At 62.8% G+C, this 230686-nt stretch carries 206 protein-coding genes, 2 tRNA genes and 2 pseudogenes (1 of these 210 cut by a window edge); 102 read left to right on the top strand and 108 right to left on the bottom strand.

Annotated features, from left to right (window positions below; all coding sequences use genetic code 11):
- Together RLO07_RS13985 and RLO07_RS13980 are read left to right on the top strand one after the other, a co-directional pair.
- Positions 1–94, top strand: the 3' end of a protein-coding gene (locus tag RLO07_RS13985; protein WP_462292746.1) for a DUF6279 family lipoprotein. 803 nt of this gene lie to the left of the window's left edge; 94 of the gene's 897 nt are visible here — the last part of the coding sequence; its start codon lies beyond the left edge, outside the window; its stop codon occupies positions 92–94.
- Between the two features lie 115 nt (positions 95–209).
- Positions 210–959 (top strand): cytochrome b/b6 domain-containing protein, encoded by a 750-nt coding sequence (locus tag RLO07_RS13980; RefSeq protein ID WP_462292745.1) that lies wholly within the window; start codon positions 210–212, stop codon positions 957–959.
- Here the strand turns inward: RLO07_RS13980 and RLO07_RS13975 are convergent.
- The 7 genes from RLO07_RS13975 to RLO07_RS13945 all read right to left on the bottom strand — a co-directional run bounded on the left by RLO07_RS13975 (position 956) and on the right by RLO07_RS13945 (position 9719).
- Positions 956–2077: a bacteriohemerythrin gene (locus tag RLO07_RS13975; protein WP_462292744.1), complete on the bottom strand. Its 1122-nt coding sequence runs from the start codon at positions 2075–2077 to the stop codon at positions 956–958. The two genes, RLO07_RS13980 and RLO07_RS13975, sit on opposite strands and share 4 nt — an antisense overlap.
- Before the next feature lie 60 nt (positions 2078–2137).
- On the bottom strand, positions 2138–3328 hold the full coding sequence (locus RLO07_RS13970; RefSeq protein ID WP_462292743.1) for an MFS transporter: 1191 nt from the start codon (positions 3326–3328) through the stop codon (positions 2138–2140).
- An 18-nt stretch (positions 3329–3346) separates the two neighbouring features.
- Positions 3347–5191 (bottom strand): dihydroxy-acid dehydratase, encoded by a 1845-nt coding sequence (gene ilvD / locus RLO07_RS13965; protein ID WP_462292742.1) that lies wholly within the window; start codon positions 5189–5191, stop codon positions 3347–3349.
- Between the two features lie 16 nt (positions 5192–5207).
- On the bottom strand, positions 5208–6512 hold the full coding sequence (gene argA, locus RLO07_RS13960; protein ID WP_462292741.1) for an amino-acid N-acetyltransferase: 1305 nt from the start codon (positions 6510–6512) through the stop codon (positions 5208–5210).
- 73 nt (positions 6513–6585) lie between these two features.
- A complete protein-coding gene (gene argE / locus RLO07_RS13955) occupies positions 6586–7737 on the bottom strand; it encodes an acetylornithine deacetylase (protein ID WP_462292740.1) in 1152 nt (383 codons plus the stop codon).
- Positions 7738–7751: 14 nt separating this feature from the next.
- Positions 7752–9029, bottom strand: a complete 1278-nt coding sequence (locus RLO07_RS13950; protein ID WP_462292739.1) for an inorganic phosphate transporter — start codon at positions 9027–9029, stop codon at positions 7752–7754.
- 9 nt (positions 9030–9038) lie between these two features.
- Complete coding sequence (locus tag RLO07_RS13945; RefSeq protein WP_462292738.1) at positions 9039–9719, bottom strand: TIGR00153 family protein; 681 nt, start codon at positions 9717–9719, stop codon at positions 9039–9041.
- Positions 9720–9860: 141 nt separating this feature from the next.
- On the opposite strand from RLO07_RS13945, the gene tfpB reads away from it, so the two are divergent.
- From tfpB to RLO07_RS13925, 4 genes are read left to right on the top strand one after another with little or no spacing between them, the layout of a single operon-like run.
- Positions 9861–11642, top strand: coding sequence for a type IV pilus assembly ATPase TfpB (tfpB, locus tag RLO07_RS13940; protein WP_462292737.1), 1782 nt, complete (start codon positions 9861–9863; stop codon positions 11640–11642).
- Positions 11643–11668: 26 nt separating this feature from the next.
- Complete coding sequence (gene glnE / locus RLO07_RS13935) at positions 11669–14551, top strand: bifunctional [glutamate--ammonia ligase]-adenylyl-L-tyrosine phosphorylase/[glutamate--ammonia-ligase] adenylyltransferase (RefSeq protein ID WP_462292736.1); 2883 nt, start codon at positions 11669–11671, stop codon at positions 14549–14551.
- 14 nt (positions 14552–14565) lie between these two features.
- Positions 14566–15504: a branched-chain amino acid transaminase gene (locus RLO07_RS13930; RefSeq protein ID WP_462292735.1), complete on the top strand. Its 939-nt coding sequence runs from the start codon at positions 14566–14568 to the stop codon at positions 15502–15504.
- 35 nt (positions 15505–15539) lie between these two features.
- The gene (locus tag RLO07_RS13925) at positions 15540–16367 is read left to right on the top strand and encodes an alpha/beta hydrolase (protein ID WP_462292734.1); all 828 of its coding nucleotides are present in this window, start codon (positions 15540–15542) and stop codon (positions 16365–16367) included.
- A 28-nt stretch (positions 16368–16395) separates the two neighbouring features.
- Here the strand turns inward: RLO07_RS13925 and RLO07_RS13920 are convergent, their stop codons facing one another.
- Positions 16396–17559: a mechanosensitive ion channel family protein gene (locus tag RLO07_RS13920; RefSeq protein WP_462292733.1), complete on the bottom strand. Its 1164-nt coding sequence runs from the start codon at positions 17557–17559 to the stop codon at positions 16396–16398.
- Positions 17560–17635: 76 nt separating this feature from the next.
- Between RLO07_RS13920 and RLO07_RS13915 the strand changes: the two genes are divergently transcribed.
- Entirely contained in the window at positions 17636–18865 is a 1230-nt protein-coding gene (locus tag RLO07_RS13915; RefSeq protein WP_462292732.1) for a hypothetical protein, read from the top strand.
- A 34-nt stretch (positions 18866–18899) separates the two neighbouring features.
- Here RLO07_RS13915 and RLO07_RS13910 read toward each other — a convergent pair whose 3' ends face one another.
- Positions 18900–19526 (bottom strand): midcut-by-XrtH protein, encoded by a 627-nt coding sequence (locus RLO07_RS13910; RefSeq protein WP_462292731.1) that lies wholly within the window; start codon positions 19524–19526, stop codon positions 18900–18902.
- Positions 19527–19755: 229 nt separating this feature from the next.
- Here RLO07_RS13910 and rfbD point away from each other — a divergent pair, with 229 nt between their 5' ends.
- Positions 19756–20637, top strand: coding sequence for a dTDP-4-dehydrorhamnose reductase (rfbD, locus tag RLO07_RS13905; protein WP_462292730.1), 882 nt, complete (start codon positions 19756–19758; stop codon positions 20635–20637).
- Positions 20630–21697, top strand: a complete 1068-nt coding sequence (rfbB, locus tag RLO07_RS13900) for a dTDP-glucose 4,6-dehydratase (protein WP_462292729.1) — start codon at positions 20630–20632, stop codon at positions 21695–21697. The genes rfbD and rfbB overlap by 8 nt, the downstream gene beginning before the upstream one ends.
- Positions 21698–21752: 55 nt before the next feature.
- Here the strand turns inward: rfbB and RLO07_RS13895 are convergent, their stop codons facing one another.
- The 3 genes from RLO07_RS13895 to rfbA are packed head-to-tail and all read right to left on the bottom strand — an operon-like array spanning position 21753 to position 24018.
- Complete coding sequence (locus RLO07_RS13895) at positions 21753–22529, bottom strand: SDR family NAD(P)-dependent oxidoreductase (protein WP_462292728.1); 777 nt, start codon at positions 22527–22529, stop codon at positions 21753–21755.
- Between the two features lie 45 nt (positions 22530–22574).
- The gene (rfbC, locus tag RLO07_RS13890) at positions 22575–23123 is read right to left on the bottom strand and encodes a dTDP-4-dehydrorhamnose 3,5-epimerase (protein ID WP_462292727.1); all 549 of its coding nucleotides are present in this window, start codon (positions 23121–23123) and stop codon (positions 22575–22577) included.
- On the bottom strand, positions 23113–24018 hold the full coding sequence (rfbA, locus tag RLO07_RS13885; RefSeq protein WP_462292726.1) for a glucose-1-phosphate thymidylyltransferase RfbA: 906 nt from the start codon (positions 24016–24018) through the stop codon (positions 23113–23115). The genes rfbC and rfbA overlap by 11 nt, the downstream gene beginning before the upstream one ends.
- Positions 24019–24251: 233 nt before the next feature.
- Here rfbA and RLO07_RS13880 point away from each other — a divergent pair, with 233 nt between their 5' ends.
- From RLO07_RS13880 to RLO07_RS13870, 3 genes are read left to right on the top strand one after another with little or no spacing between them, the layout of a single operon-like run.
- Positions 24252–25556 carry a glycosyltransferase family 4 protein gene (locus RLO07_RS13880; protein WP_462292725.1) on the top strand — a complete coding sequence of 435 codons (1305 nt, stop codon included), beginning with the start codon at positions 24252–24254 and terminating at the stop codon, positions 25554–25556.
- Positions 25543–26259: a class I SAM-dependent methyltransferase gene (locus RLO07_RS13875; RefSeq protein WP_462292724.1), complete on the top strand. Its 717-nt coding sequence runs from the start codon at positions 25543–25545 to the stop codon at positions 26257–26259. The genes RLO07_RS13880 and RLO07_RS13875 overlap by 14 nt, the downstream gene beginning before the upstream one ends.
- Positions 26256–27335 carry a prenyltransferase/squalene oxidase repeat-containing protein gene (locus RLO07_RS13870; protein ID WP_462292723.1) on the top strand — a complete coding sequence of 360 codons (1080 nt, stop codon included), beginning with the start codon at positions 26256–26258 and terminating at the stop codon, positions 27333–27335. Before RLO07_RS13875 ends, RLO07_RS13870 begins: the two co-directional genes overlap by 4 nt.
- Before the next feature lie 7 nt (positions 27336–27342).
- Here the strand turns inward: RLO07_RS13870 and RLO07_RS13865 are convergent, their stop codons facing one another.
- Entirely contained in the window at positions 27343–27960 is a 618-nt protein-coding gene (locus RLO07_RS13865; RefSeq protein WP_462292722.1) for a class I SAM-dependent methyltransferase, read from the bottom strand.
- A 41-nt stretch (positions 27961–28001) separates the two neighbouring features.
- A complete protein-coding gene (locus RLO07_RS13860; RefSeq protein ID WP_462292721.1) occupies positions 28002–29423 on the bottom strand; it encodes a TolC family outer membrane protein in 1422 nt (473 codons plus the stop codon).
- Between the two features lie 209 nt (positions 29424–29632).
- On the opposite strand from RLO07_RS13860, the gene RLO07_RS13855 reads away from it, so the two are divergent.
- The 7 genes from RLO07_RS13855 (at position 29633) to RLO07_RS13825 (ending at position 35959) form a co-directional block, all read left to right on the top strand.
- Positions 29633–30091: a DUF1249 domain-containing protein gene (locus RLO07_RS13855; protein ID WP_462292720.1), complete on the top strand. Its 459-nt coding sequence runs from the start codon at positions 29633–29635 to the stop codon at positions 30089–30091.
- Positions 30092–30102: 11 nt separating this feature from the next.
- Positions 30103–30948 carry a 3',5'-cyclic-AMP phosphodiesterase gene (gene cpdA / locus RLO07_RS13850; RefSeq protein ID WP_462292719.1) on the top strand — a complete coding sequence of 282 codons (846 nt, stop codon included), beginning with the start codon at positions 30103–30105 and terminating at the stop codon, positions 30946–30948.
- Between the two features lie 92 nt (positions 30949–31040).
- Positions 31041–32933, top strand: a complete 1893-nt coding sequence (parE, locus tag RLO07_RS13845; protein ID WP_462292718.1) for a DNA topoisomerase IV subunit B — start codon at positions 31041–31043, stop codon at positions 32931–32933.
- Positions 32934–32951: 18 nt separating this feature from the next.
- A complete protein-coding gene (locus RLO07_RS13840) occupies positions 32952–33632 on the top strand; it encodes a hypothetical protein (protein ID WP_462292717.1) in 681 nt (226 codons plus the stop codon).
- Positions 33633–33705: 73 nt separating this feature from the next.
- Positions 33706–34437 (top strand): NYN domain-containing protein, encoded by a 732-nt coding sequence (locus tag RLO07_RS13835; protein ID WP_462292716.1) that lies wholly within the window; start codon positions 33706–33708, stop codon positions 34435–34437.
- A 35-nt stretch (positions 34438–34472) separates the two neighbouring features.
- A complete protein-coding gene (locus RLO07_RS13830; protein WP_462292715.1) occupies positions 34473–34967 on the top strand; it encodes a P-loop NTPase family protein in 495 nt (164 codons plus the stop codon).
- A 77-nt stretch (positions 34968–35044) separates the two neighbouring features.
- On the top strand, positions 35045–35959 hold the full coding sequence (locus RLO07_RS13825) for a haloalkane dehalogenase (RefSeq protein WP_462292714.1): 915 nt from the start codon (positions 35045–35047) through the stop codon (positions 35957–35959).
- Positions 35960–35984: 25 nt separating this feature from the next.
- On the opposite strand, the gene RLO07_RS13820 is transcribed toward RLO07_RS13825, so the two are convergent.
- Together RLO07_RS13820 and RLO07_RS13815 are read right to left on the bottom strand one after the other, a co-directional pair.
- Positions 35985–36704 carry an RES family NAD+ phosphorylase gene (locus RLO07_RS13820; protein ID WP_462292713.1) on the bottom strand — a complete coding sequence of 240 codons (720 nt, stop codon included), beginning with the start codon at positions 36702–36704 and terminating at the stop codon, positions 35985–35987.
- Positions 36705–36736: 32 nt separating this feature from the next.
- Complete coding sequence (locus RLO07_RS13815) at positions 36737–37108, bottom strand: MbcA/ParS/Xre antitoxin family protein (protein WP_462292712.1); 372 nt, start codon at positions 37106–37108, stop codon at positions 36737–36739.
- A gap of 230 nt (positions 37109–37338) precedes the next feature.
- Between RLO07_RS13815 and gnd the strand changes: the two genes are divergently transcribed.
- Entirely contained in the window at positions 37339–38805 is a 1467-nt protein-coding gene (gnd, locus tag RLO07_RS13810; RefSeq protein WP_462292711.1) for a decarboxylating NADP(+)-dependent phosphogluconate dehydrogenase, read from the top strand.
- 75 nt (positions 38806–38880) lie between these two features.
- On the top strand, positions 38881–39477 hold the full coding sequence (locus tag RLO07_RS13805; RefSeq protein WP_462292710.1) for a YceI family protein: 597 nt from the start codon (positions 38881–38883) through the stop codon (positions 39475–39477).
- A gap of 16 nt (positions 39478–39493) precedes the next feature.
- Here RLO07_RS13805 and RLO07_RS13800 read toward each other — a convergent pair whose 3' ends face one another.
- From RLO07_RS13800 to RLO07_RS13785, 4 genes are read right to left on the bottom strand one after another with little or no spacing between them, the layout of a single operon-like run.
- The gene (locus RLO07_RS13800; protein ID WP_462292709.1) at positions 39494–41734 is read right to left on the bottom strand and encodes a tetratricopeptide repeat protein; all 2241 of its coding nucleotides are present in this window, start codon (positions 41732–41734) and stop codon (positions 39494–39496) included.
- 33 nt (positions 41735–41767) lie between these two features.
- Positions 41768–42298 (bottom strand): glycosyltransferase family protein, encoded by a 531-nt coding sequence (locus RLO07_RS13795; protein ID WP_462292878.1) that lies wholly within the window; start codon positions 42296–42298, stop codon positions 41768–41770.
- Positions 42299–42310: 12 nt separating this feature from the next.
- Positions 42311–42904, bottom strand: coding sequence for a glycosyltransferase family protein (locus RLO07_RS13790; RefSeq protein ID WP_462292708.1), 594 nt, complete (start codon positions 42902–42904; stop codon positions 42311–42313).
- Positions 42905–43432 carry a phosphatase PAP2 family protein gene (locus tag RLO07_RS13785; RefSeq protein WP_462292707.1) on the bottom strand — a complete coding sequence of 176 codons (528 nt, stop codon included), beginning with the start codon at positions 43430–43432 and terminating at the stop codon, positions 42905–42907.
- Positions 43433–43619: 187 nt separating this feature from the next.
- On the opposite strand from RLO07_RS13785, the gene RLO07_RS13780 reads away from it, so the two are divergent.
- The gene (locus tag RLO07_RS13780; RefSeq protein WP_462292706.1) at positions 43620–44321 is read left to right on the top strand and encodes a glutamine amidotransferase-related protein; all 702 of its coding nucleotides are present in this window, start codon (positions 43620–43622) and stop codon (positions 44319–44321) included.
- Positions 44322–44343: 22 nt separating this feature from the next.
- Here the strand turns inward: RLO07_RS13780 and RLO07_RS13775 are convergent, their stop codons facing one another.
- Positions 44344–44784: a VOC family protein gene (locus RLO07_RS13775; protein ID WP_462292705.1), complete on the bottom strand. Its 441-nt coding sequence runs from the start codon at positions 44782–44784 to the stop codon at positions 44344–44346.
- Positions 44785–44897: 113 nt separating this feature from the next.
- On the bottom strand, positions 44898–46385 hold the full coding sequence (locus RLO07_RS13770; RefSeq protein WP_462292704.1) for an FAD-dependent oxidoreductase: 1488 nt from the start codon (positions 46383–46385) through the stop codon (positions 44898–44900).
- 196 nt (positions 46386–46581) lie between these two features.
- On the opposite strand from RLO07_RS13770, the gene rdgC reads away from it, so the two are divergent.
- The 3 genes from rdgC to selD are packed head-to-tail and all read left to right on the top strand — an operon-like array spanning position 46582 to position 50792.
- Positions 46582–47487, top strand: a complete 906-nt coding sequence (gene rdgC / locus RLO07_RS13765; RefSeq protein WP_462292703.1) for a recombination-associated protein RdgC — start codon at positions 46582–46584, stop codon at positions 47485–47487.
- A gap of 12 nt (positions 47488–47499) precedes the next feature.
- On the top strand, positions 47500–48603 hold the full coding sequence (mnmH, locus tag RLO07_RS13760; RefSeq protein WP_462292702.1) for a tRNA 2-selenouridine(34) synthase MnmH: 1104 nt from the start codon (positions 47500–47502) through the stop codon (positions 48601–48603).
- A complete protein-coding gene (gene selD, locus RLO07_RS13755; protein WP_462292701.1) occupies positions 48597–50792 on the top strand; it encodes a selenide, water dikinase SelD in 2196 nt (731 codons plus the stop codon). Before mnmH ends, selD begins: the two co-directional genes overlap by 7 nt.
- On the opposite strand, the gene RLO07_RS13750 is transcribed toward selD, so the two are convergent.
- From RLO07_RS13750 to RLO07_RS13725, 6 genes are all read right to left on the bottom strand, one after another.
- The gene (locus tag RLO07_RS13750; RefSeq protein ID WP_462292700.1) at positions 50793–52502 is read right to left on the bottom strand and encodes an NAD-binding protein; all 1710 of its coding nucleotides are present in this window, start codon (positions 52500–52502) and stop codon (positions 50793–50795) included.
- A gap of 34 nt (positions 52503–52536) precedes the next feature.
- Positions 52537–52923: a DUF6394 family protein gene (locus RLO07_RS13745; protein ID WP_462292699.1), complete on the bottom strand. Its 387-nt coding sequence runs from the start codon at positions 52921–52923 to the stop codon at positions 52537–52539.
- A gap of 79 nt (positions 52924–53002) precedes the next feature.
- The gene (locus RLO07_RS13740; RefSeq protein ID WP_462292698.1) at positions 53003–53488 is read right to left on the bottom strand and encodes an N-acetyltransferase family protein; all 486 of its coding nucleotides are present in this window, start codon (positions 53486–53488) and stop codon (positions 53003–53005) included.
- A gap of 6 nt (positions 53489–53494) precedes the next feature.
- The gene (locus RLO07_RS13735) at positions 53495–53917 is read right to left on the bottom strand and encodes an ion channel (RefSeq protein ID WP_462292697.1); all 423 of its coding nucleotides are present in this window, start codon (positions 53915–53917) and stop codon (positions 53495–53497) included.
- Between the two features lie 98 nt (positions 53918–54015).
- Positions 54016–55104: a Rieske 2Fe-2S domain-containing protein gene (locus RLO07_RS13730; RefSeq protein WP_462292696.1), complete on the bottom strand. Its 1089-nt coding sequence runs from the start codon at positions 55102–55104 to the stop codon at positions 54016–54018.
- 13 nt (positions 55105–55117) lie between these two features.
- Positions 55118–56305, bottom strand: a complete 1188-nt coding sequence (locus tag RLO07_RS13725) for an acyl-CoA dehydrogenase family protein (RefSeq protein WP_462292695.1) — start codon at positions 56303–56305, stop codon at positions 55118–55120.
- A gap of 317 nt (positions 56306–56622) precedes the next feature.
- Here RLO07_RS13725 and RLO07_RS13720 point away from each other — a divergent pair, with 317 nt between their 5' ends.
- Both RLO07_RS13720 and RLO07_RS13715 read left to right on the top strand, forming a co-directional pair.
- Complete coding sequence (locus RLO07_RS13720; protein ID WP_462292694.1) at positions 56623–57006, top strand: hypothetical protein; 384 nt, start codon at positions 56623–56625, stop codon at positions 57004–57006.
- 54 nt (positions 57007–57060) lie between these two features.
- Positions 57061–57549, top strand: coding sequence for a DUF4124 domain-containing protein (locus RLO07_RS13715; RefSeq protein WP_462292693.1), 489 nt, complete (start codon positions 57061–57063; stop codon positions 57547–57549).
- Here RLO07_RS13715 and RLO07_RS13710 read toward each other — a convergent pair.
- From RLO07_RS13710 to RLO07_RS13685, 6 genes are all read right to left on the bottom strand, one after another.
- The gene (locus RLO07_RS13710) at positions 57532–58317 is read right to left on the bottom strand and encodes a hypothetical protein (RefSeq protein ID WP_462292692.1); all 786 of its coding nucleotides are present in this window, start codon (positions 58315–58317) and stop codon (positions 57532–57534) included. The genes RLO07_RS13715 and RLO07_RS13710 overlap by 18 nt on opposite strands.
- Positions 58318–58383: 66 nt before the next feature.
- Positions 58384–60189 (bottom strand): ATP-dependent zinc metalloprotease FtsH, encoded by a 1806-nt coding sequence (gene ftsH / locus RLO07_RS13705; protein WP_462292691.1) that lies wholly within the window; start codon positions 60187–60189, stop codon positions 58384–58386.
- An 83-nt stretch (positions 60190–60272) separates the two neighbouring features.
- Positions 60273–61292 (bottom strand): sodium:calcium antiporter, encoded by a 1020-nt coding sequence (locus tag RLO07_RS13700; protein ID WP_462292690.1) that lies wholly within the window; start codon positions 61290–61292, stop codon positions 60273–60275.
- Complete coding sequence (locus RLO07_RS13695; protein WP_462292689.1) at positions 61292–62758, bottom strand: esterase/lipase family protein; 1467 nt, start codon at positions 62756–62758, stop codon at positions 61292–61294. The genes RLO07_RS13700 and RLO07_RS13695 overlap by 1 nt, the downstream gene beginning before the upstream one ends.
- Positions 62759–63005: 247 nt before the next feature.
- Positions 63006–64283, bottom strand: a complete 1278-nt coding sequence (locus tag RLO07_RS13690; protein ID WP_462292877.1) for a DUF2254 domain-containing protein — start codon at positions 64281–64283, stop codon at positions 63006–63008.
- A gap of 117 nt (positions 64284–64400) precedes the next feature.
- Positions 64401–65075 carry an SOS response-associated peptidase gene (locus tag RLO07_RS13685; protein ID WP_462292688.1) on the bottom strand — a complete coding sequence of 225 codons (675 nt, stop codon included), beginning with the start codon at positions 65073–65075 and terminating at the stop codon, positions 64401–64403.
- 112 nt (positions 65076–65187) lie between these two features.
- Here RLO07_RS13685 and RLO07_RS13680 point away from each other — a divergent pair, with 112 nt between their 5' ends.
- Positions 65188–65364, top strand: coding sequence for a DUF6435 family protein (locus tag RLO07_RS13680; protein ID WP_462292687.1), 177 nt, complete (start codon positions 65188–65190; stop codon positions 65362–65364).
- 94 nt (positions 65365–65458) lie between these two features.
- Here the strand turns inward: RLO07_RS13680 and RLO07_RS13675 are convergent, their stop codons facing one another.
- The 8 genes from RLO07_RS13675 to RLO07_RS13640 all read right to left on the bottom strand — a co-directional run bounded on the left by RLO07_RS13675 (position 65459) and on the right by RLO07_RS13640 (position 72870).
- The gene (locus RLO07_RS13675) at positions 65459–66553 is read right to left on the bottom strand and encodes an NADH:flavin oxidoreductase/NADH oxidase family protein (RefSeq protein ID WP_462292686.1); all 1095 of its coding nucleotides are present in this window, start codon (positions 66551–66553) and stop codon (positions 65459–65461) included.
- 90 nt (positions 66554–66643) lie between these two features.
- A complete protein-coding gene (locus tag RLO07_RS13670; RefSeq protein WP_462292685.1) occupies positions 66644–67810 on the bottom strand; it encodes a cation:proton antiporter in 1167 nt (388 codons plus the stop codon).
- A gap of 19 nt (positions 67811–67829) precedes the next feature.
- Positions 67830–68429: a pentapeptide repeat-containing protein gene (locus tag RLO07_RS13665; RefSeq protein WP_462292684.1), complete on the bottom strand. Its 600-nt coding sequence runs from the start codon at positions 68427–68429 to the stop codon at positions 67830–67832.
- A 1-nt stretch (position 68430) separates the two neighbouring features.
- Positions 68431–69054 carry a TPM domain-containing protein gene (locus tag RLO07_RS13660; protein ID WP_462292683.1) on the bottom strand — a complete coding sequence of 208 codons (624 nt, stop codon included), beginning with the start codon at positions 69052–69054 and terminating at the stop codon, positions 68431–68433.
- Between the two features lie 60 nt (positions 69055–69114).
- Complete coding sequence (locus RLO07_RS13655) at positions 69115–69885, bottom strand: TPM domain-containing protein (RefSeq protein WP_462292682.1); 771 nt, start codon at positions 69883–69885, stop codon at positions 69115–69117.
- Complete coding sequence (locus RLO07_RS13650) at positions 69885–70502, bottom strand: LemA family protein (RefSeq protein ID WP_462292681.1); 618 nt, start codon at positions 70500–70502, stop codon at positions 69885–69887. Before RLO07_RS13650 ends, RLO07_RS13655 begins: the two co-directional genes overlap by 1 nt.
- Positions 70503–71127: 625 nt before the next feature.
- On the bottom strand, positions 71128–71826 hold the full coding sequence (locus RLO07_RS13645; RefSeq protein WP_462292680.1) for an NAD(P)-dependent oxidoreductase: 699 nt from the start codon (positions 71824–71826) through the stop codon (positions 71128–71130).
- A 63-nt stretch (positions 71827–71889) separates the two neighbouring features.
- A complete protein-coding gene (locus RLO07_RS13640) occupies positions 71890–72870 on the bottom strand; it encodes a cyclase family protein (protein WP_462292679.1) in 981 nt (326 codons plus the stop codon).
- Positions 72871–72979: 109 nt separating this feature from the next.
- On the opposite strand from RLO07_RS13640, the gene RLO07_RS13635 reads away from it, so the two are divergent.
- The 5 genes and pseudogenes from RLO07_RS13635 to RLO07_RS13615 all read left to right on the top strand — a co-directional run bounded on the left by RLO07_RS13635 (position 72980) and on the right by RLO07_RS13615 (position 75978).
- A complete protein-coding gene (locus RLO07_RS13635; protein WP_462292678.1) occupies positions 72980–73897 on the top strand; it encodes a LysR family transcriptional regulator in 918 nt (305 codons plus the stop codon).
- A 99-nt stretch (positions 73898–73996) separates the two neighbouring features.
- Positions 73997–74488 (top strand): annotated as a pseudogene (locus RLO07_RS13630) (EamA family transporter); the annotation flags it as partial.
- Positions 74489–74528: 40 nt separating this feature from the next.
- A complete protein-coding gene (locus tag RLO07_RS13625) occupies positions 74529–74999 on the top strand; it encodes an EamA family transporter (RefSeq protein WP_462292876.1) in 471 nt (156 codons plus the stop codon).
- A complete protein-coding gene (locus RLO07_RS13620; protein WP_462292875.1) occupies positions 74996–75598 on the top strand; it encodes a flavodoxin family protein in 603 nt (200 codons plus the stop codon). The genes RLO07_RS13625 and RLO07_RS13620 overlap by 4 nt, the downstream gene beginning before the upstream one ends.
- 35 nt (positions 75599–75633) lie before the next feature.
- Entirely contained in the window at positions 75634–75978 is a 345-nt protein-coding gene (locus RLO07_RS13615; protein WP_462292677.1) for a 5-carboxymethyl-2-hydroxymuconate Delta-isomerase, read from the top strand.
- 56 nt (positions 75979–76034) lie between these two features.
- On the opposite strand, the gene RLO07_RS13610 is transcribed toward RLO07_RS13615, so the two are convergent.
- The 5 genes from RLO07_RS13610 to mutY form a co-directional block, all read right to left on the bottom strand.
- The gene (locus RLO07_RS13610; RefSeq protein WP_462292676.1) at positions 76035–77984 is read right to left on the bottom strand and encodes a S9 family peptidase; all 1950 of its coding nucleotides are present in this window, start codon (positions 77982–77984) and stop codon (positions 76035–76037) included.
- Between the two features lie 319 nt (positions 77985–78303).
- Positions 78304–79482, bottom strand: coding sequence for an ATP-binding protein (locus RLO07_RS13605; RefSeq protein ID WP_462292675.1), 1179 nt, complete (start codon positions 79480–79482; stop codon positions 78304–78306).
- 183 nt (positions 79483–79665) lie between these two features.
- Positions 79666–79741: transfer RNA gene (locus RLO07_RS13600), tRNA-Phe, on the bottom strand.
- Positions 79742–79822: 81 nt separating this feature from the next.
- Positions 79823–80095: an oxidative damage protection protein gene (locus RLO07_RS13595; protein WP_462292674.1), complete on the bottom strand. Its 273-nt coding sequence runs from the start codon at positions 80093–80095 to the stop codon at positions 79823–79825.
- A gap of 14 nt (positions 80096–80109) precedes the next feature.
- Positions 80110–81156, bottom strand: coding sequence for an A/G-specific adenine glycosylase (mutY, locus tag RLO07_RS13590; RefSeq protein ID WP_462292673.1), 1047 nt, complete (start codon positions 81154–81156; stop codon positions 80110–80112).
- A gap of 187 nt (positions 81157–81343) precedes the next feature.
- Here mutY and RLO07_RS13585 point away from each other — a divergent pair, with 187 nt between their 5' ends.
- Positions 81344–82210, top strand: coding sequence for an alpha/beta hydrolase fold domain-containing protein (locus RLO07_RS13585; RefSeq protein ID WP_462292672.1), 867 nt, complete (start codon positions 81344–81346; stop codon positions 82208–82210).
- On the opposite strand, the gene RLO07_RS13580 is transcribed toward RLO07_RS13585, so the two are convergent.
- The 4 genes from RLO07_RS13580 to RLO07_RS13565 form a co-directional block, all read right to left on the bottom strand.
- Positions 82207–83001, bottom strand: coding sequence for a DUF547 domain-containing protein (locus tag RLO07_RS13580; RefSeq protein WP_462292671.1), 795 nt, complete (start codon positions 82999–83001; stop codon positions 82207–82209). The genes RLO07_RS13585 and RLO07_RS13580 overlap by 4 nt on opposite strands.
- On the bottom strand, positions 82998–85160 hold the full coding sequence (locus RLO07_RS13575; RefSeq protein ID WP_462292670.1) for an FAD-dependent oxidoreductase: 2163 nt from the start codon (positions 85158–85160) through the stop codon (positions 82998–83000). Before RLO07_RS13575 ends, RLO07_RS13580 begins: the two co-directional genes overlap by 4 nt.
- Positions 85157–86119, bottom strand: a complete 963-nt coding sequence (gene arsS / locus RLO07_RS13570; RefSeq protein WP_462292669.1) for an arsenosugar biosynthesis radical SAM (seleno)protein ArsS — start codon at positions 86117–86119, stop codon at positions 85157–85159. Before arsS ends, RLO07_RS13575 begins: the two co-directional genes overlap by 4 nt.
- Before the next feature lie 216 nt (positions 86120–86335).
- On the bottom strand, positions 86336–86875 hold the full coding sequence (locus tag RLO07_RS13565; RefSeq protein ID WP_462292668.1) for a midcut-by-XrtH protein: 540 nt from the start codon (positions 86873–86875) through the stop codon (positions 86336–86338).
- Between the two features lie 158 nt (positions 86876–87033).
- Between RLO07_RS13565 and RLO07_RS13560 the strand changes: the two genes are divergently transcribed.
- From RLO07_RS13560 to RLO07_RS13530, 7 genes are all read left to right on the top strand, one after another.
- Positions 87034–87867, top strand: coding sequence for a sterol desaturase family protein (locus RLO07_RS13560; protein WP_462292667.1), 834 nt, complete (start codon positions 87034–87036; stop codon positions 87865–87867).
- Positions 87868–87982: 115 nt separating this feature from the next.
- On the top strand, positions 87983–88576 hold the full coding sequence (gene hisB / locus RLO07_RS13555) for an imidazoleglycerol-phosphate dehydratase HisB (protein WP_462292666.1): 594 nt from the start codon (positions 87983–87985) through the stop codon (positions 88574–88576).
- Positions 88577–88580: 4 nt separating this feature from the next.
- The gene (gene hisH / locus RLO07_RS13550) at positions 88581–89231 is read left to right on the top strand and encodes an imidazole glycerol phosphate synthase subunit HisH (RefSeq protein WP_462292665.1); all 651 of its coding nucleotides are present in this window, start codon (positions 88581–88583) and stop codon (positions 89229–89231) included.
- Entirely contained in the window at positions 89225–89959 is a 735-nt protein-coding gene (hisA, locus tag RLO07_RS13545; RefSeq protein ID WP_462292664.1) for a 1-(5-phosphoribosyl)-5-[(5-phosphoribosylamino)methylideneamino]imidazole-4-carboxamide isomerase, read from the top strand. The genes hisH and hisA overlap by 7 nt, the downstream gene beginning before the upstream one ends.
- A gap of 3 nt (positions 89960–89962) precedes the next feature.
- On the top strand, positions 89963–90736 hold the full coding sequence (hisF, locus tag RLO07_RS13540; RefSeq protein ID WP_462292663.1) for an imidazole glycerol phosphate synthase subunit HisF: 774 nt from the start codon (positions 89963–89965) through the stop codon (positions 90734–90736).
- Between the two features lie 30 nt (positions 90737–90766).
- A complete protein-coding gene (locus RLO07_RS13535; protein ID WP_462292662.1) occupies positions 90767–92119 on the top strand; it encodes a sensor domain-containing protein in 1353 nt (450 codons plus the stop codon).
- Complete coding sequence (locus RLO07_RS13530; protein ID WP_462292661.1) at positions 92116–93159, top strand: MBL fold metallo-hydrolase; 1044 nt, start codon at positions 92116–92118, stop codon at positions 93157–93159. The genes RLO07_RS13535 and RLO07_RS13530 overlap by 4 nt, the downstream gene beginning before the upstream one ends.
- Positions 93160–93162: 3 nt before the next feature.
- Here the strand turns inward: RLO07_RS13530 and frdD are convergent, their stop codons facing one another.
- The 10 genes from frdD to RLO07_RS13480 all read right to left on the bottom strand — a co-directional run bounded on the left by frdD (position 93163) and on the right by RLO07_RS13480 (position 103625).
- Positions 93163–93519, bottom strand: a complete 357-nt coding sequence (gene frdD, locus RLO07_RS13525) for a fumarate reductase subunit FrdD (RefSeq protein ID WP_462292660.1) — start codon at positions 93517–93519, stop codon at positions 93163–93165.
- Between the two features lie 2 nt (positions 93520–93521).
- Positions 93522–93929 carry a hypothetical protein gene (locus tag RLO07_RS13520; protein ID WP_462292659.1) on the bottom strand — a complete coding sequence of 136 codons (408 nt, stop codon included), beginning with the start codon at positions 93927–93929 and terminating at the stop codon, positions 93522–93524.
- Positions 93922–94677 (bottom strand): succinate dehydrogenase/fumarate reductase iron-sulfur subunit, encoded by a 756-nt coding sequence (locus RLO07_RS13515; RefSeq protein ID WP_462292658.1) that lies wholly within the window; start codon positions 94675–94677, stop codon positions 93922–93924. Before RLO07_RS13515 ends, RLO07_RS13520 begins: the two co-directional genes overlap by 8 nt.
- Positions 94674–96443 (bottom strand): fumarate reductase (quinol) flavoprotein subunit, encoded by a 1770-nt coding sequence (gene frdA / locus RLO07_RS13510; RefSeq protein ID WP_462292657.1) that lies wholly within the window; start codon positions 96441–96443, stop codon positions 94674–94676. Before frdA ends, RLO07_RS13515 begins: the two co-directional genes overlap by 4 nt.
- 137 nt (positions 96444–96580) lie before the next feature.
- Positions 96581–97399, bottom strand: coding sequence for a LytR/AlgR family response regulator transcription factor (locus RLO07_RS13505; protein ID WP_462292656.1), 819 nt, complete (start codon positions 97397–97399; stop codon positions 96581–96583).
- Entirely contained in the window at positions 97399–98490 is a 1092-nt protein-coding gene (locus RLO07_RS13500; RefSeq protein WP_462292655.1) for a sensor histidine kinase, read from the bottom strand. The genes RLO07_RS13505 and RLO07_RS13500 overlap by 1 nt, the downstream gene beginning before the upstream one ends.
- A gap of 87 nt (positions 98491–98577) precedes the next feature.
- The gene (locus RLO07_RS13495; protein ID WP_462292654.1) at positions 98578–98934 is read right to left on the bottom strand and encodes a UrcA family protein; all 357 of its coding nucleotides are present in this window, start codon (positions 98932–98934) and stop codon (positions 98578–98580) included.
- 170 nt (positions 98935–99104) lie between these two features.
- Positions 99105–101495, bottom strand: a complete 2391-nt coding sequence (locus RLO07_RS13490; protein WP_462292653.1) for a phosphoketolase family protein — start codon at positions 101493–101495, stop codon at positions 99105–99107.
- Positions 101496–101702: 207 nt separating this feature from the next.
- Positions 101703–102809: an acetate/propionate family kinase gene (locus RLO07_RS13485; protein WP_462292652.1), complete on the bottom strand. Its 1107-nt coding sequence runs from the start codon at positions 102807–102809 to the stop codon at positions 101703–101705.
- Between the two features lie 42 nt (positions 102810–102851).
- Complete coding sequence (locus RLO07_RS13480) at positions 102852–103625, bottom strand: alpha/beta hydrolase family protein (RefSeq protein WP_462292651.1); 774 nt, start codon at positions 103623–103625, stop codon at positions 102852–102854.
- A 283-nt stretch (positions 103626–103908) separates the two neighbouring features.
- Here RLO07_RS13480 and RLO07_RS13475 point away from each other — a divergent pair, with 283 nt between their 5' ends.
- Positions 103909–105450, top strand: a complete 1542-nt coding sequence (locus tag RLO07_RS13475) for an aldehyde dehydrogenase family protein (RefSeq protein ID WP_462292650.1) — start codon at positions 103909–103911, stop codon at positions 105448–105450.
- A gap of 38 nt (positions 105451–105488) precedes the next feature.
- On the opposite strand, the gene RLO07_RS13470 is transcribed toward RLO07_RS13475, so the two are convergent.
- The 10 genes from RLO07_RS13470 to RLO07_RS13425 form a co-directional block, all read right to left on the bottom strand.
- On the bottom strand, positions 105489–106040 hold the full coding sequence (locus tag RLO07_RS13470) for a PilZ domain-containing protein (protein WP_462292649.1): 552 nt from the start codon (positions 106038–106040) through the stop codon (positions 105489–105491).
- Positions 106041–106051: 11 nt separating this feature from the next.
- A complete protein-coding gene (locus tag RLO07_RS13465) occupies positions 106052–106918 on the bottom strand; it encodes a MotB family protein (RefSeq protein ID WP_462292648.1) in 867 nt (288 codons plus the stop codon).
- Positions 106915–107679 (bottom strand): flagellar motor protein PomA, encoded by a 765-nt coding sequence (gene pomA, locus RLO07_RS13460; protein ID WP_462292647.1) that lies wholly within the window; start codon positions 107677–107679, stop codon positions 106915–106917. Before pomA ends, RLO07_RS13465 begins: the two co-directional genes overlap by 4 nt.
- 122 nt (positions 107680–107801) lie before the next feature.
- Positions 107802–109583, bottom strand: a complete 1782-nt coding sequence (locus tag RLO07_RS13455; protein WP_462292646.1) for an SLC13 family permease — start codon at positions 109581–109583, stop codon at positions 107802–107804.
- Between the two features lie 95 nt (positions 109584–109678).
- Positions 109679–110593, bottom strand: a complete 915-nt coding sequence (locus RLO07_RS13450) for a divergent polysaccharide deacetylase family protein (RefSeq protein ID WP_462292645.1) — start codon at positions 110591–110593, stop codon at positions 109679–109681.
- A gap of 4 nt (positions 110594–110597) precedes the next feature.
- Complete coding sequence (locus RLO07_RS13445) at positions 110598–111917, bottom strand: S41 family peptidase (RefSeq protein ID WP_462292644.1); 1320 nt, start codon at positions 111915–111917, stop codon at positions 110598–110600.
- Between the two features lie 78 nt (positions 111918–111995).
- Complete coding sequence (locus RLO07_RS13440) at positions 111996–113156, bottom strand: murein hydrolase activator EnvC family protein (protein ID WP_462292643.1); 1161 nt, start codon at positions 113154–113156, stop codon at positions 111996–111998.
- 5 nt (positions 113157–113161) lie between these two features.
- Positions 113162–114718, bottom strand: a complete 1557-nt coding sequence (gene gpmI, locus RLO07_RS13435; protein ID WP_462292642.1) for a 2,3-bisphosphoglycerate-independent phosphoglycerate mutase — start codon at positions 114716–114718, stop codon at positions 113162–113164.
- Between the two features lie 109 nt (positions 114719–114827).
- Complete coding sequence (locus RLO07_RS13430) at positions 114828–115826, bottom strand: ArsJ-associated glyceraldehyde-3-phosphate dehydrogenase (RefSeq protein ID WP_462292641.1); 999 nt, start codon at positions 115824–115826, stop codon at positions 114828–114830.
- A gap of 138 nt (positions 115827–115964) precedes the next feature.
- Positions 115965–117659 (bottom strand): AMP-binding protein, encoded by a 1695-nt coding sequence (locus tag RLO07_RS13425; RefSeq protein WP_462292640.1) that lies wholly within the window; start codon positions 117657–117659, stop codon positions 115965–115967.
- Positions 117660–117865: 206 nt separating this feature from the next.
- Between RLO07_RS13425 and RLO07_RS13420 the strand changes: the two genes are divergently transcribed.
- The 3 genes from RLO07_RS13420 to secB are packed head-to-tail and all read left to right on the top strand — an operon-like array spanning position 117866 to position 119107.
- Complete coding sequence (locus RLO07_RS13420; protein WP_462292639.1) at positions 117866–118279, top strand: rhodanese-like domain-containing protein; 414 nt, start codon at positions 117866–117868, stop codon at positions 118277–118279.
- Positions 118280–118292: 13 nt separating this feature from the next.
- On the top strand, positions 118293–118571 hold the full coding sequence (grxC, locus tag RLO07_RS13415; RefSeq protein WP_462292638.1) for a glutaredoxin 3: 279 nt from the start codon (positions 118293–118295) through the stop codon (positions 118569–118571).
- Positions 118572–118594: 23 nt separating this feature from the next.
- Positions 118595–119107 carry a protein-export chaperone SecB gene (secB, locus tag RLO07_RS13410; protein ID WP_462292637.1) on the top strand — a complete coding sequence of 171 codons (513 nt, stop codon included), beginning with the start codon at positions 118595–118597 and terminating at the stop codon, positions 119105–119107.
- Positions 119108–119352: 245 nt separating this feature from the next.
- On the opposite strand, the gene trmL is transcribed toward secB, so the two are convergent.
- From trmL to glnA, 5 genes are all read right to left on the bottom strand, one after another.
- On the bottom strand, positions 119353–119817 hold the full coding sequence (gene trmL, locus RLO07_RS13405) for a tRNA (uridine(34)/cytosine(34)/5-carboxymethylaminomethyluridine(34)-2'-O)-methyltransferase TrmL (protein ID WP_462292636.1): 465 nt from the start codon (positions 119815–119817) through the stop codon (positions 119353–119355).
- A gap of 49 nt (positions 119818–119866) precedes the next feature.
- Positions 119867–121276, bottom strand: a complete 1410-nt coding sequence (glnG, locus tag RLO07_RS13400) for a nitrogen regulation protein NR(I) (RefSeq protein ID WP_462292635.1) — start codon at positions 121274–121276, stop codon at positions 119867–119869.
- Positions 121260–122327: a nitrogen regulation protein NR(II) gene (gene glnL / locus RLO07_RS13395; protein WP_462292634.1), complete on the bottom strand. Its 1068-nt coding sequence runs from the start codon at positions 122325–122327 to the stop codon at positions 121260–121262. Before glnL ends, glnG begins: the two co-directional genes overlap by 17 nt.
- Positions 122328–122606: 279 nt before the next feature.
- Positions 122607–123137 carry a DUF4124 domain-containing protein gene (locus RLO07_RS13390; RefSeq protein ID WP_462292633.1) on the bottom strand — a complete coding sequence of 177 codons (531 nt, stop codon included), beginning with the start codon at positions 123135–123137 and terminating at the stop codon, positions 122607–122609.
- Between the two features lie 155 nt (positions 123138–123292).
- Positions 123293–124699 carry a glutamate--ammonia ligase gene (gene glnA / locus RLO07_RS13385; protein ID WP_462292632.1) on the bottom strand — a complete coding sequence of 469 codons (1407 nt, stop codon included), beginning with the start codon at positions 124697–124699 and terminating at the stop codon, positions 123293–123295.
- Between the two features lie 441 nt (positions 124700–125140).
- Between glnA and typA the strand changes: the two genes are divergently transcribed.
- Together typA and dtd are read left to right on the top strand one after the other, a co-directional pair.
- Positions 125141–126952, top strand: a complete 1812-nt coding sequence (gene typA, locus RLO07_RS13380; RefSeq protein ID WP_462292631.1) for a translational GTPase TypA — start codon at positions 125141–125143, stop codon at positions 126950–126952.
- A 39-nt stretch (positions 126953–126991) separates the two neighbouring features.
- Positions 126992–127432: a D-aminoacyl-tRNA deacylase gene (dtd, locus tag RLO07_RS13375; protein ID WP_462292630.1), complete on the top strand. Its 441-nt coding sequence runs from the start codon at positions 126992–126994 to the stop codon at positions 127430–127432.
- On the opposite strand, the gene RLO07_RS13370 is transcribed toward dtd, so the two are convergent.
- Both RLO07_RS13370 and RLO07_RS13365 read right to left on the bottom strand, forming a co-directional pair.
- The gene (locus tag RLO07_RS13370) at positions 127425–127877 is read right to left on the bottom strand and encodes a GNAT family N-acetyltransferase (RefSeq protein WP_462292629.1); all 453 of its coding nucleotides are present in this window, start codon (positions 127875–127877) and stop codon (positions 127425–127427) included. The genes dtd and RLO07_RS13370 overlap by 8 nt on opposite strands.
- A 2-nt stretch (positions 127878–127879) precedes the next feature.
- Positions 127880–128362: an FKBP-type peptidyl-prolyl cis-trans isomerase gene (locus RLO07_RS13365; RefSeq protein ID WP_462292628.1), complete on the bottom strand. Its 483-nt coding sequence runs from the start codon at positions 128360–128362 to the stop codon at positions 127880–127882.
- A 195-nt stretch (positions 128363–128557) separates the two neighbouring features.
- Between RLO07_RS13365 and RLO07_RS13360 the strand changes: the two genes are divergently transcribed.
- The 4 genes from RLO07_RS13360 (at position 128558) to RLO07_RS13345 (ending at position 134249) form a co-directional block, all read left to right on the top strand.
- The gene (locus tag RLO07_RS13360) at positions 128558–129394 is read left to right on the top strand and encodes a cyclic nucleotide-binding domain-containing protein (protein WP_462292627.1); all 837 of its coding nucleotides are present in this window, start codon (positions 128558–128560) and stop codon (positions 129392–129394) included.
- Positions 129395–129456: 62 nt separating this feature from the next.
- Positions 129457–131712: a DNA topoisomerase IV subunit A gene (parC, locus tag RLO07_RS13355; protein ID WP_462292626.1), complete on the top strand. Its 2256-nt coding sequence runs from the start codon at positions 129457–129459 to the stop codon at positions 131710–131712.
- A 16-nt stretch (positions 131713–131728) separates the two neighbouring features.
- Complete coding sequence (locus RLO07_RS13350; RefSeq protein ID WP_462292625.1) at positions 131729–132403, top strand: TetR/AcrR family transcriptional regulator; 675 nt, start codon at positions 131729–131731, stop codon at positions 132401–132403.
- A gap of 115 nt (positions 132404–132518) precedes the next feature.
- Positions 132519–134249, top strand: a complete 1731-nt coding sequence (locus tag RLO07_RS13345; RefSeq protein ID WP_462292624.1) for an N-acyl-D-amino-acid deacylase family protein — start codon at positions 132519–132521, stop codon at positions 134247–134249.
- 22 nt (positions 134250–134271) lie between these two features.
- On the opposite strand, the gene RLO07_RS13340 is transcribed toward RLO07_RS13345, so the two are convergent.
- A complete protein-coding gene (locus tag RLO07_RS13340; protein ID WP_462292623.1) occupies positions 134272–135519 on the bottom strand; it encodes a hypothetical protein in 1248 nt (415 codons plus the stop codon).
- Positions 135520–135743: 224 nt separating this feature from the next.
- Here RLO07_RS13340 and serB point away from each other — a divergent pair, with 224 nt between their 5' ends.
- Complete coding sequence (gene serB, locus RLO07_RS13335) at positions 135744–136973, top strand: phosphoserine phosphatase SerB (RefSeq protein ID WP_462292622.1); 1230 nt, start codon at positions 135744–135746, stop codon at positions 136971–136973.
- 7 nt (positions 136974–136980) lie between these two features.
- Here serB and RLO07_RS13330 read toward each other — a convergent pair whose 3' ends face one another.
- The gene (locus RLO07_RS13330; RefSeq protein ID WP_462292621.1) at positions 136981–138825 is read right to left on the bottom strand and encodes a GTPase; all 1845 of its coding nucleotides are present in this window, start codon (positions 138823–138825) and stop codon (positions 136981–136983) included.
- Between the two features lie 150 nt (positions 138826–138975).
- On the opposite strand from RLO07_RS13330, the gene efp reads away from it, so the two are divergent.
- Positions 138976–139545 (top strand): elongation factor P, encoded by a 570-nt coding sequence (efp, locus tag RLO07_RS13325; RefSeq protein ID WP_462292620.1) that lies wholly within the window; start codon positions 138976–138978, stop codon positions 139543–139545.
- Between the two features lie 21 nt (positions 139546–139566).
- Entirely contained in the window at positions 139567–140526 is a 960-nt protein-coding gene (gene epmA, locus RLO07_RS13320) for an EF-P lysine aminoacylase EpmA (RefSeq protein ID WP_462292619.1), read from the top strand.
- A 3-nt stretch (positions 140527–140529) separates the two neighbouring features.
- Here epmA and RLO07_RS13315 read toward each other — a convergent pair whose 3' ends face one another.
- Entirely contained in the window at positions 140530–140976 is a 447-nt protein-coding gene (locus tag RLO07_RS13315) for an acyl-CoA thioesterase (protein ID WP_462292618.1), read from the bottom strand.
- On the bottom strand, positions 140973–142442 hold the full coding sequence (nhaC, locus tag RLO07_RS13310) for a Na+/H+ antiporter NhaC (protein ID WP_462292617.1): 1470 nt from the start codon (positions 142440–142442) through the stop codon (positions 140973–140975). The genes RLO07_RS13315 and nhaC overlap by 4 nt, the downstream gene beginning before the upstream one ends.
- Positions 142443–142557: 115 nt before the next feature.
- On the opposite strand from nhaC, the gene RLO07_RS13305 reads away from it, so the two are divergent.
- Genes RLO07_RS13305 through RLO07_RS13295 form a run of 3 tightly spaced genes read left to right on the top strand, consistent with a single transcriptional unit; the run spans position 142558 to position 147460 of the window.
- Positions 142558–143466, top strand: coding sequence for a DMT family transporter (locus RLO07_RS13305; RefSeq protein ID WP_462292616.1), 909 nt, complete (start codon positions 142558–142560; stop codon positions 143464–143466).
- Complete coding sequence (locus RLO07_RS13300; protein WP_462292615.1) at positions 143467–145149, top strand: VRR-NUC domain-containing protein; 1683 nt, start codon at positions 143467–143469, stop codon at positions 145147–145149.
- Positions 145142–147460 carry an ATP-dependent DNA helicase gene (locus RLO07_RS13295; RefSeq protein ID WP_462292614.1) on the top strand — a complete coding sequence of 773 codons (2319 nt, stop codon included), beginning with the start codon at positions 145142–145144 and terminating at the stop codon, positions 147458–147460. Before RLO07_RS13300 ends, RLO07_RS13295 begins: the two co-directional genes overlap by 8 nt.
- Here RLO07_RS13295 and RLO07_RS13290 read toward each other — a convergent pair.
- Genes RLO07_RS13290 through RLO07_RS13280 form a run of 3 tightly spaced genes read right to left on the bottom strand, consistent with a single transcriptional unit; the run spans position 147436 to position 150717 of the window.
- Positions 147436–148704, bottom strand: coding sequence for a class I SAM-dependent methyltransferase (locus RLO07_RS13290; protein ID WP_462292613.1), 1269 nt, complete (start codon positions 148702–148704; stop codon positions 147436–147438). The genes RLO07_RS13295 and RLO07_RS13290 overlap by 25 nt on opposite strands.
- Positions 148705–148720: 16 nt before the next feature.
- On the bottom strand, positions 148721–149461 hold the full coding sequence (locus RLO07_RS13285) for a DUF1365 domain-containing protein (protein WP_462292612.1): 741 nt from the start codon (positions 149459–149461) through the stop codon (positions 148721–148723).
- Positions 149458–150717, bottom strand: coding sequence for an NAD(P)/FAD-dependent oxidoreductase (locus RLO07_RS13280; protein ID WP_462292611.1), 1260 nt, complete (start codon positions 150715–150717; stop codon positions 149458–149460). The genes RLO07_RS13285 and RLO07_RS13280 overlap by 4 nt, the downstream gene beginning before the upstream one ends.
- A gap of 202 nt (positions 150718–150919) precedes the next feature.
- On the opposite strand from RLO07_RS13280, the gene RLO07_RS13275 reads away from it, so the two are divergent.
- The 5 genes from RLO07_RS13275 to RLO07_RS13255 all read left to right on the top strand — a co-directional run bounded on the left by RLO07_RS13275 (position 150920) and on the right by RLO07_RS13255 (position 155264).
- The gene (locus RLO07_RS13275; RefSeq protein ID WP_462292610.1) at positions 150920–151519 is read left to right on the top strand and encodes a sigma-70 family RNA polymerase sigma factor; all 600 of its coding nucleotides are present in this window, start codon (positions 150920–150922) and stop codon (positions 151517–151519) included.
- A gap of 13 nt (positions 151520–151532) precedes the next feature.
- Positions 151533–152189, top strand: a complete 657-nt coding sequence (locus tag RLO07_RS13270; protein ID WP_462292609.1) for a ChrR family anti-sigma-E factor — start codon at positions 151533–151535, stop codon at positions 152187–152189.
- Positions 152190–152474: 285 nt separating this feature from the next.
- Positions 152475–153617, top strand: a complete 1143-nt coding sequence (locus RLO07_RS13265) for a Re/Si-specific NAD(P)(+) transhydrogenase subunit alpha (protein ID WP_462292608.1) — start codon at positions 152475–152477, stop codon at positions 153615–153617.
- Between the two features lies 1 nt (position 153618).
- A complete protein-coding gene (locus tag RLO07_RS13260; RefSeq protein ID WP_462292607.1) occupies positions 153619–153900 on the top strand; it encodes an NAD(P) transhydrogenase subunit alpha part 2 in 282 nt (93 codons plus the stop codon).
- Positions 153901–153902: 2 nt separating this feature from the next.
- Positions 153903–155264 carry an NAD(P)(+) transhydrogenase (Re/Si-specific) subunit beta gene (locus RLO07_RS13255; RefSeq protein WP_462292606.1) on the top strand — a complete coding sequence of 454 codons (1362 nt, stop codon included), beginning with the start codon at positions 153903–153905 and terminating at the stop codon, positions 155262–155264.
- A 91-nt stretch (positions 155265–155355) separates the two neighbouring features.
- Here the strand turns inward: RLO07_RS13255 and RLO07_RS13250 are convergent, their stop codons facing one another.
- From RLO07_RS13250 to argS, 14 genes are all read right to left on the bottom strand, one after another.
- Positions 155356–157119: an ABC transporter transmembrane domain-containing protein gene (locus tag RLO07_RS13250; RefSeq protein WP_462292605.1), complete on the bottom strand. Its 1764-nt coding sequence runs from the start codon at positions 157117–157119 to the stop codon at positions 155356–155358.
- Entirely contained in the window at positions 157119–157871 is a 753-nt protein-coding gene (gene tatC, locus RLO07_RS13245) for a twin-arginine translocase subunit TatC (RefSeq protein WP_462292604.1), read from the bottom strand. The genes RLO07_RS13250 and tatC overlap by 1 nt, the downstream gene beginning before the upstream one ends.
- Positions 157868–158212 carry a Sec-independent protein translocase protein TatB gene (gene tatB, locus RLO07_RS13240; RefSeq protein WP_462292603.1) on the bottom strand — a complete coding sequence of 115 codons (345 nt, stop codon included), beginning with the start codon at positions 158210–158212 and terminating at the stop codon, positions 157868–157870. Before tatB ends, tatC begins: the two co-directional genes overlap by 4 nt.
- A gap of 9 nt (positions 158213–158221) precedes the next feature.
- The gene (gene tatA, locus RLO07_RS13235; RefSeq protein WP_462292602.1) at positions 158222–158443 is read right to left on the bottom strand and encodes a twin-arginine translocase TatA/TatE family subunit; all 222 of its coding nucleotides are present in this window, start codon (positions 158441–158443) and stop codon (positions 158222–158224) included.
- Between the two features lie 46 nt (positions 158444–158489).
- A complete protein-coding gene (locus RLO07_RS13230; protein ID WP_462292601.1) occupies positions 158490–158810 on the bottom strand; it encodes a phosphoribosyl-ATP diphosphatase in 321 nt (106 codons plus the stop codon).
- Entirely contained in the window at positions 158807–159205 is a 399-nt protein-coding gene (hisI, locus tag RLO07_RS13225) for a phosphoribosyl-AMP cyclohydrolase (protein WP_462292600.1), read from the bottom strand. Before hisI ends, RLO07_RS13230 begins: the two co-directional genes overlap by 4 nt.
- A 54-nt stretch (positions 159206–159259) precedes the next feature.
- On the bottom strand, positions 159260–160921 hold the full coding sequence (ubiB, locus tag RLO07_RS13220) for a ubiquinone biosynthesis regulatory protein kinase UbiB (RefSeq protein ID WP_462292599.1): 1662 nt from the start codon (positions 160919–160921) through the stop codon (positions 159260–159262).
- On the bottom strand, positions 160918–161559 hold the full coding sequence (locus RLO07_RS13215; protein ID WP_462292598.1) for a ubiquinone biosynthesis accessory factor UbiJ: 642 nt from the start codon (positions 161557–161559) through the stop codon (positions 160918–160920). Before RLO07_RS13215 ends, ubiB begins: the two co-directional genes overlap by 4 nt.
- A gap of 1 nt (position 161560) precedes the next feature.
- Positions 161561–162310, bottom strand: a complete 750-nt coding sequence (gene ubiE / locus RLO07_RS13210) for a bifunctional demethylmenaquinone methyltransferase/2-methoxy-6-polyprenyl-1,4-benzoquinol methylase UbiE (RefSeq protein ID WP_462292597.1) — start codon at positions 162308–162310, stop codon at positions 161561–161563.
- A gap of 56 nt (positions 162311–162366) precedes the next feature.
- A complete protein-coding gene (locus RLO07_RS13205; protein ID WP_462292596.1) occupies positions 162367–162759 on the bottom strand; it encodes a gamma-butyrobetaine hydroxylase family protein in 393 nt (130 codons plus the stop codon).
- 15 nt (positions 162760–162774) lie between these two features.
- Positions 162775–164100 carry an ATP-dependent protease ATPase subunit HslU gene (gene hslU, locus RLO07_RS13200; RefSeq protein WP_462292595.1) on the bottom strand — a complete coding sequence of 442 codons (1326 nt, stop codon included), beginning with the start codon at positions 164098–164100 and terminating at the stop codon, positions 162775–162777.
- Positions 164101–164112: 12 nt separating this feature from the next.
- Positions 164113–164652 carry an ATP-dependent protease subunit HslV gene (gene hslV / locus RLO07_RS13195; protein ID WP_462292594.1) on the bottom strand — a complete coding sequence of 180 codons (540 nt, stop codon included), beginning with the start codon at positions 164650–164652 and terminating at the stop codon, positions 164113–164115.
- A 98-nt stretch (positions 164653–164750) separates the two neighbouring features.
- Complete coding sequence (locus tag RLO07_RS13190; RefSeq protein ID WP_462292593.1) at positions 164751–165350, bottom strand: SPOR domain-containing protein; 600 nt, start codon at positions 165348–165350, stop codon at positions 164751–164753.
- Between the two features lie 2 nt (positions 165351–165352).
- A complete protein-coding gene (gene argS, locus RLO07_RS13185; RefSeq protein WP_462292592.1) occupies positions 165353–167038 on the bottom strand; it encodes an arginine--tRNA ligase in 1686 nt (561 codons plus the stop codon).
- Between the two features lie 256 nt (positions 167039–167294).
- On the opposite strand from argS, the gene RLO07_RS13180 reads away from it, so the two are divergent.
- Positions 167295–169667, top strand: a complete 2373-nt coding sequence (locus tag RLO07_RS13180; protein WP_462292591.1) for a TonB-dependent receptor domain-containing protein — start codon at positions 167295–167297, stop codon at positions 169665–169667.
- A 58-nt stretch (positions 169668–169725) separates the two neighbouring features.
- Complete coding sequence (locus tag RLO07_RS13175; RefSeq protein ID WP_462292590.1) at positions 169726–171417, top strand: alkaline phosphatase D family protein; 1692 nt, start codon at positions 169726–169728, stop codon at positions 171415–171417.
- Between the two features lie 28 nt (positions 171418–171445).
- On the opposite strand, the gene RLO07_RS13170 is transcribed toward RLO07_RS13175, so the two are convergent.
- Entirely contained in the window at positions 171446–173644 is a 2199-nt protein-coding gene (locus RLO07_RS13170) for a primosomal protein N' (protein ID WP_462292589.1), read from the bottom strand.
- A 177-nt stretch (positions 173645–173821) separates the two neighbouring features.
- Between RLO07_RS13170 and rpmE the strand changes: the two genes are divergently transcribed.
- Positions 173822–174043 carry a 50S ribosomal protein L31 gene (gene rpmE / locus RLO07_RS13165; RefSeq protein WP_462292588.1) on the top strand — a complete coding sequence of 74 codons (222 nt, stop codon included), beginning with the start codon at positions 173822–173824 and terminating at the stop codon, positions 174041–174043.
- Between the two features lie 219 nt (positions 174044–174262).
- Positions 174263–175525 carry a malic enzyme-like NAD(P)-binding protein gene (locus RLO07_RS13160; protein WP_462292587.1) on the top strand — a complete coding sequence of 421 codons (1263 nt, stop codon included), beginning with the start codon at positions 174263–174265 and terminating at the stop codon, positions 175523–175525.
- 34 nt (positions 175526–175559) lie between these two features.
- Here RLO07_RS13160 and RLO07_RS13155 read toward each other — a convergent pair whose 3' ends face one another.
- A complete protein-coding gene (locus RLO07_RS13155) occupies positions 175560–178001 on the bottom strand; it encodes a penicillin-binding protein 1A (RefSeq protein ID WP_462292586.1) in 2442 nt (813 codons plus the stop codon).
- A 178-nt stretch (positions 178002–178179) separates the two neighbouring features.
- Here RLO07_RS13155 and RLO07_RS13150 point away from each other — a divergent pair, with 178 nt between their 5' ends.
- The 10 genes and pseudogenes from RLO07_RS13150 to hemE all read left to right on the top strand — a co-directional run bounded on the left by RLO07_RS13150 (position 178180) and on the right by hemE (position 191964).
- The gene (locus RLO07_RS13150) at positions 178180–179241 is read left to right on the top strand and encodes a pilus assembly protein PilM (protein ID WP_462292874.1); all 1062 of its coding nucleotides are present in this window, start codon (positions 178180–178182) and stop codon (positions 179239–179241) included.
- Complete coding sequence (locus RLO07_RS13145; RefSeq protein WP_462292585.1) at positions 179241–179807, top strand: PilN domain-containing protein; 567 nt, start codon at positions 179241–179243, stop codon at positions 179805–179807. The genes RLO07_RS13150 and RLO07_RS13145 overlap by 1 nt, the downstream gene beginning before the upstream one ends.
- Before the next feature lie 2 nt (positions 179808–179809).
- On the top strand, positions 179810–180424 hold the full coding sequence (locus RLO07_RS13140) for a type IV pilus inner membrane component PilO (protein WP_462292584.1): 615 nt from the start codon (positions 179810–179812) through the stop codon (positions 180422–180424).
- 1 nt (position 180425) lies between these two features.
- Positions 180426–180956 (top strand): pilus assembly protein PilP, encoded by a 531-nt coding sequence (locus RLO07_RS13135; RefSeq protein ID WP_462292583.1) that lies wholly within the window; start codon positions 180426–180428, stop codon positions 180954–180956.
- Between the two features lie 23 nt (positions 180957–180979).
- Positions 180980–183138 (top strand): annotated as a pseudogene (gene pilQ / locus RLO07_RS13130) (type IV pilus secretin PilQ).
- Between the two features lie 19 nt (positions 183139–183157).
- A complete protein-coding gene (gene aroK / locus RLO07_RS13125) occupies positions 183158–183679 on the top strand; it encodes a shikimate kinase AroK (RefSeq protein WP_462292582.1) in 522 nt (173 codons plus the stop codon).
- Positions 183680–183748: 69 nt separating this feature from the next.
- The gene (gene aroB / locus RLO07_RS13120) at positions 183749–184849 is read left to right on the top strand and encodes a 3-dehydroquinate synthase (RefSeq protein ID WP_462292873.1); all 1101 of its coding nucleotides are present in this window, start codon (positions 183749–183751) and stop codon (positions 184847–184849) included.
- A 120-nt stretch (positions 184850–184969) separates the two neighbouring features.
- Positions 184970–189412 carry a glutamate synthase large subunit gene (gene gltB, locus RLO07_RS13115; protein WP_462292581.1) on the top strand — a complete coding sequence of 1481 codons (4443 nt, stop codon included), beginning with the start codon at positions 184970–184972 and terminating at the stop codon, positions 189410–189412.
- A gap of 21 nt (positions 189413–189433) precedes the next feature.
- Positions 189434–190855 (top strand): FAD-dependent oxidoreductase, encoded by a 1422-nt coding sequence (locus tag RLO07_RS13110; RefSeq protein WP_462292580.1) that lies wholly within the window; start codon positions 189434–189436, stop codon positions 190853–190855.
- Positions 190856–190896: 41 nt separating this feature from the next.
- Entirely contained in the window at positions 190897–191964 is a 1068-nt protein-coding gene (gene hemE / locus RLO07_RS13105) for a uroporphyrinogen decarboxylase (RefSeq protein ID WP_462292579.1), read from the top strand.
- A 56-nt stretch (positions 191965–192020) separates the two neighbouring features.
- Here hemE and cysE read toward each other — a convergent pair whose 3' ends face one another.
- Together cysE and trmB are read right to left on the bottom strand one after the other, a co-directional pair.
- Positions 192021–192854, bottom strand: coding sequence for a serine O-acetyltransferase (gene cysE / locus RLO07_RS13100; RefSeq protein WP_462292578.1), 834 nt, complete (start codon positions 192852–192854; stop codon positions 192021–192023).
- Position 192855: 1 nt separating this feature from the next.
- Entirely contained in the window at positions 192856–193536 is a 681-nt protein-coding gene (gene trmB, locus RLO07_RS13095; protein ID WP_462292577.1) for a tRNA (guanine(46)-N(7))-methyltransferase TrmB, read from the bottom strand.
- 58 nt (positions 193537–193594) lie between these two features.
- On the opposite strand from trmB, the gene RLO07_RS13090 reads away from it, so the two are divergent.
- Positions 193595–194383 carry an acyltransferase gene (locus RLO07_RS13090; RefSeq protein WP_462292576.1) on the top strand — a complete coding sequence of 263 codons (789 nt, stop codon included), beginning with the start codon at positions 193595–193597 and terminating at the stop codon, positions 194381–194383.
- Here the strand turns inward: RLO07_RS13090 and RLO07_RS13085 are convergent.
- Together RLO07_RS13085 and RLO07_RS13080 are read right to left on the bottom strand one after the other, a co-directional pair.
- Entirely contained in the window at positions 194369–195355 is a 987-nt protein-coding gene (locus RLO07_RS13085) for a serine/threonine protein kinase (protein ID WP_462292575.1), read from the bottom strand. The two genes, RLO07_RS13090 and RLO07_RS13085, sit on opposite strands and share 15 nt — an antisense overlap.
- Positions 195356–195415: 60 nt before the next feature.
- Positions 195416–196138, bottom strand: coding sequence for a ComF family protein (locus tag RLO07_RS13080; protein WP_462292574.1), 723 nt, complete (start codon positions 196136–196138; stop codon positions 195416–195418).
- 71 nt (positions 196139–196209) lie between these two features.
- Between RLO07_RS13080 and bioB the strand changes: the two genes are divergently transcribed.
- The 20 genes from bioB (at position 196210) to RLO07_RS12980 (ending at position 221149) form a co-directional block, all read left to right on the top strand.
- Entirely contained in the window at positions 196210–197277 is a 1068-nt protein-coding gene (gene bioB, locus RLO07_RS13075) for a biotin synthase BioB (protein ID WP_462292573.1), read from the top strand.
- Between the two features lie 16 nt (positions 197278–197293).
- Positions 197294–198460 carry an 8-amino-7-oxononanoate synthase gene (bioF, locus tag RLO07_RS13070; protein ID WP_462292572.1) on the top strand — a complete coding sequence of 389 codons (1167 nt, stop codon included), beginning with the start codon at positions 197294–197296 and terminating at the stop codon, positions 198458–198460.
- Positions 198453–200087, top strand: coding sequence for a malonyl-ACP O-methyltransferase BioC (bioC, locus tag RLO07_RS13065; RefSeq protein ID WP_462292571.1), 1635 nt, complete (start codon positions 198453–198455; stop codon positions 200085–200087). Before bioF ends, bioC begins: the two co-directional genes overlap by 8 nt.
- Complete coding sequence (gene bioD, locus RLO07_RS13060; protein ID WP_462292570.1) at positions 200084–200761, top strand: dethiobiotin synthase; 678 nt, start codon at positions 200084–200086, stop codon at positions 200759–200761. The genes bioC and bioD overlap by 4 nt, the downstream gene beginning before the upstream one ends.
- 153 nt (positions 200762–200914) lie before the next feature.
- On the top strand, positions 200915–202714 hold the full coding sequence (locus tag RLO07_RS13055) for an acyl-CoA dehydrogenase C-terminal domain-containing protein (protein ID WP_462292569.1): 1800 nt from the start codon (positions 200915–200917) through the stop codon (positions 202712–202714).
- Between the two features lie 70 nt (positions 202715–202784).
- Positions 202785–203000 (top strand): DUF3094 family protein, encoded by a 216-nt coding sequence (locus RLO07_RS13050; RefSeq protein ID WP_462292568.1) that lies wholly within the window; start codon positions 202785–202787, stop codon positions 202998–203000.
- A 109-nt stretch (positions 203001–203109) separates the two neighbouring features.
- Positions 203110–203186: transfer RNA gene (locus tag RLO07_RS13045), tRNA-Pro, on the top strand.
- A gap of 183 nt (positions 203187–203369) precedes the next feature.
- The gene (locus RLO07_RS13040) at positions 203370–204590 is read left to right on the top strand and encodes a tyrosine-type recombinase/integrase (protein WP_462292567.1); all 1221 of its coding nucleotides are present in this window, start codon (positions 203370–203372) and stop codon (positions 204588–204590) included.
- 340 nt (positions 204591–204930) lie between these two features.
- Positions 204931–205209, top strand: coding sequence for a helix-turn-helix transcriptional regulator (locus RLO07_RS13035; protein WP_462292566.1), 279 nt, complete (start codon positions 204931–204933; stop codon positions 205207–205209).
- A 373-nt stretch (positions 205210–205582) separates the two neighbouring features.
- Complete coding sequence (locus tag RLO07_RS13030) at positions 205583–206704, top strand: DUF3631 domain-containing protein (RefSeq protein ID WP_462292565.1); 1122 nt, start codon at positions 205583–205585, stop codon at positions 206702–206704.
- 818 nt (positions 206705–207522) lie between these two features.
- A complete protein-coding gene (locus tag RLO07_RS13025; protein ID WP_462292564.1) occupies positions 207523–207726 on the top strand; it encodes a hypothetical protein in 204 nt (67 codons plus the stop codon).
- A 254-nt stretch (positions 207727–207980) separates the two neighbouring features.
- The gene (radC, locus tag RLO07_RS13020) at positions 207981–208478 is read left to right on the top strand and encodes a RadC family protein (RefSeq protein ID WP_462292563.1); all 498 of its coding nucleotides are present in this window, start codon (positions 207981–207983) and stop codon (positions 208476–208478) included.
- Between the two features lie 28 nt (positions 208479–208506).
- The gene (locus tag RLO07_RS13015; protein WP_462292562.1) at positions 208507–208695 is read left to right on the top strand and encodes a hypothetical protein; all 189 of its coding nucleotides are present in this window, start codon (positions 208507–208509) and stop codon (positions 208693–208695) included.
- Between the two features lie 635 nt (positions 208696–209330).
- Entirely contained in the window at positions 209331–211046 is a 1716-nt protein-coding gene (locus tag RLO07_RS13010) for a class I SAM-dependent DNA methyltransferase (protein ID WP_462292561.1), read from the top strand.
- Positions 211036–212514 carry a restriction endonuclease subunit S gene (locus RLO07_RS13005; RefSeq protein ID WP_462292560.1) on the top strand — a complete coding sequence of 493 codons (1479 nt, stop codon included), beginning with the start codon at positions 211036–211038 and terminating at the stop codon, positions 212512–212514. Before RLO07_RS13010 ends, RLO07_RS13005 begins: the two co-directional genes overlap by 11 nt.
- On the top strand, positions 212483–213688 hold the full coding sequence (locus tag RLO07_RS13000; RefSeq protein ID WP_462292559.1) for a DUF4268 domain-containing protein: 1206 nt from the start codon (positions 212483–212485) through the stop codon (positions 213686–213688). Before RLO07_RS13005 ends, RLO07_RS13000 begins: the two co-directional genes overlap by 32 nt.
- Positions 213681–214694: a RhuM family protein gene (rhuM, locus tag RLO07_RS12995; RefSeq protein ID WP_462292558.1), complete on the top strand. Its 1014-nt coding sequence runs from the start codon at positions 213681–213683 to the stop codon at positions 214692–214694. Before RLO07_RS13000 ends, rhuM begins: the two co-directional genes overlap by 8 nt.
- A gap of 3 nt (positions 214695–214697) precedes the next feature.
- The gene (locus RLO07_RS12990) at positions 214698–217844 is read left to right on the top strand and encodes a type I restriction endonuclease subunit R (protein ID WP_462292557.1); all 3147 of its coding nucleotides are present in this window, start codon (positions 214698–214700) and stop codon (positions 217842–217844) included.
- A gap of 80 nt (positions 217845–217924) precedes the next feature.
- Positions 217925–218344 carry a hypothetical protein gene (locus RLO07_RS12985; RefSeq protein ID WP_462292556.1) on the top strand — a complete coding sequence of 140 codons (420 nt, stop codon included), beginning with the start codon at positions 217925–217927 and terminating at the stop codon, positions 218342–218344.
- Between the two features lie 315 nt (positions 218345–218659).
- On the top strand, positions 218660–221149 hold the full coding sequence (locus RLO07_RS12980) for an RNA-binding domain-containing protein (protein ID WP_462292555.1): 2490 nt from the start codon (positions 218660–218662) through the stop codon (positions 221147–221149).
- A 1087-nt stretch (positions 221150–222236) separates the two neighbouring features.
- Here RLO07_RS12980 and RLO07_RS12975 read toward each other — a convergent pair.
- Genes RLO07_RS12975 through RLO07_RS12965 form a run of 3 tightly spaced genes read right to left on the bottom strand, consistent with a single transcriptional unit; the run spans position 222237 to position 225074 of the window.
- Positions 222237–222785 carry an ATP-binding protein gene (locus RLO07_RS12975; RefSeq protein ID WP_462292554.1) on the bottom strand — a complete coding sequence of 183 codons (549 nt, stop codon included), beginning with the start codon at positions 222783–222785 and terminating at the stop codon, positions 222237–222239.
- Positions 222782–224320: a GNAT family N-acetyltransferase gene (locus RLO07_RS12970; RefSeq protein ID WP_462292553.1), complete on the bottom strand. Its 1539-nt coding sequence runs from the start codon at positions 224318–224320 to the stop codon at positions 222782–222784. Before RLO07_RS12970 ends, RLO07_RS12975 begins: the two co-directional genes overlap by 4 nt.
- Entirely contained in the window at positions 224295–225074 is a 780-nt protein-coding gene (locus RLO07_RS12965; protein WP_462292552.1) for a helix-turn-helix domain-containing protein, read from the bottom strand. Before RLO07_RS12965 ends, RLO07_RS12970 begins: the two co-directional genes overlap by 26 nt.
- Positions 225075–225621: 547 nt before the next feature.
- Between RLO07_RS12965 and RLO07_RS12960 the strand changes: the two genes are divergently transcribed.
- The 5 genes from RLO07_RS12960 (at position 225622) to RLO07_RS12940 (ending at position 229802) form a co-directional block, all read left to right on the top strand.
- Positions 225622–226260, top strand: coding sequence for a hypothetical protein (locus tag RLO07_RS12960; RefSeq protein ID WP_462292551.1), 639 nt, complete (start codon positions 225622–225624; stop codon positions 226258–226260).
- Between the two features lie 470 nt (positions 226261–226730).
- On the top strand, positions 226731–227216 hold the full coding sequence (locus RLO07_RS12955; protein ID WP_462292550.1) for a hypothetical protein: 486 nt from the start codon (positions 226731–226733) through the stop codon (positions 227214–227216).
- Between the two features lie 250 nt (positions 227217–227466).
- Complete coding sequence (locus RLO07_RS12950; RefSeq protein WP_462292549.1) at positions 227467–228387, top strand: CsgG/HfaB family protein; 921 nt, start codon at positions 227467–227469, stop codon at positions 228385–228387.
- 367 nt (positions 228388–228754) lie between these two features.
- Entirely contained in the window at positions 228755–229129 is a 375-nt protein-coding gene (locus RLO07_RS12945) for a DUF4810 domain-containing protein (protein ID WP_462292548.1), read from the top strand.
- Entirely contained in the window at positions 229116–229802 is a 687-nt protein-coding gene (locus RLO07_RS12940; protein WP_462292547.1) for a GNA1162 family protein, read from the top strand. Before RLO07_RS12945 ends, RLO07_RS12940 begins: the two co-directional genes overlap by 14 nt.
- Positions 229803–230686: the final 884 nt, after the last annotated feature.

The raw sequence follows: 230686 nt of genomic DNA, 5'->3' as shown, positions 1-230686 counted from the left end.
GCGGCGGGAACTGGGCAAGCTGCGCCGGGATCTCGTGGCGCTGGTGGAACAGGGCGGACAGGAATTCGAGAGTGTCGCGCTGAGCACCGATTGAGCGGGGGAGTTGATTCAATACAGGACTTTGCCGGCTTGTTAATGCCAGCTTCATCTTGTTGGACTATCCTCGTAGCCGAGATACCGGCAATAACGCAGGTAGACGGGGTGGTGAGATGACGAGCGAAGATTCCGCACAGACATTACAGGCCTATCCGGTATGGGATGCGACCACGCGCTGGTTCCACTGGATCAACGTGCTCAGTGTGCTGTTGTTGTCGGGAATAGGCGTGGTGATTCTGAACGCCGGTACCCTTGGGGTCAGCGGCGATGGCAAGGTCCTGTTGAAGACCATTCATGCCTGGACCGGCTATGTGTTCGCGCTGAACCTGTGCTGGCGGATCGTCTGGGGCTTCTTTGGCGGTCACTATGCGCGCTGGAGTGCAGTGTTACCGGTCGGGGGTACCTGGTTTCGCGAACTCAAGCTTTATCTCCGCGGTCTCTGGTCCGGGAATGAGCCGCACTACCGCGGCCACAACCCGCTCGGGCGACTGATGATAGCTGCGCTGTTCCTGTTGCTGGGCACGCAAATGGTTACCGGCCTGGTGCTTGCGGGAACTGACCTCTACATGCCGCCCTTCGGCCACGAGTTTGCCGAATGGGCCACCGGTGCCGGTGAGGATCACAGCAAGCTCGTGGGCCTGAAGCCCGGACAGAAGGAGTTGCTGGATCCGGAGGGCTATGCCGCCATGCGCGAGTTCCGCGCGCCCTTTATCAACTTTCACAAATGGTCTTTTTTTGCCCTGATGGGTTTCATACCACTCCACATTGCGGCAGTGGTGTTTACCGATATCCGCGAGCGCAGCGGCCTGATTTCAGCGATGTTTACCGGCAGCAAGTTCTTCGCCCGCAAGCCCCGGGACTAGGCTGTCTGGGCGCTGCGCACCGTATTGCGGCCCGCACCCTTGGCGGCATACAGACCTTCATCAGCCATACGTAACAGATCTGAAGTGTCTGCCATGGTGTCCGTAGCGCAGGCGACGCCGATGCTCAAACTGCCCTGCCAAACGCCACCTTGTCTGGGGAGCTTCAGAGCGTTGATGTGCACCAGCAGTTTTTCCGCGAGTTCCAGCGCCTTGGCGATTGGCGTTCGTGGGCAGATAACCAGGAACTCATCACCGCCGATGCGACAGACCAAGTCATCGGTGCGAAAACGCTGACGTATCTCCAGCGCCAACTCCTTCAGCACCCTGTCGCCTTGCTCATGGCCGAAAGTGTCGTTGATCCTCTTGAAGTGGTCGGCGTCGATCATCAGGCAGCTGACTGGCTGGGTTGTCCTTTGCGGCCACTGGGCGTCCAGAAAGTCCGTGGCCTGCCGGCGATTGGGTAGCCCGGTCAGCGCGTCGTGCATGGCGAGCTCGTGCATGGCGTCGTTGAGCTGGCGCAGTTCCCGGGTGCGCTCGGCGACGCGAGTTTCCAGGGCGGCGTTGCTGGCCACAAGCTCACGGTTTTTTTCCTCTACGATCCGGAGCAGGCCCGAGATGGCGTCGAGAAGCGGCTGCACCGCCCCCGCATCAAAGGCCAGCTCCTCGTCATAGGCAGCTGCCGGTGAGATCCCGGCCTGAATGGCGTGCAATTGCCGGACCATGGACTGGTCGACGCCAAGAATGTGATACCCCAGCCAATGTACCAGATAGTCGAGGATCTGCCTTGACTCCTTCTCCCCCAGGGTTGGCAGTTTGCTGTCAATGCGCTCAATCTCCTCACAGAATCGCTGGTGTGCTTGCTGGTGCATGGCCAATGCTCGCGCATCTATCCCTGCCGTAGTCATCAACTGCTCTTCCTCGCGGAAGTGATAGCGAGCGTACTGACGCAGCTGGGAAAGGATATCGGCGGTGTCCGCGGCCGAGGTGTCTCCCGCGGCGACGCGGTCGCCAAAGGCATTGATGAGGTCGACGAGCCCGTGGTGCTGCTCGTCGACTTCATCAATGCCGGTGACGAAGTGCTTGTCCCAGGTGAACGCTGTTATGCCGTGGGTACTCATAGTGGGTTCTTGGCTCTGAATCCAGAGTTTCAGTGTTCATTGTCAAACAAGTACCCGGCATCAGGTGCCGGGCATTCTCGATCGGTAGAGCCAGACGCTGGCGGCTGCCACCAGCAGCGCGGCGGCAAGCAATATCGGCGGAAAGCCGAGCCGGTCCGCCGCCGGGCCCAGCGCCAGCGCGCCCAGGGCGGGGGCGCCCATGGTCACCATCACCCACAGGCTCATGACCCTGCCGCGGAAGGTATCCGGTGTCGACAGTTGCGCCAGTGCCTGGCTGCCGATGCCGGCGATGGTCATCGCCATGCTGAGGACAAAAATGATCACGCCGAGTCGCAGCGTGTTCGCGGCCCAGGCAATCGGCAACAGGGACAGGGATCCCGCGATCTGGCTCCACACTACCAGCCGCAGCAGACCATCGCCGGCATTGCGGCGCCGCGCCACAAGCAGCCCGCCGAGGATGGCGCCGGCCCCGGCCGTAGCGGTCAGGGTCGCCAGGGTGCTGGCATTGCCGGCCAGCAACTTCCCGGAAATGGCGGGAAGCAATTCGATCACCGTGCGTCCGAGCAGGCCATTGAGCAGGGTAAAGCCGAGGATGACGCGGATTCCCCGATGCGAGTGTACAAAGCGCAGGCCCGCCACCATTTCTTCCAGCAGCGTAGAGCCCGCCGGCGCCGCGGCCCGGGGCGCCAGCCTGATGCGCGCCAGCAACAGCAACCCCGCCGCGAACAGGCCCGCGGCCACCAGATAGGCGCTGCCGGCCGACGCCCGGCTCAGCAGCCAGCCGCCCAGGGCCGGACCCAGGATGCGGGAACTGTTGAAGACGACAGCGGATACGCCGATCGCGCCCGGTAGCACACCCCGGGACACCAGGCGCGGCAATAGCGCAAGGCGCAGGGGCTGGTGGGCCGCGGTGATGGCGCCGCCAACCGTGGCCAGAAACAGCAGCGGCCCCAGCCCGAACACGCCCAACAACTCGGCGCTACCTGCTGCAGCGGCCACCAGACCCTGCCCGAGCAGGGTGGCCAGCATGCCATTGCGGGGATTGATCCGGTCCGAGACCACCCCGAACACGGGGGACAGCAGGAAAGTGGGCAGCAGCATTGCGGCGCTGACAATACCCACCCAGGTCGCGGTGCCGGTCAGCGCCCAGGCGCTCCAACCGAGCAGGAAACGCAGCACCCAGGTGGCCAGCGTCGACAGGCAGCTGGACCAGAAATAGCGCCTGAAGGCGGGCTCGGCGAGGGCCGACACGCGCGCTGCGGTGGCCACCTAGTCGAGCAGCGAGAGGTCCCGCACAGCGCCCTTGTCCGCACTGGTGACCATGCTGGCGTAGACCTTGAGCGCGGCGCTGACCTTGCGCGGCCGCTGGAGCGCGGGTTTCCACGCCTCTCTGCCCCGTGCCTCCATGGCCTGCCGGCGCGCCACCAGCTCCTCGTCGCTCAACTTGACGTTGATACTGCGGTTGGGAATGTCGATCTCGATGATGTCACCCTGCTCCACCAGGGCAATGGCACCACCCGATGCCGCTTCCGGGGAGACGTGGCCGATGGACAGCCCCGAGGTACCACCGGAAAAGCGGCCGTCGGTGAGCAGGGCGCAGGCCTTGCCCAGACCCTTCGATTTCAGGTAGCTGGTGGGATAGAGCATCTCCTGCATCCCCGGGCCGCCTCGTGGGCCCTCATAGCGGATGATCACCACGTCGCCGGGTTGTACCCGGTCCTCGAGAATGTCCGCCACGGCGCCTTCCTGGCTCTCGCAGATAAAGGCGGGCCCGGAGAACTTGAGGATACTTTCATCGACGCCCGACGTCTTGACCACGCAACCGTCCAGGGCAATGTTGCCGAACAGCACCGCGAGGCCGCCCTCAAGGGAGAAGGCATGCTCGAGGTTGCGGATACAGCCGCCCTCCCGGTCCAGGTCCAGGCTGGGCCAGCGGGTGCTCTGGCTGAAGGCGGTCTGGGTGGGAATGCCCGCGGGGCCCGCCCGGTAGAAGGTATGCACTGCCTCATCCCCGGTTTGCACGATATCCCACTGTGCCAGTGCCGCTGCCATGCTGGGGCTGTGTACTGTGGGACAGTCGCGGTGCAGCAGCCCGGCGCGGTCCAGTTCGCCGAGAATGGCCATGATGCCGCCGGCCCGGTGCACATCTTCCATGTGGTAGAGCGGTGTATTGGGAGCCACCTTGCATAATTGCGGCACCTTCCGGGACAGGCGGTCGATGTCCTGCAGGGTGAAGTCCAGTTCCGCCTCCTGGGCCGCCGCCAGCAAGTGCAGGATGGTGTTGGTGGAGCCGCCCATGGCGATGTCCAGGCACATGGCATTCTCGAAAGCCTGGAAACTGGCGATATTGCGCGGCAGGACGCTGGCATCATCCTGTTCGTAGTAGCGTTTGCACAGCTCCACCACGGTCCTGCCCGCGCGCAGGAACAGCTGCTCCCGGTCGGCGTGGGTGGCGAGGGTGGAGCCGTTGCCGGGGAGGGAAAGGCCCAGGGCCTCGGTCAGGCAGTTCATGGAGTTGGCGGTGAACATGCCGGAGCAGGAGCCGCAGGTGGGGCAGGCCGAACGTTCGTACTCGGCAACTTTCTCGTCGCTGGCGTCGGTGTCGGCGGCGATGACCATGGCATCGACCAGGTCCAGCTTGTGCTCGGACAGGGCCGTCTTGCCGGCTTCCATCGGCCCGCCGGACACGAACACCACCGGGATGTTCAGGCGCATCGCTGCATTGAGCATGCCGGGGGTGATCTTGTCGCAGTTGGAAATGCAGACCATGGCATCGGCGCAGTGGGCATTGACCATGTACTCGACCGAGTCCGAGATGATGTCGCGGCTGGGCAGGCTGTAGAGCATGCCGTCATGGCCCATGGCGATGCCGTCGTCCACGGCGATGGTATTGAATTCCTTGGCCACGCCGCCGGCGGATTCGATTTCCCGCGCCACCAGCTGGCCCAGGTCCTTCAGGTGCACGTGCCCCGGCACGAACTGGGTGAAGGAGTTGACCACGGCGATGATCGGCTTGCCGAAATCGCCGTCCTGCATGCCGGTGGCGCGCCAGAGGGCGCGGGCGCCGGCCATGTTGCGGCCGTGGGTGGACGTCTTGGAACGATATGCGGGCATTGCTGGGTACCTTTTCCTAGAGTGTCTTGAAGAAGACCTTGGAGTTGCGCTGCAGATTGTACAGGGCCTGCTTCTGCGCTGGCAGCGCATCCCGCGGCCGCTCCTCGAAGCCCTGCTCCAGGAACCAGTGCGCCGTCTGGGTGGTCAGCACAAACACGCGGTCCAGACCCTGGTTCCGGGCCTCCCGCTCCAACTCCTGCAACAGACGCTGGCCGCGGCGACCGCCGCGATAGTCCGGATGCGAAACGATGCAGGCCACTTCCCCACAGCCCTCTTCGGCAAAGGGATAGAGGGCGGCACAGGCGATGATGCGGCCATCGCGTTCGATGATGCGGAACTGGCGGATTTCGTTCTCCAGCAGTTCCCGCGAACGCTTCAGCAGTACTCCCTCCCGCTCCAGCGGCTCAATCAGCTCTAGGATACCGCCGACATCGTCGATGGTCGCGCTGCGGGTTTGCTCGAAATCATCCTTGGCTACCAGGGTGCCGTTGCCATCATGGGTAAACAGCTCCTCCAGCAGGGCGCAGTCGTCGCGATAACTGATGATGTGGCAGCGCGACACGCCGGCGACGCAGGCGCGCCGCGCGGTCGCCAGCAGCCGCGCCTGTTCCGGGTCCGGGACTTCCAGACCAGCCAGGTCGGCCACCGTGAGCTGCCGCAGCAGCCTGCCGTCGCCGCCCTGGATGCCGGCTGCCGCACCGAACAGGAGCAGCTTGTCGGCGCCGATGCTGGCGGCACAGTGCACTGCGATATCCTCCAGCATCAGGTTGAAGATTTCCCCGGTGGGTGAGTAACCCAGCGGCGACAGCAACACAATGGAGCCCATCGCCAGTTGCTGCTGGATACCCTCGCGGTCGACGCGACGCACCCGGCCGGTGTGCTGGTAATCGACGCCATTCACGACCCCCAGCGGCCTGGCGGTAACGAAGTTGCCGGAGCAAACCCGGATTCGCGCCCCCTGCATGGGGGAGTTGGGCAGGCCCATGGACAGCAGGGCTTCGATCTGCGCGCGCAGGGAGGCGGCGGCATCGGTGACGTGGTGCATGCTGGCGCTGTCGGTGATGCGCATGTTGTCGTGGAAGCGACTGGGAATGCCGGCCTGCTCCAGGCGGGCGTCAATCTGTGGCCGGTTGCCGTGAACCAGTACCAGGCGTACCCCCAGGCTGTGCAGCAGGGCCATGTCGTGGAGAATGGTGGCAAAGTTGGGATCCTGGGCGCCATCGCCCCCCAGCATCAGGACGAACGTCCGCGACCGATGGGAATTGATGTAAGGCGCCGTATTCCTGAACCAGCGGATATGGTTGCGGCTGGGGGTGGTCACGTCGATGCTTCCGGTTTTGCTGGCAATGGTCGTCAAGGGTACCGAAAGCCGGCTCCCGGGACTAATGGAATATTTACAGGCAGTAGCGGGCGATGCACTGTTGCAGGAGGTCGATACAGGGCTGGATCTGGTCCAGCTCCAGATACTCATCGGGCTGGTGGGCACGATCGATGGAACCGGGCCCCATCACGATCGTCTCCATGCCCAGCGCCTGCAGGAACGGTGCTTCGGTGGCGAAACCGACGGCCCTGGCGCTGTGGCCGGTAAGCTTTTCCGCCAGCCGTACCAGCTCGCTGTCCGCGGCCTGCTCGAAGGGCGGTACCGGTTCCACCAGCGGCCGCAGGGCAATGCCGGCACCGGACCTGGCGGCGATGCGCTGTAGCCGCTGCTCCAGGTCCTGGCGCACGCCAGCGGCCGCCGCTGCCGGGGTCAGGCGCAGGTCGAAATGCAATTCGCAGCCGCCACAGATGCGGTTGGGGCTGTCACCGCCGTGGATACAGCCGAGGTTGAGGGTGGGGAATGCCACCTCGAAGGCACTGTTGCTGTAGCGCTGCGCCAGCTCCTGCCGGAACAGCATCAGCTCGGACAGGACGCCGTGCATGACATCGATCGCATTCACCCCCAGCGCCGGATTGGAGGAATGGCCGGCACTGCCGGTGACCTGGATGGACTCCATCATGATGCCCTTGTGCAGGCGCACGGGCACCAGCGAGGTGGGTTCGCCGATGATGGCCGCCCGCCCCCGCGGCTGCCCGGCGGCCGCGAGGGCGCGCGCACCGTTCATGGAGCTCTCTTCGTCGGCAGTGGCAAGGATGATCAGCGGCTGTTTGAGCGGCGTGTCGACAAAAGCCCTGGCGGCGGCGATGGCAAGCGGGAAAAAGCCCTTCATGTCGGTGCTGCCGAGCCCGTAGAGTCGCTGGTCGCGCTCGGTGAGCGCGAGCGGATCGGAGTGCCAGCGACCTTCGTCAAAGGGCACGGTATCGGTATGCCCGGCCAGCACCAGGCCGCCGGGACCGGCCCCCAGAGTGGCGATCAGGTTGGCCTTGCGACCGTCCTCGGAGACGTCGGTGATTTCGGTCGCAAAGCCCAGGTCGCCCAGCCAGCCCGCCAGCAGCTCGACCACGCCGCGATTGCCCTGGTCCCAGGACGGGTCGGTGGAACTCACCGATGCGGTGCCGACCAGAGCCTGCAGCTGGCGGATGATCTGTTGCTCGTGCTGGCTCATTGCTGCTCCCGGGTCTAGCCGAACATGCCTTTGAACATGAAGAAGAACAGGATTGCCAGGCCTGCACCCGCTGGCAAGGTAATGACCCAGGACATGAATATGGTGCCGATGGTGCGCAGGTTGAGGGCAGCGATGCCGCGGGCAAAACCGACGCCGAGCACGGCCCCGACCAGGGTGTGGGTGGTGGAGATCGGCAGGCCGGTACCCGACGCCAGTACCACGGTGGATGCCGCCCCCAGTTCCGCGGCAAAGCCGCGGCTGGGGGTCAGTTCGGTAATCTTGCGGCCCACCGTCAGGATCACTTTCCAGCCATAGGTAACCAGGCCCACCACGATACCCAGGGCGCCGACCATCAGGATCCACCAGGGCAGCGGTGCCTGGGAGGAAATAACGCCGCCGGACAGGACGGTGTTGGCGACCGCTGCCAGCGGACCGACGGCATTGGCGACATCGTTGGAGCCGTGGGCAAAGGCCATGGCGCAGGCGGTGAAGATCATCAGGATACCGAAGACCCGTTCCACGTTGGCGTAGCGGTGCTCCTGGTTGGGCAGCTCCGTGATTCTGCGCAGCAGCAGGCTGCCGATACCGGCCACCAACAGGCCGGTGACCGCGGCCAGCGGTAGCGCATTGGCAAAGTCGCTGCCCAGCCCCAGGTCCAGATGCAGGCCGACATGCTTCAAACCTTTCACCAGGGTGACCATGGCGATCATGAAGCCCACCATCCACATATACATGGGGATGAACTTCTTGGCGCGACGGAAGGGGTCGTCGGTGTCCAGGATCAGTATCTTTACACTCATGAACAGGGCATAGGAGAGGGTCCCCGCAAGCAGGGGTGAAACGAGCCAGCTGGCGGCGATGGTCCCGACCTTGCCCCAGTGCACCGCCTCGACGCCGATTCCGACTGCCGCGAAGCCGACGATGGCGCCGACGATGGAGTGGGTGGTTGATACTGGCCAGCCCTTGATACTGGCGATCATGAGCCAGGTACCCGCTGCCAGCAGCGCCGACAGCATCCCGTAGACCATCAGTTCCGGCTGGTCTGCCATGGACTCGGCATCGATGATGCCCTTGCGGATAGTGGAGGTGACCTCGCCCCCGGCCAGGTAGGCGCCTAGGAACTCGAATACCATCGCGACCAGTATGGCTTGTTTCAGCGTCAGGGCACGGGAACCGACTGATGTGCCCATGGCATTGGCGACATCGTTGGCGCCGACGCCCCAGGCCATGAAGAATCCGAACAGGCAGGCCAGGACCAGCAGAATGGTGCCGTATTCCGCAATAATCTCCATCGTTGGTTCCTATTTTGCTATCAGGATCTGCAGGCGGTGCCCCACCCGCTCAGCGGAGTCGGCGAGGCCGGCGAGCAGTTCAATGACCTTGTAGTAAAACATCACATCCACCGGATACAGTTTCTTCTCCAGCTTGAACAATCTCGCCCGCAGGGCCTGTGACTGCTTGTCGGTACGGCCTTCCAGCTTGTCCAGTTCCTTGATCAGGCCCTCGACATGGACCACTTCGCGGCCGCTGAAACCGACCTCCAGCAGTTCATCCAGCTCGCGAATCGCCACCAGGGCCTGCTCGCAGGTGGCGGTGCAGGCCTTGACGAACTCCAGCAACGGTTTTTCCAGCTTTTCCGGGAACTGCATTTGTCGCCCCAGCATCAGGCCGGCCACATCCTTGGCGGTATTGGCGACATGGTCCTGGATCGTGACCAGCTCCAGCAGGTCCGAGCGCGGGACTGGCAGGAACAGGCTGTTGGGGAGATGACGCCGCACCGAGCGCTTGAGCTTGTCCGCTTCTCCCTCGGCATCACTGATGCGGTTGAAGATTTCACTGGCGCTATCCCAGTCATCGCTCTGGGCGGCCTCGATAAACGCCGGCAACAGTTGCGCGGCGTCATTGGCAACCTGCATGTGCTCCTGGATGGGTCTGATGGGTGATCTGCCAAAGAGGCTGCTTAACGGATTCGAGCTGGGCATGCGGTACTCCCCTGGATGCAGGCGCGAAGTATAGGGGAGGGGTGGGCGTCTGTCACACCGGCTGCAGCTGCCCGCGTCGGGCCGCCGTGCTGTGATAGCATGGTCCAACAATCGCAGACGGACCCCGCGAGGCCCCAACTGATGAACGCGAAATTCGGCCCGGAGTACGCCGAACGACCCCTTGACCTGTATTCCCTGGTGACGGAACTTCACGCCTCCGGACGTCTCGGGGACGCGGATCGCGAGCGTTTGGCGAGGCTTGGCATCGGCAGTGTGCACCCGCTGGTTTTTCTGTCGGAACAGAAGATTCCTGATCTCTCCCGCCCCGGCCAGACCCTGGATATGGAGGCCCTGCTGCATTGGTTGGGTGAGCGCACCGGCCAGGCGGTGCACGAGATAGACCCGCTGAAAATCAATGTCGGCGCGATCAGCGACGTCATGTCCAGGGCCTTCGCCCAGCGTCACCGGATTCTGGCCGTGGAGGTCACCGGGGACGAGGTAGTGGTGGCCAGTGCCGAGCCCTGGATTCGCAGCTGGGAGCGCAACCTCGAACATGTCCTGCGCAAGCGTATCCGCCGCGTGCTGGCCGATCCGCGCGACATCACTCGCCATACGGCGGAGTTCTACAGCATGGCGCGCTCGGTGCGCGGCGCCCGCACTAGCGGTGTGGCGCCTGGCGCGGCGCCCGGTGTCGTCAACCTGGAGCAGATGCTGGAGCTGGGTTCGACACAGGAGCCCGATGCCAATGACCAGCACATCGTCAATATCGTCGACTGGCTGCTGCAGTACGCCTTCGAGCAGCGCGCCTCGGATATCCACATAGAACCCCGGCGTGACCAGGGTCATGTCCGGTTCCGCATCGACGGTGTCCTGCACAGCGTCTACGAATTGCCGCAGCAGGTCTGCGCCGCGGTCACCAGCCGGATCAAGATCCTCGGGCGCATGGATGTGGCGGAAAAGCGCCGGCCCCAGGACGGGCGCCTGAAAACCCGCTCGCCCCACGGTGGCGGCGAGGTGGAGCTGCGCCTGTCGACCCTGCCGACGGCATTTGGCGAGAAGCTGGTGATGCGGATTTTTGACCCGGACCTGCTGCAGAAGAGCTTTGCCGAGCTCGGGCTGGAGGACGACGACCTGCGCCGCTGGCAGGCGATGACCGCCACCGGTAACGGCATTGTGCTGGTCACCGGCCCCACCGGCTCGGGCAAGACCACGACGCTTTATTCGACCCTGCGCCGGCTGGCGACGCCGGAAGTGAACGTCTGCACCATCGAGGATCCGATCGAGATGGTAGAGGACAGCTTCAATCAGATGCAGGTCAATCACGGCATCAAGCTGGACTTTTCTTCCGGCGTGCGCGCGCTGATGCGGCAGGATCCGGACATCATCATGGTCGGCGAGATTCGCGACCTGGAGACCGCGCACATGGCGGTACAGGCAGCGCTCACCGGCCACCTGGTGCTGTCGACGCTGCACACCAACGACTCCCCCGGCTCGGTGGCCCGCCTGCTGGAGCTGGGCATGCCCGCCTACCTGATCAAGGCTACCCTGCGCGGCATCATGTCCCAGCGCCTGGTGCGTATCCTGTGTACCGCATGCAAGGTTTTTGGCCCCACGGATCTGGATGCCTGGGAGCAGCTGGTGCAGCCCTTCACGATGCCGGCGCCGGAACGCATCGCGCGCCCGGTGGGCTGCAAGACCTGTCGCGACACCGGCTACATGGGCCGCCAGGGCATATTTGAACTGCTGGTCAACAGCCCCGCTGTGGCCGCCTGCATTACGCCCCAGATGGAAGCGCGCGAGGTGCGCAATGTCGCCATGGCGGAAGGCATGCGCACCCTGCGCCTGGCCGGTGCCGCCCGGGTTGCTTCCGGCCAGACCACCGTCGAGGAGATCATGCGGGTGGCGCCCATGTTCGACGCCTGACAACTGCCACGGACCCTGCTGCGACAATGATTGCTACCGATAGTTTGCCTCCCGAACTGGCCGCTGCGGCCACGACTGCCTGGCGCCATGTGCTGGACCACCACGATGCCGCCGCACTCTCCGACCTGACCAGGGCGCTGGCGGCAGATGCCGAAGCCGGAGTCGAGCTGGCCCGGGTACTGGCCTGCAGCCCCTTTGTTGCCGGCCTGGTGCGGCGGCAGCCGCGGTTGCTGGCGGCGCTCCTCGAAGAGGGGCTGCTGCGGCGCAGCCTGCAACCGGACGAGTTGCAGGCCGAACTGCGGCAGTGGCTGGCGCCGCCGCAAGCCGAGCTCAATCCGCTGCTGCGGCGTTTCCGCGCGCGGCACATGCTGCGCATTGTCTGGCGCGATTTCTGTCGCAGCGCCGACACCCTGGAAACCGTCGCAGATACTTCGGCGCTGGCGGAAGCCTGCATTACCCTGTCCCAGGCCCATTTACAGCAACAGCTAGAGGCCCGCTTCGGCGTCCCCCGCGGCGGCCGCAGCGGGGAAGCCCAGCAGTTGATCGTCATCGCCATGGGCAAACTGGGCGCCAGGGAGCTGAACGTTTCTTCGGATATAGACCTGATTTTTGCCTTCCCCGAATCCGGCGAGACCGATGGCGAGCGCCGCAGCATCAGCAATACGGAGTTCTTCACCAAGCTGGGCCAGGGTCTGATTACCGCCCTCGACCAGGTGACCGCCGACGGCTTTGTGTTCCGGGTCGACATGCGCCTGCGACCCTATGGCGAGAGCGGTTCACTGGCACTCAATTTTGCCGCGCTGGAGGAGTACTATCAGGATCAGGGCCGGGACTGGGAGCGCTATGCGCTGATCAAGGCCAGGCCCGTGAGCGGGGATCCCGCCCGCGGTGCCGAGATGATGCAGATGTTGCGGCCATTCGTGTTTCGGCGCTACGTGGACTTCGGGGTCATCGAAAGTCTGCGCGGCATGAAGCAGATGATCAACAGCGAAGTGCGGCGGCGAGGCCTGCAGGAGGACGTCAAGCTGGGCCACGGCGGCATTCGCGAGGTGGAGTTTATTGCCCAGTGCTTTCAGCTGATCCGCGGCGGCCGCGACCTGGGCCTGCAGCAGCGCGAGCTGCTGCAGGTGCTGGACGAGTGTGTCGAGCTCGGCTGCCTGCCCGCTGCCGCAGTCGCCGAGCTGCGCGCCGCTTACCTGTTCCTGCGCGACAGCGAGCACGCGATCCAGGGCTATCGGGATCAGCAGACCCAGGCGCTGCCCGCTGACCCCCTGCAGCGGCTGGCGCTGGCGACGGTGATGGGCTTTGCGGATTGGGACAGCTACCTGAGGGCGCTGGCAGAGCACCGCGAGCGGGTTGCGGCACACTTTCGCGACCTGATCGCAGCACCTGACGACGAACAGAACACGGCCGCTGAAGAGCTGCCGCCCTGGGGCGATGACCTGGACGAGGCAACCCTCGCCGGTCTCGGTTACCGCGAGGCCAGCGCCAGCCTGGAGCGGCTGCGGACCCTGCAGCACAGTACCCGGGTGGCGACCCTGCAAGCGGAGGGCAAGGAGCGGCTGCAGCAATTCATGCCGCGGCTGCTGCTCGCCTGCGCCGAGGCGGATGACCCCGACCGCGCCCTGATGCGTACCCTGCCCTTTGTTACTGCCGTGCTGCGGCGCAGCGCCTATCTGGCCCTGCTGCTGGAAAATCCACCGGCGCTGGCGGAGCTGGTCCTGCTGTGCAATGCCAGCCCCTGGATTGCGGATCAGTTGCAGCGGCACCCCGTGCTGCTGGATGAACTGCTGGACCGGGGCAGTCTTTACACGGCACCGGACAAGTCCCTGCTAACGGCGGAGCTGCGGCAGCAGGTGGCGCGCCTGCAGCCGGGCGATCTGGAGGAGCAGATGGATGCCCTGCGCTACTTCAAGGCCTCCCATGTGCTGCGGGTGGCCGCCAGCGAGCTGGTCGGGCGCCTGCCCCTGATGCAGGTCAGCGACAAGCTGACCTGGATTGCCGAGGTGATTCTGGAGCAGGTACTGGCCGTGGCCTGGACCGACATCAGCGCCCGTTTCGGCCAGCCCCGGCGGGACTCGGACGGTTATGGCTTTGCCATTTTTGGCTACGGCAAGCTGGGCGGGATAGAGCTCAGCTACGCCTCCGACCTGGACCTGGTGTTCGTTTATGACGCGGACGCGCAGGGAGTCACCGACGGCGAACGCAGCATCGACAACGTCAAGTTCTATACCCGCCTGGGGCAGCGCGTCATTCATATACTGGAGACCCGCATGGCCATGGGGCAGCTGTACGAGGTCGATATGCGACTGCGGCCCTCCGGCGCCTCCGGCCTGCTGGTCAGCAGCTTGAAGGGTTTTCGCGCCTACCAGGAGGATACCGCCTGGACCTGGGAGCACCAGGCTCTGGTGCGGGCGCGGTTGGTAGCCGGCGATCCGGCGGTTGGCGCGGGGGTGGATGTGGTGCGCCGGGATATCCTCTGCCGGGTCCGGGACGAGTCGGCGCTGGCGGCGGAGGTGGTCGCCATGCGCGAGCGCATGCGCAAGGAACTGTTGCCGTCGCAACCGCCAGCGGGCCAGGAATTTGATCTCAAACAGAGCGCGGGTGGTATCGTTGATATTGAATTTATGGTGCAATATGCGGTCCTGGCGTGGTCCCATCGCGTGCCTGAGCTGGCGCGCTGGTCGGACAACATCCGCATTCTGGAAACCCTGGCCGAGGCCGACCTGTTCGAGCAGGGCGAGAGCAGAGCCCTGATCGAGGCCTATCTGGCGTTCCGGTCTGTCGCTCACCAGCTGGCGCTGCAACAACTGCCGGGCAGGGTGCCCGGAGACGAGTACCGTGAGCAGAGAGCCAGTGTGGAAGCCGCCTGGCGGCGCCTCTTCGGGGCACAGTACAAACCAACATGACAGCGGGACTGAACATGAGTGCAACACCGAATTTTGCGGATCGGGATGGTGTAATCTGGCTGGATGGCGAATTGGTGCCGTGGCGCGAAGCCAAGGTCCACGTCCTGACCCACACCCTGCATTACAGCATGGGCGTGTTCGAGGGTGTGCGTGCCTACCGGACCCCTGATCGCGGCACCTGCGTATTCCGGCTCAAGGAGCACACCGACCGGCTGTTTCGTTCGGCTCATATCCTGCGCATGGATATGCCCTGGGACAAGGACACCCTGAACGAGGCCCAGCGCACGGTGGTGCGGGAAAACGGTCTCAACGAGGCCTACCTGCGGCCGATGTGTTTTCTCGGTTCCGAGGGCATGGGCCTGCGGGCCGACGGCCTCAAGACGCATGTCATGGTGGCGGCCTGGGAATGGCCTTCCTATATGGATCCGGAAGCGCGCGACCGCGGCATCAAGGTGCGCACGTCGTCCTATACCCGCCATCATGTCAATATCACCATGTGCAAGGCCAAGGCCAACGGCAACTACATAAACTCCATGCTGGCCCTGCGCGAGGCGCTGGACAGCGGTGCGGAAGAAGCGCTGATGCTGGACAACGAGGGCTATGTGGCCGAAGGCAGCGGCGAGAATGTGTTCGTGGTACGCGACGGCCATATTTTCACGCCGGACCTGACTTCCTGCCTTGACGGCATTACCCGCAACACGATCTTCGCGCTGGCTGCGGAGCTCGGTTACGAGATCCGTGAGCGGCGCATCACCCGTGACGAGGTCTATATCGCTGACGAGGCCTTCTTCACCGGCACCGCTGCCGAGGTAGTGCCGATTCGGGAGCTCGACGGTCGCCAGATCGGAACCGGTTCCCGCGGCCCGCTCACCGAGAAGCTGCAGGCCATGTACTTTGATTCAGTGCGCGGCAACCGGCCGCAACACCCGGAGTGGCTCACGCCTGTTGCCTGACGGCGTGGTGTCCTCTGCAGGGACGAGGGTTGCCCATGAATGATCAGCACGCAAGGCTTGCCGACGGCGTGTTTTATCGCCACTGGCCCGCCAGCGGCAGTGTTCGCGGCGTTATCCTGCTGGCCCATGGCCTCGGCGAGCACAGCGGTCGCTACCAGGGGCTCGCCGACTTCTTCCGCGCCCGGGGCATTGCGGTTGTTGCCCCCGACCATATTGGCCATGGCCACTCCCCGGGCCACCGGGCCCACATTGGCAGTTTTGCTGAATTTCTGCAGCCCCTGTTGCAACTGCGGGCACTGATTGCCCAGTGGTATCCCTCGGCCCCCTGCTTTCTGCTGGGCCACAGTCTCGGTGGTCTGATTGCCGCCCGCCTGTTGCTGGATGCCCAGGACCAGTTTGCTGGCGCGGCCCTGTCCGCACCTGCCCTGGCGGTAGCCGAGCCGCCATCGCCACTGCTGCTGTGGCTCAATCGTGTGCTCGCCCGTCTCTGGCCCACACTGGGCATGCTCAAGCTCGACGCCAGCCAGGTCAGCAGGGATCCCGATGTGGTTGCTGCCTACGAGGCCGATCCGCTGGTGCACCACGGCAAGGTCAGCGCGCGGCTGGTGGCGGAATTGTTTGCCACCATGGAGCAGGTCAATGTGCACCGCGCGGAAATTACCCTGCCGCTGCTGCTGCTGCACGGCGAAGCGGATGTGATGACGGCGCCCGCTGGCTCACAGGGTTTCAGTGCGGGGGTCGGTTCCGACGATGTCACCCTGCGTCTGTATCCCGGCCTGTACCACGAAATCTTCAACGAGCCGGAACGTCTGCAGGTGCTGGAAGATCTCGGGCAATGGTTGCAGCAGCGCCTGACCGCCTGAGCAATAGCGCGGCGGCAGGGCGCCACCGCTACTTCACGGGCTCTGCCTTCGCCGCCTCGGGTGGCGGTGAAAGCGGGTACAGCTCGGGCGCATCCGGCTGGTTTTCCAGATACAGGGAACGGCTCGGGAAAGCAAAGCCGGCGCCGGCACCCTCGACAATCTCCTTGATCTTGCAGGCCAGGCGCTCCTTGATCTCCAGCCAATCCCCCCAGACCGTGGTGCGGGTGAAACAGTACAGGAGAATGTCAATCGAGCTGTCGTTGAAGGAGTCGATGCGCACGAAAGTGGCGACCTCTTCGGGCTTGGCAAACTCCTCGCTGTTGAGGATGTAGTGTTCAATGGCATCGCGAATCTGCCGGAGCTGCTCGAGGCTGGTCCTGTATTCCAGTCCCAGCATCCAGCGAATACGGCGGTGGGTCATGCGGGAAAAGTTGGTGACGGCGTTGTCAGCCAGTCTCGCATTGGGGACATAGACCGGCGCCCGGTCGAAACGGCGTACGGTGGTGGTGCGGAAGCCGATCTGCAGAACAGTACCCTCGACAATCCCCTCGACATTGATCCAGTCTCCGGGCTGGAAGCGGCGTTCGCCAATGACGAAGAAGCCGGCGATCAGGTTTTTGAACAGATCCTGTGCCCCCAGGGCGACAGCGACGCCGAACAGCCCCAGGCCTGCAATGATGGGGCCGACGGCAATGCCCCAGAGCTCAAGGATGGTGGCTGCGCCGACAATGATGAACAATACCCTGGCTATCTTGACGATCCAGTCGATCATGGCCTGGGTCAGGAAGCTATTGGTCCTGTGCAATACCTCGCCCAGCGGGCCGGTCAGCTGATGAAAAGTCCAAAACAGGGTAAAGACAACCAGGGACCGGTTGATGTTGTAGAAAAAGGTGGCGAGCGCCTCATCCACCTTGAGTACGCTGGTGGCGAAGAATACACCCAGCACAACCGGCACGAAGCGCAGCGGCCTGCGAATGGCGTCCAGCAGCAGGTCGTCGAACTGGGTATGGCTTCTCTCCGCCGCTCGCTGCAGGGCTCCCAGTACATGGCGCGTGAACAGGTTGCGAAATGCCAGGGCAAGCAGGAATATCAATATCGCTACCAGAATGTGGACGAAATCCACGCCGTACACACCCTGTTGCCAGACTTCTACCAGCAGCTGCCAAAAGTCCTTGATTGATGCTATTTCCATAACCCGTCCCCTGCTTTTTCGGGCAGGATAATGAACGCTACCATTCGCATATGCAAACCCTGCCCTGGAGTCCGGCATGAACCGAACCATCATTGCTGTCCTGATCTTCGTCGCTTCGGCGGGCCTGCTCTGGTACGTATTCCTCGAGCGGCCGCCTGCGGTGACCGCGCCGCCCGCTCCCGCTGCTGTTGCCGACACGCGTCGCGATACCGACTGGTATCCCCGCCGCGACTGGGAGCAGGATAGCCCCGGCACCATGAACCTATCTGTTTTTGCCTACCGGGATCGCAACCGGGACGGTGTACTCGACCCCGGTGATGTGCCGATGGCCGCAGTCGCGATCCTGCTTGAGCGGCCCGATGGCAGCCTGCGCATGACCCGCACCAACATCAACGGTTACGCCAACTTTGGTGTTCACCTGAACAATGCCAGTGCCGATATCGGCGAGCCCGGCCGCGACTACCGCTTTGAGTTGCAGGTGCCTCCGGGCTGGGAGGTCTCCAGCGGCAGCGGCTCCCACAGCGCACGGTTCGAGAAGCGCCCCGGCACGCCCGCCGGGATGGTCACTGCCTCGCCGCCACCGGTCATCGGGCTGGCGCCGCTGCTTGCGGTGAGCGGCCGCCAGGCGGCGGGTGCCGGGGCGCTGGTGGCTGTGGCGCCGGACGGCAGCCGCAGCGCGGTAACCGCGGATGCGGAGGGTCGTTTCAGCTTCCCTGCCCATACCGGCGACTGGCAGCTGCAAGCGGCAACGGGTCACGCCGGCGATACCTTGCACCGGTTCGCGGTGCGGGATGCGCCCGTGGTCCTGGGATCGCTCAATCGGCACCGCGATGCCGCGACACCGCTGCCGGCGCCAATGGTGCTGGATTTCGACGAGCTGGAGCGCTCGGTGATCGAGAAGCTGCCGGTGGGCTATCGTGGCCTGGCTTTCGACTACCTGCTCGCCATCCACAACCAGTACTATCGGGGGCCGGGTTATGTGAACGTGCTCGCCAGCGGCGAAGGGGTCGGTTACAACAGCTCCGGGTATCCGGCCACCGTCACCAGCCTGCGCCCGGGCGAGCTATTCGATTTTGTCGGCGCCTATTTCGGCGTCGCCTGGGAGCAGGCCGAGGGCGAGACTCTGGTGGTGGAGGGCTGGCGCAAAGGTGATCCGGTCTATCGCGACGAACTGACCCTGTCGCATCTGGGCCCGGTATGGTTGCAGGCCGACTATCGCGGGATTGATGAGCTGCGCTTGGAAACGGTTCACTACTGGCAGTTCACCACGGATGACATGACGTTCCGCTTGCCACAGGGACAGTGATCGCGCTCCCGGTGGTGCCGGGAGCGCTATACCCTCAGCCGGGGATGATGCCATTGAATACGGCGCAGGTTTCCGCGGGCTGCAGTACCGTGGAGGGGCTGTCGGAGCACTCCGGCACCGGCACCAGGCCGGCATTGACCATGCCAGCCTCTGGACATTCAAAACTGGGCGCACCGACATTGGCCTCGCCGCCGTTGTTGGCAATCAGTCCACTGAGCTGAATGTCGAGAATCTGCTGGGCTATCCCGGTGTTGTTGCTGACACAGTTTTCACCAGGATCAAGGGGCAGGGTGCCGCCTGCAGGATCATTGAGGGAGACCGAATTGAACGCCGGCAGTGCATAGGCCTCCGACACCAGTTTGATGCCGCTGGCACCGCTGGCGATGGCGCCGGTTACCAGCGCTGCCAGCATGAACTGGGCGCCGCTCAGTTGCCTGGACTTGATCACCCGCGCCACGACGACCAGCATCAGCGCCGCCAGCAGGATCAGCGCAAAGCCGCTCATTGCCGGTACCGCGGTCGCCGCCAGCGGGCCGTGGGTGATGCTGCCCGAGGGTGTGCCTGCCCAGGCGGTATTGCCCGCTGCCAGCGCGGCAAGTCCAATAATGATCTGTGCGCGGTACACGCTGCGCCCGGAAGCAGTGCAGAGCAGATTTGGCATGGCCTTTCTCCAGCTTTGACTTTTCATCATCGAGAATAGCGACAAAGCAGGGAAATCACAAATTGTTGCTTGCAGATCCGAGGCAGGCAGCAACGCCCCCTGTGGTAGTGCGGTACCCGGCGCTACTGCTGGCGGGCTCGCTGAAGCAGAAGCTGGGAATCCCTGGCGTCAGCCTTTACCATAGGGCGCTTTTCGTCGCGGCCAGCGCCGCGCCCACAAAGGAGCTCGCGTGAACCCCACTGTCCTTATCACCGGCGCCGGCGGTCAGCTCGGTCGCGAGCTGCAGCTTGCGGCCCCCGCAGCCGTCACGCTGATCTGCCTGGACCGTGCTGCGCTGGACATCAGCCAACCGGAACAGGTGCGCCATGTCTTCGGCGAATTGCGCCCGGACTGGGTCATCAATGCTGCAGCCTACACCGCAGTGGACGGGGCGGAGGGCGAGGAAGCACTGGCCTTGCAGGTCAATGCCGAAGGTGCGGGACACCTGGCCGCCGCCTGTGCCGGCACCGGCACCGGGCTGGTGCATGTCTCTACCGATTTTGTCTTTGATGGCGAGTCCGGCCGTCCCTACGCGCCCGCTGCGACGCCGGCTCCCCTGGGGGCCTACGGACGCAGCAAGCTAGAAGGGGAACGCGCGGTGCTGGCGGCGCATCCCCGGGCGCTGATCGTGCGCACCGGTTGGGTGTACTCGCGTTTTGGCAGCAATTTTGTCAAGACCATGCTGCGTCTGATGGCGGAGCGGGACAGCCTGGGCGTGGTCTGCGACCAGATTGGCACCCCGACCTGGGCCCGGGGCCTGGCGCAGGCTTGTTGGGCCGCGGTGGACAGGCCCCTGCTACAGGGCGTTTACCACTGGAGCGACGCCGGTGTCTGCAGCTGGTATGACTTCGCGGTCGCGATTGCCGAGGAGGGCCTGGCCGCGGGACTGCTGTCCCGCAGCCCTGCCGTGCAGCCAATCCCTGGCAGCGAGTACCCGACGCCGGCCCGGCGACCCGCCTGCAGCGTGCTGGACAAGCAGCAGAGCTGGCAGGAACTGGGTATTGCGCCGATTCACTGGCGGGTACAATTGCGTGCCATGTTGCAGGATCTCAAGGAACACGGCGATGGCTAGATCCCTGCTGGTTACCGGCGCCGCCGGCTTTATTGGTGCCAATTTTGTCCATTACTGGCGCCAGCGCTATCCCGGAGATTGCATCGTCGCCCTGGATGCGCTGACCTATGCCGGCAATCGCGCCAACCTCGCCGGCCTGGAGGGCTCGCCGGACTTCTACTTTGTGCACGCCAATATCTGTGATTACCCGCAAGTGCTTGCCACCCTGCGGGAGCACCGGGTCGACACGCTGGTACATTTTGCCGCGGAGAGCCATGTCGACCGCTCCATTACCGGCCCCGACGCCTTTATTGCAACCAATATCGTCGGTACCCACAGCCTGTTGCAGGCGGCGCGGGAATACTGGCTGGGCGGCGCGCAGCCGCTGCCGCACCGTTTCCACCATGTGTCCACGGATGAAGTCTACGGCTCGCTGGCACCGGACGCCCCGGGTTTCCACGAGGCCCAGCAGTATCAGCCCAACTCGCCCTACTCCGCCAGCAAGGCCGCCTCGGACCATCTGGTGCGTGCTAGTCACCACACCTACGGCCTGCAGGTGACCACCAGCAACTGCTCCAACAACTACGGCCCCTGGCACTTCCCGGAAAAGCTTATCCCCCTGTGCCTGACCAATATCCTCCGCGGTCTGCCGCTGCCGGTCTACGGCGACGGCAGCAATATCCGCGACTGGCTCTATGTGGAGGACCACTGTCGCGGCATCGATCTGGTGTTGCAGCGCGGGACCGTCGGCGAAACCTACAACATCGGTGGCAACAACGAGTGGTGCAACCTGGCCATTGTGGAGCTGCTGTGCGATGAGCTGGACCGCCGGTTTCATGCTGAAGGTACGCTGGCGGCGCGTTTTCCCCGGGCGCCGGCAGCCATCGGTGGCCGCGCCCGGGACCTGATCCGCTTTGTCGAGGACCGGGCCGGCCACGACTGGCGCTATGCCATCGATGCGGGCAAAATCAGTCGGGAACTGGGCTACGCCCCCGCCGAGACCTTTGAGACCGGCATTCGCCGCACCATCGACTGGTATCTGGCCAACGAAGCTTGGTGGCGGCCCCTGTTGCCTGGCTAGTTAAGGACGGGCTGGAGAGTCATGGCGCTAACCATGCTCTGGCCATTGCGGTCGCTCAGATCGGCGCTTCGGCGATGCCGCCATCAACCGTCAGCACGGTGCCGGTCATGTAGCCACCGGCCGCATTGCTCGCCAGCAGCAGTAATGGCGCGGTCAGGTCCTCCATCGCGCCCATCCGCCGCGCCGGGATGGTCTTGATATAGCGCTCCCCGCGCTCACTTTCAAAGTATTCCCGGTTGATGTCGGTCAGGAACCAGCCCGGGCACAGGGCGTTGACCCGGATCTGCTGCCGGCACAGCTCGATGGCCATGGCTTTGGTGAGCTGCACGACACCGGCCTTGGACACGTTGTAGGCAACCTTCATCGCCCCGGTGCGCAAGCCATAGATCGAGCCGATATTGACGATACTGCCTGCGGTGCCTGTTGTGGCCATGTGCCTGGCCGCGGCCCGCGCCACGCGCCACGCGCCGTTGAGGTTGGTGTCGATTACCCGCTGCCACTCCTCCTCACCGGTATCCAGGAACCGGATCGGATCGTCGGCGACGCCCGCGTTGTTGACCAGGATGTCGATGTTGCCGATAGAGCCAGTGATCTCGGCGAACGCGCGGTCGACACTGGCGGGAGCGGTGACGTCCATGGCCACGGCGCTGGCCCGGGCGCCGGTAGCCTGGATGGCAGCGACTTCGGTTGCCAGCTTGTCCGCACGTCGCGCCGCCAGGATGACAGTTGCCCCCGCCTCGGCCAGTACCCTGGCAAAGTGCACGCCGAGTCCACTGGAGGCGCCGGTAATCAGCGCGGTCTTGCCCTGCAGCTGGAAATAATCCCTGGCCATGATGGCTCCTTTTCGGTTGGGGTACGACAAGTCGTTGCCGGGGTGTCAGTCGAACAGCGGCAGCTCCGCCCAGGCCAGTCCCGCTGCATCCTTGGCCGACAGGCGCGGCTGTTCCCCTGCGGGGATCGGCCAGGTGACACCCACGGCGGCGTCATCCCAGGCCAGGGACACTTCGCTGGCCGGGTGATAGTAGTCCGTGCACTTGTATTGAAAGTCGGCGTACTCGGACAGCACATAGAAACCGTGGGCGAAGCCGGGGGGCACCCACAGCATCCGGTGGTTGGCCGCGCTCAGTTCCACCCCGTACCACTGGCCCAAAGTGGCTGAGGAGCGGCGCAGATCCACAGCGACATCGAATACGGCGCCGGAGGTCACTCGCACCAGCTTGCCCTGGGGCTGCTCGGTCTGGAAGTGCAGGCCGCGCAGGATACCCCGGGCGGAGCGGCTGTGGTTGTCCTGGACGAAGTCGAGATCGAAGCCGGCCTGGTGGAAGGTCTCCGCGTTCCAGCTCTCCAGGAAAAAGCCGCGCTCGTCACCAAATACTTTCGGTTGCAGCAGGTACAGGCCCGCCAGGGGCGTTGGCTCAAAGGTCATTGCTCAACACTCCATCCTGCTCCAGCAGTTGCCGCAGGTACAGGCCGTAGCCGCTTTTCTCCAGCGGCGCCGCCAGCGCCAGCAGCTGTTCGGCGTCAATGTAGCCCATGCGAAATGCGACTTCCTCCGGGCAGGCAATCTTGAGACCCTGGCGCTCCTCCACTACGCGGATGAAGTTGGCGGCATCCAGCAGCGAGTTGTGGGTGCCCGTGTCCAGCCAGGCGGTGCCGCGGCTCATCACTTCCACCCGCAGGTCGCCGCGGGCCAGGTAGGCCTTGTTGACATCGGTGATTTCCAGTTCGCCGCGGGCGGAGGGGCGGATACCGCGGGCGATGTCGATGACATCGTTGTCATAGAAATACAGACCGGTCACGGCATAGTGGGACCTGGGTCGGGCCGGTTTTTCCTCGATGTCGACCGCTACGCCGGCGGCATCGAAACTGACCACGCCATAGCGTTCCGGGTCCTGCACATAATAGGCGAACACCGAGGCGCCGTGCTCCCGGCGGGCGGCGCTGCGCAGGCTCTGGGTGAAGCCGCCACCGTAGAAAATATTGTCGCCCAGGACCAGGGCGGCCGGATTGTGGCCGATAAAGTCCGCCCCCAGCAGGAATGCCTGGGCGAGCCCGTCGGGGCTGGGCTGCACGGTGTAGCTGATACTGATGCCCCAGCGGCTGCCGTCGCCCAGCAGATCGGCGAAGGCGGCCTGGTCCCGCGGCGTGGTAATGATCAGGACGTCGCGGATACCCGCCAGCATCAGGGTCGCCAGCGGGTAATAGATCATCGGCTTGTCGTACACCGGCATCAATTGCTTGCTGACGGTGCTGGTCAGCGGATGCAGCCGGGTGCCCGACCCACCCGCGAGGATAATGCCTTTGTACCTGGTCGTTTCCATACCAACCCCGGTCGATGGAAAAGCGGCGATTATACGGGAAACGGTAGCCAAATTACGATAAGCCGCAGCCATTGGGCTCTGGTAAGGGGTTGCGGGGCTGGTGCTGCGGCGCATTTCGCTGCTAGAATTCCGGTCTTGGGCGCTGCGCATTTGTCTACCTTGCGTGGTGTCGCGCCCACACCCTCTCCGTCTGACAAAAAAGGGACGCCGCTATCAGGCATCTGGACACAGCAGTGAGTGATTCGGCTGCCAGCGCGGTGGCGGAGGCGATTCCGCCCATCCCGGCGGCGCTGGCCCGGCAGCGCCCTCCGCTGCGCATCGCGCTGCTGGGCTATCGCAGCAAGCCGCACGCCGGCGGCCAGGGCGTGTACATCAAGTACCTGAGCAAGGCGCTGGTGGATGCCGGGCACAGCGTGGACGTGATTTCCGGTCCACCCTACCCCGAGGTCGATCCCCGGGTGCGGCTGATCAAGCTGCCGAGCCTGGACCTGTATGAAAACGGCCTCTGGTCCTTGCGGCCACGGCATCTGCGATCACTCAGCAATATCATCGAGTGGACCAGCAAGCTGACCGGAGGGTTTGCCGAGCCCTATACCTTCGGGCGTCGCGCGGTACGCTACCTGCGTCGTCACCGCGAGGATTACGACCTGATCCACGACAACCAGAGCCTCAGCCACGGCATGGTGGAGTTGCAGGCCATGGGACTGCCGCTGGTGACCACGGTACACCACCCCATTACCAGCGATCTGCGGATCGCCCTGAGTGCTGCGCGGCGCTGGCACCAGCGCCTGCTGATCCGGCGCTGGCATTCGTTCCTGCTGATGCAGAGGAAGGTGATCAAGCAGTTGCACCACGTGGTAACGGTCTCCGATTACTCGCGCCAGGATATCGCCCGGGACTTCGGCCTGCAGCCGGCCGGGATCGCCCTGGTGCACAACGGTATTGATACGGAGGAGTTCCGCCCCCTCCCCGAGGTGCCCCGCAAGCCCCTGCGGATCATGGCTACGGCATCCGCCGATGCACCACTGAAGGGGCTGCGCTACCTGTTGCAGGCTTTTGCCCGCCTGTTGCCGCGCCACCCCGGGCTGGAATTGCTGCTGGTCAGCAAGCCCGAGCCTGGCGGGCGCACGGAACGCCTGGTCGAGCGCCTGGGGATCGCCGGCAATATTCGTTTTGTCAGCGGCATATCCACTGCGGAAATGGTCCGCTACTACGCCGAGGCCTGCATGGCCGTGGTTCCTTCCATCTATGAAGGCTTCGGTCTGCCGGCGGGCGAGGCCATGGCCTGCGGGGTGCCGGTGATCTCCACCGACGGTGGTGCGCTACCGGAAGTGGTAGGCGACGCGGGCATCATCGTTCCGGTCCGTGACGCCAGCGCCCTTGAGCAGGCGATCGAGTCCCTGCTGCAGAACCCGCAGCGCCGTGAGCAGCTGGCAGTCGCGGGGCGCCAGCGCATCCTGGAGCGCTTTAGCTGGCAGGTTTGTGCAGCGGCCATGGACGACTACTATCGCAAGGTTATCGCCGATGCAAACCGTTGATTTCAGGTACTTTCCTTTGCATTCGGGGGAGCGTGTCCTGGATCTGGGTTGCGGCGAGGGCCGGCACGCAATTGCCGCCTACGTGCTGGGTGAGGTGCATGCGGTCGGGGTCGATCTGTCCCCCGGGGACCTGGCAACAGCGCAGGCGCGATTCGCCGGGGTCGAGGAGGCGGGCAATGGGCTCAAGCAACTGGATCTCACCGTGGCATCGGCGCTGGCACTACCCTTTCCCGATGCCAGCTTCGACAAGGTAATCTGCTCTGAGGTACTGGAGCACATTCCCGACTATCGCGCCGCCCTCCGGGAAATCCGCCGGGTGCTCAAGCCAGCCGGCCAGCTCTGTGTGAGTGTGCCGCGGCGCTGGCCAGAGCGCCTGTGCTGGGCCCTCAGCAAGCGCTATCACCAGACTCCGGGCGGGCATCTGCGGATCTTCCGCGCCGAGCGCCTCTGGGCGGAGATCGAGCAGCTGGGTTTCGTCGGTTTCCACCGCCACGGTGCCCACGCCCTCCATGGCCCCTACTGGTGGTTGCGCTGCCTGTTCTGGCGCGAGGGTGAGCAGCAGTGGCTGGTGCGGCAATATCACCGGCTGCTGGTCTGGGATCTGCTGCGCGCGCCGTGGCTGACCCGGACCCTGGAGAAGTTGCTGAACCCGTTCATGGGCAAGAGCGTCGTATTCTATTTTCGCCAGCAGGCCAGCCTGTGAGTGGGCTCTATCTCAGCCGCGGCCTGTTCCCGCAGGAGTTTCTGCGGCCCACTGTGGATTTCCTGCTGGCAACCCAGAAACCCAGCGGCGAGATCCCGTGGTTCAGCGGCGGCTACACGGACCCCTGGGACCATGTCGAGGCGGCCATGGGCCTGTCCATCGGCGGCGAGCACGCGGCCGCGGTGCGTGCCTATCGGTGGCTGGCAAGCATGCAGTTGCCCGATGGCAGCTGGTGGGCATCCTACCGGGGCGCGATCGTCGACAACGACCACCGTCGGGAAACCAATTTTGTCGCCTATGTTGCCACCGGGGTCTGGCATCACTATCTGATAACCGGTGACGCTGGCTTTCTGCGCGAAATGTGGCCGGTGGTTGATGGCGCGATAGAGTTCGTGCTCGCGCTGCAGAGTGCTCACGGCGAGATCGACTGGGCCGTGGATACTGCGGGCAATCGGCTGCCGGATGCGCTGGTCACGGGTTGCAGCTCGATCTACAAGAGCCTCGAGTGTGCCTGCAATATTGCGGTTACCCTCGGTAATGAGCGCCCGCACTGGTACCCGGCCCGCACCAGACTCGGTGCGGCCCTGCGCTCGCGGCCAGAGCGCTTTGACCGCACCTGGGAGAGCAAGGCGCGTTACTCCATGGACTGGTTCTACCCGGTGCTCAGCGGTGCGTTGCAGGGTGCCCCGGCCAGGGTCCGGCTGGCGGCGCGCTGGGACGAATTCGTGCACAGCGGCCTCGGTTGCCGCTGCGTGGCGGACGAACCCTGGGTTACCGTGGCGGAGTCCTGCGAGCTGGTCATGGCGCTGCTGGCCGCGGGCGACCATGCGCGGGCGGTAGAACTGTACAGCTGGCTGCACCAGTGGCGCACGGATGACGGCGCCTACTGGACCGGCTATCAGTTCGCGGAGGATCTGCTGTGGCCGGAAGAGCAGCCGACCTGGACCGCCGCGGCGATTTTGCTGGCTGCCGATGCCCTCACCGGCTTCACCGGAGCCGCCAACCTGTTTACCCGGGTAGAGCTGTTGCAGGCGTCCTCGGGGGCGGCAGAAAAACGTCTGCGCCGGGATCAGTAGCGCTCGTTCACAGCCTGCGCAGGATAGCCAGGCTGTCGACCTGTTCGCAATGGGTGAACAACCCGGACTGCAATGCCAGGCGATGAATGGCCCGCGGTGCCTGCCCGCCCGTGGCTGCATCGAGATAGATATCGTGAATGGCGAGGATCCCGTCCCGCTGCAGGTGGCTGGCCCAGCAGCGGTAATCCGTCAGCGCGGCGTCCAGGCTGTGGCCGCCATCGATAAACAACATCGACAGCGGCGTCTGCCAGTGCCGGGCCGCAGCGGCGGAACCGGCGACGATGGGTACCACGACTTCATCGAGACCGGCGCGACTGATATTGCGGCGAAACTCGCGGAAGGTATCCACAATCGCCAGCTCCCCATCATACAGGTCGGGATCGTGGAACATCTCCCCGCGCTGATGCTCCTCTGAACCGCGGTGGTGGTCCAGGGCGAAGACCGTGCTGTTGTGCTGGCGAGCGGCCAGGCCCAGGTAAATCGTGGACTTGCCGCAGTAGCTGCCGATTTCCAGCAGCGGCCCCCTTTTACTCCCTGCCAGCGCCCAGCGATAGAGGGCGTCGGCTTCCGCGGGCAGCAGAAAGCCCTTGATGGCGTCAATGTCGGTGGGAAGATCTGCAATCATGGGTTGTTGTGCGCCGGGCTCGGGCCCGGCCCTGTGCCCGGTCAGGGAGAGGTGGTTGCGGTGGGCGCCGGCGGCGGTACCAGCACTGCGTCCAGTGCCTGGATATCCTCGGGACTCAGCAGGCCAGCCTGTTCTTTCAGGCGCATGGTATTGAGAATGTAGTCATAGCGGCTGTTGGCGTAGTCGCGCTGGGCAGCGAACAGCGTGTTCTGGGCATTCAGCACATCCACGACATTGCGGGTGCCGACTTCATAGCCGGCCTGGGTGGCATCGAGCGCGCTCTGCGAGGACACAATCGCCTGCGCCCGGGCCGCCACCCGCGACACATCGCTGACCACGGTCATGTGCAGCGAGCGCGCATTGGTGACCGTGTTGCGCGAGAGATTGATGCGGTTTTCGCGGGCAACGTTGAACTCCTGTGCTGCCCGGCGGCGGTTGGCACTGACAGCCCCGCCGCTGAAAAGCGGCACATCCAGGCGGATCTGCCAGGTATTTTCATCGAGCTCACTGTTCGGTGAGGTGTCAAAGCCGGTTGATGGAGTCCGGAGCAGGGTGCCATCGGTATCGTAGTCGGAATAACTGTAACTGCCGCTGAGCCTGGGCGCATGCTCCATCTGGTTGGCCCTGGCCAGCTGCCGCGCAGCTTCTTCCGCGTAGCGTGCAGCCTGCAGGTTGAAATTGTTTTCCAGGGCAAAATCTACCCAGGCCGTGCGGTCGGCGGGTTCCGGCAGTGTGGCGGTAAAGTCTTCCTCCAGCACATTCAGGTTGCTGTGCTCCCGGCCAGTCAATACCGAGAGCCGTTCCAGCGCAACCGCCACGTTGTTCTCGTCAACGATACGGTTGACCTGTGCCAGGTCGCGGGCAGCCTGCGCCTCGTAGACGTCGGTGATGGCAATCAGGCCCACCTCGAAACGCTGCTGGGTTTGCTCCAGCTGCCGGTCGAAGGCGCGCTCCTGTGCCCGCGATGCCTCCAGGTTGTCCTGCGCCCGCAAGACCAACAGGTACGCTTCCGCCACCCGTACGATCAGGTTCTGCTGGTTGGCGGCAAAAGTTGCCTCTGCCTGGCGGCTAAATTCCTTGCCGGACTGGAAAGTGAACCAGGCGGGCAGGTCGAACAGGGGCTGGTTCAGGCTGATCTGGTAGCCTTCGCGGCTGGTGTCGATGTCGGTTTGGGTCTGTACCGCGGTGACCCCGCCGTCCAGGCCGCCATCCACCGAGAAACTTTCCCCGATATTGCTCTGGTCGCGATCGGTATAGTCGTAGTTGGCGCTTACCTGCGGCAGCAGCCCGGCGAGACCGAGTTTCTCGGTCTCGAGGTTGGCCCGGTACTGTGCTTCCTCGGCCTTGAGCTGGGCGTCATTGGCCAGCGCCAGTTCGTAGATGTCGCGCAGGGACTCAGCCCCTGCCGGCGCAATACCCAGGGAGAGTGCCAGCACCAGCAGTGCGGCTCCTGTCTTGTTCATCCTGAATCCTCAAATATTCGGGGGTAAATATCGATTGCGAGTGTAGCAGCCCGCGTGCGGCTGCGCATGCGTTAACCACGTCGCAAAACGGGTAATATACTCGCTGTTTTTGCCAGTACAAATGCTACACTCGGTTCTCGTTGTGGGTCAGGTCGGTAGTCGATACTTGTCCGGCAGCGGTATTGCCTCCCCACAACCCGGGAACAAAAATGACCGTACAGAGGGCCAGAAAACGGCCTTACAAAATGGATCTGGCGCGCCTGCATTCCCTGTGCGAGGCCAACTATGCGCGCCTGTTGCGCCTGTTCCCCGACTATGAGCAGGGCAACGCCCGCGAGTTTGCAGTCGCCGAGGCCCGCATTCGTCTTGAGGTTCTTGAGCGCAGCCGCTACACGACATTCTTCCGCCTGCACCAGAGTCACGGCGAGGCGCGCTGGCTCAGGCGCCTCATCATTGATGTTCGCGCCTATCACGATGCCGGCATGCTGGAAGTAGGGTCGTTTCAGGCTCATCGCCGGATCCAGCCGCGCTACGCCTATCCCAATGCCCACATGTTCCAGCAGGACGAGAAGCTGCAGCAAAACCAGTTTCTCGGCGACTGGCTGGAGCATTGTCTCGCCAATGGCCGTGCGCAACATCCGGTGATACCCCGGCGCGCCGGTTCCTGACGGCTTCAGGAATGACCGCGTCCGCCGCTCGTCGTCGTTGTCACCGTGTCGCTGTCAGTGGCGATACAGTGCGCGTATTGCAGCTCACCGACACCCATTTGTGCCGCGAACGCGGCGGCAGCCTGCTGGGGATGGATACCGACCACTCTTTGCAGGCAGTGATAGCCCTGGCCCGCCGCGAACAGCCGCAAATTGATGTCCTGCTGGGCACTGGCGACATGTCCAACCACGGTTATCTGGAGGCCTACCAGCGCCTGCGCGCCTATTTTGCCGGGCTGTGCCCGGACCAGTTCTGGTTGCCGGGCAATCACGACGACCGCGTCAAAATGGACCAGGTCGATGTCGACGGCACCCTGCTCAGCAACGATATCCGCCTCGGTCCCTGGCAGCTGGTGATGCTGGACTCCCAGGTGCCCGGGCAGGTCGGTGGCCGGCTGGGCCAGGGCCAGCTGCAGCTGCTGCGGGAGGCGCTGGATGAAGCCGCCCGCGAGCAGCTGTTCAGCCTGGTCTGCCTGCATCATCAGCCGGTGGCCATCGGCTGCCGCTGGCTGGATGAGCAGATGGTCGCGGATGCCGATGAGCTGTTTGCGGTATTGGCGCAATACCCCGGTGTGCGCGGCATTCTCTGGGGCCACATCCACCAGCAGGTTGATCGCGTCTGGCAGGGGCGCAAGCTGATGGCCTCGCCTTCCACCTGCGTCCAGTTTGCTCCCGGCAGCGATGTGTTCAAGGCCGATGCGGCAGCGCCCGGCTACCGCTGGCTTGAATTGCGCGCGGATGGCGAGATCGAATCCGGCATATCGCGGGTCGAGGGAGTCTCCTTTCGGGTGGACCTGGATTCCCAGGGCTACTTGTAGCCATCCCTGCACAACAGTCTGCAAGCGCCCGCTGCTGGTGAGGTACAATGACCCGCCCCGAACAACCCAGCTGCAGGAAACCACAGGCAGGAATGAGCAACTATACCGCGGAAGACATCGAAGTCCTGACCGGACTGGAGCCGGTGCGCAAGCGCCCCGGCATGTATACCGACACCACCCGTCCCAACCACCTGGCCCAGGAGGTCATCGACAACAGCGTCGATGAGGCCCTGGCCGGACACGCCACGCGGATCGACGTCATCCTGCATCGCGACGGCGCCATCAGCGTCAGCGACGACGGCCGCGGCATGCCGGTGGATATCCACCCCGGCCAGGGCAAGCCCGGGGTCGAGGTGATCCTCTGCACCCTCCACGCCGGCGGCAAGTTTTCCAACAAGAACTACCAGTTCTCCGGTGGCCTGCACGGGGTTGGCGTGTCCGTGGTCAATGCCCTGTCCCAGGCGCTGGAAATCACCATCCGCCGCGACGGCAATGTCTATCGGATGAACTTTGCCGGGGGCGAGAAAACCAGTGACCTGGCGGTAATCGACAGCTGTGGCAAGCGCAATACCGGCACCTCCATCCGCTTTACCCCCGATGGGCAGTACTTCGATTCGGTGAACTTCTCGGTGCCCAGGCTGCAGCATGTGCTGCGGGCCAAGGCGGTGCTGTGCCCGGGCCTGCGGGTGACCTTCCTCGATGAGAAGAAAGGCGAGACCGAGGAATGGTACTACGAGGACGGGCTCACCGATTACCTCTGCGACGCCACCATCGACTACCCCTGTGTGCCCGAGCAGCCCTTTGTCGGCAGCTTCAGCGGCAGCAGCGCGGCGGCGGACTGGGCAGTGCAGTGGCTGCCGGAGGGCGGCGAGGTGATCGCCGAATCCTACGTCAACCTGATCCCCACCGCTCAGGGGGGCACCCATGTCAACGGCCTGCGCACCGGACTGCTGGACGCGGTGCGCGAATTCTGCGAGCTGCGCAATCTGCTGCCCCGGGGTGTGCGGCTGGCGCCGGACGATATCTGGGACCGCTGCTGCTATATCCTCTCGGTGAAGCTGGAGGACCCGCAGTTCTCCGGCCAGACCAAGGAGCGGCTGTCCTCACGCGAAGCCGCGGCCTTTGTTTCCGGTGTCGCCAAGGACGCCTTCAGCCTGTGGCTGAACCAGCACACCGGGGAGGCCGAGCGCATTGCCGAGCTGTGCATCAACAGCGCCCAGAACCGGCTCCGCACCGCGCGCAAGGTGACCCGCAAGAAAGTCACCTCCGGCCCCGCCCTGCCGGGCAAGCTGGCGGACTGCTCCGGCGAGGACCCGACCCGCGGCGAGCTGTTCCTGGTCGAGGGCGATTCCGCCGGTGGCTCGGCCAAACAGGCCCGCAACCGCGAGTTCCAGGCCATCCTGCCCCTGCGCGGCAAGATCCTGAACACCTGGGAGGTGGACTCCCAGGAAATCCTCGCCTCGCAGGAGGTGCACAATATCTCGATCGCCATTGGCATGGACCCGGCCAGTGACGACCTTACCGGCCTGCGCTACCACAAGGTCTGCATTCTCGCGGACGCCGATTCCGACGGCCTGCACATCGCCACCCTGATCTGCGCCCTGTTCGTGCGCCACTTCCGGCCGCTGGTGGCCGCGGGCCATGTGTATGTGGCCATGCCGCCGCTGTACCGCATCGACGTCGGCAAGGAGGTCTACTACGCTCTGGACGAGAGTGAAAAGCAAGGGGTGCTGGACCGGATCGAGGCGGAGAAGAAAAAGGGCAAGGTCAACGTCCAGCGCTTCAAGGGGCTGGGGGAAATGAACCCGTTGCAGCTACGCGAGACCACCATGGACCCGGATACCCGGCGCCTGGTGCGGCTGGTGCTGGATGCGGGCGACGGCACCAACAGCATGCTGGACATGCTGCTGGCGAAGAAGCGCGCCGGCGACCGCAAGGCCTGGCTGGAGAGCAAGGGCGATCTGGCGGATATTGCCGTGATCTGAACCGGGGAGGGCACCGGCATGAAACACCGCTTTGCATTGAGTCGTCTCGCCGCGTGTGCCGTAGTGTCTTCCGCGCTCCTGTCCCTGCCGGTGCGGGCAGAGGGTCCGGCAGGGGAGCCCGCCGAAGCGTTTGCGCGGCTGGAAGCGCGCCTGCTGGCCGCGGATTCGGTGAGCCTGGAGTTCCACATCACCGCCGAAGGTGCCCTGGCGGCGGACCTGCAGGGCAAGTTGAGGGTTGGCACCGCCACGCCTCGCCCGCACAACATGCTCCTGTCCTTGTGGGGCGAGTTTGCTGGCCAGCAGGTATCCGCAATCCTCTCCGCCACCGATACATCCATGGCGCTGGGTTCTGGAGATGAGCTTGTTGGCGAGCCGCGGTCCGAGCATCTGGCCGAGGCCGTGCTGATCGGCCTGACCCGCATGGGCCTGCTGCACAACCTGGCGCGCCTGCTCGCGGACGCCACCCCGGACCACGCCGACGGTGGCGTCCGGGACTGGGTTGCCGTGGGCGACTTTGCCACCGATTCCGAGGAGCCCGCGGCACTTTCCTTCGCGATCACCGTTGCCGGCACCCCGGCCGCCACCGCGCGGCTGGAACTGGACGCCGCGGGCCTGCCGCATCTGCGGCAGCAGACAGTGCAATTCCCCGGGGGTGAAATGCGGGTGACAGAGCGCTACTCTGCGGTTGCGATTGACTGATGGCTGCCGCACGCGGGCTACCATGCCCCTTGCAGGCGGGGAGTTTACCTGTGCGGACAACCGGGAGTGAGCAGTGGCGGAACAAAAACGGATAGCGCTTCTCATCGACTGCGACAACGTCAGTCACAATGCCATCGAAGGCGTGTTGGAGGAATTGGCCACGCACGGCATGGTCAATGTGCGCCACGCCCATGGCGACTGGAAGAGCCCCTCCCTGTCCGGCTGGGTGGAGCGGCTGCATCCCCACGCCATCCGGCCGGTCCAGCAGTTCGCCTACACCAAGGGCAAGAATGCCACTGATGCGTCGATGATCATTGATGCCATGGACCTGCTCTACAGCAACCGGATCGACGCCTTTGCCCTGATGACCAGCGACAGCGACTTTACCCCGCTGGTGTTGAGAATCCTGGAAAGCGGCCTGCCGGTGTTCGGCTTCGGGGAAAAGAAGACCCCGCAGCCCTTCGTCGATGCCTGTTCCACATTCATCTATACGGAGAACCTGGTGCCCGGCCGCGAGGACAAGCCGGACAGTCCCAAGCAGGCGGCGAAGCGCAGCCGCAACGAACTGCGGCAGGATGCGGCGCTGGTGAAACTGCTGCGTACCGCGGTGGAGCAGACCTCGGACGACGATGGCTGGGCGCACATGAGCGCCGTGGCGCATTACATTTCCAACAACAGTTCGTTCTCCCCGATCAACCACGGCTACAAGAAGCTGGGCGACCTGATCCGGGCCACAGAGTTGTTCGAGGTCGACTTGCGCGGTACCGCCATGTTCATCAGGGATGCGCGGAAGCAATCGTCATGAACCGGGTTCGGTGCGTGGTCCTGGAGGATTGAGCAATGCAACGCATCCTTGTCTTCGGCAACTCCGGCTCCGGCAAGACGACCCTCGCGGCGCGGCTGTGTGACGAGCAGGGCCTGGCCCATCTCGACCTGGATGAGCTGGCGTGGCTGCCGACCGTACCACCCGAGCGCCGTCCCCTGGCCGAGTCGGGACAGGCGATCCGCGAGTTCATCACTGCACACGATGGCTGGGTGATCGAGGGCTGCTACGCCGATCTGCTGGGGTTGGCTGTGCCATTGGCCACCGAGGCGATATTCCTCAACCTGCCCGTGGCGCAGTGCCAGGCCAATGCCCGCAGGCGACCCTGGGAACCGCACAAGTACTCTTCGCCCGCAGCCCAGGACGCGAACCTGGCCATGCTGCTGGACTGGATTGCCGATTATCCGGAGCGCGATGACGTGTTGTCCCTGCGCGCGCACCGCCGGTTATTCGAGGCGTTCCCCGGGCGCAAGCGGGAGCTGACGGAAAGTGTGGACCGCTTGGTCTGCTGAGTCTGTCGTTGGGCCGGCTCACAACAGCGCCTTGGCGCGACAGCTGTTTCCAAACCACAAGATTGAGGAGATAACCCATGGAATCCCTGCGCACCCCCGACAGTCGCTTCGAGGATCTGTCCGGCTTCGATTACCAACCCCATTATCTGCAAGTGAGCGACTTTGAGGGTGGAGAGCTGCGCATGCATTACCTGGATGAGGGTGCAGAGGACGGAGCGATAGTCCTGCTGCTGCACGGTGAGCCGTCCTGGTGCTATCTCTACCGCAAGATGATTCCCATCATCACGGCGGCAGGCTTGCGGGTTCTTGCGCCGGATCTGATTGGCTTCGGCCGCTCCGACAAGCCAGCGGCTCGCAATGACTATACCTACGCTCGCCATGTGGGCTGGATGCAGTCCTTCCTGGATCAGCTCGAGCTGCAGGCCATTAACCTCGTCTGTCAGGACTGGGGCGGGTTGCTGGGCTTGCGCCTGGTGGCGGAAAACCCGGGGCGCTTTGACTCCGTTGTCGCCGCCAACACTTTCCTTCCCACCGGCGATACGGAGTTGGGTCCGGCCTTCGAGAAGTGGCGCCAGTTCTCGCAGGAAACGCCTGAATTCCACGCCGCTGGCATCATCAAGGGCGGCACCGTCACGCCCCTGGCGCAGGAGGTGCTCGACGCCTATAACGCGCCGTTCCCGGATGAAAGCTACAAGGAGGGCGCGCGCCAGTTCCCCATGCTGGTACCGGCCAGTCCGGAGGATCCAGCCGCCGAGCCCAACCGCAGGGCATGGGAGGTCCTGCGCCAGTGGCAGAAACCGTTCCTGACCGCGTTCAGTGACTCGGACCCGGTGACTGCGGGTGTCGACAGCTACTTCCAGAGATTCATCCCGGGTGCCCGGGGGCTGGACCACGTCACAATCAACAATGGCGGCCACTTTCTGCAGGAAGACCAGGGCGAGGCCCTGGCGGAAGTTGTGGTCCGGTTCCTGCAGGAAAAGGTATTGGTTTAGTTCGCAGAGCAGGATCCGGGGGGATTCACGCAGCGGGCCGCGGCAGCCGACCATCGACCAGAAACAGCTGCAGGGGAAATCGCAGCACCTCGGCGCCGGCCTGGGGCTTGAAGGCAACCTCCCCGGCGCTGAGTTCACAGAACCAGGCCTGCATGGTCGTCGGCGCCCGTCGGGTGAAGGCCGCCGGTGTCAACAACCCCACGCAGTTGCCGCCCCTCGGGTCCCGCGCCGAGGCGTATTCGAAGGCTTCCACGCCCGCCGCGCGCATGGCGTGACCCAGGGCCTGGCTCTGCCGGTAGTCAGTGGGGTCGCGCAGGATCTCCCGGTGGGTATCGAAGGGCGGTTGCTGCAGCCGCACCCCGCGTTCGGAGCGGTAGGGTGCTGTGAACAGAGTGTGCTCTGAATGCAGTACCGCCGTAGGCGGGCCAGCCTGGATGGAATGCCAGAACACGAACCGGTAGAAGGCTGCCTCCGCGAGGGTCGCCGAGCGGGAGCCACCGCCGTAGAAAATGCCTGGCTCGTGCCTGCCGCCAAAGCGTGAACCCCAGGTCAGCGGTGGGTAGCGGAAGGGTGTGGCGAGAAGATAGTGAAGCCCGGTCCTGCCGTAGGCGGGGTAGTCGGGCTTGCTGCTCTCCAGCAGCTCCTCGAGCAGGGCCTGCTCTTCCAGGCTGTCCACATAGCCGAGGGTGGCGACACGCTCCTGGCTTTCCACCAACCGCAACAGGCGCCCCTGTACCGGGCCCATGTGGTTTGGGCCGTTGCAACGTTCCCAGAGTGTCACAGCTTGCCGCGAATGCCGTCGACGAAGCGCAGCACGTCAATCAGGCCCTGGACACTCTGCACCTGATCGGCGGGCACCCCGCCGGTGACCTGGTTGGGGCTGTGCATGAAGTGGCGGATCCACTCTTCGTCCCCGCCCGCCAGCGCAAACAGGGCCCGCGCCAGGCGTATCAGCAGCAGGGCCAGCTCGCCCTGCTTGCTGTCCGGGGCCAGGCTGCCGTTGTGCTTGAGGCGACTGATGCCGGTGCGGTGCAAACCCACTACTGCGCCCAGCTCGGCCTGGCTCAGGCCCAGCTGCCGCGCTGCCCGCAGGACGGCCTTGGCCAGGACCTGGCCGGCTTGTGGCGAGGGTTGGGTTGCGGTGCTCATTGCGATTTCCTTCTTCATGTCACTTTTGCACAATGTAGTACATATCTGTTCTTTATGCACATTGCGGGGTGCGCTGTGAGGTCACGCCGCGAGCCGGTGACCCGGTACCGGACTATCGTGATATTGTTCTATCCGGTCCGATCTGCCATGTTAACGCAAGCGGTCGGGATCAATCCCTTGCCATAGCCATCGCGGACCCTCGAAGGACCCCCGGATCCAGGAGCCAGCACATGCACAACGATATCGGCCTGATCGGCCTAGCGGTCATGGGCCAGAACCTGGTCCTGAACATGGCCAACCACGGCTTTTCGGTTGCGGTCTACAACCGCACTGCCGCTACCACCCGCAGCTTTATTGACGGTCTTGAAGCCGAGCCGGAGGACAAGGTCTGGCAGGGCAGCGCGGGCCGCATACAGGGCCACAGTTCACTGCAGGAGTTCGTCGCTTCGCTGCAGCGGCCGCGGCGGGTGATGCTGATGGTCAAGGCAGGTGCGGCGGTGGACGCGGTGATTGCCGACCTGCAGGCGCTGCTGGAGCCCGGCGACATCATTATCGACGGCGGCAACAGCGACTACCGCGATAGCAACCGGCGTTCCGCTGCCCTGCGCAAGGCCGGTCTCGGCTTCATCGGAGCCGGGGTGTCCGGCGGTGAGGAGGGTGCGCTCAAGGGGCCCTCGATCATGCCCGGTGGTCACACGGATGCCTGGCCGGCGGTGCGCAACATTTTCCAGGCCATCGCCGCCAAGGTGGGTGCCGGGAGCGACATTCCCTGCTGCAAGTGGGTCGGGCAGGACGGCGCCGGCCACTACGTGAAGATGGTGCACAACGGTATCGAGTACGGCGACATGCAGTTGATCTGCGAAGCGTATTTCCTGCTGCGCGAGGGCGCCGGTCTTGGCAACGAGGAGCTCTACACCGTGTTCCGGGACTGGAACGAGGGCGAGCTGGCCAGCTACCTGATTGAAATCACCCGCGATATCTTTACCGTCAGGGACCCCGAAACCGGCGACTTCCTGCTGGACCGGATCCTCGACACCGCGGCCCAGAAGGGCACCGGCAAGCTGATGAGCCAGCATGCCCTGGACCTGGGCGTGCCCACAACCCTGATTACCGAGGCGGTGTTCGCCCGTTGCCTGTCGGCGCAAAAGGATGCGCGGGTGCGCGCCAGCAAAGTGCTGCCGGGCCCGGGAACCACGTTTGCTGGCGATCGCGCGCAGTTCATCAGCGACGTGCGTCATGCCTTGTACGCCTCCAAGCTGGTGAGCTATGCCCAGGGCTTCGTCCAGCTGGATACGGCGGCGACGGAGTTTGGCTGGGATCTGGACAATGCCGGTATTGCCATGTTGTGGCGGGGCGGCTGTATCATCCGTTCAGTATTCCTGGAGGATATCGCCGATGCGTTCCGGCGCGAACCGGGGCTGGACAACCTGCTGCTGGACGACTTCTTCCGCAGTGCCGTCGTCGACGCGCAGCCGGCCTGGCGGCGCGCGGTGATGACTGCGGTGGAACTGGGTCTGCCGGCGCCGGCCTTCGCCTCGGCCCTTGCCTGGTACGACGGCTACCGCAGCGCGTGCCTGCCGGCGAACCTGCTGCAGGCGCAACGGGATTATTTCGGTGCCCATACCTACGAGCGCAGTGACAGGCCGCGCGGCGAGATGTTCCACACCGACTGGATAGCTGCCCGCAAACTGTCCTGAACCATTTTCAGCATTTGCACACAAACCTTACTATAGTGCGGTCCAACTGTTCACTTTGCCGATGGAGAAATTGCGATGATGTTGAAACTGACCAAACTGATGGGCTTGTGTGTCCTGCTCGCGGCCGCGGCCTCGGCTCAGGCCCAGCAGTGGGAGCTGGATAACAGCCGGTCCAGCCTGGACTTCCTGTCGATCAAGAACGACGCGGTGGCCGAGAGTCATCACTTCACCGAGATGGTCGGCTTTATCGGCAGCGAAGGTAAAGTGCAGATCGGCATAGACCTCGACAGCGTCGAGACCCTGATCCCGATTCGCAATGAACGCATGCGCGAACTGCTGTTCCGGACCATGGATTTCCCTGCCGCCAACGTCCACAGCCAGGTGGATCCGGCGATCCTGGCGGTAGTCGCGGACGGCGGTGTGGTGACCACGGATATCGAAGTCGTGTTGTCCCTGCACGGCCAGCAGGCCACTTTGTCGGTGCCGGTGCTGGTCAGCGGCGGCGAGGGCAGCCTGCTGCGGGTGATCAGCGCCCGACCGGTCGTGGTCAATGCCGGTAGTTTTGGCCTCGGGGCGGGCGTAGAGGCCCTGCGGGAAGTGGCTGGCCTCAACGCGATCAGTACCGCGGTACCGGTCACCTTCCACCTGATATTCGTGCCCGCGGAATCCTGATTCCGCCCTTTAGGGGCTAGGGGCGGGTGCCCCCCGCCAGCCGCCGGAGCAGTGCCCGGTAAGCGGGGTTGCCCGGTGCCGTTCGCAGCAGTTCACGGGCCCAGTCCAGGGCCTGCTCCCGTTCCCCCAGTTCTTCGCTGTAGTTCACCAAAGCCACCAGCACCTGTTCGTCCCCGGGTACCTGGCGCTGGATGGCCTGCAGCTGGCTGAGTGCGGCCCGTGGCTCGCCCTTGTCGTGCAGGGCGATGGCATAGACGTATCGATGGCGCACGCCCTGCTGTTCCAGCGCCGCTGCCTGCCCCAGATAGGCAAGGCCCTGCTGACGGTTGCCCGCGCGGGTTTCCAGCAGCCCGAGAGCATGCAGTGCCGCGCCGCTGTCCGGCGCCGTGGCCAGTGCGGCCTGCAGCTCCTCCCTGGCCTCATCCTCCCGCTGCAGACTACGCAACAGGTCGGCCAGGTTCAGCCGCGCCGGCAGCAGCTGGGGATTCAGGTAGAGCGCCTCCCGATAGGCACGCTCCGCCGCCGGCAGGTCGCCCCGGTTGAGCAGGAACAGACCCAGTTGCAGTTGTACACCGGGCATGTCCGCGTGTTGTCGCTGGATGGTGACGTATTCCGCAAACAGTGCCCGCAGGGCCTCAGCGCCCTCGTCGAGCTGATCCAGCGGCACCTGCGCCAGCGCCTCGGCGACGGCCATGCGCACACTGGTCACGCTGTCGGAGATCAGCGGTTGCAGGATCTGGTAGCGGCGCCCCAGCGGGAGCCCCGCCAGGCTGCGCACGGCGCCCATGCGCAGTAATGGATCGGACCCGTGCAACAGGTCGAGGAGGATATCGGTGGGTGGAAGTTCGCCCGCGCGCCCGATCGCCGCCAGCGCCGTGGCCCGCAGCACCGGCGCGGTCCCGGAGTTCCGCACCAGGTCCTGTAGCTGTGGCACGGCGGCCCGGTTGCCCGCCGTCAGTTGCTGCAGGGCGCGCGCCGGATGCTCTGCGGTGGAGCTGAAGCGCACGCCCCAGCTGCGGGTTGCATCCAGCGCCCACTGTGCATCCCGGTCCTGGTGGCACTGGTTGCAGGCATTGGGTACACCCATGACCACGCTGAGATCCGGCCGCGGGATACGCATGCTGTGATCCCGGCGCGGATCGACCACCATGTAGGTCGTCGCCGGCATGTGGCAGTTGGCGCATTCTGCGCCCGGGGAGTCCGCAGGGTGGTGATGGTGTTCCGGCTGATCGTACACCTCCGCCTTGTGACACTGGGCGCAGGCGCCGTTGCCCGGTGCTCGCAGCTGCAGGCTGTGGGGCTCGTGACAGTTGCTGCAGACCACCCCGGCCTGATGCATGCGGCTCTGGATAAAGGAGCCATAGACAAAGACCTCGTCCCGGATCTGGCCATCGTGGTAGTACAGCGGCTCCTCGGGCAGGGCCAGGCGGTGGGTATCCAGCAGGGGCTTGCCGTAGTGGTAGGCGCCGAGATTGCCGCGCCGGGAGTGGCAACGGCCACAGCTGTCGATCTGGGCATTGGACGCCAGCGGTGTCGTGCGCCGGGCAATGGCCCCCTGCTCGGCGAAGACCCAGTCGCCGCGCTGGGCCAGCGCAGTCGGGAAGCCGCTGTTGTCCCCGGCGTCGGCGCGATTTGGCTGCACCCGTTGCAGGTGTCGCTCGCCGGGACCATGACAGGCCTCGCAGCCGACGTCGACCGCGCTGAAGCGGGTATCAAAGCTGTGACTGCCGGCGTCATAACGCTTGTCCAGGTTGGTGCTGTGGCACTCGGCGCAACGGGTATTCCAGTTCATGTAAGGGCCGGTCCAGTGCAGGGGGTCGCTGTGGTCGGTCACCTCCTCTGGATTGAGATGGAACCAGCGCTGGCCGCCGTCCTCCGCTGGCCGTGTGTCCCAGGCGATATCGAAGGCCTGCAGGCGGCCGCGCGACAGCGGCAGCAGGTACTGTTGCAGGGGCTCGACACCAAAGACGTAGCGCACCGGGAAGTCCTGCAGGGTACCGTCCTCGCCGGCGGTGTGGACGATGAAATCGTCGCCGTCCCGGGAGAAGGTGGTGGTTACCCCGCGGCGGGTGAAGGTGGCGCCGTCGAAATCACCGAGTACCGTGTCAGCTGCGGGCTCCTGCATGGCCAGGTCATGGTGCGAGTTCTGCCACAGCTGGTGTTCTGCCCGATGACAGTCGGCACAGCGCTCGCTGCCGACAAACTGGTCGGCACGGGCTTCGCTGGCGAGCAGCAACAGTAAAACGAGGGACAACAAGATGGTGGTGCCTCCGTGGTTGGAGGCAACAGGCTACCCCATGCCGGCCATATTGCCCAACTCCACCCGCTGCCGTTGCGGAGGCCACGACGGGCTGGTCACCATGCGGGCTGGCCGGATCGGAGCGCCTGTGTGCGCTTCGGTGTTGCGCGCAGTATCCCGCCACAGTTGTTGCTGCAGTGTCCCGATCTCTGTGTGCGCTCCTGCCGCCAGCCATCCCGCCAGGGCATCGGCCACATCCGCAAACCGCAGCGCTGGCGGCGCCGGTCTCTGCAGCAGCCAGGGTCCGAGAGACTCGGTATCCAGCCGCGGCACAACCGTGGCGTGGCCCAGCTGAGCCAGGGCCAGGGCATTGGAAAGCTGCTCCATCTGTCCCGTGAGAGGCTTGGTGAGTACCGGCTTGCGCCATTGCAGGCACTCACTGATCAGTTCGAAGCCGCTGTTGCAGATCACGCCGGAACAGCGGGCAAGATCGCGCTTGAAGGCCTCGACGCTGGTGGGGTGCAGGCTGACATTGCCGTGCTCGGTGGCACCCAGGCCCGGGCCGTAAAGCCGGAACTGGATTGCGGGGAACTGTTACAGCAGGGCGCTGACCGCCGCCGCATCTTCGAAGGGCAGGTACACCAGCACATGGTCGCCGGCGTCACCACGCTGCGCCGGCAGATCCAGAATGGGCGGCAGGACATTGTCGTTGTAGGGGTGCCAGTGCAGCCCCACGGGCCGGTCCACGGGTGCGAACCGGCTCATGATCTGCCGCGCCAACCAGGGTCCTCCCGCGATCGGGGTATTGGGGCCGAAGGCATACTGATGGCCGATACCGATCGTCGACACCCCGGCCCGGCGCCCGGCCCAGGCCGTCACCGGTTCGAAGTCGGTGACGACCAGATCGAACCCGGCCAGCGGCAGCGCCCTGACATCGCGCAGGAACTGTGGCAGGTGGTTCTGGCGCAAGGTGCGCCAGTAGCGAACCGAGCCAGCCCGGGTGGCGAACGTCAGGCCCCGGCAGTGGCGGAAATCACCAAACGGCGTCATGTCGAACAGCTGGCTGCGCTCACGGCCGGAAAACAGCCAGGTGACATCGACATCGTGGTTGCGGAAGGCCTCCGCCAGCGCCCGGGCGCGGCTGATATGGCCGTTGCCGGTCGCTTGTACCCCGTACAGTATCTTCATCTACAGGCCCAGCAGGCCGGCACAGAACAGGGCGCTGCTGCTGCCCATGATCGCCCCGGCGACGGTGTCACCCGGGAAGTGGACCCCCAGCAGTATCCGTGACAGGGCAACGCTGCTGGCCCACAGGAACATGGCCACCACCGGGCCGCCGTAGACCACGGCGAGCGCGGTTGCCAGCAGGAACGCGGCGGAGCTGTGGCCAGAGGGGAAACTGAATTGGTCGGCAGCCGTCACCAGGCTGCGGAAACCGGGCACGGCCTCCTGCGGTCGGCGCCGTTTCAGGCTGTTCTTCAGGCTCCAGTACAGCCCGCGTTCAAGTAGCAGCGCCAGTGCCAGCAGGCCGGCAAAGCGGGCGGCGTCTTCGACCGCCAGCAGTACCATGAGCAGCGGAACCAGCAGGTGCAGGTAGCCGTCGCCGGAGCGGGAAAGTGCGCGTGCCAGAGGGCGAACCATCCGCCGCTCGCCCTGGGAGAATATGCGGGCCAGTAGCTGCAGGTCGAGCCTGTGGATGGCGTGGAGCATCTTCATGGTTGCCATTCTCGAGAGCTTGCATGGCAGTATCATGACAGCGGCATGTCAGTTTGATGACAAAACCCGGGGCGGCCCTGGCCGGGTGGCCCTGTCCGGGCGGCATCTCCCAAAGGTGGTATGGACAGCCCCGGGTGGCTTGCCTACCATGCTCGATTTAGAGCTGGTGTGAAACCGGGGGCTATTGGTGAAACTGGGTATTCTCAAGACGGATGCGGTACGAACGGAGTGGGTGCCGGAGTTCGGCGAGTATCCAGACATGTTCATCGCCCTGCTGGGTCGGCTGGACCCGTCCCTGGAGTTCGTTGTCTACGATGTAGAGCAGGGCGAGTACCCGCGTGACATTGATGAGGTCGACGCCTACCTGATCACCGGCAGCAAGAGCAGCGTCTACGATGACAAGCCCTGGATCGCGACCCTGATGGAGTTTGTGCGGGAACTGGACCGGCGCCGGAAGAAGCTGGTCGGGATCTGCTTCGGCCACCAGCTGGTGGCTCATGCCCTGGGTGGCGAGACCGGCAAATCCCCGAAAGGCTGGGGTGTGGGACTGCACCGGCATCGCTTCACGCGCCGACCTCACTGGCACGATCAGGGCGAAGCGGAGTTTGCCATCCTGGTGAGTCATCAGGATCAGGTGGTCAGCAATGCGCCGGGCGCTGAGGTTCTGGCCAGCAGTGATTTTTGCGAGAATGCAGTTGTGCAGATTGGTGAGCACATACTTACATTCCAGGGGCACCCGGAATTCGTGCCCGGTTATTCCCGCGAAATCATGGAGTTCCGCCGCGAGATCATCGGCGAGCCCACCTACGTGGCCGGGATGGATTCCCTGGCGGAGGCTCCGGAGAGTGAGCGTATCGGGCGCTGGATTCTGGCGTTTCTCAAGGCCTGAGGCGGCCCACCGACAAGACCGGCTACCAGCTGCCGGTATTCGCCATTGATGCCCAGGGCTCCCGGGGCGGCAGCGAGCCACCCGCCTGCAGCAGCTCAATGGAGATGCCGTCTGGTGAGCGGATGAAAGCCATGTGACCGTCCCGGGGAGGACGGTTGATGGTGACGCCGGCATCCAGCAGGCGCTGGCAGGTGGCGTAGATGTCCTCGACCCGGTAGGCCAGGTGGCCGAAATTGCGCCCGCCGCTGTATTCCTCCGGATCCCAGTTCCAGGTGATCTCCAACAGCGGGCTGCTCTCAGCGCTGGCACGCTCCACGTCCCCGGGCGCGGCCAGGTAGACCAGGGTAAAGCGGCCGCCCTCACTCTCATGGCGGTTTACTTCCTCCAGTCCCAGCTTGTTGCAGTAGAAGTCCAGGGAGGCGTCCAGATCGCTGGCGCGCACCATGGTGTGCAGGTATTTCATGGCAGGCTCCTGAAAACGGGGTTGCAAAAAATGATGCAAAAAATGGGGTCAGGTCTCGCATTGTAGCACCCCATTGGATACCACATTGCGAGCCCCCCTTCCACGGCCCCCTCCTATATCCTCGCCGCGGCCTGCCGGCCCGCCAGGCGTCCGGAGAAGGTGGCGTCGCCCACGGACATGCCGCTGCTGTAGCCCTCCGCCCGGCGCACAATGCCGCAGGCGGTGCGCCCCGCCGCGTACAGGCCGGGGATGGTTTCACGCTGCTCGTTCACTACCTCCCCGGTGGGCAGCGTGTCGAGGCCGCCAAGGGTGAAGTAGGGCACGAAGACCCCACGGCCCGGGGTGAGATCCAGCGCTACCAATGGCGGCTGCAGGGGCTTGAGCCACTCGGCAGCCTTGTGGAACAGAGTGTCCTCGCCCGCCGCACAGTCCTCGTTGTAGAGAGTGATGGTATGGGACAGGGAGCCCTTGCGCAGGCCCAGTTCTTGTTCCAGCTCCGCCACCGTGTCCCCGGTCGCCGCCACCGGTGCCCCGAGATAACTGGCAGTTTCGTAGTCCGCGTAATCCTCCACGTTCAGTACCATGTAGAGGCGCTCGGAGGGCTGCTGCAGGGCGAAGGCGCCGAGCCGGCCGTGGTAGGAGTCCTCGTTGATGAAGCGCTGGCCCTTGTCGGTGATGGCGATACCGTGGGTCATGCTGGCCGGCGGGTAGAAGGGCAGGCTGACAAAGCCCTCGTGCATGTTGATGGTGGCACCGCCCACGGCGTTCCCCATGAGGATACCGCTGCCGGTGTCGCCCGGGTTGCCGATGGGCTGGGTGCCCCGGGTCAGCATCGGCGCGTGCTTGCGCACCATCTCCTCGTTCATGCAGAAGCCGCCGGCGCAGAGAATGACCCCGCGGCGCGCGCGGACGTTCAGCTCGCGCTGGTTTTCGCGCACCACCAGGCCGACCACCGTGCCGTCCCCGTCGATGATCAGGGTCAGTGCGCGGCTTTCATAGTGCACGCTGATACGCTCGCGGCGGTTGATGTTGTCGGTGACGATCTGCATGAACAGCGGACCACCGTTGTCGCCCTCGACGTAGAGATTGTGGCCCCGGGGGCAGGGTTTGGCGAGCTGGCTGAAGGGCCAGGCCTTCTCGCTGCCGGTGAAGAGCAGGCAGTCGTCGGTCAGTGCCATGATCGCGCGCTCGGCATGGAAACTGTCCTTGAACGGCACCCCCAGGTCTACCAGCCACTGGAAGTGCGCGGTGCTTTGCTCGCAGTAGTTGCGGATCTTGGCCGCGTCCGCCTGGGGCCCGGCACTGGCCATCATGTACTGGAACATGTCTTCCGTGCTGTCCTCGAAACCACAGGCCTTTTGCACCCGGGTGCCACCGTTGCCACCCATGTAGATCTCGGCGCTGGACAGTGCGGTGGAGCCGCCGCTGGCGCTGGCCAGCTCAAAGACCATGACCTCGGCGCCGGCATCGGCGGCTTCAATCGCCGCGCAGCCACCGGCGCCACCAAAGCCGACGATGGCGACATCGGTTTCCAGGTCCCATGCGCCCACGTCAGCGAGCTTGCGGGGATGGCTGGGACTGGTCCTGGCGCTGCTGGTCATGGCTCTTACCTTGCTTGTGAGTCTGTCTGCCGCGATTAAACCGGCTTGCCCCCTGTCCCTCAACGGCTGCGGCCCAACATGTTGTACGCGATTGTGATTTTCTTGTGCACATGCCCGGCGGCCCGGCTTGAGGTACAATCCCCGTCTTTTTGGGCCGGGCCGAGTAGTCGGGTCCCGGCTGCCTACGGAGTCTTCTATGTGGTTCAAAAACGTGCGGGCCTATCGCCTCACCACCCCCTTTGAGGTAACGGCAGAACAGTTGGAGCAGCAGCTGGCAGAGCGCGAATTCCAGCACTGCAGCGCCACCCAGCCGGTGTCCGCAGGCTGGGTGCCGGTCCTTGGCGGTACCACCAGCGCCCTGGTACACCCGGCTAATGGCCGTTTCCTGCTGCGGCTGCGGCGTGAGGAAAGATTGCTGCCCTCCACGGTAGTGCGCGAGCAACTGGCGGAAAAGGTGGCGGAAATCGAGGAGGCGCAGGGCCGCAAGGTCTATCGCAAGGAGCGCCTCAACCTGCAGGATGAAATCGTGCTGGATTGCCTGCCGCGGGCCTTTACCCGCTCTGCGTACCTGTACGCCTACATCGACACCCGCGCCAACTGGTTGTTCGTGGAAGCCACCAGCGCCGCTCGCGCCGAGGAGTTGCTGAACGTGCTGCGGGAGTGCATCGGCAGCTTCCCGGTGGTGCTGCCACAGGTCAACAATGCGCCCACCGCCACCATGACCGCCTGGCTGGCCCACCAGTCCCTGCCCAACGACTTTGCCCTCGGCGACGAGTGCGAGTTGCGCGAGCCCGGCGAAGAAGGTGGCGTGGTGCGCTGCCGCGGTGTTGATTTGCTGGGGGAGGAGCTGGAGACCCACCTCAATGCCGGCAAGCAGGTCGCGCGCCTGGCCCTGAGCTGGGAGGAGCGGGTGTCTTTGGTGCTGGCGGAGGATCTCTGCCTGCGGCGGCTCAAATTCTCGGATGAACTGATGAAGGAGAACGCAGACCTGCCGGAAGCAGACCAGGCAGCCCGCCTGGACGCCGATTTCGCTCTCATGTCCGATGTCGTCACCCGCCTGCAGGAGCGGGTCATGGATCTGTTTGGCGGCGAGGCCGAGTAGCCGCTCCCGCTCATGGCCACGCTCCCGGAAACCTCCGACTACCGCCAGCTGTTCCTGGCCGGCACCCCGTTTCTGGATTTGCGTTCACCGGGAGAATTCGCCCACGGTGCCTTTCCCACCGCTACCAACTTGCCGCTGATGAGCAACGAGGAGCGGGCCCGGGTGGGTACCTGCTACAAACAGCAGGGCCAGGCCGCGGCGATCGCGCTGGGCCACCGGCTGGTGTCCGGCGCGGAGCGTGAGCGGCGACTCGAGGCTTGGAGCGGGTTTGCCCGCGAACATCCGGACGGCTGTCTCTACTGCTGGCGCGGCGGCCTGCGTTCGCAGACTGTGCAACAGTGGCTGGCGGATGCCGGCATCGTCTACCCCCGGGTCGTTGGCGGCTACAAGGCCCTGCGCCGGTTCCTGCTGGAGGAGCTGGAGCGCTCTCTGCAGCGGGCGCAGCTGGTGCTCATTGGCGGCCGCACCGGCACCGGCAAGACCCGGGTGGTTGCCGCCCTCGACAACGCCATCGACCTGGAGGGCCTGGCGCGACATCGCGGTTCCAGTTTCGGCCATCTGCCCGAGGGCCAGCCCAGTCAGATCGACTTCGAAAACGCGCTCAGCATCGGCTTCCTGCTGCAGCTGCAAGGCAGCGCCGGTCCGGTAGTCCTGGAAGACGAGGGCCGCCTGATCGGTCGCCTGGCATTGCCGGAAAGCCTGCGCCAGCGCATGCAGGATGCGCCGATGCTGGTGGTGGAGGAGAGTCTCGCGGAGCGGGTCGAGGTCATCCTGGAAGACTACATTGTCGATCTCGGTCAGCGTTACATGGACAGTGAGGGTGTACTGGAAGGCCCCGCGCTGCACCGCACCCGGCTGCTGGAGGGGCTGGACCGTATCCGCAAGCGCCTCGGCGGCGAGCGCCACCAGGCTATCCGCACCCAAATGGAGAAGGCCTTCGCCCAGCAGCGCGCCAGCGGCGACCTCGACCAACACCGGGCCTGGATCAGCGCCCTGCTGGAAAGCTATTACGACCCCATGTACCGCTACCAGTTGTCCCAGCGTGCGGGCAGGATCCTGTTCCAGGGCCGCCGCGATGAGGTGATCAGCTTTGCCCGGACAGGGCTGTCGTGCTGAAGCAGGCACAGCTCGCCCGGGACCTGGTACTGGTCGGCGGCGGCCACGCCCACGCCCTGGCGCTGCGAATGCTGGCCATGCAGCCGGTTGCCGGAGTCCAGGTCTCCCTGGTGTCACCCGCGAGCCACAGCCCCTATTCCGGCATGCTGCCGGGGCTGATTGCCGGCCACTACCGTTTCGAGGAAACTCACATCGACCTGGCGCGCCTGTGCCAGTGGGCCGGGGCGCGTTTCATTACCGCCGAGGTCAGCGGCCTGGATCCGAGCAACCGCAGCCTGACGCTGCCGGGTCGTCCACCGCTGGCCTACGATGTGTTGAGCCTGGATATCGGCTCCCGCCCGGAGCTGGACAGTGTGCCCGGGGCCCGGGAGCACGCCGTCCCGGTGAAGCCGGTAGCGGATTTGTGGCAGCGCTGGCAGGAACTCGAGGCCAGCCTGCCCGGGCGTTCTGGTCCGGGGCCGCTGCGGCTGACCCTGGTGGGCGGTGGCGCCGGCAGTGTCGAACTGGCCCTGGCCATGGCCCGGCGCCTGCGCGGCAGGGCCCTGCAGCTGACCCTGTTCTGTGGCGCGGCGGACATCCTCCAGGGTTACAACGGCCTGGCCCGGGCGGCGGTGCGCCGTGCCCTGGTGGATGCGGGGGTTGCTCTGCACTGCGGTAACCGTGTGGCCAGCGTCAGCGCCGGCAGCCTGGAGCTGGACGACGGCCGCACCGCGCCCTTTGACTCCCTGTTCTGGTGTACTGGCGCGGCGGCGACCCCCTGGCTCGCAGACAGTGGTCTCGATACCGTCGAGGGAGGTTTTCTGGCGGTGCGCGATACCCTGCAGTCGGTGGCCGATGATGCGGTCTTCGCCGCCGGCGATATCGCCACCCAGCTGGCCCACCCCCGGCCCAAGGCCGGGGTGTACGCGGTGCGCCAGGCGCCGGTGCTGGCCACCAACCTGCGCAATTACCTGCTCGGCAGACCGTTGCGGAAACATCGGCCGCAGCGCCGCTTCCTCTCTCTGCTGTCGCTGGGTGAGCAGCGGGCCACGGCGGATCGCGGCCCCTTTGCGGCTACCGGAGACTGGGTCTGGCGCTGGAAAGATCGCATCGACCGCCGGTTCATGGCGCGTTTCGAGGAGCTGCCCGAGGCCATGTCTGCCGCAGCGGCAGACAGCCTGCCCGAGGCGCTGGCGGGGGAGGCACAGGCGCCCTGTGGCGGATGCGGTGCCAAGGTTGGTGGCGACAGTCTGGCCGCGGCCCTCGCCGGGCTGCGCCTGCTCTACCCCGGGCTGTGCCCGGCGCCCGACCATGCCGACGACGCGGCGTTACTGGAGATGCCGGCAGGCGGGATGCAGTTGCAGAGCCTCGACATTCTCCGCGGGCTGGTTTCCGACCCCTGGATCATGGGGCGGATCGCCGCCAATCACGCCCTCTCGGACCTCTATGCCAGCGGCGGCCGGCCCCTGTTCGCACTGGCGGCGGCGACCCTGCCCTTCAGCAGTCCGGCCCTGCAACAGCGCGAATTGCTGCAGTTGCTGGCGGGGGCGCTGGCAGAATTCGAGCAGGTTGGCTGTCGCCTGGTGGGTGGGCACAGCCTGCAGGGACCGGAGCTGGCGCTGGGTTTTGCAGTGACCGGGGAGCCTGTTGTCGCCGACAGGCTGCTGCCCAAGCGGGGCCTGCAGCCGGGGGACCAGCTGCTGCTGACCAAGCCGCTGGGGACGGGCACCCTGTTCGCGGCGCACATGCAGCTGCAGGCGGATGGCCGCGACCTGTCCGCGGCGACGGACATGATGCTGCAGAGCAATTACACTGCGGCCCGGTTGGCGCTGGAACACGGCGCTACCGCAGCCACGGACGTGACCGGCTTCGGGCTCTGGGGGCACCTGCTGGAAATGCTGCGGCCGGGCCAGTATGCGGAGCTGTCGCTGGAGGCGCTGCCGGCGCTCCCCGGGGCCCTGGCCAGCCTTGGAGCGGGCATCCACAGCAGCATGCATCCGGCCAACGTGCGGCTGGCGGACAGCACGTTGGCCCCGGATCCGCGGCGGGACCTGCTGTTTGATCCACAGACCAGCGGTGGCCTGCTGTTGGGGATTGCCGCTGGGCGCGCCGGGGCGCTACAGCAGGTCCTGCGCGCCGCCGGTTATGCAAGCGCGGCTGTTATCGGTGAGGTTGGCGCGGGGGAAGGCGAGCTGGTCCGCTGCAGCTGATCAACCGCTGCGACGCTCCAGCCACTGCCATACCAGCCCCTGCTGCCGGTCCCTGCCGGTCAGGATGTACTCCAGCCGTTCGTCATTTTCCAGTACCGCGCGCAGGCGCGCGGCTTCGCCGTCGCGCCCCGCCAGCAGCAGTCTGTCGCCTAGGGCGAGGGCGAAGTCATCCGCGGGAAACAGGAAATCTTGCTGTTGCCGGCGCAGCAGAAGGACTTCCAGGTGCAGGCGTTGCTGCCAGTCCCGCGGATCGGCCAGCAGCTTGCCCACGGTGATCTGGCGACCGGCCTCCAGCGCGCGCGCCAGGGCGGGCGCCCGCCGGGCGCTGATCCGCCCGGAAGAGAACTGCGGCGGGTGATCGCTCTGGTGGCGCAGGAAGGCGGCCAGTGCCTGGCGTGCGGTCTCGTTGTCCTGCTGCAGCAGCTGCTGGGTGAACGGTTCCACCAGGCTGGAGCTGATGCGGCTGAGAATGGTGCCGGCGACGACGCTGCTGGGCTGGCCGAGGAAGTCCGGCTGCGCGGCGCGGAACAGGGCGTGGCTGGAGAGGCCGTTCTCCAGCACGACGTGGAACAGGTCGGGATTGAGCGCGCGCGCGGTAATCAGGATCGACAGGTTGTCGGCATCGTCGTTGGTGGCGGCGACAATACCGACGGCACCCTCCACGCCGGCCGCGGTCAGTTCTTCGGCCTGGGTACCGCGGCCGGGGATGGTACCGGCCGGGCAGTTGGACTGCTCTGGATCAGGATGGATCACCACCACCTCCATGTCCCGCTCCTGCAGCAGTTTCCAGACTGCCCGCCCTACCCGGCTGAAACCGCAGACAATCCACTTGCCGCGGGGTATGGACACCGCCTTGGTGAGGCGCGCGTTGGGGCCGGAGTTGAGCCAGTGGTAGAGGCGGAACAGGTCCGGCTTGTCGATCGCCAGTTCCAATCGCCGCTGATATTCCTCCACCGGATTGACCACATGGTCGGTATCGAAGGAGCGCATATTGTCCGCTTCACTGCGGGTGTCGGCACTGGCATACACCGCAACCTTGTGATTCAACAGCGTCGCGCTGATGGCGACCTTGAGATTGACGTGACCTTCGCCGGTGACGGCGATCACCCCGCTGCACCAGCGACTGCGCAGCCCCGCTTCCACCAGGTTGTCCGGCAGATTGGCGTTCATGCAAAAGCTGGTGACGGGAACATCAAAGTCCTCGACTTCCAACAGCTCGATCTTGTCCTGGTTGTGCTCCACCACCACCACCTGGTGACCGCGGTCGGTCAGTGCCCGGGTCAGCATGCGCCCGGTGTCGCCGTAGCCGCAGATCAGATAGAAAGGCTCGTTGAGATTGCGTACAAGGCGCGCCAGCCGCGCCCGGCGCAGAGCGCGGCGGTAAGCCGGATCCTGCAGCAGGGAGACGATGGAGCCGATCGAGAACAGCCAGGCAATGACGGTCAGGTAGATGCTGACCATGGTCCACAAGCGTTGCCCCGGGGAGAAGTCGTAGGGTACTTCGCCAAAGCCAATGGTGCTGCCGGTATAGCTGACGACGTAGAACGCCTCGAAAAAGCTCATGCGCCAGGGATTGCCCTGGTCGTCAGTGCCCGGGATCAGGGTGAAGCCCACGGTGGCGATGCTGTAGGCCAGGATCAGCACCGTCAACGGCACCCGCATCCGCCGCAGGAACAGGAATACCAGGGAATTGTTGGCGGGGCTGGTCATGTCTGCCTACGCGGCTCGGCCGGTGCGATCCATCCTAGCGCCTGCTGAGCCCGGCGGTATCCAGGGTCAGCAGCACCAGCGATACCAGGTTCGCAAGCAGCGCCCCCCCGGACAGGGACACGATCGAAGCCATGACCTTTGGGGTCAGGCCCACATCGGTGACGTGTACCGCCATGGCCCACACCAGCACGGCGGCGATCAAATGCAGGTTCACGACCAGGCTGGAGGCGAGCAGGATGGCCCCCATCTGCGAGCGCTCGCCGAATTTGAGGACAGTGGCAATCAGGCCCACGACCAGGGCCGCGAACAGTTCATAAACGTCGTGGTGTTGCGGGTTATCGATGTCGCCGATGAAAAAACCGAAGTTCAGCGTTACCGCCAGCAGCACAAAAAAGCCGAACACTACCTTGCTCATGTTCATGAACACCACTCCCCTGACAAACCTGGCACCATTATGCGCGACTGGCGGCCTGTTGCCAGCCCCGCCGGGGAGGAATCGGCTAGCTGCCGGCAGCGAAATCCTCCAGCGCCTTGCCGGTCAGCCGATAGCCTACCCACTCACTCTGGGGACGGGCGCCAAAAGATTCGTAGAACCGAATGGCGGGTTCGTTCCAGTCCAGCACATTCCACTCGAAGCGGCCACAGCCCTCGGCCACTGCCTGCTGCGCAAGGTAGTGCAGCAGCGCCTTGCCGGCACCCTTGCCGCGCTGTGCCGGATCCACGTACAGGTCCTCCAGATACAGCCCCAGGCGGCCCAGCCAGGAAGAGAAGTTGTAGAAATAGAGGGCGAAACCGGCGGCCTCGCCGTCCACTTCGCAGATCAGGGCAAACACCCGGGGATGCCCGGTGAACAGCAGGCCGTGCAGGTCGGCCTCGGTGGCCTTGACCTCGTCCAGCGCTTTCTCATAGAGGGCGAGGTCGCGGACGAAGCGCAGGATCAGGGCGCAGTCCTCAGGGCGGGCCTTGCGGATGGTGAGTCGGGACATGGTGGCTTAGCTTTCACTCCAGTTGCGTTGCATTTCGTAGTAGAGGAAGGAGGCGGTCCAGGTAATCAGTACCAGTCCGGTCAGTGACTCAATGCCCACCAGATAGCGGATTTCACCCTCGGGGAAAATATCCCCGAACCCCAGCGTTGAAAATACGGTAAAGGAGAAGTATACGCAGTCCAGAATAGTGCCGTCGAAATTGCCGCCCAGTGAGCCCCATTTGAGCCAGGTTATCAGCACGTAATAGGTGAGTGCAAAAATCCATACCTCCACTGCATGCGCCATCAGCGCGCCGAGCACGCCAATGGCGATGCGGGCGCGGTGGACTACCGGCAACCGGGGCAGGTACCGGGTCAGCCAGTGCAGGGCCTCATAGTGGATCATCACCACCAGGGCGACGATGAGCGCGTTGACGAGCAATACTTGCATGGCGCGGCGGGTCCAGTTGCAAAATGACCATAGTAGCCTGAACCCCCTGTCGGGGCATACTCACGGATGCCCGCTTGCTGCTCAGCGGTAGCCGGCAGCTATTGCTGGCTGGCGAGCACGTCCGCCACCGACGGACCCTCGACCGTCACATGCTCCCGCGCCTTCACCTGGTCCGGGCGGATGTCGGCGACATTGGTCATGAACTGGCTGTACCATTTGCGCACCATGTGGATGGGGCCGTCGCCGTCGCACATCAGCGGGTTGTCGATGATGCACTTGTTGTTCCAGATTGCCACGTCCTGGTGGAAGGACTCGATGTTGAGCGCGGTGTACTCATCCAGCATGGCCTGGTTCTCGGCCTCGCTCAGGTTCGGATCCTTGCGGATCATGACCCCGAAGTTGATGACGAAGTTGTGCATGTCCACCGGAATGTGGCTCACCAGCAGGTGTACCTGCATCGGGTGTCCGTCCATGCTGCCGGTCATGGTGGTGGTCATGTAGGCGGGGCCCTCGTAGGTGGCCACGCTGGTAATCAGGCCGCCCTCACCCTCGGTCAGGATCTGGTGGCCGCCAACCATGTACTGCACGAACTTGTGACCTGCCATGGTATTGCTGAAGGATTTCACCGTGGAGTAGTGGATGGGGCCGAAGTGGGCCATGTCGGCCATGTTGTCCACCAGCTCGCGGCCCTGGGAGGCGATCGGAATGGCGCGCATTTCCCAGTCGGTCCAGTTGCCGGAGTACCAGTCCGCCATCGCTTCCGGCTCCTGCTCGGGAATCGGCGGATTGTTCTCCGGATCCTGCCAGACAAATACCAGGCCGTTCTTTTCCAGAGTGGGCCAGGACTTGATTACGGCCTTGTCCGGAATCTTCTTGGCGTAGGGGATGTCGTCACAGACCCCGTCCGCGCCCCAGCTCCAGAGGTGGAACGGACATACCACCGAGTTGCCGCAGACCTTGCCCTGGCTGAGGTCACCGCCCATGTGCGGGCAGTAGGCATCGAGGATATGCACTTCGCCGTCCCGCTCGCCGCGGTAGGCCACCAATTTGGTGCCGAAAACCGCCAGCATGCGCGGGGTGGTGCTGACGCTGGCGGCATTGCCGATCACGTACCAGCCGCGGGCGTAGCGCTCCGGGCGCGGCTCGGCCTTGATGATGTAGGGGTCTATCCTTTGTTGTACTGTCATGGCGTGCTCCCGCTTACAGAAAGAAGTCGGCGTTGGGCTGGCCCATCAGGGTGCCGCCCAGATTGCGGCCGAACTTGAAGGGGTTGTTGGCGACGTGGGTGCGGCCGGCGTTGATATCCAGCCACGCCCGGTTGAGAGGATGGCCGCGGTGAATGCCCTGGGCGCCGCAGGCGATGAACATGGCATTGATGGCATCGGCGCATTTCGCCGCCACCCGTGAGGCGTCAAAGCGCATCTTGATGCGATCTCCCATCGGCAGGGTGCGGTCTTCCTTCGCCGCCGCCACCATCTGGTCGAAATTGCGGAACATGATGGTCTCGCACTCATCGACGGTGGCGAGGGCATTGGCCAGGGCCATCTGCGCATCGGGGTCGCTGGCAATCTTGTTGCCGTCGTTGAGACCCACCCGGTTCCGGTTGACTTCCACATAGCTGTCGGTGACGCCGCGCAGGGCGCCGATGGCGGAGCTGCACACCGCGCGCACGAAGATCTGGCCGAAGGGCAGGCGGAAAATGTAGTGGTCGTTGACGGCGTTGCCGGGACTGTTGCACTCGAAGCCGTCTATGGAGCGGTGGGTGCGGTACTCCGGCACATAGGCATCCTGCACCACGATGTCGTGGCTGCCGGTGCCCTCCAGGCCGCTGACGTCCCAGTTGTCGACGATCTCGTAGTCGCTGCGCGGCACCAGGAAGGTGCGGTAGTCGGGTGCGTCGCCTTCGTTCGCCGGTGGCACCATCGCGCCGAGGAAGGCCCACTGGCAGTGTTTCGAGCCCGAGGAAAAGCCCCAGTGGCCGCTCAGGCGATAGCCACCGTCGACCCGGGCGACCTTGCCGACCGGCATATAGGAGGATGAGATCAGTACACTGGTATCCTCGCCCCAGACGTCCTGCTGGGCGCGGTCGTCAAACAGCGCCAGCTGCCAGTTATGAATGGCCACCACGCCCAGTACCCAGGCGGTGGACATGCAGCCCTCGGCCAGCGCCATCTGCACCCGGAAGAACACTTCCGGGTCCATTTCATAACCCTCGTAGCGGGCCGGTTGCATGATGCGGAAGAAGCCCGCATCCTGCATCTCGCGTACCGTGGCTTCCGGCAGGTGGCCGAGACTGGCGGCCTCCCGCTGGCGCTCCTTCAAGACTGGAACCATCTTGCGGGCGCTGCGGTAGAGGCGCTCGATGTCGTTCAATTGCTGTGCGGTCATGGTCTTTCTCCTTGAGGCGGTAGCCGATGGTTGCGACTATGCGGTTCGGCGCACGAGTGCCTCATACCTCATCTGCGTTATATGCCAGGCAAAGCGCAGCGAGCTTGATCCAGATCAAGTTCCGCATCTGCTGCGGGCCGGGAGCAGAAGCCGGATCGGGGCAGTTCACTTTCTTGTGCCCCGCACGGTTCCGTGGCGGTTTCGGGTAGCGTGTTGCGGCGGACTGGAGAGGTGGGCGTGAGTGACTATACTTTGCATGATGTCGACGCCCTGGCGCTGCCGGGGGTGTCGCCCACTATCTGACCTGGAGCTACGTCATGAGTAGTATCTTGCAAACCCTCAAGTCTGCGCTGGGCGCAGGCAAGCCCCCTTCGCGTGCCAAGGCCACTTCGCGTGCAAAGCAGCGCCAGGCGCGGGCTTCAGTGACACACTCCCCGTACCGCGCCTGCACCATTGAGCCGGGACTGGACGCCTGCGCGGCGGTGGCGACGCTGCGGGAAGAGCGCTTTCTACAGACGGATGTTCCTCCGCTGCCACTGCCGGAGTGTGGGCGTTTGCAGTGCGATTGCCGTTACCGGCGGCATGAAGACAGGCGCCACCGGGACCATGAGCGGCGCCTGCCGGGCGCGACTGCCACCCAGCTCTACCCCCACATGGAAAAGGAGCGGCGACGCACCCATGGCCGTCGGGCGGGCGACTGATCCTGAGCCGACAACCGCGTGGAACTCGGGCAGCTTTACCGGATCGAACAGAGCATGATGTCACGTCTGTTGGTCAGTGTTTTGCTCTCGCTTGCCTGTGGTGCAGCGGCCGATTCCACCACCGTTTACCGGTTTGTGGACAGCAATGGCGTGGTCGGGTTTTCGGATACGCCGCCGCCTGAGGGTGTCAGTGCCCGAGCCCTGCGGATTGTGGCGCCAGAGTCCTCCGCTGCGGATACCCTGCAGCGGCTGGAAGCGATGCGACAAACAACCGATCGCATGGCATCGGATCGACGGGAGCGGGAAGCACAGCGCGAGCTGGTGCGCCTGCGGGCAGCGACCGCGGAAGCGGCGCGGCAGAGGCCGATGCCACGCGAGCAGGTACGCCACGAGTATATCTATTTGCCGGTAGCCACCGTCCCGCCCTGGCGGCGAGGGTATTATCCACCGCCGCATCGCCCCCGGGACCCGTCGCGGCTTGGCATTATCCCCGGCCCCAACTCCCAGCTGATGCGCCCTATCCTGTCACGGCCCCGGAACTGAATTGACCGCTGCGGTGTCCGGCTGGCAGCGTCGCCAGTCGTCGGGCAGTGGGCGGCGACGTTGCATGGGGCTGGCGAGACCGCGGATGGTGTGGCTGAGCTCCCGTGCCGCGCCATCATTGCCGGTGGCAAACTCAAGCTGGAACTGCAGCTCGCCCTGGCGGAAGCTGAAGGTCTCCCCACCCTGCGAACGCAGATCCCAGGGCGCGGTATCCGCCCACAGGGGGCCAGCAACCAGAAAACCGTCACAGGTCCGGGTTACAAACAGTTCCCGGTTGGGCGCCTCTGCACTGGCGTAGATACCGGTCAGGCGTGCAAGATCAGTGCGGGCGGGACCGCGGTCTGATGCCGCGGGCGCCGGGCCTTCGTCCCCGGGTGCGGCCTCGGCACCGGCGTCCGCCGCAAGCTCCGCCGCGGCCGCCTCCATCTCCGCTACCATCTCCGCCTGTGACTCCAGGGCCGTCTCAAGCCCGGCCAGGCTGACAATGGACACCATCTCCATCACCGCCATGCCGGCCTCGATATTGCCCGCCTCCAGGTAGCGCGTACCGAGGTCGGCCAGGCCCTCCACATCCGCTTCGTAGTCAGCGGCGGAGTTGGTCCAAAGCTCGGCGAAACGCTCGCGGGCGGCGTCGACGCCGTGGCTTTCCAGCAGCCGCGCGACCTCGGCGGACAGGAGTGGTTTGGCGCAAGCCAGGCTTGCGCACAGCAGCAGGCCAATCAGGGCCAGGCCCATTGCGCGCGGGGTGATCGTGGTGTGTATGTGCATGGCGGATCCTGTGACAAGGGTTGCGATAGCGGCAAGTATAGAGCCTGCGAAGTCCCGGTTACCCCGTCATTGCTTCGCCGCAGACAAGGCCGGGAAATCCTCCGGTGTCAGTGTTTCTTTCTCCAGCAGCAGCCGCGCGCCTTCGTCGAGTAGCGCCCGGCGCTCTACCAGGATGCCCTGGGCGCGCTGGTAGGCGGCGTCTATCAACTCACGGACTGCCAGGTCCACTTCGCGGGCAGTCTCCTCGGAGTAATCCTTCTCGCGCACCCCGACCTGCTGGTCGCCGAGATAGGTGGTGGTCTGGCGCTCGAGTACCGCCTGGCCCAGCGCCTCGGTCATGCCGAAACGGGTGACAATCTGCCGCGCTACATCCGTGACCTTGGCCAGATCGTCGGCGGCGCCGGTGGAGATCTCGCCGAAGACGGTGAACTCGGCGGCGCGCCCGGCCAGCAGCACCGTCATGCGGCCCTCGAGTTCCCGGGTAGTGAGCAGAAAACGGTCATCGGTCGGCCGCTGCATGGTATAGCCGAGTGCGCCGATTGAACGTGGGATGATCGATACCTTGTGCACCGGATCGCCGCCGGGAATACTCGCCGCCACCAGCGCGTGACCCATCTCGTGGTAGGCGACCACCTCGCGTTCGTGCGGTTGCAGCAGGCGACCCTTGCGCTCGGCGCCGGCGACGACCCGTTCCACTGCGGCAGTGAAATCGGCGGTGCCGACTTCCTGCCCGCCGCGGCGAGTGGCGACAATGGCGGCCTCGTTGACCAGATTGGCGAGATCGGCGCCGGTGAAGCCGGGGGTGATGCCGGCGATCTGCCCGAGGTCCACCTCCGCCGCGAGTCGCACTCGCTGGGCATGCACCTCGAGAATCGCGTGACGGCCCTTGCGGTCTGGCCGATCGAGTACCACCTGGCGATCGAAGCGGCCGGCGCGCAGCAGCGCGGGATCGAGAATTTCCGGGCGGTTGGTCGCGGCCAGCAGCACAATGCCCTCGCGCGGATCGAAACCGTCGAGTTCCGCGAGCAACTGGTTCAGGGTCTGTTCCTTCTCGTCCTGCCCGCCGAAGCCGCCCAGACCGCGGCTGCGCCCCAGGGCATCCACTTCGTCGATGAAAATAATGCAGGGCGCCGCCCGACGCGCCTGTTCGAACAGGTCGCGCACCCGCGCCGCGCCGACGCCTACGAACATCTCCACGAATTCCGAGCCGGAGATGGAGAAGAAGGGCACGCCGGCTTGCCCCGCTACCGCCTTGGCGATCAGGGTCTTGCCCGTACCCGGGGGACCGACCAGCAGGATACCCTTGGGAATCCGTGCACCGAGGCGCCCGTAGCGCTCCTTGTCCTTGAGGAAGGAGACGATCTCCATCAGTTCCATCTTCGCCTCGTCGACCCCGGCGACATCGTCGAAGGTCACCCCGGTATCGCGCTCCACCAGTACCCGCGCCCTGGACTTGCCCACATTCACCATGCCGCCGAAGCCCTGCTTCTCGGCGAAGCGGCGGAACACGAACATCCAGATGGCGAGAAACACCAGCAGCGGCAGCAGCCAGGCCAGCAGGTTGGAGAGAAAGGTGTTCTGCACCTTGCCGGTAAAGATCGCACCCGAATCACGGATCTGCTCCGTCAGTGCCGGGTCGACACGGTTGGTGACGAAGTACTGCTTGCTGTTGATCGGGTCCTTGAAGCGGCCACTGATCTGTTCCTGTTCCACGGTGAGCTCGACGATACGCCCGTCATTGAGCAGGCTCAGGAACTCGCTGTAGGGGATCACCTCCACATTGCGGGTGGTGGCCCACCAGTTCTGGAACAGCAGGATTGCGAGGAGAGTGACAAAAAAGTACCAGGAGTTCCACTGGTGCTGCTTGTTCATGAGTGCGCTTCCGCGATGGCTCGGGCCTTCACCCCAACCTTAACGTGTCGCTGTGGGTGCGTCCATCGCCGCCCGGATGTGGCTCAGCCTGCCGCCATCACGATGCCCAGCGCCAGGGCGTAGACCGCCAGGATCAGTACGCTTTCAAACCCGATCCGGCCGATGCCATAGAGCTCGCGCCGGAGCATACCCATCAGCAGGATGGCGGTCATCAGGATGCCGACCAGGCCCCAGGTCATCTGCACCGGCGCCATGGCGTGGTAGATGGAGCCGCCCGGATAGCCGGCATCGGCAGCAGCTACCACCAGCATGTTGAAGCAGTTGGTGCCGAAAATGTTGCTGACCGCGAGGGTCAGCGCCCGCTGGCGGATGGCCGCGATGGTCGTCACCAGCTCGGGTGAGGAGGTGGCGAGTGCCGTGAGCAGGCCGCCGACCAGGGATTCCGACAGCCCGGCCTGGTCGCTGATGACCTTCGCGGCGTCCATCAATATCCAGCCGGCACCCCCGGTTACCGCACCCAGGGCGATGAAGCTGAACCAAGCCGTCGACAGCTTGCCGTGGCGATGGCGGGTCGGTTGGTCCGGCACCGTCTGGCGGGTATGGCGGGGGATCCACATGGGTTGTTGCTGTGTGCCGCGAACCAGGTACAGACCTGACAGATAGGCGGCCACGATCACGGGCGTAACCGGATGCACACCCCACAGGCTCAGCGCCGGCATGGCCACGGCCATCAATGGCAACGTCAGCAGCACGATCAGCAACGCCGCCAGCATCAGGATGGTGGGGGAGGCGGCCGCGTGCTCCAGGTTGGCCTTGCGATAGACCATGTCGGCGATGCCGAGAAACACCAGGTTGGCCGCCATGCTGCCCATGATATTGCTCATGGCCAGGTCGGGGCGGGAATCCAGCGCCGCGCTCAGGGTGGCGGCAAAGTCAGGCAGCGACGTCACCCCTGCCAGCAGGAATACCCCGAACAGTGCCTCGCCAAGGCCGCTGCGATCGGACAGCTCGTCCGCAACCCGCGCCAGTTGGCTGCCGGCGATGGTGATGACCAGGGCGGCGAGGCCGAAAGCGACAATGGCGGTGGTCAGGGTTGCAAACATTACTTGCCCGGGGCACTCTCGTCCCGCACCCGCAACACCAGTGCTCCGGCATCCAGGTGGCGGGAGTGCAATTCGAAGCGGATGTCGTCACTGCGCGGGTGGCGGGTACCGGCAGCGGGAAGATCGCTGTCCATTGCTGTCCAGCCGGCGCGTACCAGCCGACCCTCGCCGCCATCAGTATCGCGTATGCCGACAGTCAGCGTGTCCTGAAACAGGTGCTCGCCGAAGTAGTGCCGGTCCCGGAGTACCCGCCGTTCGCTCACATAGTGCGGCAACAGGCGCAGGCGAATCTGGAAGTGGGAATAGCGCTCGCGGTTGCTGGGGCGGCCGGCGCGGGCCAGGTAGGTGCGGAACAGGGTCTCGTGGCTGTCCTCCAGGTCCCGTGCGCCCACGGTCAGTGCCGAGCCGTGTTCCTCGCGCTGATCGGTCATCACCACCTCCTCGCCGCGGATCAGCACGGTGGTCTCGACCAGGATGAAACGCAGATCCTCATCGTCACGCAGGGAGTCCTTGAGGCGCATGCCCTCAAGCTCGATCTTGACGCTGGTATCGCCGAACAGGAAGCGCTGCAGGTTCTGGTAGCCCTCCTCGGAGTTGACGATTCCCATGGGTCCGCTATGGCTGCGATAGACGAAGGCGCGGCTGCTGCCGTGCACATAGGCATGGTCCATCTGCACCAGACCATCGCTGCCCGGGCCCACCGCCAGGCGCGCCAGGTTGTAGTCGGTGTGATTGGTACCTATCAGCGAGAACACCCGTTCTGCCGGAAAGTGGTCGCCAATCTCGTGCAGCCGGCGTTCGTCCCAGTCCCCGGGAAAATCCAGGTATTCTCGCATGCGTGCGGGGCCGAAGGTGTCGGAATCGTTGAGTCCCAGTAGATCCCGCACCCTGGTAAGGAACCCCAGGCCGCGGCGGAAGTGGATTCCACGGTGGGGCGAGGCATAGGTGAACAGGCGCGCTACCCGCTCGGTGGCGCGTTCCTTCAGTACCCGCTGGATCAGCGAGCGACACACAAGCCCGCCCATGGAGTGGGCGACCAGATGCACCTGTTGGGCCCCGGTTTCCCGGCGCACGAACTCCAGCAGTCGTCCAAGATTCTCGCCCAGGGTCTCTATATTGTCCCGGTTGCCATCGCCGACACGTTCCGAGGTGCGATCGTAGTAGCGGTAGACCCACAGGGAGCGCAGCGGGAAACCCTGCGCCTGGTAACGTTCTTCCTCACCGTTGAGGAGCCTGACGTCCCCGCCCTCGTCGACGCGGGCGAAGATGTCGGCATAGCCGTGGTCCTTCATCAAGCGCACCAGCGGACTCTCGAAGATAAAGAAGTCAGGGTCGCCGTCCGGTCCGGTACGCACCTGGGTGCTGCCGAGGTTGAAGCCGTAGTAGGGCAGGTTCACCGTGTGCTCGACGGCGCCCTCGCTACCCGCGTAGCCCCGGACGTAGATGATTGGCAAGTGCCCGCTCATGTAACCTCCCTGTCTTTGGTGCCGCCGGGGGAAACGGCCAACTCAGGCGGCCCCCGGCCTGAGTATAGACCAGCGCATTTGCGTGCAGCCGGCCACCGTCGAGCCTGCGTCAAATATTTGACGGATCCGCTGAAATGTAGCAAAAAGCTCCGTTTTGAGTCCCCCAGGCACCCAAAAGGGCTGTTTCTGGCTGCTAAAGGCACTTTTTCGTACAAGCTCTCTCGCCCCTGCGCGCAACCACCCAATCTCAATCCGCCAATGCAGGGGGCCGCTCCTCCGCACTGAAGCTGGCGGCGTCGCGAACCGTCGCAAGGTCCTCGGGCAGGGTCAGCGCCATGCTGGAGCGCTCCAGCGCCAGGCCGCGGTGATAGCAGGCGGCCTCCCGAATTTTCTCGTCACCAAGCGACGCCAGAGTGGACAACGCTTTCTGCAACCTGACCGAAACCTCGACCTGGCTGGCGCCATCCCGGGCAATCACGGTAAAGGCGTCGTCGAACATGTCCCGCATCGAGATTTCGGGCACTTCCACCCGATCGCACGGCGGCCGCTCATCATCCCCGGCTGTTGCCGGCAAGGACCACAAATGAAACAGCCGCACCAGCCTTCCCACAACGTCAATCGCAGTGCCGGGATCATTGACCGCGGGCGACAGCGCCTTGCCGGCGATCTCCGCCAGCACCACCAGGCCGAACCTCGGGTCATCGTCGAACTGGCGGTTGGTACCAATCTCGAACGCCTCGACTACGGGGGCACAATCCGGCGCGGTCGCGTCGGCGCGAAACCCGGCAACGTAAGCCAGTGGCCGGTCCGGCGTGGCGAAAGTGCCCGGCAAGGCCGTCAATATCACCCGTACTTCATTCTTCTCCGCCCAGGCTTGCAGCGCGGCGATGTCGATGTGCTGCACGTAGCCGACCTGCGTCGCGAATACCGGCTGTCCCGCAGGCCGGGCGCGTGCCAAGGACCCGCGCAGGGTTGGTGCGTCCCGCCGCCGCCGCAGCGCTTCACCCGTTGCCTTCTCCACCTTGTCCAGGGTTGATCCCATCCGCCCCAGCCGGGCGATGCTATCGACCCAGCGGACGAAGGTAAAAATGACCATGCTGAATACGAGCGCCGTAACGACGAAGAGGATAAAAAGACCCCCTGTCTGGTAATAGTCGTTTTTGACCGCCGTGATCGCCACGATGGAAAAAATGAATGCGCCGACAAAAGCGGAGAGAGCATTCTGGGAGGCATCGTCCGCGACCACCAGGACGAATGACCGCGGCGTGGCCGTATTGCTTGCCGCCGCATACGCAGAAACCATGGAGGCCACCGAAAACGTGGCAATGACCAGCATGCTGGCAGCCATGACGGACAGCAGCGTCTCGACTGAGTCCATTGAGACTTCCGGCACCAATTGCCGCAACTGGGTGCTATCGAAAAGCTTTGCGATAAAAACCATGCCGATTGATAGCAGGCAAATTATCATCGGTCTCACCCAGAGCCGCTCTCGCAGTTGCTTGAGCAGAAATCTGAGGCGGTCCATTGAAACCATGGAAGTCATACCCATTTCCTTTGGCCTTTCAAGCCGTTAGCCCTTCCGCATGACCACGTACTGTCGCATCCCTTGCCATGATAGTGGAAGCTGCATCACCCGACCTGCTTAGCTTTCGCCCCGAAGCTCCACAAACTGGCCAGTCGGCTCAAGCAGCGCGGGGTCCTTCCTGCTGGAATTGCCCACGGCCCGACTGACCGGGTAGAGCTCAAGATCGAATTTCAGGATGGGTGCCAGCAGCGTGTCGCTGGCATCAATCGTCTGTTCGTTATCCAGCCAGCGTCGGCATTCCTCCCGGGTGAGCATCACGGGCATGCGGGCGTGCCAGGGACGGAAGTCCGCGGCCGCTTCGGTTGTCACCAGGGTACAGGACAGCAGGGGTGTGTCCGCTCCCTCCCAGACATCCCACAAGGCGGCTACCGCGATGCATTGCTCCGCATTGGTGATAAGCCAGGGCTGCTTGTGTCCGTTCTCCATGCGCCACTCAATGAAACTGGACATGGGCACCACACCGCGCTGGCGCCGGAAAGGCCCGCGAAAGGCGGGGCTGCTGGTCAGGGATTCAGCGCGGGCATTGAACATGCTGTACTTTGTGGTGACCTCACTGGCCCAGGAAGGCACCAGCCACCACCGGGCCATGTCGCCGCCGGTAGCGCGCAGGAGCAGGATGTCCTCGGTGGGGGCGATGTTGACGCGCGGCTCGGGCAGTGGGGAATCAATGCCCAGGTAATTCATCAGATCCTGGAGCCCGGGCAGACTGGTAATGTTGAAGCGGCCACACATGGGGGTACTCTAGCTGGCGATGGAATGGAGTCAATCACACATTTTTCAGGCTGAGCTGAACCAAATGCTTTCCTGCCCGTATCCATATGACGGTGACTAAAAGGGACAGGTAATGTTTGGTTTCTTCAAGACCTCTGCTGCAAGGCAAGTCAAAAAACTGCAAAAAGAGTACGAGTCCAAGCTGGGTGAGGCAATGCATGCTCAGCGCAATGGTGACATACGCAGTTACTCGATGCTGTCAGAGGAGGCGGACAGGCTCTACCGACAGCTGGTCGCAATCAAGCCATAGTGCAGAGGCTGGCCTGCTGCGCGTGGGCGGCTTCAACCCTGCTGGACCTTTTGTAGTCGGCGCCGCGCCGCGAGCCATTGCCTCTGCTGTGTCATTACCTTGCGCGCTCCAGTGAAAACCGACATGCCTGGTTCTGCCTTGCCCGTGTGCCCCAGCGTATCCAGTTGCGCGTAGTACCAGTACTGCACCGCGAACGTCGCCAGGGTGCGCAATGTCTTGTTCCGGGTGAGGAACGACAGCGGCGCCGGAAGCCGCCCGTCACCATCAGCGGAATCGACACTTGCTCCTGCATGGCCAGCGCAAAATCAACGAAATAGGCTTCACGCATCCGGGTGGAACGCGCCACCTGCTGTGTTTCCTCCTCCTCGATACCTTCAACACCCAATAGCTTGGGTTGTTCGTAGGTGCCACCTGAGATCTCCAGCAGATCGATACCTGCGGCCTCCAGCCATTGGGCCACCTGCAGGCTGTCCTCGAAAGCGAATCCACCTTTCTGGAAATCGGCGCTGTTGAGCTTGACCGCTACCGGGAAATCCGGGCCCACCGCTGCGCGCACCGCCTTGACTGTATCCAGCAGTGCGCGAGCGCGATTCGCCAGGCCGCCGCCATACTCGTCGCTGCGCTGGTTACTGCGCGGACTGAGAAACTGCGACAGCAGGTAGCCGTGGGCCGCATGCACCTGCACACCGGTGAAGCCGGCGGCTTTCACGGCCGCTGCGCAGACCGCAAAGCGCCGCACAATCTCCTCGATCTCAGCAACCGTCAGCGCCACGGGCTCACCGAACTGTCCACCGGGCAGGCCGAGCTTTATCGGGGACGGTGCTTGCGGATGCGGATTGACATTTTTCTGGGTCTGCCGCCCCGCGTGGTTGATCTGCGCCCAGAAGTGATTGCCGTTGCGCGTGGCTGCTGCCGCCCACCGTGCCAGTGCTTGATGCATGGCCGCATCCGGCTCTCGATCAATGATCACATTGCCCGGGCGCTCGAGGTGATCGCCATCAATCAGGATGTTGCCGGACAACAACAGCCCGGCGCCACCGTCGCTCCACAGCCCATATAGTCGCTCGAGAGCCTGTGTCGGCACGCCGGCAGGGTCGGCCAGCCCCTCGGTCATCGCGGCCTTGGCGATGCGGTTGGGCAGGGTGGCGCCGCAGGGGAGAGTGAGGGGCAGGGAGAGAGCATCCGACATGGCTGATCCTGAACTGAGGGGGATTGGTGGTTTGAAAGCGGTCGCCCTTGGCGGCACTTGACGATCCTGTTGCTTGTGGCTGGCGTGGCGTCACGCGGCTTCCCGGGCCCGCCGAAGCGCCAGGCGGGTCATCGGTGGCCCCACGATTTCGAACACCACGGTGGAAGCCAGCACCACCGACAGCAAAATGTCGGCACGCTCGGGGAACCGCTGGGCGGCCACCAGCGCCATGCCCACAGCCACTCCCGCCTGGGGCAGCAGTGCAGCGCCCATCCAGAGGCCCATGCCATGGCCCATGCCGCGCCCTCGTGCCCCAGCCGACGCGCCCAGCAGGCGGCCGGCCACCCGGGCGACGATGTATGCGGCGCCCAGCCAGCCCACCGCGGGTAGTGCATCCAGTTCCAGTGCGGCACCAGCGAGCAGGAAGAACACCAGCATGAACGGCCACTGGATATGCTCGATGGCGTGGAATGGCCGCTTGTGGTGCTTTGCCAGGTTGGCCACCACCATGCCCATGACAACGGCTGCGAGCAGGAATGATACCTCAAGCCAGCGGGCGGCCCCCAGACACAGGAAGACCAGTCCCAGAGCCTCGGCCAGTGTTGGATCGCCCCGCGAGATACGACCGGTCATGTAAGCGGCCGGGACGCCCAGGACGACGCCCAATACCAATGCGCCGCCAATGTCCCACAGCCCGTGGGTCAACGCGACCATGCCGTCATCACCATTCAGCATGGCCGTCGCACCCAGCAGCAGACTGAAGATGAAGACTCCCCAGACATCGTCCACGGAGACCACGCCCAGAAGGGTCTCGGTGAACGCTCCGTCGGCGCCGCTCTCGCGGACAACGTCCGCGGTGGCTGCGGGATCCGTGGCGCTGGACAGGGCGCCAAGCAGCAACGCGAGAACGAGGTCGCCGGTCAAGAGCCAGACAGTGGTGAACACCACCGTGACGGAGACGGCGACAACGGCAAGGGACAAGGCCAGGACGCTGGGACCGTGGCGTTTCAGATTCGGGGCGGTCAGGTGGCTGCCCAGCAGGAAGCCGACCATGGTCAGGGCAACCTGGGACACCGCGGTGAACCAAAGCGTGCCGGCGGGCTGCAGCCAACCCAGTAGTGACGGGCCGAAGGCCACACCGGCGATAATCAACAGCGTCACCCGGGGAATGGTAGTGCGCCTGCCCAGCAACTCCGCCGCGAGCCCGACCATGAGCATCAGGCCCAGGAGGAGGATCATCTCGGTAAGGTTGTTCATGAAAATATTCCCGGAGAGTCTAGTCCACCAGCTCGATGCCCAGGCTCTCCAACAAACTCAATGCCTCATGGCGTGAAAATCTTGCGCCTGCCACTTCGTTGTCCAGAACGTTGATCGCGTACCCCGTGGACTCGCTGAAATCCACATTCCTTAAATTTGTTCTCATGAACACACTGTGTGTAAAGTCACAGCAAGTCATTGCAGAGTCTGCAAAGTTGCCTTCACGAAAATCCGCATCGTGCAGCTTGCACTCATCCAGCACCAGCTCGTTCAAGGTGAGGCCAAAAAATGAGCAGTCGTTGAGGATGCAGTGATGAAACTCCAACTCAAAATCAACATGAAACACAGGCCAGCTGGCCTTGCCCCAGTCGATACCAATCAGCTTGGTCTCCTTGAAGACCACAGCAAACAGTCGCGTATTGGCAAGGTCCATTAAACTCAGGTTGCAGCGGACGAACTCGCAATGAGTAAACCTGCAGTTCCTGAAAGCCGTTTGAGAGAAGTTGCAGTCAATGAACTGGCACTCTTCAAATTCGATATCCTGATACTGTGTGTCCGGCAGTTCCAGCTTCCTGAAAGAAGCGTCGAGGTACTGCCCGCTATCTTCAATGGTTGTCATTTTATCCTGTGGGCAGTATCACCAGATGATTGGGCAGTTCGTTGCGTTCGTGGGTGGCGGGCACATGCGCTTTCAGGAGCTTGCCGCAGGCAGCGATGCAGTCGAGAAATCCCTGACGGGTCTGGCCCTGGCGCACTTTGGCGGTGAAGTCCGCCACGATATCCTCCCAAACCGCGTTGTCGAGGAGGTCGGCAATGCCCTGGTCCACCAGGATCTCCACATAGCGTTCTGCCTCCGAGACGAAGATCAACATACCGGTGGCACCTGCGGTATGGTGCAGATTCTGCTCCAGGAATTGCCGCCGCGCCAGATTGGAGGCCCGCCAGTAGCGCACCTGCCGGGGAATCAGGCGGGTGTTGATGCCGGGCACTCGGAACAACAGGCTGAGCAGGATGAACGTCCCCCACTGCACCAGCAACAGCACGTCGGCACCGAACCAGCTGCCGAAATAATTGGCAGTACCCGGCAGCAGCAGTGCCAGGATGCCGGCCCAGAGCAAGGGAATATAGCTGTAGTTATCGGACTGGGCCGCCAGCACGGTCACCAGTTCGGCGTCGGTGTGCCGTTCCACCTCATTGATTGCAGCGGCAACAGCTTCCTGATCACTTTTGCTGAGTAATGTCATGATCCTGTGGTTCCCGTTGTCGGGTGAGTGGATCCGGTGTGTGCGGACACCCGTGCGGCGTTACCAGCCACCGGAGGCGCCGCCACCGCCAAAGCCGCCACCGCCGCCGCCGAAACCGCCACCACCGAAGCCGCCGCCTCCGAAGCCGCCGCCACGGCCGCCCATGGTAGCACCCAGCAGAGCCGCACCGACCAGCGCAGCGCCCCCGCGACCACCGCGGCCACCGCGACTGCCAATAAAGAACACCACCACCCACATGAGCAAGAAGAGCAGCCCTACCAGGCCGGGATTGGGCTTCTCCTGGACGGCTGGCTGTTGGCCCCGGGCAACCGCCAGCGGTTGGCCGCCGAGGACCTGGATCATGGCGGCCACGCCGTTGACGATCCCGGCCTGAAAATCCCCCTGACGGAAAGCCGGGGTGATAATGCGAGTGATGATGAAGGAGGACTCGGCGTCGGTGAGCCGGCCTTCGAGGCCATAGCCCGTTTCTATGCGGACTTTGCGTTCATCCCGTGCCACGATCAGCAGGGCACCGTTGTCCTCGCCCTCCTGGCCGATAGCCCAGTGCCGGCCCAACTGATAGCCAAAGTCCTCAATGGGGAAGCCCTGCAGGTCGGGCAAGGTGACCACAACAAGCTGTTCGGTGCTGGCCTGTTCGTGGGCCTGGAGCATCTGAGTCAGGCGCGCTTCCGCTTTGGGAGAGAGCATCTCCGCCCGGTCTACCACCCGGCCTGTAAGGGCGGGAAACTCCGGTGTCGACTGGGCCCAGACAGCGGTGGGGAGCAACAGCAGCAACGCCAGCAGCAGGCTTTTCCCGGGCCGGGCAAGCATCAGAATTCCACCGCGGGTGCCTCGTCGGCATTCTCCGTGGTGGCTTCGAAGTTGGCGTGCGGCTCCAGGTCGCTATACAGGATGCTGTGCCAGATTCTCCCCGGGAAGGTACGCAGCTCGGTGTTGTAGCGCTCCACTGCCTGAATGAAATCCCGGCGCGCGACGGCAATGCGATTTTCCGTACCTTCAAGCTGTGACTGCAGGGCCAGGAAGTTCTGGTTCGATTTGAGGTCGGGGTAGCGTTCGGATACGGCCATCAGGCGGCTCAGGGCGCTGCTCAGCTCACCCTGGGCCTGCTGGAACTGCTGCAGTTTCTCGGGATTGTTGAGAATGCTCTCGTCCACCTGGATCGACGTGGCCCTGGAGCGCGCCTCAATCACCGCGGTGAGCGTTTCCTGCTCCTGGGCGGCAAAGCCCTTGACCGTTTCCACCAGATTGGGAATCAGGTCGGCGCGACGCTGGTACTGGTTCTCCACCTGTGACCAGGCGGCGGTGACTCTCTCATCGTAGGTGGGGATGTTATTGATCCCGCAGCCGCTGAGCAACAAAACCAGTGCCAGCAGGGATGGGAGCTGCCAGAAAACCCGCTGTTGAATTGGCATGTGAAGGGTTCGCATAGTGCTCAGTCCCGGAGGTGGTTGCATGAACAGGGGAAGGTGCCCTGCCAGCAGGCAGAGGCACCGTATTATTAAATGGATGGGGGCAGGGTCAGGGTTTTCAAGTTCGTTGGCGTTTTCGTGGACGCGGTCGCGGGCGAAACCCTCGGATCAGGCGCTCAGAACCACGTTCACGCAGGCAATAGTGAAAGGTACAACGAGCCGGTCTCCGCAACTGTGTCGACCCGTACGTGCGCCTTGTCATGCCAGCAGAGTGCTTTCATATCGCGAACTGCCAGAAAGAATGAGCGAAGGACTGTATTCGCCTGGCTTCCCGACTTCGGTTCGGCAGCGAACATTCCCGATATCCGGCTGGTGGAACTCCATCAATTAGAGCAATTACTCCCATAAACGGGAGCCGAGATCTCACTGGAAGAAGCTGCTTCCGGATTTTCGGATATCACAGTGATTTCCATCAGGTTCAGAACCTGGACCGCCAGACCGAGCAGAAAGACCAACAGAGCACTCACGGCGGCGATATAGAACCAGCCCAGGTTGTGAGCCACCCACCCGGTGAGCTTGTTGCAGGTCTTGGCGGGCGATGCGCTCCCATCCGGCTGTACAGAGCGGCCAAAGGCCGCCTCCTCTACAGTGCTGATTTCAGCTGGTTGCGCTCCCGCGCAGAAGGTGTTTGACACCCGACAATCGCGGGAGCCTGCTGGATGAGGGCGTCATCCTCCAGCGCCTTCACCATGAACAGGGCAAAATCAATACGACGGGTGAGGTTGCTCTCCAACACCGGGTCCCCCACGTGCCTGCTCCATACTGGCAGGCCCTGGCTCTCTCCCTCTTCAAGATCGCTGCCGCGAACAACCGTCCATCTGGTTTCGCTCGCGAAGATTCGCCGGCACGCTTCTACCTGATCATCCAAGTCGACCAGGCGGAACAGCCTCGCCAGACCGCCGAAGATCTTTACTATCGCTTGCAACTTCCATGAATACACATCCTTGCCGTCCCGGCTGATGTGCCAGCCACAGGAAAAGATCAGACGCGCGTCTGGCTCCGAAAAATCCAGGACTGCCTGGGCGGTACCCGATGAGTACTGCCTGACTCCCCATGGAACCAATACAACCAACACGCCATTGCACCCGGAAACAGCACGTTGTATGACCTCACGATCATTCGTTGCACCGGGAATGATGGTGATCCGGTCTCTGAACTCATCGAGCTTGGCTACGCTTTTCTCCCTGCAAACACCGACGACTTCATAACCCTGGTCCAGAGCTTGTTGCACCATGTATCTACCGAGCTTTCCTGAAGCGCCAATAATGCAAACCCTGTTCATGATCGATCCCCTGAATTACCGGCCCGCCTTGCGTCTGCCAGCGCAGTTACTGACTATGGCGTGTCACCGCAAGGGTATGGCGACAGGTCGCAGAGGAGCTGCGTCTGCCCCCCGAAGCTTCAGTGGCGCCGCGACAAAGGCAAATTCGTACACTTTATCTCGAGCCAGGTCTTCGAGCCAGGCGAGTTCAATGATTGGTGCTCCCTGTTCTGCCAACAGATAGGTGTGCAGGGGCACGTAGTCGCTCGCCAGTTCCGAGGGAAATGCCTCCAGGCTCAGGTTGTCTGCGCCGACAATCATTGCCCCGGATTCCTCGACGAGGAAGCGGGCCGCCGCCAGCCCCAGGCCGGGCGGGTTGCCCATATAGGCCGAAGTATCGTCGAAGACGCGCATGCGTCCGGTCCGGATCAGGACCACATCGCCCTGCCGCAGATCTACCCGCTGGCGCAGCAGACTGGCTTCGAGGTCTGTGCGCGTGATGCGGTAGCCATCGGGCAGCATGGCAACACCTTTCGCCGCCGCCACGTCGAGCATGACGCCGCGGGCCACGATCGGCGGCATGTTCTCCACCCCGGCGACGCGCCAGCCGCGATCACCGAGGTGTTCTTGCGCACTGAAGCCGTTCCAGATCTCGCCATTGAGGCCAAAGTGCGCCAGGCCATCGATATGGGTCCCCATATGCGTGTACATGGAAACGGCGGCTCCGGTGTAACTGACGTGCCTGTTCATCTCGCCGCCGGTATTCAGCGGGTCATCGATAACGGTGCCGTGTGGGGTATGCGTCATCCAGATACGGTAGTGCGGGTCGCCGGCGGCCTGCCAGCTGGGCATGCCGATAAAGTACTCGACCGACAGGTCGTAGACTTTACCACCGGCGATACGCCTCAATATGGAGTCGCGCGAAGATTCAGTCATGAGATTCAGGCGACCGATTTCATCATCGGCTCCCCAGGGGCTGATACCCGCCTGGCGCTCAGCGGCTGACGCAGTGAATTGCCCGCCCAGCATCAGGGCGGCTGTGATTACCAGAGTCTTGTTGAGCATGTTCTTCTCCCGAGGTGAACAAGAGTTGATAGCCTAGCCCCACAGTCGGTATTGATAATCGGCCCGAATTGAAAGATTCTATTTCCATATTTTTACTAATGGTCCACCTATGGACGACCTCAATGATGTCGCTGTGTTTGTCGCAGTCGTCGACGCCGGGAGTTTCACCCGGGCAGCCGAGAGACTGAAAGTATCGCGCCCGGTAGTGAGCAAGCAGGTCAGCCGCCTGGAGGAGAGCCTCGGTGTGCGCCTGCTCAACCGCACCACGCGCCGCTTGAGTCTCACGGAAGCGGGACGCATTTTTCACGCCCAGACAAGTCGAGGGCTGGAGGACATTGCCGAAGCGCGGGCGGAAGTCTCGCGCCTGCAGGAGCAACCGCGCGGGGTCCTCAGAATCAACGTGCCAATGTCTTTCGGTATCCTGCACATCGCGCCGCTGCTGCCTGCGTTTATGCAGCAATATCCGGAACTGACGGTGGAAATGGACCTGAACGATCGCAAGCTGGATGTGATTGAAGAGGGCTTCGATGCCTCGGTACGTATCAGCGACCTGCCCGACTCCACTTTGGTGGCGCGCCGTCTCGCTCCCTGTCGCCACGTCATCGTGGCAGCACCGGCTTACCTGGAACGACACGGCATCCCGGACAGACCGGAAGACCTGCTGGAGCACGAGGTGCTTAGCTACAGCCTGCAGCAATCGGCCCAGGCGTGGCACTTCCTCGAACCCGGGGGACAGCCCACACAGGTAGCTGTCGCCGGCAGGCTGCAGGTGAACAACAGCCTGGCCCTGCGCGAGGCGCTGCTCGCTGGCATGGGTATTGCGCGGACCCCGACGTTCCTCGTGGGCGACGACCTGCGCCAGGGTCGGCTCACCACCGTGCTGGACGCCTGTCGCTCGCTGGAGGTGTCCATCTACATCGTCTACCCGCAGCGCCGCTACCTGTCGCCGAAAGTGCGTGCCTTTGCGGACTTTCTGGTAGCCAAAATCAAGGACCCCCCCTACTGGGACCAGCTGTCACCGCAGTAGATTTGTCAATTCGGGTTACCAATCATTTTCCGTTCAGGCTAATTATCCCGCTCAGGTAAGCGACTAGTCTGTTCCTCACCAGCACAGGAGGAACAGACCATGAACGACAGCAGCAGTGAAACTCTTGCGACAAACCGACCATTGGATGGGGTACTGCGTCGAACCGAATCGACGACTACGGCCGCTGATTGGCTCTTCGCTCCCCACAGCCTCCTGCTGACCAGCGGCACGCTGCTCGGCATGCGCCTGCCAATCGGCAAGCTGGCCCACGACGCGGGTGTGTCCGCGCTTCTGTGGGCAGGGATCATTTCCCTCGGTGTAGTCATCATGTTACTGCCCAGCCAGATGACCAAACGCGGACTGCGGCTGCCGGCTGCCACCGTAGTGCGCTACACGATGATTTCATCGCTGATCTCCTTCGTCCTGCCCAATGTGCTGCTGTTCACGGTGATACCCCAGGTGGGCGCCGGCTATGCCGGGCTGATGTTTGCGCTGTCTCCCGTGTTTACCCTCCTTTTTGCCTCTATGTTCGGAATGAAGACTCCGGGCAGACTGGGCATGGCAGGGATCGCAATAGGGGTAGTCGGTGCGGTAGTGGTCAGCCTGACCCGCGGTACCCACCCCCAGGGGCCTGGCCTGGCTGCTGGCAGCGGCGGCAATGCCTGTTGCGCTGGCGATCGGCAATGTATACCGCAGCCTCTCGTGGCCCGAGGGCGCACTCCCCGACTCGCTAGCCTTCTGGGGGCACCTGTTTGCTGTCAGCGTATTTCTGGTGATTATCGCGGCGACTGGGCAGGAGTTCCCCGTTGCCGGTGTCGCTGCCGCGAAAACTCTTATCATCGTCCAGATGGTCATATCCGGGCTCAATTTTCCATTGTTCTATCGCCTGCAGCGCGATGGTGGCCCGGTGTTGCTGAGTCAGATTGGGTATGTCGCTGCCGCAGTGAGCCTGATCGTCGCAACGGTATTTCTTGGGGAGCGCTATGCCCTCTCCACCTGGCTCGGCGCCGGTATCATCGGCGTCGGGATTATCGCAACCGTCATGGCACAACGACTGGAACCCCGGGTGCCTGGACAGCAGAAAGAAGGAGTAATGAAATGAAAACACAAACCAGCGTGGCAGTGGTCTACCACAGCGTTACCGGCACCACGGCAGGCCTCGCCGAGGCGGCTCTGGACGGAGCAAACAGGATCGACGGTGTGCGGGCGTTCCCGGTGAGAATAGAAGGCGACGACATCCATGAGGGCCGCTACCGCAACGCCAGCGCGCTGCAGGCCATGGGTGAAGCCGACGCGCTCATCTTTGGCTCACCGACCTTCATGGGCAGTGTGTCCGCGCAGTTCAAGGCCTTTGCCGACGCCACCAGCGAATTCTGGTTCCAGCGCCATTGGGCCGGCAAACTGGCGGCCGGCTTCACGATCGGCAACAACCCCAGCGGCGACCAGCTCAACACCATCCAGTACCTCAACATTCTCGCCAACCAGCACGGCATGTTGTGGGTCGGCATTGATCTGCCAGGTGGTTATGATCCGGAGGGGCGCAATCGTCTGGGTGCCCAGAGTGGGCTGATAGCACATGCGCGCGATGGCATGCTGGATCCAGCCGACATTGCCACGGCCAGCTACCTGGGTTCACGCGTTGCCGCGCTCACACGACGGTTCTTACCAGAGCGTGTTGAAAACGGAAGTCATTCACTCTAGCCGGCCTATTGGTCGCCAGGCAGACAGGAGCACTTATGCCGCATTTCATACTCGACTGTTCAGCGGAAATACTGGATGCACACTCCGAACTTTATATTGCAGAGCAAATCCATGCAGTTGCTGCGGGATCTGGCCTGTTCGATATCCAGGATATCAAGGTTCGGGTCAACCCCTACGTCAGGTATCTGGTGGGTGGAAAGCACGAACTGTTTATGCATGTGTTTTCGAGCATTATGCAGGGTCGGAGCACTGAGCAAAAAGCATCATTGTCGAGGTCTGTAGTGCAAATGTTGTCAGGGATGTTCCCGGATGTGACATATATTGCGATGAGTATCAGCGAATTCGAGGAAGCGGTGTATTGCAACCGGAGCATGCTGTGAACAACGCCTCAAATGCAGTCGCCGCATGATCTCCCTGTGCGCGCACAGACAAGCTCTCAGGGGCCAGGCTCATCGAGGTTTTCGATAGCTATGGCCGGCAAGTCATCGGCTGGATCGAACCCCAGCACCCGGGCATAGAAGTACAATTCAGCCTGCAGTGACGAGATCTGGTTCTCGGCTTTGCGGAATCCGTGTGACTCGCCTTCGTAGGTCATATAAGCAGTTGCAACGCCACTGTGCTTCAGTGCCTCAAAGATGGCCTCGGATTGATTCGGTGGCACGACGGGGTCATCCAGACCCTGCAGAAGTATCAGCGGCGCCTTGAAACCCGCCAGGTGATGAATAGGTGAGCGCTCTATGTAGAGGTCGCGGCGCTCGGGATAGGGGCCGATGAGCTGATCGAGATACCGCGACTCGAATTTGTGCGTATCCCTGGCCAGGGCCTCGATATCCGAGACGCCAAAGTAGGAGGCGCCCGCAGCGAAGATGTCGTGGAAAGCGTGCGCGGCGAGCGTGGTATACCCGCCGGCGCTGCCCCCGCGGATGATCAGGCGCTGGGGATCCGCGAGACCCTGCTCCGCCAGCCAGCCTGCGCCCGCGACCGCGTCCTGCACGTCAGTGATGCCCCAGTTGCCGTATAACGCCTGGCGATAGCTGCGTCCGAACCCGGTGCTGCCGCGATAGTTGAGGTCGAGAATGGCAAAGCCGCGACTGGTCCAGTAGTAGTGCCCCGGATTATAGCTGACCCCGGCTGATGCCGTGGGCCCCCCGTGCACGCTGACAATCAGCGGCGGCGCCTTGCCTTCAGGTGCTGCGGCATGGGGATTTTGCGGCGCCAGATACACACCATGCGCTACCGCGCCGCCGGGCACCGGGAAACTGATCTGCTGAATCCCGGGCACCCAGGATGGCTCCAGTCCCCGGTCTTTCGAGCGACGCAGTACCTCAACGGTCGTCCCCTGTCGATCCATGGCAATCAGTGCGGAGGGCTGCTCGGAGAAACCTGCCGTGACATACAGGCGGTCGCCGTCGATGGCGATGGAGCTGTAAGAGACCGCCCCGGTATCGAGCCGTCGCTGGCCGCCCTTGCCGTCGAGGACATGGAGCGTCTCCACGCTGCCGCGCCGGGCGCGGACCAGCAATTCGCCGGATTCCAGCAAGTGATAATAGTGGCTGTCGATCGACCAGTCCGGACCGCCGATTTCTGCGCCCTCCAGACCGGTAGGCACCGGCGAGAAGGTTGTGCCCTCCACGGCATAGGGTCGCCACCAGTTGTCGCGGTCTGACAGGGCAAAGAGGTGGTTCTCGCTGCTCCACTGGGGATCGATCACGGACTCCGCGCTGTCCGGGTTGTGCGTAACCAGGCCGTCAAACTTGCCCCCGGCATCGAAACCGGCGCTGTGCAGGCTGGTGTTGTCCCAGGGCATGTTGGGGTGCATCCAGGTGGTGAAGGCGATGCGACTGAAGTCCGCCGACAGCCGCGGTGCAGAGACAAAATCCGTGCCTGAGAAAAGTACTTCGCCCTCGCTCATCCCCTCGGTCGGCAGGGCGATCAGGCTGTTCACCGGCTCGCCAATGCCTCGATGGTCTTCGCGGATGCAGATCAGCCGGTTCCTCGGTGCATCCAGGCGACAGCCGGCGAAGCGCAGTTCGCTCTCGGGGGTTATCGGGACCGGCTCTTCTCCGGGAATGAAGGTGTACAGGCGCTGGTCGGCGAAATTGCTGAACCAAATCCTGCCATTGGTGACCAGCAGACTGCCGCCACCGTACTCCTGCACTCGGCTGCGCGCGTTGAATGGCTCGGGCAGGAGCTCTCCCGGTTCCCTGCCCTGACGCCAGCGCATGATCGTCATGCGCCCGCCCTGCTCCGGCCGGGACTCGAGCCAGTACAGGTAATCACCATCCTTGTGGGGGCTGCCGAGCCCGCGACTGCCTTCGACCAGGGACTCCGCGGTTATGGGTGAGGGCCAGCTGCCGTAATCAAGTACGGTTTGCGGGCTGGTCATGGTTGCCTCCTTGTGGGGCGCGGTTGCGCTGTCCTGATTAACATCGCTGCAGGCCCCGACGATGAGGGCCAGAAACAGGGAGCACGATAGTCGCATACACTTCACCCCGGAAATTAAGAGATACGTTCCTCAAGCGTTACCCTGAGTTGATGTGACGAGAATACTGGTAATCGGGGAGTGCTGCGAGAACCTTTTATTTTGATAACATACGCGAATGATTGTCACGATGGATGCTGATGGTTTTGATTCGGTCTATCGCGTTTCCGCGGAGGTTTTTATCAAAGACCACGGTAGGATGTTTTCAGTGTCATCCATGCTCTCAACCTGCGGCGAGCTCTCCGCAGAGATCGCGTAGTGATACCGCTACCACATCTTCGGCCATAGGGAAGCGTTCGCTACCGCCATAGACTACGCGGCGATGCTGGGGGTGGACGGTATCACAAGCGAGGAAAAAGCCGCGCTCCAGCTTCGGAGTCAGTCCGCGCTTGATTTCTATAGCCCAGGGCTTGCGCTCACCGGGGCGCTTTAGCAGCAGGTCAATCTCTGCGCCGGCCGCGGTCCTGAAAAAGTAGGCCGCCGTGCCGTGTGGGGCGGCGCGAATCAGCGACTCGATGACGAAGCCCTCCCAGCTTCCACCCGCCACCGGGTGACCCAGCAGCGCTTCCCGGTCGCCAATACCGAGCAGTGCGTGTATCAGCCCGCTGTCCCGAACGTAGACCTTCGGCGACTTGACCAGCCGCTTCTTGACGTTGCCGTGCCAGGGCGCAAGGCGACGTACGAGCAACAGATCGACCAGCAAATCGAGGTAGGCCGCCACAGTTTTACCGTCCACCGCCAGTGCGCGGGCCAACGACGCGGCATTGAGTAGTGAGCCTTGCTGGTGTGACAACATGGTCCAGAAGCGGCGCAGGGTCTCCGCGGGAATGCGTGGCCCAAGTTGCGGGATATCCCGTTCCAGGTAGGTGCGGATAAAGTCGTTGCGCCAGCGCAGACTCGCCGCGTCGGATGCGGCCAACAGGCTCTCAGGAAAGCCACCCCGCAGCCACAAGGGCTCCAGCGAATTGCGGTCTACCTCACCCGCGTCCAGTGGACCCAGTTCGAGATAACGGATACGCCCGGCAAGTGTTTCACTGGATTGTCTGAGCAGGTCGATGGAGGCAGAGCCCAGGATCAGAAAGCGGCCGTTGCCTTTAATCTGGCCCGGACCGCGCCTGCGACCGGTGTCGATCAGCCCGCGCAGGCTTTGAAATAGCTGTGGTGCACGCTGGATCTCGTCGAGGATCACCAATTTGTCTGCATGCTGCGCGAGATACTGCTCGGGCTCCGTCAGCTTGGCACGGTCGGCCTCGGATTCAAGGTCGAGATAGACCGCTGGGCGCGACTCGGCCACCTCAAGCGCCAGTGTGGTCTTGCCAACCTGGCGCGGACCGAGCAACGCAACCGCTGGCGCTTCGGTCAGGGCTGCGGTCAGTGTGGGGAAAAGTCGGCGAGCAATCATCCTTGTAATTATGGAGTTAAGATCCACAATTGCAAGGATGATTTTGGTTGAATGTAGGGTGGGCGCAGTTGGTTCATGTGCAATCTAGACAGAACAGATGGTGCTGTCCGGGCAATGGCTCCCGGTCATCACATGTGCCACGTGGAATGGTGAGCGGAAGCTGAATTTGAGGCGGAAGATGTATGGTGCCCGGAGACAGAATCGAACTGCCGACACGGGGATTTTCAATCCCCTGCTCTACCAACTGAGCTATCCGGGCGTGTGCCGCAATGGCGAAGGGTGCGTATTAAAACCGTAGTCGCTGCGGGAGTCAAGCGGGCCTTGCTTTACCGGCGCCCGCCTACTCCGACGGGGGGACGTAGCCCTCCGCCTTGTCGTGCTCTTCCCCGGCCAGGAACTTGTCCATCTCCTGCTGCAGATACTTGCGCGCCTCCGGGTCGATCAGGCTCAGCTGCTTCTCGTTGATCAACATGGTCTGCTGGGCCTGCCATTCTTCCCAAGCCTTTTTCGATACATTCTCGTAGATTTCCTGGCCCTTGGGGCCGGGGTAGGGCGGGGCCATCAGGCCCTCCAGTTCCTGCTGGTAGCGCTTGCAGAATACGGTGCGTGTCATTGCTTGCTCCCGGGTCAGAGGTTCGCCAGCAGCCGGGCGACTGGCGCGGCGAGGCCGATTGGTTGGGGTCGGGCCACCTTATACCAGAGCTGGTCGCTCGCGGCCATGATAGCGGCGGGTGTGACATCCAGTTGTGCCTGCAGGGGCTGGATATCCAGGTGGTAGTGGCTGAAGGTGTGGCGAAAGGCGTTCCCGGCGGAGACGGTGGCCGGCTCGCGGCCTAAGTTGTCCAGGCACCAGTTGCCCGCATCGGCAGTGTCCGCGAGTTCCGGGAAGCACCACAGCCCGCCCCAGATGCCGGTGGGCGGGCGCTTCTGCAGCAGCACGTCGCCAGCGGCGTCGCGCAGGATGAGGAACACGGTGGCGCGCACCGGCAGTACCTTGCGCGGCTTCTTGCCCGGAAAGTCGGCCTGCCGGCCCTGGGCCCGGGCGCTGCAATCGGCCCGCAGCGGGCACTCCTCGCAGCGCGGGCGACTGCGGGTGCAGAGGGTGGCTCCCAGGTCCATGATGGCCTGGGTGTAGTCCGCCACTCGCTTCCGAGGCGTGTACTGTTCGGCAAGTTGCCACAGGGCCCGATGCACCGCAGTCTCCCCGGGCCAGCCCGCTACCCCCTGGTGGCGCGCCAGTACCCGCTTGACGTTGCCGTCGAGGATGGGCGCCCGCTGGCGAAACGCGATGCTGGCGATGGCGCCGGCGGTGGAGCGGCCAATGCCGGGCAGCGTTTCCAGCGCCTCGACGCTGTCCGGGAATTCGCCGCTGTACTGCTCGCAGACCTGCTGCGCGGCGCGGTGGAGGTTGCGGGCGCGGGCGTAGTAGCCGAGCCCGGTCCACAGGTGCAGTACCTCGTCCGTGGGTGCCGCGGCCAGGGCCTGGACATCGGGAAACTGCGCCATGAAGCGCTCGTAGTAGGGAATGACGGTACGCACCTGGGTCTGCTGCAGCATAATCTCGGAAACCCAGACCCGGTAGGGGCTGGTGTCCCGTTGCCAGGGCAGGTCCTTGCGCCCGTGCTGGTCGAACCAGTGCAGCAGGCGGCGGGAAAATGTTTGCTTGGGGGCCATGGCGCGCTAGTGTACTGCAGCCCCGGGTAGCGGGCGAAGCTTGAATGTGTGATTCGGGCCGCGTAGGTGGGGCCGCCCAGGTGGGGCCGCCCAGGTGGGGCCGGCTGCGCGCCCCGGCGCAAGCCCAAAGCTGGTTTCCTTGCGTAAACAGGACCAGCAAGCGGAAACGAGGAGAGGCAGGTATTAGATGAACAGTGCGTTGGTGGCCGTGGTCGCGGTGGCATCCATGACTCTCGCCGGCTGCGGCGTGGTGCTGGGGCAGAAGCAGGCGCCGGAGGCGGTGAACACCCTGGTATATACGCCGGAAGACTGGCCCGAGCCGCTGCAGGCGGAGGTTTACCAACCTCAGGGGGAAGGCCCCTTCCCTGGCATGCTGCTGGTGCACGGTGGCGGCTGGGAGCGCCGCAGCCGGGAGGATATGGACCGCCTGGCTCGCTACTACGTGGGGCAGGGCTATGTGGTGATGAACGCCAGCTATCGCTTTGCGCCGGAGGCCAAATATCCCGCCCAGGTACACGACCTGCAGCAGGCCATGCACTGGCTGCACCGGGAGGCCGGCCGCTTGAACCTGGACACGGATCGCATCGCCGCTTTCGGCTATTCCGCGGGCGCCCACCTGGTCAGCCTGATGGCGCTTGCGGCTGGCACGGGCGATGACCTCGACAGGCCCTGGGGCGGTGCAAAAACCCGGCCGGCTGCGGTGGTCGCGGGCGGCGCACCGATGGACCTGCGCAAGTACCCGGGCGGAAAACTGGTACCTCAGTTCCTGGGCGGGCGCATCAACGAGATTCCGGAAACCTTCGCCGCCGCCTCCCCGGTAACCCGGGTGCATCCGCAGGCGCCGCCGTTTCTGCTATTCCACGGTACCCGCGATACCCTGGTGACCATCGACCACGCCGAGGACTTTGTTGCCGCCCTCGCCGCTGAAAACGTGCCGGTGACGCTGGAGAGGCAGGCGGGCCGCGGGCATATTCTTACTTTCCTGACGGTGGGCACGGCGCTGCCGGAGGCGGACGCGTTTCTGCAGCGCTATCTCGGGAGGGCTGGCGGTTAATCGGCGCGGTTGAGGGGCCAGTCATAGTCGAGGAAACGGACCCGCAGCCTGCCGCTGGCCAGCTTTTCCCGGGCATCTGCATCCAGCCCCAGCGCGCCTGCATACAGGGCCAGGAATGAGTCCAGCGTGTCCGCACCGCGCCAGCCGCGCTGGAAATCTTCGCGATACCATTTGAAAATGGATGATACCTCCAGGCTGCCATCGCGGTAGCGGTTGCGGCTGGCATCACCGAGGAAGCGTTTCGTGCTGTCCTCCAGCTGGTCCTCCAGCTCAACTGCAGTAAATGGCTCCGGGCGCAGCGCCGGGCAGCCGATGGAGGCGCAGTTCACCGCGAAGTGGATGCGCGGCTCGTCGTAGCGCCCGGGCTCGCGGATGATCTCGTGCTCTATCTGGTCCAGGTGCATCTGTTCGCCCAGCAGGGTAAAAAAACGCTGTTTCCAGGGGCTCTGCCAGAAGCTGCCGATATCGCGGATGGAGTCCACCGGGTAATGGTTCACAATCAGCTTGAGGGTAAAGGCGTTGTAGGCGTTGATCAGAAACGCCAGCTGCTCGGGGCCGGGCCAGCGCTCGAACTCTGTTACTTCCACCGCGCTCAGTTCAGCCAGGTAGCGCTCCAGGTCCTCCGGTGCCGCCTGCAGCGCGGCGTAGTCCACCCGGCTGTTGCTGCCGCCCTCCACCCACTGCACATGGCTGGCGAGCACCCGGGCGAACTGTTCGTGGCTGTGGTCAAAGGCGAGGGCTGACTGTGCCAGCAGCAGGGCAGTAATCGCCGCCAGTGCTTTCAGCCTCACGCCGTGCCTCCGCGCCGCCACTGGTGGTAGCGCGCCAGCCAGCGCAGCACGCGCTCGGGGGCATGGGCCTTCTTCCATTCCCCCGCAGCGTACTTGTTGGCCTCCGCCAGGGTCGGGTAGGTGTGGATGGTGCCGAGGATCTTGTTCAGCCCCAGGCCGTGGCGCATCGCCAGCACGAATTCCGCCAGCAGGTCGCCGGCCTGGGTGCCGACGATGGTAGCGCCGAGGATGCGGTCGCGGCCCGGCACGGTCAGGACCTTGACGAAGCCGCTGGTGGCGCTGTCGGCGATGGCCCGGTCCAGTTCCGCCAGCTCGAAGCGGGTCACCTCACAGGCGATACCGCGCTCCCTGGCCTCTTCTTCGCTCAGGCCGACCCGCGCCACTTCCGGGTCGATAAACGTGGTCCAGGGGATCACCGAGTAATCCACTTTGAAGCGCTTGAACTGGCCGAACAGGGCGTTCACCGCAGCATACCAGGCCATGTGGGAGGCGGTGTGGGTGAACTGGTAGGGCCCGGCGACGTCGCCGGCGGCGTAGATATTCGGGTACAGGGTTTCCAGGTAGTCGTTGGTCGTCACGGTTTTCGCAGTCGGTATGCCCAGTTCTTCCAGGCCGTAGCCCGTGAGGCGCGCCTTGCGCCCGACAGACACCAGCAACTGGTCGAACTCGATGGTTTTTTCCTCCCCCGCGTGGGCGACTACCAGCAGTTTGCGCTCGCCGTCGCGTTCGCAGCGCAGGGCGCTGTGCTCGGTCAGCACCTGTACGCCATCGCGCTGCAGCGCCTGCCGCGCCAGTTCGGAGACTTCCGGGTCCTCCTTGTGCAGGATGCGCTCGCCGCGCTGGACAAGGCTCACGGTACTCCCCAGGCGGGCAAAAGCCTGGGCCAGCTCGCTGCCGATGGGGCCGCCGCCCAGCACCACCAGGCGCCGGGGCGGGGCGTCCAGCTCGGCAAAGGCGTCCCAGAGCGTGTCGCTGGTGACGTAGTCCACATCCTCCAGGCCCGGCAGGTCCGGGATCAGCGGCGCTGCGCCGGCGGCAATCACGATCGCGCGGGTGGTCAGGCGTTGGCTGCCGCCGTCGTTGAGGGCGATGTCCACGGTCCAGGGGTCGATGATCTTTGCGTAGCCCTGCAGCACTTCCACACCGAGGCCGGTATAACGCTCGACACTGTCGTGGGGCTCTACTTCCGCAATGATCCGGTGTACCCGCGCCATCACTGCACGGAAGCTGAACTGCGGCGTTGCCGGCTGCAGCCCGTACTGGTCGGCGTGGCGCATCTGCTGGGCGACCCTGGCGCTCTTGATCAGGGCCTTGCTGGGCACGCAGCCGTAATTGAGACAGTCGCCGCCCATCTTGTGGGCTTCCACCAGGGTGACTTTGGCCTTCACCGCCGCGGCGATATAGGCCGACACCAGACCGCCGGCTCCGGCGCCAATCACGACCAGGTTGCGATCAAAGCGCTTCGGCTTCTGCCACGGTTTGTACACCCGCCGTTTCTGCACCACCGCGACGATGGCCCTGGCGATCCAGGGGAACAGGCCCAGCAGCACGAAGGACAGCAGCAGCTCCAGCGACAGGATATCTCCCACCCGCTCGATCGCCGCCAGTTGGGTGCCCGCATTCACGTATACCGCGGTGCCCGCCAGCATGCCGACCTGGCTGATCCAGTAGAAGGTCCAGATCCGCAGCCGGGTCAGGCCCATCACCAGGTTGATGATGAAGAAGGGAAAAATGGGCACCAGGCGCAGGGTGAACAGGTAGAAGGCGCCGTCGCGCTCGATACCCCGGTCGATGGCCTTCAGGCGTTCGCCGAAGCGCCGCTCCACGGTATCGCGCAGCAGGAAACGCGCCACCAGGAAGGCCAGGGTGGCGCCGACACTGGAGGCGAAGGAAACGAGCAGCAGTCCCTGCCAGAGCCCGAACAGGGCGCCGCCCGCCAGGGTCATGATCGCCGCGCCGGGCAGCGACAGGGCGGTGACAATGACATAAATGACAAAGTAGGCCGCCGGCACCAGCACCGGGTACTGTGTCAGCAGCTCGCCGAAGCGGGCCTGGCTGGCCTTGAGCTGGTCCAGGGTCAGGTAATCGTCCAGGCCCAGGGCGAAGAAGCCCAGCACCCCGGCGGCTACGGCAATCAGCAACAACAGCTTCTTGTTCATGAACTGAGGGCGCCGCCGCAGCTGCTGCCCTGGCCCGCGGTGCAGCCGTAGCAGTGGTCGGCAGTGCGGATTTCCCCGCCGGCGACGTTAGTATCCAGCAGATTGCGCAAATGTGGGCGGGGGTCCGCGCCCGGCAGCGGCAGATCAAGCTGCTGGTTGAAGTCGCAATCGTACAGATAGCCCTGCCAATCCACGCTCACCAGTGACCGGCACATCACCGACTCCAGGTTGTGGGGCTGGTAGGCGTCTTTCAGCAGCTGCATGTAGGCGCCGAATTGCCCCTTGGAGATCAGGGTGCTGCCAAAGCGCTTGATCGGCATGTTGGCGAGGGTAAACAGGGCGTTGAATTCGACTCCGAAGTGCTTGTGCAACTCGCGCTTGTAGTCCGCCTCCAGCGCTCCCTGCTCCGGCGGCAGGTTGGGCCCCAGCGGGTTGTAGACCAGGTTCAGGGTCAGGCCGCTGCCGGCCCTGCCGTAGCCCAGGGCATTCAATTCCTGCAGTGCGGCGATACTCTTGTCGAACACACCGTCGCCGCGCTGCTGGTCGACATTGGCCGGGGAGTAGCAGGGCATGGAGGCGATGATCTCCACCCGGTGTTCGGCCAGGAACCCGGCCATGCTCTCGTAGCCCGGCTCCCGGAGGATGGTCAGGTTGCAGCGGTCCATTACCTTCACCCCCAGTGCGCTGGCCGCCGCCACCAGGTCGCGAAACCGCGGGTGCATCTCCGGGGCGCCGCCGGTCAGGTCCAGCAGCTGGATATTCCGAGCCCTGAGCACCTGCGTGATCAGGCCAATGTGCTCAGCGTCCATCATTTCGGTGCGGGTGGGGCCGGCATTCACGTGGCAGTGTACGCAGCTCTGGTTGCACAGGTAGCCCAGGTTGACCTGCAGGGTTTGCAGTTCGCCCCGCTTGATCGGGGGGAAATCGGTCGCTTCCAGCAGGGGTAGCGTTGCATGCATGCGGTGGAATCCTTTTCTGCCCGGGTTTCGTGCTGCATTAATATGATGCCGGTGCTCGTGGAATGTTACGGTCGAGCGAGCGTGATTGGACCAGAGTGGGTGGAAATGGTTGCAGTATTCTCAGCCCAGACAGTCTACAGGACAGAGTATAGCGGTCGCCTGAAAAGAAAAAACCCGCCGGATGGCGGGTCTTTACGGTGTTGAGGCTGCTTTCGGCTAGTCATCACAAATGGCCAGCGCGCACTGGTCGCCGGCGGCTACGGGACTGCCGACTACACAGGCTGGTGCCGACTCACCGTTGTTGGGTACCAGGGTGCAGGTACTCGCCGGATTTTCGAAGCTGTAGCCCAGAATGCGCATCGCATTGGGGCAGTCATTGGTAAAGACGTTGCCACCGCGCGGAAAGATGACGTAGCTGCCCCCGGTTTCGCAGTCTCCCTGCGAGGTTACGCTGAAGGAACTGGTTGCGAGGGTCCGCTCCACGCCCAGGCCGCCGCTGATCAGACCCGCGCTGAACAGGGCCACGGCGGCGGCTCGACCTGCGGACCCGGTCCGTGAAGCTCTCAGGGCGACGATCGCCAGCAGGACACCCAGTGCAATCAGCGCCGACGTGCCCAGAGTGGGCACGCCTACCAGCGCGCCGGGCCCGAAATCGACGATCACACCAGGCCCGCCAGCGAGACTAGCGGGTGCTGCCAGCAAGGCAGGGATGCCCGCAATCAATACTGCGAAGTGTTTTCTTGACAAATGAACCATGACTCGCTTTCCCCAAAATAATTTGTTGTTGGTTTTTTTTACCGTAAAGATTTGACGAGTGCAAGGGTTGTGAGGTGGTGTGTGCCTGCAGGTGGAGCGAGAGTGCCTATGCAGCGGCACTGTTTGCTAGAATGGCAAATGTGCAACGGAGGGATGTCGTGGAATCCGAGGTCGTCGTCAGTTCTTTCTCTACTTTGGTGTACACCTTCACCTTTGGCGTGTTCGGCGTGTGCATGCTGTGGGAGATGCTGGCCCCCCGGCGTGCGGAGGCCGGGGGCGTTGCCTGGCGCTGGGGCAACAACTTCTCCCTGGGCCTGGTCAACTGGTACCTGTCCGCTGTCGCCAACACCCTGCTGGTGCTGTGGGTGGCCGACTGGACCGACCGCCGCGAACTGGGGCTCATGCAGTTTTTGGACTGGGGGCCACTGCCGCAGTTCCTGATCCTGCTCGCCGCGACCCAGTTACTGGGGTACTGGGTGCATGTGGCCTTTCATCGCGTCCCCTGGCTGTGGCCCATCCATGCCGTGCATCACTCCGACACCCAGGTCGATGTGTCCACCAGTTACCGGCACCACCCCCTGGAGCCGCTCCTGACGCTGCCGATCAGCGCGCCGCTGGTATTCCTGCTCGGCGTGTCCCTGGAGGCCGCCGCGGCCTACCGCCTGTTTGCCGTGTTGGCGACGGTGTTCAGCCACAGCAATGTGCAGGTACCCGAGGGGCTGGAGCGCCGCCTGCGCTGGCTGGTGCTGACCCCGGATTTCCACCGTGTACACCACAGCTCCGATTCCCGCTACACCAACAGCAACTACGGTTCGCTGGTACCCTGGTTCGATTATCTGTTTGGCTCCGCGCGGCACTGGGCGCACGACGAGCACGAGACCAGGGAGCTGGGCCTGGAGTACCTGCGCGAGCCGGGAGATTCGCGCTTCGACCACCTGCTGACCCAGCCGCTGTTGGTGCCGGGCGCCGCGGGGCAGGAGCAGCACCGGTAGGCCCGCGCTGCCGGGTATCCCGGCGGTGAATTCCCCGCCGCTTTCTTCTATAATGGCGCGCTTTTCCGGGCCCGGCCCCGGTTCCCATCCGCCAGAGCAGGTTCTGGAGCACAGCATGTCCGAGCGCAAGGCCAGCGTCACCCGCAATACCCTGGAAACCCGGATCACCGCCACGGTGGACCTCGACGGTTCCGGGCAGGCGCAATTCGATACCGGCATTCCCTTTCTGGAGCACATGCTGGACCAGATTGCCCGTCACGGCATGATGGATCTGGATATCGTTGCCAAGGGTGACCTGCACATCGACGACCACCACACGGTGGAGGATATCGGTATTACCCTGGGCCAGGCCGTCAGCAAGGCCGTGGGCGACAAGAAGGGTATTGTCCGCTACGGCCACAGCTATGTGCCGCTGGACGAGGCCCTGTCCCGGGTGGTGGTGGATTTCTCCGGCCGTCCCGGGCTGGTCTACCACCTCCCCTTCACCCGGGCCCAGGTCGGGGGCTTCGATGTGGACCTGTTCCAGGAGTTCTTCCAGGGCTTCGTCAACCACGCCCAGGTCACCCTGCATATCGACAACCTGCGCGGCGACAACAGCCACCACCAGATCGAGACCGTGTTCAAGGCCTTTGGCCGCGCCCTGCGCATGGCCCTGGCCGCGGACCCGGCGATGGCCGGCATCACGCCGTCCACCAAGGGTGTGCTGTAAAGCCGTGAGCGGTACTGTTGCAGTTATCGACTACGGCATGGGCAACCTGCACTCGGTGGCCAGCGCCCTGGCCCACGTTGGTGCCGACAAGGTGGTGGTTACCCATGACGCCGCGCAGATCCGCGCCGCCGACCGGGTAGTCTTCCCCGGCGTGGGTGCCATCCGCGACTGCATGGCGGAGATTCGCCGTCTGCACTGCGACGAGTTGCTGCAACTGGCGCTGACTGAACAGCACAAGCCGGTGCTGGCCATCTGCGTCGGCATGCAGGCCCTGCTCGACAGCTCCGAGGAAAACGGCGGCGTGCCCTGCCTGGGTATCATTCCGGGCCGGGTGCGCTATTTCGGCCACCCCCTGCTGGCCGCCGATGGTACCCGCCTGAAGGTGCCGCACATGGGCTGGAACAGGGTGCACAAGGTAAGTGAGCACCCACTCTGGAACGGCATCACCGACGGCACCCGGTTCTATTTTGTACACAGCTACTATGTTACCGTCGACGATCGCAGCCTGGTCACCGGCAGCGTCGACTACGGGGTCAGTGCCGATGCGGCCCTGGCGCGCGACAATCTTTTCGCCACCCAGTTTCACCCGGAGAAAAGCCATACTGCCGGGCTGCAACTGCTGCGCAACTTTCTCGACTGGAACCCCGCATGCTGATTATTCCCGCCATCGATCTCAAGGACGGCCAGTGCGTACGCCTGCGCCAGGGTCTCATGGAGGACAGCACCGTGTTCTCCGACGACCCGGTGGCCGTGGCGAGGCGCTGGGTGGAGGCCGGTTGCCGGCGCCTGCACCTGGTGGACCTGAACGGCGCCTTCGCCGGTGAGCCGGTGAACGGTGAGGTGGTGACCGCGATTGTGGCGGCCTGGCCCGGTTTGCCGGTGCAGATTGGCGGTGGCATCCGCAATCTGGAGACCATCGAGCACTATGTGCGCGCCGGAGTCAGCTACGTGATCATTGGGACCAAAGCGGTCAAGGAGCCAGCGTTTGTGGCCGAAGCCTGCCGCGCCTTTCCGGGCAAGGTCATCGTCGGCCTGGATGCCAGGGACGGCCTGGTGGCTACCGACGGCTGGGCGGAAGTGTCAAGCGTGCTGGCCACGGACCTGGCCAAGCGCTTCGAGGCCGACGGCGTCGCCGCCATCGTCTACACTGATATCGCCCGCGACGGCATGATGCAGGGGGTGAACGTGGAGGCGACCGTGGCCATGGCCCGCGCTTCCAGCATTCCCGTGATCGCCTCCGGCGGCATTACCAATCTCGACGATATCCGCGCCCTCAATGCGGTCGCCCAGGTCGGCATCAGCGGGGCCATCACCGGCCGCGCCATCTACGAGGGTACCCTGGACGTGGCCGAGGCCCAGCGCCTCTGCGACGAGGGCGCCTGAGCCGTGGGCCTGGCCAAGCGCATCATTCCCTGCCTGGACGTGGACAACGGCCGGGTGGTGAAGGGCGTCAATTTTGTCGGCATCCGCGACGCCGGCGACCCGGTGGAGATTGCCCGCCGCTACAATGAGCAGGGCGCCGACGAGATCACTTTCCTCGATATCACCGCCAGCCACGAGGACCGCGACACCACGGTCCACACCGTCGAACAGATTGCCGAGCAGGTCTTCATCCCGCTTACCGTCGGCGGCGGCATCCGCTCCCTGCAGGACATCCGCACCATGCTCAACGCCGGTGCCGACAAGGTCAGCATCAATACCGCCGCCATCCACAACCCGGAGCTGGTGCGCCAGGCGTCGGAGCGCTTCGGCGCCCAGTGCATCGTGGTCGCCATCGATGCCAAGCGGGTGGCCGATGTAGACGGCCAGCCGCGCTGGGAGATTTTCACCCACGGTGGGCGCAAGCCCACGGGCATCGACGCGGTGGCCTGGGCGGTGAAAATGGCCGCATTGGGCGCCGGCGAGATCCTGCTCACCAGCATGGATCGAGACGGCACCAGGAATGGCTTCGAGCTGGGGGTCACCCGCGCCATCACCGATGCGGTGGATATCCCGGTGATTGCCTCCGGCGGCGTTGGCGACCTGCAGCACCTGGTGGATGGTATCCTGCTGGGCGGCGCCGACGCAGTACTGGCGGCCAGCATCTTTCACTTCGGGGAGTTCACGGTGCCCCAGGCCAAGGCCTACATGGCGGAGCGCGGGATCGAGGTTCGAGCCTGAATCGCGCGACGCAAAGGGAGGTACCCGGCAATGGTCAGCCACCTCTATGAGCCATCGCTTACCCAGTTTCTGGACCTGTTGCTCGACGTCGTCTGCGTGGTCGATCGCAACGGCCATTTCCAGTACGTATCGGCGGCCTGCGAGCGAGTGTTCGGTTTTACCCAGGAAGAGATGGTGGGCAAGACCGTGCAGGATCTGGTGCACCCCGACGACCGGGAGCGCACCCTGTACCTCGCCCGCCAGGTGATGGAGGGAACTGACAGTACCCAGTTCGAGAATCGCTATCTGCGCAAGGACGGCGAAGTGGTCCACATCATGTGGAGTGCGCGCTGGTCCGAGCAGGACCAGATCCGCATCGGCGTCGCCCGCGACATTACCCGGCGCAAGCAGGCCGAGCTGAAGCAGTCTGCCCTGTTGCGGATATCCCAGGCCGCCCACCGGATGCGCGATTTGGCTATCCTGCTGGAGCAGATCCGCGAGATCGTTGCAGCCTTGATGCCATGCCAGGGATTCTATGTCGCGCTGCGGGGCGAACGCGACGGGCGCTGGACTTACCCGTATTACCGCGATGAGCGGGATGTCGCACCCGGGGTTGCGCCAGAGGGCCTGGAGCCGCTCGGCGAGCGGGTGTGCGCCGAGGGCCGGGGGCTGTTGCTGGATCCCGAAGCGCTGGCCGGCGCAGACACGAACCACGACCGCGGGCAGCTGCGTTACTGGCTGGGTGCGCCGCTGGTCACCGAGCAGGGTGTCATCGGTGTGCTGGTGGTCAGGAGTTACTCCCCGGAAGTTCGCATTGGCGAGGAGGATCGGCAGCTGCTCGAGTTCGCGGCGGACCAGGTGGCCGTCGCCATCAGTCAGGCGCGGATGCTGGCGCAACTGGAACAGCGGGCCCAGTACGATGTCCTGACCGGCCTGCCCAATCGGGCCCTGTTGCATGATCGCCTGGGCAGGGCGATCAGCGTCGCTGAGCGCGAATGCAGCATGTTCGCACTGTTGTTTGTCGACATGGATGATTTCAAGCGGGTCAACGACCTGTGGGGGCATGCCGCCGGCGACCGCCTGTTGCAGCTCACTGCGCAGCGTCTGTTGGCCAGTGTGCGCGCCTCCGATACGGTCGCCCGGCTGGGCGGGGACGAATTTGTTGTTGTCCTGGAGGGACTGGCAGCCGTCGATCACGCACAGGACCTGGTGGACAAGATCCAGCGCGCCTTTGCCCTGCCCTTCGAGCTGGAGCAGGAGTCCGTGCTCTCGCCCCTGAGCATTGGCGTGGCCCTGTATCCTCGTGATGGCACCTCGCCTGCGGCGCTGCTGCAGCGCGCGGACCAGCGCATGTACGCCGCCAAGGCAGTAGTCTTGGCCACCACGCGGGAGGGATCGCCATGATTTTTCGTCAACTTTTCGACAGCAGCTCTTCGACCTACACGTATCTGCTCGCGGACGGGCAACAGCGCGAGGCGCTGCTCATTGACCCGGTGTTCGGCCAGGCCAGTCGCGATCTGGCGCTGCTGAAGGAGCTGGGCCTGACCCTGGCTCTGGTCGTCGACACCCACGCCCACGCCGATCACATCACCGCCGCCTGGCTGCTGCAGCAGGAAACCGGATGCCGGATCGCCTCGGCCCGGGCCATCGGTGCGGCCCATGTGGACCTGCCGCTGGATGACAATCAGGAGTTCGGGCTCGCGGGTGTGCGCCTGCAGGCGCTGGCCACGCCGGGCCACACTGATGGCTGCATGAGCTACGTGCTCGCCGACCAGTCCATGGTCTTTACCGGCGACACCCTGCTGATTCGCGGCTGTGGCCGCAGCGACTTCCAGCAGGGCAGCGCCCGTATGCTTTACGAGTCCATTACCACGCGTCTGTTCAGCCTGCCGGATGCGTGCTTGGTGTACCCAGCTCATGATTACAACGGCAGGACCGTCAGCTCCATTGGCGAGGAAAAGGCTTTCAATGCCCGGGTCGGCGGCGGCGCCAATGAAACCGATTTCGTCGAATACATGAACGCCATGAAGTTGCCCCATCCGAAGAAAATCGACGAGGCGGTACCGGCCAACCTGCGCAGCGGCTGTCCCGAGGATGGCCGGCTGCCGCCGCGGCCAGACTGGGCGGATATCCGCCTGACCTACGCCGGGGTGCCGGAGATTGACGCCGAGTGGCTGGAGCAGCACCTGGAAGAGGTAACCGTCCTCGATGTGCGCCTGGGCGAGGAAGTCAGGGATTGCCCCTTTACCGGACGGCTGGTGGATATTCACATACCGCTGGATGAACTGCAGGCCCGGGTCGACGAAGTCCCGGCAGACAAGCCGGTGGTGGCGTTGTGCCGCTCGGGCCGCCGCTCAGCCCTGGCGGTGAAAATCCTCAAGGATGCCGGCTTTGAAGAAGTCGCCAGCCTCAGCCGGGGCCTGCGGCAGCTCACCCAGCCATGATTTTCAGGCCGGGATCGAGGTTAGGAGCCACCAGGCGGTCACGGCGCAGAGCAGCGTCGCGCCGCCGTAGCAGAGCAGCTGCAGCGGCAGCCGTGGCGCCGGCAGATGCAGGTCGTCCAGGCCGTGGCAGATGCGGTGCAGGGTGTGGAACAGCGGCAGGGCGATACAGGCCAGTACCAGCAGCTTCCCCAGCGGATGTGCGAGCAGAGCGCCGATGGCGGCATGGGCCGCTGCCGGGTTCTCCGCCGCCAGCCAGGGCAGCAGGGCGGTGCTGAGCACCAGTCCCGGGCCGATAAACGCCAGCAGCATGCCGCCGGCACCAAACAGGGACCAGGCGATGGGCTCGTGGGAGCGGCGCATCCTCAATGTCCTCCTGCGTTGCTCAGCAGCACCACGACCAGCAACAGCAAGCCGATATTGCATACCACCGCGCCCAGCTGGTGCGCGCGCTTGATCGCGCCGGGGCTGACCCGCAGGCGATCCGTGTCGATGACCAGGATTTTCGGCACCAGCGCAATCCAGGTGACGGCGTGGAACAGCGCCGCTGCCAGCGCCAGACCGTGCAGGGCCAGCAGCCAGGGGCTGCGCAACAGTTCCAGCCAGGCGAGAAAAGCCGCCTCGCCGCGGGTAAACTGGTACAGTCCGCTCATCAACAGCAGGGTATACAGGAACAGCGGCAGGGCCGTGGCCTCGCGCAGCATGTAGCGGCGGTAGGCGGGGTTGCGCAGCCACCAGTCGGCGCGCTGGCGCTGAACGTAGGGTTTACGCATCGTCCTTGCCTCGGAGGATATTGAACAGATTGACCCCGTAGTTGATGTCCGAGGCCACCTTGCCCCGATTGATGGCCGCGGCCGGGTCGACATCCTTGGGGCACACTTCCGAACAGTAGCCGACAAAGGTGCAGCTCCAGACACCCTCCTCGGCATTCAACCACTGCATCCGCTGCGCCGCGCCCTGGTCCCGGGAATCCAGGTTGTAGCGCTGGGCCAGCGCCAGCGCCCCCGGGCCCAGGAAGGTTGGGTCGCGGCCGAACTGGGGACAGGCGGCGTAGCACAGCCCGCAGTTGATGCACTGGCTGAAGGCGGTGTAGCGCTGCATCTGCTCAGGGGTCTGCAGGTAGGCTCCCTCGGTGGCAGCAGCCTCCTGCTCGCGGATCAGCCAGGGCTGCACCGTTTCGAGGTGGTCGATAAAACCGCTGATATCGGCCACCAGGTCGCGTTCGATGGGGAAGTTGTCCAGCGCCCGCACCGTCACCGCACCCTGCTCCCGATAGTCCCGCAGGAAAGTCTTGCAGGACAGCCTGGGTTCATTGTTCACCATTACCCCGCAGCTGCCGCAGATCGCCATGCGGCAGGACCAGCGATGGCTGAGGGTAGGATCCTGCTGATCCTTGATCTGGTTCAGCGCATCCAGTACCGAAAGATCCTCGCTGTAGGGCACTTCGAAGCTCTGCTCCCAGGGTGCCGCGTCCTCCTCGGGTCGGTAGCGCTGTACCCGCACGGTTACGGTTTCGGTCACGGTTTGCTCTCCTGCTGACCGGCGGCGCCGTAGTGGCGTGCCGCCGGCTGTGAGCGGGTGATCACCACATCCTGCCAGTCCAGCCGCGGCGCGCCGGCCGCGCGGTAGACCAGGCTGTGCTTGAGAAACTGCGCATCATCGCGCTGCGGGAAGTCCTCGGGCCGCTGATGGCTGCCGCGGGATTCCCTGCGCCCCAGAGCCGCGTGGGCCATGGCCTCCGCCACATCCAGCAGGAAGCCCAGCTCAATGGCGTTGAGCCACTCGGTGTTGAAGGTGCGGCTGCGATCCACCAGCCCCAGGTCGCGGTAGCGGCCCTTGAGCTCCGCGATCTTGTCGCAAGTCGTCTGCATCTGTCCCGGCAGGCGGAAAATACCGGCGCCCTCTTCCATGGCCCGGGCCATTTCGTCGCGGATGGTCGCCAGGCGCTCACTGCCGTTGGACTCGCGCAGGGTATCCCAGCCCGCGGCGTTGTCCTGAGCCCGGGCGAGCAGGCGCTGCGGATCGACCGTCGGGCCCTGGCCCGCATGCGCAGCCGCCTGTTCCCCGGCCAGCCGGCCGAACACGCCCAGTTCGGCCAGGGAATTGGAGCCCAGCCGGTTGGCGCCGTGCAGCCCTACGCTGGCGCACTCGCCGGCGGCGAACAGCCCCGGCAGGGCGGTGGCGGTGTGGCGGTCGGTCTGGATCCCGCCCATGGTGTAGTGGGCGGTGGGTCGCACGGGAATCGGCTCGTGCACCGCATCGACATTGACATAGGTGCGCGCGAGGTCGCGGATAAAGGGCAGGCGTTCATTGATGCGCGCCTCCCCCAGGTGGCGCAGGTCCAGGTTCACCGCCTCGCCACGACGGGTCTTCAGGGCCCGTCCAGCCTTGGCCTCGTGCCAGAAGGCCTGGCTCAGGCGGTCCCGCGGCCCCAGTTCCATGTACTTGTTCTTCGGCTCCCCCGGTGGTGTTTGCGGGCCCAGACCATAGTCCTGCAGATAGCGGTAGCCGTCGCTGTTGGTCAGTACCCCGCCCTCACCGCGGGCAGCCTCGGTAATCAGGATCCCGGAGCCGGGCAGGCCGGTGGGGTGGTATTGCACGAACTCCATGTCCCGCAACGGTACACCCTGGCGCCAGGCCAGGGCCATGCCGTCGCCGGTGACAATGCCGCCGTTGGTGTTGTAGCGGTAGACCCGGGCAGCCCCGCCAGTGGCCAGAATCACTGCAGAAGCCGCGATCAGGGTGTGGCTGCCGTTGCGCATGTCGATGGCCTGGATGCCGGCGCAGGCGCCGTCTTCAACCAGCAGGTCGGTACAGAAGTATTCGTCGCAGCGGCGGATCGTCGGGTACTTGAGCGAGGTCTGGAACAGGGTGTGGAGGATGTGGAAGCCGCTCTTGTCGGCGGCAAACCAGGTGCGCTCGATCTTCATGCCGCCGAAGGCGCGCACGTTGATGTTGCCGTCGGGCTTGCGGCTCCAGGGACAGCCCCAGTGTTCCAGGCGCAGGTTTTCCTCGGTGGCGTGGCGCACGAAGTAGTCCACCACGTCCTGGTCGCTGAGCCAGTCGCCGCCGGAGACGGTGTCATCGAAGTGGGCATCGAAGCTGTCGTGGGGCTGGATCACGCCGGCACAGCCGCCCTCGGCCGCCACGGTGTGGCTGCGCATCGGGTATACCTTGGACAGCAGCAGGATGTCCAGCCGCGGATTCGCCTCGGCCGCGGCAATGGCGGCCCGCAGTCCGGCACCGCCGCCGCCCACGATCACGATATCTGCCCGCTGCAGGTTCATGCCCTGCCGGGCCAGCCCCGGGGATATGTCTCGCGCATCGCTATTGCCTCTCGGGCGGCTGGAAAGCCGTGCTATCTGATCATTATTGGAGCCCTGTGTCACCTGCAGCCGATCACGATCGTGCGAGCAGCAGCCGGTCAGATTGCCAGCACCGATCTTACCCGGTCCCTGTAGCTGCGGCTGACCTTGAGCGAATTGCCCTGTGCCGTCCTCAGCAGGTATTCGCCGCCGTCCTGCAACTCGGCCCCGGTTACGGCGTTGATATTGACCAGTGTACTCCGGTGTATGCGGATAAAGCGCTGCGGATCCAGCATGTTCTCGAGTTGCTTCATTGTTCCGCGCATGATGTGTGTGGCGCCGCCCGCATGGATGCACATGTAGTCGCCGGCGGCGTCGATCCACTCGATCCTGTCTACCGGGATGAACTCCACGCTGCTGCCGTCACGCACCGGGAGTCTGTCGGGAAAACATCCGGCTTGCGAGTTGCTGCCCCCCGCCCCGTTGTCCAGCGACCTGGCCTCGGCGCCGCCATGTTGCAGGTCATGGACCAATCCCAGCAGCTGCTGTTTGACCCGCAGCAACCCGGCGCGCTCGCGATATTCCTGCGCATGCTCCAGGGTGGACGCCAAACGGTCATCCTCAACGGGTTTGAGAATGTAGTCCACTGCATGAACCTTGAATGCCTGCACCGCGTATTCGTCGTAGGCGGTGACGAACACGATCATCGGCAGTGTGTCGGACTGCATCCGGGCGACGACGTCAAAGCCGCTCAAGCCGGGCATTTCAATGTCGAGAAAAACCAGATCCGGAGATTGCGCGGCAATGGCGGTCAGGGCTTCCTGCCCGTTGCTGCACTCGGCGACCACCTCGACACAATCAAACTCTGCCAGTCGCAGTTTTAGCCCGCGGCGGGCGAGATTCTCATCGTCCACAATGATGACGCGAAGCGGTTGCATCAGCTGCCTCCTCTCTTCTCCAGCGGCAGGCGCATGATGACAGTCAGCCCCTGCGGTTCGGTCGCGGTCAGGCGGAACGACTGCCGGTCGCCGTAGAGTTGCTGCAGGCGCTCCCGGCAGTTGCGCAAGCCTACGCCACCGCCGCGCCCCGTTTGCCCTGAACCAGGTTTCAGACCGGGCCCGTCGTCCGCAACGCAGAGTACCAGGTCGTCGCCGGCGACCTCCGCCGATATCTCGATCCCGCCGCCATCAACTGAAGCGGCTATCGCGTACTTGATGGCGTTTTCGACCAGGGGCTGAAGCAGAAGGCTGGGCATGAGCGCATCACGGGCGTCGGGTTCCACCCGCAGGTGCAGGCGCAGCCGCTCCTCGAACCGGACCTTCTCGATATCCAGGTACAGTTTCACCGTCTCGACTTCCTCGGCAACCGTGACCGTCTGCATCGGGTCATTGTCCAGTGAATAGCGCAGGAATCGGCTCAGCGCGGTCACCATGCTGTTCGCCTGTCGGGTCTCCTGGGCGAGAATAAGCGTCGAGATGGCATTCAGCGTGTTGAACAGGAAATGCGGATTCAACTGGTAGCGGAGCATCTTGAGCTGGGATTCATTGGCCATCGACAGAGCCCTGAGGCTCCGTTGTTGCTCTTCCTGCATGAGCAGGTAGTACTTGATGCCGAAGTAGAGGGCGCTCCAGACCAGCATGACCCAAAATGCCGAAATCGTGCCGCTGAAAAAACCCAGCCATTCCGGCGTTTCCAGTTTTGCCATCGCGCGTTCATCGGGGAACATCGAACGGAAGATGCTGTGACGCACGACGATCCAGGCCACGGAGGCCGCGTACGCCCCAAGCAGTATGGACAGCGTGCGTTGCCAGAGTGCCTTGTGCCAGGTGGCACGATACAGGGCGCGCAGGACAAGCGTGATCAGCAGGCCGGTGACGCCGATCAGCGCCAGATACAACTCGTAACCGGCCGGTGGCCTGCCGAAGACGAGTACGCCGAAATAAAATGACACGCACCAGCCGCTCCAGCCTGCCAACTGCAGTAGCCAGAAGAGACAGGTTTGGTTCTGCAGCAGCAGGCGGATTTGCATGTGAATAGTATACGCCGGAAACAAGAACGGGGGGTGCCGGTTGACACCCCCCGGATTCCGCCCAGGGGTAGACGGAAACGCGAGTGATCAGTCGCGAGCCGCCAGGGCGGTTTCGCTTTCGATGCGGGACATTGCGTCATCGAAGGCCTCTCGGGCGCAGTCACGGTTGCGCGCGGCTGCACGCAGGCTGCCGGCCAGGCGATGGTCCGTGGGCCCGCAGACGTTCTCAGCTGCTCGATTGAGGCGGTGGGCCAGCACCTCACGGCCCTGTTCTGCAGTCAGGTCGAGGTCGGCGTAGGTGACGACCCGCTCCGCCCTGTGTGGTGCCCCCATCGCGGTGGTTGCTTCTTCCGCGGAACCTGCCGCCTGCGCGGCGCCACAGAGCCCGGTGAGAGCGGCGGCAAAGGTGGCTACGATTGCTGTTCTGTGAATGCTGGTTTTCATTTGTCATCTCCTGCCTGTTTTGGGGGGCGGCGCTGCCGGCTGGAGAATCCAGCAGTCCTGCGCCGTCGACAGGTGAAGATTAGGTTGCAGGCAATGCAGCCGAAAGGGCAATGCGGCGAGTTGCGGTCAACTCGCGGTGGAGTGTCCTGATGGTGCGATGGACGGTGCTGTCAGTCGCGCCCGGTGAAGGACCAGTTGCTGATCTCCGGCATGTCGACGCCGTGTTCGTGGGCGTAGTGACGGCAGTCGATCTGCAGGTTGCGCAGCTGTTCCTTGGCGTGGGCGCCGCTGGCCTGCAGCTGCGGTACCCGGTCGATGGCATCAATGGCCAGGCTGAAGCGGTCGACGTTGTTGTCGATGGCCAGTTCCAGCGGCGTGTTGATGCTGCCCTTCTCCTTGTAGCCGCGCACGTGCAGGTTGCGGTGATTCGTGCGCCGGTAGGCCAGGCGATGGATCAGCCAGGGATAGCCGTGGAAGTTGAAGATGACCGGCTTGTCTGCGGTGAACAGGCTGTCGAAGTCGCGGTGGCTGAGACCGTGGGGATGCTCCTCCTCCGGGGTCATGCGGAACAGGTCCACTACATTGACGAAGCGGATTTTCAGCGCCGGGAAGTGCTGCAGCAGCAGCTCGGTGGCGGCCAGGGCCTCCTGGGTGGCGATGTCGCCGCAGCCCGCCATGACCAGGTCGGGTTCGCCGCCCTGGTCGGTGCTGGCCCAGTCCCAGATGCCGATGCCCTTGGTGCAGTGACGGATGGCGGATTCCATGTCCAGGTACTGCAGGTGGTTTTGCTTGTCGCAGACGATCACATTGATATCGTTGTGGCTGCGCAGGCAATGGTCCGCGGTGGACAACAGGCAGTTCGCATCCGGGGGCAGGTAGACACGGGTCACCAGGGGACTCTTGTTGACCACGATATCGATGAAGCCTGGATCCTGATGGGTGAAGCCGTTGTGGTCCTGGCGCCAGACGGTGGAGGTGATCAGCAGGTTGATGGAGGCGATCGGGGCCCGCCAGGGCAGGTCCTCGCAGATCGCCAGCCACTTGGCGTGCTGGTTGTACATGGAGTCGATAACGTGGGCGAAGGCCTCGTAGGTGGCGAAAAATCCGTGCCGGCCGGTGAGAACATAGCCCTCCAGCCAGCCCTCCAGGGTGTGCTCGGAGAGCATTTCCAGTACCCGTCCATCGCTACTCAACTCGCCGCCGTCGTCATCTTCCGGCAGCCGTTCGGCCAGCCACAGCTTTTTGCTGACCTCGTAGATGGCGTCGAGCTTGTTGGAGCTGGTCTCGTCGGGCCCGAATACCCGGAAGTTGTCCGGATTGCGGGTCATGGTATCCCGCAGCAGGGCGCCCAGGGGTCGCGTGTTCATGGCCCGCCCGGCGCCCGGGCTGGCCACCGGTACGGCATAGTCGCGGAAATCCGGCAGCCGCAGGTCCCGCCGCAACAGGCCGCCGTTGGCGTGGGGGTTGGAGCCCATGCGCCGCGTGCCCGCCGGCGCCAGCGCCCGCAGTTCCGCGCGCAGGGTGCCGTGTTCATCAAACAATTCTTCCGGGCGGTAGCTGCGCAGCCACTCCTCCAGCTGGTGCAGCTTGCCGGGGTTGTCGTGGACGTCCGCCAGGGGTACCTGGTGGGCTCGCCAGCTGCCCTCCACCTTGTGGCCGTCTACCTCCCGCGGGCCGGTCCAGCCCTTGGGCGAGCGCAGCACGATCATCGGCCAGGGCGGACGGCTGGCAGTGCCGCTGGCGCGGGCTGCCTGCTGGAAGCCATGGATCATGGCGATGCTGCGATCCATGGCCGCGGCCATCTGCTGGTGCATCAGTTCTGGCTCCTCGCCCTCGACGAACAGGGGTGTCCAGCCATGGCCGAGAAACAGCTGCTCCAGCTCCTGTCGCGGAATGCGGGCCAGCAGGGTCGGGTTGTTGATCTTGTAGCCATTGAGATGAAGGATCGGCAGCACCGCGCCATCGCGGATCGGGTTGAGGAACTTGTTGGAATGCCAGGCGGTGGCCAGCGGGCCGGTTTCAGCCTCGCCGTCGCCGACCGCGGTGACCACCACCAGGTCGGGATTGTCGAACGCGGCGCCGAATGCGTGCGACAGGCTGTAGCCGAGCTCACCTCCTTCGTGAATCGAGCCCGGCAGCTCCGGGGTACAGTGGCTGCCGAAGCCGCCAGGGAAGGAGAACTGCCGGAACAGCAGTGCCATGCCGTCCTCGTCCTCGCTCATGTCCGGGTACACCGCGGAATAACTGCCTTCGAGGTACACCGGTGCCAGCACCCCGGGCGCGCCGTGGCCGGGGCCAGCGATGAAAATGGCGTCGAAATCGTGCTTGAGTATCAGCCGGTTGCTGTGCACATACATGAACGCCAGTCCGGGGCTGGCGCCCCAGTGGCCCAGCAGGCGCTTTTTGATATGGCTGCTTTCCAGGGGCTGGCGCAGGAGCGGATTCTCGCGCAGGTAGATCATGCCGGCAGCGAGGTAGTTGCAGGCGCGCCAGTAGGCGTCGATGGCCTGCAGTTCGTCGCTGGTCAGGGGCTTTTCGCTACTTGATGCTTTCGTCGTCATCTTTGCTGACCCTTGCGTAATCCGCGATTTGCTCCGAAGCTTGAGGGCTGCGAGCGGAAGCTGGTTGCAGAACCGTCGGCGCCCATGGACGGGCGCCGCCGAGCGTACAGGGACGTATTTACAGCGTGTTCTGCAACCAGCTTCCGCTCGCAGCCCCCTCCATGTGGCAGGCGCTCGCCGCAGCCGCCCCGCAGTAAGCGCTCGCGGTCACCCTTGGCCGAGGAAAATCCCGGTCTGCCGGGCGATCTCGAGGTCCTCGCGGGAGGGGACGACGAGGATGGCGACGGCGGCTCCCTCGGCGTGGATGGCTCTGGGCTGGTCTCCTGATGGTAGTGCATTTTTCTGACAGTCTATAGCGATACCGAGCGCGTCGAGGCTCTCGCAGGCACCGGCGCGCACCGGGGCGGCGTTTTCACCGACGCCACCGGTGAAGACCAGGGCGTCGAGGCCGCCGAGGGCTGCGAAGTAGGCACCGATGTATTTGCGGATGCGGTAGCAGTAGATGGACAGGGCCAGTTGTGCGCGGGAGTCGCCCTGCTCGCAGCGGGCCAGAATGACACGCATGTCGCTGTCGCCGCACAGACCCTTGAGACCGCTGTCACGGGTGAGAGCCTGTTCCAGTTGCGCCGGCGTCAGCCCCTCGCGACGGGCGGCATACAGCGCGGCGGCGATGTCCAGGTCACCACTGCGGGTGCCCATGACCAGGCCTTCCAGCGGGGTCAGGCCCATGGAGGTGTCGATACTGCGCCCTCCGTCGATGGCGGCGGCACTGGCACCGTTGCCCAGGTGCAGGCTGATTATGCGCAGGGACTGGGGGCGGCGTCCCAGGCAGACGGCCGCCTGACCCGCTACGCTGGCATGGGAGATGCCATGAAAGCCATAGCGGTGTACCTGATGGTCGCGGAACCAGCGCTCGGGAATTGCATAGCGGCTCGCCTCTTGTGGCATGTTGCGGTGGAAGGCGGTATCGAATACCGCTACCTGCGGGATCGCGGGGAACCGGGCAGTGCTGGCGCGAATGACGGCGAGGGCGGGTCCATTGTGCAACGGCGAGAGGCTGCTGCAGCGCTCTATGGCCGCGATGGTATTGGCATCGAGCCGGGCGGGGCCGGTGAAGTCGGGGCCACCGTGCACCACGCGATGGCCGATGGCATCTGGCGCTGAGCCCGTGCCGAGTTGGCGCAGGACATCCTGGAAGGCGGCCCCGCGGTCGCTGCATTCCACGGTACCGCTATCGAGAGTCCGTGCGGTTGCGGTGTCGTGGACACTGAACTTGAGGGTGGAGCTGCCGCTGTTCAAAACCAGAATGTTCACGGCAGTGCTCCGCAATGCCCGGATTGGCGGAATGGCCCGGCTTCAGTATTGCGCGGAGGCATGATCGGTAAAGAATGCGAGGATATCCTGTCTGTGCAGCAACCAGGCCTGGAAGATACCGACCGGATGAGCGCCCAACGGAAAGCCGCTCACGGTGTAGTCCGACTCTGGCCGCCAGGCTTTGCGCAGCTGCTCCTGCAGCGACGTCGGCACGGTCTTGTCACCACTCACCAGCACCATGCCGAGCGGCTTCTCCCGGGCGGATGACAGGAATGCCAGTGGCTCCCAGGCAAACTCGACGGCCAGCGCATCCCGGTAAGCGGTCTGGTCAGCGAAGCCGAAATGGCGCATACGCTCCTCCCTCAGAGACGCCAGCTCACTCTGCTCAGTGTAGGCAATAACATCGGCGACGGGAGCGCCGGCGGCAATTACGAACGCCGCGGATATTCGGTCCAGGTGCCCTACCGCGGTCGCCGCGTGCAGGCCGCCGACGCTGGTTCCAAGAATGCCGATAAAGCCATCGGGCGCATCCTCTGCAACCAAATTGATCGCCTGCTGGGCCCTGCCGAACAGGCGGTGGTGAAGGGCAAGCTCAATCGAGGTCTCCGCCATCCCCGTCCAACCGCGGACGATATAGACGCCGAAACCGGCATCGCAGAAAAGCGTCGCGTAGCGGGTTTCAAGAAACGTGGAGCCACCGGTGGGCGGCATGACAATCACGGTGCGGGCGGAGTTCGCGGGTGGGCTGTAGTGCTCGAACTCAACCTCGAAGCCAGCGGCGCCCAGGGTGCTGTCGACGGGCTTACAGGCGCGCATGACCGATTCGCTCTGCACCGTCCTGCAGGCGGCAGTCAGGAGCAACATGCAGACAAGCAGGCATCGCATCCTCTCACCCCGAACAAACGACACTAAACTCCGAACCGGGGGGCGACACCACTGGCGTTCTCTCGTGTTCCGGTTCCAACAGGCGACGACCGTTGCCCTCGATTGCCCCGCTATTGTGAAGGGTTCTGTCCCGGGAGACAAATCAGCGAGTTATTGACATCGAGGCTAATGGTTATTAGTTTGGGGCCCCACGCTGCTCCCGGAGAGTCCCGCCATGGCCCTGTACGAACCGATCGAATCCGCCGATGCCCGCCGCCACCTGCAGTTGCGCAGCCCGGTTACCCTGGAACCCTGCGGTGAGCTGGTCTGCGCCAACGCCGACGATGTGGCCGCGGCGATCGCCACTGCGCGCGCGGCGCAGCCGGCCTGGGCGGCCACCCCGATGCGGGAGCGGGTCAAGGTCGCCGAGCGCGCCCTGCAGCTGGTGCTGGAACGGCAGGACGAGATCATCGACACGGTGGTCGCGGAAACCGGCAAGGCGCGCACCGATGCCATGAGCATGGAGATCTTCTCGGTGGCGGACTCCCTGTGCTACTACGCCAAGCACGCGGAGGCTTTCCTCAAGCCGCGCAAGCGGCGGGTGCACGGCGTTATCGGGATCGCCAAGCAGCTGCGCATTCTCTACAAGCCGCTGGGGGTAGTCGGCCTGATCACGCCCTGGAACGGCCCCTTCGTGCTGGTGATGAACCAGGCGGTGCAGGCCATCCTCGCGGGCAATGCGGTGGTAGCCAAAGGCTCAGAAGTGACGCCTTATTCCGCGAAACTGGCCCAAAGCATACTGGAGGACGCCGGCCTGCCGCCGGGGGTACTGCAGGTGCTGTTGGGAGATGGCGACACCGGTGCCGCCATTGTCCGCGGTAGTGTCGACAAGATCTCCTTTACCGGCAGCGTCGCCACCGGCCGCAAGGTGGCGGTTGCCTGTGCCGAACAGCTCATTCCCTGCACCCTGGAGCTGGGCGGCAACGACGCCATGATCGTCTGCGCGGACGCGGACCTGGACCGCGCCGCCGACGGCGCCTGGCTGGGTTCCTGCATGAACACCGGCCACTATTGCTGCGGCACCGAGCGCATCTACGTGGTGAATGAGGTCTACGACGAGTTCCTGCGCCTGGTGCTGGAGAAGGGCAAGCATCTGAAGCAGGGGCCGGAGCACGGCTTTGCGGAAGATGTCGGCGCTGTGTTCTGGGACCGGCAGTTGGCGATTATCGAGGCCCACGTCGAGGACGCTCGGGCCAAGGGTGCCACCATCCACCTGGGCGGCCGCCGCAATCCGAACCTGGCGGGCCTGTACTACGAGCCCACGGTCATGACCGAGGTCGACAACAGCATGGATATCATGCTGCACGAGACCTTTGGCCCCGTTCTCTGTATCCAGCGGGTGGCGGATGAAGAGGAAGCCCTGCGCCTGGCCAACGACTCCGAGTTCGGTCTCAACGGCAACGTCTGGACCAAGGACAAGGAAAAGGGCTATCGCCTCGCAGCGGCCATCGACACCGGCTCCTGCAGTGTCAACGACATGGCGCTCAGCTACGGCATCCCCGCAGCGCCGTTCGGCGGGCGCAAGAACTCGGGAATTGGCCAGGTCAACGGCAAGAAGGGCCTGCGCGGCTACTGCCACGAGATGCCCATCGTCATCGACCGCTTCGGCGGCAAGATGCAAAACGCCTATCCGAACACGGTGAAGAACGCCGAGGGCATGCGCAAGCTGATGGACTTCATCTGGCGCAAAACCCCGCTGGGGCGTTGGCTGTCCTAGCCGGCCTCACCTGGCCGGCCGCACCTGGCCGGCCGCACCTACCCCCGTTCGCCGGTGGCGCCGGGCGGCGGTGGCATGGCCTGGCGCTGCACCACGTAGCGGATAATCTGTTCCTGCGCCAATTCGTCCCGGTCGAAGTCCAGCCGGACCCGGTATGGCTGCTCCTGGTTCTCGCCGGGTTCGCTGGCGAGGACCGTGCCGTCCAGTTGCACGGGCACCTGCGAAGGTTGCAGCAGCAGGCTGATGCGCCGCCGGGCACCTGTCGGAAGGCGCTCGCTGCTATCGAAGGCGATCCCGCTGCCACTCAGGCTGACAGCGGTGGGGACATACTGGCTGGTATCCGCTGCGCTTTGCCCCGGCAGCATGGAACCGAGCACGGTGAGTTTGCGGTTGAGCAGTCCCAGCGCCTGAGCCGTCACCGGATCGGCCCGGAATACATGGTTGATGGCGTCATTGAGCTCCGCGTCAATCCGGGCGAGCAGTGCCTGGGTACCGGATTGCTGCTCCCCGGCACCGGGGTCCGGGGCGGCGGTATGGCACAGTGGCAGGATGTCGTTGATCCGGTAATACTCCCGGCGTTCCCGATCCATGTTCAACGGTACTACTCCTCCGATACGGACAGTGCCTGGCGGACGACGATTTCGACCCGGCGATTGCCGGCGCGTCCCTCAGCCGTGTCGTTGCTGGTGAAAGGGCGGGTCTCGCCATAGCCCACGACCATCATGCGCCGGTCCTCCAGGCTTGGATGGCGCAACAATTCGTGTGTGACCGACAGTGCGCGACCGGTCGACAGGGCCCAGTTGGACTGGAATGGACCACCGCTGATGGGGACATCATCGGTGTGCCCCTCAATGGCAATCTCGCCCGGGATTTCCGCCAGTGCAGCCCGCAGTTTTCCCATCACCGGCAGGAAATCCGCGGTCAGGGTAGCGGAACCGGATGGAAACGAACCGTTCTCGCGGATGCGAATGGTGATGAAGCGGCCTTCCGATTCGATATCGACGTTTTGCTTGCTGATCTCCTCGGCGAGAATGCGGCGCAGGTGTTCCGCATCGGCGGCTGTTTCGCGCTCCAGCGCCGCGAGTTTCCGCTCGAGCAGGGCCCGGGTCTGCTCGTCGTCCAGTTCCGCGAGGGTGTCCTCGGGGGTGCCCACCTGCAGCGACGGGCGGGTGGTATCCTGGGTCGCCTGCTGGACCTGCTGAATCGGAGTGGGGATGGTCCGGCCGGGACTGAATTCGCGGGCGATGATGCTGGTACCCTTGGGTATATCGTCTACCTTGACCTGCTGTTGCACCCCGAACGCCATTTTCATCGAGCCGGCAATGGTCTTGTAGCGCTCCAGGTCCATTTCGGAGAAGGACAGCAGCAGCACGAAGAACGCCAGCAGCAGGGACATCAGGTCGGCAAAGGTCGCCATCCAGGGTGGCGCACTGCGGGTGTCCTCCTCGCCCTGGTCGAAATCAATCATGCCTTGTTGTCTTCACTGCTGCGTTTGCCCGGCGCGAGGTACACCTTGAGCATGGACTCGATGACCCGCGGGTTCTGGCCGTCCTGGATGGCCAGCAGACCATCAATGCAGATGGCCTTGATGCGCCCCTCTTCCACCTTGCGCAGGTTGAGCTTGTCGGCAATCGGGAATGCCACCATGTTCGCCAGTATGGCACCGTACAGTGTCGTCAGCAGCGCCACCGCCATGGCCGGTCCAATGGACTTGGGGTCGTCCATGGCGGAAAGCATCTGCACGAGCCCAATCAGGGTGCCGATCATGCCCATGGCGGGCGCCACATCGCCGGTGGCGGTGAACACCTTGGCGCCCCACTGGTGCCGGTCAATGGTCTGCTGCAGATCCTTGGTCATCACGGTGCTGACGACCTCCGGGGAGTTGCCGTCGGAAACCATCTGTACCCCACGTTGGAGGAACTCATTATCGACCTCGGCATTCTCGAGGGCCAGCAGCCCCTCCTTGCGTGCCATTGTGGCCAGCTCGACGATTTTCTGCACCACATCTTCCGGGTTTTCCAGACGATTGGAGAATGCCCGCAGGGCGACCTTGAAGGCGCCCAGGAAATGATCGAGGTTGAACTTGACCATCACCACCAGCATGGTGCCGGCGAGAACAATGAGAACGGAGGGTATATTGAAAAAGATGATGGGAGAGCCACCCGTGAGGATGGCCGCGGTCACCACCCCCATGGCGCCTACCAGCCCCAGTAATGTCGCCAGATCCATGCTTGCTGTTCCTTGTCCCTGTTACTGCCTGTCCATGGGTTGATGGCGCCAAAGTATATCGCAAGAGGCTGGCTGTTACGGCATTGTTGGCGAGTGTGTTGACATTTGTCGGTGACGCCGGCTCAGGGCAGCTTTTCCAGCGGCCAGCCAATCAGCAGCACCGCCAGGGTAAAGGTGCCGATGGCAAGGTTCATCGGAATGCCCACGCGCAGGAACTCGGCAAAGGTGTAGCCGCCCGGTCCATATACCATCAGGTTGGTCTGGTAGCCCAGCGGCGTGGCGAAGCTCGCCGAGGCGGCCATCATGATGGCGAAGATGAATGGCGTCGGGTTCAGGCCGGCGCTGGCGGTGATTCCGAGTACGATCGGCAGCATCAGAATCGCCGCGGCGTTGTTGGTGATGGTTTCCGTAAGCAGCGATACGGTGAGGTAGGTCAGCACCAGTATCAGCCAGGGCCGGCCACCACTGAGGTCGATGATGCTGCTGGCGAGAAATACCGCCGCACCGGATTTGTCCAGTGCCGCACCCAGGGCGAAGGAGGCGCCGATGGTAATCAGCACCGTCAGATCCAGGCTCTTTTCCGCCTGGTTGACCGAGCAGCAGCCGGTGACCAGCATCATTGCAGCGCCCAGCAGGGCCGCGTTGAGCATGCTGATCAGGCCGAAGCCCGCCGCCAGCACCAGGCTCAGCAGGATGGCCCAGGCCATGTACATGCGGTGGTGGCGTGGCTGCTCGGTATCGAGGTCATTGATGAGCAGGAAATCCTTGTTGTAGCGCTGGCGGCTGACAAAGGCGGGACGGGCTTCCAGCAGCAGGGTGTCACCGGCTGCCAGCTCGATGGTGCCCAGATTGCCCCTGATCCGCTCACCGTTGCGGGCCACCGCCAGCACCGCGGCGCCGTAGCGGTCCCGGAAGCGGGCGTCGCGTATCGCGTGGCCGACGGCGTCACAGTGGGGCGATACCACCGCCTCGACCAGGCGGCGCTCGGCGCGGTCGGCCAGCAGCGGCTGCGACGCGTCGCTCTCCTCGGAGGGCACGATGCCGTTGATACGCAGCAGGTCCGAGATGGCGTCGGTGTCGCCGGCGAACACCAGGCGGTCCCCGCCCCTGAGCCGCTCCTCGGTCGGCACCGCGGTGATGATCGTGCCGTCGCGCTCGATCTCCACCAGGTAAACCCGCACCAGATGGCGCAGGCCTGCCTCCTCAATGGTCTTGCCCACCAGAGGCCCGGCCGTGGCGACGGCAACTTCCAGGGTGAACTCGCGCATATTGGCGAAGGGCTCGTTTTGCTTGCGATCCGGCAGCAGGCGGGGGAAGAACAGCCACATGAACAGCAGGCCAAACAGGGCTACCGGCAGGCCCACAGCAGTGATGGAAAAAAGGGAGAAGCCGTCCTCTCCCGTCAGCACCCTGTACTGGCCATTGAGCACCAGGTTGGTGCTGGTGCCTATCAGCGTCATGGTGCCGCCGAGGATGGAAGCGTAGCTCAGGGGGATCATCAGCTTGGAGGGTGCAATGCCGGTTTTCCGCGACCAGCTGTTGACCGCCGGAATCATGGTGGCGACTACCGGGGTGTTGTTGAGGAACCCGCTCAACAGCGCCACCGGGGTAAACATGCGCCACATCGCGGCGCGCACCTTCCTGGGCCGACCCAGCAGCCGGGTAACGATCAATTCCGCACCCCCGGAGGCGTTGATGCCTGCGGCCACCACGAACATTGCCGCCACGGTGACCAGGCCTTCGTTGGCGAAGCCCGCCAGGGCTTCAGTTCCCGTCAGCACTCCGAAGGTGACCAGTAAAGTGAGCGCCCCCATCATGACTACGTGGGGCTTGAGTCGGGTCAGCGTCAGCGTTCCGAGAACGCCCGCAACCAGTGCCAGAGAAAACCAGCCCTGCCAATCCATGACCGTTATTTACCCGCTGCTTATAATGGAATCCAGCTTACACAGTGCCGCATTTATAAGAAAATAATATAAATAGATGAGCTGATAGAATCTGGTTATAAGTTGGGTGGCCCCCTCGGGACCGCAGCGGCTTCGCGTGCTGCAGGCGCGAGCACCTCTGACACGGTGGCCAGCTGCAAGCCTTCTGCCTCCAGGGTAGGCAGTACCTCCTGCAGGTAGGCGATGGTTTCCGGGTAGGGATGGCCGATCGCCACGCCCAGGCCGTCCCGCCGGGCGTGCGCCACCAGTACCGCAAAGCGTTCGGCGATCGCTGCCCGGGTGGGAACATTGTCAAGGAAGACCTGGCGCGACAGGTGTGGCAGGCCGGCCTCGGCTGCGACCGTGGCTGCGACTGTGTCCTTGTTGGTGCGGGAATCCACGAAATACAGATTCTGTTCCGCCAGCAGCGTCATCAGCCACTGCATCTGCTTGCGCTGCCTGGTCAGCTCACTGCCCATATGGTTGTTGACGCCCACTGCGTGGGGGACGCCCGCCAGCGCCTCTTGCAGGGTGCTGCGGAACTCTGTTTCGGACAGCTCGGCAGTCAGCGCGCCCGGTCCCAGCGGCCGCTGATCCAGGGCGCTCATGGGGGCATGCAACAGGACTTCCTTGCCGGCCCGGTGCGCCTCGCGCGCGAGATGCACGCTGTATGTGGTGTGGGGCAGGACCGCCACGCTGAGGCGACCCGGCAAGCTGACGGTGGCCTCGCCCTCGATCAGGCGGTTACCCAGGTCGTCAATGATGATCACCAGGGTGGCATTATCGCGCAGGGACTGCGCTCCTGCAGGAGCGTGGGAGCCCGCTCCGCGGGCGACCAGATCCGGGGTGGTATCGCGCAGGGACTGCGCTCCCACAGGAGAGTGCGTCCCCACAGGAGAGTGTACCTCCACAGCGGACAGTGCCCGGGACTCGAACGGCTGCATCGCGGCTGCGGTCAGGGGCAGGCAAAACACCAGCAGCAGCCAGCGCATACAGTCAGCCGTCGCTGCTGTCCACCGGGGCTGTTGCCGCCGGTCTGCGCTCGCGCATGCCGAGGATGTTCACGCCCTTGAGCAGGGTGAGCGCCTCGTAGAGCTGGTTGTCGGTGCCGAGCAGGCCATCGGAGGCCCGCGGCGCCCGCCGCTTGTCGCCGTTGACGTTGTCCAGGCGCCGGCTCAAGTCGGCTTCGCTGAGTTGGCGCGAGGTGTCGTAGGCGGTTACCTGGGCCCGCTCGACAATAATGTCCGGGGCAATGCCCGCGGCCTGGATGGAGCGTCCGCCGGGCGTGAAGTACAGTGCGGTGGTCAGTTTGACCGCGCGGGACTCGGAAATGGGCATGACGGTCTGTACCGAACCCTTGCCAAAGCTGTCGGTGCCCATTATCACTGCGCGCCCGTGGTCCTGTAATGCGCCGGCCACGATTTCCGAGGCGCTGGCGGAGCCGCCATTGATCAGTACCACTATGGGTGTGCCGTCACTGGCATCGCCCGGCTCCGCGGAATAGCGCATGTCGGAGTTGCTCAGGCGACCCTCGGTATACACCACCAGCTCGCCGTCGAGAAACAGCCCCGCGACGTCGACACTTGCGCCCAGAACACCGCCCGGGTTGTTGCGCAGGTCGAGCACCAGGCCCTTGAGCTGTTCCTCCTCCATCAGGCGCTTGAGGGCGGCGCTGACATCGCGGCCGGTACGGTTCTGGAACTGGGCGACGCGGATATAGCCATAGCCGGGTTCCAGGAAGCGTTCGCGCACGCTGGCGACCGTAATGGTGTCGCGGGTAAGGGTGATATCGAAGGGTTGCGGGTCGCCGGGGCGACCGATCTGCAGTTCGAGAGTACTGCCCTTGGGGCCGCGCATCAGTTCGATAGCCTCATTCAGGGACATTCCCTTTACCGGCTTGCCATCCAGCTGGAGAATGACGTCCCCGGTCATCAGGCCCGCTTCGGCTGCCGGTGAGCCGTCGATGGGAGCAACCACCGTGACGTAACCGTCCTCCATGCCCACCTCCAGCCCGAGGCCACTGAATTCGCCGCTGGTATTGGTCTGCAGGTCCTCGAACGCGTCTTTGGTCAGGTAGGCAGAATGCGGGTCCAGGTTCATCAGCATGCCCTGGATCGCGTATTCCAGCAGAGCGCTGTCGTCGATTTCCTCCACATAGCCGATGCGGATCTGGTTGAATACATCGGCGAAGGTGCGCAGCTCGTCCAGCGGCAGGCGCCCCTCTTCATTTTCCTGTGCCACCCCCGGCTGCGCGATCAGCCCAAAAACGAGCAGGGCCGCTCTCAGGCCGGGAAACGGGAAAGAAGTTCTGTTCATGAATACCGCCGTCGGCGCTGCCGTCATTGCCAGGTCAATTCCCCAAGTGTAACTGGATGGACCCTTTGGGTCATGCACTCATGGCCGCATCCAGGCCACGGGGTCTACGGGTTTGCCGTCCTTCCGGATCTCGAAGTACAGGCCGGCCCGGTCCAGGCCGCCGCTGTTGCCGACGGTGCTGATCGACGTGCCGGGCGCGACCCACTCACCGACCTCCTTCAGCAGGCTCTGGTTGTGGGCATACAGGCTCATGTAGCCGTCGCCGTGGTCCAGGATCAGGAGCAGGCCGGAGCCGCGCAGCCAGTCGGCGTAGACCACCCGGCCGTGGTGAATGGCGCGGACGGCGGTGCCCTCATCTGCGGCCAGATTGATGCCGTGCCAGCGCATGCCACCGGCACCGCGGCTGGCGCCGAAGCTGTTGCGGCGGCGCCCGTCGACTGGCCAGGCGAGTGTCCCCCTGGTGCTGGCGAAAGGCTGGTAGTCTTCCGGGAGCTGCAGTTCCACCACCGCCTGCTCGATGGCCGCCAGCAGCTCTTCCAGCTCCTGCCGGTCGCGTTGCAATTGCTGCAACTGCTCTCCCTGGCTGCTGATACTGGCCGCCAGGGTGGCGATGAGCTGCTCGCGCTGCTGGCGCGAGGCCAGCACCTCCTGTCGCTGCGCCTGCAGGGTGGCCTGTTGCGCCGACAGCTCTGCGGCGGCCGCTTCGCCGCGGGCGCGAACCGCGGCCAATTGCTCCAGGGTGCTGCGATACTCGGCGACCAGCTTGTTGCGGGCATGGAAAAAATAGCGGTAGTAGGCCATCGCCCGGGCTACCGTGTGCGGACTTTCCTGGCTCAGCAGAACCTTCAGGCTGCCCTGCTGCCCCATTTGCCACGCCGCGCGCAGTTCGGTACCAATCCGAACCTGTTGCCTGTCGCGGGCCAGCGCCAGTTCTTCCTCGCGCGCCCGCAAAGTCGCGAGTTCCGCCTCGGTGGCGGCTATTGCCGCCAGGTTCGCGCTGATTTCCCGCTGCAACTGGCCCAGACGCAATTCAGCGGCCCGCAATTGTTCCTGCTCGTCGCTCAACCGGGTACGGGCGCTGGCCAGCTCTTTGCTGACCAGCTCGATCTGCCGCTGCAACTGCTCCAGCTCGGCCCGTGCCTGTTCTTCTTCAGTCTGGGCCCCAGCGCCACCGGTCGCCAGCAGGCCGAGGCAGACAAGAATCCAGATCAGCCCTGCAGTGGCGCGCGAGCGCGGCATCGGCCTCAGTCCCGGCAGCTGACCAGGCTGTGGCCCGTCATCTCCGCCGGCTGCGGCAGCTGCATCAACGTCAGCAGGCTGGGGGCGATGTCGGCGAGGATGCCGCCGGCGGGATCGAGCTGGCAATCGCGCCTGCCGATGTAGACCAGGGGGACGTGCTCCGTGGTGTGCTGGGTGTGGCGCTGGCCCGACTCGTAGTCCTGCATCTGCTCACAGTTGCCATGGTCCGCCGTCACCAGGCCCTGGCCGTCGACCTCCAGCAGGGCCTGCTCCACCCGGCCGAGGCACTCGTCCAGGGTTTCCACGGCTTTCAGCGCCGCCTCGAAAATTCCGGTGTGCCCGACCATGTCACCGTTGGCGTAGTTGCAGACGATCAGGTCGTACTGGCCGGACCGGATGGCGGCGACCAGTTCATCGGTGACCTGGGGTGCGCTCATTTCGGGCTTCAGGTCGTAGGTGGCGACATCGGGTGAGGGCACCATGATGCGTGTTTCCCCCGGGAAGGTGTCTTCCCGGCCACCGCTGAAGAAGAAGGTGACGTGCGCGTATTTCTCCGTTTCCGCCAGCCGCAGCTGGGTCTTGCCCCGCTGTGCCAGCCAGTCGCCGAGGACGTTGTCGAGACTGTCCGGGGGGAAGGCGCAGGCGGCGTCGATATCGGCGGCATACTCGGTGGTCGTCACGAATCCGGCCAGGGCCGGGCGCCGGTGGCGCTCGAAATCGCTGAAGGCGGGGTCGGTGAAGACGCGGGTGAGCTGCCGTGCCCGGTCGGCGCGGAAATTCATGAACAGTACGGCGTCCCCGTCCTCGACCAGGGCGGGCTCCTGGCCGGGGCCGGTGACGATCGTGGGCAGGACGAATTCATCGTTCTCATCCCGGGCATAGGCCGCTTCCAGCGCCTCTTCGGCGCTCGCGGCGCGATAGTCCGCCGCGCCCTCGGTCAGCATGCGCCAGGCCCGTTCGATACGGTCCCAGCGGTTGTCCCGGTCCATGGCGTAGTAGCGCCCGACGATGCTGGCAACCCGGCCGCAGCCGAGCTCGGCAAACACGGCATCGGCCTGGTGCAGCGAGTCGGCGGCACTGCGCGGAGGTGTATCGCGGCCGTCCAGGAAGGCATGCAGGTAAACCCGCTTCGCGCCACGCGCCGCCGCCAGCCTGATGGCGGCAAATATCTGTTGTTCGTGGCTGTGGACGCCGCCGGGAGACAGCAGTCCCAGAATGTGCACGGCCCCCCCATCGCTGACGGCGCTGTCGATGGCCTCGATGTAGGCGGGGTTGTGGTTGAAGCTGCCGTCGGCGATGGCCTGGTCGATTTTGGTGATGCTCTGGTAGATGACCCGCCCCGAGCCCAGGCTCATGTGGCCCACCTCGGAGTTGCCCATCTGGCCCTCCGGCAACCCCACATCCAGCCCCGACCCTGACACCAGGGTGTGCGGCGCCTCGGCCCAGAGCCGGTCCCAGACCGGGGTATTGGCCTGGGCGATGGCGTTGTCACGCGTATCCTCGCGGTGGCCCCAGCCGTCCAGCACGATCAGAACGGTGGGTGTCTTGGGGGTGTCGTTCATGGGCAATCCAGCTATCCGTGGGTTGGCGTTGGTCCGCAGCGCCGCATTTTACCCCTTCCGGCCGGTTATCGCATTGCTGCCTGCGCGAAGGCGTCGACAGTGGAGGCGTCTACCTGACGATGCGGCCAAGCAGGTCCAGGAGCCGGGAGGAGTAGCCCATCTCGTTGTCGTACCAGGACAGCACTTTCACATGGTGCTGGTCCACCACCAGGGTGCTGCTGGCATCCACGATCGAGGAGCGCTTGTCGCCCACATAGTCCACCGAGACCAGTTCCTGCTCCTCGTAGCCGAGAATCCCGGCAAGGTCGCCCGCTGCTGCCGCCGCCAGGGCCGTATTGACGCTTTCCCGGGTGGCGGGTTGGCGGACCTCAAAGGTGCAGTCAGTGATCGAGGGGCAGGTCAAGGGCACCCGCACCGCGAGGCCGGAAATGTGGCCGTTGAGATCCTCGAAAATGCGTCCAATCGCCTTGGCTGCTCCCGTGGACGTCGGGATAAGGGAGGAGAAACCGGCGCGCCCGCGGCGGGCATCTTTGGCGAAGCCGTCCATCACCACCTGGGAGGGGGTGACGGCATGGATCGTATTGATGGAACCCCGCACGACACCAAACGTGTCGTGCAGCACCTTGAGCACGGGCGCCACGCAGTTGGTGGTGCAGGAGGCGCCGCTTACCAGCCGGTCACGGGCGGGGTCGAAGGCATGGTCGTTCACCCCCACCACGACATTGGGTACCGCGAGGTCGCTGACCGGGGCACTGACAAGGACATGGCCGACACCGGCATCCAGGTAGGGCTGCAGCAGCTCGACGGTCTTGAACTTGCCGCTGCACTCCAGCAGGACATCGATGCCCTGGTCCCAGCCCGCCTCCGCACAATCCCTGCCACGAGTCCAGAGTACCCGGCGCCCGTCGATGACCAGGGCGTCGCCGTCCGCATCCGCCCGTTTGCTCCAGGTGCCCTGGACCGAGTCAAAATTCAGCAGATAGGCGGCGTTCTGCGCGTCCCCACCCGGGTCGTTGATCTGGCATATCTCTATGTCGTCCCGTCCCCAGGCGGCGCGAAACACCATCCGGCCAATGCGGCCAAAGCCATTGATTCCTATTCTTGCCACGATGATAGCTCCTGCGTTGGTCGTTGCAGCCTTGCGCTCCTCGGGTGCGACAGTCGGCCTGCAACAGGGTGACCAACTTATATGACGACTGTGCGCTTCACAAGGTGGAGACGTTCAATGCCAGCAGGGGTCGCGGGGTCAGGATTCCCAGACAACCCCGCCCTGCCTTGCCCAGTTGGCCACCCGGCTGCCATAGAGTGCTTCCAGCTCATTCCGTTTCAGCTTCAGGGTGGGCGTCAGCAGGTTGTTCTCGACGCCCCAGCTTTCCTTGACGACCACCAGGGCCGCCAGGCGCTCGTGGGCATCCAGTTCGCTGTTGACCTGTGCCAGCAGGCCCGCCAGTTTGCCACTGTACTCCTCGCGTGCCTGATCGTCGGCCAGCTGCGCCAGCGCTTCGGCAGGTAGACACACCAGCACCAGCGGCTGAGGCAGGTTGCTGCCCATGACGCAGGCCTGGTCAATACCGGGGAAGGCGGCAAACCTGCCTTCGATCGGTGCCGGTGCTACATATTTGCCCTTCTCCGTCTTGAAGATCTCCTTGACGCGACCGACGATCTTGAGTCGGCCGTGCGCATCGATCTCACCCTTGTCACCGGTGTGCAGCCAGCCGTCGTCGGTGAGATCTTCCCGGGTTTTCTCGGGATCCTTGTAGTAACCGACCATGTTCGCCAGGCTGCGCACCAGGATTTCGCCGTTCTCGGCGATGCGGCACTCCACACCCTCGTGGCTGGAGCCTACCCAGCCGATGCGCTGGTCCCCGGCTCGGGTGGCATGGGACCAGGCCATGTTCTCGGTCATGCCGTAGACTTCGAGGATCTCCAGGTCGACCCTGCGGAACCACTCCATGACCTCCGGTGACAGGGCTGACGCCCCTGACAGCGCGATCCGGCATTGGTCCAGCCCCATCGCCTCCCGAATCTTCTTCCGGACCGCGCGGTTCAACAGGGGAACCTTGAGCAGCATGTCCAGCTTGCGGGGCGGCAACGTCTGGCTGGCCTGCTGGTAGAACTTGGTCCAGATTCTGGGGACGGCGAAGAACAGTGTGGGGCGTGCCCGCCTGATGTCCTCGGCGAATGTATCGAGGGACTCGGCGAAAAAGACTTTCTGTCCGACATACAGCATCGACAGTTCCACGGCCACGCGCTCCGCGACGTGTGACAGGGGCAGGTAGGAAATCATCCGATCCCGATGGCTGATGTCGTAGACACCGGGCAGTCTCTCCCCCATGAGGGTGAGGGTGCCGAAGTTGTGCATGACGCCCTTGGGTACCCCGGTCGTGCCGGAGGTGTAGATGATGGTTGCCAGATCCCCCGCCTCGGGCCTGGCGATGTCGGCCAGATCAAGGGTAGAGGCGCCGGCCACCATATCTGCCCAGCAGGGATAGTCACTGAGAGCCCTGTCCGGGGCCAGGGAGAGGGCGATCTTCGGCATCGAATCAGGTACACCGCGCCGGGCTTCGTCCCAGGTATCCAGCTTGCCGACAAACAGCAGCCGGCTTTCAGAGTGCTCCAGGATCTGGCGTACTGTGGTGGACGTCAGGTTGGGATAGAGCGGGACACTGACATGGCCCGCAGCCCAGATCGCCAGGTCAGCCAGGATCCACTCCGCACAGTTCTTCGACATCAGCGCCACATGGCTGCCTGGCGGCAGCCCAAGGGAGCGCAGGTGATGGGCCATGCGCAACACCTGCTCGCCCATCCGGGCCCGGGTGAATTCCTGCAGCTTGCCAGCGCCCAGCGGCTGCACCATGGCGATATCGGTCGGGTGGTTCTGGACCTTCTCGAAAAAGGCTTCCAGGGGCCCGGCGCAGCCGAGCTGATTACCTGCGTTCATTGCAGCCTCCGGTCGGCTACTGGGCCCGCTCTTATAGTGATGATTTTGGCCTCCTTGCCGCTGGGCCGCAAGACCCGGGCTGGTTGCCCATGGTATTAGCCTGTATACTTGCGCCCTTTTCTGCGCTGCCTCCGGCTACAGGGTTTCAGGCCCGTGCCGGTCGCCGTATCCGACCCAATCTGCGAAGGTGAGAGCAAAGCCGGACCATGGCCCTGTTTCTGGAATTTTTTGTACAGCAGTGGGTGCTGTTCGCGGCGCTGCTGGCCGTTGTTGCGATGCTGGTGATGCACGAGACCCGCAAGTCCGGGCCCTCCCTGACCCCGCAGCAGGCGATCAACCTGGTGAACGCCGAGGACGGTGTCTTTGTCGATCTGCGCGATGCCGCTGAATACAAGGCGGGGCACATTGTCGACTCGGTGCACATTCCCGCCCCCAAGCTTGGCGCCCGCATTGACGAGTTGGGGAAGTTCAAGCAGCGGCCGGTGATCCTGGTCTGTAAAATGGGTCAGAGTGCCGGCGCTGCCGGCAAGCAGCTCAAGGCCGCGGGCTTTGAGAAAGTCTACAAGATGGGCGGCGGCATGATGGAGTGGGGCAACCTGCAGTTGCCCACGGTCAAATAAGGCGCCAGCTGGCATGAAACCCCAGGTCACTTTGTATACCACCCGCTTTTGCCCCTACTGTGTTGCGGCAAAGCACCTGCTCAAGAACAGGCAGGTGGAATTTACCGAGATCCCTGTAGACGGTGACCGCGAGAAGCGTGCCGAGTTGGCGCGCCTGAGCGGACAGCACACGGTTCCCCAGATATGGATAGGTGACGTTCATGTGGGCGGCTTCGATGACCTGGCGGCGCTGGACCGGCACGGCCGCCTCGACGCTTTACTGACAACGGCGCAACAGGCGCCAACCCGATAACGCAACCAATGGAGGACGGCTCGATGGCCGACGAACAAGCACAACCAGCAGGAACCGCGCAGGACCAGGTGCAACAGCAGTTCGCGCTGCAGCGCATTTACACCAAGGACCTGTCGTTTGAGTCCCCCGCCAGCCCCGGTGTGTTCCGCAAGCAGTGGCAACCCAAGGTCAATGTGGACCTGAACACCAAGAGCGACCGGGTCGACGAGCAGGGCAACTTCGAGGTGGTGCTGACCATTACCGTCACCGCCAAACTGGAAGAAGAAACCGCGTTCCTGGTGGAAGTCCAGCAGGCGGGCATCTTCATGATCACCGGTATCGAGGGTGAAAATCTGCGCCGGGTACTGGCAACTGCCGCCCCGACCATCCTCTTCCCCTACGCGCGCGAGAATCTGGACTCTCTCTGCGTCAAGGGCGGCTTCCCGCCGATCATGCTGGCGCCGGTCAATTTTGACGGGCTCTACCAGCAGGCGCTGGCCAAGTCCCAGGAGCAAGGCGCAGCCGCGCCGACCGGTGACCCGGAAGTCAGCCACTGAGACTCGTTCTCAAGCTGGCGTAAAGGGGCTTCGGCCCCTTTTTTTGGCTCTGAAATACATGGAGCCCAAGGTCCTCCGGGCTGGTTGGTGGATGCGCTCTGTTTTCGTGCCCAAGGTTGAGCGCCCGGAGATACTACCAGGGGTTGGCCGGACCGTTGACGGCATGGATGCCGTCACCGAGCCTACAAGGATGTATCCACGGCGTGTCCGGCCAGCCCCTGGTAGTATCTCCGGGCGCAGCTCCGCTACTTTAAGCCCGAAAAACCCAACTGGCGCAGGGCTTCGTAGCAGAGGATTGCCGCGGCGTTGCTGAGGTTGAGGCTGCGGCTGTTGTCCTGCATGGGGATGCGCACGACCTGCTCCGGGGGCAGGGACTCCAGTAGCGATGCTGGCAGGCCGCGGGTTTCGGGGCCGAACAGGATGGCATCGCCGGCGCGGTAGGCGACCTCGTGATAGGGCGTTCGGCCCCGGGTGCTGACTGCGAGCAGCCTGGATTCCGGCAGCGCCGCCAGCAGGCTGGCCATGTCCGGATGCACCTTGAGGGGGGCGAATTCGCGGTAGTCCAGCCCGGCCCGGCGCAGGCGCTTGTCGTCCAGCGTGAATCCCAGCGGCTCGACCAGGTGCAGCTGGCAGCCGGTGTTGGCGCAGAGGCGGATGATGTTGCCGGTGTTGGGGGGAATCTCCGGCTGGTACAGGACGACGTTCAGCATTGGCGGATTATCGGGGTATCCGCCTCCCGGGGGAAGCGTGACCGCGCCTTCAGTCCTGCATGTTCAGGTCTTTCATCTTCCGGGTCAGGGTATTTCTGCCCCAGCCCAGCAGTTCTGCCGCGTCCCGCTTGCGACCCTGGGTGTGGTCCAGGGCCACTTCGATCATCGCCCGTTCGAACATCGGCACCGCCTGGCGCAGGATGTGATGCTTGCCCTGTACCAGTTCGTTGCGGGCCCAGTTGCAGAGCAGCTCGTTCCACTCGGTGGCGGTCTCGGTGGCAGTTGCGGTGGGCACTTTGCCCAGCTCTGGCGGCAGGTCCCGCAGGTGGATTTCCCGCCCCGATGCCATGACAGTGAGCCAGCGACAGGTATTCTCCAGTTGCCGCACGTTGCCGGGCCAGGAGAGGGTGGTGAGGTAGCGTTCGGTCTCCGGGAGCAGGATCTTGGTTTCACCCCCCAGCTCGTCAGCGGCCTTGCGGAAAAAGAATTTCATCAGCCGGGGAATATCTTCGCGCCGTTCTGCCAGTCGCGGAATATGGATGCGGATGACATTCAGGCGATGGAACAGGTCCTCGCGGAAGTCCCCCTTCTGTACCCGTTCTTCCAGGTCCTGGTGGGTGGCGGCGATAATCCGCACGTCCACCTTGACCGGGGTGTGGCCGCCGACCCGGTAGAATTCGCCGTCGGCCAGCACCCGCAGCAGCCGGGTCTGGGTTTCCGCCGGCATGTCGCCGATTTCGTCGAGGAACAGGGTGCCGCCATTGGCCTGTTCAAAGCGACCCTCGCGCTTGCTGTTGGCGCCGGTGAAGGCTCCCTTTTCGTGGCCGAACAGTTCCGATTCCATCAGGTCCCGGGGAATGGCCGCCATGTTGAGGGCGATAAAGGGGCGTTGCGCACGCGGGCTGTGGCGGTGCAGGGCACGTGCGACCAGTTCCTTGCCGGTGCCCGATTCCCCGTTGATGAGTACGGTGATATTGCTCTGTGCGAGCCTGCCGATAGCCCGGAACACTTCCTGCATCGCCGGCGCCTCACCGATAATTTCGGTCTCCGGCAGGGTTTCCGGCAGGGCCATTTCACCGCGTTTTTCCCGGGCCTGGGCCAGTGCCCGCTCGGTGATGGCGACCACTTCGTCGATATCGAAGGGCTTGGGCAGGTACTCGAAGGCGCCGCGCTGATAGGAGGCGACCGCGCTGTCCAGGTCGGAGTGGGCAGTGGTGATGATAACCGGCAGCTCCGGGTATTCCTGATTGATCCGCGACAGCAGGTCGAGTCCATCAATGCCGGGCATGCGGATGTCGCTGATAATCACATCGGGCTGTTCCGCCTTGATCCGCTCCAGTATCTGGTCGCCGTCGGCAAAACTTTCGTTGTCTATGCCGGCCTGGCTGAGGGCGCGCTCCAGCACCCAGCGAATGGAGCTGTCGTCGTCGACGACCCAGACTCTAGCGTGTCTCTGCATTGCTGTGTTCCATGGGTAAATAGAGGGTGAACCGGGTATTGCCGGGTTCGCTGGCGCACTCCAGCAGGCCGCCATGACGATTGACGATGGATTGGGCGATGGACAGGCCCAGTCCGGTGCCGTCGGGGCGGCCGGTCACCATGGGCATGAATATGGCCTGCTGCAGGTCCTGCGGTATGCCCGGCCCGTTGTCGATGATGTCGACGCGGCACACCAGCCGGTGGCGCTGGCCACCGATGGTGAATTGGCGCTGGGAGCGGGTGCGCAACAGAATGTGACAGGCCTCGGGATCCTCCGCAGCCTGCAGCGCATTGCGCATGATGTTGAGCACTGCCTGGATCAGCTGTGACCTGTCCGCGGGCAGTGTCGGCAGGCTGGGGTCGTAGTCGCGGCTGATTGTGACCTTGTTGTCGACTTCCGCGGAGATCAGGTTGCGAACATGTTCGAGGATCTCGTGGATGTTGGATTGTTCGATGACCAGTCGGTGGTTGGGTCCCAGCAGACGGTCCACCAGATCCCGCAGACGGTCCGCTTCGCGGATAATGATACGGGTGTACTCCACCAGTTCCTCGTTGGGCAGCTCCTTGGCCAGCAGTTGCGCCGCGCCACGGACCCCGCCGAGGGGGTTCTTGATCTCGTGGGCGAGGCCCCTGATTACCGCCCGGGTTGTCTCCTGGGCATGCAGCATGCTCTCTTCGCGGCTGATGCGCTGCAGTCTGTCCACCGGAATCAGCTCCAGCAGCAGGTAGTCCCCGCCCTCTCCCGTCATCGCGGTAACGATCAGGTCGATCTGTATGTCCTGGCCGGAATGCGTAGTCAGGGTCAGGCCGCGGCGAGCGAGGGTGGCCCGGGTGTCCCTGGCCTGCTCGAGAGTCTGCAGGAACTCCCGCGACTGCAGAACCAGCTGACGTGCGTGCGCACCGAGGGCCCGGGTGGCGGATGCTTCCAGCAACACTTCCGCAGCGGAATTGATCGCCAGGACGTAGAGTCCGGCATCCAGAGCCACGATGCCGGTGCTGATGTGATCCAGAATGTCGGGTTTGTGTAGCATTCCTGCCCCATGATCGACCGCGGTACGACGGCATGCACCTTGGAAAAGCAAGAACCAAGCCAATTCCGCTCAGGTCCTGCTTCCTGAGTGGCCTCCAGTATTTAAAGATCATACCGGGTAAGCGTGCGCACACTCCTTGACGGTTTCAGGCCATTTGCCGAGAGCCTGCGCGATCGTGGCCAGAATCCGTTGAGGGTTGGACCACGCGCGCACCATCATGGTGCACAGAGGGCGTGCTGCTGTCCAGTCCCGGGTCCCGGAGCGCGGCTCCGGAAAAGATCAGTTGCGGTTCTGGATATTGAAGGGCCGCATGACCTGGACGTGAACGGGGTCCGACTGTGCGACCACCTTGCCATCCGCATCGAGGCGATCAATGCTCAGGTCGTGGCCGCCGCGCAATACGTTGCGCAGTGACCAATTGGTGCTGGCCTGGGGCTCTCCGCTCGCGGTACCGTCCAGGCGCAGTTGCAGCCGTTCCCCGGGTCCAAGCGGGGGTGTGACGCTGGCCCGGACGTCGAAATCACCGCCCCCCATGGGAATGACGGTCTGGTCTTCCGGCGCCACGATGCTGACTGCAAGCGCCGGCCGTGACTCGGCACTGTTCCCGGCTTCGCGGGCACGCTGCGGCTGCGGCTCTGGTGCCGGCGCAGTGTTCAGCCGTTTCAGCTTGATTTCCTCGCTGGCCACCCCTGCGGCGGGCGGCTTGTCGGTGTACACCACGTTGCCCTGGGCATCGGTGGACTTGTAGATGGGTTGTGCCTGTAGCGCCCACGGCAGCAGCAGGAGTAACAGCAGCAGACAATGCCTCATGATGGTCGTCCCCCTTCCAGGCAGCAATTACGAAGATAGCAGAAAACAGCGCCGCGACCTACGCCACTCTCCCCGGGCTCGCTGTGCCCGGGCCTGCGCAGAGGCAAAAAAAAGGCCCGCACAGGGCGGGCCGGAAAACATCGAGGTGAACCGTGTTACACGGAGTAGTACATGTCGAACTCGACCGGGTGCGTGGTCATGTTCAGGCGCTGCACATCGGCCTGCTTGAGCTCAATGTAGCCGTCGATCATGTCGTCAGTGAAGACCCCGCCGGCGGTCAGGAAGGCGCGGTCCGCATCCAGTGCGGCCAGGGCCTCGGGCAGGCTGGAGCAGACGGTTGGGATGGCCTTGCCTTCCTCGGGTGGCAGGTCGTACAGGTCCTTGTCCGCCGCATCGCCGGGGTGGAGCTTGTTCTGGATGCCGTCGAGGCCGGCCATCAGCAGGGCGGCGAAGGCCAGGTAGGGGTTGGCGGACGGATCGGGGAAGCGTACTTCCACGCGCTTGCCTTTGGGACTGGCCACGTAGGGGATGCGGATGGAGGCCGAGCGGTTGCGGGCCGAGTAGGCCAGCATGACCGGCGCTTCGAAACCGGGTACCAGGCGCTTGTAGGAGTTGGTCCCCGGGTTGGTGAAGGCGTTCAGGGCCTTGGCATGCTTGATCACACCGCCAATATAGTACAGGGCCATTTCCGACAGGCCGGAGTAGCCATCACCGGCGAACAGGTTGGTGCCGTCCTTGGAGATGGACATGTGGACGTGCATGCCGGAACCATTGTCCCCGACCAGCGGCTTGGGCATGAAAGTCGCGGTCTTGCCGTAGGCGTGGGCAACGTTGTGCACGCAGTACTTGAGGATCTGCACTTCGTCAGCCTTCTTCACCAGGGTGTTGAACTTGACCCCGATCTCGCACTGGCCGGCGGTGCCGACTTCGTGGTGGTGCACCTCTATGCCCAGGCCCATCTGTTCCATGGCGGTGCACATGGCGGCACGAATATCGTGCAGCGAGTCCACCGGCGGGACCGGGAAGTAGCCGCCCTTGACCCGCGGACGGTGGCCGGTATTGCCGTCTTCCTGATGCAGGTTGGAAGACCAGGCGGCCTCGGAGGAACTGATGGCATAGCCGGCTCCGGAGATGTCCGCGTGCCACTTGATGTCATCAAAGACAAAGAATTCCGGCTCGGGGCCGAAGAAAGCGGTGTCGCCGATGCCGGTTGACTTGAGGTATTCCTGGGCCCGGTGGGCGACGGAGCGCGGGTCCCGCTCGTAGCCCTGCATGGTGCTGGGCTCGACGATGTCGCAGCGCAGGATGACGGTCGTGTCATCAGTGAAGGGGTCCAGCACGCTGCTGCTGTCGTCCGGCATCAGGATCATGTCGGATTCATTGATGCCCTTCCAGCCGGCGATGGAGGAGCCATCGAACATCTGGCCATCCTCGAAGAAGTCGTCGTCCACTGCGGTGGCAGGTATGGTGACGTGCTGCTCCTTGCCCTTGGTGTCGGTGAAACGCAGGTCTACCCAGCGGGCTTCGCTTTCTTTGATCAGGTTCAGAGTATGCTCTGACATTGGATGTCCTCCATGGGATTTTAAGTCGTGCCACAAATTTGGCGCAGTGCGTGTTCCTGGTGCAGCGGTTGCTTGCGAGCGCTCCGACAGCGGCCAGAGAATCTTGGCATCTTAGCTTCGAGCAAAACCCGTGCCAAAAAATGAAAGGCGTTAAGCAGCTGATTCTCTGCATGTTATCACCACATCGGAACGGATGCGCGATTCCTGTGCACCATAATAACGCACCTGCGCTCCATCGTGGTGCGTAACTGCCGCCGAGAAGGGGAGGCGTGGCTGCTGGCGGTTGGGATGTGGCGTCCGTAACCGGGTGGAGTGTGTCCGGGAGCCCGGGGCACGCGAAATACAGCACTATAACCACAATCCCTCACTGCATCTGCGGCCACTGCCGGGGTATAATCCGCCGCCTTTTTTACTGCCAGGTCCCCGGACCGAGGAATTCCCTTGATCGAGAAGCTTCGCAACATCGCCATTATCGCCCACGTTGACCACGGCAAGACCACCCTGGTGGACTGTCTGTTGAACCAGTCCGGCACCCTGGATCGTCGATCCGAGGGCGCGGAGCGGATCATGGATTCGAACGACCAGGAGCGTGAGCGCGGTATTACCATCCTCGCCAAGAATACCGCGATCAAGTGGCACGACTACCGGATCAACATCGTCGACACCCCCGGACACGCCGACTTCGGCGGCGAGGTGGAGCGGGTGCTGTCGATGGTGGACTCGGTGCTGCTGCTGGTGGATGCGGTGGACGGACCCATGCCCCAGACCCGTTTCGTGACCTCCAAGGCTTTCGAGCAGGGCCTGAACCCGATAGTGGTAATCAACAAGGTCGACCGTCCGGGGGCGCGCCCGGATTGGGTCGTGGACCAGGTGTTCGACCTGTTTGTCCGTCTGGGCGCCACCGATGAGCAGCTCGACTTCCCCATTGTCTTCGCCTCCGCGATCCAGGGCATCGCCGGTCTCGACCATGCGGACATGGCGGCGGACATGGAGCCTCTGTTCCAGACCGTCATCGACAAGGTGCCGGCGCCGGCGGTGAACCGGGACGGTCCGCTGCAGCTGCAGATCAGTGCCCTGGACTACAACAGCTATGTCGGGGTCATTGGCGTCGGTCGCATCACCCGCGGCATGCTCAAGCCCAATACCCAGGTCACGGTGATCGGTGCCAATGGCAAGACCCGCAACGGCCGCATCCTGCAGGTCATGGGCTACATGGGGCTGGAGCGGGTGGAAGTGCCGGTGGCGGAGGCGGGCGACATCGTCTGCGTTACCGGTATCGAGGGCCTGAATATCTCCGATACGCTGTGCGACCCCGCCAGTGTGGTGGCCCTGCCGCCGCTGACCGTGGATGAACCCACTGTCAGCATGACCTTCCAGGTCAACGACTCGCCCTTCGCCGGGCGCGAGGGCAAGTTTGTCACCACCCGCAACATCAAGGAGCGGCTGGAGCGGGAGCTGATCCACAACGTCGCCCTGCGGGTGGAGCCGGGCGATACGCCGGACAAGTTCAAGGTTTCCGGGCGCGGTGAGCTGCACCTGTCGGTGTTGATCGAGAACATGCGTCGCGAGGGCTTTGAGCTGGGGGTGTCCCGCCCGGAAGTGATCCAGAAGGAAATCGACGGAGTGATGCAGGAGCCCTATGAGCAATTGGTGATTGACTGTGAAGAGCAGCACCAGGGCGCGGTCATGGAAGAGCTGGGCCTGCGTCGCGCCTCGCTGGAGAACATGGCTCCCGACGGCCAGGGTCGGGTGCGGCTGGAGTTCATCATCCCCGCCCGAGGCCTGATCGGCTTCCGCGGCATGTTCATGACCATGACCTCGGGCAGCGGGATTCTCACCCACGTATTCGACCACTACGGTCCGGTGAAAAACCAGGAGATCGCCAGGCGCAGCAACGGGGTGCTGGTGTCCATGGTCAAGGGCAAGACCCTGGCCTACTCCCTGTTTACCCTGCAGGATCGCGGGCGCCTGTTCATCGGCCCCAACGTGGAAGTGTACGAAGGCCAGATCATCGGCCTGCACAGCCGCAACAATGACCTGACCGTGAACCCGATCAAGGGCAAGCAGCTGACCAACGTCCGTGCCTCGGGCACCGATGAGGCCCTGACCCTGACGCCCCATGTGCGCCACAGCCTGGAGCAGGCGCTGGAATTCGTCGAGGATGACGAACTGGTGGAGGTGACCCCGGAAAGTATCCGCCTGCGCAAGAAACTGTTGCTCGAACACGAGCGCCGCCGCGCCAGTCGTGCCTGAGCAGCTGCCGCCGCGTCAGGCGGTACTGCGGTCGGCAACGTGAAAGCGCTGCTGCAGCGGGTTGCCCGTGCCAGCGTACTGGTGGAGGGTCGCTGTGTGGGCGCAATAGGTCCCGGGCTACTGGTCTTTCTCGGTCTGGATGCGGGTGACAGCCGCGACCAGGGCGCCCGCCTGCTGGACCGGCTGCTGGCCTACCGGATGTTCGCCGATGACCAGGGGCGCATGAACAGCAGCGTGGTGGATGTCGGGGGTGGCGTGTTGCTGGTGTCACAGTTCACCCTGTCCGCCGATACCCGCAGGGGGCTGCGACCGGGCTTTTCCAGCGCCATGCCACCCGCCGAGGCAGAGCCCCTCTATGACTGGGTACTGGCCGGGCTGCGGCAGCGTCATCCGCAGGTGGCGGCCGGCGAGTTTGGCGCCGACATGCAGGTAAGCCTGGTTAACGACGGCCCGGTTACCTTCCTGCTGGAGGTCAGCTGAGCCGCAGTCGCATGTGGACGTGGAGAATACCGTCTTCGAGGTAGGGTTCGCCCTCGCTGACAAAACCGAGGCTATCGTAAAACGCCTGCAAATAAGCCTGGGCACCGATATAAATGTCGGATTGCGGCCACTGCCGGCGGTTGAAATCGACTCCGCGCTGGACCAGGTCCCGCCCCAGCCCCGTGCCCCTGGCTTGCGGGCTCACCACGATGCGGCCCAGGGAGCTTTCTGGACAGGAGATCCCCGGCGGCAGGCAGCGCTGGTAGGCCAGCACCAGATCCCCCTGCAGGCAGCGCATGTGCCAGCCCTGCTGATCCAGACCGTCGAGGTCTGCATAGGCGCAGTTCTGCTCCACCACGAATACATCCTGGCGCAGTTGCAGCAGGTCGTACAGTTGGGCAGCGTCGAGAGCGGCAAACGGTGTGTTCAGCCAGCGCCGTGTCATCGTCAGTGGTGGTGGCCGCCGGCGCCGTGGGCGTGGCCATGGGCGACTTCCTCGGGGGTTGCCGCACGCACATCGACGATGTCGATATCGAACACCAGGGTCTGGCCCGCCAGCGGGTGATTGGTGTCTACTTCGGCACTGTGGCGCCCGACCTTGGTCACCGTTACCGGATGGCGCCCCTCGGCAGTGTTCAGCTGCACGGTCATGCCGGGCTTGAGGGTGCCGCGGTAGACCAGGTGCTTGACCGGTACTTTCTGCACCCGGTCCTCGCGGCGCTCGCCGTAGGCCTGCTCCGGGGCCAGGGTGATCTCGGTATGGGCGCCGGTCTCAAGCCCCTCCAGCGCGGTCTCCAGCGCCGGAATGATGTTGTTGGCGCCGTGCAGATAGGCGGTGGCTTCTCCGTCCCGGGAAGTTTCAAGGTCTTCTCCGCTGGAGTTGCGGAGCGTGTAGTGGAAGCTGGCGACGGTCTGGTGGCTGATTTTCACGTTCACGGGTCCGTTGGATGGAAACGGGGATTTTACCATGCGAACCGCCAGGGTGCGCCCGGGTAAAGTGCAATAAACCCGGGTTGGCGATTCTCCGGCCGGGGATTAGTTGCTACTATTCGGGATGGGGCGTGCGCGGGCAGACAGGTCGCACCTGAAGCTCGCAGCCGGGGCAAAGAGGCCGCCAGAGTCTCCGTGGCAACTACCAAGAGCACAGCGATGCTGGTCAACGCAGAACTTTCGCAGGACTTCTCCCGCTTGAACAAGCAGTTCAAGGAGCTGGTGTCTGCGCTCATCGATATTGTCAATATCCCTCCGGTCAGGATGGAGGTGGATGCTGTCAGACAGGGCAATTTTCGCGGCTTCGACGGCAACCGCTTCTATCTTGTCGACAGTGGCTCCCTGTCGGCCCGCTACCAGGACCGCACTGTGTACATTCTCGACGAGGGGGACCTGCTGCTCCCGGACATTGCCGGCACCAGCCACGCCGGCATGGCGGTATTCTATGGCAGCGAGGCCGGTGCCAGTCTCTATGGCTATTCCGGCCTGGAGTTCATGCAGCGCGTGTTCAGCGAACCCAGTGCGGTGAAGGTCTGGACCCGCCTGCTGATCACCTACGCCGGGCTCATGCTGCGGATCACCGCAGCCAATACCCGGGAAAACGCGGTGGCCACTCCCGGTTTCGAGGAGTTCCAGCCAGGGGAGATCATTATCCAGCAGGGTGAGCGCGCCGATTATGTGTTCAATCTCTCCGCCGGCATCGCGGAAGTCATTGTTGACAATGTGATCGTCGGTCGCATCAACGAGGGCGAGATATTTGGCGCCATGGCAGCCCTCACCCACTCCGATCGCAGTGCCACGGTGAGGGCGCGGACGCGCTGTTCCGTCGTGAAGGTGCCGAACGAACAGTTCAGCGATCTCATCAGGAGCAACCCGGCCACTATCCACAGCCTGCTGGTGGACATGGCCAACTCCATCGTCAACCTCAATGAGCAGCTGGTAGGCTGGCGCAACAATTCCAGCGGTCGCTGAGCGCCGGTCCGGAGCAGCCTTGTTGCCCCTGATAAACCGCAACAGAAACAGGTTCTTTTTGCATGTCTGAAATACTGGAAATCGACAGCGATGGCATCGAGCAGGTGTCGCTGCGGAAGTACACAGAAAAGGCGTACCTGGACTATTCCATGTATGTCATCCTCGACCGCGCCCTGCCCCACATCGGCGATGGTCTGAAACCGGTTCAGCGGCGCATCATCTATGCCATGAGCGAGCTCGGCCTCAAGGCCAGCGCCAAGTTCAAGAAATCCGCCCGCACCGTGGGCGACGTGATCGGCAAGTTCCACCCCCACGGCGACAGCGCTGCCTACGAGGCCATGGTGTTGATGGCCCAGGATTTCAGCTACCGCTACCCGCTGGTGGACGGCCAGGGCAACTGGGGCTCCCCGGATGATCCCAAGTCCTTTGCCGCCATGCGCTACACCGAATCCCGTCTTACCGCTTACGCCGATGTGCTGCTGGGCGAGCTGGGCCAGGGTACCGCCGACTGGGTACCGAACTTCGATGGCACCCTGGAGGAGCCTTCGGTGCTGCCGGCGCAGGTACCCAATGTGCTGCTCAACGGCACCACCGGCATCGCGGTGGGCATGGCTACCGATATTCCCCCCCACAACCTGCGCGAGGTGGTGACCGCGGCGATTCGTCTGCTGGAGTCGCCCCGTGCCACTGTCGCGGAGCTTTGCGAGCACGTCCAGGGCCCGGATTTTCCCACCGAGGCGGAGATCATCACCCCTCGCGCCGAGATCCGCGCCCTCTACGAGACCGGCCGCGGCGGCCTGCGCATGCGCGCCGTGTGGGAGCGCGAGGGCGGCGACATCATTGTCCGTGCCCTGCCCTACCAGGTGTCCGGGTCCCGGGTGCTGGAGCAGATTGCCCAGCAGATGCAGCTGAAAAAGCTGCCCATGGTGGCGGACCTGCGGGATGAGTCGGACCACGAGAACCCGACCCGGCTGGTGATCGTGCCGCGTTCGAACCGGGTCGACCTCGAGGCGGTGATGAGCCACCTGTTTGCCACCACCGACCTGGAGAAGACCTACCGGGTCAATCTCAACATGATCGGTACCGATGGCCGTCCCGGGGTGAAATCCCTGGACCGGATTCTGCGCGAGTGGCTGCAGTTCCGTACCGTCACCGTGCGACGGCGCCTGGAATACCGGCTCGACCGGGTGCTGAAGCGCCTGCATATCCTTGAAGGCTACCTGGTGGCCTACCTCAATATCGACGAGGTGATCCACATCATCCGCACCGAGGACAAGCCCAAGGTCGCGCTGATGGCACGCTTTGGCCTGACCGATACCCAGGCCGAAGCGATCCTGGAACTGAAGCTGCGCAACCTCGCCAAGCTGGAAGAGATGAAGATCCGTGGCGAGCAGGACGAGCTGGCGCAGGAGCGGGACCAGCTGCAGTTGACTCTGGGCAGTGAAGCGCGGCTGAAAACCATGATTCGCAAGGAATTGCAGGCGGTGGCCGAACAGTTCGGCGACGACCGCCGCTCGCCGATTGCGGAGCGCGAGGAGGCCCGGGCCTTCAGCGAACTGGAGTTGATGAGCGCTGACCCGATCACTGTCGTACTCTCGGAAAAGGGCTGGATTCGCGCCGCCAAGGGCCACGATATCGATTCCGCCAGCCTCAGCTACAAATCCGGCGACGGCTTCAAGCTGGAGGCCCGCGGCCGCAGCAACCAGCCCACCGTGATCCTCGATTCCACCGGCCGGGCCTATACCCTGTCCTCCCACAACCTGCCCTCGGCCCGGGGTCAGGGGGAGCCGGTGACGGGCCGGATCAACCCCCCGTCCGGCGCCACGTTTGAAGGCCTGCTGCTGGCGGATGACAGTCAGCGCTTCCTGCTCGCCAGCGATGCCGGCTACGGCTTTGTCGCGCAGTATTCGGATCTGCAGGGCAAGAACCGGGCCGGCAAGGGCGTGTTGTCACTGCCCAAGGGCGGCCAGGTGCTGCAGCCGGTGCCGGTGCCGGCGCAGGATGAGGGTGCCTGGGTGGCTGCGGTATCCAATGAGGGCCGCCTGCTGGTGTTCCCGCTTGTGGACCTGCCGCAGCTCGCCCGCGGCAAGGGCAACAAGATCATGGGCATCCCCTCCGCCCGGGTACAAAGTCGCGAGGAGTTCCTGGTCACGGTGCAGGTGATCACCGAGGCCCAGTCGCTGGTGGTCCTCGCGGGCAAGCGCCATCTCTCCCTCAAGTTCAGCGAGCTGGAACACTACCGGGGCGAGCGCGGCCGCCGCGGCAACAAGCTGCCGCGGGGCTTACAGAAGGTTGACGGGATGCGGGTTGAAGGCTGATCCGCCAGGAGGTTTTGTGTCCAGCCACAAACCCGTGCCACCGCCTCGCCGCAGCCGCGGCCGGCCGCCGAAAATCACCCGCGAAGGCGTGATCGAGGCGACCATGTCACTACTGGAGGACCGGGCGCCCGAGGAAATCAGCATGGCCGAGGTGGCCGGCCAGCTGAGTATCCCGGTGATGTCCCTGTACAACCATTTCCCCAATACCAGTGTCCTGTTGCAGGCGGTCGCAGATCATTCCTTCAGCCAGTTCCGGACGCCGCGCACCGCCGTGGACGCGCCCTGGCAGACGGTGCTGCGGGACTGGCTGCGGGCGCTGGCCCGGCACTGTGACCGGCACCCGGTGGCGCTGCGAATCATGTCCATAGAGGGTCGCGCAACCCCCGCCTGGCGGCGCATTCTCTCCCCGCTGCTGGAGGTACTGCGGGATACGGGTGCCAACGAACAACACGCTGCTTTGCTGCTGGCCTGGATCACCAGCCAGGCCCTGGGCCTGATCTATATCGAAGAGTTTGCTGATCCCGCCCGGCGCCTGGCGCCGCTGACTACCGCAGCTCTGGCGGAAGATGCCCCTTACCTGGCCACACTCAACCAGCGCCTGCCTGAGGTGCAGCGGCAGCAAGTGCTGGAATTGGGCTTTCAGGCCATGGTCGACGGGCTCGAAGCGCACCTGCAGCGGCTCGCCAAATAATTATGGAAATACTTATTAAAAATACCTACACTGGTTGTAGTGGGATGGCACCAAGCTGAGTCCTGTGCGGTCGCCATCCCTTGTCACTACATGATAATTAACGAGGCAGCGACCGATGAACAAGACCATAATTCGCAACGGCACGGTAGTCGACGGCACCGGCGCCCCGGCATTTGCCGCGGATGTGCGCATCCGCGACGGCGTGATTACGGCGGTCGCGCCCGGTCTGCAGCCGGAGCCGGGCGAGGAGGTGGTGGACGCCAGCGGTTGTTGTGTCGCGCCCGGGTTTATCGAGAGCCACACCCACTTCGACGGCGCCATGTGGTGGGACCGGGAGCTGGATCCCCTGCCCGGCTACGGCGTGAGCACCGTGGTAATGGGTAACTGCGGCTTCTCTGTCGCCCCGGTCTCTGACGACGAGGCGGCGCGCCGCGAGGTGGTGGGCATTTTTTCCTTCTTCGAGGATATTCCCGAGCAGCCATTCCTCAGGGAGCTGCCCTGGGACTGGCGCAGCTGGCCCGAGTACAAGGATTCCATGATTCGCAACGTGAAGCTGCCCGCAAACTACGCAGCTTTCTGCGGCCACATTGCCCTGCGGCTGGCGGCGATGGGCATGGAAGCCTGGGACCGCGCGGCGACCCCCGCGGAAGTGAAGAAGATGTGTACCCTGCTGGATGAGGCACTGGCTGCGGGCGCCCTAGGCATGTCCTCCAACCTGTTCGATCACGATGGCCGGGATCGTCCGGTCCCCTCGCTGCAGGCGGATGACGCCGAACTGGGTGCGTTGATGGAAGTGATCAGCCGTCATCCGGGCGCCAGCCTGCAGGTGATAGTGGATACCTTCCGCAACATGACCGCGCCGGAGACCATGCGCCGCATCGGCCGTCTGGCCGAGGGCATGCCCATTCGCGTGCAGTGGGCCGGCCTGCCGACGCTGGTGTTCCAGCGCGACATGATGGGCATCCAGGCGCCGCTGGTGGAGATTCACGAGCAGTTCAAGCGCGAGGGCCGCGATTTCTGGACCGGATATGCCCACATTGCGGTCACCTCGACCCTGAGTGTGCAGAGTTCGCTGATTTTCGCCCAGTCCAATGACTATGTCTGGCACGAGGTGGTGACCGCCGAGGGCGACGACGCCAAGGCCGCCCTGTTGCGCGATCCCGACTGGCGCCAGCGCGCGCGCGAATCCTGGGATACCAAGACCTTTGAGTTCTCCCCCTTCCCCAAGGGGCGGGCTGAACATCTGCTGCTGATGAACTCTGACAACGGTGCCGGCCCCACCCACCTGACCCTGGGCGAGTACCAGCAGCAGATCGGAGCGGTGCATCCTTCGGACGCCATGGCGGAATGGTTGTTGGCCAATGGCCTGCAGTCCACCGTGACCATGCCGCCCTTCGAGCGCGACCGGGAGATGGTGCTCAAGTTGATGCGGGACCCTTACTCCGTGGGCAATATCAGCGATGCCGGCGCCCATGGCCAGATGCTGTGTGGTGGCGGCGAGAATATCAAGCTGTTCACTGATTTCGTTCGCTCTGGCGATTTGTCCGTCGAAGAGGCGGTGTACATCCAGACCGGCAAGCTGGCCGATCACTTCGGTTTCCGCGACCGGGGCACCCTGGCGACTGGCAAGCGCGCGGATATCACCGTGTTCAACCTCGACGAGGTGCAGGAGCGGGACATGAATCGGGTCTACGATGTCCCCGACGGCAAGGATGGCTTTACCTGGCGCTGGAGCCGGGATCCGGCGCCGATGCGCATGACCATGGTGAACGGGGAGGTGACCTTCGATGGCCAGCAGGGCACCGGTGCCTGCCCGGGCACCATGCTGTCGCCCGCGGCGGCCTGACACTGCATCGGGAATGGCGCTGCTACAGTGGCGTCCCCAGGCGCTTGAGTGTCAGGCGCAGCTGCCGTTCAAGCAGGTCGTCCCAGGGATTGAGAAACTCCTCGAGGATGCAGTAGTCGCCCAGTTCACTGGGGCGCTGCTCGAGGCGGCTGCTGACATCGATATCCTCGCACACAGCGGGTGAAAGCATCACCTGCGGCGGCTTGCTGGCGCACAGGGTTTGCAGCTCATCCAGCGTAGACTGGATATACAGCCCCGGATAGATGTCGGTCTCATCGCCGCGGCCCAGCTCGCTCTGGGCCACCGCCATGGCGATGTTCAGCGACAGGGTCATCTCTTTTTCCAGCTCCTTGCTGATGGCACGGACCAGCCAGGCGCAGGATGCCGCGCGAAAGGCGGCACTGCCGCCACTGGTGTTGCCGCTGAAGAAGACTCCCAGCCCGAACTGGCGTACCACCTGTAAATGGCCGCCGTAAAAGCCGGCGGCGGCATAGACGATCTGGTGCAGGCGGTCGGTATAGCGGTGCAGGGAGCGCTCGTCGAGTGTGTCGATATACCCGGTGAGGCTGATCAGGTGCAGGTACAGCACCGCGGTGTCACGGTAATTCTCCTCCTTCGGGCCGGTGCCGGTACGGGCGCGCAGCAAGTCCATGGGTAATGCATCAATGTGATACTGCAATTGCATCAGTTCATTGGCTGGCAGGCTGGTGGCACGGTTGTCATCGAGGGCAATTGCCCTGGCCTGCCGCTGCAGCCGGCTGGCCAGCAGCCGCTGGCCCAGTTGCCGGGTGGCGCCGTAGACGGCCAGGCTCAGCAGTATGGCGAGCCCCAGCAGGCTGAGCAGGAATCGCGTACGTGCGGTCTCGACCAGATCCGTGCCGATAGTGATCACCACTTCCCCGGCCAGATCACTCTCGATCAGAACGGGGGCTCGGTATTCGCGCTGGTAATCACCCTCGACGGTACCGGCCTGGCCCAGAGCCCTGCCCTCGACGTCGAAGATGGCCACCTTGCCGGCGGAGGAGGACTCCACGAAGCGGTGCAGGGAGGCAGCCACGTTGAGCAAATCCCCGGTTTCCAGGGCGACACTGATGCGCCGGGCAATCTGCTGTGCCAGGGCATTGCCGAAGCTCGCCTGCTGGACTTCCTGCATGTGCCGGCTGGAGGTGGCCGCGAGGCCGACCAGCGCCAGCGAGATGAGGAGGCAGACCAGGGCGGTAATGAGTGCCAGTTGCTGGCTCAGACTGGAGTCGCGGAATCTATTGCTCACGCCGGTGCGCTTCCCTGTAATCAAAGCGCCCGAGTATAAACCATGGCCGATGCCGCTGCGCGACCTGTGAGCGCACCGCCCGGCCGCGGCTGCGCGCCCCGACCTGTCCGGCCGAAGCTGCGCGCCCCGACCTATCCGGCCGAAGCTGCGCGCCCCGACTGTTTCACAGCGGCGGGAGGGGGGGTAGAATACGCCGCTTTGCCGCCTGCTGGACACTGCATTTCGTGAACGACATCGTCCTGATTACTCTCTCCGGTGAGGATCGCCCGGGAATTACCGCCGGCGTCACCGGGCTGCTGGCGGAGCGCGCGGTGAACGTGCTCGATATTGGCCAGGCGGTTATTCACGCGACGCTCTCCATGGGGCTGTTACTGGAAATACCCGCGGATGCCGATCGGGGTAGCCTGGAACAGGCTCTGCAGGGGTTTGCCAGTGACCAGCGTCTGCAGTTGCGCTGGGAGGCAATCAGCAAGGAGAGCTATGGTGACTGGGTATCCGCCCAGGGTCGGGCTCGCTATATCACTACCTTGCTGGCACGCAAGATCACCGCCGACCAGCTGGCCCGGGTCAGCGCGGTGTTCTCGCGCCACGGCCTGGGGATCGATGGCATATCGCGCCTGTCGGGCCGCATTCCGCTGGGTGAGCTGCCACCCCTGAGCAAGGCCTGTGTCGAGTTTTCCCTGCGCGGCCCGCTGTCCGACGTTGCCGCCTTCCGCAAGGAACTGCTGGAGGTGGCCAGTGCCCTGGAAGTGGATCTCGCTTTCCAGGAAGACAATATGTACCGCCGCAACCGGCGCCTGGTGGCCTTCGACATGGACTCCACGCTGATTGAGGCGGAGGTCATCGACGAACTCGCAGAGTTGGCGGGAGTGGGTGATGAAGTCCGCGCGATAACTGCGCGCGCCATGCGCGGCGAGCTGGATTTTGGCGCGAGCTTCCGCCAGCGTGTGGCGCTATTGCGGGGGCTGCCTGAATCCGCCCTGGAGGATGTGGCGGCAAACCTGCGTATTACCGAGGGCGCGAGACATCTGATCTCCACCCTGCGCGCGCTCGGCTACAAGACTGCCATTCTCTCCGGGGGCTTCACCTATTTCGCCGAGCGACTGCAGCGGGAGCTGGGCATCGACTACGTACATGCGAATGTGCTCGACATCGCCCATGGCGCCGTAACCGGAGAGGTCAGCGGGGTGATTGTGGATGGCGAGCGCAAGGCCGCCCTGCTGCGTCAGCTCGCGAGCCGCGAGGGGATCGATCTACAGCAGGTGATTGCGGTGGGTGATGGTGCCAATGACCTGCCCATGCTCAGTATTGCGGGACTCGGTATCGCCTTTCGTGCCAAGCCATTGGTGCAGCAATCGGCAGAGCAATCCATTTCCACGCTGGGGCTGGACGCCATTCTCTATCTGCTAGGGATATCCGACCGTTACCAGCCCGGCGGCGATCGCCTGGTGTAGTGGCCCACTAGATATCGGACCACAGCGAGCGGAACGGGGAGCCCGGCAATTCGCGCTCCTCCCGGGGTTTGTCCGGCGCCAGGTTGCCAGTCTCGCGGAACTCAAACTGGCTGTAGGTGCCGGTGGCGGCCACTTGCCGCTGCAGCCGGATTTTCTTGTTTTCACCCTGTCTGACCAGAGTGATTCTCTGGCCTTCACGGAAGCCACTGCGCGGGGTAATCAACGTTGGCGGCTGGGCTACCAGCTTGATCCCCGGCAGCAGCAGAACCCGGATCGGTTCTGACAGGCCCCCCTGCGGATTGCGGATGCGCGCTCCCCAGGCAGTCGCCTGCGGACTCAGCAGTTCTATGCCGAGGATGCTGCTCCTGCCTTCCAGCTGACTGAGCCAGCGAATGGAGGCAATGACCCAGGCCTCGCCCTGCTCTTCGCGGACACAGATAATGTCCCCGCTGCGGATGACATCCGGTTGGTCATGCTCCCATTCCAGGCAGTAGCCACCGGGGCTGGCGTTGATTGCCTTCGCCGGATACTCGCGGTACAGCTCTTCCTCCTCCCGCTGTGACGACGGCAGGGTTTCATGATCTTCGAGCAACACCGCCCGCGTGTCCTCGTCAACGTCCACCTGGTGCGGATCACTGCTGTCGTCCGGGGTCGGCTGTTCTTCCCCGCTGTGGATGTCATCCGCGTTCGCCTCCAGCCAGGGGTCGCGCCGCTTGCGTTCAATCAGGAACGGGTTGGTCACCACCCGCTCACTTGCTGGCGGTTGGTAACCCTTGCCGTGCAGCACCTCGGCAAAGGTCTGGCCCCCGGCGACAAAGTAGTGGGTACTGTTCAGTCCCAGTGCCACATGCAGGCGTTGCTCCTGGCTATGGCGACTGAAGTTGCGCGTGCTGACGGAAGACAGGGATGCAATCATGTGTTGCAGGATGTTGTGGTGCAGGCGTACATCATTCGCAAACACGATATCCTGGTGACTGCTGCCTTCATCTGACCCGGACAGCTCATGCAGGTGTGCGACCAGCGGCCCGGTATCGATCATGCGCAGGTCCGGGTTGGCCGTGACTCTGATGCTGTGGGCATACGCGGGCGGCTGGTCGCCGCTCAGATCCACGGCAAACAGGCCTGCGCCTTCGGTGGATACCGCTGCCAGCCCGCTCCATTGTCGCAGACCCTGGAAAATGGCGGCGAGATCGCTCTGGCGCAGCTGGTTGGGTTTGCAACAGGACAGCAGCAGCGGCTGCAGCCAGGTTGCGGTAATGGTGGTGGGTTCCGCCGTGACCCCGTCGATACGCAGCTGCGTCAGCTGCTGTCGCTCCGCAAGGGCATAGAGCTGATGGAGAGTCTTCCAGGCGCGATTTTCGCTCGGTTGGAATAGCTGCAAGCGCTGGAAAATCTTTTGACCGGCAAAGTGGATCGCCCGCTGCAGCGACTCGCACACCAGGCGTGCCGGGTTGATGTTGCGGATACTTTCGCGGTCGCGAATGGCGTGAACGGCAATCAGGGTGTAGGCAGTGCTGGCAAGTCCGGATAGCTGGTCCGCCAGTTCGGCCATCTGTTGCGGCTCGGGGGGCAGTACCAGCGGTTGATTGATGAAGCGCCGGGAAAGGCTGGCTGTCGCCACCATCAGGTTGGGGCGCATCGCTTCCATAATGGCATGGCGCTGCTCCGCGGGCAGCGTTACCCGGTTGAGCTCGCCGATGGCCAGGCGCAGCTGCTGCGCGACCTCGCGCGTGTTGGTCACAGGCAGGGCGCTGGTCCAGGCCTGTGCACCCTCAAGGGTGGGAGTAAACAGGCTGTGAGTGTCGAGATCCTGGCGCGGAATCCTGAGCTTGACGGGTGCCTTGTCAGTCATGACCCAGATCTCCCTGTGCAATATTTCTGCTGTTGCCTGTTTGCTACAAGAGTAGCCTATCCGGGGCGCCAATCGCTACCGGAATATCGCCGGCGCGCCCACTGTGCGGTATCATGGGCGTCCACTCTTCTACCCGGTGTATAACCTGTCATGGCGAATTTTTCCACCAATGAGTTCAAGCCCGGCCTCAAGGTCATGTTTGAAGGCGATCCCTGCAGCATTCTCGAGAACGAGTTTGTAAAGCCGGGCAAGGGCCAGGCCTTTAACCGCGTGCGCCTGCGCAACCTGCGGAGCGGGCGGGTCTGGGAGCGCACCTTCAAGTCCGGGGAAAGCCTGGAGGGCGCTGACGTGGTCGACCGCACCATGCAGTACCTCTACAACGACGGCGAGTTCTGGTATTTCATGGAGCCGGACACTTTCGAACAGCATCAGGCCGATGCCAAGGCGGTCGGGGATGCCTATCTCTGGTTGAAGGACCAGGACAACTGCGAGGTTACCCTCTACAACGGCAGCCCGCTGGCGGTAGCCCCCGCCAACTTTGTCGAGCTGGAAATTGTTGAAACCGATCCGGGCCTCAAGGGTGATACCGCCCAGGGCGGCACCAAGCCCGCCAAGCTGAGTACCGGTGCGGTGGTCAAGGTACCCCTGTTCGTGACCACCGGTGAGGTCGTTCGGGTCGATACCCGTACCGGTGAATACCAGAACCGGGTCAGCAAGTAGGCTCCCTGGCCCGGCGGCGTCGTGACTGACTGGCGCCCGGGTGCCGGGCAGGACGCTCTGCAGGCACGGGCGGCACTGCTGGCCGCCATCCGCGCATTTTTTGCCGGACGCGGTGTACTGGAAGTGGAAACGCCGCTGCTCTGCTCGCGCGGCATAACCGACCCGGCGATCGAGCCGCTGCTGGTGAGTGGCGGCCTGTCGGTCGGTGCCGGCACCCGCTATCTGCAAACCTCCCCGGAATACGCCATGAAGCGCCTGCTGGCGTCGGGCAGCGGCTCCATCTACCAGATCTGCAAGGCCTTTCGCGACGGCGAGGCCGGCAGCCGGCACAACCCCGAGTTTACCCTGCTGGAGTGGTACCGGCCGGGCATGGACCAGCACCAGTTGATGGCGGAAGTTGCCGCCCTGGTCTGCACCTGCCTGGGAGAGCGGCCGTGGCAGGCGCTGAGCTACCGGGACCTGTTCCGGGAAAGTATCGGCGTCGACCCTTTTGCCGACTCCCTGGCAAGCCTGCAGCAACGGGTGCATGAGACGGTCGACGTCGGCGCCTTGAATGGCGACCGCGACCTCTGGCTGGACCTGCTGCTGACCCATGCCGTGGAACCCTGGCTGGCGCGGCAGGGCCTCTGTTTCGTCTACGATTATCCGCCCAGCCAGGCCGCCCTGGCCCGCCTGGTGGAGCGTGACGGCCATGCAGTGGGCGAACGTTTCGAGCTCTATGTCGACGGCATCGAGCTGGCCAATGGCTACCATGAACTCGGTGACGCCGCGGAGCAGCGGGCGCGCTTTGAGGATGACAACCGCCGTCGCGAGGCCCGGGGCCTGCTGCAACGACCACTGGACGAGGCCCTGCTGGCGGCACTGGCGGCCGGCCTGCCGGATTGCAGCGGGGTCGCCCTGGGGGTGGACCGGCTATTGCTGCTGGCGACCGGGGAGACCGATATCCGGCACCTGCTGGCCTTCTCCTGGGAACGCAGCTGAGTTTTAGTCGAACACCGCTGGTCCGTAGCCGGCGATGAACTCGGGTGGCATCCGCCGCGGCCGCCCGCTGCTGATTTCGATACAGACGAAGCGCATCATGCCACGCAACAGCGTGACGCCGTCCGCGGGGCGCAGGATCTGGAACTGGCGTTCCATGGTGAGCTTGCGGTCCCAGCGGGTAATCCAGGTCCCCGCCACCAGCTCATCACCCTCCCGCGACGCCTGCAGGTAGTCATACTCGCTGTGGGTAATGGCCATCGCCCGATCGAGGCGCCGGTAGGCCTCGAGGTCCAGGCCCAGAGCAACCGAATGCGCCCAGGCCACCTGCTCGCACCATTTCACATAGACGGTGTTGTTGGTGTGTTCCAGGCCGTCGATAGCATCGGCGCCGACCCGGGTATGCAGGGTAAAGGGCTGCGGACGGTCCCAGCCTGCCGGCTCAATATTCACGCCGCTGGTCCTGCGCTGGCGCCGGTTTCCAGCGGCTTCTGGGCAAAATGGAAGAGGGCATAGAGTACCGCCAGCAGCGGACAGATCAGGTTGAAGAAAGCGAATGGTGCGTAGGCAAAAGTCGCCACACCGAGGGTCGCGGACATGTAGGCGCCGCAGGTGTTCCAGGGTATCAGCGCCGAGGTGAGCGTGGCGGAGTCCTCCAGGGTGCGAGACAGATTCAGTCTTGAGAGGCCGCGGCGGGGGTACTCATCCTTGAACATCCGCCCCGGCAGTGCCACCGAGATAAACTGGTCCGCCGCCAGGATATTGGTGGTAAGGCAGGTGCCAACAGTGGCGCTGACCAGGCCGGCAGCGCTGTGCACCCGCCGCAGGATCATTTGCAGCAGGTGATCAAGGATGCCGGTGCGCTCCAGTACGCCGCCAAAACCGAGGGCGCAGATGATCAGCCAGACCGTGTTCAGCATGCTGCTCATGCCGCCCTTGCTCAGCAGTTCATCCAGGAAGACGTTGCCGCTGTTGGAAACATAGCCGTCAAACAGGCTGATCCAGATCCCCTTGAGCAGCAGCAGGGGCTGCACCAGGCCGGGATCGTTTTCGGCCAGCTGGCGCACTGCCTCGGGCTGGAACAGGATCGCAAACACGGCACCGACCAGCGCGCTGACGACAATGGACGGGAACGCGGGAAAGCGGCGGTAAATCAGGGCCAGCATCAGCAGCAGCGGCAGCAGCAGGTGCAAGCCGATGTTGAATTCCTCGGTCAGGCCTTGCTGCAGGCGCGCTATCTCCTCCGGCGTCGCCGCCGCACCGCCACCGATCAGCAGGAAAATCAGGATCGCCAGGGTGAAGCCGGGCACGGTGGTCCAGAGCATGTGCCGGATGTGATCGAACAGGTCGACGCCGGTAGCGGCGGCGGCGAGGTTGGTGGTGTCCGACATGGGCGACAGCTTGTCGCCAAAATAGGCGCCGGAGATAATGGCGCCGGCGGTGATGGCGGGAGACAGGGCGAAACTGCCGGCGATGCCCATCAGGCCTATGCCGAGAGTCCCGGCGACGGTCCAGGAACTGCCGATGCTGACCGCAACAACGGCACAAATGGCTGCACTCGCTGCGTAGAATACCGCTGGATTGAGTATCTGCACGCCGTAGTAGATCATGGCGGGTACGGTGCCGGAGAGAATCCAGGTGCCGATAAGCATGCCTACCGCGAGCAGGATCAGGGTCGGGGCCAGGCCCGTGGCGATGCCCTGGACAATACCCTCCTGGGCGGTGTGCCAGGACAGGCCGATCCGTTTCCCCACCAGGGCCGCCACGCAGCTGGCCAGGATCAGGGCAATCTGGTTGGCGCCGTAGGAGGAGTCCGAGCCGAACAGGTAGACCGATGTTCCCAGCAGCAGGGTGAGGAAGACGACAGGCGCCAGCGCCAGAGTGGTAGTCAGGGGCTGGGAGGGCGACTCGGCACTCAAGTGTGGATGCTCTCTAGTGTTGTGCGGCGGGCCGCGGAATGGTCGGGTTCAGGGCCGCAGGATGCCTTAAAATACCCGGCGGGTACAGTTGCCGGCCTTTCGCGACGGAGATCGTGTGCATGATCCGAGTACTGTGAGCAACGACCGCAAGGCACTGCTGCTGGGCCTCGCCGCGGTATTGCTGTGGTCCACCGCCGCCACCGCTTTCAAGCTGGCGCTGCGGGAGCTGGATGTGTTCCAGCTGGTGGCCTGGTCGGTGACGGCGTCTGCCGCGGCCCTGCTGACGATCGTATGCTGGCAGGGCCGGCAGGGGCTGTTGTGGTCCTCCCTGCGCGCGCGTCCCGGCTTTTTCCTGCTGCTGGGCGCCATCAATCCGCTGCTGTACTACCTGGTACTGCTGCACGCCTATGACCTGCTGCCCGCGCAACAGGCGCAGACCATCAACTATACCTGGGCCATTACCCTGGCGCTGCTGGCGGTGCCGCTGCTGGGCCAGCGTCTCGGCGGGCGGGATCTGCTCGCGGCGGCCCTCGGCTACAGTGGCGTGGTGATCATCGCCACTGAAGGGCAGCCCCTGGCGATGAACTTTACCAGTCTGCCGGGGGTGGCCCTGGCTCTGGGCAGCACCCTGGTCTGGGCCCTCTACTGGATACTCAATACCCGCAACAAGGGTGATCCCGTGGTCAGCCTGTGCCTCAATTTCCTGCTCGCGGTGCCGGCAGCCTGGTTGGTCTGTTTCATGCTTTCCACCGCTGCCACGGGTGGCTGGCGCGGTTTGACCGCGGCGCTGTACGTGGGCCTGTTCGAGATGGGCATCACCTTCGCCCTGTGGTCCGGCGCCCTGCGTCTGGCCAGTTCCGTGGCCAGGATCGGCAACCTGATCTTTCTCTCACCCCTGTTTTCGCTGGTGTTGATTGCGACGGTGCTGGGGGAAACGATACACCCGGCCACCCTGGTGGGGCTGGCGCTGATCATTCCCGGGGTGCTGCTGCAGCAGGCGGGCTCCCCGGCGCGGGAGGCCTGAGTGGAACTGGCAGGACCGGGCGGGGCTGCACCTGCGGCACTCCCGCCCCGTTATTACCGGGACAACTTCCTGCAGCTGGGCAACGCTGTGGAAGCGCTGTACGACGATCTGCTGCATCCCGCCGAGCGCGCGTTGCTGGCGCGCTGGCGCGATCTTCCCGAATCCGCCCAGTGCCTGTACGTGCGACTGGTTTCCCGGGTCGGCCCCTGGTTCCGCAGCGGCAAGCTTGCCTATGCGGAAATAAGTGATATTGCCGCCGCCCTGGCGGACCTGTCCGCAGCAGAGCTGTTGGCCACGGCTGGGGACATCGGGCTGGAAGAGCTGGCCCGGCTGTTTACCGTGGCGGAATGGCGTCGGGCTTTCGTCGCGGAGCTGCCCTCGCCGCAGCCCCGGACCAAGCGGGACCTGCTCGCCGCGATCGCCGGGCTGCAGTGGCCCGATGCCGACCTGCTCGACCGGCTGCTGGAGGTCACGGGCGATCAGCTGGTGGCTCCTCTCGGCACGGATACGGTGGAGCTGCTGCAGCTGCTTTTCTTTGGCAACCGGGGCCAGGGCCTGACGGATTTTGTACTCAGCGACCTGGGCATTGCCCGTTACTACCCGTATCCGCTGGACCGCCGGCAGCGCCTGTTCAGCTGTCGCGAAGCGGTGGATGAATACCGTTTTTGGGGGGAACTGGCGGACGCCCATTGGCTCCTGCAGGATGCGGGAGATACGGACGGCCTGGCCGCCCTGGCCGGGCTGCTGCTGGATACTCCTCCGCGCTTCGCCACCAGCGAGCGACGCTACTGGAAGCTCTGTAACCGGCTGGCACGCAATCTGGAGCGGAGCGGTGAGCTGGCGCTGGCGGCGCAGTTGTACGCGCGCAGCCAATTGCACCCGGCGCGGGAACGGCATGTGCGGGTGCTGGAGAACAGTGGCCACTGCGAACAGGCGCTGCAGCAGTGCCGGCTGCTGCTGGACCAGCCCTGGTGTGAGGAAGAGTTCGAGGCAGCACAGCGCATACTGCCCAGGCTGCTGCGGCAGTTGGATCAGTCACCGCCGGCAAGGCCCCGGGAGCCGGTGCGCACCCTGGATCTTGTCCTGCCGCGGGTGGACGGCGGGGTGGAGCTGGCGGTGGCCAGCCGCCTGGCCGCGGACTGGCATGCGGTCCATTATGTGGAAAATGCCCTGTTTAACAGCCTCTTCGGCCTGGCCTTCTGGGAGCAGATCTTTGCGCCAGTTGCCGGTGCATTCCACAATGCCTTTCAGAGTGTCCCCGCCGACATGTACCAGCAGGGTTTCTACCAGCGCCGCCAGGATCTGCTCGATGCGCGCCTGGCCGAGCTCGCCAGCGCCGAGCTCTACCCGGAGCTGCTGGCGGCGCTGCACCGGTTTCAGGGTTACCAGTGCCGCTGGGTCAACTGGCAGCTGTTGTCGGCCACCCTGCTCAAGCAGGTGCTGGCCTGTGTGCCGAGGGAGCAGCTGCTGGCGATCTGGCAGCGGATGCTGTTCGACCCGGGTGAGAACCGCCGGGGGTTTCCCGACCTGATTGCTCTGGGGGACGCCCCCGGGGCCTGGTGCCTGATTGAGGTGAAGGGCCCCGGCGACCAGTTGCAGCACGGCCAGCGGCGCTGGCTGCGCTTTTTTGACGGGCAGGGGATTCCAGCCTGCGTGGCGCGGGTGAGCTGGGCCAATGCCTGAGTACCTGCTTACAGTGCGCGAGCTGGCGCTGTTCTGCCATCGCAGCGGGGACATTGATCACCGCTTTACTCCCTCGCCTACCGGACAGGAGGGTATTGCCGGTCACCAGCGCATTTACCGGCACCGGCCAGCCACCTACCAGCGGGAATTCGCCGTGGAATTCAGCCGCCCGGGCGTACCCGCCGCCGGGTCGCCGGCCGCCGGGTCGCCGGTCCTGCGTTTGCGCGGACGGGCCGATGGTTACGACCGCGAGCAAAAGCTGGTGGAGGAGATCAAGACCTGCCGTATCAACCCGGTGCGCATTCCGGAGGCGGCAAGCCGCCTGGGCCTGGCCCAGGGGCGGCTCTACGCCGCCATGATCGCGGTACAGGAGGATTTGCCGGGGCTGACGGTACAGCTTACCTGGCTGCAGCTCGATACCGGCGAGGAGTCTGCCTTGCAGCAGGCGTACACCCGCGCCGAGCTGGATGACTTTCTCGAGGAAAGCCTGCAGCGCTATGGCGCCTGGCTGGCACTGATGGCCCGGCGCCGTGCCGCGCGTGACCTGAGCCTGCAGACATTGCCTTTCCCGCACCCGCAGTTTCGCCCCGGCCAGCGCGAACTGTCAGAACGGGTGTACAAGTGCATACACCAGGCGGGGCGCCTGCTGCTGGAGGCGCCCACCGGAATAGGCAAGACCGCGGCTGTGCTCTATCCGGCGCTGAAGGCGTTGGCTACTGACCGCCACGACAGCATCGTGTTCGCCACGACCCGGATCAGCGGCCGGCGAGCGGCGCAGCAGGCGATGGCGCGCTTTGTCGCTGCGGGCTATGCCGGCAACTCGCTCAGCCTGATGGCCAGGGAGCAGGTGTGCCTGTCCCCTGGCCGCGCCTGCCACGGTGACGACTGTCCCTATGCCCGCGGCTACTACGATCGCCTGCCGGTCGCCCTGGAAGATGCGCTGGCGACGTCGCTGCTCAACCCGGAGGCGCTGGCGGAGATCGCCCGTCGGCATGAAGTCTGTCCCTACCAGCTGGGCCTGGACCTGGCGCCCTGGGCCGACGTGATTGTGGCGGATGTGCACCATGTATTCAGCCCCACTGCCAACCTGGCGGACCGGCTCAGCGGGGACGGGCGCCGCTGGACGGTCTTGCTGGATGAGGCCCATGGCCTGCCTGACCGGGCCCGGCAGATGTACGGCGCCGAACTGGCCAAGGCCATGATCATGGCTGCCCGGCGGGAGGCTCCGGCGGAGCTGAAACGGGCGCTGGATGGGCTCAACCGGCAGCTGCTGGCGCTGCAAAAGCTGGACTGGCAGCAACCTGAGAGCCACTGGCTGGAGTCGGTGCCGCTGCCCCTCGGCCACAGCCTGCAGCAATGCACCGAGGCGGTGGCCACTGCGCTGGCACAGGATCCCTTCCTGCTGCAGTCGCGCCCGGCTTTGCGGGACAGCTATTTCGCTGTACTGCAATGCCTGCGGGTGCTGGAGCTGTGGGGCGAGGAGTTTTCCCTGCAGCTGGTACGCGGCCGCGAACCGCAGAGCCTGCGGCTGCTCCTGCACTGTCTGGACCCGGCGCGGATGCTGGCCCTGCGCCAACAGGCGCTGCATGCCCTGGTGGTATTCTCCGCGACCCTGTCGCCGCAGCAGTGGGCGCTCGATTCGCTGGGCCTGGACGCGTCCACCGTGGCCTGGCGCGCGCCGTCGCCCTTCGCCGGGGACCAGCTGCAGGTGTTGCTGGCAACGCATGTCGACACCCGCTACCAGCAGCGCCACGCGAGTCTGCCGCAGCTGGCCCAGTTGCTGCGGGAGTGGCTGTTGGCGGAGCCCGGCAATTGTCTGCTGTACTTCTCTTCCTATCAGTATCTGCAGTCCTGCCTGCAGGCCATGGAGGCCAGGGGCTGGCCGGAGGAGCGCCGTCTCTGGGTGCAGGGCCGAGCGCCCCAGGGTCGTGAGCAGCTGCTGCAATTGCTTGAGGAAGAGCGCAATGTCGCCGCCTTCTGTGTTCTTGGCGGCGCGTTCGGGGAAGGCATCGACCTGCCGGGGGACCAGCTCAGCAGCGTGGTGGTGGTCGGCGTGGGTCTGCCGCAGGTGAACAGCGCCAACGAGCGTCTGCGCGAGCTTTATCAGCGTCGCTACGGCGCCGGTTTTGCCCACGCCTACCAGTATCCGGGCCTACAGAAAGTCAGCCAGGCGATCGGCCGGGTGGTGCGCACCGAGACCGATCGCGGCAAGGCCCTGCTGATTGACAGCCGCTACGTTGACCCCGCCTGCCGTGCCCTGTTGCCGCCCTGGTGGTCCTACCGGAACTACACCGCGACCGGCAAGCGGTAGCCCGGCTTGGCAAACGCCAGCTGCACGGTACCGATAATGCGCTCGCGGAAGCCGCCCTCGCAGTAGCACAGGTAAAACTCCCACATGCGGATGAATTGGTCGTCAAAGCCCATGCGCCGCACGGCCTCGATCTCGTCCGTGAAGCGCTCGCGCCAGCAGGCCAGGGTGCGGGCGTAATCCTGGGTGATGTCACGCAGATGCACCATTTGCATGTCCGTATCCCGGGCAATGTGGTCGGCGATGATCGCCAGCGAAGGCAGGCAGCCGCCGGGAAAGATAAAACGCTTGATAAAATCCACCGTATCCCGCGCCCGGCGGTAGCGCTGGTCGCTGATGGTGATCGCCTGGATGACCATCTTGCCGTTGGGCTTCAGCAGTGCGCTGCAGCGGGCAAAATAGTTGCTGTAGAACTGGTGGCCAACCGCTTCGATCATTTCTACCGAAACCAGTTTGTCGAACTGGCCTGTGAGCTTGCGGTAGTCCTCGCAAAGCACGGTGATACGGTCCGACAAGCCCAGTTCTGCCACACGCTCGCGGGCATAGTCGTACTGTTCCCGGGAAATGGTCGTGGTGGTCACCCGACAGCCGTGGCGGGTGGCTGCGTGGATCGCCATCCCGCCCCAGCCGGTGCCGATCTCCAGCAGGTGATCATCGGGAGTCAGTTCGAGTTGGCGACAGATCTCATCCAGCTTGGCCTGTGAGGCCTGCTCCAGCGTTGCATCCGGGGAGTCGAACACGGCCGCCGAGTACATCATGCTCGGGTCCAGGAAGAGGCGGAAGAAATCGTTGCCGAGATCGTAGTGGGCGGCAATGTTCTTGCGCGATCCCTTGTGGGTGTTGCGGTTGAGGCTGTGGGCCAGCTTCAGGCCCAGGCGCACAGGCCAGGACTGCTTTGCCTCCATCGCCTCCATGGTCACCATATTGGCACTGAACAGGCGGGTCACTGCGGTGAGGTCCGGCGTGCTCCAGTCACCTTCAATATAGGCCTCGCCGGAGCCGATAGTGCCGCCAGCGAGCAATTTGCCGTAAACCGCGGGATCGTGCACATATACTTCGGCGTGGGGTTCTCCTTCCCGGTCCGGGTGGCCAACCCGGAAAACCTGGCCACCATCGTGGATGGTCATGCTCCCCACAGTGAAATTGTCCAGCATCCGCAGCAGCAGCTTGCGGGCCAGTTGGGTGTTGGACCAGCGGCTGGGGGCCCTGGTTTGCAGCCGAACCTGGCTGACACTGGTATTACTCATCTTGCACTCCAGAGGTTCATGATCCGGGGTGGGCGTGGATAGGCACACCCTTGATGAACAGGCGCAGAGCCTGCCAGTAAATGGCCAGCGCAACCTTTGCGGTCATCAGCGGGTAGCGCCAGAGAAACTGATTGAGGTTGCGGGCGGTCATGGGCAGCGCCTGCAACGACAGGCTGGCATCGAACACCTTGCCCGCCCCGGTAGTGGTGGCCAGGTAAATGGACAGCTGTTCGTCGGGGGTGTTGCTGCGCCAGTGATACTGCATGTCCATCGGGTTGAAGGGGGAGACATGCATGGACTTGGCGAAGTCCTGTTGTAGCCAGCGGCCGTCCCCGGGCCCGCTGAGGACATAGCTGTGGCTTTCGGCCCAGGGGGTGTTGGTAACCTCGGCCACAATATACTCAAGCCGGCTCTCATCCTCGCTGTAGCAGTAATAGCAGGCGATCGGATTGATGAGGTAGCCGAAGTAGCGAAGGTTGGCCAGCAGGTAGATAGGGCCGCTGTGGCTGGCACCGGTCTCCTCGCGGATGCGGCGCCGCACCTCGTCCTGCAGCGGCAGGTTCGGGTCGCCGAGGAAGTCGCTGCGGCGGAAACGGGCCGGTGCCCAGCGGGTAGCGGACCAGAACCATCGACCGTGGAACAGCTCCGGTAGCTCCTGCAGACAGATCCAGGGCATGAACACGCGATAGCTGAATGCATGTGATTGCGGCAGAAATCTCCGGTGGCGCAACCAGCCCTGGTAGAGCCGTGATTTCACACCGCTGCCTTGTTGGCCTGGCCGATGGCTTGAGCCACGCGCAGGGCGCTGACGACACCATCTTCATGAAAGCCGTTGTGCCAGTAGGCGCCGCAGTACCAGGTGTGGTGCTGGCCGTTGATCTCGTGCCAGCGAGCCTGGGCGGCGATGCCGGCGAGGGAAAATACCGGGTGGGCGTAGTTGAATGTGCCCAGGATCTTGTTGGGGTTGATGGAGCGGGTATCGTTGAGAGTGACACAGAAGGTTTCCGGCGCCTGCAGCCCCTGCAGGATGTTCATGTTGTAGGTAACCACCGCACGCTGCTCGTCCACACCGAGGCGGTAGTTCCAGCTGGACCAGGTCTTGCGATTCTGTGGCAGCAGGCGAATATCGGTATGCAGCACCACTTCATTGTTCTGGTAGGGCAGCGCACCCAGCACCGCCTTTTCCTCGGTGCTCGGGTCCGCGAGCATGGCCAGCGCCTGGTCCGAGTGGGTGGCAATGACGACCTGATCAAACCGATAACTGCGCCCGTCCTGCAACAGGAGCTCGACTCCCTGGGCATTGCGCCGCAGCTGGGCTACGGCAGCGCCGGTGTGGATGCGCTGCTCGAAGCGCTGGCACAGGGGGCGCAGATATTCCCTTGAGCCACCCTCGATGACCCGCCACTGCGGTCGCTCATTGACGGACAGCAGGCCGTGGTTGCGGAAGAAGCGCAGGAAAAACTCGAGCGGAAACTGGCTGATGCTGTCGCAATCCGCAGACCAGATGGCCGAGCCCATGGGCACCAGGTACTGGCGGGTGAAGGCCTCACTGTAGTGCTTGCGCTGGAGGTAATGACCAAGGGTCTCCCCGGCCTCCAGCTTCCCGGCTTCCAGATCGGCTACGGATTCGCGATTGAACCGCAGGATATCCCGAACCATGCCCAGAAAGCGCGGGGATACCAGGTTCCGACGCTGCGCGAACAGGGTGTCAATGCTGGTTCCCGAATACTCGAGTCCGGATTTCTCATCGCTGACGCTGAATCCCATGGAGGTGGCCCTGCTGCTTACCCCCAGCTCTTCCATCAGGGCGATGAAGTTGGGGTAGGTCCAGTCGTTGAAGACAATGAATCCGGTATCCACTGCATAGCGTCGAGTGCCCAGCTTGACGTCCACGGTCGCGGTGTGACCGCCGATCTGGCCTCCCGCCTCGAATATGGAGACCCTGTGCGTCCGGCTGAGGTAGTGGGCGGTCGCCAGGCCGGAAATGCCCGCTCCGATAACTGCTATGTCCAACTGCGGATCTCCTCCCGGGCTTGCGTCTGTGTGAGGACATCGCTGGAGTGACTGCACGCCGTTGTCCCCTGTCTCTGCTGCCCAATTTACGCCCGCCACAGGCTGCCGGATCATTTCCACTTCTTTCCATGGTGGGTTGATCCGCCGCCTGAGAGCAAGCGTATACTCACCAGACACCATTGAATAGTAGCGGAGACCGGTTGTGGAAGAACAGGACAAGGGCGCGACATCCGGCTGGCAGGGTCCCACGGGGCGGCGTACGGATGAGTGGAGCGAGTGCCTGACCCTGATCGCGGCCAACGAGGATCGCGCGGCCTTCACGCGTCTGTTTCGCCACTTTGCCCCTCTGGTCAAGGCCTTTGCACTGTCCGGGTCCAGCCTGTCGGCGACCCATGCCGACGAGCTGGTGCAGGAAGTGATGTTGAAAGTCTGGCAAAAAGCCAGGGCCTTTGATCCGGAAAAGGCCGCAGCGAGTACATGGGTGTATACGATCGCGCGCAATTGCCGGACCGACATGTTTCGGCGCTTGCAAAAGTTCGACACGCCCCTGGCCGCTGACGATTTCATCCCGGACCAGGAGCCGTCGGAGCCATTCGCCATGCTGCAGAGCCGGCGCAGCCGCGACAGGATCCACGAATTGATGGGGACCTTGCCCCCGGACCAGGCGCAAATCCTGGCCAAGGTATACATGGAAGGGAAGTCGCACGCGGAAGCGGCGGCGGAGTTGGATCTGCCCCTGGGCACCGTGAAGTCACGCGTGCGACTGGCAATCCAGAAATTGCAAATTCAGATAGACAGGTAAGAAAGACAATATTATGGCCAAGTTTCATCCAAGTGTGGACTTACTTACCGAATACACGGCTGGAATACTGCCCCTGGCGCAGTCCGCGTGTGTTTCGGCTCACCTCAATTACTGTCAGCAGTGCCAGCAGCACACGGCCCGGATGCAGGACCTCGGTGCGGTCCTGTTTGATGGCCTGAGCCCAGTGCCGGTGGGCGATGCCATGCTGGACACGGTACTGGCGCGCCTGGACGAAGAGCCGCCTCTCAGTTACCGCCGCGCCGATGACCTCTCCCTGGGGCGGATGCCAGCGGTGTTGCAGCGGCTGATGCGGGGCGATTTTACCGAGCTGGTATGGAAGAAGGTGACCTCGTCCCTGCGGATCAGTTACCTGAAGACCGGCGATCCCGGCTTCGAGTTCGCCCTCTATCACATCAAGGCGGGTGGCAGGATTCCCGAGCACAATCACCGCGGTTCGGAAATGACTCTGGTGCTGCAGGGCGGTTTCTCCGATGCTGCTGGCAGCTACCATGAGGGCGACTTCATTTACCGCGAGGCGAGCGATACCCACGCCCCCACGGCACTGCAGTCGGAAGACTGCATTTGCCTTGCGGTGCTGGATGCGCCGCTTAAATTTACCGGCTGGAAGTACCGCTGGATGAACCCCTTCCTCAGGCTCCATGCGGGTTGAAACCGAAGCCCCCTGACGGGGGCTTTTTTTCGACTTCATACCCGGTTTGCGGGATGTCGGGACCCGGTCGCGGGGGGCAATATGCCATTCTTTCGAATGATGTCTGTGACGCATGCATCCGTATGGTGAATAATAGACATAATTCCGCACTGGCGGTCTCTGTGCTACAGTCCGTCGCCGGCGAGGGATCGCGGTCACTATAAGACGCTGCAGCAGCAGCGCCAGCGGGACGGCCTACACAAGATCCACAATCGACACGCTTACACTAACGGGGTAGGAAGCACTATGCGCATCGCAATTCCCAGGGAGACACATCCGGGAGAGAACCGGGTGCCGGTCACGCCGGAGACAGCCAAGAAGTTGTGCCGTCTGGGCGCTGACCTTGTGATCGAGCACGGCATGGGTCTCGGATCCGGCTTTGCCGACGAGGAATACGCCGCAGCCGGCGCCACGCTGACCAGCGACCGGGAGGCCCTGTTCCGCGAAGCCGACCTGTTGCTGCGCTTGCGCAAGCCACAGCGTGATGAAGTGCCGATGATGAAAAAGGGCAGCATCCACATCAGCTACCTCGATCCTTTCAACGAGCATGAACTGGTGCGGATGCTGCAGCAGCACGGCGTAACCGCGATCAGCATGGAAATGATTCCCCGTACCACCCGCAGCCAGAAAATGGATGCCCTGAGCTCCCAGGCCAACCTGGCGGGGTATGTAATGGTGCTGCAGGCGGCAACCCACCTGCCGCGCATTTTCCCGATGATGATGACGCCCGCAGGCACGCTGAAGCCCGCCAAGGTGTTTGTGATCGGTGCCGGCGTTGCCGGCCTGCAGGCCATTGCCACCGCCAAGCGCCTGGGGGCTCGAGTCACCGCCTTTGATACCCGGCCAGTAGTGGCGGAGCAGGTGCACTCCCTGGGTGCGACCTTCCTCGATATCGATCTGGGCGAAACCGGCGAGGCCGCCGGTGGTTATGCCAGGGAGCTGACCCCGGAGCAGATCGAGAAGCAGCGCGAGGCCCAGAAGGCTACCATTGCCGAGTCCGATGTGGTCATCACTACGGCCCAGGTGTTCGGCCGCAAGCCGCCGGTGATCATCACCCGGGACATGGTGGAAGGCATGCAGCCGGGCTCGGTAATTGTCGACATGGCCGCGGAGACCGGCGGCAACGTGGAAGGCTCGGTGCCCAACGAGGTGGTTACGGTCAAGGGCGTCACCATCATCGGCAAGGGCAATCTCCCCAACGAGGTGTGTCGCGACGCCAGCCACATGTATGCCAACAACCTGTTCAACCTGGTGGAAGACGCCTGGGACAAGGACAGCAACCGCTTCAAGATCGATTTTGAACACGACATCCTGCCGGGCTGCATTATCACCCACGGCGGTGAAGTCACCAACGAAACCATCAAGAAAGTCCTGGCGGGGGGCAACTGATATGGAAGCCGTATTTCTGACCTTTATCCTCATGTTGGCCATATTCCTGGGCTTCGAGTTGATCAACAAGGTACCGGCAACGCTGCACACCCCCCTGATGTCGGGCGCCAATGCGATTTCCGGCATTACCGTGGTAGGGGCCATCGGCCTCGCTGGCACCGGCCAGCAAGACCTGTCCAACTGGCTGGGCGCTGCCGCGGTAGCGCTGGCCTCCATCAACGTGTTCGGCGGCTACATGGTGACCGATCGCATGCTGGCAATGTTCAAGAAGAGGGGTAAGTAATCATGGGCGCAACCGGATTGGCCATTCAGATGGCCTATGTCATCGCCGCGGCCCTGTTTATTTTCGGCCTCAAGCTGCTGGGCTCGGCGGCAACCGCGCGCAAGGGCAATCTGCTGTCCGCCGTGGGGATGCTGCTGGCGATCGTCGCAGCACTGCTGGATCAGGGCATCGTGGAATATCAGTGGATCCTGCTGGGTTTCGTGCTCGGTGGGGTGATTGGCGCCGGCACCGCGCGCCTGGTGAAAATGACCGCCATGCCGGAAATGGTGGCCCTGTTCAACGGTTTCGGCGGCATGGCGAGCCTGCTGGTCGGCGCCGCGGCCCTGGCCACCGCCAGCGGCACCTTTGTGCTGGTGACCATTGTCCTGTCCATCCTGATCGGCGGCCTGACCTTTACCGGCTCGCTGGTGGCCTACGGCAAGCTCAGTGAAACCATTGGCAGCGGCGCGGTACAGTTCCGCGGCCAGCAGATCGTCAACAGCCTGATCGTGCTGGGCATACTCGTCAGCGCGGTGATGTTCTGCCTGCAGCCGGAGAACAGCCAGTGGCTGTACCTGATCATTGGCCTGTCCCTGTTGTTCGGCGTCATGGTGGTTATCCCCATCGGCGGCGCCGACATGCCGGTGGTGATCTCCCTGCTCAACTCCTACTCCGGTCTCGCGGCCTGTGCGGCGGGTTTTGCCATTGGCAACAACATCCTGATCGTGGCGGGTGCCCTGGTCGGTGCCTCCGGTATCATCCTGACCCAGATCATGTGCAAGGCCATGAACCGCTCCCTGAGCAACGTGCTGTTCAGCGGCTTTGGCAGTGTCAGCACCGAGCAGGCAGTGGTGGAAGGCGAGATCAAGCCGATCTCCGTCGAAGATGCCTTCTACATCCTGGAGGCGGCGAGCAACGTGGTGATCGTGCCCGGTTACGGCATGGCCGTTGCCCAGGCCCAGCACGTGGTCAAGGAGCTTGCCGAGCTGCTGGAGGAGAACGGCTGTGTGGTCAACTTCGGTATCCACCCGGTGGCGGGTCGCATGCCCGGGCACATGAACGTGCTGCTGGCGGAAGCGGACGTACCCTATGACCAGTTGCTGGAAATGGACGAGGTCAACCCGCGTATGGAAACCGTCGATGTCGCCATCGTCATCGGCGCCAACGATGTGGTCAACCCCGCCGCACGGGAAGTGGAGTCCAGCCCGATCTACGGCATGCCGGTGATCAATGTGGACAAGGCGCGCACCGTGTTCGTGCTCAAGCGCTCCATGGCGTCGGGCTTCGCCGGCATCGAGAACCCGCTGTTCTACAAGGAAAATACCCGCATGCTGTTTGGCGATGCCAAGGAAAGCATCGGCGGCCTGATCCGCGAGTTCAGCTGATTCTGTAGGAGCCCGCCCTGCGGGCGATCGCCCGCGGACAAGGTGAATGGCCGCGTAGCGGACAGAGAAGGTGGCCTGGGCCAGCGGGCTCCTACACGGGGGACTCTTCCGGTTCGCGAAACTGCAGATTGGCCAGGCGCGCATACAGCGGGCAGTCCTGCAGCAGACTCTGGTGCGTGCCCGTCGCCACCAGCTCCCCCTTGTCCAGTACCGCAATCAGATCCGCATGGAGGATGGTCGACAGGCGGTGGGCTATGATCACCGTGGTGCGGTTGCGCATCAGTTCCTGCAGGGCCAGTTGCACCTGGTGTTCACTTTCACTGTCCAGCGCGCTGGTCGCTTCATCCAGCAACAGCACCCGCGGGTTGTTGAGGATCGCCCGCGCCAGGGCGATACGCTGGCGCTGGCCGCCTGACAGGCGTACACCCTGCTCGCCCAGATGACTGTCGTAGCCCTGGGGCAGCCGGTCGATGAAGTCGTCGGCATGGGCGGCTCTTGCCGCCGCCGCCACTTCCTCGTCGCTGGCATCGGGCCTGCCGTAGGCGATGTTGTAGCGGACGCTGGCGGTGAACAGGGCCGGCTGCTGCGGTACCAGGGCCAGTTGCCGGCGCAGGGTGTGCAGGCCGATGTCGCGAATATCCACCCCGGCGAATTCGATACTGCCTGACTGCGGGTCGTAGAAGCGCTGCAGCAGCTGGAACAGGGTGGACTTGCCGCCCCCTGAGGGCCCGACCAGTGCCAGGCTCTTGCCCGCGTCAATCTCCAGGGTCAGGTTCTTCAGGGCGGCCTCCCCGGGTCGGGCCGGATAGCTGAAGGTCACGTTGCGAAAGGCCAGTTCCGCCACCGGCAGCTCGCACTCGGCGCCGCTGTCTGCCAGGTCGCTGCGGGTGTGCAGCAGTTCCAGCAGCCGTTCGGACGCCCCGGCGGCCCGCTGTACCTCACCCCAGACCTCTGAAATGGTGGCAAAGCCCGACCCCACCATGATCGCGTAGAATACGAAGGCGCCCAGTTCGCCGCCGCTCATGCGCCCGCTGATCACATCCTGGCCGCCGCTCCAGAGCATGGCGCCCATGCCGGCGAACAGCAACAGGATAGCGACACAGACCAGCAGTGCCCGCTGCCGGATACGGCGGCGGGCGATGGCGAAGGCGCGCTCGACCTCGCCGGCGAAGGCCGCGCTCTCGCGATCTTCACCGGTGTAGCTCTGGACCGTGCGGATATGCTGGATGATCTCGCCGGCGTAGCTGCCCACGCTGGCGATACTGTCCTGGCTCTGGGTCGACAAGCGTCGCACCCGGCGCCCGAATATCAGGATCGGCAGCAGCACCAGCGGCACCCCCGCAGTGATGATCAGGCTCAGCTTGACGTTGGTGACGAACATCAGCACCAGGCCGCCGACCAGGGTCAGGCTGCTGCGCAGGGCCATGCTCAGGGAGGAGCCGATGATGGTCTGCAGCAGGGTGGTATCGGTGGTCAGGCGCGACATGATCTCGCCGCTGCGGTTGGTTTCGAAGTAGCCGGGATTGAGGCGGATGATGTTGTCGAACACGGCCTTGCGGAGGTCGGCGCTGACCCGCTCCCCGAGCCAGGACACCAGGTAGAAGCGGACGAAGGTGCCGACGGCCATGGCCCCCGCGATCACCATGATCACGCCGATGGCGTTGCGCAGATCGGCGCTGGTGCCGCCGCCAAAGCCCTCGTCTATCAACACCTGTATGCCCCGGCCCAGGAACAGGGTCGCACCGGCGGTAAACACCAACGCAGCGCCGGCACCCAAAAGGCGCGCGCGGTAGGGCAGCAGGAACCGGAATATGGCCAGCAGCGGTGACAGGGAGCGGCTTCTGGCCGGCGCCATTACTCCGTGTCTGCCGCGCTGTTGTCCCGGCGCTGGATAAAGCGCCCGAAGAAGACCCCGAATTCGAACAGAATCCACATGGGTACTGCCAGCAGGGCCTGGGAGATGACGTCAGGGGGGGTCAGCAGCATGCCGAACACGAAGCAGCCGACGATGATGTAGGGGCGCTTCTTCACCAGGTCTTCCGGTGTGGTGATGCCGGCCCAGATCAGGATCACCGCGGCAATCGGGATCTCGAAGGCGATACCGAAGGCGAAGAACAGCTTGAGCACGAAATTCAGATAGCTGTTGATGTCCGTCATCATGGCGATATCGGCCGGCCCCACACTGGTAAAAAAGCCGAAGATCAGCGGGAACACCACGTAGTAGGCAAAGGCGGCGCCGGCATAGAAAAGCAGCACACTGGATGCCAGCAACGGTATCGCCAGGCGCTTTTCATGGCGATACATGCCCGGGGCGATAAAGCTCCAGATCTGGTAGAGCACATAGGGTATGGCAATGAAAATGGCCGTCACCAGGGTCAGCTTGAAGGGCGTCAGGAAGGGGGAAGCCACCTCGGTGGCGATCATGGTGGCGCCTTCCGGCAGCAGGGCCCGCAGCGGCTTGGAGACAAAGCTGTAGATCTCGTTGGCGAAGGGAAACAGGCAGATAAATACCACCAGCACCGCCAGTAGCGCCCGCAGCAGCCGGTCCCGCAGCTCGGTCAAATGTGCCACCAGCGGCAGCGGCTGGTCGGCGGGGTCTTCGCTCATTGCGGGGGGGACTCCTGGCCTGGAGCAGGCTCGGCACCGGTCTTTTTGTCACCGGTAGCCTCGTCGGCCGATCTGGTCACAGTGGCAACGTCGTCCTCAAGCTCCCGCTGGGCCTTGGCCACGCCGGTCTTGATCTCGTCCCGGGTCTTGCGCAGCTCCTGCAGCACGGCGTCGTTGTGCAACTCCTGCTCCACCTCATGGCGGATGTCGTTGAAGCCGCGCTTGATGCGGTGCAGCCAGGCGCTGGCCGTGCGGATGGTGCCCGGCAACTTTTCCGGGCCGATCACCAATAGGCTCACCACGGCGATGATGACCAGCTCGGTAAAACCGATGTCAAACATGGGCGCGGATCAGGGCTTGCCGTTGCTGTCCCCGGAACTCCGGGTGGCGTCCTCTGCCTCTGTGTCTGCGCTGTCTGTCGTGCTGTCGTCGTCCTTGATGCTCTTGCGAAAGCCCTTGACCGCGCTGCCGAGGTCGCTGCCCAGGGTGCGCAGGCGCTTGGTCCCGAACAACATGATGACAATTGCCAGAATGATCAGCAATTGCCAGATACTAATACCACCGATACCCATGCCTGTCTCCGTATTCCCTGATCGTGCCGTTGTCGGCGTTCCCCGCTCAAGTGCGGGATGCCTTTTCTTCCAGTCCTGATACCCCGACCCTCTGCTGCAGGCACTCCAGTACCGCAGCCGAGTCCAGGTTGAGGTGCGACAGCAGTACCAGGGTGTGAAACCACAGGTCCGCGACCTCACCGATCAGGGCCCCGGGGTCATCGCCCGTGTCCTTTGCCGCCAGGATCACTTCCGTCGCTTCTTCACCCACCTTCTCAAGGATCTTGTTGAGACCCTTGTGATGCAGGCTGGCGACATAGGACCCGGCGGGGTCCGCGAGCTTCCGTTGGGCCAGTATGCGATCCAATTGTTGCAGGATGTCGCTCATTGCGGCTGTCCGTAAAGTGTTTCCGGCGATTTCAGGACCTCGTCCGTGACCTGCCAGTTGTCATCCTGCCAGCACTGGTAGAAACAGCGTCGGCGACCGGTATGACAGGCGATGTCGCCGACCTGTTCCACCCGCAACAGCAGGGTGTCGCCATCACAGTCCAGGCGCAGCTCTTTCAGCAACTGCACATTGCCCGAGCTTTCACCCTTGCGCCAGAGTGCCTGCCGGGAGCGCGACCAGTAGATCGCCCGGCCCTCGGCCACGGTCAGTGCCAGTGACTCGGGATTCATCCACGCCATCATCAGTACTTCGCCAGTCTGCCAGTCCTGGGCGATGGCGGGCACCAGGCCCTGATCGTTCCAGTGCACAGCTGCGCTCAGTGGATTGGCTGTCATTGTCTTCACGGTCTCCATGGGCCGGCATTATGGCACAGGGACAATACGGACACATCAGCCGTCACTGCTGCGGGGCCACAGCAATGCCAGCGCCACGCCGGCCAGCAGCCAGCTCGCCCAGGGGAGTTCGGCGAGCCGGGCAATGCCGTCCGGGAGTGCCAGTGCCGCGGCCAGGACAAGGGCTACCGCGGCCAATAGCTGGCGCCGGCGCCGGCGCCGGCCCAGGTCCCGGAGAGTTTGCAGGTCGCCGCCAGGCTGCGATGGGTGCGCCTGCATGGCGGTGCCGGGGGGGCGCTGCAGGCTGTCCAGCACCGCATCGGGCACCTGGGGCAGTTGTTCCAGCCAGGAGGGCACATGGCGCTGCAGGCGCTTGAGCATCGCCTGCGGCGAGTAGCGCTCCTGCACCCAGCGCTCCAGATAGGGCTGGGCGGTATCCCACAGGTTCAGCTGTGGATAGAGCTGGCGGCCCAGGCCCTCAATATTGAGCAGGGTTTTCTGCAGCAGCACCAACGAGGGCTGTACCTCCATGTCGAAACGGCGCGCGGTGCTGAACAGGTAGATCAACAGCTGGCCGAAGGAAATCTCGCTGATCGGGCGCTCGAATACCGGTTCGCAGACCGCGCGCATGGCGGACTCGAAGTCCTGCACCCGGGTGGACGCCGGTACCCAGCCGCACTCCACGTGCAGTTCGGCCACTTCCCGGTAGTCGCGCCGGAACACTGCCAGCAGGTTGCGCGCCAGGTAATACTGGTCGGCATCGCTGAGGCTGCCGACGATGGCGCAGTCCACGGCGATGTAGCGCGGATCGGCCGGGTCGCTGGCATCGACGAAGATGTTGCCGGGGTGCATGTCGGCGTGGAAAAAATTGTCCCGGAAGACCTGGGTAAAGAAGATCTCTACGCCCCGCTCCGCCAGCAGCTTGAGATCAGTGCCCCGGGCCTCCAGGGTTGCAACGTCGGTGACCGGAATGCCCTTGATACGCTCGGAGACCATGACATTGCTGCGAGTGAAGTCCCAGTACACCTGCGGTACGTACACCAGCGTGCTGCCCTCGAAATTGCGCCGCAGCTGGGACGCATTGGCGGCCTCCCGGCGCAGGTCCAGCTCGTCGAAGATGGTCAGTTCATAGTCCGCAACCACTTCCACCGGGCGCAGCCGCTTGCCGTCGGGCAGGTAGCGCTGCACCAGCCGCGCCAGGGTATACAACAGCGCCAGGTCCTGGCGGATGACCGGCTTGATATCCGGCCGCAGCACTTTCACCACCACATCCTCGCCCCCGTGCAGGGTGGCGCCGTGCACCTGCGCGACAGAGGCGGACGCCATCGGCAGTTCCTCGAAGCGCGCGAACAGGGTGGTCAGCGGCTGCCCCAGGGCCGTCTCGATGATTGCGGCGGCCTCGGCTTCGTCGAAAGGCGGTACCTTGTCCTGCAGTTTCGCCAGCTCGTCGGCAATATCCGGCGGCAACAGATCGCGCCGGGTCGACAGCAGCTGGCCGAACTTGATGAACACCGGGCCCAGTTCCTCCAGAGCCAGGCGCAGGCGCTCGCCGCGACCGCGATCCGGCCCGCGCCCGGCACGCCAGGGGGACAGGCGCAGCAGCGTACGCGGCACCGCGGACAGCTTGTCAGTATCGATGAACTCCTGCAGGCGATAACGGCCGGCGATGTGCAGAATGCGCAGCAGGCGGCGGCTGCGGCTGAATGCGCCGGCGCTCACGATGCCGCCTGCGCGATGCGCTTGCGCAGCCTGGCCAGGCGCGATTGCAGGCGCTCCACCCGTTGCTCCAGAGCCTGCACATCGGCATAAAAATCCTCAACCTCCAGCCGTGGTGGACTCAGGCGGGCCTCTTCATGAATGAACTCCTCCAGCTGCCGCAACAGGCTGTGGCTGACGGCGCGGCCGCCACTGATACCCGCACGCAGCAATTCCGCCAGCTGGTGGCCGGCGACGTCGCCGAGGGCCTCCACCAGTGGCGCTTCCCAATCCAGGTCCAGGTTGCCGACGATCTGCTGCAGTTCGATCAGCGGCGCGCTGTCACCACGCAGGGCCAGTTTGCCATTGATCAGGGTTGCGGCGGGGTCGCTGGAGCTGGCGAGCTCGGCAAAGTCTGCCGCGGTGCCGGTCACCTGCGTGGTTACCGGGCCGTCGTGGTAACCCAGCAGCCGGACCTGCTCCGCGCCCGGTTGCAGATAGACGGCAACTGCCGGCGCGCTGCACTCGATGGCAAACGTGTGGCCGCTGAGACCTGCCAGCTTCCGCTGCGCGACCGGGTCCAGGGCCAGAGCCCGATTGAGCGCAGCTTCCAGCGCCGCCAGTGCCGCCGTGGTAACGGTTGGGTCCAGGCTGGCGGCCATGTCAGGCCTTGACGCCCCGGTGCAGGGCGACGATGCCCCCGGTCAGGTTGTGGTATTCGCAATTGACGAAACCGGCGTCCTCCATCATGCCCAGCAGTGTGTCCTGGTCGGGATGCACGCGGATGGACTCGGCGAGGTACTGGTAACTGTCGCTGTCGCCCGCCACCAGCTTGCCCATCAGCGGCAGGACGCGGAACGAGTAGCCGTCGTAGGCCTTGCCCAGCAATTCGTTGCGGGGTTTGGAGAACTCCAGCACCAGCAGACGTCCGCCGGGCTTCAGCACCCGCAGCATGGAGCGCAGGGCCAGATCCTTGTCGGTGACGTTGCGCAGACCGAAGGCGATACTGACGCAGTCGAAGCTGTCGTCGGGAAAGGGCAGGTACTGGGCATCAGCCTGCACGTACTCGAGGTTGCCCTGGTAGCCGTGATCAATCAGCTTGTCCCGGCCCACCCGGAGCATGGATTCATTGATGTCCGCAAGCACCACACGGCCGTCGGCGCCGACGATGTCGGCGAACTTTGCCGCCAGGTCGCCGGTGCCGCCGGCGATGTCGAGCACGGACTGGCCTGCACGCACGGCGCTGAGTTCAATGGTGAAGCGCTTCCAGATACGGTGCACACCGCCTGACATGAGGTCGTTCATCAGGTCGTAGCGGGCGGCAACCGAGTGGAACACGTTGGCGACCAGACCCGCCTTGGCGTCCTCATCAACTTCCCTGTAGCCGAAATGGGTGGTGCGTTTCTTGCTCATGCGGCCTCCGCCGGCGAACAGCTGACCGCGTATTGTAGCGCGTTGTCGGTGCCCGGTCAGGGCTGGAAGTTGATCACCTGTACCTGGGGGTCGCGGCTGGCGCCGGCGGCGGTCATGCGCTCCAGGTACTGCTGCCACAGGGTTTCCTGCTGTGAGCAGAGCTGACGCAGGTAATCCCAGGAATACAGGCCGGTGTCGTGGCCGTCATCGAACACCAGCTGCAGGGCGTAGTGGCCCACGGGCTTGATGGCGGTGATGTTGACCCCGATCTTGCCGGTCTGCAGTACCTCCTGGCCGGGGCCGTGCCCCTTCACCTCGGCAGACGGCGAATGCACCCGCAGGAACTCGCAGCTCAGGCGATAGCGTTCATCCCCCGGGTACACCAGTTCCAGTTCCCGCGACTTGCGGTGCAGGTGGATGTCCAGCGGGCGTTGGGCACTAGCGGTCATGGTGGGCTACCGTGGTCAGAGGATAAAGCGGGACAGGTCTTCGTCTTCGCTCAGGGCCTGCAGTTGCTGGTTGACATAGTCCGCGTCGATTTTCAGCCCCTGCTGTTGCAAGCCGGAATCAGCCGCGGCAAAGGAGGCCTCCTCCAGCAGCCGCTCCATGATGGTGTGCAGGCGCCGGGCGCCGATGTTCTCGGTTTTCTCGTTCACCTGCCAGGCGGTCTCGGCAATGCGTCGCAGCCCGTCCCGGGTGAACTCTACCTGCAGGCCTTCAGTGCCCAGCAGAGCCTGGTACTGTTCAGTGAGGGACGCATCCGGTTCAGTGAGGATGCGCTCGAAGTCATCGGCGTTCAGCGAGTCCAGCTCCACCCGGATTGGCAACCTGCCCTGCAGTTCCGGAATCAGGTCCGAGGGCTTGGCCAGGTGAAAGGCACCGGAGGCGATGAACAGGATGTGGTCGGTCTTGATGGCCCCGTGCTTGGTGGTCACGGTGGAACCCTCGATCAGCGGCAGCAGGTCCCGCTGTACCCCTTCCCGGGAGACATCGGCGCCGCCGGTGTCGCCGCGCTTGGCAACCTTGTCCAACTCGTCGATAAACACGATGCCGTTCTGCTCCGCCTCGTGGATGGCCTTCTGCTTGAGCTCATCTTCATTGACCAGCTTCGCGGCCTCCTCGTCGCGCAGGGCCTTGAAGGCGGCCTGCACCGGCATGCGCCGGGTCTTGCGCTGCTGTCGCGACATGTTGGAGAACATGCTCTGCAACTGGCTGGTCATTTCCTCCATGCCCGGGGGCGCCATGATCTCCACCCCGGCGCTGCTGGCGGCCAGTTCCACATCCACTTCCTTGCTGTCCAGCTCGCCCTCGCGCAGCTTCTTGCGCAGCAACTGGCGGGTGCCGGCGCCGGCGCCGCTGTTGTCGCTGTCCCTGGCGGGGGGCAGCAGGATATCCAGCAGTCGCTCCTCCGCTGCCTCTTCGGCGCGGAAGCGCACCCGCTCCATTTCCTGCTCCCGGTACAGCTTGACCGCCACGTCCGCCAGGTCGCGGACGATGGATTCAACGTCCCTGCCTACATAGCCGACCTCGGTGAACTTGGTAGCCTCGACCTTGACGAAGGGCGCGTTGGCGAGCTTTGCCAGGCGCCGGGCGATCTCGGTCTTGCCGACGCCGGTGGGGCCGATCATGAGTATGTTCTTGGGGGTGATTTCCGCCCGCAGTGCCTCGGGCAGCTGCATCCGGCGCCAGCGGTTGCGCAGGGCGATGGCGACCGCACGCTTGGCATCCTGCTGGCCGATGATGTGCTTGTCCAGCTCGTGGACAATCTCGCGTGGAGTCATGTTGGACATGATACGGGCTACCTAGTAGTCGAGTTGCTCGATGGTCTGGTTGTGGTTGGTGTAGATGCAGATGTCGCCGGCGATATTCAGGCCCTTCTCGACGATGCTGCGGGCGTCCAGGTCGGTATTGTCCAGCAGCGCGCGGGCCGCGGACTGGGCATAGGGCCCACCGGAGCCAATGGCGATCATGTTGTCTTCCGGCTCGATCACATCGCCGTTGCCGGTGATGACCAGGGAGGTTTCCTTGTCAGCCACCGCCAGCAGGGCCTCCAGCCGGCGCAGGGAGCGCTCGGTTCGCCAGGCCTTGGCCAGTTCCACCGCGGAGCGCACCAGATTACCCTGGTGCTTGTCCAGTTTGGCCTCGAACAGCTCGAACAGGGTAAATGCATCCGCGGTGCCGCCGGCAAAGCCTGCCAGGACCTGGTTCTTGTGCAGCCGGCGCACCTTGCGCGCATTGCCCTTCATTACCGTGTTGCCCAGCGATACCTGGCCGTCGCCGCCAATCACGACACTGTTGCCGCGTCGCACCGAGAGAATGGTCGTGCCTCTGTACTGTTCCACAATCTGTCTCCTGTTCCGCTGGATATGGGGGGTGGTGGCAGGAATTCAAGCGCTGTAGCGGGGGTGACTCGGAAGAGCGGGCCTCAGGGGCGCCCGGCTCAGGGACTGTCCCGTTTCATCAACAGGGTGTCGATGTTCTGGGCGGTGGTCAGTCCGCGCGCCCGACTCATCTGGGCGTGGGTCTGGAACGGTCCCAGATAGACCCGGAAGAAGCGCCCGTGCTCGCCGCTGGCCTCCTCTACCCGGGGTTCCAGGCCCAGCAACAGCAGTTCCGCCCGGCGCCGGTCCGCGTCCTCGCGCTGGCGGAAGGAGCCAGCCTGCAGCAGGAAGGTCTCCCCCTGTGCGGTGGCATCGGTGCGCGGGGTTGCCACCTGTGCGGGCTCCACGTCCACCGCAATACGCTGCTCCGGCAGCATGGTATAGAAGTCGAACCGCGGTTTCGGCGGCGTCTTGTCGGCGGCGGCCGTTGCCGCGCCGGCCGCTGCCGCGGCGGCCGCTTCCGTGCCTGCCCCGACGCCGGGATCGGTGCCAGGGGGCAAGGTGCCCAGGTACAGCAAAAGGCTGAGGAAGGCCCCGGTGCCGACCCCGGCACCGTACCAGCGCCAGGGGCTGGCGGGCGCCTGGGCGGAGTTGCGGCTGGCGGCCTGGGGTTTTCTGCGTGCACCGCTGCGGCTTCCCCTGGCGTATTCCCTGGCCACGGCTACATGGTCTCCGGGGCGCTCACGCCCAACAGGTGCAGGCCATTGGCAATGACCTGTCGCACCGCTTCGCCCAGGGCCAGGCGGGCATCGCGCAGGTCCTGCTCTTCCACCAGGACCTTGTGGGCGTTGTACCAGGCGTGAAACTCACCGGCGAGTTCGCGCAGGTAGTTGGCGATGGTGTGGGGCTCACTGGCCAGGGCGGCGCTCGCGACCACCTCGGGATACTGGTCGAGGCGCTTGAGCAGGGCCTTCTCATGGTCTTCCTGCAGCCGCTCCAGCGCCGCCAGGCTCCGCTCCGGGGCCCAGTCCCAGCCCTGTTCGGCCAGTTTGCGGCGCATTGAGCAGGCCCGGGCATGGGCATACTGGATGTAGTAGACGGGGTTGTCGTTGCTCTGGGACATGGCCAGATCGATATCGAAAGTAAGCTGGGAGCTGGGCGCCCGCGCCACCAGGAAATAGCGGGTGGCGTCGCAGCCCACCTCGTCGATCAGGTCGCGCAGGGTGACATAGCTGCCCGCACGCTTGGACAGCTTGACCTCGCTGCCATCGCGCATGACCGTCACCATCTGGTGCAGGACATAGTCGGGCCAGCCCTCGGGGATGCCCGACTCCAGCGCCTGCAGGCCGGCCCGGACCCGGGTCACGGTGCTGTGGTGGTCGGCACCCTGTTCATTGATCACTCGCTCGAAGCCGCGCTGCCACTTGTTGAAATGATAGGCCACGTCGGGCAGGAAATAGGTATAGCCCCCCTCGCGCTTGCGCATCACCCGGTCCTTGTCATCGCCGAAGGCGGTGGTGCGGAGCCAGAGGGCGCCGTCCTGCTCATAGGTGTGACCGTTGGCGATCAGCCGGGCAACGGTCGTCTCGACCTCACCGGATTCATACAGGGACGACTCCAGGAAGTAGTGGTCGAAATGTACCGCGAATGCCCTCAGGTCGAGATCCTGTTCCCGGCGCAGGTAGGCCACCGCGAACTCGCGGATGGCGTCGATATCCCCGGGGTCGCCCCGGCCCGCAACGTGCCGGTCCTCAGCGTCAATCTGTTCTCCGGCGAGATAGGCCTGGGCCACATCGCGGATGTAGTTGCCGCGGTAACCGTCCTCGGGCCAGCCCGGATCGTCGGGGCCCAGGCCCTGGCAGCGCGCCTGCACCGACAGTGCCAGATTGCTGATCTGGGCCCCGGCATCGTTGTAGTAGAACTCACTGGCGACGGACCAGCCGGTGGCGGCCAGCAGCCTGCAGATACTGTCGCCGACGGCGGCGCCGCGGCCGTGGCCGACATGCAGGGGTCCGGTGGGGTTGGCGGAGACAAATTCCACCTGCACCCGGCGGCCGGCGCCCACCTCGGAGCAGCCATAGCGGCCGGCCTGCTCCAGCACCCGCTGTACCACGGCCTGGCTGCTGCTCGCGGAGAGGAAAAAATTGATGAAGCCGGGGCCGGCGATCTCGGTCTTGCTGATGAACGGGGCGGCTGGCAGGGCCGCACAGATCATGGCGGCCAGGTCGCGGGGCTTCCTGCCGGCGCTTTTGGCCAGGATCAGGGCAATATTGCTGGCGAGGTCACCGTGGCTCGGGTCGCGGGTGCGGTCGATAGTGATGTCCGGCCGGGTATCCGCCGGCAGATCACCCGCGGCGACCAGTGCATCCAGTGCCTGTTGGATCAGCTGTGACAGTTGTTCCTTCATCTATGGGGAGTGTACCTGCTGTGTGGGTTCGGGGGCCGCTGTGGGCAGCCCGGCAGGCGCGCATTATCGCCGTAAACGGCTACCCATGGCCAGACCGGCGCCGGGATCAACAGGTTTCACGAAACCATCACCTCAACTTCACGGAGCCTTCATGTTCGCTCCGTAGATTACCCGGGCCAAGCGTGCAGACCCGCAGCCACAGCGAGCGGGCTGGCGTCTGGCCTTTCATCAATGCTTTGTTTTTCTGGGGAATGGTATGTTTAGACCAATTTTTGCGCAACGCCCTTGTGCCCGCCTGGTGCGGCTGGCTCTCGCCGGTAGCCTGACAATTTCTGCAACGGCCGGAGCGCAGAGCAACGATCCGGTGCTGGAGGAAATTACGGTCGTCGCCCGTAGCCAGTACTACGGCAACAACGTCGTGACGGACAGCATGAAGATGCAGCAGTCGCCGGTGACCAGCATCAACGCACTGATAGACAATCTGCCGGGCGTGTCCATCCAGGAAGGCGATGCCTACGGCTTCGACGACTGGTCCACCACCATTGCCGTCCGGGGTTTCCAGATCAGTCTTGATGAACAGCAGATCGGCACGACACTGGATGGCATTCCCAACGGCGGTAGTGGTTACGGCGGTGGCGCCAAGGCCAACCGCTATCTCGACTCGGCCAACCTGCGTACGGTTACGGTATCGCAAGGCACTGCCGACATCGCCTCGCGTTCGCTCGACGCCCTCGGTGGTACCATTGACTTTGTTTCCGATGACCCCGAGGAAAACGCCCGCATCCGCTTCCAGGGCTCTGTCGGCGAGTATGATGCCCAGCGCTACTACGCGCGTGTCGACACCGGACGCTTTGCCGGCGACAACAGGGTCTGGATCTCCGCGTCCCACCAGAGCGCCAGCGACTGGGTCAACGGCGCCGCCGAGAACGAGCGTGACCACATCGCCGCCAAGCTGGTTTCCGAGCTGGGCCGCGTGGATGTCACTGCCTACCTGTCCTACGACGATATTCACGAGGACAATTACCAGCGCCTGTTCAGCCCGGAGGAGTATGCCAGCAACCCCGAATGGGACCGGCTGACCGATACCTGGACCGGCATCCCCTATGTAGACCAGGTGCACCGCCGCGGCTGGTCAACGCTGCGCGAAAACCTGCTCGCCTACGTGAAGGCGAGCATGGAAGTCACTTCCGATCTGCGCCTGTCGGCCGGGGTGTACTATCACGATAATGAGGGACGCGGTGACTGGATTCCCCCCTATCTGGTGGATGTGGTCAATGATCAGGGTGGGCCACAATCCGAGTTTCTGGGCCTGACCAGCACCAATGGCGGCGGCGCTCTGGGCCAGATTTTCTTCGTTGACGGGGCCGGCAATACGCTGTCCCCGCGGGCCGACTGTGTCTCCTCAATCACCTTCCCCTACGGTGGGGCGGGCCCCAACTACGACCCCGCCTGTTATCCCGCCGGCGCGATACCTGTACAGTCCTATCGCCATACCAACTACGAAAAAGAGCGCACCGGGTTCATGCTCGATGCTGAATGGGCCTCCAATCTGGCAGGCCAGGACAACACTCTGCGTGCCGGACTCTGGTATGAGGATCAGGAACGCGGCGAGACCCGCACCTGGCAAAAGCTTACCGATGCGCGGGTTGGCATTGAATTCGACAAGGTGCCGTACTGGACCCAGTACGACCGTACGTACCCGCAGGAGGTCCTGAAGTGGTATGCCGAGGACAGCCTGCAGCTGGGCCGGGTGCAGTTGACACTTGGAGCCAAGCAGTTCCTGGTTGACCTGGAGCGTCGAGACAACTTCGGCGAATCCAGCGACGTCAGGTTGAATTCAGACTCCGACGTGCTGTTCTCTGGCGGTATTCTCTGGGAAACCCCGATCGAAGGGCTGGAACTGTTCGCCGGCTATGCGGAAAACTTCAAGGCCATCTATGACGAAATCCTTGAGCGTCCAGAATCCGACCTGGATTCTCTCGAGCCTGAAACCGCCGAGAACCTCGAGGCCGGCCTGCGCTACCGGAACGGTGATCTTTACCTGACGGCGACCGCATTCCAGATCGATTTCGAGAACCGGATCATCTTTCTCAGCCCGGAAAGTGACGCGGGTCCCAACTACCTGATTGGAACCAACGGCACCTACTTCAACGCCGGTGGCATCGAGTCGGACGGCATCGAACTGACCGCGGACTTCAGGGTGTCGGACAGCCTGTCTCTCTATAGCGCCTTTACCCTGAACGATGCCAGCTACGTGGGTACGGGTGACTCCGCGATTGATGCGGGGCTGGGCATTCAGCCGGGCAAGGATGTGGTCGGTATCCCCGACCAACAGCTGGTGGTGTCCCTGGACTGGAATCGCGACAATCTCGCGGCGGGTATCAGCGGCAAGTATACCGGTGAGCGTCCGATTCGCCTGGACAATAGCTGGGTTGCCGACGATTACACCACCGTTGACGCCTACATCACTCTGAATGGTGGCGCCCTGGGTGGCAGCTCCAGCAACTGGAGTGTGACGCTGCTGCTGAACAATGCCTTTGACGAGGGCTACCTCGGTGGCATTGCTGGCCAGGGTGCATGGATTGGGGCGCCGCGCACGATATCCGCTTCAGTGACGCTGGACCTCTGACCTCCCCCGGGTCTTGCTTGCCGGCCCCCGGGCCGGCGTATCTGTTCAAGGAGACAGTATGAAGCGCTTGCCACTCACGCGCCGCCAGATCCTCGCAGGGCTTTCCGCCACGCTGCTGTTGCCGGTCGGGCTGCGCGTCCGCGGAGAGACGATGGCGGCGGCCGGCCCGTTTCCACATGGGGTTGCCAGTGGTGACCCCGATCAAACATCGATTGTCCTCTGGACCCGGCTGACGGTTCCCGGCGGGCCAACAGAGTGTCTCTGGGAGCTTGCCAGCGACCCGGGTTTCCAGCAGATAGTGCGTAGCGGCCAGGTGTCCACCGGCGCTGACCGTGATTACACCGTCAAGATCCTCGCCTCCGGCCTGGCACCCGGCCAAACCTACTACTATCGCTTTTTGTGGGGCAGCCAGTACTCTCCCACGGGTCGTACGCGCACGCTCCCTTCGGGCTCTCTGGCCTACCTGGGGCTTGCGGTGGCATCCTGTTCCAACCTGCCGTTTGGCCACTTCAATGCCTATGAGGCCATCGCGCAGGACCCGGCGGTGGAGTATGTCCTGCATCTGGGAGACTATTTGTACGAGTACGGTGCCGACGGCTACGGGGCGAGTACGGGTGAACAACTGGGCCGGCTGCACAATCCGCCGCACGAGATGGTATCCCTGAACGATTATCGACTGCGTCACGCCCAGTACAAGGCTGACCCGCAGTCGCAAGCGATGCACGCAGCGCATCCGCTGATCCCACTCTGGGACGACCATGAATCCACCAACAACCCCTGGATGGGCGGAGCGGAGAACCACCAGCCGGACCAGGAAGGCGACTGGCGCACGCGGCGCGATGTTTCCCTGCGTGCCTGGTACGAATGGATGCCCGTGCGCGAACCCGGCCTGGCGGAGGACCCGGCGGCCTACTGGCGGCACTTCCGGTTCGGTGACCTGGCCTCGCTGGTAACGCTGGAGACCCGGCATACCGGCCGCGTCCGCCAGGTAGACTACGCTACCGAAGCTCTGGCTGCGATGGATCCGCAGTCTGCACAGCAGTTTTTGCGGAACGTGGTCGGCGCACCCGGGCGCGAAATGCTGTCGACCGAGATGCAGGATTTCGCCGCCCGGGCTCTGGCAGAGTCCGTCAGCAGCCAGCGCCACTGGCGCCTGATCGGCAATCAGGTCCCCATGGCCAGAATGCTGGCGCCACGGCTGGATGCATCGGACCTGGCTTATCTGCAGACCCGGGTTAGCGAAGCGAACCTGCAGCGCGCCAAATACTTCGCTCGTCTCGGCGAACTCGGCCTGCCGCTGTATCTGGATCCCTGGGATGGCTATCCGTGGGCGCGGGAAGCGTTTTATCAACGCTGCCGCGCAGCTGGCGCCACCGACCTGGTGGTGCTCACCGGGGACAGCCACAGCTTTTGGCAAAACAGCCTGTACGACGGCGAGGGCAGACACATGGGTGTCGAGCTTGGCACCACGGGCATCTCTTCGCCCGGCGACTTCCTGGAGTTCGGGACTGAAGGCGCGCGGCTGATGGACCAGCGGTTGATTGCAAGTAATCCCGAGGTGCTCTGGACCGAGGGCACCCGCAATGGCTATCTGCGACTAAAGATCACTCGGGACGCGCTGCAGGCGGACTTTGTCAGCGTCAGCAACATCTTGAGCCGCGACTACACGACGAGCCTGCTGCGGCAGGTCACCCTGCGGTGCGAGGGCGGCTCGCTCACCCAGGCGGTGACCCGCGACCTCACCGGGTAGCGCCCGGACCGGGCCAGGGCAGCGGCCATCAACCCAGATCCAGCGGGTCGACGTCGATGGACCAGTTCAGGCCATTGCGCGCCGGCAGCTGCGTCGCTGCCGCCACCAGCAGCCTCGCGGCCTGCTGCGCCTGGCGCACATCGGTCGCGGTAACCAGCAGCTGGCTGCGAAACTTGCCGGCGCGGCGTTGCATTGGCGACGGCAGGGGGCCGATCACCTGGCAGCCTGCGGGAAGCTGCGCCTGGGCGTTGCGTCGTAACGTCCCCAGGAATACCTCCCCGGTAGCGGCATCCGTGCTGTCGGTACGCAGCAGCAGCAGACGGCCCCAGGGGGGCATGCCGCTCTGTCGGCGCTGGTCCAGCATCCTCCGCGCCTGGTCGGCGTAGCTGTCCTGCAGCATGGCCAGCATTACCGGGTGGTCGGGATAATGGGTCTGCAGCAGGACCCGGCCGGCGTCACCTGTACGCCCTGCCCTGCCCGCCACCTGGGTCAGCAGTTGCGCCATGCGCTCCTCGCCACGGAAATCCGCGCTGAACAGCAGGGCGTCGGCATCGATCACCGCAACCAGATTGACGCCGGGGAAGTGGTGGCCCTTGGTCAGCATCTGGGTGCCCAGCAGGATACAGGGCTGGCCGGCCCTGACTTCATCCACCAGCGCCTGCATGGCCCCGCGACCCTGCATGGAATCGCTGTCGACCCGGTGCACCGGCCAGGCGCTGAATTGCAGTCGCAGGACGTCTTCGGTCTGTTCCGTGCCGAGGCCATTGGTCAGCAGGCGGTTGCCGTGGCATTGGGGGCACCGCTGGGGCAGGCCCTCACCCGCGCTGCAGTGATGGCAGCGCAGGCGGCGCTGGCGCCGGTGCACGGTCATGCGGGCATCGCAGGCCCGGCACTGGGCGATCCAGCCACAGTCGTGACATTGCAGGGTCGGCGCGTAGCCGCGGCGATTGAGAAACAACAGCACCTGGTGACCGGCCTCCAGGGCGCTGCGCACGGCGTCGCGCAGGGCGCTGGACATGCCCCCCTGCAGTTCCTGCCTGCGCACGTCGATGGCAGCGATCGCCGGCAGTTCGCCGCTGCCCGCGCGCAGGGTCAGCTGATGGTGTCCGTAGCGCCCCTGCAGTGCATTGTGCAGCGTCTCCAGTGCTGGAGTGGCGCTGCCGAGGACAACCGTGCAATCCTCGATCTGGGCGCGTTTCACGGCCAGGTCCCGGGCGGAATAGCGAAAGCCGTCCTGCTGCTTGAACGAGCTGTCGTGTTCCTCATCGACAATGATCAGGCCCGGACGCTGCAAGCTGGTGAATATCGCCGAGCGGGTGCCGATGACGATACCCGCGGCGCCGGTGCGGGCCGCTTCCCAGGCCGCATAGCGCTCGCTGGCGTTGAGGCCGGAATGCAACACGACAACGCCCTGGCCGAAGCGGGACCGGAACCGCTCCAGGGTCTGCGGTGTCAGGCCGATTTCCGGAATCAGCACCAGCGCCTGCTGGCCCTGCTGCAGGCAGTGAGAAATCAGCTGCAGGTAGACTTCGGTTTTGCCGCTGCCGGTGATGCCCTCCAGCAGATGGCTGGCGAAGCTGCCGTAGCCGGCGAGGACCCCGCTTACCGCGGCTGCCTGGTCCGGGTTCAGCGCGAGGCCAGGACCCGGTTGCGGTGTCGGTATCGCGGGTGGCAGGATGCAGCGCTCGGCCAGGCCTTTCTGCTCCAGCTGGCGCAGGATACTCGTGCTGATGCCGAGCTCCTTGAACACGGTGGCGGCGATGGCGCCGCCCTGCTGCAGCAGTTGCAGTGCCTCGGCCTGTCGCGGCGAGCGCCCCAGCGCACCGGTGGGCAGGCCCTTGCCGCGCTGACTGAGGGTCCAGGCCGCGGCTCCGGGGGGCTGGTGCGGCTTGCCGCCGCGCAGCCCCGGGGGGAATGCGAGTTCCAGAACTTCGCCCGGAGGGTGCTGGTAGTAGTCCGCCGCCCACAGGCACAGCTGCAACAGGGACGCTGACGGTAGCGCCTCGGTGTCCAGCACTTCCCTGGCTTCCTTCAGCGCGCTGGCGGGCAGCTCGGAATCGGCGGCTACCTCAACCAGGTAACCCTGGAGCTGCCGGCGGCCGAAGTTGACGCGCAGGCGGCACCCCGGTTGCAGGGCTGCAATAGCCTCCGGGGTCAGCTGCGCCGGGGGCAGATAATCGAACAGGGAGCGCAGCGGAGTCGGTATGGCGAGGCGGAGTATCGGCATTGCGCCTCTCATGGGCGTGGCTGGTGGTCGCAGGGCGGGCAATAATACAGCAGCCACGGCACTTGCGTCCGGCGCTGTGTCTGGTACTATGCGCGCCTATTTTTTCACGCTATCTCCACAATCCGGCGCGGTGCCCGACGAGATCGGGTGGCGGCGCCAATACACAGGAGCAACACCATGAAAGCAGAAATACATCCCAAATACGAGGCCGTCAAGGCAACGTGCAGCTGCGGCAACGTTATCGCCACCCGGTCCACCCGTTGCGAAGACTTTCACGTCGATGTGTGCTCCGAGTGCCACCCATTCTTCACCGGCAAGCAGAAAGTCATGGACACCGGTGGCCGTGTAGACCGCTTCAAGAAGCGCTTTGGCGCCCGCGGTGCTTCGCGCCAGGGCTGATGTGCCACGGCTGCGCCAGTCGCAGCCGACCAGGAGAGCCGGGCTGCCGCGAGGTGCCCGGCTTTTTTTGTGCCGTCACCACTGGCCCTCGCCTTTTGCGCCTGCCCGGTTAGTCCCATTGTCTGCAGGGGCCGCGCGAATGCGGCTTGTGAGCCCGGGATGTTTTCTATATTCTCGTCCGTCTTTCCCGCAGGTGCCTCGAAAAGCGCGATCACGATTATGAGCAATGATTTCAGACAGGCTGCCCTGGATTATCACTCCGGGCCGGTGCCGGGGAAAATCAGTATCGAACTGACCAAGCCCGCCGAAACCCAGGCTGACCTGGCTCTGGCCTACAGCCCGGGCGTCGCCGAGCCCTGTCGGGAAATTGCCGCCGATCCGGAGGCCGCCTATCGCTATACCGGCAAAGGCAATCTCGTCGCTGTTATCAGTAACGGCACTGCAGTCCTGGGCCTTGGCAATCTGGGTTCACTGGCGAGCAAGCCGGTCATGGAAGGCAAGGCGCTGCTGTTCAAGCGATTTGCCGGAATCAACTCGGTGGATATCGAGGTGAATACCGAAGACGCGGCCAGCTTCATCGACACGGTTGCCAATATCGCGGACACTTTTGGCGGCATCAACCTCGAGGATATCAAGGCTCCCGAGTGCTTCGAAATCGAGGCGGAACTGGGGCGGCGCTGCAGCATTCCCGTTTTTCACGACGACCAGCACGGTACTGCGATAGTCACCGCCGCGGGAATGATCAACGCGCTGGAAATTCAGGGCAAGCGGCTGCAGGATGCGGTGATTACCTGCCTGGGGGCCGGTGCGGCTGCAATCGCGTGCATGCGCCTGCTGCTGAGCATGGGTGCGCGGCAGGAAAACATCTACATGCTCGACCGCCGCGGTGTGATCTATGCGGGCCGCGAGGGTGTCAACGCCTACAAGCAGGAGTTCGTGAATCAGACCGACAAGCGCAGCCTGAGCGACGCGGTCAAGGGGGCCGACGTGTTCGTTGGCCTCTCGGGCGCGGATCTGCTGAGTGCGGAGATGCTGCTGTCCATGGCCGACCGGCCGGTGGTTTTCGCCTGCTCCAACCCCGACCCCGAGATCCGGCCCGAACTGGCGCATAGCGTCCGCGATGACCTGATCCTGGCGACCGGCCGTTCAGACTATCCCAACCAGGTCAACAACGTTCTGGGGTTCCCGTTCATTTTCCGCGGCGCCCTGGATGTGCGCGCGAGTGCCATCAATGAAGCCATGAAGGTGGCGGCGGTGAAGGCGCTCAGCGAGCTGGCCAGGGAGCCGGTCCCGCCCTCGGTGCTCGCCGCCTGCGGTGAAACCGAACTGTCTTTCGGCCCCCGCTACATCATTCCCAAGCCCATGGACAATCGACTGCTGGAGCGTATCGCGCCGGCTGTTGCCAGGGCGGCGGTGGACAGCGGAGTGGCCCGGATTCCCTACCCGGCGGATTACGCGCCCAGCATGGCCACTCTGCCCTAGAAGACCGGGCGACGGCGCGACTGCAGCGCGCCTGTCAGAAAATATCCTTTATCAGCTCATCGTTGGTCCTGCCACCGGCGCCCTGTTGTTCGCTGTCACCGCCCGGGGCAGGAACCCGCTCTTCCCGGAAGTATTCGAAGATGGCATTGTCCTGGCCCGGACGGGCCAGCAATCCGGTGTCCGGGTCGATCCGGACATGGACGATTCCCGGTGGCAGCGGGCGCTCTGCGTCCGGACTGTCGCGCAACGCAAACCGCATGTACTCTATCCAGATCGGCAGTGCCGCGGTGCCGCCGAACTCGCGTCGGCCCAGCGGGGTGTAGTTGTCGAAGCCTACCCAGGCCGTGGTCACGACATCCCGGTTGTACCCGGAGAACCAGGCGTCCATGGGTCCGTTGGTGGTGCCGGTCTTGCCGGCGAGGTCATTGCGGCCCAGGGCCAGCGCCCGGCGCCCGGTGCCGCGCTTGATGACGTCCTGCAGTATGCTGTTGAGAATAAAGTTGATCCGCTCCTCCATGACCCGTTCGGCCCGCGGCGGCTGGTCGCTTTCAGGCGTGCCCGACAGGATCTCTTCCATCCGCAGCTCCCTGTCCTCCTGCGCGGGACCGGCAACATCCTCGCAGTCCCTGCAAACGGTGGCCGGCATGGCCTGGTAAATCGTGTTGCCATCGACATCCTCCACCCGCTCAATGAGCCAGGGCGTTACCGCGTAGCCGCCGTTGGCCAGCACCGAGTAGGCGGCTGCAAGCTCCAGGGGTGTCATCACATGGGTGCCCAGGGCGAGAGAGAGGTCCTGTGGAAATTCACTGGTGTCGATACCGAATCGCTGCACATGTCGGAGCAGCTGGGGTACGCCGATCTGCTGTAACAGGCGGATTGATACCAGGTTGCGGGACTGGGTCAGGGCCCAGCGCAGGCGGGTGGGGCCGTAGAAGCGGCCGCCGTCGTTTTCCGGGCGCCAGATATCTTCCAGCGAAGTATCCTGCAATACCACCGGGGCATCGTTGATGATACTGGCGGCGGTGAAACCGGCTTCCAGGGCGGCGCTGTAGACGAAAGGCTTGAAGCTGGAGCCGGGCTGGCGCCTGGCCTGGGTGGCGCGATTGAACTTGCTGTTCTCAAAGCCCATGCCACCGACAATGCTGACAATCGCGCCATTGTCCGGGTTCAGTGACACCAGCGCCGCCTGGGCGGCCGGAACCTGGGCCAGTTGCCAGCTGCCGTCCTGCCGTTGCTCAACCCGGATAAGGTCGCCCACGCTGACCACGTCCGCCACGCTTTGCGGGGCCTTTCCCACGGAGTTTTCCGAGAGGTAGGGGCTGGCCTGGCGCAGGCCGTGATCCCACAGCAGGATGTCGCTGCTGCCATCGCGGAACAGGATACTGACTTGCCGGTCTCCCAGTTCAGTGACAATGGCCGGTGTCAGGCCTGCCTCCACCGGGGTCTCGATCAGGGCGGCCTGCCACACGGCCAGGGCATCCTGGCCGGTGTCCCCTGCCGGTAGTGGCAGCTGACGCTCCGGCCCGCGGTAACCGTGGCGCTTGTCGTAGGTGATCAGGCCCTGAATCACGGTTTCCTGTGCCAACTGCTGGAGCTCGCTGCCGATGGTGGTGTAGACCTTGTAGCCGTCGGTATAGGCCACCATGCCGAAGCGGTCCAGCATCTCCTGGCGCGCCATTTCCGCGGCATAGTCAGCCGCGAAACTCAGCTGTGCTCCGTGATGGCTGGCGCTGACGGGTTCTGCCACGGCACTGGCCCAGGCGTCGCGATCGATGTAGCCCAGGCCGAGCATGCGGCCCAGGATCCAGTTGCGCCGCTCCCGGCTGCCCTCCGGGCCGCTGATCGGGTTGTTGCGTGACGGGGCTTTGGGTATGCCGGCGAGCATCGCATGCTGGGCCAGGCTCAGCTCGCTGATGCTGCTGCCATAGTAAACCTGTGCCGCGGCCTCGAAGCCGTAGGAGCGGTGGCCCAGAAAAACCCGGTTGAAATACAGCTCAAAGATTTCTTCCTTCTCCAGTTCGCGCTCGATCTTGATAGCCAGCAGGATTTCGTTGAACTTGCGCATGAATGTGCGCTCAAGACTCAGGAAGTAGTTGCGTGCCACCTGCATGGTGAGGGTGCTGCCACCGGAACCTTTTTCGCCGGTGAGTGCCAGCTCGGACACTGCCCGCATGAGACCGGCGAAGTCCACGCCCCGGTGGCGGAAAAAACGGTCGTCTTCCGCGGCCAGCAGGGCCTGGATAAATTGGGCCGGAATCTGATCGAACTGCATGGGGTTGCGTTTCTGCTCACCAAACTGGCCGATCAGGTCGCCCTCGCGGGTAAAGACCTGCATCGGGGTCTGCAGTTTGACGTCCCGCAGAGTTGCGACGTCAGGCAGGCCCGGGTTCAGATACAGATAGACACCTGCCAGAAGCCAGCTGGCACCGAGAATGCCGAGCAGGATGCAGCGCAGTAAAAAACGGAGGAACTTCATTTATTCCTTTACAAAGCAGTGGCTTGTATTACTGTAGGGTGGAAGGGTAGCGAGATCGTTTGGTAATTATAAGCTTATTTTGCTTTTTGATTGCAGGAATGATTATGCTATACCTATAATTAATGTAATGGTGTATAAAAACAAGCTAAGTGAGTGATACTCATAGGAAAATGCTTTGCTGGGGATTCTAGGGAAGAAAAGGTCGGCGCCGGTGCTGGGGTTGGATATCAGCTCCACCACCGTCAAGCTGCTTGAGCTGAGCCAGTCCGGGGGTCGCTACCGGGTGGAGAGCTACGCGGTAACATCGCTGCCAGTCGACGCGGTCATTGAGAAAAATGTCAATGACATTGAGGGTGTGACCAACGCCATTCGTACGGTTGTGGCACAGTCACGGACCAAGCTGAAGACCGCGGCCGCCGCTGTTGCCGGGTCGTCCGTGATCACCAAGGTCATCGACATGCCCGCCGGGCTCAGTGACGATGACATGGAAACCCAGCTCACCCTGGAAGCGGATCAGTACATTCCCTACCCGCTGGATGAAGTGGCGATTGATTTCGAGATCCAGGGTCCCTCGCCGGAACGCGCCAACCAGGTGGAGGTGCTTATCGCCGCCTGCCGCCGCGAAACCATAGACTCGCGGGTGGATGCCATCGAGAGCGCCGAACTCACGGCGCGTATCATGGATGTCGAGGCCTACGCCATGGAGCGCGCCTACGGTCTTATCCGGAGCCAGCTCGACCTGGAAATGGAGAGCATGGTGGCCGTGGTGGATATCGGCGCCACCATGACCACCCTCAGCGTACTCAACAACGGCCAGACCATCTATACCCGCGAACAGCTTTTTGGCGGCAAGCAGCTTACCGATGAAATAATGCGTCGCTATGGCCTGCCCCTGGAGGAAGCCGGGCTGGCCAAGAAGCAGGGCGGGCTGCCCGATGACTACGAACCCGAGGTACTGGTCCCCTTCAAGGAGGCCGTGGTGCAGCAGGTGGCGCGGTCCCTGCAGTTCTTTTTTTCCTCGAGCCAGTTCAACGACGTGGACTACATCATTCTTGCGGGTGGCGTGTCCTCCATGGAGGGCCTCGTTGATCTGGTGCAGGACAAGCTGGGAACGCCGACGGCTGTTGCCAATCCCTTTGCCGAGATGACCATTTCATCGCGGGTCAACGCCGTGGCCCTGAGCAGCGATGCGCCGGCCATGATGATTGCCTGCGGCCTCGCACTGCGGAGCTTTGACTGATGGCGCAAATCAACCTCCTGCCCTGGCGCGAAGAGCGCCGCGCCGAGCGCAAAAAAGAGTTCTTGGTGCTGTTGGCTGCGGTGGTCGCCGTCGGTATTGGCCTGATAATGCTCGGCGACCGCCTGGTTAACGGCCAGATTGACTACCAGAAGGCGCGCAACCAGTATCTGACCCAGGAAATCCGGGTTCTGGACAAGCAGGTTGAGGAAATCAAGGACCTGCAGCGCCGCCGCAACCAGTTGATTGAACGCATGCGCGTGATCCAGGAATTGCAGGGCAACCGCCCGATCATTGTCCGGGTACTGGACCAGCTCGTTCGGACTGTTCCCGATGGCGTTTTCTACACCAGTTTGACCAGCCAGAACAATCTGATCAGCGTTACCGGCATCGCCGAGTCCAACAACCGGGTTTCCAGCCTGATGCGGCGTCTGGATGGGTCGGACTGGCTGCAGCAGCCGAACCTGGACTCGGTACGCGCGGCCACCCAATACGGCGATCAGGCGGCAACGTTCAACCTGAAGGTCAAGGTGCAGTTGCCGGCATCTGACAATGGCGCGGGAGAATAGTTGTGGCACTTGAAGACAGTCTCCGGGCGCTAAAGGAATTCGATGTCAATGACATCGATCTCGACAACATCGGGTCCTGGCCAGCGGGCGTCAAGGCTGTGCTGTGTGCGCTGCTGCTCATCGTCGTGCTGGTGGCCGGATATTACTTTCACATCAAGGACCTGCAGCTGCAGTTCGACCGGGTGCAGGCGGAAGAGAGCCGGTTGAAGCAGGACTTTGAGAAGAAGGCCTTTGAGGCAGCCAATCTGGAGGCCTACAAGGAGCAGATGGTGGAAATGGAGGAATCCTTTGGTGCCCTGGTCAGCCAGTTGCCCAGCGATACCGAGGTTCCGGGCCTGCTGGAGGACATTACCAACAAGGGCCTGACGAACGGTCTGGAGATCAACAGCATCAACCTGCAGGCAGAGCAGGCGCGCGAGTTTTACGTCGAGCTGCCGATAGCCATAACGGCTACCGGCTCCTACCACGATCTTGGCGCCTTTATCAGCGGGATGGCCGGCTTGCCACGCATTGTGACCTTGCACGACTTTTCTATCACTGCGCGGTCCGGCAACAGTAATGCGCTCAACCTGAGCATTACTGCCAAGACCTACCGCTACAAGGATGGAGAGGGCTGATATGAGCAAGGTGTGGCGTCTGGCCGCAACGGCGGTGTCTGCGGCCCTGCTGAGCGCCTGCGGAGGGAACAATTTCGACGACCTCGACGCGTTCATGGCCGAGAAGCGCTCGCGTCCCGGCGGTATTATCGCGCCGATCCCGACCTTCCCCGCCTACGAGGCGTTTTCCTATAGCGCCACAGCGCTGCGCAGCCCTTTTGATCGCCCGGTGGAAGTGCGGGATATCACGCAAATGCAGGCCATCAGCGCGATCAAGCCAGACGAGGACCGGGCCAAGGAGTTTCTGGAGCAGTATACCTTCGACTCGCTCTCGATGGTGGGGTCGCTGGAGCGCGGCGGCACCCAGTGGACCCTGATCAGGGACCCCGAGGGTGGCGTGCACCGGGTACGCCTGGGCAATTTCCTGGGGCGCAATCACGGCAAGATCGTCGAGATGACAGATACCTATGTCGCCGTGGTGGAAATCGTCAGTGACGGTAGCGCGGACGGGTGGGTGGAGCGCCCGCGGACAATCGAATTGAGCGGCATCTGACGCAGGGGCCATTGGTGACAGCCATGTTGAACATAACAGCGAAATTGGGGAAGAAAGCCGTGAGAGAAGGACCTTGCAGACGCGGGTGGGGACTGCAAAATCTGGCAGCAGTGCTGGTTTTCAGTCTCTTCGCACAAGCCGTAAATGCGGCTCCAACGGTAACTGACATCGAATTTGCCTCCCGTCCTGGCAGCAAGTTCGAGGTGCGCCTGGATTTTGACGAAACCCCGCCGGAAATGCAGGCTTACACCATCGAAAAGCCGGCCCGGATCGCGATTGATTTTCCCGGCGCCCGCAGCGCCCTGCCGCGCAAGAGCTACTCCCTGCCCTACGGCAACGCCACCGGCGTGGTGGTGCTGGAATCCGGTGACCGCACACGCATGGTGCTGAACCTGGTCAAGCTGGTGCCCTACGAGACCCGCGTGGAAGGCAACAGCCTCTACCTCGTCGTTGGTCAGGACGACACCGGCGATTACGTCAAGCCGTCCAGTGACCCCAACCGCCTGATTTCCCGCGTCGAGCAGGTAACCCGCGAACGTTCCAGCATTACGGACCTGCAGTTCCAGCGCACCGGGGACGGTGAGGGTCGGCTGACCCTGGAGCTGAGCAACCCCTCTGTTGATGTCAACGTCTTCAGCGAGCGCGGTGATATCCGTGTGCAGTTTCTCGATACCAGCGTCCCGGAGCGCCTGATGCGGCGCTACGACGTGACTGACTTCGCGACGCCTGTCACCAGCGTCGACGTCAACAGCGCCGAGCGCGGCGCAACCCTGACCCTGAAGACTACCGGCGAGTTCGACTATCTGGCCTACCAGACCGACAACCAGTACGTGCTCGCTGTCAAGCCGCTGACCAAGAAAGAGCTGGAGGACCGCCGCGACGAGTTCAACTACGTCGGCGAGCGTATCTCCCTGAATTTTCAGGATATTGAGGTGCGTGCGGTATTGCAGCTGATCGCCGATTTCACCGAACTGAACCTGGTGGCCAGCGACACCGTTTCCGGCCGCATCACCCTGCGCCTGCAGAATGTACCCTGGGATCAGGCCCTGGAACTGGTACTGCGCACCAAGGGCCTGGACAAGCGCCAGATCGGCAATGTGTTGATGGTCGCGCCGGCCGCGGAGATCGCCGAGCGCGAGCGGCAGCAGATTGAGGCCAACAAGCAGATAGCCGAGCTTGCCCCCCTGCAGAGCGAATTCATTCGCATCCGCTACGCCAGCGCTGCCAGCGTGGTCAATCTGTTCAAGGCGGGCTCCGAGGACGGTGGCACCCTGATTTCCTCCCGCGGGTCGGTGATCGTCGAGCCCCGTACCAACTCCCTGATCGTGACCGAGACCTCCTCCAAGCTGGCGGAGATTCGCGACCTCATCGACCTGGTCGACGTCCCCATCCGCCAGGTCATGATCGAGGCTCGCATCGTGATTGCCCAGTCCGACCTGGAGAAGGAGCTGGGCATCGAGTGGGGCGGCGGTTTCGTGGAAAATGACTTCAACGGCAATGCCCTGTCGGTGTCCGGTGACACCGCCAACGTTGCCGCCCTCAACCAGTCGGTCATTGATGGCACGGCTTCCAGCGTCAATTTCCCGGGCGCCCTGCTGGTGGACTCGGGGTTGCCTCCAAGGCCGGCGGCTTCGCCGTGGGCTTTACCAGCGAGGACCTGTTCCTGACCTCCGAGCTGTCGGCGCTGGAGGCCGCGGGCACTGGTGAAGTGGTGTCCCAGCCCAAGGTGATCACAGGCGACAAGCAGCAGGCAACGATCCAGTCCGGTACCGAGGTGCCGTACCAGGAAGGGTCGCTCAGTGGCCAGAACACCACCGCCTTCAAGGAAGCGGTGTTGAAGCTGGATGTGACCCCCAACATCACCCCGGACGACCGCATTCTGCTGGACCTGGTGATTACCCAGGATTCGGTGGGCGATCTCGTGCCCAGCGGCCAGGGGGGCTTCATCCCGTCAATCGACACCACCGAGCTCACCACGCAGGTGTTGGTGGGTAACGGCGAGACAGTGGTCCTGGGCGGTGTTTTCCGCACCGAGAACATTCAGTCTGTCAGCAAGGTGCCGTTCTTTGGTGACATACCCTATGTCGGCGCCCTGTTCCGCAACGAGTCGAATTCCAAGACCAAGACGGAGACGCTGATTTTCATCACGCCGCGAATCCTCGCCGACAGCCTGCTCGACTAGGGGGCCGCCCGCTTCCCCAATGCCGGATCTGCAGCGCGTTTTTCTTGTCGGCCCCATGGGGGCCGGCAAGAGTACTATCGGCAAGTATCTTGCGCGCCATCTCGGGCTGGCGTTCGCCGATACTGACACCGAGATTGAAAACCGCACCGGCGCCGACATTCCCTGGATCTTCGATGTCGAGGGCGAAGCCGGGTTCCGCGACCGCGAACAACAGGTGGTGGAAGAAATGACCTGCATGGATCATATCGTCCTCGCCACTGGCGGCGGTGTGATCATGCGCCCGCAAAACCGTCAGGCCCTGGCGTCGCGGGGCTTTGTGATCTATCTCCATGCCACTGTCGAGGAACAGGTGCGCCGCACCCGCAACGACCGCAAGCGGCCACTGCTGCAGACCGGCAATCCGGAGCAGGTCCTGCGCGACCTGATGCTGGTGCGTGATCCCCTCTACCGCGAAATCGCCGATCACGTCATCGACACTGATGGCAGCAGCCCGCGGGCCGTGGCGCAGCGCCTGCTGCAGGCCCTCGTAGCCCTTGGCTAAAGACAAAGCCCGGAACTCGGCGCTAGAATAGCCTCCCTTTCCAGCGCGGAGTCGCCAGTGTCTGTGATCATGCACACCCTCCATGTCGAACTGGGCGAGCGCAGCTACCCGGTCTATATCGGTCGCGACCTGTTCGCGGACGGCAGTGTCCTCGGGCGCCATGTCGGGGGCAGCGAGGTGGCGATAGTCAGTAACGAAACTGTCGCCCCGCTGTATGTGCCGAGGGTACGACGCGCCCTGGGTGAAGGTCGGCGGATAACCGAAATCGTGCTGCCGGACGGCGAGCAGTACAAAACCCTGAAGTCCCTGGAGCATATTCTGGAGCGCCTGCTGCAGGAGCGTCACAGTCGCAGTACCACGATCGTGGCGGTCGGTGGCGGCGTGGTTGGCGACATCGCGGGCTTTGCCGCCGCCTGCTACCAGCGCGGCGTCGGCTTTATCCAGGTGCCCACCACCCTGCTCTCTCAGGTAGACTCCTCGGTCGGCGGCAAGACGGCGGTCAACCATCCCCTGGGCAAGAACATGATCGGCGCGTTCTACCAGCCCCGGGCGGTGCTGATAGACACCGATAGCCTGCACACGCTGCCCGCCCGTGAGCTGTCAGCCGGCCTGGCCGAGGTCATCAAATACGGACTGATCTGCGACCCGGCGTTTTATGCCTGGTTGCAGGAGTCCATGCCCAGGCTGCTGGCGCGCGAGGAGGGCGCCCTGGCAGAAGCGATCGAACGTTCCTGCAGTAACAAGGCGCGGGTGGTCGCGGCCGACGAGCGCGAGGAGGGACTGCGGGCCATCCTCAATCTGGGGCATACCTTTGGCCATGCCATAGAAACCGCCCAGGGCTATGGCAACTGGCTGCACGGCGAGGCGGTGGCAGTTGGCATGCTGCTGGCGATGCGGCTCTCGGTTGCGCGGGGGTGGGTAGACGCGGACGAAGTGGCAGTACTGGAGGCGCTGCTCAGGCAGGCGCAGCTGCCGCTGCTGATTCCCGCGGCCATGACTCCGGAGGTTTTTCTGGATCTCATGGGGCGTGACAAGAAGGTCGTCGACGGCCGCCTGCGGCTGGTATTGCTGCGCGCGATCGGCGAAGCCTGTGTGGTGGATGACGTCACCCGTGCAGAGCTGGAAGCGCTGCTTGGCGACGCCATGGAGCGGGCCGAAGGCAGCTGTTGAGGCAGTTTGTTCCCAACAGTCCAACTGTGTAAAATGTCTCCCCCCTTTTGCCCGAGTGCTGCCGAGGCGCGGGGCTGTTCGGTGTAACCATTTGTTTTCATTAATTATTCTGGACCCAGTATGAGTGCAGGACTGTATAGCCCTGAAGAGTTTCGTGACAACTGCGGCTTTGGCCTGATCGTCCACAGCGCCGGAGACGCCAGTCACCGTCTGCTGCAGACGGCGATTGAGTCCCTGACCTGCATGACCCACCGCGGCGGGATTGCCGCCGATGGCAAGACCGGTGACGGCTGTGGCCTGCTGATGCAGATGCCCGGTCCGTTCATGCGCACCCTGGGGCGTGAATGTTTCGCGACCGAGCTCGGTGACAACTTCGCCGTGGGACAGATTTTCCTCAGCCCCGACGAGCAGCGCGCGGCTGCGGCCCGCGCCGCGATGGAGCAGGCGCTCACTGACCAGGGCCTCGACGTGGTCGGCTGGCGGGTAGTGCCCACCGACAGCAGCGTCTGTGGCGAGATTGCCCTGGCCGCCCTGCCGCGGATCGAGCAGGTCTTTGTGAATGCGCCGGACCTCACCCAGGACGAGCTGTCGACCAGGCTCTTTGTCAGCCGGCGCAAGGCCGAGAACGCGAACCAGGCCGATCCGGAGTTCTACATCTGCAGCCTTTCCGCCCGGGTCATCTCCTACAAGGGCCTGGTCATGCCGGTGGACCTGCCGCGCTTCTACGCCGACCTGGGGGATGAGCGCCTGGAGACGGCGATCTGTGTGTTTCACCAGCGTTTCTCCACCAATACCATGCCCAAGTGGCCGCTGGCCCAGCCGTTTCGCCTGCTGGCCCACAATGGTGAAATCAATACCATCGACGGCAACCGCAACTGGGCCGATGCGCGCACGGCGCTGTTCGAGACCGACAAGCTGCCCAATATCCGCGACATCGCGCCGCTGGTAAACCGCACCGGATCCGACTCCTCCAGCCTCGACAACATGCTGGACGTGCTGCTGACCGGCGGCGTCGACATGCCGCGCGCCCTGCGCATGCTGATTCCACCGGCCTGGCAGAACATGGAGGACATGGATCCCGACCTGCGCGCCTTCTATGAATATCATTCGATGCACATGGAGCCCTGGGACGGGCCGGCCGGTATCGTCTTGACCGACGGCCGCTATGCCGTTTGCCTGCTGGACCGCAACGGCCTGCGTCCGGCGCGCTGGGTCAAGACCAAGGACGGGTTTATTACCCTGGCTTCGGAGGTCGGCACCCACGGCTATCGCAGCGAGGATGTCATCGCCAAGGGCCGGGTTGGCCCGGGCCAGATCCTGATGGTCGATACCCAGACCGGTGAGCTATTGCACACCAGGGATATCGACAACCGGCTGAAGAGCCGCCATCCCTACAAGCGCTGGCTGAAGGAAAACGCCAGGCGGATCGAGGGCACCTTTGGCGGCGAGCAGGCGCCGGGCATCGAGCGGGACATGATCATGCCGTTCCAGAAGATGTTCCAGGTCACCTTCGAGGAGCGCGACCAGGTGCTGCGGCCCCTCGCCGAGTCTGGCAATGAAGGGGTGGGTTCAATGGGGGACGACACGCCCATGGCGGTCCTCTCGCGACAGGAGCGGCCCCTGTACGATTACTTCCGGCAGAAGTTTGCCCAGGTCACCAACCCCGCGATCGATCCGTTGCGGGAAGCCATTGTGATGTCACTGGAGACCGACCTCGGCTGCGAGAAAAACATCTTCCACGAGGGCCCCGAGCACGCGGATCGGGTGATCCTGAGCTCCCCGGTGCTGTCCCAGGGCAAGTTCAACACCCTGCTGGCACTGGAGCGCCCCGGGTTCCAGGTCTGTGACATTGATGGCACCTACGACCCGTCGGCAACGAATCTGCAACAGGCCGTGGCCGCGCTGGTTCAGACCGCCGAGCAGGCGGTGCGCGACGGCGCCACCATCCTGATCCTGTCCGACCGCAGCATCGCTCCGGGGCGCCTGCCCATCCACAGCCTGATCGCCACCGGTGCGGTGCACCATCATCTGATCAAACAGGGCCTCCGCTGTGACGCCAACCTGGTGATCGAGACCGCCAGCGCCCGCGATTCCCACCAGATCGCCTGTCTGTTGGGGTTTGGCGCCACCGCGATCTATCCCTACCTCGCCTATAGCGTGCTGGAGGATCTGATCCGTGACGGCGAGCTGTTGGGCGAGCCCAGCAGTTGCTACAAGAATTATCGCAAGGGTATTAACAAGGGCCTGTTGAAGATCATGTCCAAAATGGGCATTTCCGCAGTCAGTTCCTACCGCGGCGCGCAGCTGTTCGAGGCCGTGGGTCTGGCCCGGGAAGTGGTGGACACGGCCTTTTGCGGCGTTGCCTCGCGCATCGAGGGCGCCGGCTTTGCCGAGCTGGAAGATGACCAGAAGCGCCTGTCCAGGCTGGCCTGGAATCAGCGCAAGCCGCTGCCGCTGGGCGGCCTGCTCAAGTATGTTCACGGCCAGGAGTACCACGCGTTCAACCCGGATGTGGTCACCACCCTGCAGCAGGCGGTTGCGACCGGCGACTATGCCACCTACCAGCGCTACGCCGACCTGGTCAACAAGCGCCCCGTCGCCACCCTTCGCGATCTGCTGGCGCCGGTACTGGCGGAGCAGCCGCTGGACCTGGACCAGGTGGAACCCATTGCAAGCATCCTGCCCCGCTTCGACTCCGCGGGCATGTCCCTGGGTGCCCTGAGTCCGGAGGCCCACGAGGCCCTGGCGGCGGCCATGAACCGTCTCGGCGCCCGCTCCAATTCCGGGGAGGGCGGCGAGGACCCCGCCCGCTTTGGCACCGAGCGCAGCTCCAAGATCAAGCAGATTGCATCCGGCCGCTTCGGGGTGACGCCTCACTACCTGGTCAATGCCGAGGTGCTGCAGATCAAGGTTGCCCAGGGCGCCAAGCCCGGCGAGGGCGGTCAGCTGCCCGGGGGCAAGGTCAACGAATTGATCGCCCGCCTGCGCTATTCGGTACCCGGCGTGACCCTGATTTCACCGCCGCCACATCACGATATCTACTCGATCGAGGATCTCGCGCAGCTCATTTTTGACCTCAAGCAGGTCAATCCGCAGGCGCTGGTGTCGGTGAAGCTGGTGTCGGAACCGGGGGTGGGAACCATCGCCGCCGGGGTGGCCAAGGCCTACGCCGACCTGATCACGATCAGCGGCTACGACGGCGGCACCGCAGCCAGCCCGCTGACCTCCATTCGCTACGCGGGCTCTCCCTGGGAACTGGGGCTTGCGGAAGTGCAGCAGACCCTGCGCGGCAACGGCCTGCGCGGGGTCATCCGGCTGCAGACCGACGGCGGCCTCAAGACCGGCCTGGACGTGATCAAGGCGGCCATACTCGGTGCCGAGAGTTTCGGCTTTGGAACCGGCCCCATGGTGGCGCTGGGCTGCAAGTACCTGCGCATTTGCCACCTCAACAACTGCGCTACCGGTGTCGCGACCCAGAACGAGAAGCTGCGGGAAGACCATTTCAACGGCACCATCGAAATGGTGATCAATTTCTTCACCTTCATCGCCACTGAAACCCGCGAGTGGCTGGCCAGACTGGGCGTGCCCTCGCTGGAAGCCTTGATCGGGCGTACCGACCTGCTGGCGCGGCTCCCCGGAGAAACCGTCAAGCAGGAGCGGCTGGATCTGTCGTCGCTGCTGTTCAAGCACCCCGATGCCGAGGGGCAGCCGGAGTTCTGCCAGGTGGTGGCAAACGAGCCCTTTGACCAGGGCGAGAAAGCCGAGGCCATGGTGGCGGCGACGCTGCCGGCGATCGAATCCCGTACTGGCGGCGAATTCAGCTTCACTGTCACCAACTGCGATCGCTCCATCGGCGCCCGGATCTCCGGTGAAATTGCCCGCCGCTACGGCAATACCGACATGGAAAGCACCCCGGTCACCCTGCGCCTCCATGGTACCGCGGGGCAAAGCTTCGGGGTCTGGAATGCCGGCGGCCTGCACATGTACCTGGAAGGCGACTCCAACGACTACGTCGGCAAGGGCATGGCCGGTGGCAAGCTGGTGATCTATCCCGCCCGGGATGCGGAGTTTCGTTCCCAGGACACAGTGATCATCGGCAACACCTGTCTCTACGGGGCAACGGGTGGTCGCCTGTTCGCTGCCGGTATTGCCGGGGAGCGCTTCGCGGTGCGCAACAGCGGTGCCCACGCGGTGGTCGAGGGTGCCGGCGATCACTGCTGTGAATACATGACTGGCGGCACTGTCACCGTGCTGGGGCCGACCGGGGTCAACTTCGGCGCCGGCATGACCGGCGGTTTTGCCTATGTGCTGGATCAGGATCGCTCGTTTATCGACAAGTACAACAGCGAGCTGGTGGATATCCACCGGGTGAACTCCGAGTACATGGAGCCGTACCGCTATTACCTGCGCAGCATGATCAACGAGTTTGCCGGGGAGACGGGTTCAGCCTGGGGGGCGGAACTGCTGGATAACTTCGAGGATTACGTGGGCAAGTTCTGGCTGGTCAAGCCCAAGGCGGCGGACTTCAACCAGCTGTTGTCGCGCCTGCGCAACACCGACTAGGCGCCGGGAGGCGTAGCGTTTATGAGTAATCGTTTGTCGAACAACTTCCAGTTTATTGATGTCGGTCGCAACGACCCGGACAAGAAGACGATCGCGGCGCGCAAGACCGAATACGTCGAGATCTACGAATCCTTCACCGCCGAGCAGGCGGCGGAACAGTCGCACCGCTGCATTGAGTGCGGCAATCCCTACTGTGAATGGAAGTGTCCGGTACACAATTTCATTCCCAACTGGCTCAAGCTGGTCAGCGAGGGCAATTTGTTCGAGGCGGCGGAACTCAGCCATCAGACCAATACCCTGCCCGAGGTCTGCGGCCGGGTATGCCCCCAGGACCGGCTCTGCGAGGGCGCCTGCACCCTGAACGACGGCTTTGGCGCGGTTACCATCGGCTCCTCGGAGAAGTACATTACCGATACCGCGCTGGCCATGGGCTGGCGCCCTGACATGTCCAAAGTCGTGCCCACCGGCAAGAAAGTCGCGATTATCGGCGCCGGTCCCGCCGGACTTGGCTGCGCCGATGTGCTGGTGCGCGCCGGGGTCAAGCCAGTCGTCTACGACCGCTATCCCGAGATCGGCGGCCTGTTGACCTTCGGGATACCCGAATTCAAGCTGGAGAAAGAGGTGATGGTCCGGCGTCGGGAAGTCTTCGAAGGCATGGGTATCGAGTTCCGTCTCAACACCAATGTCGGTGAGGATGTCACCGTTGCCGAGCTGATGGAAGAGTACGATGCCCTGTTTCTGGGTATGGGGACCTACAAGGCCATGCGCGGCGGTTTTCCCGGCGAAAACCTGCCGGGTGTGCACAAGGCGCTGCCCTACCTGATCGGCAACGTCAATCACAATCTGGGCTTCGAGCAGAACCCCAAGGCCTACATCAACCTGAAAGGCAAGCGGGTGGTAGTGCTCGGCGGTGGTGATACCGCCATGGACTGTGTGCGCACGGCCGTACGCCAGCAGGCGCAGCATGTGATCTGTGCCTATCGGCGCGACGAGGAGAACATGCCCGGCTCCCGCAAGGAAGTGGCCAACGCCCGCGAAGAGGGGGTGGAGTTCCTGTTCAACCGGCAGCCGGTCGAGATCGTGGAATATTTTGGTCGCGCCTGTGGGGTGAAGATGGTGGAAACCGAGCTCGGAGCCCCCGATGCTGGCGGCCGCCGCCGGCCCCAGCCCATTCCCGGCAGTGAAAAAATCCTCGAGGCCGACGCGGTGATTATCGCTTTTGGCTTCCAGCCCGATCCGCCGCAATGGCTGCAGGAACTGGCTGTGGCCACCAACGACTGGGACGGGGTGGTCGCGCCCGAAGAGCAGGCCTACCGCTTCCAGACCTCAAACCCCAAAGTGTTCGCCGGCGGTGATATGGTGCGTGGCTCCGACCTGGTGGTAACCGCTATCTGGGAGGGCCGCCAGGCCGCCGAGGGCATACTGGATTTTCTCGAGATCTGAGCAGCGAGGACTGGATCGCCAATCACAAGACTGGAGTCGCCGTGACTGAACTGAAGAACGACCGCTTCCTGCGCGCCCTGCAGCGCCAGAGCGTTGATCGTACCCCCATCTGGATGATGCGCCAGGCGGGGCGTTACCTGCCCGAATACCGCGCCACTCGTGAGCAGGCGGGTTCCTTCCTCGACCTGTGCAAAAACGCCGAGCTGGCCTGTGAAGTCACCCTGCAGCCGCTGCGGCGCTATCCCATGGACGCGGCGATCCTGTTCAGCGATATCCTCACCGTGCCCGATGCGCTGGGTCTGGGGCTGTATTTCGAGGAGGGCGAGGGGCCGCGCTTTCGCAAGACCGTGCGCAGCGAGGCGGATCTCGCCGGCCTGCATGCCATCAAGGCGGCAGACGATCTCTCCTACGTCATGAACGCGGTGCGCACCATTCGCCGCGAGCTGAACGGCCAGGTGCCCCTGATCGGTTTTTCCGGCAGCCCCTGGACCCTGGCCACCTACATGGTGGAAGGCGGTTCCTCCAAGGACTTCAGCCAGGTCAAGGGCATGGCCTACGACCGCCCCGAGTTGATGCACCAGCTGCTGGCACTGCTGGCCGATGCGGTGGCCGACTACCTCACCGAACAGGTCAATGCGGGAGCCCAGGCGCTACAGATATTCGACACCTGGGGCGGCTCCCTGAGCACCGCGGGGTACAAGGAATTCTCTCTCAAGTACATGCAGCGCATCATCAGTCGCCTGCCGACGGAAGCAGACGGGCGCAAGGTGCCGGTGATTGTATTCACCAAAGGTGGCGGCCAGTGGCTGCCGGCGATCGCCGACAGCGGCGCCCAGGCGGTGGGTATCGACTGGACCACGGATATCGCCGTTGCGCGGGAACTGGTGGGCGACCGGGTGGCGCTGCAGGGCAACATGGATCCGTCCATGCTGTACGCCTCACCGGCGCGGATCCGGGAGGAAGTGGCGAGCATCCTGGCCGCTTATGGGCATGGCACTGGGCACATCTTCAACCTTGGCCACGGCATCACGCCGGGCGTCAATCCCGATCACGTTACCGCGTTTGTAGAAGCCGTGCAGGAACTTTCACCGCAGTATCACAGCGACTGATCTGCGGGCCGCACCTCGCCGGCCGCACCTCGCCGGCCGCACCTCGCCGGCCGCACCTACCCGATCTTTTGCTGCGGAGCAGCTTTTTCGGTTTCCTCTTCGTCGCAGCAAAAGTGGTGGTCCATTTCCAGGGCGGGCGATTTGGATGAGGGCCTGCCCACTACTTTAGCCGGAACCCCGGCGACGGTGGTATGCGGCGGCACCTCGTCCAGTACCACGCTGCCGGCGCCGACCTTGGCACCATCGCCCACCCGGATGTTTCCCAGAATCTTGGCGCCGGCACTGATCAGTACGCCGTTACCGATCTTCGGATGCCGGTCTCCGTCCTCCTTGCCGGTGCCCCCCAGGGTGACTGACTGGAGGATGGACACGTTGTTGCCAACCACCGCAGTTTCACCGATCACCACCCCGGTAGCGTGGTCCAGCAAGATGCCGTGGCCCAGTTTTGCGGCGGGGTGAATATCGACCGCGAATTCGGCAGAAACCCGGTTCTGGAAAAACAGCGCCAGCGAGTGGCGGCCATGCTGCCACAGCCAGTGCGCCACGCGGTGGGTCTGCAGGGCATGGAAGCCCTTGAAGTAGAGAAAGGGTATGTACAGTTCGTGGCAGGCGGAATCCCTGTCCTCCACTGCGAGCAGGTCGGCGCGAATGGACTTGCGCAGGCAGGCATCATCCCGGAACGCCTCCAGGATCACCTCCCGCAGCAGCAGGGAGGAGGCCGTCGGGCTGTCCAGCTGGCTGGCGAGATGGAAGCTGAGTGCGCATTCCAGATTGTTGTGGTTGAGAATGGTGGCGTGCAGGAAACTGGCGAGGATCGGCTCCTCCGCCGCATGCTGGGTGGTTTCCCGTACTATCCGGTCCCAGACCGGATCAGGTTTTTTCGGTGACATGTCAGCTCCTCGTGTCCGGGCGCTCACTGTAGCCTATCCGCCCCCGATACTGCCACAGCAGCTGTCTGCTGCGGCGATACTTGTCCTCGAACCGCGTCAGAGCCGGCGCCTCCGGCAGCTGCCGCACCCGGCCCCGCACCCCCGCCAGATACATGGCGACCCCGAATTCCTCCACATACAGCTGCCAGTTCGAGCGCAGTTCAACCCTGCCGCCGAGGGCGAGCAGGTCGCGGAATCCCGGGTGGCCGTGAACCCGGCGCTGCAGATGGCGGGACTTGGGCCAGGGGTTGGGATAGAGCAGGTAGTGATAGTCCACGCGCAGGCCTGCGCCGGCCAGTTGTTGCCACAGCGGTTCGCATTCGGCCTGCAGCAGCAGGTAGTTGGCCCCGGGGGAAGCGATGTGCTTGTGCAGGCGGTGCGCGGAGCGGTCGATACCGATCACCAGGTGCCCTGGATGCCGCTGCGCCAGCAGCGCGGTGCTCATGCCGGTGCCGCAGAAGGAATCCAGCACCAGCGGCCGCGGGTCTGCCTGCAGCAGGGGCCGCAGTTCCTCCCAAACAGTCTGGTTGTGCGCCGCGAGTGGACTGCGGTGAGGGTGGTGCAGGTGTCGCAGCACGGTACGCGCCAGCCTCGGGTGCAGCCCCGACTGGTTGCTGGTCACTACCCGCGATGAGGCTTGCACGCTGCGCCCGCTCCTGTAACAGTGGTGTGCGGCGCTTGAGTGGCGCCGCGGGGTTGCCATGATAAAGCCCCTTGTTCACCACAACCAGACTCCGGGAACCGCCATGCTCAAGGACCTGCGCCCCTACTGGCTGAAGAAAGCCTATCTGCGCTATCGCCGCTGGTACACCGACTACTTCTTGCGTCCCCGCTGTACCTATCTCGGCCCCTGGCACATGGTGATGAAGCCCTGGTACGTGCACATTTCAGGGGCCAATATCCATATTGGCCGCTGCTTTACTGCCATCGGCGAGCCCATGCACCGGGTGGAAATCGGGGTCTGGGGCCGGGAGGAGGGGCTGGGCCGTATTCGCATTGGCGATTGTGTCCTGATGAGCCCCGGCTCCCGCATCAGCGCCAGTGACGAGATCGTGCTGGGGGACGGTGTGATGCTGGCCAATGGTGCCTATATCACTGATTCCGACTGGCATACGCTCTACGATCGTACCGCCCGTGCCTCGGAGCCAACCCCGGTGCATATTGGCGACAACGTCTGGCTGGGGGACCACGCCACCGTGCTCAAGGGCGTGACCATCGGCGCCAACAGCGTAGTGGCGGCCCGGGCGGTAGTCACCAAAGATGTCCCGGCCAACGTTGTAGTCGCCGGCAATCCGGCTCGTGTGGTCAAGGAGCTGGACCCGGAGCAAGGCTTTGCCACCCGCATGGACCTGTTCGCCGACCCCGCGGGTGCGAATGCCTTCTACGATGCCATCGACCGGGAGGTCCTGCGGAAAAACAGCTTGCTGCGCTGGCTGTGGTCCGTGCTGTACCCGGCCTCTGCCGCCAGCAGGGGCTCACAACAGGCGTAGCGGCTCCTCCTGCAGTGCGGACAACTGCTCCCGCAGCTCGAGGATGTGGTTGGCCCAGTAGCGTTCGCTGTTGAACCATGTGAAGCTGCGGGGAAAGGCCGGGTCGTTCCAGCGTTTCGCCAGCCAGCCCGCATAGTTGATCACCCGCAGGGTGCGCAACGACTCGATCCAGCGCAGCTGCCGCGGCTCGAAGTCGAAGAATTCGTTGTAGCCTTCCACCAGCTCCGCCAGCTGCAGCTCGCGCTCGTGGCGCTCCCCGCTCAAGCACATCCACAGGTCCTGAACGGCGGGTGCCATGCAACAGTCGTCGAGGTCGACAAAGTGGGCACAATCGTCGCGCCAGAGGATATTGCCCACGTGGCAGTCACCGTGGACCCGGATCAGGTCCGCTTCGCGCACCTTGCCGTAGATGGCGGTGATCTCGGTCAACAGGTCGCGGGTCAGGGTGCTGTAGGCGGGCTGCAGATCCCGGGGGATAAAATTCTCCAGCAGGTAGTCCCGGTTTCGGGTCAGCATGTCCTCGATATTGAGGGTGGGTCGGTGGCTGAAGCGGGCGCTGGCGCCGACCGCGTGGATCCGGCCCAGGGTGCGGCCCAGCACCAGCAGGCTGTCCAAGTTATCCAGTTCCGGCGGGTAGCCGCCCCGGCGCGGGAACAGAGCGAAGCGGAAGCCCTCGAAACTGTGCAGGCTGTTGCCGCTGGCATCCACCAGCGGTGCCACCACGGAAATCTCGGCATCCTGCAGTTCCAGGCTGAAGGCGTGCTCCTCCTCGATCTGCTCATCGCGCCAGCGGCCCGGACGGTAGAATTTGGCGATCAGGGGCTCGGCGTCATCAATGCCCACCTGGTAGACACGGTTCTCGTAGCTGTTGAGCGCCAGCAGGCGGGCATCGCATGGGTACCCGGCAGACTCGACCGCATCGATCACCCGGTCCGGGGTCAGGCGGTCATAGGGGTGTTCCGCGTGGTTCATTGCCGTGCTCCGGTTCTGGGGTCGCATTGCCCTGTGCCGCGAATCCCGGCGCGCAGTGTATCAGCTCCCCGGAGCGGGCGTGCGGGCCAGGCACCAGAGCTGGACCTCGGCGGCGCCCGCTGCTTTCAGGCCTCGTGCAATGGCATCGGCGGTGGCGCCGGTGGTCATCACGTCATCGATCACCGCAACGCGCAGCCCGCGCACGTCCCCGCGGACCTCAAAGGCTGTCTGCAGATTGGCGCCCCGCTGCCGGGCGTTGAGGCTGGCCTGGGCGGGTGTTGCCCGCCGTCGTTGCAGGATTCGGTTGCGCAGCGGCACTGATGCCAGCTGCGGCTCCCGGTTGCGAATCGCCAGCCCCAGCAGCGCGGCCTGGTTGAAGCCGCGCCAGAGCAGGCGCCGCCAGTGCAGGGGCACCGGCAGCAGCAGGTCGCGGTCCGTTGGCGGGATCACCCAGGCCAGCCACAGCAGCGCCAGCAGGCGGGTCAGGCGGCGTTCCCGCTGGAACTTCCAGCGCGAGATCAGCAGGGCGATATGCGGTTCGTAGACCAGTGGTGCGATAACACTGTCGAAGGCGGGCGGCTGGGTGTGGCACTGGCTGCACAATCCTGCCGCTGTCGCAGCCAGCGGCAGGGCGCAGCGCTCACAGGCATGGTCGTTGCCCTGCAGGTGGGCGAAGCAGTCCGCACACAGGGGCAGGGGGCTGAAGCTGCGCAACTGGCACAGCAGGCAGTACTGGGGGAATACCGCCTCGAGTAGTGAAGCTGCTGTATTGTTAACCTTCACGTCGCCCACGGGTTGACAGTGGGCGGCCCGGACTTATCATGTGAGCTCTTTTCACTGACCGAGACCTCGCCATGACAGCCCCCGCCGCCGCGCCTGCCGCTATCCGCCACGACTGGTCCCGCGGCGAAATCGAAGCCCTGTTCGCCCTGCCTTTCAACGATTTGCTGTTTCGCGCGCACAGTATTCACAGGGCCTATTTTGACCCCAACGAGGTCCAGGTCAGCACATTACTTTCCATCAAAACCGGCGCCTGTCCCGAGGACTGCGCCTACTGCCCCCAGAGCAACCGCTACGACACGGGCCTGGAAACGGAAAAGCTGATGGCGGTGGAGAAGGTGCTGGAGCAGGCCCGCGCCGCCCGCGACAGCGGCGCCACCCGCTTCTGCATGGGTGCCGCCTGGCGTTCGCCCAAGCAGCGCGACATGCCCTACGTGGTGGCCATGGTAAAGGGGGTGCGCGAGCTGGGGCTGGAGAGCTGCATGACGCTGGGCATGCTCACCGGGGACCAGGCCAAAGAGCTGGCGGAGGCCGGGCTGGACTACTATAACCACAACCTCGATACCTCGCCGGAGTACTACGGCGAGATCATTACTACCCGGACCTACGGGGACCGGCTCGACACCCTGTCCCACGTGCGCGATGCCGGCATGAAGATCTGCAGCGGCGGCATCGTCGGCATGGGCGAGACCCAGGGCGACCGGGCCGGCCTGTTGCAGCAGCTGGCCAACCTGCCCGAACACCCCGAAAGCGTGCCGATCAACATGCTGGTGCGGGTTGAAGGTACGCCACTGGCGGACGAGGCCGACCTGGATCCTTTCGACTTTATCCGCACCATCGCCGTGGCCCGTATCCTGATGCCGGCGTCCCACGTGCGCCTGTCCGCCGGGCGCGAGGAGATGAACGAGCAGATGCACGCCCTGGCCTACTTTGCCGGCGCCAACTCCATCTTCTACGGCGAAAAACTGCTGACCACCCCCAACCCGCAGGCGAACAAGGATATGACCCTGTTCAGCCGGCTGGGTATCCACCCCGAGCAGCGCCAGGTCGCCGAGCCGCCCGCGGTCCCCACACCGCAGTTCTACGACGCCGCCGGGGCACAGGGAGCAGAGACGCAGCCGCCGCGTCAGGCGGCGCACTAGCCTCGCGCGGGCGATCATGGAGGCCTTCCCGCAGCGTCTCCGGGCGGTGCTGGAGGAGCGCCGCGCGGCCGGTCTGTACCGCCAGTGCCTGACCCTGGAAAGCGGTCAGGGGCCGCTGGTGCGTCTGGATGGGCGCGAGTACCTGAACTTCTGCAGCAACGATTACCTCGGCCTGGCTTCCCACCCCAAAGTCATTGAGAGCCTGCGCGCGGCGGCCAGCACCTGGGGCGTCGGCAGCGGCGCCTCGCATCTGGTCTGCGGCCACAGCGCGCCCCACCAGGCGCTGGAAGAAGCGTTGGCGGATTTTACCGGGCGCCCCCGGGCGCTGCTGTTCTCCAGCGGCTATGCTGCCAACACCGGTATCCTGCAGGCATTGCTGCAACCCGGCGACACCGTCCTGCAGGACCGTCTCAATCATGCATCCCTGCTGGACGGCGGCCTGCACAGCGGGGCGCGCCTGCGCCGCTTCGCCCACAATGACTGCGCCGACCTGGGTCGCAAGCTGGCGCAGGCGACGGGCCCGGCGCTGGTGGCGGTGGATGGCGTTTTCAGCATGGACGGCGACAGCGCGCCACTGGCAGCCATCGCCCGGGTTTGCGGGCAGCGGCAGGCCTGGCTGATGGTTGACGATGCCCACGGCTTTGGCGTCGCCGGCGCGAATGGCGCCGGCAGCGTCGAGGCCGCGGGGCTGGATATGGCGGAGGTGCCGGTGCTGATGGCCACCCTGGGCAAGGCCCTGGGTACCTCGGGCGCCTTTGTCGCCGGCAGCGAACTGCTGATTGAGGCCCTGATCCAGAGTACCCGCAACTATATCTATACCACCGCCATGCCGCCGGCACTGGCCGCCGCCAGCCTGACGGCCCTGGGCCTGCTGCGGGAAGAGGCCTGGCGCCGGGAGCAGCTGGCGGCCCTGGTGACCGCGTTTCGCGAAGGTGCCGGTGAGCTGGGCCTGCCGCTAGTGGCGGCGAACAGTGCGATCCAGCCGCTGCTGGTGGGTGACGCCGCGCGTGCCATTGAGCTGAGCCGGCAGTTGCGTGACCGCGGTATCCTCATCAGTGCCATTCGCCCCCCCACGGTACCGGCCGGCACATCCCGTCTGCGCATTACCCTGAGCGCAGCCCACAGCGGCGCACAGGTGGAGCGGTTGCTGGCGACCCTGGCGGAAGTCTGGCCCCGTGCCTGAGCACTCGTTGCGCCATGAGTACTTGCCCGCGACTGCTGCCGCGCGTTGCGACCTGGTGTTGCTGCACGGTTGGGCTGGCGGGCGCGATTGCTGGCGGCCGTTGTTGCCGGCGCTGCGCCCCTGGGCCAACCTGACCCTGGTCGACTGGCAGGCAGCCGCGGCGGATGGACTGGACTCGCTGGTCGCGAACATCCTCGCAGTGGCACCGGAGCGGGCTGTGCATGTGGGCTGGTCGCTGGGCGGACAGGTGGCGACCGCGGTGGCCGCCGCCGCGCCCGAGCGGGTCTCCGCGCTGGTGACCGTGGCGAGCAACCCCTGTTTTACCGCCCGGCCGGGGTGGCCGGGCCTGCCAGTTGCCACGTTGCAGTCCTTTGCCAGCGAGCTGGACGGGAACCCCGCCCGGGCCCTGCGCCGTTTTGCCAGCCTGCAGGCAAAGGGCAGTTCCGAACCGCGCGCCCTGGTTCGGCAATTGTTGCGCGGTGGCGAACACTGGTCTGCGGATGCCCTCGCGGCGGGTCTGCACTGGCTCGCCAGCCTCGATACCCGAACCATGCTGCAGGGCCTGGAGTGTCCCCAACTGCATTTGCTGGCGGGTACCGATGCCCTGGTGCCGGTGCGGGCGGCAAATACCCTGGTTGCGGCGCTGGCCGCCACATCGAACGCCGCGGTGGTCCGGGTCCTCGACGCTGATTGCCACGCCCTGCCCCTGGCAGCACCGGAGCCGCTGGCCGCAGCGCTGCGGGAGTTTGTGTTGCCAGCGGCCAGCGGCACTGGTGCGCCCGCAGGCGAGCCCGCCGCAGCGACGGCTGCCGCAGCACCGGCTGCCGCAGCATCGGCTGCCGCAGCAATTCCGGTCACAAAGAGTGATATTGCCGCGTCCTTCAGCCGCGCAGCAGAGCGCTATGACAGCGTGGCTGCCCTGCAGCAGGATGTCGGCCAGCGTCTGCTGGCTCGAACTGGCGCGGTACAGGAGCCCGCCACTCTGCTGGACCTGGGTTGTGGCACCGGCTTCATCCAGGCGCAGCTGCAGGCCCGCTTTCCACAGAGCCGCTACCTCGGCATGGACATCGCCGTAGGCATGCTGGCGTACGCCCGCGACCGGCACCCGTGTGCCGGCGACTGGTTGGCAGGCGACGCCGAAGCACTGCCGCTGGCCTCCGAATCCGTGGGCCTGGTCTACAGCAGTCTGGCCTTTCAGTGGTGTTACCGGCCGGACCTGCTGTTTGCCGAGCTGGGCCGGGTGCTTGAGCCTGGCGGCAGCTGCTTTTTCAGCTCCCTGGGGCCGGCTACCCTGCAGGAGTTGCGCCAGTCCTGGGCTGTGGCCGACAGCAGCCAGCACGTCAACAGCTTCCTGTCGGCGGATGAGCTGCAGTTAGCCGCAAGCGCGGTCAGGGGGGTGCGCCTGCAGCTCCATAGCGAGCGCATCGTGATGCGCTATGAACAGGTCCGGGAGCTGTTGGCAGAGCTCAAGACCCTCGGGGCCCACAACATGAACCGGGGGCGTTCCGGCGGACTGACGGGTCGACAGCGGCTGGCGGCCATGATCCAGGCCTATGAAGACTGGCGCGAGCCGGCGGGCTTGCCAGCCACCTACGACGTGCTTTATGGGCACCTGGAGAAATCATGAGCACTACGTTCTTTGTCACTGGCACTGACACCGAGGTGGGCAAGACCGCGATCAGCTGCGCCCTGTTGCATGCCGCCGCAGCGGCCGGGCTGAGCACGGCCGCGGTCAAGCCGGTGGCCGCGGGCTGTGATGCCGAGGGTCACAACGATGACGCGCTGGCGCTGCAGGCAGCCATGAGCCTGGCCCTGTCCTATGCCCAGGTGAACCCGGTGGCGCTGCAACCGGCGATTGCACCGCATATTGCTGCCGCACAGGCCGGGCGCAGCCTGAATGCGGACCGGCTGGCGGGCCTGTGCCGGGGTGTCATGCACAGCGGAGCGGACCTGGTCCTGGTGGAAGGCGCCGGTGGCTGGCGGGTGCCGCTGGGGCCGCGGGAGACCCTCGCGGATGTGGCCATCGCCCTCGGTGTCGATGTCATCATGGTCGTGGCGATGCGCCTGGGTTGTATCAATCACGCCCTGCTGACAGCGGAGGCGATACGCGCCGATGGCCTGCGCCTGGCGGGCTGGGTTGCCAACCAGCCGGGGCCGGCCATGACCTGCCACGCGGAAAATCTGGACACATTGCAGCGCCTGCTGCCTGCGCCATTGCTGGGTGAAGTGCCCTTGATTTCTCCCTTCAGTGCCAAAGAAGCCTCCCAACATATTGATATTTCAAGACTTCTTATGAAGTAAGCGTTCACTCCGTCCTCTTTTCCGGATCGCAATATAACCAGAACTCGCTGCCGTGGTGATGTCTGTCACCTGAAAAGATATTTGACTTCGGTTGCGAAACCCGCAGAATGTAATCACCGAAAACATGAGTTCACCGCATTGCGAGGTATCAGCATGCTGCAGTACAAAGCTCCGCTCCGGGACATCCGGTTTGTCATGAATGAACTGCTGGAGTCCGAAGCGCTGTATCAGCGATTGCCCGGCTATGAAGAAGCGAGCCAGGACCTGATGGACGCCATCGTTGAAGAGGGAGCGCGATTCGCGGAAAACGTGCTGTCCCCCCTCAACCAGTCCGGGGACGAAGAGGGCTGCACCTGGAAAGATGGTGTGGTCACCACGCCCAAGGGCTTTCCCGAGGCCTACCAGCAGTTTGTCGACAATGGCTGGCCGGCACTGGCGGCGGACACCGAATATGGCGGCCAGGGCCTGCCCAACCTGCTCGGCATCATCGTCAATGAACTGGCCGGTACCGCCAACTGGTCCTGGCTGATGTACCCGGGCCTGAGCCACGGCGCGATCAAGACCATCGAGGAACACGGTGACGAGGAACAGAAGCAGAAGTACCTGACCCGGCTGGTCGAAGGCAGCTGGACCGGTACCATGTGCCTGACCGAATCCCACTGCGGCAGTGACCTGGGCCTGCTGCGCACCAAGGCCGAACCGCAGGCGGACGGCAGCTATGCCATCACCGGAACCAAGATCTTCATCAGTGCCGGTGAGCACGACATGGCGGAAAATATCGTGCATATCGTCCTCGCCCGCCTCCCCGACGCCCCTCCCGGCACCAAGGGTATTTCCCTGTTTATCGTGCCGAAGTTCACGGTCAAGAACGACGGCACTGTGGGTGAGCGCAACAGCGTCCACTGCGCCTCCATCGAGAAAAAGATGGGTATCAAGGCGTCTGCGACCTGTGTACTGAACTTCGATGGTGCCACCGGCTACCTGATTGGCCCGCCCAACCGCGGCCTCAACGCCATGTTCACCTTCATGAACACCGCGCGCATCGGCACCGCCATCCAGGGCCTTGCCCACGGCGAGCTGTCCTATCAGGGGTCCCTGGCCTATGCGCGCGATCGCCTGGCCATGCGCAGCCTGACCGGCCCCAAGAACCCCGACGGCCCCGCTGACCCGATTATCGTGCACCCGGATGTGCGCCGCATGCTGTTGATCCAGAAGGCGCTGGTGGAAGGCAGCCGCGCGTTCTTGTATTACCTGTCCCAGCAGGGTGACATCCTCGATGCGGGCACCGAGGAAGAGGCGAAGGCGGCGGATGACCTGCTCGCTTTCCTCACCCCCATAGCCAAGGCTTTCGTGACCGAGACCGGCTATGAGGCGGCGAACCTGGGCCTGCAGGTCTATGGCGGCCATGGCTTTATCAAGGAATGGGGCATGGAGCAGATCGTGCGCGATGCGCGCATTGCAATGCTCTACGAAGGGACCACCGGGATCCAGGCCCTGGACCTGATCGGGCGCAAGGTGCTCGGCTCCGGCGGCAAGCTGCTGATGGGCTTTACCGACCTGGTGGGTGCATTCTGTGACGAACACGCAGATGAGGCTGACGCCGAGTTCATCAACGTACTCAAGTGCTACAAGGACGACTGGCTGGAGCTGTCGCTGAAAATTGGCGAGAAAGCCACCCAGAACCCGGACGAAGCCGGTGCGGCGGCGGTCGATTACCTGATGTACAGCGGCTACGTTACCCTGGCGTACTTCTGGGCGCGGATGGCGGTACTGTCACGGCAGAAGATCGCCGCCGCCGAGGGCGATACCTCATTCTATGAAGCCAAGCTGATGACCGCGAAGTTCTACTATGAGCGCCTGCTGCCGCGGACCCTGTCTCACAAACAGGCGCTGCTGTCGGGCTCTGACAACCTCATGACCATGCCCGAAGCCCTGTTCGATGTCGCCGGCTGAGCCAGCGCGCGGACAGTGACTTTTGCTCCGGGAGCGGGGAGAATACCGGTCTCGCTTCCGGGAGGATATTATGTCGGAACCCAAGGTTCAGCACGAGCAGGCGGATAACGAGCCCCGCCTCTACCCCGAGGACCAGGCCAAGGTAGACGCGTTTGTGTCCAGCGGTGTCAACTCGGTCCAGCGCAAACCCTTCAAACCCCTGCGCCTGGTTTTTCTATTGGTGGCGGTCGTCACCGGCTTCAGCCTGCTGAGCCAGGTGATCGCCAGGTGGGCGGGAATCTACTAGGCTGAAATAACCCCTGCCCCGCTCCCTCGCTGGGGAGGGCAGTTTTTGGTGGCCAGCAGCCTCTTGGTTCGCGGACGCCGCTCTGGTATATTTGCCCACCTCAAAATTTCGGTGTGTAGCGCAGCCTGGTAGCGCACTTCCTTCGGGAGGAAGGGGTCGGAGGTTCGAATCCTCTCACACCGACCATTATTCGATCTGATTACGTCCGATTACTTCCGTAACTTCCTGATTTTTCATACTTTTTCTCTCTTCTTTCGTCCGATTCCGTCCGTTCCGTCCCACTGTATACCGACACTACTGACGGTAGATCTGGCGGTATCTGTGGGTTTCTAAAAACTGATACCGTTAAAACGGTATACGGAGAGACTCATGACCAAGCTGACAGTTGCAGCAATCAAGAACGCCAAGGCAGGCCCCAAACCCCGGAAGCTCGCCGATGGAGGTGGCCTGTACCTTCTCGTCGATACTCGGGGCGGCAAGTACTGGCGCTATGACTACCGCTTCGCAGGGAAGCGGAAGACCCTGGCCCTCGGCGTCTACCCGGATGTTTCCCTGAAGGAAGCCAGGGAGGCCCACTATGAAGCCAAGCGCAAGATAGGCCAGGGTATCGACCCCGGAGAGGTCAGGAAAGTCGAGAGGCAGACCTCGAACCTTGCCGCGGCGGATACCTTCGAGGCCGTGGGCAGGGAATGGTTCAACCAGCTCCTGAATGACAAGTCCAAGAGCTACCAGGTCCGCACTGAGCGCATTCTGGAGAAGGATCTGTACCCTTACCTCGGCAGCCGCCCGATAAGCGAAATTGCTGCCCCCGAACTTCTGGCGGTGCTCCGCCGTATTGAGAGCCGAGGTGCCGTGGATATTGCCCATCGAGCCAGGCAGACCGCGGGGCAGGTGTTCCGGTACGCGATACGCACAGGCCGGGCAGAGCGTGACCCTTCCGCCGACCTCAAGGGCGCTCTGAAATCCAGGCGGAAGAAACACCACGCTGCCCTCACGGAGCCGGCTGACGTGGGGCGCCTCATGGTGGCCATCGACGGCTTCCAGGGCACTGCCATCGTCAAGGCGGCGGTGCGCTTGTCTGCACTCCTGTTCCAGCGCCCTGGCGAGATCCGGGCCATGGAGTGGGCGGAGATAAATTGGGAGACCGAGCGCTGGGAGCTGCCTGCCGAGAAGATGAAAATGAGGCTGCCGCATATCGTGCCCCTCAGCCGGCAGGCGCTGGACATCCTGCGCGACCTGCACCGGCTCACTGGCCGTGGTCGCTTTGTGTTCCCCAGCGCCAGGGGTGCGAGCCGTTATATCTCGGAGAACACCGTCACGGTGGCGCTGCGGTCCATGGGCTACACGAACGAACAGATGACTGCTCACGGCTTCCGGGCCATGGCTCGCACACTACTTGATGAGGTGCTGGGCTACCGAGTGGACTGGATCGAACGCCAGATCGCCCACGCAGTGAGGGACCCCAACGGTCGGGCCTACAACCGTACCTCGCACCTGGAGGGGCGGAAGGAAATGATGCAGGGGTGGGCTGACTACCTTGATGAGCTTCGTCTCCGAGCTTCTGGTGGTGACGCGGCTGCCGCCGCTTGAGTTGAATGTAATTGCGCCCCAGTGGGGGCGCCCCTCCCGTGGTTTTTCCTTCTGAATCTCCTCCCACCCTTAAGCTGACTTGGATTAATTGACAAGCTACAAAAGCATTTTCTCTCCTCTGATCCTGTGCTGTATGAGCGTAGAAGGTTCTTTCGGTAATGAAAACCGCGACCATCTGTCCCAGGGGTGATTCATAGTGCGTAAGATTTTGCTGAATTTTCGCATTAAAATTTTTTAATGTCAGAGTGTCATTTTCTTCAGAAAACCTTCGACGTCTTCTAGAAACTTGCAAGCAATCCAGTCGATCCAAATGGATCGATGAGATTAATTTGTCCAGTTGATGAAGGAAAACGTAATGCCTGATCTTTCAAAATCCAACCAGCTCGTGCTCGATGAGGATGGCTGCTACGCAGATAAGCGTCTGATTCGCATTCGTGAAGTAATGAGGCTTTCGGGGCTTAGCAGGAGCCACGTCTACGCTCTTAGTTCTGAGGGACGATTTCCGAAAAGTGTCCCCTTGGTCCCGGGCGGTAGTTCTCGAGCGTGGGTTGCTGGTGAGGTACGAGCGTGGATCCAGCAGCGGATCGCCGAGCGAGATCAGGAGGTGACCAATGCCTGAGCATCGCGTTCCAGTTCATATCCCATCCCTATTTCCGACGCTTTGGTTTCCCCCGCGTTTGGCATGGCCTCTTGATCTACTAACCACGTCCAAGCTTCGTGACGAGGGAGTGAGTACGCTGCAGTTTCGAGAGCTAGGTCTCAAAAATCCCGCAAAAGTTATATACGAGCTTCGAAGGCGAGGTGCAGTGATCTGGACGGAGTTCGGTGTTGCAATCGACGCTGACGGCACGCTCCGACCGCATATAGCTGTCTACCACTTCATGTGCTGGAATCATTCACTAACGGCACCTACTGCTTAAGGATAGAAAATGCCCGTGACAACTACGCTATGTGCGAAATACGATCAAGCATCTATCGAGGAGATTGATGCCGTGGACGAATCCAATCAAACCCAGGCCTTTCCGAAAGTACTGAAGACGGTCAGCGCTCCGCTCGATGCTGTCACTCAAGCATTTGTGACGGCCCCTCCCGAACCGGCGACGCAAATGGTCGAGCTGATCGACCGGCATTGCGTGATCACAGATCTGGAGATAGATGCCATGGTCTTGTGGATTCTCGCGAGCTACGCCATGGACGATTTCCGGGTCTTCCCAAAACTGGCACTGATCAGCCCAGAGAAGCGGTGTGGAAAGACCACCACGATGGAAGTGGTAGGGTCGATGGCGAAGGACAGCCTGATTGTATCGAACATGTCGGCAGCCACCATCTATCGACTAGCCGAGCAGAAGCAGTACACCCTGCTCATCGATGAGACAGACACCTTCCTGAAAAACGGTGACGCAGAGATCAATGGTCTGATCAATTCCAGCCATACGAAATCTGCCGCCAAGGTGACCCGGTGCGTGGGGGACAGCCATGAAGCCAAGGTCTTCAGTACCTGGATGCCCATGGTGCTGGCCTCCATCGGCGTGCTTGCCGACACGTTAATGGACCGCAGTATCACCATTAACCTCCGTCGGAAGAAGTCCCATGAGCATACGGACCGGGTGCCTGCCGACCTGAACGAGTGCAATGAGCCACTGCGTCAGTCCATCTCGGCTTGGGTAGAAGCCAACCGCGCTGCAATGCGGAGCAAGTGTGTGGACGTTCCGAATATCGGCAATGACCGCGCGGGAGACAATTGGGAGCCTCTCTTCGCAGTTGCCGCTCTATTGGGAGGATCCTGGCCTGGCCGCTGTGAGAAGGCGTTCCGGGAGCTCACGGTCGTGGAGGAGCCAGAACAGCAGACGCTTCTCCTGCGTGATATCCAACAGTATTTCTTGCGATCAGGGAGCCCCCGAGTCACCTCGAAGGACCTCTGTGAGGCGCTGACCAGTGATGAAGACGGCCCCTGGAAAACTTGCAGCAACGGCAAGCCCATCACGCCACACCTGGTAGGCAAGCTCCTGCGCCCTTATGGAATCAAGCCAAAAACCATCCGGGTCGGCAACGCCACTCCTCGCGGATATGAGAAAGCGCAGCTGGAGGATGCGTTCGAGCGCTACCTGAGCTGACGCAGCTAGCGTCACCGCTGCATGCTGCTGTCCGTGGCCATCATGGCCTCGGCGGCAGCTCCATGCCCCTCCTGGGGAAAATAACCGCAACACCGCAACAAGCTAGTAACCACGCGGTTCTCCGAACGTTTGATCCGCAACATGCTTGAAACAGGGTCTGTCTTTCTGAAGGTTTGCTTCGTGCTGTGTGGCAGGCTCGTTGCGGCCATTGAAATCGTAACTCATTGATAATTTGGAAATGTTTCGTTGTTTCGGGTTTTTGACCAGATAGAGCTTCCCCACCGGCGACCCGGTGGCGCGGGGCGCAGCCCAAAGCGCCAACCGGAGGCGACGGTGGGTGGGTCATAAAAACACTCAAAAATAAGGGTGTAGGTTGCTCTGGAGCCAAACCGATACAAAGCCGATGTTCTCCTGGCAATGCCAATGAAGTTGTGACCTGGGCAACCAATACTGTTCAAAAAACATCCAACTGTTCGGACTGGTTTCCCTGGGATTCGAAGAGGCCGTCAGATTTTTCCACCGATGTTCTCCCGATGTTCTAACTCAGCGGAATTGCCCAGATCCTACTATGTAGAGCCGATGTTCTAATTGCCCCAACCCGAAGCCATAAGGCAAATTTGCTCAGCTGCCTACGACCCCAGTACTGAAGGTTTCGACGCCTGTCTCCGAGATATCCCCCCCGGGGGTAAGCCAGTACCGATAAAGAGGACGACCACCCCCGGTGCCTTTTACCCTGCGTCGTTACGCGTCCACCACCCGGTTCCGCTCCGCGGACGGTGTGGCGAACGCCATACCATCCCTACTCAGGAGCTACCAACATGTTCACAGCCATCGGCAACTTCTTCACCGCACTCGCTACCCTCTTCAACGCCCTCAACCGTGGTGCCTCTGCCCTGGACCACTGCGCCAAGTGGGCCGAGTGTGAAGCCGCAGACTTCGAGGCCCGTACCCAGCTGGAGCGCACAGCACGACTTGAACAGCTGCAGTTCGAGCTGAAATCCCTGCCTCGACTGACCTCATGACTCGCCTCCTGCCTTCGGGCAGGTTTTTTTCGGCTACACACCGACACATCCACACACAGAGATAGTCTCCGCTAACCCTCTTTTGTTCATTGGTTTCATCTGTTGTTGCCTCGCTGCTTATTTGCGCTCCGCGCGGGGAATGGGAGCGACAGACGGCCTGGCGGCCTTCCTGTCTGCTCCATTTCCCGCGCAGCTACCGACCAATCACAGGTCTGGTCTGCGCTCTCGACTGCATTGAAGCCAGGAGCGACATCATGACCACCCATCAAACCAGTGAACTAAACTTCCCCCTCACCTACGACATGGACTTCAAGGAGAGGGAGCAGGCCACCATCCAGGAAGCCCTGATGATCCTCGAATCCCGGATCCGGGACTCTGATGCCTACACCAACCCTCGTGACGTAAAGGCCTTCTGCCGCCTGCAGATCGCCAACGAGCGCGACGAGTACTTCGTCTGCATGTTCCTCGATAGCCAGCACCGCATGATCGCCTTCGAGCGCATGTTCCGGGGTACGGTTGACGGTGCTGCCGTCTACCCCAGGGTAGTCCTGCGGCGGTCCCTTGAACTCAACGCAGCGGCCGTCATCTTCACCCACAACCATCCTTCAGGCGTTGCCGAGCCCAGTGAGGCAGACCTGAGAATCACCAACCGCCTGAAGGAGGCTCTCGCTCATGTCGATGTCCGGGTCCTGGACCACGTCATCGTGAGCACTGAGGGCGTCTACTCCATGGCCGAACATGGCCGTATCTGAAACCTCCCCACGAAGAAGGAACTACTCCATGAACACAAAGGATAAGCTCGCATTTCTGATCAGCAGCCTGATCATCATGCTGGTGCTCCTCATCACGGCAGAGGAAGGGCCTGTAGGTCTGATTCTCTGCGCCCCGGTTGCTCTGTACTGGCTGTACCGCTACTTCAACAAGGACATCAGCTTTATTGGCCGGAACTCCGATCAAGGAGAGCCATAGCCAGCAACACCTACACATAATGAGGACTGTACCGGCAACGGTGCGGTCCTCTTTTTTTTCTGGCTTGGAAGCGAGTTCAAGAATAATGATGTCGCAGAATGACCATAAAACGGGATTATTCGCAGTGCCTCCGGCACTGTCCGCTGACGCCGCATAATCAGTTCTATGGATAAATCTGCTTGGCCGTTTATGGCGGCGCGACCGCCTCCGTGCTCCCGGCGCTGCGCTCGGCATCGTCGGTCAGTCTCGCCGCCTCTCTGCACCTCGCTACGGCCAGGGCCGTCGCGCTCGGTGCAGCCTCGGCGTCTCGCCCTCCCTCCTCAACCGATCTGGCTTGGGGCACTTTGCGGCAGCGCCACCAAAGTAGGAGGTGGGTCTCGCCCTTCTTCCTGCCTGAAAACACGACCTGTCTATCCACACAGCACTGCACTGCCATGTCGATTGCCGTAGATTGCTGATCGGAGAGGGTTTGGGGCTTTCTGAGCACCTGGATTCGCCGCTCCGCATCATGGGGCGCACGTTGTGCTTTTCCATGGCTTCAATTGATGGGTATAGTCCTACCCATCCCACGGGCACCGGCCAGGGTGGCGGGTTATGCCCGGCAAGCCAGGAACAACAAGATCCAAGGGGAACCGATGAGCAACACCGAACAGCAATTCCTGAAGGAACTCGACGACAAGCTCTGGAAGGCCGCCGACAAGCTGCGCTCCAACCTGGACGCCGCCAACTACAAGCATGTGGTGTTGGGCCTGATCTTCCTGAAGTACGTCTCCGATGCCTTTGAGGAGCGGCAGGAGGCTTTGCTGGAGCTATTCAAGACCGACAGCGATGGCAACATCTACTACCTGCCTCGCGACGACTACGACAGCGAAGAAGACTACCAGCAGGCCCTGCAAGATGAACTGGAGGTGCTGGACTACTATCGCGAAGCCAATGTGTTCTGGGTACCCAAGGCCGCCCGCTGGAACACCCTCAAGGAAAAGGCCGTGCTGCCCGTTGGTACTGTCCTCTGGCAGGACGATGCAGGCAGTGACGTAAAGCTGCGCTCGGTTTCCTGGCTTGTGGACAACGCCTTGGAGGAAATCGAGAAGAGCAACGCCCGGCTCAAGGGAATCCTTAACCGCATAAGCCAGTATCAGTTGGAGAACGACAAGCTGCTGGGGCTTATCAACACCTTCTCCGATACCTCCTTCACCAAGCCGGTGTATGGAGGCGAACGGCTGAGACTGCACAGTAAGGATGTGCTTGGCCATGTGTACGAGTACTTCCTGGGTCAGTTCGCCCTGGCCGAGGGCAAGCAGGGCGGCCAGTACTACACCCCCAAGAGCATCGTCACCCTGATCGTGGAAATGCTGGAGCCCTATTCAGGCCGCGTCTACGACCCGGCCATGGGTTCTGGGGGGTTTTTTGTATCCTCGGACAAGTTCATTGAGGAGCACGCCAAGGAGCAACATTACGACCCCGCCGAGCAGAAGAAGCACATCTCAGTCTACGGCCAGGAATCCAACCCCACCACCTGGAAGCTGGCCGCCATGAACATGGCCATTCGCGGCATCGACTTCAACTTCGGCAAGAAGAACGCGGACACCTTCCTGGACGATCAGCACCCGGACCTGCGTGCCGACTTCGTGATGGCCAACCCGCCCTTCAACACCAAGGACTGGTGGAGCGAATCCCTGGCCGAGGATGCCCGCTGGAAGTACGGCACACCACCCAAGGGCAACGCCAACTTCGCCTGGATGCAGCACATGCTGCACCACCTGGCGCCCACGGGCAGCATGGCTCTGTTGCTGGCCAACGGCTCCATGAGTTCCAACACGAACAACGAAGGCGATATCCGCAAGCGCCTAGTGGAGGAAGATCTGGTCGAGTGTATGGTGGCCCTGCCGGGGCAGCTGTTCACCAACACTCAAATCCCGGCCTGCATCTGGTTTCTGGCCCGGGACAAGGCCAATGGCGTGGTACGCAATGAGAAGAAGCGCGACCGTCGAAAGGAGTTCCTGTTTATCGATGCCCGCAACTTGGGCTATATGCGGGATCGGGTACTGCGGGACTTCACCAATGCAGACATCGCCAGGATCGCCGACACCTTCCACGCCTGGCAGCGGGGCGAAGCCTACGAGGATGTTGCTGGCTTCTGCAAGTCCGTCAGTCTGGATGAGATCGAGAAGCACGACTTTGTCCTGACCCCGGGGCGCTATGTGGGTGCACAGGAGCAGGAAGACGATGGTGAGCCATTCGCCGAGAAGATGGCGCGGTTGACTGAGCAGCTGCGGGAGCAGTTTGCAGAGAGTGAGCGGCTGGAGGCCGAGATCAGGCGGAATCTTGAGGGGCTGGGATATGAGTGTTGAGTGGCCCACAGTGCGCCTTGGTGACCATGTCGACTCTTGTTTGGGCAAGATGCTAGATAAGAAGAAAAACAAAGGCACAGAACAGCCATACCTCGGGAACAGTAATGTTCGGTGGGGAAGTTTCGAGCTTTTGGATCTTGCTCAAATGAAATTTGAGCCAGGGGAGCAGGAAAGATATGGCGTTAAAGCCGGTGATCTAATTGTCTGCGAAGGTGGTGAACCGGGGCGTTGTGCAATATGGAACGAAGAACTTCCGGATATGAAAATCCAGAAGGCTTTGCATCGAATCAGGTCGAAATCGTCGTTAGAGAATCGATTCCTATTCTACTGGTTTCTACATGCGGGAAAGCACCGATTGCTTGAGCCTTATTTCACCGGAACGACGATAAAGCACTTAACTGGCAGGGCTTTAAATAATTTGGAGATTCCATTTCCGCCGCTAAGCCATCAAAGGTATGTCGCTGAAGTTTTGGGGAGTCTTGACGACAAAATACGACTCAACCAGAAGATCAACAGCACCCTCGAACAGATGGCCCAAGCCATTTTCAAAAGCTGGTTTGTAGACTTCGATCCCGTCAAGGCCAAGATCGCAGCCAAGGAGCGTTGGCTGGCGATGCAGCCCATGGCAGAATCCGCTTCTCCCGTCTGCTATGCGGGCGAAGCAGAGACACTGCCTGACCTTGAGACCTACATGAACCTGGCCGCCATGCAGGCCATCTCAGGCAAGGACGAGGAGGCACTGGCATCTCTACAGCAAGAGCAGCCGGAGCAGTATGCGGAGCTCTGTGAGACAGCGGCGCTGTTTCCGTCGACGATGCAGGATAGTGAGTTGGGGGAGATTCCGGAGGGGTGGACTGCTGGCGCCCTTGCTGACGTTGTTAACCTTAATAGGCAATCCTGGACAAGGCGCACAATCCCACCTGAAATCAAATATGTAGACTTGGCAAATACGAAGAACGGAGTAATTGAGAGCATCGCGACTTACCGCTCCGAAGATGCGCCTAGCCGAGCAAGACGCATACTTTCTGACGGCGATACGATTGTTGGCACGGTGCGCCCGGGCAATTGCTCATTTGCGTTCATAAAACGGCCCCAAAAGTCATTAACGGGCAGCACGGGATTTGCTGTTTTGTCTCCAAATCAGGAGGATCTGGCTGAGTTCGTCTACATCACCGCGACCTCAGACGAGTCAATTAACCACTTAGCCCATCTAGCGGATGGTGGCGCATACCCGGCAGTGCGCCCTGAGGTCGTAGTTAACTTACCTTGTGTTCTACCATGTGAGCGTTTGATAGCTCGCTTCCACACGAGAGTGCGATCCTTTTTCGACCTAGCTGTAGTTAATAGGTCGGATTCATCAATCCTTTCAGAGCTGCGCGACAGCTTGCTCCCCAAGCTCCTGTCCGGCGAACTCCGAGTAACAGATACTGGGGAGATTGTGGAGACTGAGGACGTGGTTAGTGTTTAAGATCGACTCCGCCGCCAACCGCATAAGCCCTCTGCAAGCCAAGCGCTTCAGCGATCTGGGTTTCACCGAGCGCAAGCACCTACAGGAGTGGCTGGAGAATACCCCGCAAGCCCTGGCCCAGGGTGAAGGTGATGAGCTGCTGATTATCCAGAAGGAGTTCGATGGTTTCGATGATACCCGCGAGCGTTTGGATCTCCTGGCAATCGACAAGGAAGGCAGCTTGGTTATCATTGAGAACAAGCTCGATGATACCGGGCGCGATGTTGTCTGGCAGGCACTGAAGTACGCGGGATACTGCGCCAACCTGAGTAAGTCGCAGGTAGTCGACATCTATCAGCGTTACCTGAACCAGAAAGCGCAGGAGACCGGCAAGCCTGCCGCCAGCGCTGAGGAAAACCTGGTCGAGTTTCTGGAGGTGGATGGGCTGGAAGCGGCACAGATCAACCGGATTATGACCCAGCGCCTTATTCTGGTCGCCGCCCGCTACCGCAAGGAGGTGACCAACACGGTGCTTTGGCTCAGCCAGTTCGGTATCGCCTGTAAGTGTTTCAAGGTTACGCCCTACCAGTCTGGGGAGGAGCTGTTCCTGAATGTGGAGCAGATTATCCCTACGCCGGAGTCCACCGAGTTCATGATCGGCATGGTGGCCAAGGAGGCTGAGGAGAAAAGTGCCGATACCGAGCAGAAGCATCGCCACACGCTGCGCCTGGCTTTCTGGGAGCAGGCGCTGGAGGCCTTCAGCCAAAGCAGCTGCACGCTGTACAACAATATCAGCCCGGCGAAGGACCACTGGCTCAGCGCTGGGTCGGGTATCAGCGGTATGCCGTACCAGCTCATATTTGGAAAACACGAGGTTCGAGTAGGCTTGAGCCTGCAGAATAGCCAGGCAGAGGCAAACACCTTTGTATTTGACCAGCTGCTTGTGCGCAAACCGGAGATAGAGGCTTGCCTTGGTCATGAGCTGGACTGGTTGCCGTTACCGAACAAAAAGGCCTGCCGTATTCAGTACGCCAAGGCGGTGGATGGTTACGACAAGGCCAACTGGCCTGAGATTATCCATTGGATGATCGAGCACATGACGAAACTCGAAGGCGCTCTGAGTAATCACCTGAAGACCATCAATCAGCAGCTCAAGCAGACCTCCTTCGATGCAGTCGAGGTTTCAGGTGACTGAGCTTCAGGTACAGCTGTTCACTTCTAAGGATGGGCAGGCCGAGCTTGAGGTTGCTCTGGAAGATGATACCGTGTGGCTCAGTCAGGCACAGATGGGTCAGCTGTTCGATACCACACCCGAAAACGTCCTGATGCACCTGCGGAACATCTTCAAAAGTAAGGAGCTCGTGGAGCAGGCAACCACTAAGAATTTCTTAGTAGTTCGCCAGGAGGGGGCGAGGCAGGTTCGCCGCCGCATCAAGCATTACAATCTGGATGCCATTATCTCTGTGGGTTACCGGGTCAGCTCCGGGCGAGCAACCCAGTTCAGGCAATGGGCCACCCGCACCCTGAAAGACCACCTGGTCCACGGCTATACCCTCAACCAGCGTCGCCTCGCGGAGCGGGGTGTCGAGTTCGAGCAGGCCCTGGATCTCCTGAGTCGTACCCTTGCCAATCAGGGACTGGTTTCTGCGGAAGGCGAAGTCGTGGCTCGGGTCATCAGCGACTATGCCCGCTCTTGGAGCCTGCTGCAGGGGTATGACGAGCAGCAGCTGGCCGAGATCGGCATCAAGCAACCCGATATGCGCGCGCTGTTGCTGGATGAATCGCTGGCCGCCATCTCGGAACTCAAGCAGACGCTGATCGCCAAGGGTGAGGCCACGGAGCTATTCGGCCAGATGCGTGGTGATGGGCTGGCCTCCGCACTGGCTACTATTGAGCAGGGCTTCGGGGACGAGCTGTTCTACCCCAACGTGGCCAGCCGGGCCGCGCATCTGCTGTACTTCGTGATCAAGAACCATCCGCTGGCCGACGGCAACAAGCGCTGCGGCTCCTTCCTGTTCCTGTGGTACCTGCGCCGCAACCAGGGGTTGCTGGCGAAGCCAGTAGAGCAGTTGATCAACGACAATACCCTGGTGGCCCTGGCCCTGTTGGTGGCGGAGAGCCTGCCGGACCAGAAAATCCTGGTGATCCGGCTGATTGAACACTTCATCCTGCTGCGGGAGCCAGCGGTGGACAAGGACTGAGGCATGACTGAAGACCAACTGGAACAGCTCTGCCTGGAATGGTTTGCCGACAGCGGCTGGGAAATTGCCCATGGGCTTGACCTGGCGCCTGACGGCCCAGCGCCAGAGCGGGCGGATTACCGGCAGGTATTGCTGCTGGCAGACCTGGAAGCCGCCATCCGCCGTATCAACCCTCACCTGCCAGACAGCGCCGTCGAGCAGGTACTGGCCCAGGTGCGCAAGCCAGAGAGTCTGGATAAGGTTGTCAGCAACCGCGCCTTCCACCGCCTGCTGTTGGACGGTGTGGCTGTCGAGTACAAGCGAGACGACGAGGTGGTGCACGATCACGCCTTCCTGATCGACTTCGGCCATCTTGAGGCCAACCGTTTCCGCGCTATCAACCAGTTCACCCTGGAAGGCAGCAAGCAGCTGCGCCGCCCCGACATACTCGCCTTCATCAACGGCCTGCCCCTGGCTGTATTGGAGCTGAAGAGCCCCAAGGCGGAGAACGTGGATATCTGGGATGCCTTCAACCAGATTCAGACTTACAAGGATGAGGTGCCGGAGCTCTTTGCCTACAACGAGGCCCTGGTAGTCAGCGATGGCTACAACGCCCGGGTGGGTTCGCTAACGGCCAACCAGGAGCGCTTCATGCCCTGGCGCACCCTCAAGAGCGAGGACGACAAACCCCTGCTGGATTGGCAGCTGGAAACCGTGGTACGCGGCTTCTTCGACCGGGAGCTGTTTCTGGATTACATCCGCTACTTCGTGATCTTCGAAACGGACTCGGACAGGCTCATCAAGAAGATTGCCGGCTACCATCAGTTCCATGCCGTGCGCGAGGCGGTGCGGGCCACTGTGATTGCATCTGCACGCCCAGAAGGGGTTGAGGTCAAACGGGCAACCTACGGCGATGACGTGGTCCCCGGCAGTAAAAAGGCCGGGGTGGTCTGGCATACCCAGGGCTCCGGCAAGAGCATCTCCATGTGCTGCTACGCGGGCAAGTTGTTGCAGCAACCGGAGATGAATAACCCGACCCTGGTAGTGGTGACCGACCGCAACGACCTCGATGGTCAGCTGTTCGCCACTTTCACCGCCGCCCGGGACCTGCTGAAGCAGGAACCCGTGCAGGCCGAGGACCGGGATGCACTGCGCCGCCTGCTGGCGGAGAGGGAGTCAGGCGGCATCATCTTCACTACGGTGCAGAAGTTCGCTCTGGTGAATGAGGAAGCTGGTCACCCGATCCTGAATGACCGCCACAATATCGTGGTGATCTCCGATGAGGCGCACCGCAGCCAGTACGGGCTCAAAGCCACTCTCAAGAAGGACGGCACCTACGTCTTCGGCTACGCCAAGCACTTGCGCGATGCCCTGCCCAACGCTGCCTTTATTGGCTTTACCGGTACACCCATCGCCAGCGAGGACAAGGACACCCGCGCCGTGTTCGGGGACTACGTCTCCATCTACGACATCCAGGATGCGGTGGACGATGGCGCCACCGTACCCATCTACTACGAATCCCGCCTGGCCAAGCTGGACATAAACCGCGAAGCCATTGAAGAACTCTCGGAGCAAGTAGAGGAGGTCGTCGAGGATGAGGAAGACCTGGGCTCCCGCGAGCGGACCAAGGGCGAATGGAGCCGCCTGGAGAAACTGGTGGGTGCGGGTCCGCGGTTAACCGAAGTGGCGGAGGATCTGGTGCAGCACTTCGAGGCACGCACCGCCGTGATGGAAGGCAAGGCCATGATCGTGGCCATGAGCCGGGAGATCTGCGTCCACCTCTACAACGAGATCATCGCCTTGCGCCCAGACTGGCACGATCCGGATCCGGAGAAGGGCGGCATCAAGATCGTCATGACCGGCTCTGCCTCCGACAAGCCGCTGCTGCAACCGCATATCTACAACAAGCAAACCAGGAAGCGGCTGGAGAAACGCTTCAAGGATATCAATGATCCCCTCAAGCTGGTGATCGTGCGGGACATGTGGCTGACCGGCTTTGACGCCCCATGCTGCCATACCATGTATGTCGACAAGCCCATGAAGGGTCACAACCTCATGCAGGCTATCGCCCGGGTCAACCGCGTATTCAAGAACAAGCCAGGCGGCCTGGTGGTGGACTACATCGGCATCGCCAACGAGCTGAAGCAGGCCCTGAAAACCTATGCAGATTCCAAGGGCCGGGGTGAGCCCACGCACAGTACCGAGGAGGCCTTTGCCATCCTGCTGGAGAAGCTGGATATAATTCATGGCTTGTTCGCCAAGGGTCCCAAAGGGGAAGGTCTCGACTACAGTGGCTTTGAGACGCAAGCCAACCAACTGCTGATCCCCGCCGCCAACTACATTCTTGGTTTGGAGGACGGCAAGAAACGCTTCCTGGATACCGTATTGGCCATCAGCAAGGCCTACTCCCTATGCAGTACCCTGGACGAGGCACGGGCCTACCACAAGGAAATCGCCTTCCTTTCGGCAGTGAAGGCCGCCATCACCAAGCACACCAGCGTGGACAAGAAGCTGACCCAGGAAGACAAGAACTCCGCCCTGAAGCAGATCCTGGACAACGCCATTATCGCCGACGGTGTAACTGACGTGTTTGCCCTCTGCGGCCTGGACAAGCCCAACATCGGCCTGCTCTCCGACGAATTCCTGGAAGACGTGCGCCAGATGCCCTACAAGAACTTTGCCGTGGAGCTGCTGGAGAAACTGCTCAGGGACGATATTCGCTCCGCAACCCGCAACAACGTGGTCCAAGAAAAGAAGTACGGCGACCGGCTGCAGGAGACCCTGCGCAAGTACAACAACCGCGCCATCGAGACTGCCCAGGTGATCGAGGAGTTGATCGCCCTGGCCAAGCAGTTCCAGGCAGAACTGGAGCGGGATGCCGCCCTCGGCCTGAACCCGGACGAAGTGGCCTTCTACGACGCCCTGGCCAACAATGAGAGCGCGGTTCGGGAGCTGGGTGACGAGACCCTGAAGAAGATCGCTGTGGAGATCACCGAGAAGCTGCGACAGTCCACCACAGTCGACTGGCAGGTGCGCGAGAGTGTACGGGCCAAGCTGCGGATCCTGGTGCGCCGGACGCTACAGCGGTACAAGTATCCGCCGGATAAGGCGCAGGAAGCCATTGAGTTGGTGTTGCAGCAGGCGGAGGTTTTGTCGGGTCAGTGGTGTTAGATACACGCGGAGCGCAATCTGTTCAATTACGGTCTCAAAATCTTGCTTTAAGGGCTAGTTCATTTAGGAGATACCATAGAATGTTGTATGAGCTTTTCGTGCCAGTAGCTGTAGCATTTGTTGGCCTGTTTGGCGGGGCAATCGTAACCCTGAACCTTAGGTATGCCTCAAACAAAACTGAGGCTACGGAAGCATTGATAAATCTTGGCAAGAGTACATCGTTCTTAGTCTTCCGAGTTGTCCTAGTCGCTGCAACGCTGTATCTCACTTACGCTTTTTTTCTAGAGCTCACCGAGATCGAAGAAGTCACGCCCCAAATATTTGTGCAGCTAATTGTGATGGTTTTGACGCTCTCATTTACCTATCTAATTCTTGGGATGACTCTTCTTTTGTGGTTGATGCGTAAGATCGTAGATGCCCAAAAGAGTCACATTGAGTTAACAGTGAGGTCGATCAACGTCATTCACAAAATGCTGGACGGAAAAGATGAGTCAAAATGAGACGCAATTCTAATGGCCAGGATCGTACTTGGGTTGCGGGCGCCAATGGGCTGTTTATGACGCCTTTTATACTGCTTCGGGAACTGGTTGCTCTCCGGAGTATTTGGCGAAAATGTCCTGAGTTCTCCACCCAAGATTGCGTAAGAGTGGAATCTCGTGTTGCTCTGGAGTACCGAACAGATTTCTGTGTAGGTTCTAGAATTGTATGAGAGGTGATTTTTTCAATATGGATAAACAGTAGCGGGCGCTATGTCTGTTTGGCAGTTAAATTGCCGACAGCTATTGATTTCCACAATATGAGGACGCATTGCGACAATGGAAATTGAAAAGATGAAATTGGAGCTGTCACACTTGGTTGAATCTTCTGTGGTGAATGAAAGTGTGCTGATGAAGCTGGCACCAGAAGGAAGGTTTGTGCCCAAGGAGACAGAGCTTTGGGACTATAAGCAGGAATTCTCGCCCGGGAAGAGTGCTTACTTGAAACTAGTCAAGTACGTCGCCGGTTTTTACAACACTTTTGGCGGCTACATTGTGTTTGGAGTTGAAGAAATAGAAAAGGATCAGGTATTTGAGTGCTGTGGGATTCAGAGTGGAAACATTGACGTTCAGAAGCTAAGACGGATGGTGGCACAAATTTGCGGGCGTGCGATTGACGTAAGTTACTGCGAATTCGACGTCGACCTAGGTTCTGGTGATATTAGATTGGGGTTGCTGCACATACCCAAGAGGCCGACCGATCTCCATTCTGTGGCAATGGCATCTGACGGCCACGGTGAAGATGGCAAGCTAGTATTTTCTAAGAACTCAACATTCATGAGGCGACTTGATGAGTGTGTTCGAGCGGAGACACAATACGATTTTATGTTTCTCATGGGATCAAGGGATTTAGGTAGGGATGGTCCGCGTAGAAGAAGGGCAAAATATATTGTAAATAATCTTCCATCGCGGAGCTTTATTTGCCAAAACTTCGTGGGAAGATCGGAAATACTGCAGCAACTTTGGGCTTGGCTTGGAGATGACTTGGAGTCCGTGAAGGTCCTAGCTGGCGAGGGCGGCAAGGGTAAAACTTCGATTGCGTATGAGTTTGCTGCTCTCATTGCTGGGTCAGGGAATTCTGAGTTTGACCAAGTAATTTGGCTGACTGCAAAGCGAAAGCAGTTTAAGGCAAGGTTGAATGATTATTTGGAGAATCCTAGTCTTAATTTTTCAGATTACCATAGTTTTCTGAAAACCTTGTGCAACGCTGTAGGCGGTATGGCTGAAGGAGAAATGGAAGATGCGCCTCCAGAATACCTAAAGCGGCAAGCGAGAGAGGCGTTAAACATAATTCCTACTCTCTTGATTGTGGATGATGTTGACTCTACTGTCCCGGAGGATCAGAAGCGTATCCTTGAAACAGTAAGGGCAATCTCAAACTCTGGATCAAAGGTGTTGGTAACTACGAGGGCCAACATTACATATTCACAAGATATTTCGATATCCGTGCCGGGGCTTTTTGGCGAAGAATACAGTGAGCTAGTCGATCAACTTGCGCAGAGGCTTGAGATGAAGCAATTCTCGGCTAAAGACAAGGGGAAATTACAGCTCTCTTCTGAAGGATCGCCGCTCTATACGGAATCAATATTTCGCCTTTGTAAGCTCGGTTATGGCCTAGGTCAAGCGTTGAGTGACTGGAAGGGCGGTCAAGGCGAGGCCGTCCGTGATGCTGCTTTGAGGAGAGAAATAGAAGCGCTGACTATAGAAAGTCGCAAAGTGATATTTCTTTTAACGATAGTAGGATCTTGCTCAATTTCCGAGATTCGGGATTTTCTTGATCTTGAGCGGACTCAAGTTGATGATTGTATAACGGAGTTAGGTAGTCTATTCCTGTTACAAGAAGCTCCAATTATCGAGAACGAACCTCGATATGAGGTGGGCCGCTCAATCTCATCACTGATTCAGTCACATGGGGAGGCATTTTTACCAAATCAGTCTCGTTTTGAAAGGGAAATTAGAGAGCGTGCGAACGCATTCGAGCTGAATAGAAAAGGCACGAAACGTGAAGAAGTGGCTAAAGCGATTTCTCAATGTAACTCACTCGTAAGAGAGAAAAATTTCGATGATGCGGATAGGACGATAAAAAGCATTCTCCGACGCAGCAAGTACGCCAGGAATCCGGATCTCCTACTAATGCTCGGAAAAGTTAGTTACTTCAACCCAAGCGCGATTCCTGCAGATGCAAAGCGGAAATTCTTTGACGCGTTTCATGCAGGCCAGAGAAAGGAGTTACTTTTCGATCTTTGGTATGAAACAGAAAAGTTGGATAATTCAGTCGCAGGAGCAATGGAGGTTTGTGACTACGCGATTCGAGACGGCAAATATACTACCACTCTTTGGTATAGGCGTGCAGCGGAGTCTCGACTCGAGCTGTCCAGTACGGTGAGTGGTTTTAATCGATTCGTAACCCTGTTGGTCGAAGCCCATGAAAATATATCACGCGCATTGAGATTCTCACCTGTGAATTATCGCGAAGAACTGAAAGACATGTCGAAGGAAATCGTCGACTCTCTTTGGCGCCGATCAGAAGCTCATCACGAGTATGAGATAGCGTTTAGAACTCTCGATAATGCGGTACAGGCAGGTGATATACGATCTTCCAATTTCACGAGAATGGGTCAGGCCCTAGGAAACTTGAGGCGACAGGGCGAAAATGATCTTAAGGTCCTAGAGGCCATTATGAAGCGTCGCCTCGATGATCTGCATGAGCAAGGGAGGTCAGACTTAGTTGGCGAAATCGAAGATATTCTTAGCGGTATTGCCCAATAGTTGATCCCGAGTTTGAGGCCGTGCGGATCGCCAGTAGCCTTCGTGTGGCGATGAGTACAAAATGCGCTCGTTATACAGAGGTGTAGGTATCGGGATTGATTGGAGTTTTCAATCCTTATTCATACGAACCATGAAAGTGGCGTGCTTAGTAAATGCGATCTCTGTACCATGTTGAGGAGAAAGAGTACATGATGATTGGGAGCCTGGACACGGGACAAAATATAGTGTCCTTCGGGAACGGTCTTTCCGCGGAGTTTGGGAGGCGCGGCGAGGAGACGGTCTTGTCCCATCGGAACGGTTTATGGTGGTCTAGCCTTTCTGTCGCGCACCGGGTCCTACTCTCCCAAAGAACTTAGAAGGGAGTTGATCCAGTTGGTGAGCAAGAATAGAACAAGGGACGTTGCCCCCGTCATCATGGGCCTATCGAAGCATCTAGTGATGAACTGTACTGGCAGGGGTCTGTCAGAGTCTCAAAGTTGACCATGTGGACCCTGAGGCAGCCACAGGATACCGGGACAAGCTGCTGGAGTTTCCGAAGAACCCCAAGAAGGGGAAGGAGTGCCGGGGGAAGATCGGGCCAGAGCTGGTGGCAATGGAGATACCGGAAAGCGACGGATTGGCACCAAAGGCAATGAACAATCACATGGTGCACCTGAGCACATTGCGGGCTTGGCTGGTGCGGAAGCAGTAAGCCGCTCACAATCCTTTCGAGGGGCTCGGTGTGGCCGCAGTGGAGAAGAATTACACCCCTCTGGAGTCGGAGGACCTAGACGTAATCTTCAGGCGTCCGCTGTACACCCCTGAGTCCGGGTACTTCCGTAACCGTGCGGCAACAGCAGGTAAGTGGTGACCGCTACCGCTGGCGCTCTACACTGGAGCCAGAGCAGGCGCAAGAAGCGGTTGAGCTGGTGCTACAGCAGGCGGAGGTGTTGTCGAGTGCATGGTGCAATTAGGTCTATGGGTATGCCCGTTTATGCTAGCACCATTCTTGGGCGAGGCGCAGATACATGGAAGCTATATTTCAAAAATTGATTCTCCTAGCTGCCAGTTACCATGTTGATAGTAGCATTGCTCGTAAACATCAATGCTACAACCAAAGGAGGCTGCGGATGTGGGAAATGAAAGTTTTACAATCACCAGGAGTTGCTTCAAGAAAACCGATGCCCAAATCAGAGGCTAGATCTCTAGCATGTTGCTTGGATCGCTGCTGGTGGAGGAACAAGGTTTTGGCAGGTAGCTGTGGTCTGCTTCTGTTAGCATCTCCCGCTCTATGTTGTGATATTTTGATGGGGTCTGCTTCAAGATGAACTATCAAATTCACTTCTAAATCCGCAAACACCTGACTGGGTATTAACGTAATACCTTTTTCACTGTCAATGATGACATGACCGTCCAGGACGACAAGAGCCGCTTCGGAGTCTCGCGCCTGAGCGAAGCCATGGATCAACAATCTTTGGTTTTCTTCGAGGTCGGCGTGCCTGAGTTCTTCTCGGCTGTTATCAGGAGTGGCTCTCGCAGTCGCAATTAGACTGCCGGCTGTAAGATGCTGGAACTGAATCTCTTTTGCTGCATTTCTGAGGAACGTGGTTTTTCCTACGCCCGAAATCCCTGTTACCGCAACTACAGTCTGTTTCATACTTGAAATTCTAGATTTGAACGTTTTACGAGCTTCACCAGAAAATCATGTCTTAACTCGTAAATAGACTGTTGTGGATGTCCGCTAACAACACCAATATCCCGAAGCTCATCTAGAGAGATCGGTGGCTTGATGTAGGCTACCAGAAGATAATTTATGACCTTAACCGGACGCTCTTCCGAAGCCCTCCACGCGTCCAGTTCCTTTTCACTGTAGACTGATCGACCCCCTGTCAGGAGCATCAAATGCTTCGTGGACTTAGCCAGCATGACGCTCTCGAGAATACCTAGCGCTGTCATTGCTTGAGAAGGGAGTTCTTTTGATGCACCTTTGTAAAAAAAGAGGATAGAGCCTGGTGGCCCCAGACTCGATTGAGCGCGACATAAATATACTTTTCGGATTGTGTTGCCCGGCAGAGACGGGGCCTCAGTATTTGAAGCGTCCGAGAAAAGATCAGGTTGACGTGGGTTCCAAAGATCCGGGTAAAGTGTGTCGTGGTAGCTTTCCTTGATGGGAATTCCAAATCCTCTAACGGTGTTGTCGACTAGAAATTTCGGATAGTTTTTCCGCGCAAGAGTGAAGAGGCAAATATCTTCACTGCGTCGAAGTGCATTTATGGAGAAGCTTCGTTCATAAATGTATTCGCCATTTAGATTCCTGCCTGCATTTGTAAAGCCATAAAATTCAAGCAGGTCCATGAGCGCTGTTTGATCTGCATAAGCCGTAAGGTAAGCAAGATTATAGCTGTTGGTCTGTGCGTACCATAGTACTTGCTTTAGCAGAAGTTCTCCTAGCTTTACACCTCGCTTCTCTGGCGATACCTTGAACGTACAGATCTTCAGAACCTTTCCGGCTTTCGACACCGCATCTGTATCGTGCCCATTCTCATCTTTTCGAACTACCAGGCCCGCAAGTGTATTGTCATCGTAGACTACCCAGCATGATCGGTGCTCTTTCACGCATTTTTTCGCCCACCAGGAATCGAATTCGGGATAACCTTCGCGTAAGCTATTGAAGAATCCATCGCTATGATTAATCTCGTGCGCCATAACCTCGGCGACATGACGAATCGGTACTTCCTTAGGTTCGTAGGTTTGGATGAGAAGATCGGCAGCGTCTCCCACGAACAACACACGTCGTCCCAGCTCCGCACAACGTCTCTGAGCGCGCTGATGTAAGCCTTTGTCTTGAGTAACAAGAAAGTCCGCGGCTCCGCTCTCCAGAGCGTTTAGAAGTGTTGCGTCAACGACGTCATTTGGCTTCCTTAGTGCGCCATACTTGTCGGCCAACTCGGGTTCTGTCAAGCCGTGTCTCTTCTTGAGGACGCGGTACTTTCTAATTTTGCTTAACGAAATAATCCGGCGTTGGGGATTTGGGTCCCGCTTAATGTCTTCGGCAGCGACTTCGTGGACGAATATATCAACTTTATGGGCTGAGGCCAGATTAAAGAATCTTGCGTATGCTGCCTCGACCTGGTGGTGGTCCTCAAGCCCGATTAGGATATTCGTATCAATGAGATACGACTGCTGGCTCATCTTGTAGTGCCTTTCTAAAATCGCGCTTGGCATAGAGGAAGGATTGGGGTGGCTCAAATCCAAACCTCTCTCTTAATTCGGCGAGGGGAAGCGGTCGAGTAAATGCTCTTACATCTTCAAAGAGAAGAGCAAAACCGTGGTCGACGCCTTCAAAATACTTCTCAAAATTCGCTCGTTCGATCGAAGCCGTTCTTTTGAAGTTCTTCCAAATTTGCGAGACAGGTAGTTTCAGCACATCTTGAATCGCTGCCATGCCAACCATCGCTTTGACTGGAGATGTCGAATATATGTACGCGGTTGAGCCGGAAGGTGCGGACAGCGGAAAGCGGCGGCGGAGTTCGACTGTTTTCTCACCTTTCAATATTTTCTTCGAGTATTCCGGCTTGATCGATAAAACAATATCTCGCTGGGCTTTAAGTGGCTCGTTTCCTAGAAGTGGCAGAACAAGTTGATAGTCGTGCTCCCACTCAACGTCGAGCGTTTTACAAAGTCTTAGGGACAAGGGTAGATTAGTTGGAAAATGGACGTTCAATCTCAGCGAGGCACCTAGCGCGGCAACGTATCGTTGAGCCGTCGTAAGGTAGATTTCACCGCCTGCTTCAATCTGGGAGATCGCTGTGCGTTGGACATTCATGCGCCGGGCAATCTGGTCTCGCGTGAGTCCCGCCAAGAGACGTAGCCGCCGCAACTCAGCTCCGACTCTTTGTGCATCATCCGTAGACATAACAGTTTTGGCCCCGTAGATATCGTTCAAACACGCTTTGCATGTATGCCCTAGGTGCTAGAAAAATCAAAGGGTCATAGTATTGCTCTTGGCAAAGAATTCCTACTGTCCCGTACAGAATTTATACAGTAGGGGTAGGTCGGAGACAGATTTGGCGGCGATCAACGCCTGCGCCCGCGTAGGCTCCAGGCCCTGTTCCAAGCGACGGAGCAAGGTGAACGGCGCGGTACAGGGATTGCTTGACGGACCAGTTGAAGGCCGCAGTCTGGGAGTGGTTCTCGGTGTTCAATTCGGCTGTCCTTGTCTGGTTTCACGTTCCGGGCCAGATCATACACAGCAGGGGTTGGAGTGTCGCGCATGGGGTGTCTGGGGCTGCCATTGCAGCTGGGCCAGGGGGCTCGACCTGGGTTGAGGACTTCCGCTAACTCTCATAGTAAGGAGGGTATACTATGTTCCCATCTCTATGGGTTCCATGCAGCCCCCGCTTCCGCTGCGCTGCGCGGCGTCTGAATGGAACTTGGGCCAGCACGGTGGCGGGCCAAGAGACCTTACGCAACCCTGGGTGGGGCATATGCGCTTGAGATTGTACGACGACGTTCCTGAAGAGCTCCGAGGGTTTGCGGAGGCTTTCACGAAGTGGGCCATTACCTTGAAGGAGTTTGGCCTGGTCCCAGGTGCCATTTTCGAAACCTGCACCATTGAGGACCCAGTCAGAGCAGCTAGGCAGGAGTCCATTGTCACTTGGCGAACCAACACCGACTTGGTTCGCGCCAGGCATCTTCTCCAGACTGAAACCAATGAAGGCCGGTTCAGCCATGGACTTTCAATCATGCAGGGCCACCAACCTTCCAAAGGTTCGATGACGACCGCTGGCTATCTCTGGGAAGCCCAACACGATACTGAACTTGTGGCAGCTCTGTTGATGGTGGGGTCCCTGTTCCCTCGGCTCGATAGCTCCCGGAAACATTACCCTAAGGAAAACTGGCCGCCGATGAAACTGGTTCGGGAAAGCCAGGACTCCATGCTGCATCTAATCCGAGATCGACTTCCCGAGTTTGAAAGTTGGCCGAGGCTATGCACCGATGTGCTCCCTGTACGCACCGAGGATTTCTGGTATCGAGTGGATGATACCTACTCATTGTGGCGCCTTCTGGCCGAGGAGCACGCCCGGCTTCATTGCCGCTTCAGGGTGCTGAAGGTGGAGTTTACAGGATAGAGGGCGAGGGTGTGGTCGCGTGCTACATCGGTCAGTAGATCCGGCGCGACCCTCCCCGGCTGCCGCCGGGAGGGTCGCGCACAGGACGGTATACGCAAGAAGTGGGAAGTACTTAGGAGCTCATGACAACTTGGATGAATGTGTAGCTCATCACGACTCCGAATGTGGACAGTATGGCGACGTCGCAACACTTGAACAGAAACATCATTTTGGGGTTTGTAAGAAACTTCTTTACCATGGCTGGCCTCTGCCTCATTAACTGTGTGGTGTAAGTTAGGTTATAGAAGACCAGGTGCATTTTCTGAGTTGGTTGACATTACGGTACGTAGATCTCTACCGGCGCTCGACGAACGATGGTATCCTCGTCCTGCAGGGCATTTAGGTGCCCCGCAGGATTCGAACCCTTAAAGTAACCCCTTAGTGACGGTACATCTGTCGGTACTTGAGGCGAGCCAAAAAGCAAGAAACTCTTGAAAAACAAGAGGTTAACGGTACTTTTCGGGCGGTCTCACACCGACCATATCCCCCTGGTGCTTACCGGTCACATAGGTAACATGCAGGGATCGACCGTGTACGGTTCGAGTCAATTTAACACCGATCGTTCTCAGTTTAATCTGTCCGCGGTCAGCGAGTACAGTCGGGCGTCGAGCCTGGCAGCAATTCCCGGAAACTATATTGGCAATACGCGAGGAGTAGATACATTTTCCATTACCAGCAGGGGAGCTATTTCTGGCCGTTCGGGGGATGGTTGTACTGATGCCGGTCAGGTAAGCCAGATTAACCCGGGGAAAAATCTCTACCGCATAAACATGGATATCGGGCGTTGCGCGGATCTAAACGGCAATTACAGTGGGCTTGCCGCTCTCGCGGACGATGGTCAACGGAGAAACGCAATGTTGATTGTGATGATTTCGGGGGCGGAGTACATCATCAGTGATGTGTTGGATAGACGATGAGCCGGCGCCATCTTATGAGACGTAAGTCAAACTTGGGTTGCTTTGACTTACGGGCTCCACTCGATAGCATTAGCGGAGTTCTGTCCGAATGCAAGTGGTGGACAAACCATGGACTAGCTGCGGTTCCGATGTTCCAATCCGAATGAGACCCTGCTACTAAGAATAAGACCTTGGGGAAATATTATTTTTCGCATCAACAATCAAATATTTGGATTCCGAAATGTCACGATTACTATCGCGTAGGTGGGTGGTGGCGGCAGCCGCATGTCTGTTTGTATCGGTCTCTGCAGTTGGAGCTGATAATCCTGGCAATATAGTTGACAGTACCGAGACTTCCGGTTCCGAAGAGTCAGGGTCTGAAATAAGGTTAAAGCGAAAAATTGCGATTGCCCGTTTCACCAACGAGACCAGGTCCGGAACTACCTTTTTGGTCGACAACTCTGGAGACCGAATTGGAAAGCAGGCATCAGACATACTGAGTGCGCGACTGGCAGAGACCAATAATTTCCTAATGTTTGAGCGGATTGACTCAGACAAAACGAGTCAAGAGCAAATGCTTGCGGGACTGCAAGAGTCGGGCGTATCGGTAGACTATTTGATTGTTGGTTCTGTCAGCGAATTTGGACGATCCACTGAAAGCGACACCGGTGTATTTTCCCGGAAGAGAATTCAGAAGGCCTATGCAAAGGTAAACGTGCGGTTGGTTGATGTCGGTACTGGAAGAATTATTTACGCCTCAGAAGGTGCCGGTGAAGCAATGTCTGAAGCCAAAAAAGTCATGGGAGTCGGATCAAGTGCAGGATTCGATCAGAGTCTAACTGATCGAGCAATCTCTGCAGCTATCTCACAGCTGACCAGCAATCTTGTTGAGAACATGACATCGAGTCCTTGGAAGTCGTACCTTCTGGCAGAGGATCAAGGGATTTACATAATGGCCGGTGGTTCAAGCCAGGGAATAAAGCCTGGTACCGAACTTTTTCTCTATGAGCAAGGCAGGCAAATCAAAAACCCCCAAACCGGCACGCTGATTACGCTCCCCGGGGAAAAGGTCGGCCGCCTCGACGTTATTGAATCCGTCGGCGAGGATGAGTTTAGTGAAGTCAGCTATGTCACCTTGAGAGGTTCGCAGCTTAGCAAGCCACTTGATTCTTATTACATTTCCGATAAGTAGGCCACTCAATGAATTATCGAATCCTATGTGTGTTTATGGCGATTTTCCTGGCCGGGTGTGGAGGTCAGGTACAGAGAGAAACAGGGATTGAAGCGCAGTCACTTTTGATCATCAAGTCTGAAAAATTGATTGGGAGTACAGTTCAAATTGATGACACGTTCTCTCGAATTGTCCAACGGAGTGATCTCACGCCTTACGAGACGGGAGTCTGGGGTGTCAAGGATAGGGAAGACGAAGGATTGGACATAATGACAATAAAGGTCGAGCCAGGCGAGCGACGTATACAAGTCTCCGATAGTGGAAAGGTGCTGATAAACAAGAAAATGTATTTTTCAAATGGTCAGCAGAGAATTTTGAGGGTCCGTCGATGAAAGCTTTACTCCTCACAATTTTTCTCGTTCCTCTAACGCTTTTGGTAGGCTGTTCCACGGTCACTGAAGCAGGTTATTACTGGGGAAACTACTCTTCAACTCTCTATGCATACACGAAATCTCCGTCTGACGTTACTCAGTTGGCACATATCGAGACATTACAGGATATTGTTGATAAATCTAATGAAAAAGGATTAAGGGTGCCCCCTGGAATTTTTGCTGAACTTGGCTATTTGTCCTCCAAGAGGAACGAAGTCGGCCTTGCCATAGCCTACTATGACGAAGAAGCAAGACTATACCCCGAATCAAAGATTTTGCTAGAGAGGCTGATAGCTTCATCTAATAGGGAGTCTGGCAATGAAGATAACTAGGATTGCCGGAGCTTTGCTCGCGCTCATTTTTCTGTCGGCCTGTGCTGGGCCAACCCTTACGAAAAGAGATGCTTTTCCCTCAATGTATGGAACGAATAAGCCACTCTCAATGGTCGTTGTTCCGGCGATAAATGAAACTACCGCAGCCGACGCGGGTGATCTTCTGAATGTCACCGTGGCGCAGCCTTTTGCCAACCATGGCTATTATGTGATGCCTGTTTCTATTGTTGCCGATATTTTCCGTGGAGAAGGCGTCATCGACGGTACCCAGATGAAGGGAGTTCAGACTTCAATATTCAAAGACAGTTTTGGAGACGACTCCGTACTTTTCCTCACGATTAATAAATGGGAAACCAACTATATAGTGATCGGCGGTAACGTCACTGTTGGAATCGAGTATGTGCTGTTGTCAACCGAGACAAATGAAGTGCTTTGGTCATATCAACAGAACCTGGTTATCGATACTGGCAGCTCCTCAGGAAACATTCTTGTTGACATAGTGGCAACGGCAATCAGTACCGCCGCTACGGATTACGTTCCTATCGCAGCCCAGGTCCATGTTAACGCCGTGAACGCAATGCCATACGGAGCTTATCACCCGCAGACGGGACTCGATGGCGATTTAAAAAGCGTTAACCAGCGCGCTCAACAGGGTGCTCTTGCTGAGGATTAGTGGTTGTCGCTCGTGCTGAGACTATAAATCGCATAGAAATTTTTCTATGCGGATTCTATGAGTATGCTTGTAGCATCGCGCATACAATAGTGCTTCGTGGCGGAAGCCTGCAGCAACTGGGAGTGGATGAGGCAAAGCCTACGGCTGCCTGTGGCATTGGTGAGTTAAGCGATCATACCTGGGGTCATGCGGCGTACACCTTGCGGCTGCCTTGTTGGAATATTGAAGACAGGCAACGCGACAAACTTAAGGCGTTCGTTCATCGTTTTACGCTCTTTCTACGGCATTTGGTTAATGGTTTAAACCATGTCTCCGGTATATGCTTTAAGCTATGTCTCAGGCACTACATAATGGCTTCGGCTCATATTTACGGTGACTCAGTGAAACGCGCTGGGAGCGGCTCAGAGTTTTCGCTGCTTTTTTTACCAGACTGTAAGGAAATTGGGCAGATCACCGCACTTGAATACATTGATCGCTATAAGACTGGTTGTCTGGCTATGGCCTCACAACAGGAGCCGTGCGTGATAGTAGACAGCTTGATCGATTGGGGTCTATGTCAGTGAATAAGGCTGACGACTCACAATTGCCATTGTTTGAGTTCGACTCAGGGGATTGGCCTGATCCATCACCCTTGCCTTTTGAGCCAAGTGGAGAGGCGACTTCTTTTAGTAAATACATCGTCTATGTAGATGAAAGCGGAGATCACAGCCTCCAGAGTATCGATGAAAATTATCCCATTTTTGGGTAGTGTCCCGTCAAGTGGTGTAATTCCGGTCTCCAGATTTTTCATGTCAGGCAGCCTCAGGTCGATCCAGTAGACTTGCCTGGTCCTCGGTACTCAGCACGCGTGCCAGCGTCTCTTGGCTCATGTAGCGGCGCGTCAC

Source organism: Haliea sp. (genome assembly GCF_040221975.1).
Classification (GTDB): Bacteria; Pseudomonadota; Gammaproteobacteria; order Pseudomonadales; family Halieaceae; genus Haliea.
This window is presented reverse-complemented; position numbering and strand designations above follow the sequence as displayed.

What these genes read in the sequence shown, in the direction of transcription:
- aroB (WP_462292873.1), top strand. Translation starts at nt 183,749, where the DNA reads ATGCACACCCTCCATGTCGAACTGGGCGAGCGCAGCTACCCGGTCTAT.
- RLO07_RS13575 (WP_462292670.1), bottom strand. Translation starts at nt 85,160, where the DNA reads ATGAACAAGAAGCTGTTGTTGCTGATTGCCGTAGCCGCCGGGGTGCTG.
- parC (WP_462292626.1), top strand. Translation starts at nt 129,457, where the DNA reads ATGTCTGAAATACTGGAAATCGACAGCGATGGCATCGAGCAGGTGTCG.
- RLO07_RS13790 (WP_462292708.1), bottom strand. Translation starts at nt 42,904, where the DNA reads ATGAAGATACTGTACGGGGTACAAGCGACCGGCAACGGCCATATCAGC.
- RLO07_RS13035 (WP_462292566.1), top strand. Translation starts at nt 204,931, where the DNA reads ATGAAGGAAAACGTAATGCCTGATCTTTCAAAATCCAACCAGCTCGTG.
- gnd (WP_462292711.1), top strand. Translation starts at nt 37,339, where the DNA reads ATGCACAACGATATCGGCCTGATCGGCCTAGCGGTCATGGGCCAGAAC.
- rfbA (WP_462292726.1), bottom strand. Translation starts at nt 24,018, where the DNA reads ATGGAAACGACCAGGTACAAAGGCATTATCCTCGCGGGTGGGTCGGGC.
- RLO07_RS13980 (WP_462292745.1), top strand. Translation starts at nt 210, where the DNA reads ATGACGAGCGAAGATTCCGCACAGACATTACAGGCCTATCCGGTATGG.
- RLO07_RS13085 (WP_462292575.1), bottom strand. Translation starts at nt 195,355, where the DNA reads ATGAACCACGCGGAACACCCCTATGACCGCCTGACCCCGGACCGGGTG.
- RLO07_RS13695 (WP_462292689.1), bottom strand. Translation starts at nt 62,758, where the DNA reads ATGAGCGGGCACTTGCCAATCATCTACGTCCGGGGCTACGCGGGTAGC.
- tatC (WP_462292604.1), bottom strand. Translation starts at nt 157,871, where the DNA reads ATGAGCGAAGACCCCGCCGACCAGCCGCTGCCGCTGGTGGCACATTTG.
- grxC (WP_462292638.1), top strand. Translation starts at nt 118,293, where the DNA reads ATGAAACCCCAGGTCACTTTGTATACCACCCGCTTTTGCCCCTACTGT.
- RLO07_RS13910 (WP_462292731.1), bottom strand. Translation starts at nt 19,526, where the DNA reads ATGCCAAATCTGCTCTGCACTGCTTCCGGGCGCAGCGTGTACCGCGCA.
- RLO07_RS13770 (WP_462292704.1), bottom strand. Translation starts at nt 46,385, where the DNA reads ATGACCAGCAGCGCCAGGACCAGTCCCAGCCATCCCCGCAAGCTCGCT.
- RLO07_RS13825 (WP_462292714.1), top strand. Translation starts at nt 35,045, where the DNA reads ATGGAATCCCTGCGCACCCCCGACAGTCGCTTCGAGGATCTGTCCGGC.
- RLO07_RS13670 (WP_462292685.1), bottom strand. Translation starts at nt 67,810, where the DNA reads ATGAACAACCTTACCGAGATGATCCTCCTCCTGGGCCTGATGCTCATG.
- RLO07_RS13055 (WP_462292569.1), top strand. Translation starts at nt 200,915, where the DNA reads ATGCTGCAGTACAAAGCTCCGCTCCGGGACATCCGGTTTGTCATGAAT.
- rpmE (WP_462292588.1), top strand. Translation starts at nt 173,822, where the DNA reads ATGAAAGCAGAAATACATCCCAAATACGAGGCCGTCAAGGCAACGTGC.
- RLO07_RS13290 (WP_462292613.1), bottom strand. Translation starts at nt 148,704, where the DNA reads ATGAGTAATACCAGTGTCAGCCAGGTTCGGCTGCAAACCAGGGCCCCC.
- RLO07_RS13345 (WP_462292624.1), top strand. Translation starts at nt 132,519, where the DNA reads ATGAACAAGACCATAATTCGCAACGGCACGGTAGTCGACGGCACCGGC.
- gpmI (WP_462292642.1), bottom strand. Translation starts at nt 114,718, where the DNA reads ATGAACGACACCCCCAAGACACCCACCGTTCTGATCGTGCTGGACGGC.
- mutY (WP_462292673.1), bottom strand. Translation starts at nt 81,156, where the DNA reads ATGGCCCCCAAGCAAACATTTTCCCGCCGCCTGCTGCACTGGTTCGAC.
- RLO07_RS13715 (WP_462292693.1), top strand. Translation starts at nt 57,061, where the DNA reads ATGATGTCACGTCTGTTGGTCAGTGTTTTGCTCTCGCTTGCCTGTGGT.
- tfpB (WP_462292737.1), top strand. Translation starts at nt 9,861, where the DNA reads ATGAACGCGAAATTCGGCCCGGAGTACGCCGAACGACCCCTTGACCTG.
- ilvD (WP_462292742.1), bottom strand. Translation starts at nt 5,191, where the DNA reads ATGCCCGCATATCGTTCCAAGACGTCCACCCACGGCCGCAACATGGCC.
- mnmH (WP_462292702.1), top strand. Translation starts at nt 47,500, where the DNA reads ATGGCCACGCTCCCGGAAACCTCCGACTACCGCCAGCTGTTCCTGGCC.
- RLO07_RS13390 (WP_462292633.1), bottom strand. Translation starts at nt 123,137, where the DNA reads ATGAGGCATTGTCTGCTGCTGTTACTCCTGCTGCTGCCGTGGGCGCTA.
- RLO07_RS13895 (WP_462292728.1), bottom strand. Translation starts at nt 22,529, where the DNA reads ATGGCCAGGGATTATTTCCAGCTGCAGGGCAAGACCGCGCTGATTACC.
- RLO07_RS12945 (WP_462292548.1), top strand. Translation starts at nt 228,755, where the DNA reads ATGAAAGCTTTACTCCTCACAATTTTTCTCGTTCCTCTAACGCTTTTG.
- RLO07_RS13655 (WP_462292682.1), bottom strand. Translation starts at nt 69,885, where the DNA reads ATGCTTGCCCGGCCCGGGAAAAGCCTGCTGCTGGCGTTGCTGCTGTTG.
- RLO07_RS12975 (WP_462292554.1), bottom strand. Translation starts at nt 222,785, where the DNA reads ATGAAACAGACTGTAGTTGCGGTAACAGGGATTTCGGGCGTAGGAAAA.
- RLO07_RS13665 (WP_462292684.1), bottom strand. Translation starts at nt 68,429, where the DNA reads ATGACAACCATTGAAGATAGCGGGCAGTACCTCGACGCTTCTTTCAGG.
- RLO07_RS13270 (WP_462292609.1), top strand. Translation starts at nt 151,533, where the DNA reads ATGGCCAAGTTTCATCCAAGTGTGGACTTACTTACCGAATACACGGCT.
- RLO07_RS13975 (WP_462292744.1), bottom strand. Translation starts at nt 2,077, where the DNA reads ATGAGTACCCACGGCATAACAGCGTTCACCTGGGACAAGCACTTCGTC.
- frdD (WP_462292660.1), bottom strand. Translation starts at nt 93,519, where the DNA reads ATGCGCCGCTCCCACGAGCCCATCGCCTGGTCCCTGTTTGGTGCCGGC.
- RLO07_RS13820 (WP_462292713.1), bottom strand. Translation starts at nt 36,704, where the DNA reads ATGGGCCCGGTACAGGGGCGCCTGTTGCGGTTGGTGGAAAGCCAGGAG.
- bioB (WP_462292573.1), top strand. Translation starts at nt 196,210, where the DNA reads ATGACAGCCCCCGCCGCCGCGCCTGCCGCTATCCGCCACGACTGGTCC.
- frdA (WP_462292657.1), bottom strand. Translation starts at nt 96,443, where the DNA reads ATGAACCTGCAGCGGGCAGATATCGTGATCGTGGGCGGCGGCGGTGCC.
- efp (WP_462292620.1), top strand. Translation starts at nt 138,976, where the DNA reads ATGGCGAATTTTTCCACCAATGAGTTCAAGCCCGGCCTCAAGGTCATG.
- trmL (WP_462292636.1), bottom strand. Translation starts at nt 119,817, where the DNA reads ATGCTGAACGTCGTCCTGTACCAGCCGGAGATTCCCCCCAACACCGGC.
- RLO07_RS13830 (WP_462292715.1), top strand. Translation starts at nt 34,473, where the DNA reads ATGCAACGCATCCTTGTCTTCGGCAACTCCGGCTCCGGCAAGACGACC.
- RLO07_RS13735 (WP_462292697.1), bottom strand. Translation starts at nt 53,917, where the DNA reads ATGCAAGTATTGCTCGTCAACGCGCTCATCGTCGCCCTGGTGGTGATG.
- gltB (WP_462292581.1), top strand. Translation starts at nt 184,970, where the DNA reads ATGAGTGCAGGACTGTATAGCCCTGAAGAGTTTCGTGACAACTGCGGC.
- RLO07_RS13505 (WP_462292656.1), bottom strand. Translation starts at nt 97,399, where the DNA reads ATGCAACCGCTTCGCGTCATCATTGTGGACGATGAGAATCTCGCCCGC.
- argS (WP_462292592.1), bottom strand. Translation starts at nt 167,038, where the DNA reads ATGAAGGAACAACTGTCACAGCTGATCCAACAGGCACTGGATGCACTG.
- secB (WP_462292637.1), top strand. Translation starts at nt 118,595, where the DNA reads ATGGCCGACGAACAAGCACAACCAGCAGGAACCGCGCAGGACCAGGTG.
- RLO07_RS13750 (WP_462292700.1), bottom strand. Translation starts at nt 52,502, where the DNA reads ATGACCAGCCCCGCCAACAATTCCCTGGTATTCCTGTTCCTGCGGCGG.
- RLO07_RS13465 (WP_462292648.1), bottom strand. Translation starts at nt 106,918, where the DNA reads ATGATTGATTTCGACCAGGGCGAGGAGGACACCCGCAGTGCGCCACCC.
- hisI (WP_462292600.1), bottom strand. Translation starts at nt 159,205, where the DNA reads ATGACAGCCAATCCACTGAGCGCAGCTGTGCACTGGAACGATCAGGGC.
- RLO07_RS13480 (WP_462292651.1), bottom strand. Translation starts at nt 103,625, where the DNA reads ATGCGCGCCTGTAAGCCCGTCGACAGCACCCTGGGCGCCGCTGGCTTC.
- RLO07_RS13700 (WP_462292690.1), bottom strand. Translation starts at nt 61,292, where the DNA reads ATGTTTGCAACCCTGACCACCGCCATTGTCGCTTTCGGCCTCGCCGCC.
- RLO07_RS13925 (WP_462292734.1), top strand. Translation starts at nt 15,540, where the DNA reads ATGAATGATCAGCACGCAAGGCTTGCCGACGGCGTGTTTTATCGCCAC.
- rfbC (WP_462292727.1), bottom strand. Translation starts at nt 23,123, where the DNA reads ATGACCTTTGAGCCAACGCCCCTGGCGGGCCTGTACCTGCTGCAACCG.
- RLO07_RS12940 (WP_462292547.1), top strand. Translation starts at nt 229,116, where the DNA reads ATGAAGATAACTAGGATTGCCGGAGCTTTGCTCGCGCTCATTTTTCTG.
- RLO07_RS13015 (WP_462292562.1), top strand. Translation starts at nt 208,507, where the DNA reads ATGAACACAAAGGATAAGCTCGCATTTCTGATCAGCAGCCTGATCATC.
- RLO07_RS13585 (WP_462292672.1), top strand. Translation starts at nt 81,344, where the DNA reads ATGAACAGTGCGTTGGTGGCCGTGGTCGCGGTGGCATCCATGACTCTC.
- RLO07_RS12980 (WP_462292555.1), top strand. Translation starts at nt 218,660, where the DNA reads ATGGAAATTGAAAAGATGAAATTGGAGCTGTCACACTTGGTTGAATCT.
- RLO07_RS13915 (WP_462292732.1), top strand. Translation starts at nt 17,636, where the DNA reads ATGAACCGAACCATCATTGCTGTCCTGATCTTCGTCGCTTCGGCGGGC.
- RLO07_RS13675 (WP_462292686.1), bottom strand. Translation starts at nt 66,553, where the DNA reads ATGTCGGATGCTCTCTCCCTGCCCCTCACTCTCCCCTGCGGCGCCACC.
- RLO07_RS13690 (WP_462292877.1), bottom strand. Translation starts at nt 64,283, where the DNA reads ATGGACCGCCTCAGATTTCTGCTCAAGCAACTGCGAGAGCGGCTCTGG.
- RLO07_RS13250 (WP_462292605.1), bottom strand. Translation starts at nt 157,119, where the DNA reads ATGGCGCCGGCCAGAAGCCGCTCCCTGTCACCGCTGCTGGCCATATTC.
- RLO07_RS13620 (WP_462292875.1), top strand. Translation starts at nt 74,996, where the DNA reads ATGAAAACACAAACCAGCGTGGCAGTGGTCTACCACAGCGTTACCGGC.
- RLO07_RS13520 (WP_462292659.1), bottom strand. Translation starts at nt 93,929, where the DNA reads ATGCGTAAACCCTACGTTCAGCGCCAGCGCGCCGACTGGTGGCTGCGC.
- RLO07_RS13170 (WP_462292589.1), bottom strand. Translation starts at nt 173,644, where the DNA reads ATGCCGATACTCCGCCTCGCCATACCGACTCCGCTGCGCTCCCTGTTC.
- RLO07_RS13640 (WP_462292679.1), bottom strand. Translation starts at nt 72,870, where the DNA reads ATGCTCAACAAGACTCTGGTAATCACAGCCGCCCTGATGCTGGGCGGG.
- RLO07_RS13010 (WP_462292561.1), top strand. Translation starts at nt 209,331, where the DNA reads ATGAGCAACACCGAACAGCAATTCCTGAAGGAACTCGACGACAAGCTC.
- glnL (WP_462292634.1), bottom strand. Translation starts at nt 122,327, where the DNA reads ATGCTACACAAACCCGACATTCTGGATCACATCAGCACCGGCATCGTG.
- RLO07_RS13680 (WP_462292687.1), top strand. Translation starts at nt 65,188, where the DNA reads ATGTTTGGTTTCTTCAAGACCTCTGCTGCAAGGCAAGTCAAAAAACTG.
- RLO07_RS13330 (WP_462292621.1), bottom strand. Translation starts at nt 138,825, where the DNA reads ATGACTGACAAGGCACCCGTCAAGCTCAGGATTCCGCGCCAGGATCTC.
- RLO07_RS13425 (WP_462292640.1), bottom strand. Translation starts at nt 117,659, where the DNA reads ATGAACGCAGGTAATCAGCTCGGCTGCGCCGGGCCCCTGGAAGCCTTT.
- argE (WP_462292740.1), bottom strand. Translation starts at nt 7,737, where the DNA reads ATGAGCCAGCACGAGCAACAGATCATCCGCCAGCTGCAGGCTCTGGTC.
- RLO07_RS13215 (WP_462292598.1), bottom strand. Translation starts at nt 161,559, where the DNA reads ATGGCCGCCAGCCTGGACCCAACCGTTACCACGGCGGCACTGGCGGCG.
- RLO07_RS13025 (WP_462292564.1), top strand. Translation starts at nt 207,523, where the DNA reads ATGTTCACAGCCATCGGCAACTTCTTCACCGCACTCGCTACCCTCTTC.
- RLO07_RS13260 (WP_462292607.1), top strand. Translation starts at nt 153,619, where the DNA reads ATGGAAGCCGTATTTCTGACCTTTATCCTCATGTTGGCCATATTCCTG.
- RLO07_RS12970 (WP_462292553.1), bottom strand. Translation starts at nt 224,320, where the DNA reads ATGAGCCAGCAGTCGTATCTCATTGATACGAATATCCTAATCGGGCTT.
- cpdA (WP_462292719.1), top strand. Translation starts at nt 30,103, where the DNA reads ATGACCGCGTCCGCCGCTCGTCGTCGTTGTCACCGTGTCGCTGTCAGT.
- RLO07_RS13635 (WP_462292678.1), top strand. Translation starts at nt 72,980, where the DNA reads ATGGACGACCTCAATGATGTCGCTGTGTTTGTCGCAGTCGTCGACGCC.
- RLO07_RS13645 (WP_462292680.1), bottom strand. Translation starts at nt 71,826, where the DNA reads ATGAACAGGGTTTGCATTATTGGCGCTTCAGGAAAGCTCGGTAGATAC.
- RLO07_RS13500 (WP_462292655.1), bottom strand. Translation starts at nt 98,490, where the DNA reads ATGCAAATCCGCCTGCTGCTGCAGAACCAAACCTGTCTCTTCTGGCTA.
- rfbB (WP_462292729.1), top strand. Translation starts at nt 20,630, where the DNA reads ATGGCTAGATCCCTGCTGGTTACCGGCGCCGCCGGCTTTATTGGTGCC.
- RLO07_RS13470 (WP_462292649.1), bottom strand. Translation starts at nt 106,040, where the DNA reads ATGGATCGGGAACGCCGGGAGTATTACCGGATCAACGACATCCTGCCA.
- RLO07_RS13455 (WP_462292646.1), bottom strand. Translation starts at nt 109,583, where the DNA reads ATGGATTGGCAGGGCTGGTTTTCTCTGGCACTGGTTGCGGGCGTTCTC.
- RLO07_RS13005 (WP_462292560.1), top strand. Translation starts at nt 211,036, where the DNA reads ATGAGTGTTGAGTGGCCCACAGTGCGCCTTGGTGACCATGTCGACTCT.
- RLO07_RS13135 (WP_462292583.1), top strand. Translation starts at nt 180,426, where the DNA reads ATGAGCAAGGTGTGGCGTCTGGCCGCAACGGCGGTGTCTGCGGCCCTG.
- RLO07_RS13950 (WP_462292739.1), bottom strand. Translation starts at nt 9,029, where the DNA reads ATGGAGATTATTGCGGAATACGGCACCATTCTGCTGGTCCTGGCCTGC.
- RLO07_RS13090 (WP_462292576.1), top strand. Translation starts at nt 193,595, where the DNA reads ATGATAAAGCCCCTTGTTCACCACAACCAGACTCCGGGAACCGCCATG.
- bioF (WP_462292572.1), top strand. Translation starts at nt 197,294, where the DNA reads ATGGAGGCCTTCCCGCAGCGTCTCCGGGCGGTGCTGGAGGAGCGCCGC.
- arsS (WP_462292669.1), bottom strand. Translation starts at nt 86,119, where the DNA reads ATGCATGCAACGCTACCCCTGCTGGAAGCGACCGATTTCCCCCCGATC.
- RLO07_RS13860 (WP_462292721.1), bottom strand. Translation starts at nt 29,423, where the DNA reads ATGAACAAGACAGGAGCCGCACTGCTGGTGCTGGCACTCTCCCTGGGT.
- RLO07_RS13740 (WP_462292698.1), bottom strand. Translation starts at nt 53,488, where the DNA reads ATGTCCCGACTCACCATCCGCAAGGCCCGCCCTGAGGACTGCGCCCTG.
- RLO07_RS13855 (WP_462292720.1), top strand. Translation starts at nt 29,633, where the DNA reads ATGACCGTACAGAGGGCCAGAAAACGGCCTTACAAAATGGATCTGGCG.
- hslU (WP_462292595.1), bottom strand. Translation starts at nt 164,100, where the DNA reads ATGTCCAACATGACTCCACGCGAGATTGTCCACGAGCTGGACAAGCAC.
- RLO07_RS13370 (WP_462292629.1), bottom strand. Translation starts at nt 127,877, where the DNA reads ATGACACGGCGCTGGCTGAACACACCGTTTGCCGCTCTCGACGCTGCC.
- RLO07_RS13050 (WP_462292568.1), top strand. Translation starts at nt 202,785, where the DNA reads ATGTCGGAACCCAAGGTTCAGCACGAGCAGGCGGATAACGAGCCCCGC.
- RLO07_RS13475 (WP_462292650.1), top strand. Translation starts at nt 103,909, where the DNA reads ATGGCCCTGTACGAACCGATCGAATCCGCCGATGCCCGCCGCCACCTG.
- cysE (WP_462292578.1), bottom strand. Translation starts at nt 192,854, where the DNA reads ATGTCACCGAAAAAACCTGATCCGGTCTGGGACCGGATAGTACGGGAA.
- RLO07_RS13255 (WP_462292606.1), top strand. Translation starts at nt 153,903, where the DNA reads ATGGGCGCAACCGGATTGGCCATTCAGATGGCCTATGTCATCGCCGCG.
- RLO07_RS13710 (WP_462292692.1), bottom strand. Translation starts at nt 58,317, where the DNA reads ATGCACATACACACCACGATCACCCCGCGCGCAATGGGCCTGGCCCTG.
- RLO07_RS13815 (WP_462292712.1), bottom strand. Translation starts at nt 37,108, where the DNA reads ATGAGCACCGCAACCCAACCCTCGCCACAAGCCGGCCAGGTCCTGGCC.
- RLO07_RS13495 (WP_462292654.1), bottom strand. Translation starts at nt 98,934, where the DNA reads ATGAAAACCAGCATTCACAGAACAGCAATCGTAGCCACCTTTGCCGCC.
- hisA (WP_462292664.1), top strand. Translation starts at nt 89,225, where the DNA reads ATGCTGATTATTCCCGCCATCGATCTCAAGGACGGCCAGTGCGTACGC.
- RLO07_RS13610 (WP_462292676.1), bottom strand. Translation starts at nt 77,984, where the DNA reads ATGACCAGCCCGCAAACCGTACTTGATTACGGCAGCTGGCCCTCACCC.
- radC (WP_462292563.1), top strand. Translation starts at nt 207,981, where the DNA reads ATGACCACCCATCAAACCAGTGAACTAAACTTCCCCCTCACCTACGAC.
- parE (WP_462292718.1), top strand. Translation starts at nt 31,041, where the DNA reads ATGAGCAACTATACCGCGGAAGACATCGAAGTCCTGACCGGACTGGAG.
- RLO07_RS13930 (WP_462292735.1), top strand. Translation starts at nt 14,566, where the DNA reads ATGAGTGCAACACCGAATTTTGCGGATCGGGATGGTGTAATCTGGCTG.
- RLO07_RS13420 (WP_462292639.1), top strand. Translation starts at nt 117,866, where the DNA reads ATGGCCCTGTTTCTGGAATTTTTTGTACAGCAGTGGGTGCTGTTCGCG.
- RLO07_RS13685 (WP_462292688.1), bottom strand. Translation starts at nt 65,075, where the DNA reads ATGTGTGGCCGCTTCAACATTACCAGTCTGCCCGGGCTCCAGGATCTG.
- RLO07_RS13745 (WP_462292699.1), bottom strand. Translation starts at nt 52,923, where the DNA reads ATGAACATGAGCAAGGTAGTGTTCGGCTTTTTTGTGCTGCTGGCGGTA.
- RLO07_RS13040 (WP_462292567.1), top strand. Translation starts at nt 203,370, where the DNA reads ATGACCAAGCTGACAGTTGCAGCAATCAAGAACGCCAAGGCAGGCCCC.
- RLO07_RS13650 (WP_462292681.1), bottom strand. Translation starts at nt 70,502, where the DNA reads ATGCGAACCCTTCACATGCCAATTCAACAGCGGGTTTTCTGGCAGCTC.
- glnE (WP_462292736.1), top strand. Translation starts at nt 11,669, where the DNA reads ATGATTGCTACCGATAGTTTGCCTCCCGAACTGGCCGCTGCGGCCACG.
- RLO07_RS13175 (WP_462292590.1), top strand. Translation starts at nt 169,726, where the DNA reads ATGAAGCGCTTGCCACTCACGCGCCGCCAGATCCTCGCAGGGCTTTCC.
- RLO07_RS13295 (WP_462292614.1), top strand. Translation starts at nt 145,142, where the DNA reads ATGCCTGAGTACCTGCTTACAGTGCGCGAGCTGGCGCTGTTCTGCCAT.
- RLO07_RS13110 (WP_462292580.1), top strand. Translation starts at nt 189,434, where the DNA reads ATGAGTAATCGTTTGTCGAACAACTTCCAGTTTATTGATGTCGGTCGC.
- RLO07_RS13605 (WP_462292675.1), bottom strand. Translation starts at nt 79,482, where the DNA reads ATGATTGCTCGCCGACTTTTCCCCACACTGACCGCAGCCCTGACCGAA.
- RLO07_RS13440 (WP_462292643.1), bottom strand. Translation starts at nt 113,156, where the DNA reads ATGCCGCGCTCGCGCGCCACTGCAGGGCTGATCTGGATTCTTGTCTGC.
- RLO07_RS12990 (WP_462292557.1), top strand. Translation starts at nt 214,698, where the DNA reads ATGACTGAAGACCAACTGGAACAGCTCTGCCTGGAATGGTTTGCCGAC.
- ftsH (WP_462292691.1), bottom strand. Translation starts at nt 60,189, where the DNA reads ATGAACAAGCAGCACCAGTGGAACTCCTGGTACTTTTTTGTCACTCTC.
- tatB (WP_462292603.1), bottom strand. Translation starts at nt 158,212, where the DNA reads ATGTTTGACATCGGTTTTACCGAGCTGGTCATCATCGCCGTGGTGAGC.
- RLO07_RS13145 (WP_462292585.1), top strand. Translation starts at nt 179,241, where the DNA reads ATGGCGCAAATCAACCTCCTGCCCTGGCGCGAAGAGCGCCGCGCCGAG.
- RLO07_RS13865 (WP_462292722.1), bottom strand. Translation starts at nt 27,960, where the DNA reads ATGATTGCAGATCTTCCCACCGACATTGACGCCATCAAGGGCTTTCTG.
- RLO07_RS13945 (WP_462292738.1), bottom strand. Translation starts at nt 9,719, where the DNA reads ATGCCCAGCTCGAATCCGTTAAGCAGCCTCTTTGGCAGATCACCCATC.
- RLO07_RS13230 (WP_462292601.1), bottom strand. Translation starts at nt 158,810, where the DNA reads ATGAGCGACATCCTGCAACAATTGGATCGCATACTGGCCCAACGGAAG.
- RLO07_RS13840 (WP_462292717.1), top strand. Translation starts at nt 32,952, where the DNA reads ATGAAACACCGCTTTGCATTGAGTCGTCTCGCCGCGTGTGCCGTAGTG.
- tatA (WP_462292602.1), bottom strand. Translation starts at nt 158,443, where the DNA reads ATGGGTATCGGTGGTATTAGTATCTGGCAATTGCTGATCATTCTGGCA.
- glnG (WP_462292635.1), bottom strand. Translation starts at nt 121,276, where the DNA reads ATGCAGAGACACGCTAGAGTCTGGGTCGTCGACGACGACAGCTCCATT.
- RLO07_RS13720 (WP_462292694.1), top strand. Translation starts at nt 56,623, where the DNA reads ATGAGTAGTATCTTGCAAACCCTCAAGTCTGCGCTGGGCGCAGGCAAG.
- bioD (WP_462292570.1), top strand. Translation starts at nt 200,084, where the DNA reads ATGAGCACTACGTTCTTTGTCACTGGCACTGACACCGAGGTGGGCAAG.
- RLO07_RS13155 (WP_462292586.1), bottom strand. Translation starts at nt 178,001, where the DNA reads ATGAAGTTCCTCCGTTTTTTACTGCGCTGCATCCTGCTCGGCATTCTC.
- RLO07_RS13490 (WP_462292653.1), bottom strand. Translation starts at nt 101,495, where the DNA reads ATGACGACGAAAGCATCAAGTAGCGAAAAGCCCCTGACCAGCGACGAA.
- RLO07_RS13805 (WP_462292710.1), top strand. Translation starts at nt 38,881, where the DNA reads ATGATGTTGAAACTGACCAAACTGATGGGCTTGTGTGTCCTGCTCGCG.
- RLO07_RS13785 (WP_462292707.1), bottom strand. Translation starts at nt 43,432, where the DNA reads ATGAAGATGCTCCACGCCATCCACAGGCTCGACCTGCAGCTACTGGCC.
- RLO07_RS13445 (WP_462292644.1), bottom strand. Translation starts at nt 111,917, where the DNA reads ATGAACAGAACTTCTTTCCCGTTTCCCGGCCTGAGAGCGGCCCTGCTC.
- RLO07_RS13660 (WP_462292683.1), bottom strand. Translation starts at nt 69,054, where the DNA reads ATGACATTACTCAGCAAAAGTGATCAGGAAGCTGTTGCCGCTGCAATC.
- RLO07_RS13205 (WP_462292596.1), bottom strand. Translation starts at nt 162,759, where the DNA reads ATGACCGCTAGTGCCCAACGCCCGCTGGACATCCACCTGCACCGCAAG.
- RLO07_RS13595 (WP_462292674.1), bottom strand. Translation starts at nt 80,095, where the DNA reads ATGACACGCACCGTATTCTGCAAGCGCTACCAGCAGGAACTGGAGGGC.
- RLO07_RS13725 (WP_462292695.1), bottom strand. Translation starts at nt 56,305, where the DNA reads ATGACCGCACAGCAATTGAACGACATCGAGCGCCTCTACCGCAGCGCC.
- RLO07_RS13875 (WP_462292724.1), top strand. Translation starts at nt 25,543, where the DNA reads ATGCAAACCGTTGATTTCAGGTACTTTCCTTTGCATTCGGGGGAGCGT.
- hisB (WP_462292666.1), top strand. Translation starts at nt 87,983, where the DNA reads ATGTCCGAGCGCAAGGCCAGCGTCACCCGCAATACCCTGGAAACCCGG.
- RLO07_RS13450 (WP_462292645.1), bottom strand. Translation starts at nt 110,593, where the DNA reads ATGCGCTGGCTGCTGCTGGTGTTTTGCCTGCCCCTGACCGCAGCCGCG.
- rdgC (WP_462292703.1), top strand. Translation starts at nt 46,582, where the DNA reads ATGTGGTTCAAAAACGTGCGGGCCTATCGCCTCACCACCCCCTTTGAG.
- RLO07_RS13920 (WP_462292733.1), bottom strand. Translation starts at nt 17,559, where the DNA reads ATGGAAATAGCATCAATCAAGGACTTTTGGCAGCTGCTGGTAGAAGTC.
- RLO07_RS13530 (WP_462292661.1), top strand. Translation starts at nt 92,116, where the DNA reads ATGATTTTTCGTCAACTTTTCGACAGCAGCTCTTCGACCTACACGTAT.
- RLO07_RS12985 (WP_462292556.1), top strand. Translation starts at nt 217,925, where the DNA reads ATGTTGTATGAGCTTTTCGTGCCAGTAGCTGTAGCATTTGTTGGCCTG.
- RLO07_RS13615 (WP_462292677.1), top strand. Translation starts at nt 75,634, where the DNA reads ATGCCGCATTTCATACTCGACTGTTCAGCGGAAATACTGGATGCACAC.
- RLO07_RS13535 (WP_462292662.1), top strand. Translation starts at nt 90,767, where the DNA reads ATGGTCAGCCACCTCTATGAGCCATCGCTTACCCAGTTTCTGGACCTG.
- RLO07_RS13160 (WP_462292587.1), top strand. Translation starts at nt 174,263, where the DNA reads ATGAGCAATGATTTCAGACAGGCTGCCCTGGATTATCACTCCGGGCCG.
- RLO07_RS13565 (WP_462292668.1), bottom strand. Translation starts at nt 86,875, where the DNA reads ATGGTTCATTTGTCAAGAAAACACTTCGCAGTATTGATTGCGGGCATC.
- pomA (WP_462292647.1), bottom strand. Translation starts at nt 107,679, where the DNA reads ATGGATCTGGCGACATTACTGGGGCTGGTAGGCGCCATGGGGGTGGTG.
- RLO07_RS13265 (WP_462292608.1), top strand. Translation starts at nt 152,475, where the DNA reads ATGCGCATCGCAATTCCCAGGGAGACACATCCGGGAGAGAACCGGGTG.
- RLO07_RS13730 (WP_462292696.1), bottom strand. Translation starts at nt 55,104, where the DNA reads ATGACAGTACAACAAAGGATAGACCCCTACATCATCAAGGCCGAGCCG.
- RLO07_RS13775 (WP_462292705.1), bottom strand. Translation starts at nt 44,784, where the DNA reads ATGAAATACCTGCACACCATGGTGCGCGCCAGCGATCTGGACGCCTCC.
- RLO07_RS13180 (WP_462292591.1), top strand. Translation starts at nt 167,295, where the DNA reads ATGTTTAGACCAATTTTTGCGCAACGCCCTTGTGCCCGCCTGGTGCGG.
- aroK (WP_462292582.1), top strand. Translation starts at nt 183,158, where the DNA reads ATGCCGGATCTGCAGCGCGTTTTTCTTGTCGGCCCCATGGGGGCCGGC.
- glnA (WP_462292632.1), bottom strand. Translation starts at nt 124,699, where the DNA reads ATGTCAGAGCATACTCTGAACCTGATCAAAGAAAGCGAAGCCCGCTGG.
- ubiE (WP_462292597.1), bottom strand. Translation starts at nt 162,310, where the DNA reads ATGAGCAAGAAACGCACCACCCATTTCGGCTACAGGGAAGTTGATGAG.